This is a genomic window from Spirosoma flavum (assembly GCF_042686045.1).
Taxonomy (GTDB): Bacteria; Bacteroidota; Bacteroidia; order Cytophagales; family Spirosomataceae; genus Spirosoma; species Spirosoma flavum.
The window spans coordinates 461,372-692,057 of the sequence record NZ_JBHUOM010000019.1 but is presented as its reverse complement, the minus strand read 5'-3'; the positions used below and the strand labels follow the sequence as shown (position 1 = coordinate 692,057).

Sequence of the window (230,686 nt, the reverse complement as noted above, 5' to 3'; positions counted from 1 at the left end):
ACGCCTAATGTTACAATTCTTTACGACGGTGATGCGGCTGGTATCAAAGCCGCCCTCCGTGGTTTGGATATGGTATTGGAGGAGGGCTTGAATCTGAGATTATTACTTTTGCCCGATGGGGAAGACCCTGACAGTTACGTGCATAAAGTCGGGGTTGAAGCGTTCAAGACGTATATTCGAGAAAACGCCAAAGATTTTATTGACTTCAAAGCCAGCCAATGGCTAACTGAAGCAGGTGATAATCCACTTAAGCGCGCTGAGGGCATTTCCGATGTTTGTGCCAGCATTACCAAGATTCCAGACCCACTTAAGCGACAGACGCTCTCTCAACGCGTATCGCAGGTGTTTCACGTTAGCGAGCAATCCGTTATCTCGGAGATAAATCGATTGCTTCGGAAACAGCAGGAACAAAGCAAGAAGGATTCAGAGCGGCAAAATCGGTCTGGTGGTACGTTAAGTAATAAATCAGTTCAGTCGGAACCCTCTATTGATGATATAAATTCACTGCTGGATGGGTTTGGCACTGAGTCACCTGAAGCGGCTTCTTCCGACTCGCCACCTAGCCGTGGCCAAGTCTCTATTATTGATTCTGTAAAGCTCGTCAGAACGCCCCTGTCGTATCAGGAGGAAGAATGTATCCGATTGTTGATAAACTATGGAATTCGCGAACTGGAGCCAGGTATTACGCTCTGCCAGTATGTATTGAGTGAGTTACACGAAATTGAATTTCAAACCTCGCCTTTTGATCTTATTTTAGCCTTATTTCGAGAAGCCTACAGCCAGGGTAATATCCTGACGGCCGGTGATTTTATGAATCGTCGTTCACCTGATGGAATAGAGATTCAGAATCAGGCAATTCATTTGACCACTCCACGTTACGAAATCAGTGATGGCTGGCTGAAGCACGAGATCATTGTACCTTCGGAAGCAGAAATTGGTATTTTAGCTGATGCCGCTTACCGAAACATCTTACGAATAAAAAAGATGCTGGCTGAACAGCGTATGACGACTCTGCAGCAACTTCTGCGTGAGTCGGGTAGCAAAGCGCCCGAAGAGGCTGATCAATTGTTAACAGAGTATATGCACTTCAAACGAATTGACATTGAAATCTCAAGTCTTCTTGGTACAGTAATCTCAGGATAAGGCAATAGATGGGGAAATAAAAAACCCCAGCTTATATAGCTGGGGCTGACCTTTATCATTGGGGAGGGTGAACACTAAGCCTGAGCTACCGTTGTGACGCTAATCAGTTCGGCATCGATTTTTCGGTTCAACTCATCAAGCAAACTAGCATGCGAGTAGAGTTGTCCGGGTTTAGAAAGTTGGGACGACTGGCCATTCTTCTGACCTGACATGTCCAGCAATAAAGTCATCAGAACGTCGCCCATATATTGACGCAATTCTACAAGCCGATTTAAACGTGCCCGGTTTGCTTTTGGCTGCCGGCGGGCCGCAGTCTGTAACGTATTTATAATTCGGTCCAACTTAGCGAAGCGACAATGAAATGCTTCTGTCGCCTGTGCCCATGCTAAAATCACCTTTTGGATTTCCTCTTCTGAGGCTTCGTAGCCGAAAGTTGTTGCTGATTCTTCCTGATTCATGATACGATAGTCAAATATGTGTTTTGCACTTGGATAATCAAAAGTAGACCCGTTTAGGGACTCGAAACAAACCGTTCTGCGTGAAATCACCATTTTTCCGGACGAAATCAACTAAAAAGTTTAGACTAAATGGTTGATTTCATCTGGAGAATTGGTGATTTCATCCACGAGGTGTTACTGAATGGAGATCACCCGTGTTACATTGATCCATCTATACATGTAAACGACCATGAATCAATTGGACAGTGGTGAGGACACCACTAAAAAATTCGCGATTCGTCGCCGGGATTTTTCGATCCTCGTTGCGCAATCAGAGCTATTCAACTGTGAGGTGTTGAGCCAGCTTTTAAAGGAACAAGGCTATAATGTTGTGGGTCGTGCCGTTGAGGTAGAAGATACTCTCCAGCAAATCAGAGTGAAGCGCCCCCAGTGCGTAATATTAGAGTCAGAGATTTCAGGACAGCGCAGTTTTGATATTGTTGAGCAGATGCAACAATCAAATCAACAAACGAAATTTATATTATACACCCGCAATCCCGATATGCGGATGATTTCTAACGCTATGCAAATTGGCTTCTTTGGATTCCTCTATGCAACTGATGGCCTGGAAGAATTATACCGCTGTTTTCAGACCGTTAGTAACGGGGGCTATTACTATAGTAATGGCTTTATGGACCTGCTTAAAAACTTTGGTATGGAGGTGATATCCGATACTACCCGCGACGAACTTAAGCGATTAACCCAGCGTGAGAAAGAAGTGTTACGAATGGTTGCTAATGGACATACCACCAGCGACATCGCCGATCAACTGAATATCAGCTACAGAACTGCCGTAAACCATAAAGCACACATTGTCAAGAAACTGCAGTTGAATGGCTGTCGCCAGTTACCGAGATACGGTATTGCTGTCAAAAACTACTTGTAAGAGACTGTGCTAAAGAGTCGGTGTTAGTATAAGGGCGTTGGTTATTCTGTAGCCACTCTCTGAATTCGTGCATCCGGGCGCGTGGAACAATAATATCATGTCCTTCGGGTGTATTGAGCCGAACAATGTACTTACCATTCTCCCAATATGCATAGTTTAACACAGCCTGTCGGTTGACTATATAATCTCGCTTGATGCGGAAAAACTGCGTAGGGTCTAACTCAGTTTCTAATTCATTCAACGTTTTGCTGATCAGATAGCGCCCTTTTGCTAACTCTGCGTAATAAAATCGCTCTTCGATGGTGAAATAATAAACATCATTAACTGGAAAATCTAATTCGCCAAGTTGATTTTTTCCTTTTAGATAACTTAGGTAAGGCGAAGGTGTGATGGGTTTTGGCAAGAATGTAGCAGACAACGCTAAAGCATCCTGAGCGGCTTTCGCTGCTTCTGCTTCGGCTGCCTCTTGAGCTTCCCGGCGCTGCTTTAAGTAGTCAGAAAGAAGCGAGACATTAATAGCAATGTACCCAATTAAAAGTACTGGAAATAAATACTTGAAATAGGTTGACCAGGTGAACGTGTGAATAATATAGCCCTCCCAGTAATTCTTAAGAGAATAATTGGGGAACTGGTCCAATAAGAAGCGAACTGTTTGGGTGGCAGGATTAAACAAGCCAAAGGCAACTAGTAGAACGGGGAGAAACCGTAGCTGGTACCGGCCAATCGATCGCCAGTTATTTTGAACAGCTGTTATGGTAAGCCATTTATGGAATTGATTGACCAGCCCAATAGTAATAGTGATGGTAAAGAGTTCTGGAATAACCATTGAGCGAAACAGTAGACCAGTATAGTGTAAAAAGCCGCCTGCCCGCTGCATTTTATAAGACTTAATATCATAGCCGATTGACCAGGAAACAGCCTCAATCAGCACCGTAATACTCAACAGTATGAGTACACTGTTGAGTGGTTTGCTCAGGAAGCCCCGCGTGAGTCGAATTTCCTTCATACTGCGTTCTTATTCAAAACTTCTACTAAGATAGTGGTAATATTTGACTAATTACAACAAGGTAATTGTGACTTTTTCATGATTGATGCCCCTTGTGATAGGCGGTAGCTTTGTATCATCAAAAGGCAGTGCAAATGTGCTGACCAACAAATAACAACAGCTACCAAACTTTCAAATCAAACGTATTATCATGAAAAAGCAATTCGCCATCAAACCCGTTCAAGTTCTGAAATCTATTGCTCAGCAAGCTGCAAAAAAAGAATCAATCAATTTTTTTAATTTTTTGTTAGAGGATGGTAAAAGCCCTTGCTGCTACGATTGGGACCTTACCCGGATGGTAGCCACTCGCTAAACTGCTTGTTCCATGCCAACCGCAAAGCAACTGTACAAACAAGAGCTCGATCACTGCCGTGACCACTTCGAGCGGGTAGATCTACTAAAAGAACGGGGGTACTTGATGAAGTTTACTACTTTCTCTGCCACTGTCGAAAATTTCCTGCCTACTATATCCCGTCAGAAACATGCAACAATGTTTAGGGAGTTATTGTTGCAGCAGATTTTTACATCGTTCGATCAGAAATGCCTGACTGCTGGTGATTTAGTTAAACTTCGCGGAGCGTCCCAACTTCTTAAGAAGTCCGATACGCCCAAGATTTATTGTACTTATCACCTCGGTTCGTATCGACTTTTGACCAGTGTACTTTTTCGCCAAGGTATAGATTGTGTTCTACTAGTTGGTAGTAACATGAATCGAACTCAGGGCGATGGCATGGCAGAACATATTGAGGGCTTGCGCAAAAAACATGGACTAACGAATGTTTTTCGCGTGGTTGAAGCTGGTAGCCCATCGGCAGGACTGACAGTTCTGCGAGAGTTAAAGGCGGGCCGTTCGTTGATTGTCTTTGTTGATGGCAGTGCTGAAACAGCACCCGAAGCAGGTGAAGAGACGCAGTTTTTATCGGTCCGTCTTGGTAATAGGCGTGTTTTGACGCGCAAAGGGGTCGGGTACTTATCTCATGCGACCGGTATACCGATTGTGCCCGTCGTGAGTTACCGCGAACCGGATATGACAAACATATTGCATTGTCTGAAGCCAATCCGGCCCATTGTTCGAAGTGATCGGGAGATTTATTGTCAGGAGGCCATGCAGCAACTTTATGATGAATTTTGGCCATTTCTAATTCGATATCCTGAACAGTGGGAAGGATGGAATTATATACATTCATTCTTAGAGCCTCAAACGCATACAGATAGTAGTGCAAGAAAGGACGTTTTGCGGCCAGCCTTCAATGAAGCAAGATATTCGTTATGTGATCTTCAACAGGCGCCCATTCTTTTTGATCGTCAACTCTACCAAACGTATGAGATTACTGAAGACTTACGTGATCTTTTACTAAACATAAACACGGTGGAGTCAGTTGAAGACATAGTTGGTCAGGAAGTTTTTGGAGAATTAATAGATATGGAGGTCCTTCATTGATTAAATTTAGATAGCTTTATAAGCCAAGAGCCCGAATCAAGATTTTGATTCGGGCTCTTGGCTTACAGTAAACGTAGTAAAATTTTACCACTCACCTAAACATTGCTACTTACTTCAATTTCTTCACCAGACTTATTAAAGAATTTGAAATTAACAATACCTAACGAGGTGTCTTTCACAAGCTTGACCCATGTTGTATACTTCATATACCATTGCACTTGTTTGGAATAAATGCCTTTGGTATAATAAGCGTATAGGAATGGATTCATAGAAATGGAAATGCCGCGTTCATTCTGCTTGGTTAGAATGTAATCGAGATTATTTTCGATGATATCTGTTACCAGGACGCTGGCCTGAATTGTACCTGTACCACCACAAGTTGGGCAAACTTCGCGGGTAACGATATTCATTTCGGGCCGGACACGCTGGCGCGTAATCTGCATTAGACCAAACTTCGTCAGGGGAAGAATTGTAAATTTCGACCGTTCGGGTTTCATTTCATCGCGCATGATATCTTGAAGCAGCTTTTTGTTGTCTGCTTTCTTCATGTCAATAAAATCTACGACGATAATACCACCCATGTCACGCAACCGAAGCTGGCGGGCTATCTCTTTAGCTGCCTCACGATTAACACTAACTGCGGTTGCCTCCTGGTCTTCTTCAGAGTTTGATTTATTGCCGCTGTTTACGTCAATAACGTGCAACGCTTCGGTGTGTTCAATAATCAGATAACCACCGCCTGGCAAGCTTACCGACCGACCAAATAAGGATTTAAGTTGCTTTTCGAGCCCTAATGCTTCAAAAACTTTTGTTTTCCCAGTATGAAGTTTAAGGATTTTTTCTTTGTCGGGGGCGATTGTGTGGATATAATCTCTGATTTCGTCAAACGACTCACGGGTATCAACGGTGATGCTCTCAAAAGATTCATTGAGCATATCCCGCAGAATGGAGGAGGCACGGTTCATTTCGCCCAGCACCCTGTCGCGGGGCTTGGCATCAGCGAGGGATTTTATAGCCTGGTCCCACTTAGCAAGTGAATTTTGCAGATCGCGGTCGAGTTCTTCAACATCTTTGTCCTGGGCAACAGTCCGGACAATAACGCCAAAGTTTTTTGGTTTCAGCGACGACATCAGCCGTATCAGCCGTGACCGCTCGCCACGGTCGATAATTTTTTTAGATAGGTTAACCCCATCCGAAAACGGTACGAGGACTAAATAGCGCCCCGCAATAGAAATGTCGCAGGAAAGGCGTGGACCTTTTGTTGAGATAGGTTCTTTAACTACCTGAACCAGAATGGGAGCATTTTTCGTCAGTACCTTATCGATTTTCCCGATTTTGTCGATAACTGGCTCCAACTGGTTATCGTTGAGCCGTCCGGTACTGACGCGCTTGGCAATTATGTCCTTAACAAGCTTATTGAGCGAATTAATATTCGGCCCTAAGTCTTGATAGTGCAAAAAACCATCTTTTTCATGGCCAACATCCACAAAAGCAGCGTTAAGGCCTGATGATAGTTTCTTGACTGTTCCTAAGTATAGATCGCCAACGGTGAAGCTGCTGTCTAACTCTTCTTCGTGATACTCCAGCAATCTCTTGTTTTGCAAGAGTGCGATCCGATCACCTTTCTGAGTCGAACTGATAACTAATTCATTACTCACAAGATGAATATACGGTTAGAATGGCTATATAAAAAGAAAGAAGCCACGTTCGGACTTTACAGACCGGCCGAGGCTTCCAAAACGAGTAGACAGTAGGCAATTGTCAGCGGATAGTTATCAGTTAACTACTGACTGTCAACTACCTACCGCTTACTATTTCTTCTTGTGCCGATTTTTTCTGAGCCGTTTCTTCCGCTTGTGAGTGGCAATCTTGTGCCGTTTCCGTTTCTTACCGCAAGGCATAGTTAAACAGTGTTTAATGATTGTAAATACGTGTCGGCCGACCACTCGATCAAGCCCTTGAAATCAATGTGCCGCAGGGACGGTTAGCTTCGAATGAAAATGAATAATAGATACTATATAGTCTACATTATTCTGTGCACATCCATTATTTTAGCCGCTCCTCGTACTCGCGCACGGCAGCTAGAATTTGCGGGTCTTTCTCCTGCTTCTTTACTTGGACAAATACCTGTTTCGCTTCCGCTTTCTGACCAGCTTCGGCTAAACTAACGCCCAGATAAAACTGTGCTTTCCGACTAGTCGGGTTATTCACCAGAATTTGCCGGAATCGCTCAATAGCTCGCCCATACTGATTCGACCGCATGGACAGCAAACCTAAATTAAAAAGAGCTAGCTCGTTAGTTGGTTCCTGTTTTAATACCTCACGCAACAGCATAATTCCCTGCATCGGCGTATCGGTATTAACATAAGTCATAGCCATATTAGCTTTAGCTGCCAATAGGTTCGGGTTTTTGGCCAGAGCCTGTTGATAAAATTGGCGAGTTTTCTGGCCCAATATAGCTACCTTCTTCTCATCTACTGCAAATGTGTACGCTTCGAAATGCTCGTCTCCTGCCCGTAACAAATTTCGCTCGTCAGGTTGAGCCAATGCCAATACCTCCGCGTAGTGAGCCGCGCTGTCGTAGCGCGTCGCGTCGCGGAAGATTGCGATTAGTTTTTCCCCAATAGCTTCTCTTCGAGTAGAGTTTGCTTTAGCAAATTCCGTTTCCAGTGTTAATATTTGCAGCTGTTGCTCCGCAGAAACGGGCTTCTCATGGATTGCCGAGCGATCGGTCCCATCTCTACTTGCTGCTACGTTAAGTGAATCAGCACCAGATTGGGTAGGCGTTTGCATCGTGTGTCCTCCCGGAGTAGATGCACTAAGCCGTTTGTCCTCATTGCGTACAACCACCTTCGGACGAGTATATAACCCAACCGTTAGGGCCGAAGCCAGAATGATAACAAACAACACAGATTTATTCATATGGGATAATCATCACGATGCAAACGTCCAGTCCTGTTCTTTTCAGACAACAGTCTTACTCAGCTGTTGCCTTAGCCTTGTCGCTGGTTTTCACCTGTTCAACAAATACTTTAGCGGGTTTAAAACTCGGAATAAAATGCTCGTCAATTACCATAGCGGTATTTTTGGAGATATTCCGGGCTACTTTCTTGGCTCTTTTTTTATTGATGAAGCTGCCGAACCCTCTTACATAAATGTTCTCTCCCTCGGCCAGCGAGTCCTTAACTACTGAAAAAAAGGTTTCCAGTGTGTTTGTTACTTCTGCCTTGTCAATTCCGGTTTTATCGGAGATCTCGGCAATTACATCTGCTTTCGTCACGACTTTTAAACTTTAACGTTTACTGTATTGTTGAAAATTGGGGTCTCAAAAATGGGAGCACAAAGGTAGGGGTTTCCCATAAATTATAAAACCCTCTACTTCCTTTTTCATGCTAACGACGCTTTTTTTATTTTTATTTTGAATTGGCAATCAGACTCTAACAGTATCGAAACGCAATTTGCTCCTATACTCGAACGGTGGTATGAGCATAATAAACGTGACTTGCCCTGGCGCCATACCCTCGATCCTTACTGTATTTGGTTGTCAGAAATAATTCTTCAGCAAACCCGGGTAGCACAGGGAAAACCGTATTACGAACGGTTTGTCGATGCTTACCCGACCGTGACCGATATGGCCCGTGCCGATGAACGTGAACTGCTTCGCCTTTGGCAAGGGCTTGGCTATTATTCCCGCGCCCGTAACCTTCATCAGACTGCTCGCTATGTAACCGATAAACTGGCCGGTAAGTTTCCGGATACATATCAGGACTTATTGAAAATGAAGGGTATAGGTACTTATACGGCTGCGGCAATTGCTTCTTTTGCGTTTGGCGAACGGGTCCCCGTTGTTGATGGAAACGTATATCGGGTACTGGCACGGGTGTTTGGCATTGAGGAAGATATCACCACCAATACGGCTAAAAAAACATTTGCAGCTTTGGCTAAGCAGTTGATTCAATCAGCTAACGATCCCGCTACTTATAACCAGGCAATTATGGAGTTTGGAGCCATTCATTGCACTCCCACTTCTCCCGACTGCCTCTTGTGTCCAGTTCAGCAACAATGTGTAGCCTATCTAACTGGTCGTCAGAACCGTTTACCCGTTAAGTCGAAAAAGGGTCCGGTGCGCGAACGATTCTTCAATTACCTTATTTTCCAGCGAGATGGACGCCTGGCTCTTCGCGAAAGGACTGCTCGTGATATTTGGCAAAACCTGTATGATTTTTGCCTGCTGGAAACCGATGAGCCCAAAACTGCGTTACGTGATTTACTGTTACCTGAGCCGGTTAATGATGTCTTAAAACAAGGTACATTAGTTGGCCAGCCAATTGAGTCAGTTCAGCTACTGTCACACCAGCGGATACGGGCTCAATTTTATCTGATTGACTTGCCAATGGATGCCATTAATATCCTGCCTATTGAGTTACAGTGGTATCTACCGGAGGAAATTAGCAGCCTTCCCAAGCCGGTTTTGATTACAAACTATCTAGACAAGTATTTTGGATAAGTCGGTATATTTCAGTATCTTTAGTCTTCTTAAATACTTCCCATTTCAGTAAAAACCAACAAAGAAAAGAGCATGGCAAGCCTTAATAAAATGACAATAATCGGTAATTTGGGTGCCGATCCTGAAGTACGCTACCTGGATGGTGGTGCTGTAGTCGCAACATTTAATGTGGCAACTACCGAAAAATATACGAACCGAAATGGCGAAAAAGTAGAGCAGACAGAATGGTTCCGGGTTGAACTATGGAACGAACAGGCTAAAGTCGCCGAAAAATATTTGAAGAAAGGTAATTCTGTTTATGTTGAAGGCCGTTTACGGACGGAGTTATGGACAGATAAGGAAGGTAAAGAGCGGACTTCATTACGTGTGCGTGCCAACACAATGCAGTTATTGGGAAGCCCAATTAGCGACCGTCCAGACGATGCCTCTTACGAAGCTCCGCGGCAGCAGACGGCTCCAGCCCAACCTGCCAGTGTGCCTGAACGCCAGCAACCAGTAACGCAGGCGGCTCAGGCTCCGCGTCAACAGGCTGCACCAGACCGTCGTCGGGAGCCGGAACCAGTACCGTTTGAGAGCAACAGTAGTGACGACGATTTGCCGTTCTAATCTATGCAGAACGCTCAATTGTTGAACGAGATTTAATATACATGGACCTTAGTGATCCTCTTCCTCGACGGGTGTTCCTAGCTACAGACGGCTGGGGCACCTATTTTGATTTATATGGTCTTTATACGGCCCTTATTTTAGTGTTGCTCCTGTTGGCCAGTTTAGTGTCGGCTTCCGAAGCAGCATTCTTCTCTCTCTCTCCTGATGATCGTGCCCACTGCCGGGATAGCAATTTGGCAGACGACCAGCGTATTGCAATGCTGTTAGAGCGCCCCAAGCGACTTCTGGCTTCGTTGGTGATATTCAATAACTTATTGAACATTGCCATCGTCGTTATTGTAACTTACCTAACGTGGGAGATATCTCAGGCATCACAAGGGTTGGGGTGGGTATTGCCCGTTGTAACGCTGGTAACGACGATTGCTATTGTACTTTTTGGCGAAATAGTGCCGAAAGTTTATGCTAGTCAGAACAATCTGATGGTAGCTCGCAAAACAGCCTCACTGGCACAAATTGGTTTGACTATATTTCGCCCGTTGGCGATGGTATTGGTTAACTTAAGCAATCAGGTCGACAGTCGTATTCAGCGGAAAGGGTATAAACTATCTGTTGAGGAACTAAGCCAGGCGGTTGAACTGACGGGTACAAATGCAACCGTCGAAGAAAAAGAAATTCTTAAGGGCATTGTCAACTTTAGTAATCTAACCGCTCGTCAGGTGATGCGGGCGCGATTAGATATTTCGGCGGTAGAAGATGATTTGACATTCAGCGAATTACTGGCTCAGATCAATGCATCTGGATACTCGCGGGTGCCCGTCTACCATGAGTCATTGGACCAGATTGAAGGCGTTCTGTACATAAAGGATTTGCTACCTCATATTCACCAGGAGGATTCATTTCGCTGGCAATCATTACTGCGCCCCGCTTTTTTCATTCCTGAAAACAAGAAGGTGGATGATCTGTTACAGGATTTTCAAAAACGGCGTGTCCATATGGCTATCGTAGTAGATGAATATGGAGGAACGCGCGGTTTAGTGACACTGGAGGATATTATCGAAGAAATTTTCGGTGATATCAATGACGAATTTGATGACGAAACCCCCGTTGGCTATCGGCGCGAAGACGAACAGACTGTTGTATTTGAGGGTAAGATGCCAATTACGGACGTATGCCGAATTTTGAATGTGGATGCAACGACATTTGAAGCTGTGCAGGGTGATAGTGAATCATTAGGAGGTTTGCTGCTTGAACTGTTCAGTCGGTTGCCGAGACCTGGTGAAGAAGTAATTTATGCCGGTTTTATATTTCATGTTTTGTTAGCCGATGATAAACGGATCAATGAGGTACGCGTCAGAAAGAGTGATTCTGTAGAGCAGTTACAAGTGGGACTATCTACTTGATGTATAGTTTATTAAGCGGTAAGTAGCCATAGTTAAAGGGTAAATAATTTTTGGTAGTTTTAAGCCAAAATTATCTGCACTGACTATATGGCTGGTTTACTTAATAAATTAAAGTTGGTTGCCAAACAGACGTTCATGCCCGAACGCAAAGCAGAACCTGTTACGGAATTTGCATACGATACGTTGCCGTGGATTGATAAAAAGGATGCTGATGTTGAATCGTTCGTTCAACACTATCCAGCTGCTAAAAATCTGCCTTACGACTTGGCAGAAAAAATGAAGTTTTGGCGCGAAAATGGGTATGTTATTCTGGATCAAGTCATTCAGACCGCCTGGCTTGATCAACTTTGGCGCGAAATCGAAGAATTAATTGAGCACCATGAAGAGTACCAAACGCTGGTGCGTATTGACCTCCCCGAGTACCAATCAAAGCCAGTTCAGCCCGTAAAAGATATACCCGAGTCCGTTTTGAATGGACCTTATATAAAATTCAACGATTTCCACGATAACTCGGTGATTGGCAAGAAAATCATGCTTCACAAGAATATTGTGGCTTTTTTAGAAGCTGTATTTGGTGATAAGGTAATTGGCATGCAGAGCCTATTATTTAAATATGGCAGCCAGCAATCGACACACCAGGATTTTGCCTACGTCGTATCCGAAATTCCCAGTCATTTGGCAGCCGCCTGGATAGCGCTCGAAGATGTACACATTGACTCAGGACCATTGTTTTACTACCCTGGTTCGCATACAATTGGCAAGTTCAACTTCGGAAACGGTATATTTTTTAACAACAAATCGACTCTGGATCCGAACGATTTTGCGAAGTATCTCGACGAAACCTGTCAGAAAGCGGGATTGCAGAAAGAAACGCTGCTTATCAAAAAAGGAGACGTATTGATTTGGCATGCAGCGCTAGCGCATGGTGGCGACGAAATTCGCAATTTATCCCTGACACGAAAGTCCTTTGTGTGCCATTATTCATCCGACAAGGCTTATCGACACCATCGCCAGAATCCAAACGTTGACCCCATACGACGAACAATAAACGGTGCCGACGTATTTGTTAACCCGCACATGCCCGATCAGGAAGATATCTTTACAGAAGGGAAAAAAATGTAAAAAACCATTGGGAATAGAAGTGAGTATATATAATCAAACCCACAATCCGTGCCCTTGATTATACTCACGTCCAATTCGTCGGATTTCACTAGCGGAGTAAGTGAGAAATCCATTTTTACGCAATTTACGCAGCTGACTTCCTTCTCGTAGCGATATATTTCCATCGACAAGAACACCAAAAACAATGAGTCGTTCGAGGCTATGACGCATGGCAACAGGCACTTTTGCCGCCTGCTCTAGAAAGTTGCCGGTTAATGGGCTATCGGCCCGCAGGTCGAAACGGTCTACAAGTGTTTCGGTTAACAGAAAATGGGCATAATTGTACTGACGTTTCAAAATAGCAACGTATTGCAGGGCTTCCAGAATTAACGGAAGAAATTGGTCGTTCTTACCCCATTCTTCATGCAGTTCATTCACAAATTCGCGAATAGTTGTAGGAGCCATGACCCGTATTTGAGCTTCATGAAGCACCTGCCACGAAGCCCAGGCATTCCAAAAGGCATAAAAAGGCATACTAGCCAAGTTACTGACTTGGCGTAGTGCAGAGCTTCCCAAAAACCTCTTTAACAATAAATTTATTGCTAAATTACTCAGGGCCGCTTTGACTACATTTAGCAAAAAGAAAACCGGTAAGCCCCAACGTGGCATGTCCAGGTATGGGTCGATTCCAAGACGAAAAACTCCCCCGTTTGTTTTTTTGAGAGCTGCATTAGCCAATAACTGTACGTGCCGGTCATATTGAGCATCGTGAGCACTAGGAAATTGGCAAATGTGCATAATCGCATTCACCCCTCGCAGGTTCAGAATAATCAATATTTTGACTTCAAGATAAACCAGAAGTAATCCATAAAAAGTTGTAACTAGGGGAAGTTCATACACCGTGTTGAAGACCCTGATATCCGTATTCATAAATAAATACGGCCACATGTATTGAGGCCAGTAAAGAAAGAAAACCCCAATAATACCGAGTAATACTGCCATTGTCAGGGTGACTATTTTCGTCCTTCGAATCACGCGACTTTCTAGCGGATTCAGCACATACGGTTCATCGGCTGGGTGTGGCGTATCAAGGGACTGCCGCAGGTAGCGCAGTGCCAGGTGGTCGAATGGACCGGTGCCATTATTAGGTGGGCGAGTGGACATTAGCGTAATGTTAACAGTGAGTTAATCTGTAAACTGACAAAGGACTACGGTTGTTGGCGAAACGATTGTATATCGTATAAATCATTTGATTGAACGGTAATTACCGGCAAATAAGTAAATGCAAGGCGTGGGCAACTTTGTGAATTACCTACAAAGAATCTGTCTATGAAACGCTTCCTTTTCTGCTGGTTACTAGCTGGTCATGCCCTGGCTCAGCATACAGCCCCTTCGCCCAAGCCTGCGCCCGCTCAGCAGCGTATTAAAGATGACATGCTTGATGCCGCAACGACGTTTTTAGCGACACTCTCGGCAGAACAGCGAAAACAGATCGCTTATCCGCTGGATGACGTCGAGCGCTTCAACTGGCACTTTGTTCCCCGAGAGCGTAAAGGTTTACCGCTGAAACAGATGACGGCTGATCAGCGCCGAGCCGCAATGGCTATGCTAAAAACGGGACTAAGTCAGCAGGGTTACGATAAAGCAACGGCCATTATGGATATGGAGAATGTGTTGCGTGTCATTGATAATCGTCCCCCAAACGACACCTATCGTGACCCGGAAAATTATTCGTTTACCGTTTTTGGTGAACCGGCAAATAAAAATCCGTGGAGTTGGCGCATTGAAGGCCATCATTTATCCCTACAATTTTTGTCGCTGACAGGACAGGTACTAGCCCAGACCCCTACTTTCTTTGGTAGTAACCCGGGCATTCTTGAATACGATACACATATGGCCGATAAACGCATGGGCGACGAACGTATCGTTAATCTTCCGCAAAAGGGAAGACAGATACTGAAACAGGAAACCGAACGGGCGTTTGCTTTACTGAAATCACTTGATGCTGAACAACGGAAAAAGGTTATAGTAGCCGGGGTAGCTTATCCTGAGATTGTTACAAGTAATAAGCGTGTTGCATCACTGGAGAAAATGGATGGATTGATGCTGACTGAGATGAATGCTGATCAGCGTAAATTATTCTTGGATCTATTGCAGGTATACTTGACTAACTACCACATTACGCTGGCAAAGCAGCAGATGGCAAAACTGGAAAAATCTGGGTTAGACAGCCTGCGGTTTGCCTGGGCGGGCGACCTTACCCCCGAACTTGGCGAGGGCAAAGGTTGGTATTATCGCATTCACGGACCTACGATTCTGATCGAGTATGATAATACCCAAACCAACGCCAACCATATTCATACCGTAGTACGGGATCTGACCAATGATTGGGGTGAAGATTTGTTGCGGGAACACTACCGAACGGCCAATCATGGCAAACCCTGAGCGAGTTAACGGGCCATTTAACAACTTTTAAGTAAAACTTAAGGCGGTTTCTTCTTAATTTGTAAAGATTTTTTGTTCTAAATTCATGAAGAAACTCCTTATCAGCGCGTCAGTGTGTCTGCTCTCAATAGCAGCATCTGCGCAGGAAACGCAGTGGTATCTGCGTGATAAAACCGATAAAACAGCCGGTATCAGTGTTGAGCGGGCTTACCGCGAACTGCTTAATGGACGTAAACCAACACCCGTAATTGTAGCGGTCATTGATGGTGGCATCGACACCACCCACGAAGACCTCCGCCGAGTACTATGGGTGAATCCGAAAGAAATTGCCGGAAATGGTAAAGACGATGATAAAAATGGGTATGTAGACGATGTTCATGGCTGGAACTTCATTGGTGGTAAAGACGGGCGTAATGTTGGTTATGAAACAGCTGAAGTAACTCGGCTTTACGCACAGCTGAAACCTAAATATGATAGTAAAACCGGGGTTGCGCCTGACCGGAAAAGTCTCAAGCCTGAACAACAGAAAGAGTATGATCTGTATCTGAAAACGAAAGCTGAGGTCGAAAAAAATCAGGCACAATATAAGGCACAGTATCAAGGTATTAGTCAGTTCTATACCCAATACTCAACAGCTGTTGCCAGCCTGAAAAAGGCTCTCAACGTTACGAAGCTTGATACAGTTACGTTGAGCAGAGCGGCTGATACACTCAGCGATGAAGCGCTGAAACGCCCCGTAGTTGGCATATTGCGTGTATTGCGTCAGCAGGGGGCTGCCGATACGGATGTGGTTATGGGCGAACTCGAAAAAGCCAATGAGCAACTTAAATCTCGGGCAGAGTACAACTACAATCCCGACTTTAATAGCCGGTCTATTGTAGGTGATAACCCAAATGACCTGACTCAGCGCGACTATGGAAACCCTGACATTGCTGGCTCACGGCCCGATCATGGTACGCACGTTGCCGGAATTATAGGTGCCGACCGCACGAATAACCTTGGTGTGATGGGCATATCCGATGCTGTGCAGATTATGGGCGTTCGGGCTGTGCCTGATGGTGATGAGCGTGATAAAGACGTTGCTAATGCTATTCGCTATGCAGTTGACAACGGAGCACAGATCATTAACATGAGTTTCGGGAAAGAATATTCGCCACAGCGTAAAACTGTTGAGGATGCCGAGCGGTATGCGCTCACAAAAGGGGTTTTGATGATTCACGCGGCTGGTAATGATGGGAAAGATATTGATACCGCAGCCAACTACCCGTCACCCCGCTTCATTGATGGTTCGGCTATTCCGAATGTTATTACAGTAGGGGCAAGTGCCGAACCGAATACGGCTGATCTGGTAGCCAGTTTCTCCAACTATGGCAAGCAGAATGTAGATGTGTTTGCACCAGGCAAGGATATTTATTCGACTGTGCCGGGCAGCAAATACGAAAACAACAGTGGTACGAGTATGGCCTCACCAGTCGTCGCTGGCGTCGCGGCTGTATTGAAATCATACTTCCCGAAGTTGACTTATGCAGACATTAAGCGAATCATTATGCAATCGTCAACAGCCTACACGACCAAAGTTACTAAACCGGAATCGACCGACATGGTCGATTTTGCTACATTATCTAAAACGGGTGGCGTAGTGAATTTATATGAAGCCGTGAAACTGGCGCTTGCCCAGGAAGCTGCTTCGGGAAAGGCGAAATAGAGTTTGTAGAGTAGTAGTAGAGTAATCCTGCTACGAAACCGGTCTACCCGTTGCCGAAAGGTAATAGATAGACCGGTTTACTTTTTTACAAATCGCCCCGTTTGGGTTGTATAGCCATCCGTAAGACGAAGTATGTATGAACCAGCGGGTAGTTCATGAACGGATATATCGCCTTTAAACTGCCCATTTTGGTCGTTCAGTTGAAACGGAGATTGCTGTAAAACACCCCGAAGATCAAATATGCTAACCTGAATCTGCTTTGCTAACGAACTCACATACCGAATGGAAATTGTATGTTCAGCTGGATTAGGGTAAACGACAAACTGGCCGGTTGGGTCGGCGGTAACGGCTGTAAGAATGGACGTTTGCACAACCCGATTAGTTGACCAGCCAATGCAGCCCTGCTGCGTTACCTGCACTTTGTAAGTACCAGCCTGCGTTACAGACAAACGATAGTCACGGTCGTTAATTAGCGGCTGGTCATTACGATACCACTGGTAGCGATAGGATGTATCGACGGATGCTTTTAAGGTCACACTTGACCCTTGCGGAAGGGTAAGTGATGTTTCTTCGGGTACTACATCAAGACTGCTAACGGATGAACGCAACACCTCCGTTTCGACCGATAGAGCTCGGCATCCATCCTGCGTTACCCGCACCTGATAATGGCCGGGCTGCGTAATATTGAGACTGGTTGTGTGAGAGTTATCAATGGGTGTGCCATCCCGAAGCCAATCAATTATGGTATTTGTAGAACTGGTTTTACTTATGCTGGTAAGTTGAAAATCAACGGACTCTCTAGCCTCGCAAAGCCATTGGTCGCTGTTAGGCGCTATCGTTGCAAGTGGGCTATGTACTTGTATCTGCACCGGTTGCGAGGTTGCTGAACACCCCTGATCATTTATAACACGGACTATATATGAACCTGTCTGGGTAACCTGACAGACGGAAGTTATCGTATTCGTTAAAATGACTCCGTTGCGTAGCCATTGATACCGTACCCCTGCCGATTCACTCGATGCGCGAAGTACTAGCATCATCCCGGTGCAAATCGTTGTCGCCTGAGTTGGTTGAATAGAAACGGCCAACGAACAGTTTACCCGTCGCAAACCACTTATAAGTAAAGAGAACGGTTGACTGGAATAGGTCATTTTTCCCTTGTGTGAGACCCGTAGAGTGTAAGTCTGCCCAGCCACGGGATTTGCAATATATATCTGCTCCACGTTGTCTCGGCTGTTATCACCCCGCGTAGCTGCCTGAGCAGGCCGAGCGGGGTCCAGCACGAAAGGAAAATCATTGTACTGACCATTGCTTAATCGCAAATCGAGGTCGTTAATAAGTTTAGGCGTTCGGTTGTTGAGCGAACTGGCCGTAACGCTCGTGGCTTCGCCTTCAGGATCTGTCCAGCAAAGGGTGATAAGTAAAGGTTCACTTCCTTGTGCAACAAGGGATTGGGTGAACGTGCCACTTGGTGTCAAGGTTTTTTCTAAAATTAGATGGGCCAAATTTTCATTGAGCAACAGGCGGGCCGCTGCTTCGGTGTTCAGAAGTCCCCAACCTTGTCGATAGTCAGGTCCAGCCGTCGGGTTAGGCCGGTTAGCTGTGTGTAGTGCTAGTCCTTTCAACGTTGCTGCCCGCATAAATTGTCCGCTAGTGGGTAATCCTGCGGCCCGTTGGCTGGCGTATAACTCCTGTAACAAAAATAGTGACCCCGCCACATTAGCCGATGCCATAGATGTACCGCTATACATACCGTAGGCTGTGTCGGCAGTGGCTAATGACGACAAGACCGATGACCCAACACCTAGTAAATCAGGCTTGATGCGTCCATCGTCGGTGGGTCCCCAACCACTAAAGGCCGTCGATTCCAGCAAAACGGGTTGGTTTTGGTTAGTGAACGATATATCGGCAGCACCCACCGTTAGCAAATTCTTGGCCGTTGCTTCTGCCGGGACGACGTCGTAGGCATCATTTCGACTACGACTTAGCTTACTTTGGGTTGTTGTCGCTTTCAAAAAATAAGGTGTACCCGTAGGTGGTCCGGTTTCACCACGTTTGTTGTCAGCCGAACGTACCATCAGGAAAAATGGATTGTTATACGCTATACGATCCAAATCGTGCGCTTTGGTCGTGTAGAAACCAAACAAGTAATCTTCCGTTTCGCTGATAGCCGTATTTCCCCACCACTCCCATTTCAGGTTAGGATCAGTGCCGAACCGCAATCCATTATATACCCAGCCTACTACTGGTCCGTACGAATGATTGGAAACGAGCAGTTTCGGCGCGGCTATGGTTAATTCGGTCATGTCGTCGGTATAATCCCAAACCGATAATTGTGCTCCGTAAGCCATACCTTTCGCCTGTTCATTAACACCTTTGGCTATAAGTGTTCCGGCAAGGTGAGTTGTATGATTGTTCAGCGTAGTGACGTTATCTTTCTGGCTAATACGGTTCGTACCGGCTGTTGCTCCGGCAAATTCCAGATGGGACCCCAGCACCCGACCACCATCCCATAAACCCAATCGACCCGCCATCACTGCCGAATTTCCCGATAATGCAATTGGTAATGATCCTGTACCATACAAAGCTTGTGTTTGCGTTCCCCGTGCGGCTTCGCCATTATGAAGCGTATAATAAATTGGTTCACCGAGGGTGTCAACTTCCTGAAGTTGAAGCACTCGCTGATTGGAATAGTTTTTGCTAAGGGGCCAATTGTGCTGCCGGGCCAGCCGAAGTGTGCTTTTCCGCAGCTTAGTATACCGTTGGATTAGTTCGGTTCGCCAGTCTGAAGGGGCTGTTTTAATAGGAGATTGTGCTCTGAGAGGATTGACTATACCAATCGTAAAATACAAAACGAGCCACCACACGACCGGAGAAAAGCCCCTGGTTACGTATTGTGACTCGTTTTGCCTTAATAAAATGCCCTGATATATAGGTTGCAGAGAAGTATACGATTATTGCTTGCGAATCCGTTTCACCCGGATGCTTTGCGACTGGTCGTCTTCTACAACTACAAAAAACGTACCGCCTGGCAAATCGGCGACATCGAATATGGTTGAATAACTTTTTCCGTCTCGCTGTAAGGTCGCAGTACGAACCGTCTGACCGCTCAGATTAGTCAGGCGAACGGCCGGTGGCTTCGGTAAGGCCAATGTGGCCGCAAGTGACACCGTTACCTGTCGCGTGGCCGGATTTGGGTAAACACTCAGGTTGCTGTCATCAATGATAGGCTCCGTTGCCAGAATTGTCAGGAACACTTCATCCGAAATAGATTCTCCACACCCATTGACGCTTCCCTTTACCGAATAACGACCCGATTTTGCAACGGTATAGCTTGGTGACGTTGCTCCCGGAATTGGCACACCGTCGACTAACCATTGAATATTTGTTGTGACGTTGGAGGTAAGGATAAAGCCATTAGCTACAATAACCGGGGTCTGGGCTGTTTTAACAGTCAACGCAACGGCTGCTGATTTAACCGGTAAACAGTTGTTGGCTACCTGCACTACGTAGCTACCTGCTGTAGCGGCCAGAATGGTACTGCTGGTAGACCCCGTAATGACTTGCCCATCTCGATACCATTGATACGAAAGATTGGTACCTGTATTGGCCGCAAGGAGAACGCTTGCTCCCTGACAGACACTCGTCGACCCATTTGGCGTTATAGTGGCCGTTGTGCCCGTACCTGCTGCGGGCGTGACCGCTGTACGTTGTGGGCTGGGGCAATCGAGCGACCGAACGCGCATATTATAGAAATAATACCAGGCTGTCTTCAACGTGTCAGTTGTGGTGCCATTGTTGAATAATGAGCCTTTAATGGTTACAATAGGCTGATTCGTCTGCGTTTTTAGTTGATAGGGAAAGCCGCTTACCGCCGTGTTACTGCGAAAAATAGACGCCCCATCGCCGTAGTCAATCGTGATTTTGTAGTCGCCTGCTGCCGGAATACGTAGGTTTAACGCATAAACCGCTCCCTGATCGTCGGGGTCGTCGGGGTACGTGCCACCAGTTATTGCGGTCAAACTCTGGGTGCGGGTGGGTGTAACGTCCAGTGTAACACTTGAAACCGCCGTGTTATCATATTTGCGAACGGTAAATGTCAGTGTTCCGGCTGAGCCTATATACAACCGGGCACTTTCAATCAAGAGTGGAACCTGGGTTGTAATGAGAGGGGCGGGTTGGAAGCCTGTGCCGTAGGAGCCACCACCAAATGCGTTTTTGTCAACTGGGCCAATTGCCCCCGAAAAATCATTCAAGGTAGCATAAAACTGTCCACTAGCAGGCACTGATTTAACGGCGAGTTGGTTACCTGCCGCCAGCAAATTACCGCCCGTTGGCGCATCGTACCAAAAAGCAGTGCCACCCCCGATATTACGAAGCGAAATCGTCGTGTCACTTCCGCAACGAGTAACAGTAAAGAGACCATTTGTGGGTGCTGGAGCCGTTACACGAGTTTCAGTAACCGTGTTATTTGCTGCGTTCTGATCATTGCCAAGGCCCGTAGATACAGTAAAACGATACGTCTGCCCGGCTGCCAGAATAACGCTTGACGGTATTTTTAACGTTAGAACACTTTCCCGGAAAGCGCTCAATTGAGGAACTGTGCCACTGAGCGTCGTTACAGCGACATTAGCAGCATTCGTTATTGTTACGCTGACCGGCACATTAGTTTGTGTAACGGCCCCATAATTATGCACTCGAACCGCCACGGATATATCCGAACCTGTCTGACCACAGAAATTTGCTTCAGGTGAGATAAGCGCAGTTGCCCCAACGTCGTTGGATGTCTGAATTACATTTAGTACATAATCCTGCGTTTCGCCGTTACCATAAGCACCGCAGGCAAGTACCGTTGCGGCATTATCAGTTTCGGTCGCGACGATACGTAGCCGTACAAACTGGCTAACCGACACACTGGCCGGAACCGTTACAGTTGTGGCAAACTGAGCCGAGTTAGCTAAAACGCCTGAGGTTGCCAGCGTTTCACCGGCGTCATCAAAACTTCCGTTCTGATTCCAGTCGGCGAAAGCTTTTACAATAACGTTTTTGGTTGCGCCACAGGTGCCCAGCGATACTGTCAGGGGTATTTGTTGTCCGGCCTGAACTGTTGTTGTTGTTTGAGAGAAGTCTGTGTAGGACGTGCAACCATCAGGTCCGGCCTGGTTGATACTGCCAAATTGAACCCGGCTAATTTTACTATCCGCTGTTGAGGTCGCTCCCGACGCGCAATAGGCTTTGCCGCCGATGCCGCTAACGAGCAGTGCATAGTCCTGCTTACCTCCACTCAACGTGCCTTTGTTGGCAACGGTGATGGTATAAGACTTGCCCGGTACCGGATTGGCAATCAAAACCTGCTCTATATTGTCGCGAACGTTATCGCCCCGCGTAGCTGCCGCCGATGGATTATTGGGGTCCAGAATCCAGGGTAAAGTGGTAGCTTTCCCATCGCTGATGCGAGCGTCTAGGTCGTTGATGAGTTTAGGGGTACGGTCATTCACCGTAGCTGATGTGGGAACAGAAGCCGTTCCGACGGGATCCGTCCAGCAAATTGTGGAAACGAGTGGTCCTCGCCCCGAAGCAACAACCGTTAATGAGTAGGTTTCTGCCTGATTTAATGTTCGTTCATCAAGCAAATAATTCTGATTAGTATTCAGAATGACGCGTCCGGCAGTCTCAGCGTTTAACAAGCCCCAGCCAAATTGATAATCAGGGCCTGGTGTTGTACCCCCTTCATCGGCGGTATGTAAAGCCAGTCCCTTTAGAGTTGACGACCGAAGGTATTTGCCACTGTTCCGTTGCGAATATAATTCCTGTAAAAGTAAAAGCGATCCCGCTACGTTGGGCGATGCCATTGAGGTACCATCATACACAACGTAAGCACTGTCGTTTTCAGAACTTGACGAGAGAATGCCAACGCCTATGCCTGAAATGTCGGGTTTAATGCGTCCGTCGTCGGTGGGTCCCCAACTCGTAAAGTCGCTTAACGGAATATCAGACGGTTGATTATAGCCAAAGTTCAAGTTGCCAACAGCCGCCACCGTTAATATATTTTTTGCCGTACTATAGGTGCTGGCTTGCCCGTAGCCGTCCTGATTGTTACGTGGTAAGGTGCTGATAACATTACTAGTGCCGAGGTAATAAGGCTGTCCAGCGCCGGGCCCATCTGAGCCGTGGTCATTTCCTGCGGCCTTCACAATCAAATAATACGGCGCATTTTGCGCAATTTTATCCCATGAAGCAGCCGCGTCATCGTAAATTCCAAACTTATAATCCTCTGTTTTACTGATCGTTGTGTCGCCCCACCATTCCCATTTCGTAGTAGTTGTGCGGGTGTCATCATAAACCCAGCCCGCATTAGACCCATACGAGTGGTTTGAAATGAGGAGGTTAGGCGCAGCGGCACTCATCTCGCTTACATCCCGGCTAAAATCGTAGGCGCGTAGGTTGGTACCAAATGCCATACCTTTCACCAATGGATTTACGCCAGCCGCCATCAAAATACCGGCAACGTGCGTCGAGTGACTAACTAGCGTAGTGGCGTTATCGACCTGAACGACGCGGCTGCCCGATGTGCCATTGCGAAATTCAACGTGGGTATCGCGCACCTTGCCGCCATCCCAGACACCAAGTTTGTCTTTCAGCGTACTGCCTGATAACGCTACACCAAGACTCCCACCCGCGTAGAGCGAATTTGTGTGCGTGCTTATAGCCGCTTTTGTCGTGCTGTAAGTAGCATCGTACAGGAGTTCGCCCCGGCTGTTAATCCCCCGTAGTTTTACTACCCGTCCCGACGGAGAAAGCTGGTTAATGGGGCGATTTAGTCGTTGAGCCTGGGCAACTGCCTGGCGATAATTTTCGGTTTGTACTTGCTCAATAGTTCTTTGCAGTTCTCTTTGCTGTGATCGCTGCTGACTACTGTACTGAGGTAACGACTGAGCGGGGAGAAGCGTGATAGCAGCTAGTCCCCAAAAAACGGTTAACCAGCCTGTGCGAGACCATAAACGTTGTGGCATACGAATAGAACGGACCGGGTGTAGGCCCAATGACGAAGGTACATATTTGGTACGAAAAAAAGATGCTTTCCGTTGCGTAGTGAACAACAGTACTAACCGACTCAACCGGCTCATGCCCTTTTAATCTCTTACCACTAAACCTCCAATTTTTGAAAAAGTTACTGTATCGTGTGGATTAGTATATTTGTGAGTAGGCCGATTGTATAAAATGGTAAGCTACCAAATGCTTGAAGGGTGTGAATATCCCGTTCAGACTGGAGGGAGATAATAAATATTTTAGTAGGCTTTCTTATTACTATAAGGACTCCATATCTATAACATAGGAAAACTTTTAATCGTATTATGAGTAGTCCAATAGTTCATCTGCTATAAGCTATTGGACTACTCATAATACTATATTTATCTAAACTCTTTTATTATGTTTATTGTAAAGTTTTTGGGAGGAATAATTGTTTTTATGGTATGTATGTACTTCATTTTATTGTTTAAAAATAGAATGCCAGAAAACAGGCAACACCTCTTATTAAAAGACCCCGCGAAATCTGTACAGGACTCTATGATACTATGGCGAAAAATCTGTGAATCTGTTGAAGCGAAAACATTTATGAACTGTTATGTACGCGCTAGTGATAGTACGTTACAGTTTAATGGAGAGTCGATAGGAAAAATCGACTCTGTATCCGTTTCTAACAAAGCATTTCAAAACATGGAAAAGGACGATGTAGTAAAATTACTTTCCCTAATAAAATTTTTAAAACGTAATTCAATCACAGGCGTTTTTCATGATACGTCAATAGGTTTTTGGCTTTATGTATATAAGGATGACATATACTATAGTACAACACAAGGTGTGAGGAATATTTATATATGGGATACTCCCAAAGATACGCTAGAGCCTGCATTTGTCCATTTTTTTAAAATATTCGATAGAAAAGACCGAATGGTTCTTGTTGGATTAAATGATTTGCAACATAAATAATTAAGTAGAAGTAAAGTAAATTTTCTACGGCTGTGTATGACCCCTACAGGGTCACAAAAAATGATCCCATTTAATTCTGCTCGATTACTTACAGGGAGTTGCCATAAACTTTAATCTCCTCCCAATTAAACGATTCCCACCTAAACTTGTCCTACGTCTACAGCCAACGCTCAATAGGCATGGATAAGCAGACTAAACAGCAACAAACCCGCTACTTATTTGCGCGGGCGGGCTTCGGGGGCACGCCCGCTGAGTTAGACGAAGCTTCGCGAAAATCCTTGAAGAAAGTCGTGCGGCAACTGTTTAAAGACAGCGAAGTCGTAACGGAATTGCGTGTAGTTGAGCCCGACGAAAACGAAACAAAGAAACAACTCAAAGGGCTGGTTCGTGACGGGCAACTCGACAAAGACATGCTGAAAGAGCGCATCCGGCTCAATACCGAGAAAGTACGCGATCTCAATCTGCAATGGCTCGACCGAATGGCGGCTGGTAAAGCTGCCCTACGCGAAAAAATGGCGCTATTCTGGCATGGTCATTTTGCGTGCCGGACACAGGGACGTAATCCGCTGTTCATGCAGCAATACGCCAATACCCTTCGGCAAAACGCACTGGGTAAGTTCGGTGATTTACTGATGGCAGTGTCCAAAGAACCGGCCATGCTGCAATTCCTGAATAACCAACAAAATCGAAAAAACGCGCCCAACGAAAACTTCGCCCGTGAGGTAATGGAGTTGTTTACGCTGGGGCGCGGGAATTATTCGGAACATGATATTAAGGAAGCCGCCCGCGCTTTTACGGGTTGGCAATTCACGCCCGAAGGCCAGTTTGTTTTCCGGGAGCGGATTCATGACGAGGGCGAGAAAATAATCTTCGGAAAAACAGGCACTTTCAACGGGGAGGATGTCATCGCGATGTTGCTTGAAAACAGGCAAACGGCGCGGTTCATCACGGCAAAAATTTATCATTTTTTTGTCGCAGACGGCTCAGTCAATGAAAGAGAAGACAAAAAGCAGATCGATGAATTGGCCGAACAATTCTACAAAAGCGGCTATGACATTAGTGGGTTGATGGAGACAATCTTCACGTCCGACTGGTTTTACGATCCCAAAAACGTGGGTGCTCATATCAAGTCGCCGGTAGAATTATTGGTTGGTATGCGCCATATGCTCGGTGTGCAGTTCGATCAGCCGCAGCCGCAAATTTTTGTACAGCGAACGTTGGGCCAGGTACTATTTTACCCACCAAACGTAGCGGGCTGGCCGGGTGGTAAAAACTGGATTGACTCGTCGAGTTTGCTGTTTCGGATGCAGTTGCCCAATTACGTTTTGAAAGCCGCCGAGGTATTGGTGCAGCCCAAAGACGATGGTGATGTAAATACCCAACTGCTGGCTCGGAAAGGAAACGCCAAGTTTCATACGACAGTAAACTGGACCGATTTCGAGACTTTGTTTGCTAAAATACCTGATGCTGAACTGCCCAATGCCCTTGCTACAATACTGCTGCCCTTTCCGCTTCGTCCAGACCAACACACGTTAATAGAAAATCAATCTAAACCCGGCCAAACCCGTCCTGAACGCATTCAGTCGCTAACGGCTGCATTGATGAGTTTACCGGAGTATCAACTAACTTAATGGAGAAAGAATGAAAAAGCCGCGTTAGTAAATTCGCTCGTTCATTGTTTCGCTTTCTAAATATGAACCGTAGAAACTTCATTAAACAATCAGCTTTCACAACGGCGGGAACAATGTTGATTCCGCACTTTCTGAAAGCCTACGAAACGCAGACGCTAGGGAAGTTACCAGCTTCGAACGGTAAAATTTTGGTCGTGGTACAATTATCGGGTGGAAACGATGGTCTGAATACTGTAGTACCCTACCGAAACGATATTTATTACCGTGAACGCCCGACGATTGCCATCCGACCTGAGAAAGTGCTTCAGCTGAATGATGAAATTGGCCTGCATCCCGCCATGACGCCATTGAAAGCACTATATGATGAGGGTTTGTTGACAGTCATTAATAATGTTGGTTATCCCAACCCTGACCGCTCGCATTTTCGCTCAATGGATATTTGGCAAACGGCTAGTGATTCGGATAAATACCTGCGTACGGGTTGGGTAGGGCGCTATTTGGATGCGGCTTGTGCTGGTAAGACGCAACAGCCATTTCGTACCATAGAAGTAGATGATACGCTAAGTCTGGCCCTGAAAGGCAATGAGTTGAACGGGTTGGCGGTGATGGACCCCAAAAAACTGTATAATCAGACGCGCAGCAGTTTCGTAACTGGCTTGAATAAAGAGAAACATTCTACTACGGGAGCGCACGAACCGGAATCGGTGGCTTATCTCTACAAAACTCTGGCTGAAACCGTATCGTCGGCTGAGTATGTCTATGAAAAAGCAAGTCGGTCTGGCAAGTATATCGGTACCGCCCCCGCTTATGCCACCTTAACAACCTATCCGAATCATGAATTGGGGCATCGACTTAAAACGGTATCGCAACTGATTCAATCGGATGTTGATACGAGCGTTTACTACGTGTCAATTAGTGGGTTTGATACGCATATTAACCAGCCGGGGCAGCAGGATCGATTATTGGGGCAATACGCCGAAGCGGTTGGTGCGTTTATGGCCGATTTAAAAGCCGCCGGTCGTCAGAATGATGTGTTATTGATGACCTTTTCGGAGTTTGGCCGACGTGTGAAGCAAAATGCCAGCAATGGCACTGACCACGGCACCGCAAACAATGTATTTCTGATTGGTGGCGGCCTACCTTCGCGACGCGTCCTGAATGAAGCCCCCAACCTCACAAAATTGACGGATGGCGATTTGACGTATTCAGTGGATTTTCGGCAAATATATGCGACGCTTCTCCACGATTATCTTGGTGCTGATGACGTTGCTATTTTAGGGCGAAAATTTGATGGAGTAAAGATTGTATGATAGTTAATGAGTGAAAGAAGGAATAAAACCGGTTGATTTAGGGCCGGGAGAAAGATTTCGTTGCGATACCACCGTAATCTCCTGTAAACTGCGTTATTTCGCAGAGAGTCAATTCTTAGTCTTCTGAATGGTAGGTATAATTATGGGTAGTCTCTCCGACCGAAAGGTCATGCAGGAGGCCGCCGACATTTTGACCGAGTTGGGCATTGTGTGGGAAATGGACATTGTGTCGGCCCACCGAACGCCCGAAAAAATGGTCGAGTACGCAAAATCAGCCCGCGACCGGGGGTTGCGGGTTATTATTGCAGGTGCAGGCGGGGCCGCTCACTTACCCGGCATGGTGGCGTCGCTGACAATACTGCCCGTAATTGGTGTTCCGGTAAAGTCAAGTAATTCAATTGATGGGTGGGACTCCGTATTATCTATTCTTCAGATGCCCGGTGGCGTGCCGGTGGCTACTATGGCACTCGATGGAGCGCGCAATGCCGGGATTCTGGCCGCGCAGATTATTGGAACATTCGATGAGACCGTTGCCAGTAACCTTAGCCAGTTCAAAGAGAATTTAAAAGAAAAAGTGGCCGATATGAGCCGCCAATTAACCACACCCTAACCCAATACACGTTACGTTATGGATGCCGACAACCAATCATCCAATCAGCGTCCGGCTGGCAATTCCAGTCTGCCCGCCATTACGCTTATTGTTTTAGTGGGCCTGATTGCCGCGTTGCTTTACGTTGGTTACGGATATGTTACCGACGATACCAATGGCTCCGACGAGTTGACCAATGTGGCTCTTGATACGGCCTCACAGCAGCCGTTGGCACAAAGTGATCCCGAAATGCTGATGGCGCCTGAAGAAAAAGATACTACTTCGCAACCGGCACCCGTCGATCTGTCGCAGGCGACACCGCCCGCCGATGCGCCCGAAGCAAATGCCAAAGCCGAAGAAGTAGCGGAAGATAACCGCGAAACTACCGACGGTAAACCTGGTCCTGATGAAAAACCAAAAGTTGAAAAGTCAGTACCTGAGAAGCCGAAAGTTGAGAAACCCGTAGAGAAGCCAATCACGACCCGTCCCAAAACGGAAGTGGCTGCTGTAACGCCGAACGTGGTTCGACCAAAAATCAAACCGGGGGGCGTATCAAGCACCTATACTGTTGGAAGTGGAGAAACTTTTTACGGGGTAGCGAATCGGTACAACATGAAAATCAATACACTGAAGGCGCTTAATCCTGGTGTGTCGGAGGGCGATATTAAAGCGGGTGTTACAAAGCTGAATGTTAAAGCGATGGCCGTTCACACGGTTGGGCCGGGCGACTTATTGCGGGTAGTTGCGCAGAAATATGGCGTCAGTAAGGAGGCTATTATGCGGGCTAACAAGAAAGATAAAGATATTGCCACGCGGGGCGAAAAGTTGATTATTCCTTTTCCCGATAAGCAATAATAAAAATAAAAGGGAAGGGGTTGGTAAGCATATTGCTTACCAACCCCTTCCCTTTTATTTTCTCTCATATACTAACCCTACCGTAAATCGCAGGTCATTATTTTGACGACCGGGCACAATTAAACTCTCATAAGCATTAGCTAAAGTCGTACGCAGGCTGGTGGCCGATGTTAGTTTCATCTGAACGCTCAAACTGGCGTTCCAACGGACATTATACTGACCCAATGCGGGTTGATAAAATGTTGTATGCGTAACGGTAAAGCGGTCATTATCAAAGCTGTATTCGCCATATAAGCGCACCGAATTACGGATAATAGAAACATCGTCCAACTCGACAAAATCCGTTCTTTCGTGCATAACAACGTCTGTAACAGAGATATAGGCGCGTTTATGGTTTAGTAGTTTGTAGCCAAATCCGGCTGCTGCTGTCCAGCGATGATTAATTTGCCGAAGGTTACTCCGCTCATACGACCCGAAGGCCATGTAGTATAATCGCTTTTCGTGTCGAAATGTGGTGCGAAAATCGCCAAACCATTCGCGTTCGGCGAGTAGCCCATTTTGTTTGCCATACACAAATGACGGGTTACTCGATAATTTAAAGTAATTGCTCAGTTGGTAGTCAATTGCGCTGGTTAGTTGTAAAAGTGTACGATTAACATTCCCCGTTGTAATAGTGCCGTCGGCAGTAAAACGGTAGCGAAATATGTGTGCTACTGGCAGTGCCTTTTTGCTGGTATCAGTTTTCTGTAGGCTAATTGCCGTTTTGCTCGAATCAACTTTACTGGCTTTACCTGAGTCTGGTAAAGAAGGCCGCAAGGGATCAGGCTGTTCAACAATTTGGGCTTTTGCGTGAGTATAAATGAAAAGAAAACTATACAAGAAGAAGCATATCTGAAGGTATTTCACAGAAAGAGGCATTGATGAAAGCGCAACTTAGAAAAAAAAGATACATTTAGCGGCTGGCTGGATGATCAATTTATTTAATAGCCTTTTCAATCAAATCTGCATTTTACTATGACTCGCTGGGGAATTTTAGGACCGGGCCGCATTGCCCATAAATTTGTGCAGGACCTTTTAACGTTGCCCGACGCGCAACTATACGCGGTGGCTTCGTCAAATCAACAACGCGCCGATGAGTTTGCTAAAGAATATAACGCACCTCATGCGTTCGGTTCTTACGAGGAGCTGTTAACACTTCCCGATTTGGACGTGGTATACGTGGCTACCCCCCATGTTAAACACTATGAGAATGTTATGATGTTGCTCAACGGCGGGGCTGGCCGGCCTGGATTGGCCGTTTTGGGCGAAAAACCATTTGCTATGAACGGCGAACAGGTTCAGGAAATGGTCAAAACCGCGCGGACGAAGGGTCTGTTTCTGATGGAAGCTCTTTGGAGTCGGTTCATGCCTGGCATTGAAAAAGCGCTGGAATTGGTTCAATCGGGGGTCATTGGTAAGGTGGTTTCGGTAAAGGCCGATTTTGGCTTTAAAGCTCCATTCGTACCGGATAACCGGCTTTTTAATAAAGAATTGGGCGGTGGTTCATTACTCGATATTGGCATTTATCCCCTGTTTTTATCGTACCTGATTTTAGGAAAGCCGACAACCATTAAAGCATCTGCAATCTTCGGATCAACCGGCGTTGACGAGCAGTGCGGTATCGTATTGACGTACCCTGATGGCCAGATAGCCCTGTTAGATAGCACGTTACAGGCAAAAACCGATTGTGTTGGTTTGATTCAGGGTGAAACAGGTCAGATTCGTATTCACAGCCGTTTTCATGAAACAATGGGCATCACGCTTATCCCGGAGGATCAGGAACCAACCACCTTTGACTTCACCCGGACGACACACGGCTACGATTACGAAGCCCGGCATGTGATGCAATGTTTGGCCGAAGGCTTGATTGAAAGTCCCCTGTGGTCGCTTGATGACAGCCTGAATTTGATGGCACTATTGGACGCTATTCGGGTCGAAGCGGGTATTATTTACTAAAAAGCAGAAGCGGTTCATCATTGTGAAAAGTAGTCTCCTGCTCTTTTCCGCAATGGCGAACCGCTCTCTCTTCCTTTTCTCCTTACCTTTGCGGCATGACTGACCGCTATGCCCAGCGCGGAGTTTCCGCCAGTAAAGAAGACGTTCACAATGCCATTGCTCAGCTTGACAAGGGGCTTTTTCCAAAAGCATTCTGTAAAGTTGTGCCCGACATATTGGCGGGAGATCCTGACTTTTGTACCATTATGCATGCTGACGGTGCTGGAACAAAATCAGCGTTGGCTTATTTGTATTGGCGTGAAACGGGCGATCTGAGCGTTTGGCGGGGTATTGCTCAAGATGCAATCGTCATGAATACTGACGATTTGATTTGTGTTGGTGCCACTGGCCCCATGTTACTATCGTCTACCATTGGGCGGAACAAAAATCTGATTCCGGGTGAAGTCATTGCCGAAATTATCAACGGTACGGAGGAGGTATTACAGATGCTACGCGATCATGGCATTGACATTTATAGTACCGGAGGAGAAACCGCCGATGTGGGTGACCTGGTTCGTACGGTAATTGTCGATAGTACGGTAATTGCCCGAATGCGACGCGATCAGGTCATTAGCAACGACCAGATTCAGGCGGGTGATGTTATCGTTGGGCTAGCGTCGTTTGGGAAGGCATCTTACGAGACTACATACAATGGCGGTATGGGCAGCAATGGGCTAACTTCGGCCCGCCACGATGTACTGGCTCACTACCTCGCTAACCAATATCCCGAAAGCTTCGATCCTGCTATCGACAAGTCATTGATTTATAGCGGCTCGAAAAAATTAACCGATTTAGTGCAGACCGGGTGGTCCGACAATTCAATTGGCGATATCACAGTTGGGCAGCTTATTCTCTCGCCCACCCGAACGTATGCGCCCGTCGCGAAAGTGCTGCTGGATGAACTTCGTCCGCAGATTCATGGTATGGTTCACTGCTCGGGTGGGGCGCAAACCAAAGTTTTGCATTTTGTTGATAACCTGCACATTATTAAAGACAATCTATTTCCGATTCCGCCCCTGTTCCGATTGATTCAGGCAGAAAGTGGCACGAGTTGGCAGGAGATGTATAAAGTCTTCAATATGGGGCACCGACTAGAGGTTTATTTGTCTGAAGCAAACGCACAACGAGTAATTGAGATAGCGACGTCATTCGGCATTGATGCGCAGGTAATTGGTCGGGTTGAAGCGTATGAAGGCAAGCAAGTGACCATACGAAGCGGAGTAGGTGAATTTATTTATTGAGTGACTTAGTGGTTTTCTAAATACATTGCAGGCGGAACGTGTGTTCTACACAATGGCGCCTATATGAAGAAGTACTACGTAGTTTTTGCGCTCATCTGGTTCATAACCATTCAGATAATCACGGCACAGACAACGCCATTTACAGCTAACTGGAATTTCGAAGGTAGTGGCAACGGGGCATCATCGAGTGGATTAGTAGCCGCTTCTTCTGTCGACTATTCAGGTGTGAATCCATTAGCGGTAAATCCATATACGTCGGGTTATGTCAATTTAGGGGTCAATGTGCAAAACTGGTCCACCTCGGTTTGCAATCAGACCGAATATGTTCAGATTTCAGTGCAGCCTCTTGGCACAGCTACAATTACATTGACCGCCCTGTCGTTCGCTTTTGCCCGTTCGGCGCAGGGGCCGCAGCAACTTACCGTTCGGTCGAGTGTTGATGGATTTAGCAGCGATATCTTCTCGCAGGCCGTCACAACGAATTATCAGGTAGCGTCTATTGCTTTGAGTAGCTCTGAGTTTACCAATCAATCGGGTTCGATAACCTTCCGCATTTATGCCTGCAACCCAACTGCCGGAGGTGGAACGCTCAAATTAGATGAAATTCAAATTAATGCTACGGTTCTGCCGGTCACTTTACTTTCGTTCACGGCAAAACCTGAGGGCGACCGGGTTCAACTGGCTTGGGCAACATCGACTGAACGCGACACCGACCACTTTATCGTCGAGCGAAGTGCTGATTTAAACGAGTACGTACTTGTAGATAAAGTTGCGGCCAAAGGCACCACTAACGAGCGGCAATATTATGGACTGACCGACCTCAATCCCCAAACCGGGGCGAACTATTACCGTCTGAAACAAATCGACTTCAACGGTACAATTCATAGCTACAAAGCAATATCAACCATCATTCGAGCCAACGAGCCGGTGATAGCCGTGTATCCTAACCCGGCAAGTTCCGACCGAATTCATTTACGGCTCTGGAACGCCGACGATGCAACTGTGCGACTATTGGCAACCAATGGACAGCTTATGGATGGACGATTAGAACGCAAATCCGGTGAGGCCGATTTTGTATTCGCGCAGCCATTGCCAATAGGGTTATACTGGCTAGAAGTAAAGACAAACGGCCAGAAACACTCAACACAAGTGCTGGTTCGGTAATTGTTGATGACAAATAAACTTTAGAAAAGACCAGCTAGACAGCTGGTCTTTTCTGTTTAGATGCGGCTGAATGAGCGTACGGGCCTATTAAGTTAAAAACTTAACACTGGCATAATCGTTCGTACTATATCTTTGATTACTCAATTGATAAATAGAACTCAACTATGATCCGATTTTTACAACTAACATTTGCCAGTATATTATTGTGGGTAATAACCGTACCCGCTTATGCCCAAACGACTTTAGCCTCATGGAATTTTGAGGGATCACCTGGGTCGCTGACAGCAGCAGTTGCGTCTAACATTACCGCCGGAAATGCTGCTTTTGGTACAGCCGTAACCAGTACGACCTACGTGGCCGGTAATGGTGGCGGTAGAGCTTACACAGGAACTGGCTGGAACGTGCCCAGCCTGAATGCTGATAAATATATTCAGGTTAATTTAAGTCCGGCAGCCAGTTATACGATGTCAATTGCTCAACTCACCTTTGATGAGCAGCGGTCTGGCACAGGGCCTACTACTTGGGCATTGCGATCAAGTCTGGATAACTTCGCCACTTTCACTGATCTTAATACGACTCCTACGTCAACGACTTCGCCCACGTCGAACGGTTCGTTTACCACGCGAACTGTCTCGTTTAGTGCAAATACATCTTTTCAAAACCTGAGTACGCCGGTTACCTTACGTATCTACGGGTACGGTGCCAGTGGTTCGGGCGGAACATGGCGATTTGATAATATAACCCTAAGTGGCGTGGTAGCACCAATCAATTCGACGGCTCCACTTATTTCTATTAGTCCGGCTGCTCTCGCCAATTTCGCAACCGTTTCCGGCACGCCTTCGTCGGCTAAATCATATACTGTTTCTGGCTTAAACCTGACGGCTGACATAACTATAACCACCCCAACAGGATACGAAGTGAGTAAGGACAATGGCGGGAGTTACGCCGGTACTCAGACGTTGACTCAATCGGGTGGGGTAGTGGCTAGTACAACCATTAGTGTCCGGCTGACGGGGGCTGGTAGTGGTACCGTAAGCGGCAATGTCGCGAACGAGAGTGCAGGCGCTACGGCCCAAAATGTGACTGTCAGCGGAACGGTTAATAACGCCAATGCGCCAACGACTATTGGTACGGCGAGGGGTCAGGTGGGTACAACCGTAACCATTCAGGGGCGCGCAACCGTTAGCAGCGAGTTTGGTGGTAAACTATTTTATATTCAGGATGCTACGGGTGGTATTGCTGTTTACGACGCAACGACAAGTTATGGGAATCAGATACAACTCGGCGACTTGGTTCAAGTGACAGGTCCGGTGGCTCTTTTCCAGGGTAAAAAAGAAATAAACGGTGTTGTCGCTTTTATGAAGGTGGACAATACGAATCAACCCGTGGCACCTCAGACTGTTACCATAACTCAGCTTACGTCGGGTACGTATGAAGGACAGTTAGTTACGATTCAAAACGCTACTATTGGCGGGTCGGGCGGTACGTTTCAGGGTGGCTCGGCGGGTACCTATCCGCTTACCACCACCGACGGAGCAGGAGAATTATTTGTGACGAGTGCGTCTAATTTGGTCGGCGCTACCAAACCTACTGCTGCATTAACGGCAACTGGTATTGCTGACCGTTTTATATCAACCGACGCATCGAAGAATGTTGTGCAGCTTAATCCCCGGGCGATTATTGACATTCCCGGCTCGGAAGTTGCCCCGCCACCACCGACGATTACGACCTGCCCTGCCAGCCGTGATATTAGTGACAATGACCAAACATTGAGCGTGGTAACCTGGAATCTTGAATGGTATGGCTTCGATGGCGGTACTTACACATGCACTAATGGCTCAAGAACCTATGCCGATAATGGGCCAACCAATGAAGCGCTACAGGCACAAAATGTTCGCTCTGTAATGGATGGCTTTAATGCTGACATTTACATTTTGCAGGAAGTAAGCGACAAGGACCGGTTGGTACAAAACACCCCACCGGGTTATGCCTTAAGCTGTTCCGATCAATACACATCTTACTTTTTTCAGGATTTGTGCGATGCGAATGGTAATCCGCAGGGATTCAATCCGACCAGCATTAATCAAAAAGTTTGTGTGATGTACAAAACGAGCGTCATCTCGATGATTCCTGCGGAAAGTAAACCGTTGTTAGCCAGCAAGTACGACTACACGTCCAGTTCCCGCAGTAGCGCCTGGGCATCGGGCCGGTTGCCTTATCTGTTCGTTGCGAACGCCACCGTAAACGGCCAGACCCGGAAACTATATATTGTGGATATCCACGCTAAATCAGGTTCAGCACAGGATGACTATGATCGGCGGAAACAGGATATTATAGACTTGAAGGCTGAACTGGATGCGAATTATGGGAATGTTAACCTGATTCTGGCTGGTGATTACAACGATGATGTTGACCAATCCATTGCGGCTGGTAATCCTTCGTCTTACGCCAACTTTGTGGGCGATGCCAATTACACGGTCATTTCGAAAGAACTGAGTAACAATAGCTGCAATACAGACGCTAATTTCACCGATGCTATTGACCATATTACTGTATCGAATGAACTCGCCCCAGCCTATATCGCCGGGTCGGTAGCCTCCGTCCGTCCAGCTGTTGTCAACTACGCAACCACCACCTCCGACCACTACCCAACTTTCGCCCGCTTCAACATAGCTGCCGCCTTACCTGTCCGGCTTTCGTCGTTTGGGGTAAAAGCTGTTGGCGAAAATGTAGCGGTATCCTGGACAACGTCCAGCGAAACAAAAAGCGCGTATTTCGACGTTGAGCGCAGTGCTAATGCCATAGAATTTGGGGCAATTGGTCGTGTTGCGGCTGCGGGCGAAGCACAGTCAACCAAAGTTTATAGCCTGCTCGATGAACACCCATTGAGCGGAACAAACTACTATCGACTGAAGCAAGTTGACCTTGACGGACAAACGGCCTACTCTAAAATTGTGTCGGTCGTGCTGGATAATCTGACACCTGCTTTTGAATTACTTGGCAACCCAACTGACAATCAGGCTATTCATGTGGCTGTCCGCAATTTGCCCAACGCCACTTATCACCTAACAACCCTTACCGGGCGCGAACTTCCCGTTCAAGGCCAAACCCAGGCCGACGGATCAATGATGTTCACGCCTTCCCAATCGCTCAGTCCGGGTGTGTATTTGCTCCGGGCCAATGCAGGCGCAACGCGATTAGTGCGAAAAGTAGTTGTGCGGTAATCAACTAAGAAAACAAAAAGCCGCGTCATTCACATGAACGACGCGGCTTTTTAGTGACTAAGTAACGATGAAGATTTACTGAAATGCTTGTAATTATCCGTGTGAGCCGAGGTTCGCTCGCTTGACAGTTAACTATAGAATTATTTCTATTTAATTAAATAAAAATGCCATATTAATTGACTTTTAATTTATCAAGGTTATATCTTTACATCCATTAACTTAGTGCGTTAAGATGTATGCAAAAGAACATTCGCTGGTTGATCGTTTTCCTACTTTTTATTGCCACGGGCTTAAGCTTTCTTGATCGGCAGGTACTGTCAATTGCAATCATCAAGATTCAGGAAGAATTCCATATTACAGATGTTCAATATGGTATGATCAACACCAGCTTTCTGATGAGCTATGCCATTATGTTTACACTTGGGGGATGGCTTATTGATCGGGTTGGTGGTAAAGTTGGGCTGGCTATTTCAGTAGGGGTGTGGTCAGTGGCTAATAGTCTGCACGCAGTGATGAACACGTTTCCGCAATTGCTGGCCTTTCGGTTTTTGTTGGGAATCGGGGAAGGAGGCTGTTTTCCCGGAGCGGCCTGGACGGTTTATCGTTGGTTTGATAAAGAAGAGCGTGCCCTGGCGAACGGTATTGCTATTGGCGGATCAGCTATAGGGGCAGTAGTTGCTCCGCCATTAACTATCTGGTTATCGAGCACATATGGCTGGCGGGGTGGCTTTCTGATTCCCGGTCTCATCGGTATTGTATGGGTAATCGTTTGGCTATTAACTCCCTGGAAAAGTGTAAATCTGGTTGTTGATAAAAAAACCAAATCAGAACCAACCGAAACGGTTTCGTTTCTGGAGTTGCTCAAAAAGAGACCGACCTGGGTATTTATTCTCATTCGGTTTCTGCTCGATCCGGTCTTTTATTTCATGATGTTCTGGATTCCGAAATACCTTAGCTCCGTTAGAAATGTCTCGTTTGAAGAGATTGGCAAGCTTTTCTGGATACCGTTTCTGGCATTGGGTATTGCCAACATACTTGGCGGCTGGTTATCTGGCAAGCTTATCGCTCATAATTATTCGGTCAATAAAGCGCGAAAAACCGTGATGGGCATTGCCGCTCTGCTGACTTTGTCAGCGCCTGCCATTGAATGGGTTTCGTCGGTTGAAATAGCCGTTGCACTCATGGCGGTGTTCATGTTTGCCCACGGTTTCTGGATTACAAATTACATCACCTCCATCTCGGATATGTTTGGTCAAAAGGCTACTTCCACGGTCGTTGGCCTGTCGGGGACGGCTGGGGCTGTTTCTGGTCTATTACTCAATCCACTAATGGGTGCCATCATTCAGAAATACTCATACCAGCCTCTCTGGATTGCGTCAGGGTTGCTATATCCCTTGGCGTTTTGTTTACTTATTCTGCTTATTCCCACCATTAAGAGCTTAAATCTGGGTAGTAATCAGGATAATATAACTCAGACTATACCCTTACAAGCCAGTTAAAACCCAACTGAATTAACCAGTATCCGGAAAATTCGGTCAAGTTAACTTAGTGCACTAACTTAACTTGATAAAAGCATAAACTGAAAAATATGGAAAATCAATCTATGAATGGTATAGCGGTGAATCAGGCCGGTATTATAAAACGAAAAAAGACGCGTCCTCGAATTGGGGTGTTTGGCGTGGGTTACTTTAAATATTGGGGGCAGTTCGACGGCTTACTGGAAGATATGCTGAAGAAGCAATCGGTTTTCATTGAGAAAGTTGAAGCACTTGACTCCGTAGACATTATTGACTTTGGTCTGGTAGATGATGTAACGAAAGCTTACGAGATGGTCCCAAAACTCAATGCGGCCAATCTTGATCTGATTTTCTGCGATATGCTAACGTACGCAACGTCGAGCACATTCGGCATTATTATCAAAAGCATTGATATTCCGATTGTGCTGGTTGCTCTACAGCCCGACAAGGCGATGAATTACAGCAAAGCGTCTACGTATCTACAGCTATATAATGACGACATCTGCTCACTGCCGGAGTTTGCGGGTGTGGCAGTTCGAATGGGTAAGAAAGTACCGAAAATGATTATTGGTACCCTATACGACGACCCTGCGGCTGATGCCGAGATTGAAGAATACTGCCGGATTGCCGCCGTTCTGCATGATTTGAAGACGGCTAAAATCGGTCATATTGGGCACCCGATAGAAGCTATGCTCGACATGCACTCCGATTCGACAATGCTGACGGCTCATTTTGGTGCCCACATTGTTCAGTGCGAAGCCCACGAAATTGTCACGTTCTATCAGCAGGCTACAGCCGAAGAAATCGACGTAGTTAAAGATCGGATTCTGGCTTTTTTCGATACGCCCGATCCTGTGTCTGATCCGATCTCCGAAAAACTGCGGGACTCCGACCTGCACATTGCGGCTCAGGCAGCCGTGGCGCTGGAAAAATTTGTGAAGGCGAAAAAACTTGATGGCCTTGCCTATTACTACGATGGACCGGATAACAGCGACACACGAGTTGTTATGTCGAACCTGATTGTCGGCAACTCATTGCTGACGGGTGCAGGCTTTCCAATGTGTGGCGAATCAGATTTGAAAACATGCATTGCCATGCTCATCATGGAGCGCCTGGGCATTGGGGGAAGTTTTGCTGAGTTTCACCCGGTCGATTTTATTGAAGATTTTGTACTGGTGGGGCACGACGGACCGCACAATATCGCCATTGCCGAAGGGCAACCCGTTCTACGTAGCCTCAAAAAATACCACGGCAAACCGGGTTTTGGGGCTGGTGTCGAGTTTAAAATCAAGGAAGGGCCAATTACGATGCTGAGTATCAACTCGACGTATGATGGGAAAATGAAATTTGTTATCGCCGAAGGGGAATCGATTGCCGGATCAATTCCGCCAACGGGAAATACTAATACCAGAGGTTTTTTTAAACCCGATGTCCGGACGTTTCTTAAACGTTGGATTAACGAAGGCCCGACGCACCACTTTGCGCTGGGTATTGGGCATCACGCAGAAACGATACAGACGATTGCCGACTACCTGAAGATTGAATCCGTACTTATCAACGGATAAAACTCGCCTAAAATCTTGAACCTTAATCCTTTAATTATGAACCATTTTTTATTTGATCACCTGCGACTTCTGGTGATCGGCATCATGTTGAGCGTGTTGATCACCGTAAATGTTGTGATTGCCCAATCGACTGGTAAAGAGTTGGTTAGTGGTAAAATAACCGCTGATGAAGATGGTGAAGCCCTGGTTGGTGCGACGGTAACCGAAAAAGGAACTACCAATGGAACGACGTCGGATGTTTACGGAAGCTTCAAACTCAATGTGTCGGCAAAGGCGACACTTGTGGTCAGTTTCATTGGCTACACGCCCCAGGAATTTCCCGTTACTAATCGTTCGACGATCAATGTTGCCTTAAAAACAGATCAGCAGCAATTACAGGATGTGGTGGTAGTGGGCTATGGTACGCAACGGAAAAAAGATCTGACGGGCTCCATTGTCAACCTGACCAGCAAAGACTTAGTGCCCGTTCCGTCGGCTACAAGTGTTGACCAGATGATGCAGGGCAAGGTAGCAGGTGTGCAGATTACGCAAACGTCGGGCGCGCCGGGTGGCAATGTCAATGTCGTGATTCGCGGCATTAGCTCTATTACGGGCGGAAACTCGCCCTTATATGTCGTGGATGGATACGCCATCGGTACGGGTGGGGGAGGCTCTGATCTGAGCACGTTTAGTTCTAATTCCTATTCGGCCAGCGGTATTGCCAGTAGTAGTTCAACCAACCGGATTAACCCATTGAGTACGATCAACCCGGCTGATATTGAGTCGATTCAGGTGTTAAAAGATGCGTCGGCAACGGCTATCTACGGTTCTCGCGGGGCCAATGGAGTTGTGATTATTACCACAAAACGCGGCAAAATCGGTAAACCAACGATCAGTTTCGAGCATTCGACAGGGATTCAGCAGCTAGCCAAGAAATTAAAGTTATTAACGCCCCGACAATATGCCGAATTCGTAGCTGAAGGGCGCGATAATGCCTGGGTATTCGCAGGTGGAAAAGCGGTTGACCCAAACAGCATTCGGAGTACAGCTACCCAGGTGAAACCCGAATTCCGAAATCTGGATCAGTTTGCCAATGAAGGATACGGGACTGACTGGCAGGATGTTATTTTTCAACAAGGGGTGGTTCAGAACTACCAGCTATCGGCCAGTGGCACCAGTAAAGATGTTGGCTACTATGTTTCGGGCGGGTATTTCGATCAGAAAGGAATTGTTATTGGCTCTAACTTTAAAAAATTCACCCTCCGCACCAACATTGATGCGCACTTGACCGAGCGGTTGAAAATTGGCGCTTCCTTTTCCGGTGCTCACTCCTACGGTGATTTTGCCCGGGCTGAAGGGCACCTGCAATTTCGTGGACTGATATCAGCCGCGCTGGCCAGTGATCCGACGATTCCGGTTTATAATCCTGATGGCACGCCGTATTCTGAATTTTCCAGTCCAACGGGCATTCCGGTAGAGAATCCGCTGATTATTGCCGCCGAATTTTCGGATAAACGTAATAATACCAACGTCTTTACGAACAATTACCTGCAATACGAATTTGCCCCCGGTCTGGTGTTCAAAACCTCGGTCGGGGTAAACTATTCGAACAACGTAACCCGTTTATGGAAGTCGTCGAAAGTCGGTATTTCTACCAGCCGAACGGGGGCTGCCACGGCTGGGGTCACGGAAATTAAAAGCCTGAACTGGTTAAATGAAAACACATTAAACTACCGGCATAAGTACGGCGACAAACACGATATCGATGCGTTAGTAGGGTTTACAGCGCAGAAAAACACGGATGATATTTTACAGGCTGGAGCGTCCGATTTCCCAACTGATGATGTGCCTTATTTAGCTGCGGGTGCCGTTACGTCGGGCACGAATTACAAAAGTGAATGGTCGATGCTATCGTGGCTGGCTCGGGTAAATTATACGCTGGCTGGAAAATACCTGTTTACGGCTACGATTCGGAAGGATGGAAGCTCCCGATTTGGGTCACAAAATCGTTGGGGTACGTTTCCATCAATTTCGGCTGCTTAACGCTTGTCGGATGAGTCATTTATGAAATCGGTCGAGTTTATCAGCGATTTGAAAATCCGGGCGAGCTACGGTATTTCGGGTAATAACCTCATTCCTAACTATGCTAGTCAGGGGCTGTTAGGCATTTCGCGCAATGTGCAAAATGGCCAGGTAATTTCGGGAGTTATTCCTACAAGTTTGGCGAATGACGTACTAACCTGGGAGCAATCTATACAAACCAATCTTGGGCTTGATCTATCGCTGTTTCATAACCGGATCTCGATTGTTGTGGATGCCTACCGTACGCATAAAAAGAATCTTCTGTTAAACGTAATTCTGCCTGCGGCATCCGGCTTTAGCAGTTCGCTCCAGAATATTGGTGAAGTTGAAAACAAAGGTCTTGAACTGACAATTAATTCGCAGAATATCGCAAAAGGCCCTTTTCAGTGGAATACCGATTTTAACATTAGCTGGAACCGAAACAAAGTATTGGCGCTCAATTCGGCAACGTCCCGAATTCAAACGTCTGACTTTCAGGTGGCTCAGGTTGGCTACGCGATTTCCAGTTTCCGGCTGCTCAATATTCTGGGTGTATTTCAAACTCAGGAAGAGGTCAATAATAGTCCCAAGCAGCATCCGAGAGTACAACCGGGCGATTATCGTTATCAGGATACCGATGGCAACGGTACCATCAATCAATCAGACCGAACCATCGTCGGTAATCCGTGGCCTAAGTTTACGTTCGGATTCGGCAACCGGTTTAGCTTTAAGAATTTCAGCTTGAACGTGAGCGTGAATGGATCGCAGGGTAACCAAATTTATTTCCAGGGTGGCGAAGTTAATTTGAATGAAGCGGGGGTTCAGAACCAACTGTCAGTTGTTGCCGACCGCTGGAAATCGCCGACGAGTCCGGGCGCGGGTCTATATGCACGGGCTATCCGGAACGACTACGCCTTTGGCTTCAGCTCGGGCACAACCAAGTATTTGTTTGATGGTTCCTACGTTCGTATTCGGAATGTAAATCTGGCTTATGCTTTCCCCAAACTGCTGGTCGGCAAGTTGAACATGCAGGCACTTTCGGTTTATGCCGACGTAACGAACCTGTACACCTTTACGAAGTATCCGGGCTATGATCCGGAAGGAAGCACCACCGGCGACAACATTGCCCGTAGCGGTATCGACTTCTTCGCTTATCCAAACCCACGAACCTACACACTCGGCTTACGCCTAACGCTATAATCGACTGATGGTCAAACTGATATTGTCATGAAAAAGAAATTAGTTATCTTTCTGTTACTAGCGACCACGGCATTTTCCTGTAAGGATTTTCTGGCGTTAAACCCCGAATACCAAATCAGTGATCAGACATTTTTCAAAAATCAGAACGATTTCGAAACGTCGCTGATTGGCGTATATAGCACATTCCGTGGTTTATTTAGTAGCAGTAGCCTGTTGTATTTGGCGGAACTGGCTACCGACAATACCGAAATTCAATGGTCATCGCCCTCGACAGACGAGATGCAGATGGACCAGAACGCGGTTACGTCAACCAATGTATATACGCAAACTGCCTGGAATACCTGTCTGTATACGATCTCCCGGAGCAACGCCATCTTGAGCCGAATCGATGGGGCCACCTTCGACCAGACGGCCAAAGACCGTATCAAAGGCGAAGCAAAGTTTCTGCGAGCCTATGGTTACTTCTATCTGGTTCAACTGTTTGGCAATGTTCCCATTATCAATCAGACCTTTAGCAGTCCGTCGCAAGTGGCTTCGGCTGATCTGGCTCTAAAACCTCAGGCCGATGTATATAAACTTATTCTGGCAGATTTGGCCGAGGCCGAAACGTTGTTACCCGCTACGCTCAATACCGACCGGACAAAAGCATCGCGTTCGACGGTAAAAGCGTTGTTGGGCAAAGTCTACCTCACCTTAAAAAATTACGATCAGGCTGCAGTTAAGTTGAAGGAGGTTATCGATACGAAATTTTATTCGTTGATTCCCAACTATCAAACGCTGTTCACGAACGGCAACAACAACTTGGCCGAGTCGCTTTTTGAGATTGAATATGTGTCAGGCCGAAGTATAGGCAATAATTATTCGGCTTTGTTTACACCGGCCATCACCAGTATGGCAATCTTTCCAAGCAATCTACAGGGGGGAGGACGAATTGTACCGACGCTGGATTTGATTAAAGCCTATGAAATTGGCGATGCCCGAAAAGCGGTATCGGTCAATGATTCGGTTTTGCTGATTGGGGGCAAAAAATCGTACAGTCGTTACGGGTTGAAATTCGTTGATTTTAAAGCAATTGACCTTTCTGACGGTAGTATTACGTTTACGGCCCTGCGGTATGCCGACGTATTGATGATGTATGCCGAAGTGTTGACTGAACAGGGTAAAACCACTGAAGCGCTGCCATACGTCAACCTAATTCGGCAACGAGCAAAATTGCCTGATTTAGCCGGGTTAACACAGGCTACCCTGCGAACCGCCATTGAGAAAGAGCGACGGGTTGAGTTTTTATACGAAGGACAACGCTGGTTTGATTTGCTGCGTACCGGGCGGACAAAAGCTGTTCTGAACGCCCATTATGCTAGCCTGAATCTGAGTTTTTCCGTGCAGGATTTCGAGTTGCTTTTCCCGATTCCGCAAAATGAGGTGGACCTCAATCCGACGTTGGTAAAGCAAAATCCGGGCTATTAATAAAGGTGAAATTGTCTGTGGTGTCGGGTTCTTAAACCCGACACCACAGACAAAGCTGTTTCAATTTGAACGAGTGTTTTTGTCCTGTTGACTCAGGACAAAATGTAGTGCCTGTCCCCAACTCTTCGACTCATGCGTACTCAAATCCTACCCGTACTCGTCGTACTTTGTCTAGCCATTTTTGGCTTTACGTATTCGAATCTAACAATTACCGATACGCCAAATCTGGACAACTCGACCCTGCGAGGCAAATCGTTCAATAACATTACGCTGGAAGCCTCGCTCAAGCCCTTCAAAAAAAACGATAAAGCTTATATTCAGCAAGTTGCCACCGAATTGTTTATGCAATGGGCCGCTTTACTTCGTCACACCGATACGGTGTCAGTTATGCTCTGGACCGCCGATGGGTCAGAAATTCTGGACTACAAAGGCAAATTAAATCAACCTCTGGAGTGGGCTCGGTACATTGGTAATCCAAATACAGAACACGAAGTCGGTTCCGGCCCCGAAGAATTGTCTTTGCATGAACGGGCACACCTGTACATCGAAAATCCGCCTGTGTTTACCTACGGCGATCTGAAATATATCATTCAAACGCTGAAAGATACCGGCAAGCGCATCACGGGTAAACCCATCCGGATTGGCGCTACGTTTGACCCAGGACCTGAGTTTGCCAAGTCGGAGTTTAAATACAAAAAACACCCTGAAATTCTCGGTGGCAATGCGATGGGTCACAAGACATTTGTGAGCTGCTATTCAACACTCAATGCCGACAAAGACGATTATGCTGGTTTCCCCAAAGGCATTCCGGCAAACACGCCGTTCGGAACATTCTTTGGACGGCAAAGTCAGCATTTTATGGTCGATTTAGGCTATGATTATATCTGGTTTAGCAATGGATTTGGCTTCGGTGTTGAAGGCTGGTCATCAACCGGGGCAATTTTTACCGGTAAAGCGTTTCAGCCCGAAAAGTTGCCGGATACCAAAGCGTTAATTGCCAATTTCTGGAATCTTTTTCGCAAAGAATGTCCCAAATTTCAGATTCAGACGCGAGGTACAAACCTCTCGACGGGCATTGATTTAGCGCGCGACGGGGTTGATCTGAAGCAGATTTACAGCGGTAACTACAATATGCTACCCCCACCGAATTCGCCCTGGGCAGCCCTCGACGGTGATTTTGGCTTGGAGATGGTTGGGTACATGTCGCGGATGGCCGAACTGCCCGACGAGCGTTATGTATTTCGCTACTACACTCATGACCCGTGGTGGGTGAATAGCCCCTGGCTGGATCGTTATGGGCAGGAGCCGCATGATATTTACCTACCTATGTCGGTAGCCCGCATCAACGCGAAGGGCGAGATTCGACTGCCAAGTCACCTGAATTTTCTAACTGCCGATAATTCATACGGGGAAATGCCTTCTGAAGTGCCCGATGAAGTGACTCCGCATATTTTGAAAGCACGCTACGATTCCCCGACCGCTCCGGGGCCGCTGGTGTGGGTCTATCCCTTTGATGAGTATCATACGTGGGCCTACAAACAGCCCGAACGACTCCCCGAAATTTATTATGGAGACTGGCTTATCCGGCAGGCTATCAACAACGGTTTTCCGCTGAACACGATTACGTCAACTGGTTCGCTTCAGAAGGTTTTAGCAACAAAACCGGCTTTTTTCAATGAGTCGATTTTAGTCTCTATTGTACCGGAAGCCGGTACTCCGCTTGAAAAAACGCTGATTGATTTTGTACAGAATGGCGGGAAACTTCTCATTTATGGCCCCGCCGACCATGCTGGAGCCGCTTTTTTGACCCTGCTGAATCTGCAAAACACAAAAGCGCTTGACGGAGAATTTCAGGTTAACTCAAGCATAACCCTTGACGAACTGACGAAAAAATATCCGGATAAGATTGCTCATAATGCGCTGTTTTCGGGTGGCGGCATTGCTACTCAGGTGAAAGCCAAAGCCGATGTTGGCACCAAAGTACTGGCTAAAATGACGCAGGGTCAGAACGAACGCGATGTGGTTTGGGTACGCGAAAAGCCAGAATGGAAAGGGGGTAAAGTGGCCTACGTGCGTGGTACCAATTCGAGCAAGTTTACGGGCGGAAAACTTCTGACGCCAGATAATCCTGAAGAGTTATTCACGGGGCCGTTACTGATGCGCTATGTACTGAATCAGTTTGGTCTGGACTACCGAGTTGACAAACGAAATCCGTCGGTAAAGAATCCAGTGCTGACTATTTCGCGGGCTGGCAACGGATTTTTCTTCTCCGGTTATTGCCCAAATACGACCATTACGCACCGGTTCAAACTGCCCCAGGGCGCTCCTATTCTGACGGGCTACGAAACGGAGCTAGCCAACGGCTATTCTGTTTATTCCATGCCAAAAGCCTGGCATCGGGAAAGCCGGGTCTTCATTGATCAGGCCGATGGTATTGTGTCCTGCCAGGAAATGACCTCGGGCGTGAAGCACATGAATCGGTGTGTTCGCCTGACGGGGCTGAAGAATGCCACCGTCCGCGTCTATCCTAATGATACTATAACCGAGCAGGGCTTACATATCTATTCCAATTCAATTTATCCTTGGAGGAAAGGCAAAACCGCTTTCAAACTTGGCGATAAGAAGTACGGCAAGCATTACGTCGTCGAAAATGTGACGGGCGATTTAGTTGCGTTTTGGTGAGATAGAAGCTGATCCTTATGCACACACTACCTTGAGAAATTTCTTTGTTTCCCTTTTATTAGCGTTGATTGGGCTGACTCCTCCAATCGTTTCGGCTGAAGTTTTACCTGTTTCATGGAGACTGGTAAGCCGGGTATTCGCCGATGAACCTACCCAAATTCGGGATGTTATCTACGGCCATAAGTTCGGTACGGCGTTGACAATGGATGTTCTCAAGCCCGCAAAACCCAGTGGAATCGGCGTCGTTTTTGTGCTGAGCGGGGGCTGGCACTCCGACATCAGTATGATTGAAAAGCGACGTAAGCACTTTCATTATTTCACGGATCGCGGGCAAACTGTATTTCTAGTCATTCACAGTTCGGCACCCAAATTTCAGGTTAATGAAGTCATTCAGGATGTTCATCGGGCTGTGCGTTTTATTCGGTTTCATGCTGCTGAATATGGCGTCAACCCTGATCGACTAGGCATATCAGGTATGAGTTCTGGTGGCCATTTGTCTTTGTCGATAGGCACTGGTGTAGACCGCCCTATGCCATCCGATACTATTCCGCAGAACAACACCACTACTCCGGTTGACTCAGTCGAGCGGGTTTCCAGCCGGGTGCAAGCCGTAGCCTGTTTCTTCCCGCCAACCGATTTGCTTAATTTTGGACATACAGGACGGTTGTTTGTCGAATGCGATACCACAAAGCGTTTCTGGCCTCAGTTTGGCGTTATGGGTAAACCCAGAGAAGAACAAGTGAACGTAATGCGACGTCTGTCACCGTACTACGCTGTTTCGAAGAATACGCCCCCGGTGCTTATTTTACATGGTACACAAGACCCGCTGGTGCCACTTGAACAATCAGAGCGGTTCATTGCCCGACTGAAGAGTGCTGGCGTACCCGCTCAATTGATCGTGCATCAGGGCGGTGCTCACGGTTGGGACGAAACATGGGAGTCAGATTTGGGTGTGGTAGCTGATTGGTTCGAGAAATACCTTCCGGCAGTAAAGAAATGAGGCAGACAGGCTATTGGACCGCTACCAGACAATGAATAAACTACGCTTGTTATTCGCCTTGCTGTTAGGCTTATCCCTAGAGGTAACGGCTCAATCACCGTCAATGGCCGATTCTGCCACGTATCTGGCCGGGGTGAAGAAGGAACTGACTGCTGTCTGGCCCAAAAACCGCACCATTAATCTGGTATTTCACGGGCACTCGGTACCCGCTGGGTATTGGCATGATCATGAAGTACATACGCTGGAATCGTATCCTAACCTGGTGCTGGCAAAACTTAAGAAACAATATCCGTATGCCGTTATTAACGTGATTGTTACGGCTATTGGTGGGGAGAATTCAATAAAAGGCCAGACTCGTTTTGAACAGGACGTACTGGTTCACAAGCCCGATGTGTTGTTTATCGACTACGCTCTGAACGACCGCTTTTCGGAGATTGATAAGGTAAAAGAAGCCTGGGAGAAAATGATCCAATCTGCTCTTGCTCAAAACGTAAACGTAATCCTGCTGACACCCTCGCCAGACCAGCGTTTGGATATACTATCGCCTACGAATCCCTTAGAGCCGCACGTTCGGCAGATTAAGTTGTTGGCTGAAAAGTACCACATTGGCCTAGCTGATCCTTACTCGCAATTCAAACAGAAAGCGGCTCGCGGTGAGCTGGAAAAATATATGTCACACGTTAACCACCCCAATAAAGAAGGCCACGAAATAATTGCGGATGAAGTGCTGAAGTGGTTTATAAAATAACTGGATTGGCAGAGCGGTAATCGTGTTCTGGGTTTGAAATAACCGCAAACTTATACTTGTCGCCGTGATAATAGGACTGTTCAATTTCAACTACCTTGTCGCCTGTGCAGATAACGGCACTATCCAGCACGAAGGCCGGTGTTGGCTTACTAAGATCAAAATTAGTTGTATTAGGCTCCAGAATTTTTACACTGAATGTTTGCTGAACTTCGTTGATTTTGAGGGAATAATTGTTCTCGTAAACTTTGAAATAAGAAACTTCGGTTGGTATTTTATTGATCTTCGGGCATAGCGTCAGCGATATGTATTTAACTTCGTCCTTAATCAGCAGTTCGTCGGCATAGCGGAGTTGGTGTAGTTTCAGAACGGGGCCATCAATGATAAAATGCCGACCGTTGATCTCCGACGAGATGCCGTCCGGCAAAACGGTTTTCTCCAGAACGATGTTCTTGGGCGTAAATCCTTCCGCAATCAGACTATCGTGAAAACCGCGTCGGGTCGCGTAAATAGAGCCGAGTGTGCGTAGTAAATGATGGTCTTCCGTACGATTTAAAACGTAGGTACCTTTCCCTTTTATCCGTCTGGCCCATCCTTTGGATTCAATCTCGAGCAGCGTCTTTCGGGCCGTTGTATTACTTATATTGAATGTTTTGATGAGCTCGTTTTCAGAAGGAATCTGGTCTCCCGGCTGTAGCTCTCCATTTTTTATCTTCTCAATGATGCTTTCACTAAGCGCGATAAATTTCGGCTTACCTGTAGCTATTTGAGCCGTTGCTCCTTTCCTTTCCATCCAGTTTTATAGACCAATAAGCGGCTAACACCCGCTGTGAGAGTCTGTTACGTTCATGTAACAAGAAACGGCGTTAACACGTTAACAGGGTCTGTAAAGATACATGTTCCTTTTCAGGATTAAATCTAATCAATCAGGCTTATAGGGCGGTTGTCTAAACGGAAATGCCGTCCATTCTCGATGAGTAACGCAATTAAGTTATCGAAGTGGCTAATACGCGTCGGGAAACCACTTTTCTTCATCAATGCGACATACGTAGGCGCTGGATGGTAATTATTTAGTGGGAGCATAGTTAACTAATTTGCGTATGTATTAATCTTTTTGATACGTTTGTTATCTAAAAGTTATACATTCACAAAATTTACAATGAAATCATTCCTGAGTTGGTCGTTAACTGGGTGGCTGGTTCTGATACTGACTCAATCAGGTGGTGCGCAAAGCACAAAAGGCTATAATCTGGGTGACGCTGTAGCGGACTTTCGGCTAAAAAACGTGGATAGTCGCCAGATTACGCTAGCTGACTACAAAGAGCAAAAAGGGCTGATTGTCGTTTTCATGAGTAATCATTGCCCTTTTGCAAAAGCGTACGAAGATCGGCTCATGGCTTTGGATCGTAAATTTTCCCCACAAGGCTACCCTGTATTGGCAATCATGCCTAACGATCCGAAGATTTACGAAGATGACTCATTCCTGAACATGCAAGCCCGCTCCCGCGACAAGGGTTATCCTTTTCCCTACGGGATGGATGAAACGCAGACAACTGCCCGGGCTTTTGGCGCTACTCGTACCCCCGAAGTTTATGTATTGAAACAGACCAGTGGGCAGTTTATTCTCGAATATGTTGGTACGATTGACGATAGTCCGCAGGATGGGGCAGGTGTGCAGCGCCGGTACGTTGACGAGGCCGTTAGCAGTTTATTAGCTGGTCGGCCTGTGCAATCGCCCATCACTAAACCCATCGGTTGCGCCATAAAATGGAAGTAAAGGGCAAACTCTGTCTTAGCTTTTCTGCTTTTTTCTGGCACACCATTTGCCAACTCCGTCTGTAGTTAAACTACACAGAAGTAATTATGAAGAAGTCTCCATTGATGTTAACCCGAATTAAACACGTTGCCGGTACCATGATGCTGGTGGGATCGCTGGCGCTATTGCAGGCTTGCGGCTCCGACAATAAGAAGGAATCTCGTACCGAAGACGCACTTGAAAAAACGGGTGATGCTATTTCTGCTGATACAAAGGATGCGGCAGCTGACGCCAAAGAAGATTTGAATGAAACGGGTAATAAAGCAGATGCTAAAGCGGACGAAGTGTCGGCTGATTTTAAACGGGAACGGGATGAGGCTGTGGCCAAAATGAACGTTCAGAAGGACAAATTAGACGCAAAAATCGATGAATTGAAAGCGAAAGCTGATAATCAGAGTGATAAGGCAAAGGTCGAAACGGAACGCCAAAAAGCGAAGTTGGAAGTACAGCGGAGAGAATTAGGCGATGATATTGACAAGGCTAAAAATGCGACTGCCGATGCCTGGAAAGATGTAAAATCAGGGTTCAAGCAAGCTGGTCACGAAATAGGTGATGCCTTTGACAAAGCCGGAGACAAACTTAAACGGAACGATAACTAAACCTCACGTTCCATTTTTTTAACGATAACGACAATGCCGACTTTTTAATAAAAGTCGGCATTGTCGTTAATAAGAGAATGTGGAGCCTTTTCCTCACTTTTGGGGATGGATGTACAGTTAGTGCTTGTATTCCAACGGGGAAAATTGTTATTTTGCGGGCTAAATTGACTGTTAAAAGCGAAATGTCTGTCATTAATAAGATCAGAGAACGTTCAGGGCTGGCTGTTGGTATTATTGCCGTCAGTTTGATTCTGTTCATTGTGGGTGGTGATTTGCTCGGTGGCCGTAGCTTGCTATTTGGCGGAAACCAGCAGGAAGTTGGTGAGATTGCTGGTCAATCCATTGATTATCAAGAGTTCAATGCTAAAGTGGATGAACTTCGGGCACAGTTTGAACAACAATCCGGCCGGCCACCTGCCGATCAGGACTTGGCTCAGATTCGTGAGCAAGCCTGGAACCAGATGTTATTTGAGATTGCCTACCAAAAAGAGTTCGATAAACTTGGTCTTAAAGTTTCGTCTGAAGAACTGGTAGACATGGTTCAGGGAAACAATATCAGTCCTGCTGTGCGTCAAGCATTTACGAATCCGCAAACGGGCGTATTTGATAAAAGCTCAATCATTACGTACCTCAAAGGCTTGAAAAACCTGCCTGTGCAGCAACAGGCTGCCTGGGCAAGTTTTGAGAAAAATTTAAGTTCGGAACGGTTACGCGAAAAATACGAGGGGCTGATGCGTCTGTCAATTTTTGCTACAACCGCTGAAGCGCAGAAAGAGTATCAGGCTCAAAATTCGAAAGCTAACGTTAAGTTCTTATTTGTGCCGTACTATACAATTAACGACACAACGGTAAAAGTGACGGATTCTCAGCTACAGGATTATCTGACGAAACATAAAGATGAATATCCCGGATCGGATAGCCGTTCAATTCAGTACGTAACCTTTTCCGTATCTCCTTCTAAAGACGATAGCTCAGCACTCTATAACCAGATTAAGTTATTGGCGCGTGGACTAGGTGCGGCCACGAACGACTCGACTTTTGCTCAGCAAAATAGTGATGTTCGCGTACCGCTCTATTTAACGGCTGGTGAAATGCCGGAACAGCTTCGGTCATCTATTCCAACGTTCTCGACGGGTGGTATCTACGGTCCCTTCCGTGAAGGCAGCACGTATTTTATTTACAAATACGGTGGTACTAAGAAAGACACCAACTTTACGGCTCGTGCCAGCCATATTCTGATTCAGACGAAGGGTCTGGCCGATTCTGCTAAAGCCGATGCTCGTCGTCGGGCAGAGGGAATACTAAAACAGATTCAGGGCGGAGCCAGTTTTGAAGCGCTTGCACAAACGAACAGCGACGACGGATCACGGTCGGTTGGGGGTGACCTGGGCTATTTCAAGAATAATGGCCAGATGGTGAAACCTTTTGAGTCAGCCATATTTGGCGCTACATCAGCCGGATTAATTCCTCGCTTGGTTGAAACTGAATTTGGTTACCATATCATTAAAGTTACGCAGCCCAAAACGAATGTGCTTTATCGTGTAGCGGCAATTGGCAAGTCAATTACACCGAGCCAGACAACCCGCGATGAAGCCCTGCGTAAAGCAGACCAGTTTGCGTCGGATGTGCGGACTAAAGAAGCATTTGATGCCAAAATAAAAGAGGATAAATCGCTGGTTGTTGCTACGGCTGACCGGCTTCCAGAAGGGGCTAATCAAATTAATGCGCTGACGGGTACGGAAGTACGGCCAATTATACGGTGGGCGTTTGACGACAAAACCGACCTTAATGCTGTCTCGGAGCCATTTGAGGTTGGCGACCAATATGTGATTGCTGTATTGACTAACAAAACGGCTAAAGACAAAGTAGATATAAATGATTTTCGGAGTGAGCTGAGTACCAAAGTCCGTAACGAATTGAAAGGCGAACAAATCATTAGCAAACTTGGCAACGCTAGTGGTTCGCTCGAAGCGATAGCTCAGAAATATGGCGCGGGTGCCTTGGTTGAAAACGTTGACGACGTGAATCTGGCAACCGGTTTTCTTCGTAGTGCAGGGGTTGACCCGGTTGCATTAGGGAAAGCCTTCGGTTTGAAGCCCGGCAAGCGTACGAAGCCTTTTGTTAGTGATGGTGGCGTTCTGGTAATGGAAACAACCACATTGACCCCGGCTCCGGTCATTGCTGACTATGCGCTATACAAGACGCAAATTCAGCAAAATAATACGTCCAGAATTAGTTTTTACATCAATGAAGCTATCAAAGAAGCCGCTAAGGTCGAAGACCGTCGGTCGAAGTTTTATTAGTCTGTAATTGACTTTGAATACACATAAAAATGCCCTAGCCTGATTTCAGGCTAGGGCATTTTTATGTGTATTCAAACCTCTATATTTTCTTCCGCTGTGTACTTTAGTTATGTAGGCGAAAGCCTGATGCGCCCTGGTTACTTTTATTTTTATTCCGGCTATAGGGCTTCTGTCTTATACTGAAATAGCAACAATCAATCTTTAAAAGGCTCCCTTCTCATGGTGCTATCTAGGCGTTACGCTTCAGTTCGTAGTGAAGAACAACAATGCCACAGGCAAACGCAGTTGACTTAACTAAGAGTAAAGCTTGTTTGCCATCAAGCTCCTCAAAGATCGGCAGACCTTTCCCAATGGCCGTTGGATTAATAAAGAGATGATACTCGTCAATCAAACCATGTTTGACTAGACTTGATACAAAGCTCCCACCGCCATAAACGATGAGGTCTTTACCATTCTTTTGTTTCAATGAGGTGATCTCCTCAACCAACTCACCTTGAGCTAGGACCGTATTGTCCCATTTTGATTGATCAAGTGTTTTGGTAAAGACGACCTTCTTTAATTCATTAATTTTGTCAGCACCCTCTAGTTCAGGATGAGAAGCCCAATAGGAAATAAACCCTTCTGCCAGTTTTCGCCCAAGAATGATACAGTCTACAGACTCGGTTAATGCTGTTGCATAGTTTTTAAGTTCGTTATCCCAGTCGAAAGTTAGCCAATCCATTTCCCCATTGGTTCCTCCAATGTAGGCGTCAATAGTCATTTGTACTTGTAGTTTTAGCTTTCTCATGTACCCAAACGTTTTTTACAAAAGTCGTTGATGCCGTTTATATAAATGGATTGCTTATACGTCTTAAAAAGGGGGAGGTTGCGCCAAGTTGGATACTACACTATAATGCGAAACAGTGCTTATTTATACTTCCTACTTTATTCGTAATCTCACGTAACATAATCTTAGCGGTTGTTGCGTGGGCGTTATCGTGCCAGCTACCGCCTTACTTTATTTGCTCCTTTAAATACGCTATCATTTTAACCAATGCCTGCGCTCGGTGGCTTATAGCACCTTTTTCCTCCATACTCATCTCTGCAAATGTGCGGTTATACCCATCGGGCTGGAAAACCGGGTCGTAGCCAAAGCCACCTGTTCCGCGAGATTCAGCTATAATTACGCCTTCTATACTTCCCTTAAACTGATGCTCGACCCCGTGTAGAACCAGCGTAAACACGGTAATAAATCGTGCCTTGCGGTTGGTTTCAGTGGCTAGATTATTCTGTAATTTCTGAATATTTTTTTCACTATCCCGGCTACCTGAATAAAAAGCTGAATCGACACCCGGTTCACCGTTCAGCGCGTCGACTTCCAGACCAGAATCATCGGCAAAACACGAGACGCCGAAATGGGTCCAGACATAATCCGCTTTTTGGCGTGAGTTACCGGAAATGGTGCCCGATGTTTCGGGCAGTTCATCTGTGCAGCCGATATCACGGAGAGTTTTGAGCGTGAAGGCATCGCCGAGCCGGGCAGAGACTTCATCCAATTTGTGTTGGTTGTTTGTTGCGAAGCAGAGTTCCATAGGAAACAAAAAAAGCCGTTTACAGGGATAACTGCAAACGGCTTCGAAAATAAAGAAAAGGTTTAAGCCTTAGCGACTTGGCTGTGGCATTCCAGGTTGGCCCATTTGACCGGGTTGGCCTTTTTGAATGTCGATCAGATCAATGTCGAACAACAGAACTGAATTTGGCGCAATACCCTGATTTCCACGTGGGCCATAAGCCAGCGTCGATGGAATAATCAGTGTGGCTTTCTCGCCTTTGTGCATCTTGCTGACACCCTCTTCCCAACCTGGAATAACCATGCCAACACCAATCTGGAATTGGGCAGGCTTACCGCCTGCCTGAGGATTTGTTCGTGAGCTATCGAATACCTTACCGTTTAACAATTTGCCGGTGTAATGTACTTGTACTACATCGCCCTTGTTTGGTGTTGGACCACTGCCGGGTTGAGTTACAACATAGTATACACCCGATTCTGTTTTCTGCGCTTTGCCGGCCAGACCGTTCTTCGCGATGTAGTTTTCGATAATTTTAGCATCGACTCCCTTCTGTTTTTCGAAGTCAGCAGCCTGAGTTTTTTTGTACTCTTCTTCCGTTTGTACATTTAGCATTTTTACCGCAATGCCAATGTCGGTACCTTTCAATACGCCCGGTGGTAGTGGTTGCATAGCCCGCGTAAAGAGTGAGTCGGCACTAACGTAGAACGTAGCGCTATCACCTTTACCCATCAGCGTTAACCCTTCTTCGTAAGAACCTTTAAAGGGTGGCACTTGTAACAGCATCTGAAACGGCGCACCTTCTTTGTGTGTATCGCGCAGAACAGAATCTTTGTTATTCATCAGGGTGAGGTGCAGCGTCAGAATATCACCGACTTTACCTTTGCGGCTACCTTCGGTTTGTTCGTGCATTTTGTACTTCAGGCCGTTGTCCGTCACCTGTTGGCGGTTTTTACCGCAGGCCGCTACAACAGCGACAAGTAGGGCGGCTTTCCCGAAATTTTTAAGAGACATGAGAAAATACTGGTTTATGCTGATTGTAAAAATTGAAGACGTAAGTCACTAAAAGAAGGAAAACCTCTTTTACATTACCTCTTTTTTATTTGTTAAACAGTTTCCTGCAACAGTTGCTGGTACTCGGGTAATATGGTTAATAGTTTTTGTTCTGTTTCGGCAAGGGAGAGTTTAGATCGACCACCCGCTGCGTTTCGGTGGCCTCCTCCATCAAAATGCTTGTTGGACAGGTCTCGTACCGAAAAATTACCTATAGAACGGAACGACAGGCGAATTTCGTCGTTTCTATCGATCAGGATGGCGGCCATCACCACGCCTTCGACGGCCAGAGCATAATTCACCATACCTTCTGTATCGCCATTTTTAGAGCGATACCGTTTCAGTTCGCTGTCAGTTAGGGTAATGTAAGCGAACTTATACTCAGGCAAAACCTTCAGCTTTTCATTTAGTACGAAGCCGAGTAAGCGAAATTTGTCGATGGTAACGTTATCGAAAATGCGCCGGTGAATGCTGCTAACGTCAATCTTGAGGTCCACTAACTCAGCCGCCATACGATGGACATTGCCGGTGGTATTCGGGTGCCGAAACGACCCTGTATCCGTCATCAAACCCGAATACAAACATTCGGCAATTGGAATATCAATCAATGCTTTATCGCCTAAAGCGCCAATAAGCTGGAAAACTAATTCGGCGGTGGCAGCAGCGGTTGGGTCCCAGAGCGAGAGGTCGGTGAACGACTCCGGTTCGAGATGGTGATCAATCAGTATCTTGCGAGCACGGGACTGACGAACCAGCGGAGCCAGTTCGCGAATACGGTCAAGATTCGAAAAATCAAGGCAGAAAATAACATCGGCTTCATCAAACAGTTGGCTTACCGACACACGTATTTTTTCATCAAACGCGATTACACCGTCATTGCCTGCCATCCAGTGTAAGTTCTGCGAATAGTCGGTTGGTGTAACAACCGTTACCCGGTGGCCCTTTTTGCGAAGGTAGCCCGCCAGCCCCAACGATGACCCCATAGCATCGGCATCGGGATTTTGGTGAGTCGTAATCAGTACGGTTTGTGGATTGCTTATAACCGCACCAATCGCTTCAATATCTTGCATATACAAATGGCCGAAGCCATAATCGAAACCCAAAAGTACGAATAATACCAATTCCGATTGACGATTTCGAATCGTGTCCGGTAACTTTGCTAACCTTTACCTATTTTGATGCCTATGTTTGCCACGTTATTAAGAGCTTGTAGAAACCCGGCGTGGCCTTTAGCTGGTAAAACCTTACATTTGCGTCTGACCCACAAAGGGAAAGAAAATTTGGCTAGAGAGATTTAAAATGGCAACGAACCGAACATTCACTATGATTAAGCCTGATGCTGTAGACGCCGGGCACATAGGAGCAATTATTAAAATGATTGAAGAAGCGGGTTTCCGTATCGTAGCAATCAAAAAAACGCAACTAACGGGCGAACGGGCAGGTCAGTTCTATGCGGTACACCGCGAACGGCCATTCTACAACGACCTTCGTACCTATATGTCATCGGGTGCAATTGTCCCCATGATTTTGGAAAAAGAGAACGCCGTAGCTGATTTTCGTAAACTTATTGGCGCGACGAATCCGGCTCAGGCCGAGGAAGGTACTATCCGTAAATTGTACGCTAAATCTATTGAAGCTAATGCGATTCATGGTTCTGATTCAGACGAAAATGCGGAAATAGAAGGCAACTTCTTTTTTGCTGCGACGGAACTGTACTAATAGATTTATGAACGTAGGACCACGCCGACGATTCCATTAGACTATACAAATTATAAGAATCAACCCGTATAGCGTAGTGGAGTCGTTTGCGCGGGCTTACCTTGCAAATTCTCATAGTATTTACAAAATTCTTTCAATGCGCAAATTTCGCATTTGGGAGACCGGGCCACACATACATATCGGCCATGTAGAATCAGCCAGTGGTGCGCTTTAGGAACGTACTGCTTTGGTATGTGCGCCATAAGTGCCTTTTCAACAGCTAGTGGCGTGGTGGCTGTTAGAGGGGCCAATCCAATCCGGTGCGATACCCGAAAGACATGGGTGTCGACGGCCATTGTTGGCTCATTATAAACTACTGACAGAATTACGTGAGCCGTTTTTCGGCCCACCCCCGGCAAGGTCTGTAACTCCTCTACCGTCGCCGGAATTTCGCCCCCAAATCGTTCCATCAAAACCGTAGCCATTCCAACTAAGTGTTTTGCCTTGTTATTAGGGTAGGAGACACTACGAATGTACATGAACACTTCATCGACTGATGCCGCTGCCAGGGATTCTGCTTCCGGAAAGCGGGCAAACAGAGCGGGTGAGATTTGATTAATTCGTTTGTCGGTACACTGAGCCGACAAAATCACGGCAACCAACAGCTCATAAGAGTTGCCAAAGTTCAACTCTGTTTTGGGTTCGGGGTAATGCTGGGTGAAGTAATCCAGAAACCGCCGAAACCGTTCTTTTTTTTGCATAGTAATACGTACCCTGGATTTTATTTGGGGTAGCCAAAGGCCACCTAAAATAAAATCCAGGGTACAGATACCAACAACCCTGATCTAGTCGCTACGAATGCCGCAAGCGAGCAGGTGGGTTTGCCGGATGGTGTTTAGAATAGTTTAGAATATGCTGAACCGTATTGCTACGTGGCTGACGCTCTATCTTATTCATCAATGCCCGCATTTCGAGGGCTTCGAGAAAAAACGTCATCAGGTCCGGTTCTGACATCAGGGCGTTTTCTATGAGCAGATTCTCCTCGGGTAAGGTCTCCTCATAGACATACCGGATCACATCATTTTGGGTAAAGGTTTTTATCATAACTCGGCGAACGTTTGCTCAGCTGTTTGCGTAAATTGATTAACGCATAACGCATACGTCCCAAAGCCGTGTTGATGCTGACGCCGGTTGCATCGGCAATCTCTTGGAAACTCATTTCCTCGTAGTGCCGCATAATAAGTACTTGACGCTGTTGTTCCGGCAATCGCTGAATCAATTCGCGCAAATGCTCGTGTGTTTCCTGCCGAATCTGGAGTGATTCTACAGAATCCTCCGCAAACTCAAGCGTATTGAAAACACTGCTTCCGTCTTCAAACACCACACTGGGGTAGCGTTTATCCTTGCGGAAATAGTCAATGGCCAAGTTGTGAGCGATTCGTATAATCCAGGGTAGAAATTTTCCCTCCTCGTTGTATTTACCTGATTTAATGGTGTCTACGGCCTTAATGAACGTGTCTTGCATTAAATCTTCCGCAATGTACTGATCCTTAACGATCAGATAAATTGTGGTGTAAATCTTCGATTTGTGCCGTTGCACTAGTTTGGCAAAGGCTTTTTCATTACCACGGATATACAGGGAAATCAACTCACTGTCGTTTACCTGGGCTTTTTCCATTTTCAGTAAGACAATTAGGTAACGTAGAGCAGTGTTCCGATAGTGTATGGTATAGTTATGTTTTTTGAGAATTTTACTTATTCCAGCCTTAAAAGTAATAAAAAGATAGGCTTAATTGCAAATTAATGCTGCAAAAAATCTGCCAAACGGTAGTTTTTTTCTTAAAAACTTCATCTATTAGGAAGAAAAATGTCGGATTATCAGGCTTTTGCCAAATCTAGCTTATTCTTGGAAATTATTGTACTTACGTTTGACAACACACTATAGATTCAAATTAAGGCCTAACCGTTTAAAATCATATCAATTTTTTTATATACTTCTTTTATGTGGCTCCAGTATTTGTCTGACACTATTTTTAGCCCGTTTAATAAATAGAGGATTGCTTTTATATCGAGGCAACTATATCTCAATACAAGATACGCAAAATGAATGGATTTTCATCCAACTTATTGATTTACTGGACTAAATATTTAATTTAGGGGTTCCTATCGGCTGTTGGGTAAGCTGGTAAGCGCCCTATGAAATCACTTTGTCTTACAATCTTATTGTCTGGCTTATGCATAACCTGCTTCGGGCAATTGTGGCTTAAGTTGCCGGAATTGAATTTCGACCGGCGGGGCGATGCTATTTATATGGATAGTTTGCTTACTCTGGGCCGAACACACCGGCAAAATGCTGGTCTCTTGCCACGTAGCCAGCATAACGATACCTTACGTCTTGAAGGATTACGGTTTATGGCCTTGGTATTTAAACAAATGCATGGCCAGCAGCGCGACAGTAGTTTTTTGTATGCGCAGAAGTTGGAAGACCAGGCATTACGCTATCATAATACCCTGTATGCTGTACGTGGTATGATGCTACAGGAACATTACCTTCGAACGGTAAAGGGCGATTACCCACAGGCACTCCGTATTAATCAGCGAGCCTCTGAATTATGTGTGAAATTACCTCGTGGAAGTTCTCCGCGTTGGCAGGTGCAAATGAACATGGGCGATATTTATATGCTCTTAAAAGAGTATGATAATGCGCTCCGGAGTTATCAACTTTCTCAGAGTTTGCTGGGTGTGAATACCTTACTGACTTCCAAAAACCGAAAATTACTAACCAGTCAGGCCATTACACAAATAGGGGAGGTTTATGAAATTCGCGGCCAGTTTGAGCAAGCGCGTCAACAATACGAAGCGAGCCGACAGATTGCCTTAGATGTCCATTCGCAGATAAACGTAGCCTATGCCAATGAGCGATTAGGTGATTTTTTTCTCAGTCGACATCAACCTGAGCAGGCTATTAAATTTTTTGACGATGCCCTTGCTGTTTGGAGCCAACTTAATGATCGGGGTGGCCAAGCGGCTGTTTGGGCTCGGCTAGCAGATGGATATACGTTAATGAAAAAGCCTAATCTGGCTATTGAATTTGGCGAAAAAGCCGTTGCAGTAGCGCGAAAATCGGGGTTTGTTCGTATCCGGCAGATGGCTACTCAATCGCTCTATCAGGCTTATCGGCTGGCTAATCAGCCTGCTCAGGCACTGGCCATGTATGAAGAATATTGTATGTTGCGCGATAGTCTGACGAATCTTAAACGCATTGATGAGTTGTCGGCGGTGCAGAAGAAGTATGATATTAATCAGGTGCGTCTTGCCGCCGATAAGGAGCGCGTTATTCAGCAGCAGCAGTTAATAAATGTTCGCCGACAGGCGGAAATCGCTCGCTTACGATCAGAAGCCGAACGTGACCAATTGGCCAGTGAAACTCGGGTGAACCAACTTCGGCAGCGTATAGAAACCGAGCGGCTAAAGGCTGAATCACAGAAAAGTCGATTGGAGCAACGGGCTCATATCGATAAATTGAGCCACGACATTGAACAAGCAAGCCTCATGCGGATAATTCTGGTGGGTGGGTTAGCTATGCTGTTTGGTTTTGTGGCTGTTTACTACCGAAAAAATCGCTTAATCAATCGCCAGAAACGTGAAATTGAAGGATTGAATTGGGATTTGGAAGATAAAGTAGTGGCCCGAACGGTTGAACTGAAGGAGGCTAACGACCAGCTACGCGCTAAAAACCGGGAAATTGAGGAAGCCTTGTTGCGGGGACAAACGCTCGAACGCAAGCGAATGGCGGCTGATTTGCACGATAGTCTCGGTGGACTCTTAGCGGCTATCAAAGTCAGTATGTCGGCCCTCAATCCGGCTCACATGGCCGAAAGGGAGCAGCAGATTTACCATAACCTGCTGACTATGACCAAAGAAGCCTTCGCTGAGATTCGCTACTTGTCGCACAATCTACAGCCCGATGAATTGGAAAAACAGGGATTGTCGGAGGCTCTGGCGCGCTTAGTCAGTAAACTCAATCTTACTCAAAAAGTCGCGTTTCGGTTAGACAATGTAGAACTACCCCGGTTAGACAAAACCACTGAGTTTAATTTATACTCGATTTGTATTGAACTGTGCAGCAACATTCTCCGGCACTCCGAAGCTACTGAGGCCGATATTCTGTTCCGGCAGTTTAACAATGAGTTGAATATGATTGTGAAAGATAACGGCTGCGGCATGAACCCTGCCGATGCAACAGGCATGGGACTTCATAATATTCAGGCCCGGATGGACCTCATCCGGGGTCGTTACGAGATACACTCCGGCGTAGGTGAGGGCACCACCTTTATTTTTATTCTACCCGTTTCCTCAAACTTAACAACGGTCTGATCAAGCCCGAATTTTTACTGCAATCGCCCGTCAACCAGAAACTCATTCTTGTCGAAATACGGTAGCTTCTGGAAGCCTGACACCGTATAATGCTTTACGCCCCATTGCCGGTTGGCATTAGGTCCACTTTCGAGCAGAAGGTGCCGCTCCGATGAGTAAAGAGGATTATTCGTCTGTAAAACGGCTTCAATCTGGCGTGGCTTGCGGGTTATAGAATCTACTTTTACTCGTAGCGACCGGACAGTTAAACGCTCCTCCGAATTTTTTAAGGTGTACTGGTAGGTCAGCGAATCGGGCCGGGCAATCTGATAACTGCTGCGAAGTGCCGATTTGTTGATGTCTGCCTGAGTAAATAATTCCAGTTCACGACTCCAGTTGATGTCGTGGGTGGTTTGTTGATTTCGTTTTTCGTTAATTGCAACCGTCTTACTGATAGCTGGTTTTTTTGCAGATAAATCAGCAATCTGACCGTTCACGTAGCCTAACACGTCGTAATACATGTTGGGTTGATTTTGCTGAGCGGGGTCGGTACAACTACTGATTAACAGGGTGGCAAAAATAAGAACAGGATAAACGAAACGCATAAATCAGGACAAAACGGCTCTGGATAGGGAGAGCCTTATGGAACTACCAACACGATTTTTTGCAAATCGGTTTGGGCAATCGAATTCTGAACCAAATTTGCAGTCAGAATGCTTTATTTATTGGACGAAAGAGTAAGACTTTAAACAAGGATAGTTTGTCTATTATAGACCTTGCCGATGCCTTTCTTCTTTTGTCTGGCGTCTTTCTTCTCAGGTTTTTTTATCAAATTCTATGGAATACGATGTTATTGTTATTGGTTCGGGGCCAGGCGGCTACACTGGCGCAATTCGTTGTGCCCAACTCGGACTAAAAACGGCCATTATCGAAAAATACCCGTCACTGGGCGGCACCTGTCTCAACGTAGGGTGCATTCCGTCGAAGGCGCTACTCGACTCGTCGGAACATTACTATAATGCATCCCACACGTTTGCCGAGCACGGTATTAAGCTGGCAGATTTACAGGTTGATCTGGCGCAGATGATTGCCCGTAAAACAAATGTGGTTGATCAGACAACGAAGGGAATTGCCTTTCTAATGAAGAAGAACAAGATCGACGAGCTTCACGGCGTCGGCTCGTTCGTTGACCCGCACACCATCAAAATCGTTAAAAGTGACGGCTCGGAGCAGATCATCAAAGGGAAAAATATCATCATTGCGACAGGTTCGAAACCTATGTCGTTTCCTTCGATGCCGATTGACAAAAAACGGGTTATTACCTCAACTGAAGCCCTCACACTTCTGGAAATACCAAAACACCTGATTGTCATTGGCGCGGGTGTTATTGGTGCAGAGTTGGGTTCGGTCTATGCCCGGCTTGGTTCGAAAGTATCTTTCGTGGAGTTTGCCGATTCGATGATTCCGACGATGGATAAAACGATGGGCAAAGAGCTCCAGAAAGTCATCAAAAAACTCGGTGCTGATTTTTATTTCAACCACAAAGTTACGAAGGTTGAAAACACCGGCGATGAGGTCGTTGTAAGTATTGACACACCGAAAGGGGAGCAGATTACCCTTACCGGCGATTATTGTTTAGTGTCAGTTGGTCGTCGTCCGTATACCGACGGGCTGAATCTGGAAGCGGCTGGTCTGAAAACTGACAACCGGGGCAAAGTTGAGGTAGACAATTACCTACGTACGAGCGTACCCCATATTTACGCACTCGGCGACGTAATTCGCGGAGCCATGCTGGCACACAAAGCCGAAGAAGAAGGGACGTTCATTGCCGAAACTATCGTAGGCCAAAAACCGCATATTCACTACCGGCTAATTCCGGGAGTGGTGTACACGTGGCCTGAAGTTGCCTCAGTGGGCTACACAGAAGAGGAAGTAAAACAGGAAGGCATTCCCTACAAAGTGGGTTCGTTTCCGTTCAAAGCACTGGGACGCGCCCGGGCGAGTATGGACATTGATGGACTGGTAAAAGTGCTGGCTCATAAGGAAACCGACGAGATTTTGGGCGTTCACATGATTGGTGCCCGTGCCGCCGATATGATTGCTGAAGCCGTTGTTGCTATGGAGTTCCGGGCTTCTGCCGAAGATGTGTCACGGATGTCACACGCACATCCAACCTATACCGAAGCCTTTAAAGAAGCCTGTCTGGCAGCTACGGACAATCGGGCAATTAATATGTAATTCATCTCATCTTGCATAGAGAGGAGTAGCCCAAAGGCCCGATTGCTGGAAAGCGGTCGGGCTTTTCTGTATATTGCCTTCTTAACTAATACAACCGCCCGGTCATGAAAAAAACGATTACGCTTTTCTTTACTCTATTTATTGGCTACGCACAGGCCCAAAATGCCGATTCCGTCACTATCCGGAAAATTTATAACGAAGCCTTAGCCAACGGCAAATCCTATGAGTGGCTGCGTCATTTGACCAAACAGGTTGGTCCGCGTTTGAGCGGTTCAACGGGGGCGCAGAAAGCTGTCGACTGGACTAAACAAGTAATGGAACAGCAAGGGTTCGACCGGGTGTTTTTGCAGGATGTGATGGTACCTCACTGGGTACGCGGTGCTAAAGAGGAAGCCTTTATTCATAATGGCAAGCAGAAAATAACGGTGCCGATTGCTGCTCTGGGTGGTTCTGTGGCAACAGCCGCCAAGGGTGTCGAAGCGGGTATAATTGAGGTTAAAACTTTTCCTGAACTGCGGGCATTAGGGGCCGATAAGGTGAAGGGTAAAATTGTCTTTTTTAATCGCCCGATGGACCCGACTAAAATTAATACATTCGAAGCGTACGGTGGAGCGGTCGATCAGCGGGCTAATGGCGCAACAGAAGCTGCTAAACTTGGGGCTGTTGGGGCAATTGTCCGCTCCATGACCAATGTTCACGACGATAATCCGCACACGGGTGGAATGCGTTATGGTACGGGGGTGGCACTAATTCCAACGGCGGCCATTAGTACCAACGGGGCTGATTTGCTAAGTAAGTTACTCGCGGAGAACCCTAACCTCACTTTTTATTTTAAGCAAAATTGCGAGACGTTGCCCGATGCTAAATCATACAATGTAGTGGGTGAGATAAAGGGCAGCGAAAAACCCGATGAGATCATTGTCGTTGGTGGTCATTTGGACTCGTGGGACATAGCCGAAGGTGCCCACGATGATGGTTCTGGTTGTGTTCAGTCTATTGAAGTGCTACGAATTATGAAATCATTGGGCATTAAACCCAAGCGCACGATTCGGGCGGTGATGTTCATGAATGAAGAAAATGGGTTGCGTGGGGGTGTTCAATACGCTGATCTGGCAAAAAAGAATAACGAAAAACATATCGCTGCCATCGAGTCCGACAATGGCGGATTTACCCCGCGTGGTTTCGGTATTGTGGGTACACCCGAACAACGGGAGAAAGTTATGCCCTGGAAACCGCTCCTGGCCCCCTACGGCCTAACTGATATTGGGGCCGGTGGTGGCGGAGCCGACATTGGGCCATTAGCGCAATTAGGCACGGTGTTATTCGGTTTTAAACCCGATTCGCAGCGTTATTTTGATTACCACCACACGGCTGTAGATAAGTTTGAAGCGATCAGTCAGCGCGAACTCGAACTTGGTGCCGCTTCGATGGCGGCACTGGTTTATTTGCTAGATCAATACGGATTATAGATCACAGTATTTTTTATTGATACGTCCGTAATAGCTAGCTTTCTTACTTCATCATAGGTAGACCAGCTTTTACGGACGTATTATTTCTTATCTGAAAAAGGCAGCCTTTATTTTATTCACGCTTTCGCAACTCATAAGTTTTTATCCAATAATTTCTTTGCTTCTTCGAACGCGCTCGGTAAGGGCGCGTTTCGTTTTACAATCTTACCCGTTCGGTTGATGACCGTTGCCGAGAGTTCGCTGTTGGATCGCAGTTGGTCAACGGCGTCTATCAATTGGGAATCAGTTACTAATAGATGGTCGCCAGTTAAATTGTAGCGCGTCGCAATTTCGGGCCACAGCGACTGATCTGTACCCGGAAGCGGCAAATAAATCAGGGAAAAATCGCGTGAGCTGTAAGCATTACGCAGGCGTTGGGCGTCGAGCGCGGCTTGCCGACCCGCATCGTCGGAGGGCGAAAAGAAGAGCAGGTAAATTACTTTGCCCCGGTTCGCTTTTATGACCTGATCGAAAAGTGCGGATCCACTGCCAAGGGTAGATTTTGTCACGAAAACGCCAGATGATATTTCTAATGCTGATGCGCTGTTACCTGCTTTTTTTAGTGTTTGAATAGCTGCCCGAATGCGAGTGCTGTCTTTCACTTCGAGACGATACAGTTCATCGAGCGACTGTGCCAGGGCCGGACCTTTCACCTGCGGACGGCCATAACTATAGAGCAACTGAGCAAAGTTGAGCGTTAGACCGGGGAGTGATGTCGCTAACCAATAGGCCGCTACGTAATTTACAGCCACACTATCGAATTGCCGAATACTGCGTTGAATCAACATTTCATAGTTAACCAACCGCTGAAGTGTATCGGGGCTTCGCTTCACTAAGCCGTCGAAAAATTTCAAATCTGAGGCACGGGCCGTGTTTGACAAAGCGTAGTCACTTAGTCGAATATGCTCATCGGCGGTTAGATTTTTACCGTATCGTTCGAGTAAAATAGAGAGTGCCCGAACCGTAAGGCCGTTCGACCGGGTATTACTTGCTTGGGTTGACGCTTGCGTAGTCGCGTAAACGGCAAAGCGATTCATAGCCGAGGCACGGGCCGCCGTGAGAATGTTGTCGTTGGCCGGACGGAGTGAATCAGTTAATGTAACTGGGATTTTCTCATTCTCATAGACCGCTTTATCGTACAAAAAGGCCGCCGAATTGTAACGGTTGTTTGCCATTACCCAACGCGCTAGAAGCGGAAACACTTTCTCTTTGGTTGTAAACTTGTCGAAAGGAGCGCGGTAAGCCGATAACAGTACATCATAGGCTTTGCTGCTCGTCTGGTTACTAATCAGCCCGGTCAGTTTCTGGCCATCCGGCTTGTTTGGATAAGTTGCTTCAAATGCCTTATAACGAGCGAATTGTCCATTCACCTGCGCGTTGACACCCCCAAATCGAAACGGGACAGCCGCCGTAAACAACGAGTCTGCATCCAGGTCGATGCTTAGCGTACCGGGCGCAGCCAGAAAAGCGGTTGAGATACGGCCGTAATTGAAATACATTTCTTCGAGCGGGTAAATCAGGGGTAGCGATACCCGAAATGTACCGTCCACATTAAGTGGTGCCGGGCGAACCAGTTCGCGGCTGGCTTGCAAAATGTTGTTGCGGCTTACAAGAACTGTAGGCGATTCCCGATAGAGCCGAGCCGATAGATGACGGATGCGGCCTGTCACGACAACCGAGTCGATTTGGGCGTGGCTTATAAAAGGGGTGAAAACGAGGGCGGTAAGCAGTAAGCTAAAAAGAGTTCTATAAAGGTTTTTCATTGCTTTAGGAAAACAGATAAAACAATAACAAACGAAATTGACAAACAGTCAAGAATCATGTTAAAATGACGACGGCTTATTTCGTTTTTATACCATGATATTGCTCTTCTTCCTCGTAATCGACGCGGAGTGGGTGCCCAACCCAATCGGTAGGAAGCAAAATTCGGCGCAGGTCGGGATGATTGTCAAAATGAATTCCTACGAGGTCGAACGCTTCTCGCTCATGCCAGTCGGCTGTTCGCCAGATATGGGCTATACTCGGCACCGAGGGTAAAGCTTTATTAGTATCATTGCGCGGCACAACGATCTTCAGCATCAGATTATGTTCGTAGGGAATAGACGTAAGGTTGTAAATGACTTCCATTGTGTTGACCTGTGGTCCGTTGTCGATGGCTGTGATACAGGCTAATAAGTCGAAAAAGAGTCGCTCATCATCACGCAGGAACTGGCATACGTCAACCAGTTGCTCAACCGGAACAGTGAAGTATGGCTGTATATTTTGGGTATTAACTTGAAAATCTGGACCAAACTGAGCGGCAAGGAGGTCGGTTATTTCGGAGAAGGTCATCTGCTTACTAAAAGTGGTCAAAAGTTACGCCAGCCAGGCCAGCCATTGCATCCAGTTTTCAATCCAGAACAAAAACTTCGCAGCAAATTTAGCTGCCGGCGCTGTAGAAGGGTCCAGCGTTAAACTGTTGTTGTTCATGTTTGTATCCATGTAAATCGTTTGTTTCGGGTCCACTTTGGCCCAAACCGCCTTTGCGTTTTGGGTAAGCGTAAATTGGTGTTGGCGGCCCTTGCCATCCCAAAATAGCCTCGATTCACGGCCATTGTCAAAATGAACCAGTACATCCACTGGAAACTTTCCATCGCCGTTGTTTTGCACGGTTACAACGCACTGCTGTTTGCCGTCTCGCTTTCTGTTTTTAAGCGAAAGAAGTTCGTAATCAATAACGTTGTCGCCGTAAAGCGCCTGGGCAAAAAACCAGTTCATATCGGGACCGTATTTGGTGCCGAGTCGCTTTGGCACAACCTCATTCACGATGTCAATAAAATTCTGGCCGTCTGGATGTTTAAACTTCCATCGTATAAAATAGGTCTGCATGATTTCGTCCATCACCGGTCTACTCACCAAGCCTTCCAACGTTCGTAGCCAGGTTGCCGTTTTGGAATAGGTAAGTACACCATATTGACCGTCCGGTAATTGCCAGCTATTGCCAAACGACGACCCAATGGCTGGATTATCCTGGTGCACATAACTATCCCGCGAATTTTCCAAATCACCCATGCCGAAGCCGAACAAATCGATCTGCGACGAGCGCGGGCCATAGGTTGCGTCCAGTATGCGGCCTTCGTAATATTGGTTAAAGCCTTCATCTAGCCAGGCTTCTTCGAACTCGTTTGTGGCCAGTAATTGCATGAAATATTGATGCCCAAACTCATGGATGGTTACTTCTTCAGGAAATCGTACTCCACTGGGCAGAAACCAGGCGGATCCAGCTGTAATAAACGTTGGATATTCCATGCCAAACGATCCCTGAGCATGAAGGGGAGGGTCTATAATGGTGAGGTTTGGAAACGGATATTTGCCGAGATGTTTATCAAAATACGCCAGTGCTGCCTTTGCCGCATCTGAATATCGTTTAGCCTGATGCAAATGTTCTGGTTGCATCGCCAGTTCAATGCTGACAGAACCACCAGTAGGGCGTTTCCATTGATCATTTACAACCTGAAAATGGGGTGAGGCTGTCCAGGCAAAATCCACTACATCTTCGGCATGGTAGCGAACGGTTTTAGTGTTGTTGCTATGTAGTTTCTCAGACTGAAACAGGCCGGTTGCGCTTACCCAATAGTCTTTCGGCGTGGTCATAGTCACGTCATAAACGCCATAATCGGCATAAAATTCGGAGTTAGCGTGCAACTGATGGCAGTTCCACTGCCCGGTTTTTCCCGGACCAGCGGCCTGGTAGCGCATTCCGACCGATTCGTACACACCGATTTTCGGGAACCATTGCCCCACCAGAAAAAAGTCGCGGCTAAAGCCCGTTCGAGCAAATATCTTAGGCAATTTGGCCCGGAATGCAATGTCTAGAACGATGGTTTCGCCCGGCCCGACAGGTTTGCTCAGCGGCACCCGAATCACCGTGTGATCGTCGCGATTTTGGTCATCAGGGTGGATAAACTCATACGCCAGCGTCTCGCCACCGCGCACCTTCATGGAAACAATATCAATAGACCCGTAGGGGTTTTGTTTAGCGTTACGATCAATTTCATCACCCCGCAACTGTCCACCCGATTCGCGCATAAAGGTGGATTGTTCATTTCGAAAGGCGTTGAGATACAGGTGAAACTGCAACTCTCGAATCACATCGTTCGATGAATTTCGCCATGTCAGCGTTTCCCGACCAGCGAGTTTTTTAGAGACTGGATCGAGTGTTACATTAATCTGGTAATTAGCCAGACGCGGACTCAGGGGAATTAGAAAAGTGGGTTTCGATGGCTGTGAAAAGCTGATTACCGTTACACCAAACAGTAGTAGAAAGATAAGAAGTCGTTTCATCGAGCGAGTGGGAAAAGATTGTTGAAGACTACCGAAACTCCGGTTAGAGTAACGTTCATCATCAGTTGACCAAATGTAGGAATTATTCCAGCATACAAATTCCTCATTTCTCTACTTAGGTCAGTACGGCTGGCAATCCCCCTTAAAATTAGGTCTTAACGAAAAAAAAGACCTAATTGAAGGTTGAATTGGACTTCTGTAACCTCCTCGTAAGAAGCTATGTGCCGTTTTCTCTCCGTCATTCTCTATCTGCTTTTACCCTGTTTTCTCTACGCACAACCACCTTATGATCTTGTTATCAAAAATGGCCGGGTTATAGATGGGACGGGCAACCCCTGGATACAGGCTGATGTGGCTATCCAGAATGGGCGTATTGTTCGGGTAGGGCCGGTGGCGGCAGCCGATGCCAAACGAACCATCGATGCAACCGGACTAATTGTTGCGCCTGGTTTTATTGACGTACATACCCATGTGGAAGGCGATCTGGAAGTTCAGCCCGGCGCACAAAACTTTGTGTACGACGGCGTCACAACATTAATAACCGGAAACTGTGGGGATTCTCATACAAACCTTCGAACGTATTTCGATACCCTTCGTGCCCAGGGAATTTCGGTAAATCTAGGCTCGCTGGTTGGCCATAACTCTGTGCGATTGAGGGTTATGAAAACGGCCTTCCGCGACCCAACTGCCCGCGAGCAAACCGAAATGGAAACGCTGGTTGAACAGGCCATGAAAGACGGCGCTGTTGGTATTTCTACCGGCCTGATTTATACGCCCGGTACATATGCGCACACCCCCGAAATTGTCAAATTAGCCAGTGTGGCGTCGCGTTATGGTGGGCTTTATGCGTCACACATTCGCAATGAGGGGCAGAACGTTAAACAAGCCATCGAAGAAGCCATTCTAATTAGCCGGGAAGCCCATATTCCCGTTGAAATATCACACTTTAAAGTAGCCAGTAAACCGCTTTGGGGTAAAAGCACCGAGACGATTGAATTGGTCGAAGCGGCCCGCCGTGAAGGACTGGATATAACGGTCGATCAATATCCGTATACTGCCTCCAGCACATCGCTGGCCAGTATCATCCCGTCATGGGCGTTGGCTGATGGTGATTCGGCGGTGCTAACTCGGTTTCGTACTCCGGCTACCCGCGCCAAAATTCGGACCGAAATGCTGGAAACACTAACGAAAAACCTACGCAAAAACTATGAGTACGCTGTGGTGTCGTATTACGGAGCCGACACAACGTTTAATGGTATGAATATCAGTAAGATAAATCAGAAATTAGGACGGCAAAACACAGCCGCTACTGAGGCCGATCTGGTTATGGATCTGATGGAGCGGTGCAACATGAAGCATGTGCAAATGGTCTATCACACTATGTCTGAAACCGATGTAGAAACCATTATGCGTTACCCGAACACCATGATTGCCTCCGACGCAGGCGTTTCTGCGTTTGGGTCGGGCATGCCGCATCCGCGTGGGTATGGTACCAACGCCCGCGTGTTGGGTCGCTATGTGCGCGAACGCCATATTATCCCGCTGGAAGAAGCCGTTCGGCGCATGACTTCCTTACCTGCCCAGCGTTTTCGACTAACGGATCGGGGTCTTCTCCGCCCCGGTTATGCGGCTGACATTGTGCTGTTCGATGAAAAAACCATTACTGACCGCGCCACCTATGATCAGCCCCACGCTTACACGACAGGGATCTCGTGGGTCTTAGTCAACGGAACACCCGTTGTCGAAAACAGTCGGCACACGGGTCAGCGGCCGGGCCAGTTGCTCATGGGGCCGGGATATGTGGTGGGGAAATAAAGGCCATGTTACGCCAGTACGCGCTTTTTCATCTGGCTAAATATGGTAATTAATATTAGCAACAGGATAATTGGTACGAGTGAAAAATAAAAGGCGGTCTGTCCTCCGTAAGCCTCAAAAATATGACCCGTAATAATGGAACCCGTTGTGCCGCCGAGGGCCGAGAAAATCACAATCAGACCCGCCATTGGTCCGTGTTGGCGCAGGGGTAAACTGCTCAAAATAGCTGAGTTGATGGCTGGGTAAATTGGGGCGATAAAGAGACCAATCAAGGGAAAAATGAAGGCTGCTATAGGTGCATCGCCCCAGCCCGTTACCGCCCGCCCGTCAACCGAAGACGCCAGTGGTAAGGCTAAAAGGACCAACCCCGCCGATACCATTAAGCAAACCATTAGAAGCCAGTACCACGATATTCGGCCCAATACCAGCCCGGCCAGAAACCGTCCGAGGGCCGTTGACGCGGCCAGAATACTAGCCATTTCAATGCTGAGGGATGTGGGAAGTCGTAGAATTTTACTGTTGAAAGTTGGTAGCCAACTCATAATTCCCTGTTCCATCAGCACATAGACGAAGGCCGTAATAACGAACACCAATACAACGGGCGTAATGGCTAAACGGAACATATCGCCCAAGTCGTCGGCAAGGCTTTTCGTAGCTTCGTGCTGAACACTTGATTCGTCGATGGGCGTGCTGAGCAACAACAGAAAGGCCACTAAGGCAATGCCTGCCAGAACATAGTAAACTGTCAGCCAGGCTGTGGACTGCGGGTTTGTATCATCGACGAAGGCACTGAATAAGAAATAGCCTGACAGAACACCAACCATAAAAAACGACTCCAGAAAATTCATGAAACTAGCGTGTTCATTCGAGTCTTTTGTGATGAGGCCGATGGTCGCAAAAATCGATACTTTAATAAGCGCAAAACCGGCTCCCGTGGCAGCAAACAACAGTTTAGTCGTCCAGAATGCGGGTACCTGCGGCATTAGTAAACAAGCTAGCGCCACTAGGGCCAACGCGGCCAGCATGGCCCGTTTATAGCCGATACGGGTAATGTAAGAGGCTACAACAAAAGAGACAATAGCAATCGTCAAATCTTTAAATGCTTCGAGTATACTGGCCGACGAAGAGGACACGCCGTAATTATTTTGAACCTGTAAAATCACGGTTCCAACGCTGTTAAGCAGGATTGCGAAAACGAAGTAATTAAGAAACAGTGAAAGCTTAATACGCCAGTGAGTCATTATGTACGGTGGTTAATAGATTTAGGTCACTAAACATACGCGTTTATATCTATTGTTTTTTATCCGTTGTACTTGCGTATTTCGCATTTTTGTCACTCCAGTCGGACGCACAACGACAAATGGAGTCCTTTTTTGTTACACTATCAGAAACGTATTTATTCTACTTTGGCAAATTTATCCTTCCCTCAATCACCCGATCAACTCTTTGGCAGCTTGTTTCACGATGTGCAGCTAGGCCACGTTTTCGCCGACTCGAAAACATTTGTAGACTGTGTGCCCAAACTCGTTCCGGCCAATATCGTTGCGCTGTACGAAGCTGAGAAAACAAAAACTGATTTCGATCTGAGTGCATTTGTGCATAATTATTTTGTTGTGCCAGAGAGCGTTGCTGACAATTACGTCAGCGATACGTCCATCAGCACGGCTGAACACATTAACCGGCTGTGGGACCGGCTCACCCGTCAAGCCGACGTACCCGTAGAGGGCAGTTCGCGGGTGCCGTTGCCGCATCCATACGTCGTACCGGGCGGGCGGTTCCGAGAAATTTTCTATTGGGACAGCTACTTTACTATGCTCGGCCTCAACGAATCGGGTAAGGTTGGTTTAATGCGTGGCATGCTCGACAATTTTGCCTACCTGATTGATACGTTCGGCTTCATTCCAAACGGTAACCGTACCTATTTTTTAAGCCGGTCGCAGCCACCCTATTTTGCCTTGATGGTACAGTTGCTCGCTGATATTGATGGCCAAGACACGTTGAAGAAATACCTACCGCAACTGGAACGGGAATACGATTTCTGGATGGATGGACGTCGTGGATTGACGGATGCCAAGCCGATTAATAAACGCGTTGTAAAAATAGATGACAATAAGGTTTTGAATCGGTATTGGGACGATACGCCTGCACCCCGCCCCGAAGCGTATCGCCAGGAAATTGAATTAACCGAAGAAACTGAATCGCTTGGTGTAATGCCAGAGGAATTGTATAATCATATTCGGGCTGCCTGCGAATCGGGTTGGGATTTTAGTAGCCGCTGGTTTAGAGATCAGCAAACAATGGCCACAATTCATTCGGCTGATATTGTTCCGGTTGATTTGAATTGCCTGCTTTATTTGCTCGAAATAACCCTGCATGATGCCTATAATCAGAGTGGTTTATACAAGATGGCTTACGATGAGTATGACTGGCTGATTAAAGATCGTGAGAAGGCTATCCAGCAGACATTCTGGAACGAGGAAACCGGATTTTTTCACGATTACGATGCGGTCGCCGGTCGTCAAACCGATACACTAACGTTGGCAGGGGTGTTTCCATTATTTTTTAACCTTGCTACTCCTGAACAGGCTACCCGCGTTCATGATCGACTCAAAGCCGATTTTTTGCAAGCCGGCGGTTGGGTGACAACACTGAACCAAACCGGCCAACAGTGGGATTGGCCTAACGGATGGGCACCTTTGCAGTGGATTGTGTATCAGGGTTTAACCAACTATGGGTTTACCGAAACAGCTCATGAAGGTCGTGACCGCTGGCTGGAACTGAACGACAAGGTATTCCGGGCAACGGGTAAAATGATGGAAAAATATAATGTGGTCGATGCCGCCTTAACTACTGGCGGAGGTGAGTACCCGAATCAGGACGGCTTCGGCTGGACAAACGGCGTCTATTTGCGACTACTTGCCGATAAATTGAACTAACAGGCCGCTGTAAATAAAACACGATCATAGTTGGCAAGGCTTCTATTTTCGCCACCCTGACCACCTGAATAATGTGGATTTTAATCGATTTAATAAACAACTTGATTGTGTCTGCTGCTCATTTTTCTTCTGATTAAGTAGCTCGAAAGGAGTATTTCTAAATCCATTCGCGTAATAGATTGATAGTCTTCTTAAAGGTCAATATAGGTTACTTAATTATTGTATTCTGTTTATTTATTTGGCAAAAACAGTGTAGTAGCAATCTACATGCAATTTTGGTAAACACCATTAGAGGAGTTTTTAATCATGGCACTGAATTTGTAGGGGTGTGGATATACCTATTCTCCCTGCATATAGCAGCAATTTATTACGTCATGAAAAAGCTCTTCGTAACTGTGCTGGCAGCTGGTATGACAACCACTGCCTTTTGCCAGAAGACTTTTATTTTATCGCATCAGGATAAGAAAGGATTTTTTGCCGTATCGGCGGGAGCCAGTTTACCCGTTGGCCGGTTTGCGAGTTGCTCGCCCTATGATGCTCAGGCTTGTATGGCCGGTCAGGGGCTCGCGTTCAGTATATCAGCTGGTTACCGGGTTGTCGGTTCTGTGGGCCTTATGATTCGGGGAGAACAGTATCGTAACACGGTTAATACCAGTGCCATGCTCAATGCACGATATCGTACTAATACGAACGTATGGACTGCCAAAGCTGATAACTGGTCGGTTATGAGCGTGATGGCTGGCCCCTATGTTTCTATACCGATGGGTCGCTTCTCCGTCGATGCACGCTTGCTGGCCGGGCAAGCGTTGGCTTCCTTACCTAATACCACTATGGTTAGTAATTTCGGCAACACAGAATTATCGGTGAAAACAACGGGTGCAACGAGTACCGCACTGGCACTCGGGAGCGGCTTATCGCTGCGGTACCGGCTTGGTCGGGTTACATCAGTTCAACTTAATGCTGATTATAGCCGCGCTGATTTTACCTTTACTAACCTCACGTCAACCGCTATAACCGGCAGCACCCGATCCGAAAGCTCAACCTATAGCAGCAATCGGGTTGTTAGTGTCGTGAGTGTATCAGCGGGAATAGCTGTCCTGTTTGGGAATAATTACCGTCCGTTCTAACGACCGTTGATTGACTTTGCCGACACTTCATCCATATCGGGTTGTAACCCTCGGTTCAGTAGCGTAGTTTAGTGGTCGAACATCTTATCCTTCAGGCCATGACACCCCTTCGCCGACATGCCGTTCTTCGGCGCGTAAAAGATATAACCCTCAGTACGACCCTCAGTCTGGCTCTGCTCAACGGTGCAGGTATGCTACAGAGTTGCGGAAACAATAACTCTGATGAAGATCAGGCTGAGCGAACCGAAACCCACTTTGGGCGGGGTGTGCGGACGTATATCACGGAAACCGCGCCCGGTAATTTTAAAATTACAGATGAAGTGCAAACGGGTCCCGGTCAGGCCGGAGCTGTAGTGAGCTATGCTGATGGGCACCGTGATACACTGAGTGTTGAAGCCGCTAAACGACTCGTTGCCACCGACAAATCAACCAGCACGTACCTCAACAATCCTCAGGCTTACCAATCGCAGCATCATAATGGCCTGGCCAATGTATTACTATGGGGTAGCCTGGGTTACATGCTTGGCCGCTCCAACTCGTCTCAGTATAGCAATGATCAACGTCGGTACGGTGCCGGGGTTTATGCCAATTCAGGCTTATATCAGCGATCAACGCAGGTTGGCGAGAGCGTTCGTAGTTCGCGCGTAACTCGTACCGTTCGACCATCGGGTGGTCGTAGCGGTTTCTTTGGTGGGCGCAGCCGTAGCTTTTCGGGATAATCAGTGAATCGTATCGCTGATAAACTATGTGTAGTCAGTGAAGTAAATAGCTTGGTTAACAAATCGTTACCTATGCATCTGACAATTGAATCCTTTCACTTACTTCGCCAATAACCGTACCTTTGTGTATGAATCGGGGAAAAAACTGGGAGAGACTGCGGCAGGAAACCGTTGATATTTGCATAATCGGGGCAGGAGCCAGTGGTACCGGTGCTGCATTGGATGCGGCTTTGCGCGGCTACAGTGTTGCGCTGATTGACCGGGGTGATTTTGCCGGTGAGACTTCTTCCCGATCAACAAAATTGATTCATGGTGGTGTTCGGTACTTAGAACAGGCTATTAAAAAACTCGATTTGGCCCAACTTCGGCAGGTGCACCATGGACTGGCCGAACGCCGGACCGTTATACGAAATGCTCCTCATCTGGCGCATCCACTGGCTATTTTGACGCCCGTGTTCAGTTGGTTTGAGGGGATGTACATGACTATTGGCCTGACCCTCTACGATTTTATTGCCGGTCATGATGCATTTCCCAAAGGTCGCTGGCTTAACAAGGCACAGGCATTCGAAAAAATACCGACGTTAACCCGCCAGATGCACAGCGCGGTGCTTTATTACGATGGTCAGTTTAACGATGCCCGCTACGCCCTTGCGCTAGCTCATTCGGCCGACGAAGCCGGTGCTGCTGTGGTAAACTATGCGGCTGTAACTGGCTTCGGCTATGAGAACGGTCAACTAGAAACGGCTACTGTAAAAGACCAGCTGACGGGAGAAACGCTGACCGTTCGGGCAAAGGTGTTTTTAAATTGTACGGGTCCTTATGCCGATACTATTCGGTTGTTAGCCAACCCGGCCCTCGACTCCCGCATTCGACCCAGCAAGGGCGTTCACATTGTGTTGCCGCGCGAAACCCTACAGAGTGATTATGCTATACTGATTCCGAAAACTACGGATGGGCGTGTGGTGTTTGCCATTCCATTTGGCGATAAAGTGTTTGTTGGTACCACCGACAACGATTATTCTGATTTGACCCGAGAGCCGGTTTTAGAGCCCGACGAAGTCGATTACCTGCTCGAAACGGTGCGGCCATATTTAGACAAAATGCCCACCCGCGCCGATGTACAGGCGGGTTTTGGCGGTATCCGTCCGCTTATTGTGAGTAGTCGCGCCGATACAAAAACGCTTCTTCGAGACCACGAAGTTGAACATGATTCGGTGTCTGGTTTGCTGAGTTTACTTGGTGGGAAATGGACAACGTACCGCCTAATGGCGCAGGATGCTATTGACCGAGCGGGCGAACTACTGAATAAGACAGTACCTGGAAACACCGAGAAACACTATCTGGTTGGTGGTGAAAATTATAGTTTCGAAGATTGGCAGGTGTTACAAAGTCACTATAATTTTCCAGTAGATACATGCCAGCACCTAATGCAAACCTACGGTACCCGCGCTGAACAGGTAGCTATGTTAACTCAGATGCAACTAGGTTTGGCCGAGAAACTGACCGATAGCCAACCATTTATTCAGGCTGAAGTGGTGTATCAGGTGCGCGAAGAAATGGCGGTTACTCTCCGCGATGTACTGGCTCGCCGGTGGCGGCTCGAACTTTCCAACTGGCACTTAACCGCCCAACTTGCTCCACAAGTAGCCGATTTGATGGCAGCCGAACTGGGATGGAGTGATAATCACCGCCTAGAACAAATACAGACTTACCAGAATCTACTGGCTTCATTTGTGAAGCAGGCCGGACTAACGCCCGGACGGTCTGAAATGATTACGATGTAATGTCGATCAATTAGTTATAAATCAGGCTATGAATTCTGTCTTGTTAATTTGTCACACCGGCTGGTAGCACAACGGGCCACCCAATTCACATTAGGCGGCCCGTTATGGACATACTACTTAATAAACAGTGCTCTGATTCTGAATTCAATCAGTGAATAATCAGAAATTACCAGGTTCGCTTGCTCATCACTTTATCTAATTCGGGCTTGGTCATAGTGCCGAGTTCGGGATGCTGACCAAGCCATTTAAGGAAATCAGTTTTAATCTCGTCTGTCCATTGGCTATCTATCTGACCAGTTGTGTACCGTCCTGATTTAACCGTTTCAAAACCAAACTGATCCTTTCGGGTAACAAACTCAGCGGTGCCAACAACCTGTTCGGCCAAATGAGCCGGTACAAAAAGAACACCTTCCCGTTGGGCAATCACCAGATCGCCCGGTAATACCATAACGTTACCTATTCGTATTGGGGCATTTAGTCCCATCAGTACCATTTCTTCCAGAAAAGAGGGATGGAAATCACGGACGAAAGCGTTAAATCCTTTGATGTTTTGTAATTCCTGAAGGTCTCTGGCGGCCCCATTAAAAACAACCCCATTGCCCGTTTTGCTGAAAATTGCATTGCCCAATGTAGCGCCCATGAGCGTTCCCCCGCCAATTTTACCGAAAGCGTCAGCGACATAAACATCACCTTTGGTAAGAATTTCTATCGGCCAGGTATTTGTATTGCCCTTTCGTCCTTGTTTGGTAATGCCCCGTTCCTTGATGGTTTTTTCAACATCCGGTCGGCTGGGCATAAACATAGCCGTAACCGCTCGCCCTGTTACCGATACGTCATTCTGAATCAGTTTCCAGTTGCCTTCAAACTGGTTGGTATACCCTTCGTTTTTTAAAACCGTCCAGGCATCATCAATACCAATGTGTTTGGCCCGTTCCACTAAGGCATCCGAAATTTTGGGGCGACCATCCGGGAACCGCTCTCCTTTCCATTCCGATGTTAAAAAAATCAATTCGTCTTTCGGAATTGTTTGTGCGAGCAACGGGCGGTCGACGCAAACGACAGCAATGAACGTAAATAAAAAAGCAATTCTGGATTTCATTCGTCTGGTAAATTAGTAGACTTTAAGACAAATCAAGTTCGCTTTTTTCGACAGGATTACAGAGGATGAGAGTAGTCTTAAATCCTGTTTACTCCTACAATCCTGTCGAAAAAAAACGAAGTAGAGATTCACCTATATCAAACTTGTCTTAACACTCATTAGTGGCCCTCTTTCGCCAAATAGGTTTCTACGTCTTTGTCTGTTATGGCTAATTTCTTTGGATACTTGCCCACCCAGGTTCTGAATTCACCTTTGATTTTGTCAGACCAGTCGCCGTGTATTTCGCCAGATGGATATTTGCCTTGTTGCAGGAGTACCCGTTCAAATTCATCACGCAGGGCCGTCATTTCAGACGCCGATACCAGCCCTTCAACAAGGTGTGCCGGAATAAATACCGTTCCATACTCATTCGCAAAAACAGCATCGCCGGGTATTACTGTAACATCACCGATGCGAATGGGCGCATTGATGGAGGTAGGCGTCATGTCTTTGATGTAAGACGGGTCGTGTCCTTTCACCCACGCATTAAAGCCTTTCGTATCTTTTAATTCCTGCATGTCTCTGACCGATCCGTAAAAGATTACGCCTTTACCCGTTTTTCCGTAGATAGCGTTGCCCAGGCTCGACCCAATCAATGTGCCATCTTTAATCTTACCGAAGCCATCAGCCACGTAAATATCCCCTTTCGTTAATACATCAATCGGCCAGATATTTATGCCTCCTTTTTGAGACCGGCCTTCGGCTTTGCCCTGTGCTCGTACCAAACTGTCGAGGTCGGGCCGGGTAGGCATGAACTGCGCCGTTACAGCACGTCCGGTCATGGTCTCACCGGGCTTGAGAATTATCCAGTTTTTTTCGACCTGGTTGCGATAGCCTTTTTTACCCAGATAACCCCATATCTGTTCCAGAGTGCAATTTTGTAGTCGGTCCAGAACGATATCAGGAATTTTAGGGCGGCCATCGGGTAGCCGTTCTCCTTTCCAATCGGCAGTCAATGCTTTTACATATTCTGGCGATGAGCCTACCCGTTGGGCTTGGGCTGAAAAGCTCCCCGCAACAAGGGCAATGAAAGTTACTAGTAGTAATGTTCTCTTTATCATGACTTTACTTTGTGTTGACTGGTTAAGGAGACAGATTTTTTTTTCGCTTGAAAACGAGGGGTTTCGAGAGAATTCTAACCAAAAAGCCCATTGCATAAGTAAAATACTGGCATTAACCTACTTATGTGCGTGCTAGACTACCCTACTGAGCTGGGCTAAAATTATTTCGATGTCGTTAGAACGTATCGTTCAGCTCATTACGGCAATACTTGTACGATTATCCATAAACCCCTGAAGTTTTTGTCATGAAAAATATCTTCTCCCGATTGTCACCCCCCGAAAAATCGTCCGACCGCCGTGGTTTCCTGCGTAATGCCGGGCTAGGTGGTCTTTCACTTGGTTTAATGTTTGATAAGCAGCCTGGACGATTCTCCGCTGAACAGGAAATGGAGTTTATCACGCAGAAAGTTAGCCGCGACTCAAAACCGGCAGACTTGAAAATTACCGACCTGCGAGTAGCCGTTCTATCGGGTGTTCCATTTTCCAGCCCTATTATTCGGATTGATACGAATCAGGGTCTTGTTGGCTGGGGTGAGGTGCGCGATGGTGCCAGTGCCAACTATGCGCTGATGTTAAAAAGCCGGTTGCTAGGTAAAAATCCCTGCAATGTTGACCAGATATTCAAGCAAATTAAGCAGTTTGGTGGACACAGCCGGGCGGCTGGGGGTGTTTGTGGCGTTGAGATGGCTCTGTGGGATTTAGCTGGTAAAGCGTATAACGTACCCGCCTATCAATTGCTGGGGGGTAAATTTCGCGACTACATCCGACTATACGCCGATACGCCTGAAGCCGATACCTACGAAGGGTTTGCCCAGAATATGAAAAAGCGTAAAGATCAGGGGTACACGTTCCTAAAAATGGATTTTGGCATTGGTATGCTGGCCGGTAAGCCTGGTATGCTGGTTAATGCCGATAACTGGAGCGTGAAACAACAATGGAATGATCGGGAATCTGGTAAATTGGGTAATTACGCTAATACAAAGCACCCATTTACACGCATCCAGGTTACTAAAAAAGGATTGGACAATCTGGTAGAACACGTTGGTAAAGTACGCGATATTGTCGGCTACGATACGCCTTTGGCAGCTGATCACTTCGGCCACTTCGACGTAAACACAGCTATTCAAATTGGCAAGGCGATGGAACCGTTTCGGCTAGCCTGGCTCGAAGATCTTGTGCCCTGGTTTTATACCGATCAATGGAAACAAATTACCGATGCTATTGACACGCCAACGCTAACGGGCGAGGACATCTATTTAAAAGAAGATTTTATAAAACTAATTGACGCTAAAGCCATCGACATGATTCACCCGGATTTGGCTTCGTCGGGTGGTTTGTTGGAAACTAAAAAAATCGGTGATTACGCTGAAGAAAAAGGGATTCCGATGGCAATGCACTTTGCCGGTTCACCCATTTCTATGATGGCTAACGTGCACTGTGCGGCTGCTACCGAGAACTTTGTTGCGCTCGAACACCACGGTGTAGACGTTGCTGGATGGGAAGACCTCATTACCGGTATGAAACCCATTACGGACAAAGGGTTTGTTAAAGTGCCTGATAAACCGGGACTTGGTGTTGAATTGAATGAGGAAGTAGCCAAAAAATTCCTTAAGAAAGGAGCTACCTGGTTTGCGCCCACCGACATATGGAATACCAAGGATTCTGCCGATCGGGAGTGGAGTTAACCTAAGTAACGCGGGCGGAAGCCCGTGAAGCCGACGTTGTGGTAATAGCAAAAATACTGCTTTCGGCTTCACGGGCTTCCGCCCGTATTACATTAATAAATCTTCCAGCGCCTTTGTCAAGTCAGTGTATTTATACGTAAAACGAGTCTCGTCGGTAATGCGTTTGTTCAGAACATAGTTACCGCCGATAACGACAATGGCCATTTCGCCATATAGAAGTTTAATGGCAAATGCCGGAATGTTAGGCAGTAACATAGGCCGGTGCAATACCTGCGCAATGGCTCGCGTCAGGGTTTCGTTGGTGACGGGATTAGGCGCAACGGCATTGTAAACACCTTGCCACGAATCATCTGAAAGCCCTCGAATAAACAGCCGACATAAATCATCCAGGTGAATCCAGGAAATGTACTGCTGCCCCGAACCAATGGGCGCTCCCGCCCCCAACCGAACGGGCTGGACTAACTTGGGTAAAGCTCCTCCATCGGGCATCAGCACTACCCCAATCCGAAATTTCACGGTACGAATACCGAGCGAAGCTACCTGTTCTTCTGAACGTTCCCATGCCCGTACCACCTGTGCCAGAAAATCAGAACCGCCCTGGCTGGTTTCGGTGAGGGGACGGTCATCGGTGTTGCCCCCGTAATAACCAATGGCCGATGCGCCAATAAAAGACTTAACGTGATGTGGATTTTTTGACAATGCCTGCGCTAACAAATCAGTCGATTGAGTGCGGCTAGTCAGAATTTCGTCTTTGCGTTTGTCGGTCCAGCGCTCATCAGCGATACCTTCTCCCGCGAGGTGAATAATATGGTCGGCGGTGGCAATCGCCTGTGGATCGATATGACCTTTCTTGATATCCCACTGATAAACACGAACATCGGGAATGGACTTTTGAGACCGGCTCAGTAGCGACACCTGATAGCCTTCCTGTTGAAGCAATTGCGTTAGGCGACGACCAATAGAGCCGGTGCCACCTGTAATTAAAACCGTTTGATTCATCCGTCAGAGGTTGGTGGGTGTAGCTATATAACACCCTAAAGGGGCCGGGTGTTTGTGAACGTACGGTAAAAGCAGCCCTCATACCGTGTCATTATACCGTGTTCCTATACCTGAAAATGACTATCCAGAACACAAGTAAAACCAGTAAAAAACGCTGTCATTTCGTGTGCATAAAGAGCGTCATGAGCCGAAAATAACATCTGTTGTATTCTGTTAGAATTTGAGTGAAAAGTCTTATTATAACTCTGTCAGTTCATAAGATTTAATGGGTTTATAAACAAACCGCCAGGAAATAGACATCTTACACCACCCACTCCTTCGGTAAACTCAATTGGCGGGCATAATGCGCCGGGGCTGTCTGGTGAACCCATTGCAGCAGTTTATTTATTTCTTCAGCAAATTCAATGTGGTAGTCGGGATCGAGTTTATTTGTTTTTTTTAACACCTGATCGGTGCGTTTGGCAATGTACTCGGCGGCTTTATCGGAGCGGGAATTATACTTTTTCAGCAGGTGGGCGTTGTGGTCGTAAAACGTATTGAGCATGTATAGCATCAGCTCAACTTCGCCGTATTTGTCTTTTGTAACTTTCAGGTGGCGGCTGATGTAGCCGCTCACTGTGCGCATATCCATCATTAGCCAGCCGGGGGTGTCAGCGTGGAGATTGGACGTGCGGTCAATAAATTCTCGAATCAGGAGACGCCGTTCATCAATAGTTTTTTTCTCTTCAACCAACTCGAATTGAAGCCGTTCGGTCAGTACGGCATCTTTGGTGATCAAGCGCAGCAGTAATTTATCTTTCTCTACGCCCGGCATTCGGACAATAGCTTTTTTGAGGTCAGAATCGAGAGCAGGCATTTATAAATGATGACTGGGTTGCCGGTGCGATGATGACTGGGTCGCCGGTGCGATTATAAATGTAAAAATACTTCGCTATGAGTAATAATTCATCATTCTCTTAAACGCCTACCGTATCACCTTCATCAGTTCGGATTTTGTCTTCAATATAAGCGATGATTTCGGCGGCAACGTCGCTACTCGTTGCATGCTCGATGCCTTCTAAACCTGGCGACGAGTTGACTTCCAGCACCAGCGGCCCACGGTCAGACCGAAGCATATCGACCCCAGCCACTTTTAAGCCGAGCGCGCGGGCGGCTGCAATAGCCGTTTGTTCTTCGTGGGGCGTGAGTTGCACGGCAACCGCGTTGCCACCCCGATGAATATTGGAGCGAAAATCTCCTTCTGCACCCTGCCGCTTTATAGCACCCACTACGCGACCACCCACAACGAACGCCCGAATGTCAGAACCCCTGGCTTCGGCAATAAACTCCTGCACTAGCACATGCTTTTTCAAGCCATAAAACGCTTCGATGGTTGACTTGGCAGCTTTTGTCGTTTCGGCCAGTACCACCCCAATTCCCTGCGTACCTTCCAGCAGTTTAATCACTACCGGCGGACCACCAACGAGTTTGATAAGCTGCATCACGTCGCCGTTTTTTGGATGGTTGGCAAAGACCGTTTTGGGTAACCCAACGCCTGCTTTAGAAAGCACCTGCAAGCTTCTTAATTTGTTTCGTGAGCGCGTAATCGCCTGTGACTTAGCCGTTGTGAAAACGCGCATCATCTCGAACTGTCGAACAACAGCACAGCCGTAATCCGTTACGGAAGCGCCAATGCGGGGAACAATAGCATCGAACGAATCTAATTCCTGACCTTCGTAAAGAACTGAAGGCTTACCACCTTCAATCATGACATGGCAATTCAAATGATTCACAATGACGCCCTCATGACCACGCTGATTGGCGGCTTCGAGGAGTCGTTTAGTAGAGTATAAATTCGGATTGGCCGATAAAATGGCAATTCGCATTGATTCAGTGAAAAGTTATGAGCGAACAGTTGTTGGCAAGCGAATAGAAGACAAGTTGATCTCTTACTGACTGCACTTATGACGTGTGTGTTTGCCGCGCAATTTTAGCTTCGTATGACAGGTTTTTCTCTGATACATCGACAATAAAGCGGTTACGGAGCAGCTTCCGGCCTAGAAGTATAGGGTTTTTGAGTTGTTCGCGGTCGGCAAGGGTAAATTCAGCCCGGATTTTGCGTCCGAACAAAACAATGCGGGTTTTAATGACGTATCGTAATTCGGCTACACCAAACGAATTACGAATCATGCGCTGGCTAAATTGGTCGCTGTAAAATCGCCGGGAATCTTCACCGGGTTTGTCGATCAACCAAAAACTTAATCTCGTTCTCAGTCTTGTCTTTATCAACCGAACATCTTTGCAATGCAAAGCCGATGTAAAAGCACCCGTATCTATTTTGGCCTGTACATCGAACAACCCTAAATCTGGAAAATCGACCAGATCCGTCATACCAATGATCTGCTTTGGCTTCGTTATCAAGTTTTCAGGAACGGGTAATTTCATGGATAAATAAGCTTGATTTTCGGTTGCGGTCTATGGATTGGGTTCGCCGGAAACTGGAAATCAAAGGTCATTATGTGCGTATCAATCGGCTGAAGGTAAGCGACATATCCAACATAATCATTTTTGCGCGGGCATTTCGTTCGAGATGATAAGCGGCTTCGTTGAGGTCGTTTACAATGTGCTCGATATGGTTGATAGTCAAGATTTTAGCGAAGTTTTTTACAAAAGCCATTTCGTCATCAGGCAACCGCAACAACTCGGCAACACCCTGTTGCCACAAGAACAAATCGCGGTATAGGCGAATGCTGTAATCCAGCAATCCCTTTTGTTTTTCCTTACTGAATCCGTCGAACTGGTCGGCCTGCTTAACAAGCGCAATTAAATCCTGTCGGTAGCAGGTCCGCATCCAGTCGGCAAACCACGTGTGCTGATCTGATTGGAAAGTGCTCCCCCCGCCGTTGCGGTTCGAATGAGTGCCTTTTTGGCTCAACTGCAACGCTTCCGCCAGATTTCCATCGGCAAGATAAGCAACGCGTCGGGCAGTGGTTTCGTCGAGATTTAAGTGTTGGCGCAGGTACGTGGCAACTTCTTCATCCGTAAAGGCTCTAACCGCCACCCGTTGCGTTCGTGACAGGATGGTAATGAGCAACTTATCGGGTTGATTTGTTACGAGCAAAAACAGCGTTTGGGCAGGCGGCTCTTCCAGCACTTTCAGCAGTGCGTTGGCCGAGGTCACGTTCATCAGCTCGGGTAGCCAGATGAGCATAATTTTGTACGCACCCTCATAGGCTTTCAGCGATAGTTTTTGCAGAATATTCCGGGCTTCTTCCGCCGAAATGTTGCCTTGCTTATTGTCGGCCCCCATCAATTCCAGCCAGTCGGGTAGGGTACGGTAAGGCGTATCGAGCAGGAACTTCCGCCAGTCGGCCAGATACGCTTCTGACGTTTTTCCCTTTGCCAGATTTGCCACCGGAAAAACCATGTGCAAATCTGGATGCACGAATTTCTGAATTTTCACGCACGACGCGCAACGTCCACACGCATCATCGGGTTGCTTATCTTCGCAGTTGACATACTGAGCCAGCGCCAGCGCCAGCGCCAGATTGGCACTGCCTGTAGGACCATCGAACAACAGTGCATGGGCAAGGTGATTCGTCTGAACGGCCCTTAGCAACAACTGTTTAGTTTCAGTATGGCCTATAATTTCGGAAAATTGCATAATCTCGTTGACCGGGAAGTACCACGTCAGGGTGATGCTCCATTTAGTCCTTAAGCTGATTGGATAGCTATAAATCGGTCAGGAAACTGAGCGGGGTATTGTGGGGCGATCCCATCCGCTCTATCGTAAAAATTTCTCTTAAAATGCTTTCTTCCTGTCCGTCGAATGCTTGATTACGTCGCTTAAATGCTTCGCGGGCTACCTGGACGGCCTTCTCAAGACGGTACGTCATAAAACCGTCAATGGCCCCACCCCACGAAAACGAAGGTACATATTTAGGTGGTAGACCCGTGCCAAACACATTGACGTTGACACCTACAACTGTTCCCGTATTAAACATAGTTCCAATCCCCGTCTTGGTGAAATCGCCCATGAATAAGCCGCAAAACATTCGCCCTGTGTCCACCGGATTTTTTGTAACGTAGCTGTGGAGCTTAACTGTCGAATAGTCGTTTTTGAGGTTCGACGTATTTGTTCCAGCGCCAAGATTGCACCACTCGCCCACAACCGAATCGCCGAGATAGCCTTCGTGACCTTTACCACTGTTGGCAAATAAGATGGAATTACCGATTTCGCCACCTACTTTACAATACGGCCCTACGCTGGTATTTTTACGCATCGAACTATTATAATGTACCATAGTTCCTTCACCGAATGAACAGGGGCCAATCAGTACGCTGCCTTCACTAATAATAACATCTTTGCCAATATAAATCGGGCCATCTTCGGCATTCAGAATAGCTGCCCGGACTATGGCACCTTCTTCGATAAACACGTTTTCGGGGGCGTAGCAGCGAGTGAACGGGTCGGTGATTGGCTGCGACTGGCGACCGGCTGTAAGAAGCACAAAATCAGACTGAATCTGGATTCCGTTGGCAGCAATCAGGCTCCAGAGATGCCGTATCGTTGGTACCATCGCGTCGAACGTTATGGTATGCTGCGGTAAGTCGGTGAGTTGAGCAGCCTCCTTCACCACATAGTCGGTGTGGAGAGCCATCAGTAAACCGCTGGGAGAGATCAGGCTTTCGCCCAGGGCTAACGTTTTTAGCCGATCAACCAGTTCGTCAGTCGGGCATAAGGCTCCGTTGACGTATAGATTACTGGTGGCTGTTTGTAGCGGGTATTTACCGCTAAGATAAGTCTCTGTTATAAACGATGGCGTTGTATCAAGGCGTATTGCCCATTTTTCGGCAATGGTCAGGATACCGACCCGAATATCGGCTACTGGTCGTGTAAACGTAAACGGCAGCAGTGCTGGCCGGATCGTCGGATCGTCGAATAAAACTAAGTTAGACATGCATACGAGCAATTGCGAACGTAAATATTCAACCTTAATTTGAAAAAAAAGAACGTATTAACAGTTAGGTTTTTATCATTCTGACGTAATGGTACTTTATGTGCCAAAATAAAATGTAGTGTAACAGATGTTTACGAAGAATATAGTATCACTAACTACGGACAACCTTATAGAACACATCGCTGTTTTGCAGGATGAAAGAGGTTTATTTCCTTCATTTCGTCATAATCCAACTATTTTCTATCGACGCCCGGATACCAACATTTTCTTTACGGCCACTACGGTTTTTACATTGCAGTCGTTGCAGTCGCTTGTTTCGCCGGGTACTCAGCAAGTAATTAATCAAATCTCGGAAAGAGCGCGACTGGCCTATCCTCTCTTTCGAAATAAAGATGGACTGAACACCTATAATTTCTGGCCTACACGCCCGTCCCAGCATTTTTCTAACGGCTATGTGTTCCGCCATTTTGAGCATTTTCGTATTCCCGACGATATCGACGATACGGCTATGGTATACCTGACGACCAAGCCCACACCCGACGATTGTCTTTGGCTGAAACATAAATTGGGCCAACACGCCAATGGTAGCCAGCAGTACCGAATTAGAAACACGTACCCTGATTACCGATACCTTAGCGCTTATTCGACCTGGTTTGGTAAACATATGGGCGTTGACTTCGACGCGTGTGCGTTGAGCAACATCCTGTTTTTCCTCTATCAATATGATCTGCCCCGCAACCAGCACGACGCTGATTCACTGGTGTATCTGCGGTCGGTAGTGGAGTCAGGCCGCTATGTGTCGGAGCCATTCCGCTGTGCGCCCCACTACGCCCGAGCCTCGCTGATTATTTACCACCTGGCGCGACTCATGGCGGCTTTTGATATTCCCGAACTTGATGCTGTTCGTCCGCGTCTTATTGCCGACGGGCATCAACAATTGTCTAACGTGCGTAACCGTGTTGAGCAAATGATGCTGTCTACAGCCTTGCTGCGGTTAGGCGAAATTATTCCTGAGCTACCTGTTGATGGTATCGAGCAGGATTTTGATCGTTTCCACTTCTTCATTGCGGGTCTGCTTACGGCTTACGAACAGCCTTGGCTACGCCGGTTTGCCGACCGCCCACTCATGCAAATGCGCTGGCAATGCGAGGCTCATTGCTGGGCTTTAGTCGCTGAGTATCTTGCTCTGCTGAAGAAGAATAAGGAATAATGGAAAATCGTCCAGACCAGGCATTGTTATAAGCCCATACCGCCATCCACAAAAATCGTTTGTCCCGTAATGTAGCGGCCCGCGTTGGAACAGAGCAAAACAGCCAGACCAGCAATGTCTTCGGGTTGGCCTGCGGAGCCGATTGGAATAACCATCCGCTGACTTATGCGGTTAGGAATTGGGGGTATTGGTTGCTCGGTACGGGGCGTTTTAATAACACCGGGCGAGAGGTTATTGACTGTAACGCCTTGGTCGGCAAGTTGCAGAGCAAGATTGCGAACTGTATTGGCAATGGCTGCTTTGGTACCTGCATAGACAATCATGGTTGGATGGGGCTTTACCTCCTGAACGCTGCCAATGGTAAGAATCCGGCCCCACCCGCGCTCGGTCATACCCGGTGCAAAGCGTTGCATGAGTAGCAACGTAGATTTCCAGTTGGTGTCAACTTGCTCATCAAATTCGTCGGCTGTGGTTTCGTGCCACTGTTTGGGTAGTTGTACCGATGCGTTGGTAACCAAGATGTCGATATACCCAAATTGCTCACCGGCCTGACGAAACAAATCATCGGCTGCATCGGGCTGTGCCAAATCAACGCCAGCGATGGCTGTTTTTACCCCAAAAGATTTGGCTTCATTGGCAATAGCTTGCGCTTCGTCTTTATCACTTCGATAATGCACCAGTATGTTGGCTCCAAATTCTGCCAGTGCCAGTGCAATGGCTTTCCCAATTCCTTGACTTGATCCCGTTACGAGGGCATTTTTTCCTGATAAGTTGAGCAAGTCCCTAATCATTAGCTAGTTGAATTTGTAGGTAACTTACAAAAACAGCAAACCAAAAACGATACTTTTGAGCGTTTAAATCGTAGCTAATAGTCTTAATATGTTTTAGTCATGTCGGCAGGTATCGCTATAACGAAATCAGCAAGATTACGATTTTCAGTTGTAGGCTTTTCAATGTCGGCTAATTCGACGGAGGATATGGTGAGAATTTTGAGCGGTCGGGCGCTGCTTGTTAGTTGTTGCTGCCGCAGATACCAGACAATACCATCGAAATTCTTGGAGTGATAATCACCGTTGACATGCAATAGCGTTTGCCCCGGTTTCCAGTTTTGGCGAATAAAATAAGCCATCGTGGCATCTTTAATCGCCTGAGCACGCGCAAAATTAGCTGTCATGTCCGTCTGGGTGCCGTGCGGATTGGCACCAGACTTTCCTTCATTATCCCCCATCATGTTCATCATGGCTGTGTAGCCGGGCAGGGTTAGGTCAACAGATATTGGTAGCGGTGCTATCTGACGTTTAGCCTCAGCGGGTAATGTATCAAGGGCCGACAATCCCTGCCGCGAGACCAATCGGGCGTAACGTCGCGGGATATTCGTCGCAATAAACGGAATATGCTGCTCCCGGGCGAAGTCGGCAATAGGTTTATAATCGGTGTCGTAGTTGGGCCAGAGTCGGGCCTGCGTAGCTAGTTCTTTAGAGGTGGTTCGTCCCTGCACATAGTCGCTGAGCGCCGTTTGATTATCGGTTTCGAACATTTCGGCACCAAGCACAAGATTACCTTTTTTTGCGGCCTGTAAGTCTTTTGTTAGTTGAAACTCAAGCCAATGGCAGATGGGGTTGTTGTGTAACTCGCCAAACAAAATCACGTCAGCTTCAGCCGCCTGATGAAGCAGCTTGGCATACGTAGTTGCTTTTAGTTTTGGCGTATAGAGTCGGTAAGCGGGTTTATCGGGTCGGAAAGAGAAGGCCAGAAAACAAAGCAGCAATAGGGTAAGGCGCATCAGCTAGGTGGTTCATAAGCAATGCTGTAACCATTCAGAGCCACAATTGGTTACCCGTCTGTCTGTTAATGCCTTCCTTTCTATGAACTTATTAGAAACTCTGCACCAATTTCCGGCTTTGGCAACTATCCCGGATGAGCAACTTCAATGGCTTATCGACCGGTCCGAAGAGGTATCGTATCCAAAGGAGGCCGTACTTTACAAGCCCAATGAACCTGTTGATTACTTGCTGTTGCTGTTGGATGGCCGCATTCGTATAGATTCTGGTGCCAATGGACCGAGCGACGAACTGATTACCTACGGCCCTTACTCCTTTTTGGGCGTGCTGCCATTCTCGCGGATGACAAGCATTCCTAATCGGATAGTGGCCGAGACACCAGCCCGTTTACTTCAACTTCATCGCGACGATTTGCGTGGGCTGGCCCAAAATTGCTACGAACTGACGGAAGCTCTGGTTCATCAGATGACAACCCGCGTTCGGGATTATACAAAACTGACGCAGCAAAACGAGAAGATGGCCTCGCTTGGGAGACTGTCGGCGGGACTGGCCCACGAACTGAACAATCCCGTGGCCGCTGTTGTCCGCTCGGTGGATACGCTCAAGACACATTTGCGAGCCACACCCGAAGCGTTCAAGGCGGTTATGAATCTTCAGCTAACCGCCGAGCAGGTGGACTGTGTGACGGTGGTATTTTTTAAGAAAATAGACCAGCAATTAGCTGCCGATACGCACCAACTAACGTTACTCGAACGAACGACTCTGGAAGATGATATTACTGATTGGCTCGACGATCATGGTGTTGACGACAGTATGGATCTGGCTGGACCACTGGTTGATTATAGCTTTACGGTAGACGATCTGGAGTGGATTCTGGAAAAAATTGGCGATGAAAACCTGGCGGGCGTAGCCAACTGGTTAGTCAACAATTTAGTGGCCGAAAAGCTGGTCTTCGATATTAGCGAGGCCTCTAAACGGATTTCTACCCTAATTAACTCGATCAAAAATTACACGCATATGGACCGGGGGGTGGGCAAGCAACAAATTCCACTCGCCGAAGGTATTCGTAATACACTTACCTTGCTGGCTCATAAAGTCAAGAGTAAGCATATTGCTCTAACCCTGACCATTGCTGACGATCTGCCCGCTGTTTGTGGCTGGCCGGGTGAATTAAATCAGGTCTGGACAAATCTAATCGACAATGCCATTGACGCTTTACCCGACGGCGGTAAACTCGAAATCAACAGTCAACCCGATAGACGTTCTGATGGGGTGGATTTTGTGTTGACAAAAGTAATCGACAACGGAACTGGTATTCCAGATGACATACGTGATAAAATATTTGAGCCATTTTTTACAACCAAAGAAATAGGGAAAGGCACTGGTCTCGGCCTCGATATAGTTCAGGGCATTATTAAGCACCATAACGGGTCCATAAAAGTACAGTCAGAACCGGGCCACACAGAGTTCAGTGTCTGTTTACCTACTCAATAAAACTGGGTTGCTGTTCATTTAATCACCTCTCCCTTCTTATCAATGAAACTACCCATTATTTTCTCCATCGACGACGATCCGCAAGTATTGCAGGCCATTCAGCACGATCTGCGACAGCAGTACCGAAAGAAATACCGTATTCTCTGTACCAGTTCGGCCCGCGAAGCGATTGATTCGCTGCCCGAATTAAAGAAAAAAGGGGAAGAAGTTGCCCTTTTTTTATCTGATCAGCGCATGCCGGACATGTCTGGTGTCGAGTTTCTAAAGCAGGCACGCCAGTTCTACCCGAGTGCCAAACGTGTTCTGCTAACAGCTTACTCCGATATTGACGCGGCTGTGCGGGCCATCAACGAGGTACAACTGGACTATTATATTGCCAAGCCCTGGGACCCACCCGAAGAACAACTATACCCTGTACTAGACGATCTGCTAAGCGATTGGCTCGCCGACTATCGACCGGCTTATGAGGGCTTAAAACTACTTGGTTATCAGTTTTCGCCCCGTTCGCATGAGTTAAAGGATTTTCTGGCGGGCAATCTATTTCCTTACCAATGGCTTGACATTGAGAGCGATTCACAGGCAAAGGATCTTCTCGATCTGCATGGCCTGAGTACGAATGATTTACCTGCTATACTACTCGAAGATGGCACGGTGCTTAAGCAGCCTAGTTTAGCCGATTTAGCGGCAAAATTGGGGTTACAACCCAAAGCGTCCGAAGGATTATATGATCTGGCAATCATCGGTGCTGGACCGGCTGGTTTGGCGGCAGCAGTGTATGGTGGCTCTGAAGGACTAAAAACGATTTTGATTGACAAACGGGCTCCTGGTGGGCAGGCCGGAACAAGTTCACGTATCGAAAATTACCTTGGCTTCCCGAATGGCCTGAGTGGATCCGACCTTACCCGCCGAGCCATTACCCAGGCGCAGCGATTTGGGGTAGAGTTTCTGGCTCCGCAGGAGGTAATTTCCATTACATCGCAGGGGCAGTATAAACACATTAATTTGGGTAGCGGCAGCGAAGTTGTGGCGCGATCCATCATACTTAGCACGGGCGTTTCCTACCACCAGTTGGAAAACGAAAGTCTCCAGAAATTTACTGGCGCGGGCGTGTATTATGGCGCGGCTACCACTGAAGCGTTTGCCTTTAAAGGCCAGCCGGTTTACGTTGTCGGTGGAGGGAATTCGGCAGGGCAGGGGGCCATGTACCTCTCCCGAACGGTCTCTGAGGTGTTCATTTGTGTACGTCGGCCTGACCTGTCAGAAAGCATGTCGCAGTACCTGATTGAGCAGATTGAAAAGACACCAAACATTACCGTACTCGGCTGTACCGAAGTGGTAGAGGGATTAGGTAAGGAACGTTTGGAATGTCTGGTTCTGGAAAATATGGATACCAAGGAACGCCGGACCGCGGAGGCTGCAGGCCTGTTTATTTTTATCGGTACCAAACCCCTGACCGACTGGATTGAGATGGACATTATTAAAGATCCGAAGGGATTTATTGCCACTGGACGGGACTTAGCTAAATATGCCGATTTTAAACAGGTCTGGCGATACCCGCGTGAACCGTTTGCGCTCGAAACCTGTAGCGCGGGTATATTTGCGGCTGGCGATGTGCGGGCCGGAGCCATGAACCGTGTTGCATCAGCTGTGGGCGAAGGAGCAATGGCCGTGAGTTTTGTTCACAAATATTTAGCTGAAAATTAACGTAGCGCGGGTAGAAATCCGCCAATACTAAAATTATGTCCAGTTCGCTGTTGCGGTGGAAAGTAGCCCTATCCAGTAAAAATGCGTAAAATTGCGGGTTTCCATCGCAACGGCGAACTGCCTACTTTACACGTATGTCTAAAAAACCTATCTGTTCTCACCTGTCCGCACTGACGGAAATCCATGTTGCAAAGGAATACCTTTGCGAAGAATGCGTCAAAACGGGCGGCTCCTGGGTACACCTGCGAACCTGCCAAACCTGTGGTACAACACTCTGCTGCGATTCATCGCCCAATCAGCATGCAACCAAGCATTCTCACGCGAGTGGTCACCCCGTTGTTGTCTCGTCTGAACCGGGCGAACGGTGGCTTTGGTGTTATATTGACGAACAAATGGTGACTTATTGAACAAGAGTTGTCGTTTTGTGTTTTTAGAGGTAGAATTGTCTATAGACTGAAGACAACTTATAACGACAACTAGTGAATGATTGCCGAACAAACGCTTACCGAGCACTATTACCGCGTGCGGCTGCATTCCGAAGCCATATGCCGTGGTCTCGAAATTGAGGATTATGTGGTGCAGCCTGTCGCCGATGTCAGCCCACCCAAGTGGCATTTGGGGCATACAACCTGGTTTTGGGAAACGTTTGTGTTAGTGCCAAATGCACCCAATTATCGCATTTTTCACGAAGATTTCAGCTACGTTTTCAACAGCTATTACGAGACGGTTGGGAAGCGAGTACTCCGCACCGACCGGGGAAATCTCAGTCGTCCAACGGTAGCGGGCGTGTATACTTACCGCGCTTACGTAGACGAACAGATGAGCCGGTTCTTGGATACTACGGATCTATCGCCCGAACTCTACGCGCTGGTTAAACTTGGCCTGAACCACGAGCAGCAACATCAGGAATTGCTTATTACCGACATTAAATATATTCTGGGCCACAATCCCTTATTGCCTGCCATCGAGATGCCTATTCGTGAGCATCAGGCGCAGATTTCCGGCCAGCCTATCGTAATCGACGAAGGAATTTATAGGGTTGGTTATCAAACGACTAATGGTCAGAATAATGAGCCGTTCTACTTCGACAATGAAGTGGGCGTGCACAAGGTATACCTAAATAAAACGACGCTTGCCGGTAGTCTGGTTACAAACGAAGAGTATTTGGCTTTCATAGAATCGGGCGGCTATCAAAACTTTCGGCATTGGCTTTCCGATGGTTGGGCGTGGGTAAAAGCGCATGACATAAAAGCACCATTATACTGGCATCAGGTTGATGGTGAATGGTGGAGTTACACCTTCGACGGGCTCAAACTTGTCGATCTGGATGCTCCGGTTTGCCACGTGAGTCATTATGAAGCCGATGCCTACGCGCGTTGGAAAGAACAGCGTCTACCAACCGAATTTGAATGGGAAGTTGCCGCCGTGGATTTGGCCGCCGTGGACTTATCCTCACAACAACTCAATTGGGGATTACGATGGGAGTGGACAAATTCCGCTTATCTGCCTTATCCCGGCTTCATAACTGCTGTAGGGGCCGTAGGTGAATATAATGGTAAATTTATGAGTGGGCAGATGGTTTTGCGAGGGGCATCAGTCGCTACGCCCGAAGGTCATTCCCGGCCAACTTACCGCAATTTTTTTCAACCAGACAAACGATGGCAGTTTACCGGAATACGTTTAGTGAATCCATGACGTCGGAACCACTAACGATTAGTAATGAGGTTGATCCAGCCCTGGTTGAGGAAGTGCGAGCGGGCTTGCAGACAATACCCAAACGTCTATCTTCCCGGTTTTTCTACGATGCAGAAGGAAGTCGAATTTTCGCGGAAATTATGCACTCCCCGGATTATTACCTGACGCGGTCGGAGTACGAAATTCTGGATACGTACAAAGCCGATTTTCTCCGGCAGTTCACGCCGGACAATCGTCCGTTCGATTTGGTCGAACTAGGGGCTGGTGACGGATTGAAAACGAAAATTTTGCTGGCTTTTCTCGAAAGTCAGCATGTTGACTTTACGTATGCGCCGGTCGATATTTCAGCCGATGCGCTGGAGGGTTTGGTTATCGACGTGCGTAGGCAATGGCCTGATTTGCAGCTTAATCCGCGTCATGATGATTATTTCAGCGCACTTGAGCATCTTTCCAATGAAACCAACAGTCGAAAAGTTGTCCTTTTCCTGGGGTCTAATATTGGCAACTTCACGCCCGACGAAGCAGTAGACTTCTATCAACAACTTTACAACCGCCTTCAACCCGGTGATTTAATCTTGACAGGTTTCGACCTGCAAAAACACCCGGCTGTAATTCATACGGCCTATAATGATCGGCAGGGGTTAACGCGGGCTTTTAATCTGAATCTTCTCCGTCGAATTAATCGTGAACTCGACGCTAATTTCGATCTGGCGACTTTTGACCATTACGAAACGTACAATCCCGAAACTGGTGAAGCCCGTTCGTATTTAGTTAGCCAGAAAGCGCAGGCCGTAGAAATTAAAGCGCTGGATATGCGGGTTCCCTTCCAACACGGCGAAATTATTCATACGGAGATTTCGCGCAAATTCACCCGTATGCAAATTGAGCAGTTGGCCCAGCAAACGGGCTTTTCGATGACGGGCTGGTTCACCGATAGCAAAGGCTATTTTGCTGATGTGGTCTTTGAGCGCTAGTAGAGACTTTTAGACAGAAAGTCTCGGTTTTGATAGCTGTATACGGCCATCAAAACCGAGACTTTTTAATTAAACAAGTAGCTGGAATTAGTCCAACGGTTCGGGTGAGAGACCGTATTTTTCTTTACGTATCTGTACCCATTCCTTCACGGTTCCACCCTTTATGAAATGCTCGTCTTCATCCTGAAGCTCCTGATCCCAGTCGTAGTCAACGGCAATTCGTCCTTCAAAAGAGATCGTTATCTGTAAACTATTGGCCGGTGACTGTCCCTCGTTAGCCCGATTTGTAAACAGTTCCGGGAGCGCTTCTATAACTTCATCAGGAAATTCAGTCGACAATATCTGAACTTCCCCGGAAGCATCGAGATAAGTACCATCGCATTCCGCTTCTTTGCTCGATACCAAGTATTGGATATTGAGTTCAGCTATTGTCCAGGGTTCGGTAATGACCTCATGGATGGCCGTTGTCAATAATTCGTAGATCGTTTCGGTTCTCATTGTTTTTTGCAGTGTCAACGCTGGACATGTAGCGCGTTAACTGGCCGATTGCCTTTGAAATCACAAGCTATTGACCAGATTACACACATGTATAGCCTGTTAACATAATTTTCCTGCTAAAGTTGATTTTTTGAAACGGTGTTCTGTACAAAGACACTGGTATCGACCCAACGCCAACCGTTCGCAGCTTAATGTCTACTCTACTAGCTGCCTGTAGATCAGCTTAACACACTGAATCACGTCTACAGTAAGCAATGCGCCCAGCTTCTGGGTTTTGGCAGATAGGTTTTTTGAAAGACTGACTACTTCTAGTTGACGTAAACTAAACCGCAACCGTACTGTCTTGTGCCTCAAAACCCATTGAGACGGTGACGCTCTTCCAGTTCTCTAAATCAGTTTTAACGGCATTTATCTTTTCATAAGCCATGTCGTATGCATCCTGACCCAGAAATAAATGAAGGGGCGGGTTTTGTTCTTCCGCAATCCGAATGAGCGCTTCGACCGCTTTTTCAGGATCTCCCGGTTGATTACCGTTAATCGCATTTTGGTGCGCCTGTTGTGAATCCCTTACTTCTTGGTACGCAGCAATGGGGTGTGCAGGAACGCCCAATGAACCAGCCGTAAGAAAATCGGTTCGGAAATAGCCGGGCTCTACGACCGTAACATAAATGCCAAAAGACTTGGCCTCGGCAGACAGAGACTCCGAAAGACCTTCTACCGCAAACTTGGTTGCACAGTAAATGCCAAAACCAGGAAAAGCTCCAGTGAAGCCACCGATAGACGAGATGTTGATTACATGCCCGGAACGCTGTTCCCGCAGATGCGGCATAACGCTACGGATGACATTTATAGAGCCGAACACATTGATGTCAAAATTTTCGCGGGCTTCCTGATCGGTAAGTTCCTCAATACTACCCAACAAACCGTATCCGGCATTATTAACCACGACATCAATTTGACCAAACTGCCCAATCGTCTGGTCAATAGCCTTTTTAACGCTAGCTTCTGTTTTTAAGTCAACGGTCAATGGCAGAAAATTGTCATTATATGTTCCAACTGCCCGGCGTAGGTCGTCAATATTCCTGGATGTAGCCGCTACCTTAAATCCTTTAGCCAGTACTTGTTTGACGAGGCTGAGGCCAAGCCCTTTAGATGCTCCTGTGATAAACCAAACCTTTTTCGTATCCATAATTTTGCTCTTTTTAGTGAGAGCAAAATTAGTTGGCTTAGGCAGAAAGGACATTGCGGTATCCAAACCAATACTTACTAAATTCAAACAATCCGAAAAGCAGAAGGAGTTATACTCGTTTGTTTTTTGAAAAAGTAATTGAAATGAGCTGGTTCGTCAAAGCCGAGACTGTAACTGATTTCAGATATATTCCAGTCAGTATGACGCAGCAACGCTTTGGCCTCACTCGCCAACCGTTCCGCAATATGATTGGTCGTCGTCTTGCCGGTTGTTTCCTTGATAGACCGGTTCAAATGGTTTACATGCACCGATAATTGCTGGGCAAAATCGCTGGCTGATCGCAGTTTAAACCGTTGAGACGGTGATTCGATGGGAAACTGACGTTCCAGTAGCTCAGTGAAGACGGCTGTAATCCGGGATTTAGCGTTTGGGTTTTGGAGCAGCGTTTCTGTGGGTTGCAGTTTGAGCGCATAATGAATAAGTTCTGTTACGTAATTGCGAAGCAAATCGTATTTAAACCGATAATCACCTTTGATCTCATCAATCATTTTCTGAAATAACTGGCTTACATAGTCATCCTGCCGTTTGTCGAGGAGATAGGCTGGTTTCCCTCCATTAGCGAACATGGGTAACTCACTAAGGTTTCCCCGAATTTTTTCGGTAAAAAAGGCTTCCTTGAAAATACAGAAAAAGCCGGTTGTGTCGTCTGATGCCGACTCCCAGGCATACGGAACCTGCGGATTAAAAAAGATAAGTGTAGACCCGTCGCTTTCGATGCTCTTATCGGCGTAGTGATATATGTTCTTACCACGTATAAGGCTGATTTTGTAAAAATCCCGGCGGCTATATTGTACTGGAGCAACACCCGGCCCCAGACAATCGTCCAGCCGAAATGTATTAAAATGCCCAATATCCTGTTGCAGATTATCCGGTAGCCAATTGAATTTATATTGATAGAAATCTTCTAATGTCTGGGTCTTTGCCATGTCGTAAACTTACGAAATTCAAAGCAGGATCAATCATAGCCAAAATTCTGGTTCTACCCCTTGAACGGTAGTTATAGCCCACAGCAGGAAACAGTGCGAATTGCAATTACGGGTGTGTAGCGTTCAGAATAAAATCGACAATGGGCGTTGGATTGGGAAGACTATGGGGATGATGGCCGATGTTGGGTTTGTGAATCACCTGAATTTGCCCGCCCAGTGCCTTTACTTTCTCCTCAAAAGGAGCCGTATTCTCACTTACCGGAACGCCCTCATCTATGTCGCCCACCACATGCAACAGTGGATAATGTCCGTTTACAATGTCGGCTACTTTATCAATAGGATTGCCTGTGAACGCTAAGGCTTGCTCCTCAGAAATCAGCCCGTAGTCTTTTTTGAAAATCTCCCAATCTGCCAGACTGCCTTTACTTTTTCCTTTGCCACCCGGCCAGCTTTTGAGATCCAGTACGGGTGCATCGGCATACACGCAGGCTACTTTTTCCGGATTCGCAGCGGCCCAATTATATATATAAACGCCCCCGCGGCTTAACCCTTCCAAAGCTACTTTAGGGGCTAAACCCGCTTTCCGGGCAAACGCATAAAAGTTATTCCAGGCGGTAATTGCCTGAGCGTTTCCAAACAGTTCGGCCACATCGCAATACACGACATGAAACCCACGATCCAAGAGTGCAATGTCGGTTTGCGGTTCATGACCCCAGAACCGCGCCCGCCATATCCAGGGCAGCCCTTTGGCGGCTCTTCGCGGTTTAACCACTTTACAGGCCCGTCCATCCAGCACAAAATCGGCACAGTCGTAGCCGTAAAAAGACGAGACTTTAACGGGTTCGTTTATTGTTTTAAAGAAGTCGAAGCCCTTTTCTTCCTGACTGATCACCGCTTCATAAAGTCTTTTGGCAATGACTGCTGTACCCAGTGAATCAGGGTGTAATTTGTCAGGAAAGTAGTCTGGATGATCAATGAATAAGGCGTGTAAATCAATCAGTTCACATTTTTCGTCAAAGGCCACCTGCTGGATTCGTGGGATAACCAATGCGGAAATAGCCTGATCGGTTTGCCGCGTCGTATCTGTCAGGAAAGAAGCTACCGGCGACAGCAAGATAATTCGTGGGTGCGTTGGTAGGGCTTTAATTGTTTGAATAAGTAGTTTATAATCAGGCACAAACCTATTAATCTGCAAGCGATAGGGCAAGCGGCTATCATTCGTTCCCAATTTAATGAAAACCAGATCGGGGTTGCTTTTCAGCGCCTGCTGATAAGCAGGTGTGTCCACATACGAGTTATCAACATTGCGAATTATTGTTTTGGAACTCACCCCAAAATTCATCACCTCATAGTTGGCTCCCAACAGGGTTTGTAATTGTCCGGGATATGAATTCTGCTCCCGATTTGTAAGACCATGACCGTAAGTAATGCTGTTTCCAATGCAAGCAATCCGAACCTTATTTTGCGCATATGCATAAGGAGACAACAGCGGGTAACATAGAATGAAAAGAAAGCAGAAATAATACCGTTTCATGGAATCAGTGGGTGAGGTATTCATTTTGAGGAAAAAATCTGGAATCTAGCTTTTGGTACTCTAAAAGCTAATTAGGTCTTGGTTTGTCAAAATACTGTCGCATAAACAGAAATTGATATGTTACCGCATTCGTCCAGTAATTCCAGTTATGACCACCGGGCCGGGTGATGTAATCATGGGCGATATTTCGCTCGAGTAACTTATCGTGTAAGTTATTATTAACGCGAAAGAAAAAATCTTCAGTACCACAATCAATGATCAACGACAAGGCTCCCGGCGTGAGTAAGTAGAGTAAATTAGTGACGGTATTTTGTTCCCATCGTTCCGGAAACTGAGCATATGTACCCAGGCGTTTGGCCATGTCCCAATTGTTGGGGAAAGGCCGAATATCTACCCCGCCACTCATGCTACCGGCTGCACCAAAAACAGTCTGGTGCCTAAATGCCAGATACAACGCGCCATGACCTCCCATACTCAAGCCTGTGATAGCTCGTCCCGCTCGATTTTTGATAGTTTTATAATGCCCATCAACCCAGGTTACTAACTCATCGGCAACATAGGTTTCATACCGGAATGAGGGGTCAGCCGGACTATCGAAATACCAACTGCCAATATTGCCATCCGGGCAAACGATAATCATCTTGTGTGTATCGGCAGCATTACCGAGGGCGGGCACCTTTTTTGCCCAATCACTATAATTGCCACCATAGCCGTGGAGTAAGTACACCACCGGAAAATCCTGCCCAATTGAATAAGAGTCTGGAGTTACAATGACCGCTCTGATCGTCTTCTTCATAGACGAACTATAGGTTTCTACGGTATCGACTTTAGCCGCCTGAACGGATAGGTTGATGGTTGCTAAAATTCCGGCAATGAATAAAGCACGAAGAAAATTCATGAGAGTGTAAATTACGAGATGCTCATGAAATAAGGAGATTTATCGTTATCACTACCCTTTCGGGGTGATTATTTTTGGGGAAAGTGAATAGTAATCTTCAGTTATAGGTTGATTTTTTATCGTTAAGGGTAGGATAGGGTATTTCTCATGCTAGTTGCATAGATAAAGCCCTATACGTAACGTATAGGGCTTTATACAAAATGGGTAGTCTCGACGGGAATCGAACCCGTATCAAGCGTTTAGGAAACGCTTATTCTATCCGTTGAACTACGAGACCAAAAAAGGAGCGGTCAACGTGACCGCTCGCTTGTAACTGCAAAATTGCCTAAAATCCGTCAACTGGCCAAACCATCGCCAAACTCCTCTGCCGAATTGGTGAGGGGTATGCTGACCCAGTTGGGGTAAATGAAGTAATGCTTCTCTTTTACTAAGTCATAAAGTAACTCTCGCAGTTCACCCACATTCTCGCCGGTTTCGGCTGAGATGAACGCTACATAGTCTGCTTTTTGGGCCAGATACGTTTTCTTGAGGTACTCCAACGCGGTTTGTCGGCGCACCGCTACCGGAATCATCACCTCTTCAGAGCCGTTGAACACCTCGTCCTCGTCCGGTAATTCGGTTTTTTCCGTCCATGCGTCTTTCGGTGAGAACCGATCCATTTTGTTGAAAACCAGCACCATGGGTTTATCGGCAGCTTTGATGTCAGCTAGTGTAGCGTTGACGACTTCAATCTGTTCCTCAAAATTCGGGTGCGATACATCGACAACGTGAATCAGGATATCGGCTTCGCGAACCTCATCGAGTGTCGATTTAAACGACTCGATCAGCATCGTTGGCAGTTTACGGATAAAGCCAACAGTGTCGGTCAACAGAAATGGGATATTTCCGAACGTTACTTTGCGAACCGTCGAATCGACCGTAGCAAACAGCTTATTTTCGGCAAACACATCGGTCTTCGCCAAGGTGCGCATAAGCGTCGATTTTCCTACGTTGGTGTATCCCACTAAGGCCACACGCACTAAACGGTCACGTTCTTTTCGGCGTGTAACGCTTTGTTTATCAATCTTTTCCAGTTTCTCCTTTAGAAACGAAATCCTGTCTTTCACAATCCGGCGGTCAGTTTCGAGCTCTTTCTCTCCCGGTCCACGCATCCCCACGCCACCTTTCTGGCTGGTTAAGTGGCTCCACATCCGGGTCAGACGAGGATACATGTACTGGTACTGAGCCAGTTCAACCTGTACCCGAGACTGAGCGGTTTGTGCCCGCATTGAGAAAATATTCAGGATAAGAAGGCTGCGGTCAAGCACCTTAATATCCTTAAAACTATCTTCCAGATTCCGTACCTGAGACGGCGTTAGATCATCATCAAAAATGACGCAATCAACCGGATTGTCGAGAATGAATGTCTGGATTTCCTCCAGTTTGCCCTTTCCAACAAACGTACGGTTATCGGGATGTTCGAGTCGTTGAGTAAACGATTTAATCGTTGTAACACCCGACGTTTCGGCTAGAAAGGCCAATTCGTTCAGGTAATCTTTTGTTTGGTCGGCCGTTTGCTTTTGCGTAATCAGCGCGACCAACACAGCGGTTTCGGGTGGTTTATGCGTATCGACCATATAAATTAGTAAAGGTTGTTCGTCAGTTTATACTGTGCGAATGACTAACTGAATCATGCGCAAAAAGCAATAAGCCTGTAAATTATAACGGGTCATATTGGGTAAAAGTTTCGGTAGTGAATCCGCAGAAACAGGCTCAGGACAAGTTTGCTTTTTCTGAACAGGTTACGAGATTTACAAGATATCGTCTGGCATAAATTCGCACTAGCGGCCTGCCTGCAAATCCTGTAATCTGTCAAAAATGAACCAAGTAATCATGTAAAATCAAATTAGCATCACACATGAACCGTTTTCCAGCGTCCCCGACGGAAAAACCAAACGGCTATACCAGCCAGCAACGTTTCGCTGATTGCCACCGACCAGAATACGCCCGGTGGCCCCCAATTTAGGGTATGGGCAAGCGTATAAGCCAGCGGTATCTCGACAACCCAAAAGCACACAATGTTGATGAGTGTTGGGGTTCGGGTATCACCCGCGCCATTAAGTGCCTGAGTCAGGACCATGCCATAGGCCATAAACAGGTAGCCCAGGCAAAATACCCGAAGGCATTCTACCGCCACGGCTACAACTTGGACATTGTTGTCGAACAAACCAACAATTGGCGTAGCTCCCAGGAAAAAACCGACGCCGACAACTGCCAAAAAGAGCATGTTGCAGAAAGCTGCCCGCCAGGCGGAGGTTTCTGCACGTTCGGGCTGACCAGCCCCTAAATTCTGCCCAACCAGGGTAGCAGCCGCGTTGGCCATACCCCACGATGGCAGAATGGTGAACACGATAATACGAATAGCGATAGTATAACCCGCTACAACGTCGCTGCCAAATGTTGACAGAATCCGCGTCAGGAATATCCAGCTGGCCGAGCCTACCAAAAACTGGCTGGTGCCACCAATGGCTAAACTGAGTAGATGGCGAATAAGGCTTACATCGGGTGAAACATCTGACCGGAGAACCTGTATTGTCCCTTTCTCACGCGTGAGAGCGTAAAGTTGGTACAAAACACCCATTGTGCGGCCAATGGTAGTGGCTACTGCCGATCCCATAACGCCAAGTTCAGGGAATGGTCCTAACCCGAAAATAAACACCGGGCATAACACGATATTGATACCGTTAGCTAACCACAGCGACCGCATCGCTACGGACGCATCGCCCGAACCGCGCAGACAACCGCTCAGGGTATAAAGCAACATGATGGCGGGTGAACTGGCGAAAATCATCCGGGTGAAACTCACTCCGTTAGCAATGAGTTTTTCATCACCACCCATCAGTCGCAGGATGTCTTCGGCAAATAGAAAACCAACTACGCCCATAATGAGCCCCAGCATTATTGACACGAGAATCACCTGACCGGCTACCGTGCCTGCTCCGCGTTGGTTTTTCTCACCGACCCGGCGAGAGACCAATGCCGTAGCCGCTGTACTCAAGCCAATGGCAATGGAATATACAATTGTCAGGACAGATTCAGTCAGCCCCACGGTGGCAATGGCTTGCGTACCGATTTTAGCAACGAAAAATACATCGACAACCGCAAACAGCGATTCCATCACCATCTCCAAAATCATTGGAACTGATAAGAGGAAGATAGCCCGATTGATGCTGCCAGACGTGAAATTGGTTTCTGAACCGCGCAGTGCGGTCATGAATAACCGAAAGAATTTGGTCATTGAAACAAAAAGATAGGCAATAACCCGACGGCTATTGGCAGCGTATGAATGAGATGAAAAAACGAGAATGACCACCTAAACAGCCCGACACGTTGCATCGGGGATGGCATAAATCTGGAGAAGAAAAACCGCGTGGGTTCTTAAGCGAGGAAAATCATGGGCGTTGTCGGACCACCGTTGCGGTCGCAGTTAAGGGTACAAACCTACGATATTCTTCTTCAAGAAACCTACAGTGTTTGAGTAAACGGTCGTTCGGACAAAATAAAAGTTGCTTAAAGAAAACAATCTGCCATGCTCAATTGGCAATAATGGGAATGTATGTCAATTGAACAAGGACTGTTTCAAATAACTCATTCTTTGCTAAATTGGGCCGAATTAGTAAACAGGTCAATAGGTCGAATTTCCTATAAATGTGGTATCGACCGATGTGTAGAATGTGCGCCCCTGTAATCAAGTTGACTCAGATTTGGTGTAGTTTCGTACCCGTCGATTTCGCCACTGGCGCGGGCAATGAAACCGTCGAGCAGAGTCGCAGTATGTAAAGTCAGTTTCCGCACCAACAAACTATCCAGTGTGTAAAAAGTTAAGCTACCTATGGACACCTCGCCTTTTTTTCTAAATGATATTAATGATTATCTGCAAAATGAATTAGCTGCCAGTCGCTATCCAGATGCTGAGAAGGGAGGTATCTATTACCCCTCAAAACGGCCTATCAGGCGGCTTGGGCTAGCTTTAGAGCCGTTCCCTAAGCTATCTGACTGGGTCAACGAAACGCAGGTTGACGCACTTTGGCTGCATCGTCCGTGGCAACTCGACTTGGCTAATTTACCACCGGATATTGGTATTCTGTCCCATCATCTGCCCTTTGATGAGACATTGACAATGGGGAATAACACCCAACTGGCTAAGCGGATAGGAGCTACGGGCGCGTTGGAGCCACTTGGTTATAAACAGGATACGACCGAAGACGGTACACTATTGCCCGAGCGTCCCATCGGTATGCTTATTGACGTTGTTGAACAGGAATTTGATTATTGGCTCACGACCGTTAAAGGTATATTTGGGGGTTATGACCGGGCCGAAGCAGGCAGTGGGGCTGCGGGATGGCAGACGACCAGCTCTCGAATTGCCGTAGTTGGGGCCATGACTGATGCCCTTGTTCGAGAGGCTGCCGAACGGGGTGCGCATCTGTATTTGACAGGGTCATACCGCAAACCCGGTCAGCAAGCGGTAGATGAAACCGGGATTGCTGTTATTGCCGTTGGGCACCGCCGAAGCGAGGTATGGGGCCTTCGGGCGTTGGCCGATTTACTGGGCGAACGCTGGTCTATCGAGTGCATTGTTCACGAACCGACAGTAATCAGTAAGTTATAATCGGTTAGCCCAAAGACAAACTACTGAATTCCGCGGGGGTCGTCGGCTACGCGGGTGTTGTCGTAAAATGTATTCATCAGAGCCATGTCTTCGTCGGAGATGCTGAAGTTGAGCACGTCGAAATTTTCCTGGACACGTTCGGGCTTCACTGATTTTGGAATCGTAACGGCTCCATGCTGCAACGACCACCTTATCAAGAGTTGGTAGGTTGACTTACCGTATTTCTCGGCCAACACAACCAGCTTTGGATCGTTCTGTTTCTGGCCCCGCACCAGGGGCGCGTAACCTTCGTGCTGGATGTTTTTATGGCGGCAATAATCCAGTACATCAGGCAGATAACAATAAGGGCTGAACTCAAACTGATTAACAGCCGGTGTAATATACGCTTCGGTCAGCAACTCATCTAAATGTGCCGGATAATGATTTGAGACCCCAATGGCTCTGGCACGTCCGTCGGTGTAAATTTTTTCGAGGGCCTTCCAGGTTTCGTGTCGGTATTGCTTTATCGGCCAGTGAATTAAATATAAGTCTACAACATCGAGTCCAAGGCGTTCCAAACTTCGGTTAAAAGCCCGTAGCGTGCGATTATAGCCCTGGTCATCGTTCCACACTTTAGTAGTAATGAAAATATCGCTTCGCGGGATACCACTTGACCGGATGGCATCGGCCACTTCGCGTTCATTGCCATAGGCGGCTGCTGTATCAATTAATCGGCAGCCTGCTTCAAGCGCCCATTCGATAGCTGGTCGAACTTCATCAATCTGCCTGGGGGCATAAACGCCGATACCTAATAAAGGCATTTCGACGCCATTATTAAGCGTAGTGGATGGTATAGTCATATGCTACGGTTGTTGCATAGTATAGTAATTGAAAACGTAGACAAGATGTTTTGGAGAACCAATAAGTTAGTAAGCAAACTCTATTAACTGTTGTGCCGTATGTTTGCCTGTCCATACTAGTTTTTTATCAGTTTAGTAACTTATGCGGGTACTGTATTTGCTTACGGGTCTTCTTTTGGTGGGTCGGTCATTGTCCTGTGCACAACCGCTTTCGTCGGCGGGTGCATTGCGGTACTCCGTTGAGATTGGCGGATTGGCAACGTCATCGCCACAAAGCCCTTTTTGGCTGCGGACCAATCAGTACAACACCGTTCCGGTACGGGGTTCGTTTGGAACGACTCGGCTCGGGATAGTACGAGATTACAAACCCAGATCGGATTCGACCATCAAGCACAAATCCCGTCTTGATTGGGGGTTTGGCCTGTATGCCGTTGCGAATGCTGGCCCCAAGCCAACATCAGATAACCCTGCTGTACTGTTGCCTGATGCATATATAAAAGTGCGTTTTAAGTATCTGGAATTGTATGGAGGTAATCGGCGTGAAGTATTCGGATTGGGTGATACATTACTGACATCGGGCTTTGTGGCCTGGTCAGGCAATGCTATGCCTTTTCCGAAAATACAGTTGCATACACCAGATTTTGTGCCCTTGGGTTTTACCAAAAAACTCCTTGCCTTCCGGGCGGGATATGCCCACGGATGGTTCATAAACTCGTACATTCAAGGAGGTTATCTCCATCAGAAATATTTATATGGTCGCATCGGCAAACCAAACTGGCGCGTTCGATTCTATGGTGGATTGAATCATCAGGTGCAGTGGGGTGGCCATGCCGATTACCTGATTGGAACACCGCTGGCGGTGAATGGGCATCTGTCTACGTCGTTTCAGGACTATTTAGCGCTCGTAATTGGTATCTATCCAGATGCGTTGGAAAATGCCCGATTCACGAGTTTCGATGGCACCAACCGGCTAGGAAATCACGTTGGGAGCTACGACGCGGCTCTGGAGTGGAAGGGCGACAAGAGTAACTGGCTGCTCTATCATCAGCATATGTATGATGACGCGTCGGGGCTGGCGTTGCAGAATGTACCTGATGGATTAACGGGTTTACGTTATCTAAACCACTCAATCAAAAATTCCCGTTTTCGATTTCAGCGTGTTGTTCTCGAATGGCTGAGTACCACCGACCAAAGCGGCCCAACCTTTGATCCAACAGCCCGGTATCAGGGGGCCGACAATTACTTCAACCATAGCCAGTACATTCAGGGCTGGTCGTATCGCGGGCGCACAATTGGAACGCCGTTTATCATGCCCCGCGCCGATCTGACACCAGCCATAGGCAATGGATTTGCCGGTAATGGATACTACCCGAACAACCGGGTTGTGGCTTGGTATCTGGGCGCAATAGGCACGTTTCGGCGGGGTCCAACAGTAACGACTCGCCTATCCTACAGCCGGAATTTTGGGTCGTATAAACAACCTTATCCACAAGTATTTCATCAGTTATCCACATCGCTGGCTGCTCAGTGGCCTATCAATAAATGGCCCGGCATGCTGCTTACAACGTCGCTGGCTCTTGACCGGGGCGAGTTATTACCCGACAGCTTTGGTAGTTACGTCAGTTTGAAGAAGGTGTGGTAAGTTGTTCAGCAGCAACTTTTTGATGTTTCATTTAATTAAATTTTAATAAAAATTTAATCTTTTTTTAATCAGAATAAATCCAAGCTGGAATCACCAACGTATTGTCACAAGTATCCTTTCGATTTATCCCTGATAATTTTCGACGATAGAAAACTATGACTATGCTTTACAAAAGACGCCTTCGTAATGTCGGTAGCTTGTTGGCGATTGGCTCTTTACTGACGTTCAATGCCTGTCAGGACCACCGCCTGTCCCCAAATCCAGCTACCCTGCCTGATGCTACCATTTATGCCCTGAATGATGCCAATCAACTGCTACGTTTAAACATTAGAAATTCAAATGCGCCCCTGGCAACAATAGGTATCACCGGCGCGGGACTTCAGAATGGCGAGCGGATGTTGTCAATTGATTTTCGGCCTGCTACCGGACAACTTTATGGCGTGAGCAACATGAGCCGTCTGTTTGTTATTAACCCGGCAACGGGAGAAGCCCGCCCGCTCACAACTGCCCAATTTACACCAGGTGTTGCTGGTATGATCATAGGGTTGGATTTTAACCCCACTGTTGACCGTATTCGGCTTGTTAGTAATAATGGGCAGGATCTGCGACTTAACCCCGAAACAGGTACCGTGGCCGCCGTAGATGGGTCGATTAATGGCGTATCAGGTGCTATGATTTCAGCGGTTGCGTATACTAACAACCGCGCGGGTGCAACAACGACCACACTGTATGATATCGACCCCGCAACAGATCGGCTGTATATCCAAAATCCACCAAATAACGGTACGTTAACCGACGTTGGTCCGCTCGGCTTGGACATTACCGGTGCGGCTGGTTTTGATATTGCTCCCGATGGAAATGGATTAGTCGCTGTAACGTTTAATGGCAGTTCTGAACTGCAACAAATCAATCTTTCGACGGGTCGTTTGCAGAAGTTAGGTGATCTGCCGGGTACAATTATTGGCTTGGCTATTCCAACTGAGCCGGTTGCTTATGCCATCGATGGATCGAATAATCTGCTCATTTTTAATCCGATGAATCCATCGCCAATCACGAAAACCATCACAGGTCTTCAATCGGGCGAAATGATTTATGGTATTGATTTTCGGCCCGTTAATGGTCAGTTATATGCCATTGGCAGCACCAGTCGGCTCTACACAATTAATGCCTCCAGCGGGGCTGCTGCTTTGGTTGGAACTGGCCCACTTAGTACACTATTGTCAGGTAATGACGTTGGTTTCGATTTCAACCCCACTGTCGATCGTATCCGGGTCACTACCAATACGGGGCAGAATCTGCGCCTAAATCCGAATGATGGTGCCGTAGCTGCTATAGATGGTGCCCTGAATCCGGGGATGCCGAATGTGACGGCATCGGCCTATACCAACAACTTCGCTGGGGCAACCACAACCACATTGTATAACATTGATACCCAAACGAATATGGCAATGCTTTTCCAGCAAACGCCACCAAACGCTGGTACGCTTGTACCTGTGGGTTCGCTGGGATTCACCGCAGAAAGTGCCAACGGGTTTGATATTGGTGGTACATCGGGCACGGCCTACGCCTTGCTGCGGTCTAATGGATCAACGCGGATTTATACCATCAACCTAATGAATGGTGCCTCTACATCTGGTGCTTTACTGCCAGGAAACCCTATCATTCGCGGATTTGCTCTCGGCTTAGGTTTCTGATTTATCCGTCTCTAGTGCTCTACGGTCTCCCTTGTGATGAACAAGGGAGACCGTTTTTTTTGGTGTCTGCTGTACTTATTCAGTGTAAAATAAGCCTTCCGATAAAACTTCTGAAGCAAGGGTAAAGAATAAGCAAAAAGAAATAATAGTCTATATACGTTTGTTGATGGAATCATTTTGATACATTGGTCTCCTCAAACGTTAGTCCCTGATAATGAACATGTTTACTTGTTCATTTGAGCAGCTACTTTGCCTGAGCCTAGTACCTCAAATTTGAGCAGGTATTTTCTTCTTTGCCGAAGTTCTTCCTCGTCTTGCTAGGAGCACATTTCATTTACCCAGGCTTATTCACTACCTAATCCTAAAAGCTATGAAGAACGTTTCCGTCGCTCAACGAATGAACCTGCCTTGGGTAGAGTCTCCATTCTTTGATGATTTACTACTAAAAAAAGACCTTACTCCCGAACAACGCGAAATGGTTACTCACTATAATCGCGAAGGTTTTTTGGTGTTGCGTCAGCAGGTGGCCCATGAGCTGATCGATCGGACGTTGCGGGAAATAGAGGGAGAGTATCCGGCTACTGTTGGTGAAGACCCAACCCGGCATCAGGACCTGTGGAAAAAATACGGGACCGTGCGCGAACTAGCCAGCCAACCGCAGATTTTCGATGTGTTGCGGATGCTCTACGACCGGGAACCGGTTCCATTCCAGACACTTAACTTTAAGTTTGGTACGCAGCAGCGGGCGCACTCCGATACGATCCATTTCAGCAGCACTCCCGCCCGGTTTATGTGTGGTGTATGGGTGGCTCTAGAAGAGACCAATGCTACTAATGGACCTTTATTTTATTATCCGCGTTCGCACCGTCAGGAGGAATTTAACTATTTTGATATTGGCATCGAAGCGGAAGAAAACTATGCTGAATATCACAACTATGAAGACTTTATGGAGGAATTCATGGAGGCCAAGGGCTACTTACGGCAGGAAATACATATGCAAAAGGGCGATGTACTAATCTGGTCGTCTAACTTAGCACATGGTGGTATGCCCATCAAAGGCGGGAACGTAACTCGTTGGTCGCAGGTGACGCATTATTACTTTGAGGGTTGTATGTACTACTCCCCCCGGTTCTCAGATATGTTCTCTAAAAATCTCAACCTCAGACATGTAATTAATATTGCTACAGGAAAAGTGGTACAACATAGTGAGAACGGAAAATCCATCGAAACGATTAACACCGGTAATTTCCGCTATGCTGTGAGTCACAATTTTACGCTGCCTGTGCTCGTGAAAGAGGTTCTAAAGAAAATAATTGGCAAAAAACCATTTTAAAGAATATTTGGTACATATGTAAGAGCAAATCTATAGCACATGCAATTAGCCAAAACTTGTCAATTAGCGAAAATGCGGCTGATGGTTTTACCAGTGATTTCAGGCGACAGCGTTAAAACGGAGCTATAGCAAAAGAGCCACTCAATTCGAGTGGCTCTTTTGCTATAGCTTATCTACTTAAATACAAATTCCTTTCTGAATACACCTTTTGGAAGAAATCATCTGTCAGGTCGTCGATGAAGTAGATGCCCTCACCAGTCGATTTCATTTCGGGGCCGAGTTCCTTATTGACGTTCGGGAATTTACTGAACGAGAACACCGGAATCTTGATGGCGTAACCCTTTTTTACGGGCTTGAAGTCGAAATCTTTCACCTTTTTAAAGCCCAGCATCACCTTCGTGGCGTAGTTAACATAGGGTTCTTGATAGGCTTTACAGATGAACGGCACCGTCCGGCTGGCGCGCGGGTTGGCTTCGATAATATAGACCACCTCGTTTTTGATGGCAAACTGAATATTTATTAGACCAACTGTTTGGAGGGCAATGGCAATCTTTCGGGTGTGTTCCTCAATTTGCCGAATCACGTTGTCGCTCAAATCGAAGGTTGGCAGCACAGCGTAGGAGTCGCCAGAGTGAATACCCGCCGGTTCGATATGCTCCATGATGCCGATGATATACACATCTTCTCCGTCGCAAATGGCGTCGGCTTCGGCTTCAATGGCATTTTCGAGAAAGTGGTCGAGCAGGATGTTATTATCAGGAATATCTTCCAAAATCTTCATCACGTGCTGTTCCAGCTCGTTCTCGTTGATGACGATTTTCATGTTTTGTCCACCCAGCACGTAGCTTGGCCGTACCAACAAGGGAAATCCTAACTCGCGGGAGAGTTCCAGCGCGCCTTCTGATTCCCGTATCGTTCCAAATTTCGGGTACGGAATATCCAGTGTTTTGAGCAACTCCGAAAAATGGCCCCGGTCTTCGGCTAAGTCGAGGGCTTTCCAACTGGTACCAATGATCTTGATACCGTAGCGGGTCAGCTTCTCCGCCATTTTCAGCGCCGTTTGCCCACCCAACTGCACAATAACGCCCACGGGCTGCTCGTGCATGATGATAGCGTGAACATGCTCCCAGAAAACCGGCTCAAAATAGAGTTTGTCAGCAATATCAGGATCAGTCGAGACGGTTTCAGGATTACAGTTAATCATGATTGTCTCATAACCCGCTTCTTTCGCGGCCAATACACCATGCACACAGGAGTAATCGAACTCGATGCCCTGCCCAATGCGGTTCGGTCCTGAACCTAGTATCACTACTTTTGGTCGGTCACTTCGTATCGACTCGTTACCGGGTAAGTCGGAAACGGGCTCTGCGTGATCGGTTGTGATAGGAACCTGATTATTGAACGTCGAATAATAGTACGGCGTTTTTGCCTCGAATTCGGCAGCGCAGGTATCCACGCACTTAAATACGCGCCGAATGTTGTGCCGCTGGCGGTAATCATATATTTTACTTTCCTTTACCTGCAATAGATGCGCCAGCTGTCGGTCGGCATAGCCTTTCTGCTTGGCAATACGAAGTAGTTCAGGCGGTATATCGTCCAGGTCATACTGCTGGATTTCGCGCTCCACCTCAATTAACTCCTCAATCTGGTGCAAAAACCAGGGGTCAATTTTGGTGAGTTGCTGAATCGTTCGGAACGACATTCCGGCCTTAAAGGCATCATAAATATGGAACAGCCGGTTCCAGCTTGGGTGTTGTAGGCTTTCTGTCAGCGCGTTACGGTCGGTGAGTTCGTGACCGTCGGCACCAAGACCGTTGCGCCGTATTTCGAGCGATTGACAGGCTTTTTGCAGGGCTTCCTGAAAATTCCGTCCAATGCCCATCGCTTCACCCACTGATTTCATTTGCAATCCCAAGGACCGATCGGCACCCGGAAACTTATCGAAGTTCCAGCGCGGCACTTTTACAATTACGTAATCGATAGCCGGTTCGAAAAAAGCCGAGGTTGTGCCCGTAATGGGATTCATCAGCTCGTCGAGGTTATACCCGACAGCCATTTTAGCGGCAATTTTAGCAATCGGGTAGCCCGTTGCTTTAGATGCCAGCGCCGACGACCGGCTCACCCGTGGGTTTACTTCAATAACAATAATGTCGTCGGTTTGTGGATTGACCGAAAACTGGATGTTGCACCCGCCCGCAAACTGCCCGATGCCGCTCATCACCCGGATGGCCAGGTCGCGCATTTTCTGGTACAGTGTATCGGGCAGGGTCATAGCTGGCGCAACCGTAATGCTGTCGCCGGTATGAATACCCATCGGGTCGAAGTTTTCGATAGAGCAGATGATAATGAAATTGCCATTGTTATCACGTAGCAATTCCAGCTCATATTCTTTCCAGCCCATCACACTTTGCTCAACCAGCACCTCATGAATGGGCGACGCGTGCAGGCCAGCCGTGAGGGCTTTATCGAAATCTTCGGGCCGATATACGAATCCTCCGCCTGTTCCACCAAGCGTGTAGGACGGCCGAAGAACGAGTGGAAAGCCAATCTCCTGGGCTATTTCTTTCCCTTCCAGAAACGAACGGGCGGTACGGCCCTTACAAACTCCTGCACCAAGTTCAAGCATCAGCAACCGGAATTTCTCGCGGTCTTCGGTTGTCTCGATGGCTTTAATATCAACGCCGATAATATCGACACCGTATTTCTGCCAGATCCCCGCTTTGTCGCAGTCAATGGCTAGATTCAGTGCCGTTTGGCCACCCATTGTGGGTAAAACCGCATCGATGGGTTTTCCCATTTCCTGATGTTTTTTCAGGATTTCGACAATGGATTTCTTCTCTAACGGCAGCAGATACACATAGTCGGCGTTGATCGGGTCGGTCATGATCGTGGCCGGATTGGAGTTGATCAACGATACTTCGATGCCTTCTTCACGGATAGAACGAGCGGCTTGAGAGCCAGCGTAATCGAACTCACATGCCTGGCCAATAACAATGGGGCCTGAGCCAATAATAAGAACGGAGCGAATGTTGGTATTTTTGGGCATTTTTCAGCGGGACAATGAACCGCGCGGGCGAATTCACGCCGAGCGGCCCCGATTGAATAATAGCTATTGATTGTGAATGAATGAATAAACCGAATACTGATTGATAGGCCGTTAACGGATACCCAAAAATCCTGCAAAAGTAGCGTATAAGAAGGAAAGGAACAGGGTATTAATCAAAAAATTACACTTTTGCTTGCAAAGCAGATATAAATGGAGCCTTTACCCTCTCAATTTGTAGCCATTCTTGGAAAAAGGGTGTTAACACTTTATTTTTGACTAAACTGGTTGTTCCTACTCTGCGTTTATGACACGTCCTTATTTACTATTTCTGTACGTTCTCGTTAGTTGTCTGGCTGTTACCTGCGTTCGTGATTATCCATCTAATGCACCTTATGCGCCCCCCGTCGTTAATCCGCCATCTGGTGGATTACCAGGGCAGCAGCAGCCTTCCGCCCAAAAACGGCTATTTCTGGGTAATGACAAGATTCGGGTAGGTATCGATCTCAATATGGGCGGGGCAATTACTTATCTGGCTGAATCGGGGAGCAGCGAAAATATGGTTAATAATCCGGACTTAGGCCGCCAAATTCAGACGGCCATTTATGGAGGTCCGTATCCCTATACCCAAAACGGTAAGCAACCTGTTGAACAATGGAAATACCTGGGGTGGAATCCGGTGCAGGCGGGCGATTATTTTCTTCATCCAGCCCGCATTGTTAGCTATCAGCAGACTGATAATCAGTTATATGTAAAGACAGTACCACTTATCTGGCCGCTTTTCGACGAACCGGCTGAGTGTACGTTTGAGCATTGGATTGACATTAAAGATAACACCGTGCATGTGCGCTGTCGTGTGGTCGTGAATCGCTCCGACACAGCACATTATGATGCCCGAACTCAGGAAACGCCCTGTGTTTATTTGAATGGTCCATACGATCACATGTTTACCTACACGGGTTTGAAGCCATTCACGAATGATGCGGTATCTGAATTCACCGATCGGAACGTAATCAACCGGTATGCCACTGAAAACTGGGCAGCCTTGCTGAATGAAAAGGGGCGGGGAGTTGGCTTGTTCAAAGCGAGAGAAGTGCGGTTCCGAACGGCTGGATTTGGTCAGCCTCATGTGGGTGGCGAGTTTGACGTGTCGGCTGGTTACATCAATAGTGAGGATTTTTTAGTTGTCGATCACAATGGCGAATACGAATTCGAATACACTCTTATCGTCGGGACACTGACCGACATTCGGCAGTTTGTGTATAACCAGCCCCGGCCTCCGTCGGGTCCTGATTATGTATTTGTGAAAGACCGGCAAAAGTGGTTCTACATCAACACGCACGATCAGGGCTGGCCTGTCCAGACCGAACTAAATGTGCAATGGGCGCGGGATAATGTAGGGAACAGAGACTTCCGTATTGCCGCCCCGTTAACCTTTTGGTATGCGGCTGATGTGCCCAAAATTTATATTCAGGCGGCTTTTAAAACACAAGGTACAGTTGCCCGACTGTCGTGGCGTAAGGCAGAGGAAATAGATTTTATGGAAACGCCGGGTCGATACATTGATTTTCCTATTGTTGGCGATGGCCAGTTTCGGACTTATGAAATCAACACAGGTCAGCTTTCGGGGTGGGATGGGGTTATTTCTCAAATATCACTAACGAGTCCGGCAAGCCAGTACAATTTCGAGAAAGGGTCAACTGTACGCATACGCAGCGTAACCTCTACCAAATTATGACCGGCATCTAAAGGAGGTAAGTATCTGATTCAGGGCGTAGGTCTATGCCGATGAAACGAATTAGCGGCCAAACTACCTCAACTACAGTTGACAGACAGTAGTTCTAGGGCCTATCACGAAACTATCGTTGCCAATGAATGCGACTGTAGAGTTCGTGCCTGAGTAAGATATATGTGAATTATGTTTCTGTAAAACTCTACATCTTCAATAAACAATCGGTCATGGACGTAGTTGTACTGTCAATTCACTAAATTATAGAAATTAGACTGTTATGATCACGAATAAAGAAATCGTTGACGATCTAAACGATCTGGTCAAAATCAACAATGACCGCATTCAGGGGTACGAAAAAGCTATTGAAGATACAGAAGATCCCCAATTAGATGATTTGTTCCGGCATTATGTTATCCAAAGCCAGAACTTTCGTAGCCAATTGGCCGACCATATTGTGCGTATTGATGGCCTTGCCGTATCTGACGCTACATCAACAGACGTATCGAGCAAAATTCACCGTGCCTGGATCGACATTAAGTCAGCTTTAACGGGTAAGGATCGGGATACAGTGTTGAGTTCGGTTGAATTTGGCGAAAGTGCAGCCGTTGAGTCGTACCAGGATGCTATTGCTAAAGATCACATTCCAGCTTACATCAGAGAAGTCCTGCAAAAGCAGCTTTCTGAGTTACAGGAAGCTTGGGAAAAAGTGAAAGGACTGAAAAAAGTAGCATAGATATTATCTACTAAAGTAGACCAAAAAAGCCTGCCACGTGGCAGGCTTTTTTGGGTAAGTAGCAAAACTATTTAGATTACTTTAAGGAGTTTCTACGAAGCCTCTACAGGGATAGCCAGCCGGTTTGCCCATCCGAATTGCGCACTAGCTGAAACGAACTGGCGGTCGCCAGCACATCTACTGTTGAGCCAGTTGGCAGTATTTTGATGGCTGCCGCTCGTCCATTAGCCGCATCTAACAAAGGCTTGGTAGTGGGCAACGTTAAACGCCGAAGCGGTTTCTTTTCAGCTTCGGTCGTAGCACTAGCTATGTAGCCGGTTAGTCCATCCGGCAATTCAACACGCAGCCATGTTTCGGTGCCGCCGATGATGGTTAGGGCCGACGACTTAGGTAATTCGCGAAGAACAGTGGCATCGCTATGAGGTGCAAGCCGTACAACGGATCGAGCGGCTGATACGCGTACCGAATCGCCCAACCGAGATAGCGTGAGCAGCGATTGCCTCGCTGGACCGCGTCCCATACGAATATAGGGCAGTGGGTCGGTGGCTCCGTCGGTAAAGCCATAAATACCAAAATGCAAATGTGGACCCGTAGTTCGGGCATTACCAGTATTACCTACAAAACCGACCGTATCGCCAACAGATACCCGTTGCCCATTACTTACATTCCATCGGTCGAGGTGTGCATAATAAAGCCGAATGTTACGGTCGTTACTAGTTAGAAAGGCAACATTGCCGCCTAAACTGTTTGTGCTAACGCCCGTAATAATGCCATCTACTGATGCCAGAGCAGGGGTGCCTTTAGGAGCGAAAATATCCACTCCTTCATGTCGCCGACGCCCACCGTCGCGGACGGCACCAAAAAAACTACTTATTTGGCGACTATCACGTCCCTGTACTGGAAAACTCAGGGCCGGTTCGCGAGTGACTGTAATCGTATAACGGCCACTCCGCAGCAATTCGGGCTGAATACGAATCAGGTACGTTTGTGTTCGTCGGGGCTCCCAGGCCAGCACGTTTGTATCGGCTTTTGAGGCCGCAATCAGACTAATTCGGTTGCGGGCTTCCAGCGCAAATACATCAATGAATACCTGCGCTTCTTTCTGTCCCTGTGATTCCACTCGTACCAGAAAGCGGTCGCCCTGTTGAGCATCGAGCCTATAGCCAACGGCAAAGGCTTTATTGGCTGCAAAATAGCCACTTTCCCGGTACGGTATCGTGATCTTCAGCGAGTCGCGGAGAGCACGTTCTCCAGCCGAAATCCAGTCGGTACCTAAAGCTGTGCGGTCAAGTTTAGCCTCTTTGAGTGATTGACCATACTGGTCGTGGGGAGACGATGGCCGAAATAAATTCGCTGTTGGGCCAACACCCGTACACGCACTGACTCCACCCAGTAGCAACCCAATCCAAAGAGAACGCGATATGTGTATAAAGGCCATAAGATTCCTATTATTCAAACGACTTTTTCGCGGTGATATTTCAGCTGAGATAGGTAAACAACCATTATCAAACCAATCAAGATGCTCAAAAAAGGTAGCAGAAATGACAATCCTGCCACAGCGGTATAAGTAACGGTACTAATAATTAAACTGGTGCGAACTGTTTGAACACGTACACCAGCAGCCGGGCGTTTAAGTAACCGATAGTTGTGGGTGGCGTAGGTCCACATCCGAAATAATGTACCGCATATAGAGGCAAAAAGTAGCATATATATAACCGACGATAGCTGGTGAGCAGGGGTATTTATGTATTCAGCCAGTAACGATGTCGTAAAGGGAACAATGCTGACCAGCAGCAACAGCACGCCGTTATAAAACATAAACCGGACATCGCTGTACCGGATGACATTATACATTCGGTGGTGATTCAGCCAGATAATGAAGATGGTGGTAAAACTAATGAAGTAAGCAATATAATTCGGCCATTGGTGGAGTAATGCCAGCGCCAGAGTATGGCTAGAGGTGGCGTCTTTCAAACTAGGCGCTTTAAGCTGAAAGGTGAGCAGTGTAATATCAATTGCAAAAACGCCATCGCTGAACGTTTCCATGCGGAGGGTTTCACTTTCCTGAAATTTTTCCATTCATCGGGTGTTGAGTATCTGTCAAACAAACCGTTAGAATGCTGAATAGTTGTAAACCGTGTTTCTGACACTACACAGCTCATTAAAAAGTTATAGCTTTAAGCAATGCATATACTTAACGACAATCAACAAGTACCGATTTATTCTTTAGAGCCGGACGAAACTGGTAACAAACAGTTTAGGGTATATAATTTTGAAGGAAGTTTACCCAGCCAGTCCGATCTTCTTATACCACACCGAAAGGATCATTACCTGCTTATTTTTATGAGACGGGGTGGCAGCCGCCAATGGATAGACATGACGCCCTACGTGCTTAAGGATAATACCGTTTATTTTTCGGGACTAAACCAGATTATAGTAAAGGAAGGGGTACAACAATTATGGAGTACGGGTATTGCGTTTACGGGTGAATTTCTATCACTTCAGGAAAACGCTGCGTTAAGCAGGCTGCCGCTCATTCAGAACTCCCAGAACGCCCATGAATTGTTGCTTACGGAAGCTGATATACATTTTGTGGAGGATATATTGGCAAAAATCAATTTTGAGTACCAGCGCCCCGGTGAATGGCAACAACGCATGCTGGGCGCTTACCTGGCGGTATTGCTTACTTATTTGAGTCGGCTGTATACCGCACAGTTTACAGATAACGGTACTGCTGTCGACAAGTTATTATTAAGGAAGTTTCAGGAGAAGATTGATGAGGGCTACCGTAAACTGAAGGAAGTAGGTGATTATGCTTCTCTGCTTAACATTTCTGCCGGGCATTTGAGTGAGGTGGTTAAAATACAAAGCGGCAAACCGGCCATTAAGCATATACATGAGCGACTGGTACTGGAAGCCCGGCGCCTGCTCTTTCACACCAATAATTCTTTAAAAGAAATAGCGTTTGACCTCGGCTTTTCAGACGCTTCTTATTTTAACCGCTTTTTTAAGCGAGAAACCGGCGCAACGCCTGCCGAGTACCGCAACAACGTCCGTAAAATGTACCATTAATACCATTGGATGTGTTCCAGCCGTGAAACGTGAACGTAGTAGTTTTGTGCTGTTCAACAACTAAAGATAAAAACAGTGAAAACAGTACTGATAACTGGAGCAAACAAAAGCATTGGCTTTGAAACAGCCAGGCAATTATTACAGCAAGGATATTTTGTATACCTGGGCAGTCGTGATCTCAAAAAAGGTCAGCAGGCGGTTAGCGAGCTACAGGCAGAGGGTTTTAGCAACGTCGAGCCCATAGTAATTGACGTAGATGACATTGAATCAATAAAGGCAGCTCGTGAGGTGCTTGGGCAAAAAATTAATGTGCTGGATGTATTGATTAACAATGCGGGTATACTCGGTACTATGGACCAGACGCCACTGGAAACGGATATCAGTGTATTTAAGCAGGTTTTTGAAACCAACTTTTTTGGTGTAATAGAAGTAACACAGGCGTTCATAGATCTGCTGAAGCAATCACCGGAACCAAGGATTGTAAACGTTACCTCGGGCCTGGGGTCGCTCACCCTACATAACGATCCTTCATGGAGGTATTACACTGTTAAGGCTGCCGTTTATGTCCCGTCAAAAGCTGCCCTCAATGCCTATACTATTGTGCTGGCTCATAACCTGCGCGATACGCCATTTAAGGTAAATGCCGTTGACCCGGGATATACGGCCACCGATTTTAATCATCATTCGGGACCTGGAACCGTAGAGGATGCCGCTGCCAGGGTGGTAAAAGCGGCTACGTTGGGTCCTGACGGCCTGACAGGTCAATTTTTTAGTGATGACAACGCGCCTGAAACAGGAATTAGCCCCTGGTAAATGCGTTGGCTCTTTACAAGATGGCAGGTTACTTTGTATCAGTTCCCGATTTTAATCGGGGGTAAAATGCACGTAGTTGTGTAAGCTTTTGGAACCGTTTCCAAATCATATAGGCTATTGTATCCAGTTAGTTAGGGTAAATTTATTTGCACTAACTAACTGGATACAAGTCCGTTTATACTTCGGCCCGCTGACTCCGTTTTGTCAGGAAATACACCGGGATGCCCAGACCTGCAATGAGTAATCCCATGCCCGTGTTGAAGGTTTTTGTATAGAGTAAAATCGCGCAGATCGTTACGCCAGCAATGATATACAAGGCCGGAACGATCGGATAGCCGAAGGCCCGGTAGGGCCGCTCCGCATTGGGTTCGGTGCGCCGAAGCCGAAACAGACCACCAATAGTGACAATATAGAATAATAGTGAGGCAAATGTACAGTAATCGAGTAGATCGCCGTATTTACCCGACAGGCACAGTAACGATGCCCAGATGCACTGTAGCCACAATGCCCGGCCCGGCACCGCGTTCTTGTTCAGGTGCGAAGCCTGCTTGATGAAAAGACCGTCTTTGGCCATTGCATAGTACAAACGCGCACCCGCCAGAATAAGTCCATTATTACAACCAAACGTTGACACCATAATCAGAACGGCCATAATGGCAACAGCTATATTACCGAAAACAGTCTCAACGGCGGCTGTGGCCACCCGATCCGCGTCGGCAAACTGTATCCCCCGCCCCACAATATCCGTGGCGGTCGGTAAACCTTTGAGCGGTAACAGCGACAGATAAGAGACGTTCGCCAGAAAGTAAATCGTTGTGACAATAAGCGTTCCGAAGAACAGAGCCAACGGGATATTTCGTCGTGGATTTTTAATCTCTCCCGCAATAAATGTGACGTTATTCCAGGCATCAGCCGAAAACAGCGACCCAATCATCGATGTACCGAAGGCCAATAACAGGGCGAAACCCGCCAGTGGCAGTACCTCACCCGTAGCCGAAGTTGTGCTGGCATCCCAGGCGTTTGTAAGGTTGGCCGACAGTAAACCGGTGCTTAGCCCAATTGTAATACCGATGACAATCAACCCAAGCAAAGCAATTAATTTGGCTGAGGTAAACACATTCTGAATAAGTTTACCACTCTGAACGCCCCGGCTGTTAAGCCAGGTTAGCAGTACCAGGCTCGAAATAGCGAATAATGACCCCAGCGTTACTTTAATCGGACCGAGGGCAAGTAGTACATTATCGGGGCCAAGTGCAGGAATAAAGACGGCTGTGTATTTGGTAAAGGCAACAGCTACCGCAGCTATTGTGCCGGTTTGGATAACCATAAAAACCGTCCAGCCGTATACGAAGCCTGTCAAATGGCCAAAGGCGCGTTGAATATAGATGTACTGACCACCGGCTTTGGGCATCATGCCCGCCAACTCGCCGTAACTAAGGGCAGCCGCCACCGTCAATACACCTGTTAACACCCACAACATCAATAGCCAACCCGAAGAACCAAGATTACGGGCCATGTCGGCGGTAACGATGAAAACGCCGGAGCCGATCATCGACCCGGAAACGATAAGCGTGGAGTCGAGCAGACTCAAAGAACGTTTAAATTCTGTCGGTTCCGTTGCTAAATCGGCCGGGGAAAGAGAGTTCGGTAGGTTTTCTGCCATGAAAAAGAAGATATAATGACAAGAAGCAAGCGTTTTGTCGGAAAAGCAACCATTTCCGGCAAGAACAGTCTATTAACCTTACTTCTCTGGCCAAATTTGTAATTATATTGGTGATAATCACAAAAAACAGATGAATAATACTGTGGTAGTAGCAGGCTTTTGAACCCTATAGTTCGTGCTGGCAAGTGTCAAGATAGATGCACTTAGTTTACCTCAAATTCGTCTATCGCCAGTTGTGCCTGCTTGCCGGGATTACGCAGACCCGCCGGAACCTGCCCAATGTTTCGAGCGATGATTCGTATATAGCGGGCAGTGGTGGCAGCGAAATCGAACGGTAGTCTGACAATGGCTCGTTTGCCGTTTTCGGCAGCGTTGGTCTTGGCAATGAGTACAGAATTAAATGTCTTTCCATCGTCGGAAACTGAAATTTCGACCTGCTTGGGAAGACACATATTCTTAGCCGTATATTTCAAAAAACCCACACGAACGCTCTTCACAAGCTGCGGCTGGCCGAGGTCAAGTACAGCATCAATGTCGCCAACAAACGAGACAACACCATCTACTTCATACCCACCCATGCCGCTGCTTGTGCCATCGGTCAGGCTATATTTTTTATCAGGGCGCCCGCTGGTGGGAGCGCTCAGCAGGGTGTATGATTTGCCGGTTGCTTTTGAGACAATGTACTCCTTCTGCACTTTTGCTAGCTGGCTCAGCGGCTTGCCATTGTCAAACGTTGCAATTCTGACAGTTACTGACTTGTCAAGTACGAACGGTTTTTCGTAGCGTGGCGACTCGCCCGATGGAATACTGCTATCCAACGTGTAGCGAATTTCTGAAGCTGAACCGTCGGTTGGCTGTTTACCCATCGATAACGTTATGTCTAGTTTCCCATCAGTGGTAGGTTTGGCAGACGGCACGGCATCGTAAAAAGTTCGGGAAAAGTTGACGTTTAGAGCAGCCAGCCGGGAAAAATGAGTGGGTAGACGACGGGCAAAATCATCGTAATTTTTCTGTATTAAGGGAGTCCAGGCTACTTCGGCTAGGGCAGCAGCACGGGGCCAAATCATATAGTCGGCTTGATCGGGCGTGTCAATGTACTCCGTCCATAAATTACCCTGCACGCCCAGAATATGCGACGCTTCGGCGGGTAATAAGTCAGGGGGCGTGGGGTTATACGAGTACACCAATGGCAGCGGCAACAATCCCCCGAATGCCATCGGTTCCTGCGCCGGATTGCCCTGATAATGATCGAGATAGCAGAACTGACCGGGTGTCATAATTACGTCGTGGCGTTGGCGAGCCGCTTCGAGACCTCCTTTTGTCCCGCGCCAACTCATCACGGTGGCATTGGGCGAAAGTCGAATCGACGGGCCGTTGCCCTCCAGAATTTCATCCCAACCAATAATTCGGCGACCTTTCGAAGTCACAAATTTATCAATCCGATTAATGAAATAACTCTGTAACCCATGCTCATTTTTTAAGCCCTCTCGTTTGATCAGTTGCTGACAGAACTCGCTTTTTCGCCATGCGGTTTTCGGGCACTCGTCTCCACCAATATGGATGTATTTGCCCGGAAACAGGCTTATTACCTCCGTCAGTACATTTTGTAGAAAGGTAAATGTTGCTTCTGTCGGGCAAAAAACATCGTCGAACACGCCCCACTTTGTTGCCACCTGATACGGTCGTGAATCCAACCCTACTGCTGTGCAACCCAACTCAGGATAAGCCGCTAAAGCTGCCAGCGCGTGGCCGGGCATCTCAATTTCGGGCACTACATTAATGTATTTTGTAGCGGCATAGCGAACCACTTCACGAATTTCATCCTGCGTGTAAAAGCCACCATAGGGTTTTCCGTCGAATACCTGAGGGTCATAATCATCATAGTGCCCAACAATGGTTTCACGCCGTTGCGAACCAACCTGTGTTAGTTTAGGATATTTCTTGATTTCGATGCGCCAGCCCTGATCATCGGTTAAATGCCAGTGGAAATTGTTGAATTTATGCAGAGCCATCAAATCAAGGTATTTCTTGATATAAGCAACCGAAAAGAAATGTCGGCTAACGTCAAGATTCATACCGCGATATGTGTAACGGGGCCGGTCCTGAATCCGACAGGCGGGAACTGTCCAACTGTTAAGATTCGTATTTGGTATTGGATGGGTGGAGTTCAGAACGGCACGCGGCAGTAATTGATAGAGGGTCTGTACAGCATAGAAAAACCCCTTCGAACTCACTGCTTCGACCGTTACAAGTTTATCTGTTACGTCGATACGGTAGCCTTCTGCACCCAAGGTTGTATCGCGGGAGGAGAGAAACTGGATTGAGTTTGGTCCGGCGTCCCGGCTAATCAGTGCTGATTTATTGACATTCCGCACCGATAGGTTCAGACCACCGCTACGGTTAATATGATAGGCAAATGTATCGACAATTGCTTTGAGATCGGTCTGCGCAAACGGCACTGTAATCGTCGTTGACTGACTGACAACGAAATCGCCAGCGCGTGGCTCGAGTTGAGCCGGTCGCGGAATGATGGTATATCGGTCAGTAGCCTGAGAAAAAGCAGCGGTTAGTTGAGCTATAAGCGCTAAAATTAATAAAAGGCGGGAAAGCATATGATGAAGCGTAGAGGCAAGTAATAACCTCTTAGATAACGGATAACGATACGGAAACGGGATGTGCGCTTTGTTGAAATTCTCAAAAAAACTTTACTTACAAGCTATCAGCGCAATAGAACCTGTTGGTCGGGGAAACGTTTCCGCCAAGTATTGTGGGAGTATTTCGCCTTCAGCTGAACCTGAAGGCGGTCCATACAAAGTGTTTTCGACTGAGAAGACGAATAGTTGTAAGAAAACGGGTAGCTGCTGAACGTGGTTGAACACGATCCAGTCGAAATCGTCGGGCTGCGACTGTTGGATTAATTGGGTAATACCCTCGGTCCCTGCCGATTGATTTCAGAAACGTAGGCTTCGCTGGTAATACCGACCGCCGAAAATGCCTGTTGCATGGCTACGCCAATTTTTTCAGCCGTTTGTGCATCGCGACTCAGGGCAAACATAGAGGGTCCGGAGCCAGAAATGCTGCATCCTAATGCACCGTTATCTATTGCGGCCTTTTTGGCTTCGTTAAATTCTGGTATCAGGATAGCCCGCACAGGCTCAATAATTACATCTACGAGCGAGCGGCTAATAAGGCTGTAGTCGGGGGTCATCAGGCCAGCAATCAGCCCTGCGACGTTGCCCATTTGTATAATGGTATTCTTTAGCGAGACTTCATTTTTTAGAATGAAGCGGGCATCTTTTGTATTAACCTCTATGTCGGGGTGAACCAGCGTGCAGAACAACGTGGCCGGTGTTTCAATCTTAATAACGTCCAATGGGTTGTAACTTCGAACGACTACAAATCCACCAAGCAGCGAAGGCCCTACATTATCGGCGTGGGCCGATCCACACGCAACGCGTTCGCCTTCCATAGCAAAGGGCAGCAATTTCAGGATAGGCAGTGGCCGTCCAAGCAACTCATTAATGGCAAAAACACCAGCTACCGCACTAGCCGCGCTGGAGCCTAAACCACTACCGAGGGGCATTTGCTTATGCAGCACTATATCAAGGCCAATGTCGGTACGATCAATATGCTGAAGATAGGTTTGAATGGCAATGCCAGCCGTATTTCGGGCAGCCTCGCGGGGCAGCCGGCCTCCGTCGCCGATGATGTCAACGATGCGAACGCCTGGTTCATCACTGGTAGTCAGGGTAATCTGATCGCCGGGATTATCAACAGCAAAGCCAAAAATATCGAACCCACAGGCTACATTGGCAACGGTGGCGGGGGCAAATACTCGAATAGAATCCACGATAGAAGAAGGGGGCAACAATACGCAAAGGTAGTGATTTGGGTTGTAAATCAACGGCACATTGTCCCAGGCTGGGATGCTAGTGGGCTCCTGCCTGCTTGAGCAACAGAATCATACATAAAAAAGCAGTCCATTGGCCAATGGACTGCTTTTTATACTGATCTATTTATTACTCGCCAAATAATTGATGCCAGATGCCTTTCGCCTTTTCTTTCGCTATGTCTAGTTGAACGGTTGCTTCGGCTTTTAATTCATCTAATTTGACCTGTGCGGCTGCAAATTGTACCGTGGCTTCCGCTTTCATTTCATCAAATTTATCTTCGGCCACATCCGATAATTGGTCCGCTTTGGCCGAGGCTGCGGCAAATACCGTTTCGGCCTGGGCTTGCAAGTTGGCAAAATTTTCGGCTGTAGATGCTTTCGCAGCGTCAAAATGCTCCGTTGCTTTCGCCTTCAATCCGTCAATATCAATGTCTTTTCCGAATTCCTGTGCTTGTGCAACCAACTTGTCTTTCATTTCGTCGAGTTGGGTAGCGGCAGCGTCCAGGTGTTGACCAGCTTCGGTTTTGAATGCGTCTAATTTTTCGGCGGTTGTTGCTTTCGCAGCCTGCACGTCTTCCACTGGTTTGGGTTTTGCGTTGTTTTCCATATGATTACTTGTGGGATTTAACTAATGCGAAAATTGAACAGAAACAGCAGGAATAGCAAAAAGAAAGGGAAGAAGGGTAAAAGAAGCAGGGAGAAAGGCGGAAAACTGCTCTCTCTAAGACCTCATTTCTATCCTAATCGTCGTACAATCAAGCTATTCACCAAGTCGAACAGACCAGCGGGTTTGAGGGTTCGCCAGTTGGCAAGGTCAAGGGTGCCGCCGAAGTTGATATAATAGTCAAGGTGATATTTTTTCCATTCCCGCTCAATGAAATCCGGCGAGTGAATGGCCGCAATCCAGCCATCTTCCACATCCTCAAACCATTCTTCATAGTAACTATCATCGGAGCCGTGGAAATTAAGGATATTCTCGCTGACGAGGATAAAATACTTGATGCCCTCATGCACAAGCGGGTCAATAACCTGACGCTTAAGAAACATGATGTCATTGTGAAGCGTATCATTCCACTCCCCAAAGAGTTCGATCACTACAAACTGTCGTTCGTAATTAGCAAACAAAATCTTGCAATAGAGCGTTTCTGAGCCTATTTCGTCCCATAATGGATGAATGTAATATCCGTAAATATCATTTTCATACTGCTGCATGTTGTACTCCCGCTCGTGGAACGGCGACCGTTCGTCTTCCGATGCGGTGTAGTATTTTTCCCAGCCGTAGAAAGGTTCGATGTTCTGCATAATCGAGAGTTGGTAGGCTCCGGGGGTTTCAAACAGGCCAGCCAAAAAGCATAACGTCAATTTTCAGCCGTTTGTTGATGCTGATTATAGGTATGTTTACAATATGAAACCTGTTAGCAAAAATATCCTAATTACCGGCGTCTCAACGGGCATCGGCTACGGTGCAACGAAGCACTTTATCGGACGTGGGTATACCGTTTTTGGCAGTGTCCGAACGCAAACCGACGCTGATCGCTTGCAGGCCGAGTTTGGGGATACGTTTGTTCCGCTTTTGTTTGACGTAACTGACGCCGAAGCCGTGTCCGCAGCGGTCCGGTTGCTAACCGAACGATTGGCTGGCAGTGGTCTGGGTGGTCTTATTAACAACGCGGGCATTGCCATTGGCGGGCCGCTACAGTATCAGCCCATGGCTACTATTCGGCAACATTTCAATGTAAATGTGCTGGGGCTACTTCAGGTTACGCAGGCGTTTCTGCCACTTCTGGGTGCGCGAGAAAATCATCCGGTTCAGCCGGGCCGAATTCAGAACATTAGTTCGGTCAATGGTCAGATTGCCATACCGTTCATGGGCGCTTATGTTGGTTCCAAACATGCGGTAGAGGGATTGACGCATAGCCTGCGCCGAGAGTTAATTTTGTTCGGTATCAAGGTAATTCTGGTTGGGCCGGGGGCGGTTAAAACCCCGATATGGGGAAAAGGAACGGATATCAGCCCGTACGCAAACACGGCCTACTACCCGGCTATGCAATGGTTTTTGAAGCAAGTCGAAGCCTCCGAAAATAGGGGCCTTTCTATCGATTATTTAGGTGAACGCATTGTCGATATACACGAGACGGCCCGCCCCAGTGTTCGTTACGCCTTGGTGCCGAGTAAGTTAACAAGTTGGATTCTGCCTCGTTTGCTTCCCGCCCAAACCTTGGATTGGCTTCTGGGACGGGTTAGTGGGCTGCGGCAACCAACGTGATTATCCTGATTTGATACAACTCACATGAATCATGCTCAAGCCCGCTTTTCAAAAAGACGATACCCTTCTTGCCGACATTGAAGCGGCTCGTAGTCAACCTGGTGCATTACATATCTGGTGGCTTGGTCAAAGTGGTTTCCTGATACAGTATAACAATACCCATTTACTGTTCGACCCCTATCTATCCGATTCCCTGAGTCGTAAATACGCTGATACTAGTAAACCCCATATTCGAATTTCGGAACGCGTAATTGACCCGTTTCGACTGGATATGATCGACGTTGTGACATCGAGCCATAATCACACCGACCACCTTGATGCTGAAACCTTGCTACCGTTACTAGCCGCTAATCCAACGGTACAATTTGTAATTCCTGAAGCGAACCGAGTTTTCATTGCTGACCGACTTCAGACTGATCTCGATTGGCCGATTGGCTTGACTGACGGCCAATCGGTCACTGTCGGCGATTTTATGATTCATGGCGTTCCGGCTGCGCACAATGAACTTGAACGAGATGCCGAAGGCCATTATAAATTCATGGGATTCATTGTAGAGGTTGGTCCGTATCGCGTGTATCACTCCGGCGATACACTCTGGTACGACGGTATGGTTGATAGTCTACGGCCATTTAACGTGGATATCGCATTTCTGCCCATCAATGGAAATAAACCCGAACGACATGTGGCGGGCAATCTCAACCCCGACGAAGCCGCCCGACTCGGTCGCGACATTGGGGCAAAACTGGTTATTCCGCACCATTACGATTTATTTGAATTCAATACTGCCGACCCCGCTGACTTTGTAAACGCTTGTCAACAGCATGGAACACCTTACCGCGTGATGCAGTTAGGCGAACGGCTGCGTGTAAATCAGTAGAATCAGAAAGACCGTCATTTTCTTATGTATGACAACTTCCTTTATGAAAAACGTCCTAGTTTTCTGTCTGTTAATAACCTCTCCACTGCTGGCCCAAAACGATACAACTCAGCAAAAAGCGCTGAATTTTAAAATTCAGGTTGTCGATAATCAAATTAATATTGGTTACGGACTGGCTATTGGCGACGTAGATGGTGACGGGAAAGCCGATATTTTGCTGGCCGATCAGAAGGAATTTGTGTGGTATCGAAATCCAGGACGCCCGGCTCAGGGAAATAAAGACGGTCAATGGAAACGGTATGTTATGGCTGCCAACCTGACTCCCCAGGATAACGTTTGTATTGCTGCCCGCGACCTCGACGGCGATGGCCGTGTAGAAGTAGCCGTTGGGGCAGGTTGGAATCCAGCCGAAACGGTTGATAGCACAAAATCGGGTGCCGTTTTTTATCTCATCCGTCCACAAGACCCGACCCAACTTTGGGAGGCTGTTCGTTTACCGCACGAAGTAACAACGCACCGGATGCGCTGGGCAAAAGTGGGGAAGGATAGTTACCAGCTGATCGTTGTTCCCCTACATGGATTAGGCAACCAAACCCGGGGCGAAGGACTGGGTCAGGGCCGTGGGGTTCGGATTTGGGGATATGAGTTCCCGAAAAATCCGCGTGGGGTGTGGACGCGACATCTGGTCGATTCGACGATGCATTTAACCCATAATTTTGAAATATGGGAGGATGGCGGTACAACAGGCTTGATTGTAGCCAGCAAAGAAGGCGGAAATATTTTTCAATGGCGCAAAAAGAGATGGCAATCGGTAGACGATGAGTCGGCCAGTAACGCACTGCCTTTGCTGACCAATAATGTGGAAGGTATTGGCGAAATCAGACGCTTAGATAAGGGTAAGACCATTGCTACACTTCAACCAATGCACGGAAATTTATTGCAGATAGAGAGTGGGTCTTATTCAGCCAAAAAACCAAAAAAGCAGTCAGCAGATAAGCAAATATCAATCCTTACCGATATGTTTAGTCAGGGTCATGCGCTGGTTTGTGGTGATTTTCTGGGTATCGGCAGCGATCAGATTGTGGCGGGTTGGCGCAACCCCAATGCGGACAAAAAAGTCGGGGTTCGCTTGTTCAAACCTCAGGAAACCAAGAATTGGCAAGGTTATCCGCTCGATGACAGCGTTCGCATGGCCTGCGAAGATTTGCAAGCGGCTGATCTGGACGGCGATGGCGATCTGGACTTGATTGCGTCAGGTCGGGCAACCCTGAACGTGCTGATTTACTGGAATCAACAAAAATAAAAGAGACCAATTAGAGCTAAAAACCCTAATTGGTCTCTCAGAGAGAATGATTTGTTACTGATGTTTTAACTGGCCAGCCAGCGATTTCAACGCTGATGCCATGCCTTCGAGCCGGGTGGCAATATCACCCTCCGAACCCATAAGGGCGCTAAATTCAGACGTTTGTGTAGCTAACGTATCGAACAATTGAACTAACTCATCGGTGTTAATCTGGTCGCTTTCCAGTTGCGTTTTCACCTGTTCGAGCGTGTCGGAAATTTCCGTGGCATTCTCGACTTGATTAAGTTGAGCGAGCCACTGATCAATAATGCCCTTACCGCTTTGGGGGGTCGTGTTGGCTAGATCTCCCTCCAGAACGTCCATCGTCGAGTCCAGTAGCGTTGTCGATTCTTCGTGAGTGAGCATATCAGAAATGGTTACTAAAGTTGCGTAGCGTCTGGGATAACTGCGTGAGTTGACCGGCTGCTTTCCCATCGACGGAAGGCTCATGAGAAAGTGTCGATGTGTGGCTAGCCATACTGAGAAGCAGGTGCCGGATTTTCTCGCTATCGAAATTGCCGGTTTTCAGATGGTCACGAAGGGCAGCTACTTCTGCCAGAATCCGTTCGGCACCAATATCACCTTGCAGGGCGTTTAGCCAGCCTTCGAGTAACAAGATACCCTGTTCGGCTGATAAGGTCGTGATATGATCTTCACCAAAAGCACCCAGAGTATCGGCAAGCATTCGGTGTTCAAGTGTGGTTTCTGTTCCTTCCATAGTGTATCTAATGAATAATGCTTGTGTAGAGAGTAGTATTACCGCAACTCCCCAACACAAAAGCTACGTTACGATTTACTCCCGAAATTTCGTAAAATTTTTGACAAACTTTCAAGTCCACCCGTCCAGGTGCCTTCTGAGTTGGGTGCTTCGGCTATTTCCTGCGTTTCGTCAGCCAAGCTAAGCAGTAACTCCCGAATAGCCTGCTCATCAGGTTTTGCCGCCTGCAAAGCCGTACGAAGTTCGTTAAGCTGATCTGTGAGTTGATCCAGATTCGGGTCGCCCTGCAATGCCTGTAGCCAGCCATCAATAAGCATAATTCCCTGCGCTGGTGAAATAGCGTCCTGACTGTTATCCCGGAATGTACTAAGGGTATCCTTAAGCATGCCCTCCTCCAAAATGTTCGATCCCATCATCTTGATAAATTGTAGAGTTGCGTAGCTATAGGGGTAGAAAATTCAATGCCAAAATACAGGGTTTCCTCTAAGAACTGTATTTTCGCACTGTGGCGAAAGAATTATGTTCTTACCCCGTTGGTGGATTGTACTTTAATAAATAACCCGCCTGAGGATGGTTTGTTTAACCCACCCAAAGGAACCAGGCAACGGGATATAAAGCAATTCGTGCCGTTGAGTAATAGAGGAATACCTGTCAGCTCAACTGCACGAATTGCTCTTCGTAACCTTTAGTATTGCGACCGGCCTCCCGATTGACTGGAATCTGAATCGCCGGTGCCGCCCGAAACGCCTATGCCTTCAACCCGAGATGTATCACTTCGGGACGAACGTGAAAGCGACGAATTATCACCATTACCTCCTTGTGAATTGCCCGCATAATTGTCTCCCGAAAGACGCTCTTCGGTCGAACCACCGTTGCTGCCTGTCGTGTCGTCCATATCGACGGTTGGCGCACTGCTGGTCGTGCCGCCGTTTCGGTTCGAGAAGTCATCGTCATTGGTGTCTACAGTCGAAGCCTCTGTACCACTGTGACTTGATTCGCCCCCAACTGTGCTCGTCATCGGAGCCTGACCGCCGGTATTCGCTTTTTTAGACCCGTAAAGGAGCTGACTAAAACCTTGCAACGCATCTGACAAGGTGGTCAATTCCGGTTTACTATCCGCATTCGCTGACTTAGTAATTTGTGATGTTTGCCCGGTCAGGTCTTTCAGGATATGCTGAATTTGCGCACCGTCGAGATTACCACGTTGCAATTCAGCTTTTAAATCGCTTAGGCTGTTGACAATGGAATCAGGCGCCTGATCGTCCGTTTTTAGAAAGTTAATCCAACTGTCGATAAGCGAAATGCCATCTAGTGGAGATATGCTGGTTACGTCGCCGTTGAAGGTTTTTACGGTAATGTTAATTAAATTCGAAGCATGCTGATCTATAGCCATGAGTATCGGTAGTTTTGAGTTATTGGATAAGACTGACTGCTTGCCGGTGCAGATTTTCGAGTGTAGCAATCAACTGCGAAAGTTCCATTTGTTCTGCGCTGGCTTCAGCCGAAGCCGCCACGTTCCGGGTCTGCTCAATCAGTTCCTGCAATAAAGACGCAATCTGCCGGTTGTCAATTCGGTTGTAGCGTTGCGCCGTATCAATTTCCGGACGTAACCGTTCGAGCGTCTCAGCGATGTCGTCAGTAGCTTCATCACCTGCTTCATCGAGTCTATTTAACCATTTGTCAATGAGTGACAAGCCATCGCTAGCGGTCGTTTCATTAATGGCTCCATCGAATGTATTCACTGTCTGCCCAATGAGCGAGAGCTGGTTTTCATCGTTAGAAATCATAGTTTGTGTCGTTAAGGAATTGTTTTGTTGTACACCTTGCTATGCTTGGCTAGGCCCTGTCAAAATCCTCCAATATCGTTCGTCAACTAGCTGATGGCGAACCATTGCCAGAAGCGGTTACCGTATCTGTCCGGTAGAGTGGAGTTGATCGTGATGAGCCATAACATTGAATCAATTAGTTTTGAGAAAAGAACCGACACCTCTGGTGATTGTTCGCTGGATGAACATGTTTTTCTAGTCACCCACAGATTAGCTTGATTAAGTATGGATGCCACACGTTTACAACCCGAAGTACAGTATCAGTTTGCCCGCAGTGGAGGGGCGGGTGGACAGAATGTGAATAAAGTAGCGACGAAGGCAGAGTTACGGTTCGATGTGCGTAATTCAACGGTATTAACCAATGAAGAACGAGCCACTCTGGAAGAAAAATTAGCCAATAAGCTGACCACCGAAGGCGAATTAGTGCTGACTCACCAGACCGAGCGGACGCAGTTGGCCAACAAGGAGAAAGTAACTAAGAAGTTTTATCGGCTTATTGAAAAGGCGTTTGAAAAACCCAAACCCCGCAGAGCGACGAAACCGTCGAAAGCGTCTGTCGAGAAACGCATTTCCGGCAAAAAGCAGAAAGGTGATGTAAAGGAAAAACGCAAAAAAGTGGACTATTAGGGTATTTATGGCATTAATCTCTAAACGTCCGTCTTGTCTTCTGTTGAGCGTCATTATGGTCGTTGGCTTTGGCCTGCTGATTAGCGCCTGGATAGTAAAACCAGTTCCGGCAAGCACCCCTAATGTCGTTCTGTTTTTTATGGATGATATGGGTTATGGCGATTTGTCCTGTACGGGTGCGTTGGGTTATACTACGCCTAATCTGGATCGTATGGCCGCCGAAGGCACACGTTTTACGAATTTCCTCGCGGCACAGGCCGTTTGCAGCGCGTCGCGGGCGGCTCTCCTGACGGGTTGCTATCCCAATCGGCTGGGCATTTCGGGGGCGTTGGGACCAGCATCGCCCATTGGTCTGAACCCGAACGAAGAAACCCTCGCTGATCTGCTCAAAGAGCGCGGTTATGCTACGGGCATTTTTGGCAAATGGCATCTGGGAGATAAGCAACAGTTTTTGCCTTTACAACAGGGGTTCGATGAGTATTATGGCGTACCCTATTCGCACGATATGTGGCCGCTTCATCCTAACCAGGCTAACGCTCATTACCCATCTCTGCGTTGGATTGACGGCAACGAACCCCGGCAGGAAATCAAGAATTTAGACGATGCCGGTCGAATCACATCAACCGTTACAGAACGGGCCATTTCATTCATTCGAAAGCACAAGAAGCAGCCATTCTTTTTGTACATACCGCATCCGTTACCGCATGTGCCGCTGGCTACTTCGGCCAGGTTTAAAGGGAAAACGACACGTGGTATTTTCGGGGATGTAGTGACCGAATTGGACTGGTCGGTTGGGCAGATTTTAGGGGAGTTGAAACAACAGGGTCTGGATAAAAATACGCTGGTTATTTTCATCAGTGACAACGGCCCCTGGCTAAACTATGGCGACTATGCAGGCTCATCGGGCGGTTTCAGGGAAGGCAAAGGAACATCATTTGAGGGCGGTCATCGCGTTCCCTGTCTGGTTCGCTGGCCAGGCGTGGTTCCAGCCGGTCGGGTATGCAACAAGTTGCTGACGACGATGGATATTCTGCCGACAGTGGCTAAGCTCTGTGGAGCGAAATTGCCTAAAAAACGAATTGATGGTGTCGATTGGGTTGCGTTGCTGAAAGGTGATAATACGGTGACGCCCCGCGATCATTTTTACTATTACTACCGGAAAAACAGCCTGGAAGCCGTCCGGCAAGGCGACTGGAAACTGGTGTTTGCTCATCCTGGCCGAACGTATGAAGGATTCCTGCCTGGGCAGGGTGGTTTACCGGGACCAAGCACCGAGACCCATGAATTTGCGACGGCCTTGTATGATCTCCGTCGTGATCCGGGCGAACGGTATGACGTTCAGCAACAGCATCCTGATTTGGTCGCTAAACTGGAAAAACTGGCCGAAGAAGCCAGAGTCGATTTGGGCGATGATTTACAGAAACGCACTGGTGCCAATGTTCGCGAACCGGGACGTATCACTAACTGATAAATGATGTTACCCGGATGTTGAATTTGTCAGGCTCAAACAGACATTTATAAAGCGGTGTCTTTAGAATCCGCTAATTAATCTTGTCCCTAACTCCTAACTGTAGCTAACACCCCATGACCTTTTTGCCAAGAACTAATAACGCTGCCTTCCTGATCGTCTTGATTTTTGTAGAAGCCCTTTTTGCCACTTTTCAATCCTACGCGGCTCCGCCTTGTACGCCCGTTGGTTTGACATGTGAGCACTTACTTAATCCCCTCGGTATTGATGCGCCCGCACCACGGCTGTCATGGCGGCTGGATGATACGCGAAAAGGAGCGAAGCAAACGGCTTATCAACTGTATGTCGGTACGGATTCGGTCGAGGTTAGCCGGGGAAAAGCAAACGTCTGGCAATTGGGTAAGGTAATGTTAGATACTCAACTGAGTACGTATGCCGGAAAAACGCTCCAGCCGTTCACCAAATACTATTGGCGGATTGATGCCTGGGATAAAGATGGGAAACCGTCGGCTTCGTCGGTAGCCAGTTTTGAAACCGGCTTGATGAACAGCAAAAATTGGCAGGGTTCCTGGATTAGCGATGGTACCGATGTCGCGCTGAAACCGGCTCCTTATTTTCGAAAGACATTTGAGACAACGAAGAAAATCAAATCGGCGCGGGCCTACATTGCGGCTGGTGGCTTGTACGAATTGTCCTTGAATGGGAAGAAAGTGGGAAATCACCGACTGGACCCCATGTACACCCGCTTTGATCGCCGTACGTTATATGTCGCCTACGATGTGACGTCGCAACTCCAAAACGGCAAGAACGCCATCGGTGTCTTGCTGGGCAATGGCTGGTACAACCACCAATCAACGGCCGTTTGGTTTTTTGATAAAGCCCCCTGGCGAGCACGGCCCACCTTCTGTCTGGATCTGCGCATCACTTATACCGATGGTTCTGTCGAAACTATTACGTCTGGTAAAGACTGGAAAACAGCCTTAAGCCCAATTATTTTTAACAGCATTTACACCGCCGAACATTACGACGCTCGACTGGAACAACCCGGCTGGAATACCGTACCATTTGACGATTCGAAGTGGAAGGATATAATTTATCGGGCCGCCCCTTCTACAAACATCGTTGCTCAGGCTGTTCATCCTATTCGAAACGTTGAGACCATTCCGGCCCGAAGCATCACCAAAATCAACGATACCGTTTTTGTTTATGACCTGGGCCGAACGATTGCCGGTGTTAGCCAGATTCGGGTGAAAGGTCTGGCGGGTACTACGCTTCGCCTGAAACATGCCGAACGGCTGTACAAAAATGGTCGGGTAGACCAGTCCAATATTGACGCGCATTACCGCCCAACCGATACCACCGACCCGTTCCAAACCGACATTTTTATCCTAAGTGGAAAAGGTGAAGAAACGTTCATGCCGCATTTCAATTATAAAGGTTTTCAATACGTTGAAGTGACTAGCAGTCATCCCATTGAGTTGGTTAAAGAGAATTTGACGGGCTATTTTATGCACAGCGATGTACCAGTTGCGGGACAAGTAAAATCGGCAAATCCAACGCTGGATAAAATCTGGTGGGCAACCAATAATTCCTATTTATCGAACCTGTTTGGCTATCCTACTGATTGTCCGCAGCGGGAGAAAAATGGCTGGACGGGCGACGCTCATATCGCGATTGAAACGGGGCTTTACAATTTCGACGGCATCACTATTTACGAAAAATGGCTGGCTGATCACCGCGACGAACAGCAACCGAACGGTGTATTGCCGTCCATTATTCCGACGGGTGGCTGGGGCTACGAATGGGGCAATGGTCCCGACTGGACGAGCACAATCGCCCTTATTCCCTGGAATATTTACCTATTCTACGGCGACAATAAAATATTGGCGGATAACTACAATAACATCAAACGATATGTTGACCACATCAACGAGCAAAGTCCGTCGGGCCTGACTTCGTGGGGTTTAGGCGATTGGGTTCCGGTGAAATCTAAATCGCCGGTCGAGTTTACGTCGTCCATTTATTACTTCACTGATGTATCTATTCTGGCGAAAACGGCGAAGTTGCTGGGTAAACAAGGAGACTCTGGTCTGTATTCGGCTCTGGCTACCAAGATCAAAAACGCGTTTAATGCCAAATATTTAAACAAAGAAACCGGCAGTTACGGCAGTGGTTTGCAAACTGAACTTAGCACACCGCTTGTTTGGGGCTTGGTGCCCGACGAACTGAAAAGCAAAGTGGCAGCTAATTTGGCCAAACGCGTAGAAGAAGACAATAATCATATCGACGTGGGGTTGTTGGGGACTAAAGCCATTCTGAATGCACTTAGCGAAAACGGTCATTCTGATTTGGCCTATAAAGTTGCTTCGCAGGAAACGTTTCCATCCTGGGGTTGGTGGATTGCCAATGGTGCGACAACGCTCTACGAAAACTGGCCAATTGATGCCAAAAGTGACATTTCAATGAACCATATTATGTTTGGCGAAATTGGTGCCTGGTATTATAAAGCCCTCGGCGGAATCAAGCCTGACCCGATGCAGCCAGGGTTCAAAAACGTACTTTTAGAACCGCACTTTGTAACGGGTCTCGATCATTTTGAGGCCACACATAATGGTCCACAGGGTATGATACGGTCGTTGTGGAAACGGTCGGGTAAAGGTGTTACGTATTCTGTCACGATTCCGCCAAACTCGACGGCTACGCTCAAGCTGCCGAACTCAGCAGCTTCCCAGAAACTACAGGCCGGAACATATCAATTTGACGTTACTCTATAACTTAATCTGTCATGCAAAACCGCCGAACGTATAATAGATTTGTCATCCATTTGCTATGTCTGACGCTGGCCTTCTTGCTGTTTGTGAGTAATGGCTGGGCGCAAGTTCTTCGGAAACCCATTCCCGATAAACTTATTGTCCTGACATTCGATGATGCTAGCCGTTCACACGCTACGTTTGTTGCTCCGATCCTGAAAAAGTACGGCTTCGGGGGTACGTTTTATGTCTGCGAGTTTGCCCCTGATTTTGCCGATAAAACGAAGTACCTGACTTGGGAACAAATCCGTCAGGTAGACCGAGTGGGTTTCGAAATTGGTAATCACACATTTACCCACAAAAACCTCGCTAAGCTATCAAAACCGCAGCTTACCAATGAGGTAGACTCGCTGGAAATCCTTTGCAAACTAAATCATATTCGCAAACCCGTCACGTTTGCTTATCCTGCTTACTTTACAAGTCCAATTGCCTTTGATGTATTGGCCGAAAAGAAATACCAGTTTGCCCGCGTCGGTGGCGACCGGGCCTATGACCCCGCCATCGACCATCCCTTGTTGGTTCCCAGTTATAGTATGACTGATTCCAATAAGGAAATTATGATGCACAGCCTACAAGAAGCTAAAAACGGGAAAGTGGTTGTGTGGACGATTCATGGCGTGCCCGACATTGCCCATCCATGGGTAAATATTCCGCCTGCTCTCTTTGAAGAGTATATGAAGTTCCTGCACGATAATCAGTACAAGGTGATTTCTATGCGAGATTTATTGAGCTATGTCAACAGTGAACAGGCTGTTCGATTGATCTCTCTACCAACGAAGTAACAGTGAAGTCAGGCTTTAGCGTTTTACGGTGTCAGGTTTGAAATTGCCCTGCTGACCCAACTGACATTACAACCACCGACAAGAAAATAATCTCATTTAAACCAGCAGATAATGCGTATGCGGTTTTATCGTAAGTCAATAATCGCAGTCGGTATGTTGATTGGCATGGCTGCTGTCACCGCTCAACCCCTTGTTAAACCGGCTGTTTTTGACCAATTGCAAACCGCAACGGCTGCTCAGATGACTGGCTTTGTCGGTGAAAAACTGGATGCTTCCTATCAGAATCGTATTCTGGCTCAGGACGTAAACCGCCTTGTTGAGCCTTTTCGAAACCGAACCGAAACCCGCTGTTGGCAAAGTGAATTCTGGGGAAAGTGGTTTACGTCTGCTGTTTTAGCGTATCGCTACCGTCCTGAGCCTGCGCTCAAAGCGGTACTTGACAAGGCCGTAACGGAACTCATCGCTACGCAAACGTCCGATGGCTATATTGGCAATTATACCGAAGCGAACCGACTGGAGCAGTGGGACATATGGGGGCGGAAATATTGTATGCTGGGTTTGCTCGCTTATTATGACCTCACAAAAGATAAAAAAAGTCTGGAAGCCGCCCGCAAAGTAGCCGATCACTTGATGGGTGAACTGGCCAGTAAAAAAGCCTTGCTCGTTAAACAGGGTAATCACCGGGGCATGGCTGCTACATCCGTGATGGAGCCTATTTGTCTGCTCTATGCGCGAACGGGAGATAAACGCTACCTTGATTTTGCCGAGGAAATTGTTCGTCAGTGGGAATCTGCCGAGGGGCCACAGTTAATTACTAAAGCAACTGTTGACGTTGCCAAGCGGTTTCCGAAACCCAAAAACTGGTTCGGTTGGGAGCAGGGACAGAAGGCGTACGAAATGATGTCGTGCTACGAAGGGCTACTGGAATTGTACCGCCTGACGGGGAAACGTGAGTACAGAATTGCCGTTGAAAAAACCTGGGAAAACATTCGCGATACCGAAATTAATCTGGCTGGTTCCGGCTCAAGCGTCGAATGTTGGTTTGGCGGTAAACGCCTGCAAACTCTGTCGATCAATCACTATCAGGAAACCTGCGTGACGGCAACCTGGATTAAATTGAGCCAGCAGTTACTACGGTTGACGGGTGAAGCGAAATATGCCGATGCGATTGAACAAACGTATTACAATGCCTTGCTGGGTTCGATGAAAGCTGATGGATCTGACTGGACGAAATATACGCCACTGGCGGGGCAACGGCTGGAAGGTGGCGAACAGTGCGGAATGGGAATTAACTGCTGCGTAGCCAGCGGACCGAGAGGGTTATTTACGCTTCCGCTTACGGCTGTTATGAGTAGCAAAGTCGGGATTCAGGTCAATTTCTTTGCGGAAGGGGTGTACCATACACAAACGCCTACCGGGCAATCTGCTGACGTGATTCAGCAAACAGATTACCCGGTTTCAGGCACAATCACGCTAAAGCTGGCTATTCCAAAAGCGGAGAAGTTAACTCTTCGGGTGCGTATTCCAGCCTGGAGTACGCAATCGACAGTAACGATAAATGGGCGGCCCGTTTCTGACGTAACATCGGGCCAGTACACCGAAATAAGCCGAATCTGGCAAGCCGGAGATCAGGTTAGTTTGGTACTGGACATGCGTGGCCGGGTTGTACACTTGGGCGAACTACCCGAAAATATTGCCCTTGTACGCGGGCCGATTGTGCTTACGCGGGATACTCGGCTGGCTGGCCCAAACGTGGATGAAACCATTAGTCCTGTACTCGACAAAGAAGGATACCTGAACTTAAAGACAGCTAAACTTAATCAAAATGGAATGTGGATGCAGTTTGAAACCCCTTTCCTGCTTGAATCGCATAAAGAAGGGGATAATAAGCCAGTGCCAATACTATTTTGCGATTATGCATCTGCCGGTAACACGCTCGACGATCAGTCACGTTTTCGGGTTTGGCTGCCGCAGTCGGTCGATCCAAGAAAATAGAAAAAGCCGTCGTGCGCTTAGCGTTCACGACGGCTTTTAAGAACTGTTGAATCAGAACTACAACTCCAGAATCTGCACGTTTTTGTACCAGACGCGCTCTTTAGGACTGTGATTTTGAAGGGCAATTTTGCCTTTAGCGTGGGGCGTCGCGTAGGGCCAGTTGGCGAATTTGCTTTTGGTAACCAATGTCTTCCAGTTGTCGGAACCGTATTCGTACTCCACTAATTTTTTGCCGTTCAGGAAGTGCTCAACGTGATTTTTGTTAACGACAATGCGGCCTTTGTTCCACTCACCGGGCGTTTTCGCAACGGTAAAGTCCGATGGTGGTATCATATCGTAGTCAGCGCCGGTCATTTGGGTATCTTTCAATTTATAAGGCTTACCGTCACTGTCCAAATAGCCTTTGTCGTCAATCACCTGATATTCAGGGCCAGACATGTATGTTGATTTGATATCAGGGCTGTCAATTATTTTGTAGACAACGCCACTATTGCTGCCTTTCGGGACCTTGAATTCGAATTCCAACTCGAAGTTCTCGTATTCTTTATCCGTTACGAGGTCTCCACCCGTACCGTCGGGGGTCATGGCACCATCTTCAACGTACCAACCCACAACGCCATCTTTATGGTAGCTATGCCAGCCTTTTATTGTCTTTCCATCGAACAGGGATGTCCATTTTGGCGGAGCTGCTAAAGCGATTACACTAAGCAGCAGACAGGGAATGATTAACTTTTTCATGTAGTTTAGTATTTTGGGATTAAAGGTAGGGAAAAACGTAATGCGGCTGAAAAACCGCGCTTTGAGATGAGTGTAATGACATTCTCAAGCGAAGCTTCCCAGCCGCATTACATTTTCTTCTTATCTAGCTTGCCAGCTCACGGGCGGCCTGCGGATCGTTGTATTTTCGATCGAGCCCATCCGTTGATTTCTGATCAGAACGATCTGGTCCTGAAATCATGTCCTGCGCTGTGATGCTGCTTTCGTCGGCCATCTCACGGGGAAATTTCTGGGCTTCCTTCGCTTCTTCAGGCCGCTCACCCGGTTGATTTTCGGCGGTATCTTTAGCATTTACATCATACGGGTGCGCCGAGTCGCCGGTATCGGGTTTGTCTTCCATACCCTGATCGTCTGGTCCGGCGGCCAACCCTTCGTACTGCGTTCCTTCTACTGGTTCGCCCGATTTTGGTTCGTTTGTCGGTGCTACACCCGCTATTGACGATGTGAACGTGCTCAATGTGCGCGCATTAATTTCGTACGAACGGTCTGGCTGATCAGGTTCCTGAATTTCCGGTACAGCCGGTCTTGGCGTGCCGGGCAGTTCTGGAACTTCGGGACCGGGAACCGGATTGTAGGGCGGTGTTTCGGGAATACCCGGTGTGGGTTGTGTTGGGTCAGGTGCACCCGGCGTTGCCGGAATCATATCTCCCGTTGGATTATTTCCGCTGGTAATGAAGTTCCAACCTCCAAATGAATTAGTTGGTGTGGCTTCGGGTTCATCTTCAGAAGGCAAACCTGTGTTAACCGTTGAGCCTGCATCCGGATTTCCGGTAATATCGCCAACGGCAATAGGGTCGTCAGGCATAACAGATGGGTCGAACATGGTGCCCGCCCGTAAGGCTGCTTCTGAATTTTCGTATTTCTTTTTATCGTCACCCTCCAACGCCCGTTCTTCATCGCTACCCAACCGAATTCGGGGCATGTCGTCTGAAACATCAGATTCTGTGTGGCCGGTAGCGACTAATTTGCCATCTACCAACTTCACCATATTGGTTTCGGCCTGGTCGGCACTGAACATCGTTTCAGCATGTTCGCTCGAGACGATATCAGCCTGCCTGGCTCCATCACTAAGATTTTCGTTATTTTCCATGATTATTGTGACTATTTTAGGTCTATTGAGAACTGTTGGGAGTGGAAAAGGTTTGGCTTAACCTTCGGTTACGCGGGTTTCCAGACTCGTTACTTCAGCGCATCAAACAAAATCTCGGCAGGGTGTTGAGCTTTACGGCCAGTTCCGTCTTTAATTTGATGACGACAACTGGTACCCACTGCTGAAATAATAGCGTTTTCGGCCTGCCGCACAGCCGGAAACAAGACCAACTCACCAATTTGCATCGACAGATCATAATGCTCAGTTTCATAACCGAATGAACCCGCCATACCGCAGCAACCCGACGGAATCAATTGCACGTTGTAGTTTAAGGGCAGTGAGAGCACTTTTTTGACCGGAATCATTGACGAAAGGGCTTTCTGATGGCAGTGGCCGTGAACTTTCACCACCTGAGCCTCTGTCGTGAACAGACTTCGGTCAATGAGCCCGGCATCTACTTCTCGGGCGAGCCATTCTTCAAATAGGAAAACGTTTTTAGCAATACGTTGCGCGTCATCTTTTAATTCGGCTGGAACAAGGTCAGGATATTCGTCGCGGAAGGTTAAAATGGCTGATGGCTCAAGACCGATTAAGGGCGTTTTGTCGGTGATAAGGTCTTTGAGTAATGTCACGTTACGGATAGCTATTTTCTTGGCATCCTCTACCAACCCTTTTGATAAGTACGTCCGGCCACTTTCAACGTGTTCAGGAATCGTAACGACATACCCTAATCGCTCAAGCAACTGAATCGCCTTCTGCCCAACTGCGACGTCGTTGTAATTTGTAAATTCATCAGCAAAAAGCAGAACGGACCTTGGTTGTGATTCAGCCGAAGCAGGGAGAGACGATGATGAATAAGCAGATCGGTTTTGCCGACCGATTCTCTCGTTCTCATCCCGTTTTTGTTGCCACCACCATTTTCGTAACGTCGTTCCTGCCAACTCCGGCATGGTGCGGTCGGGGTGAAACCCAACGGCGCGGTTCGCCATCCGGCGCAGGGCAGGGCTGTCGTAGATCGAATTGTAAATCCAGGGAACAATGCTCGCCAGCGACATCAGTTTTGTGAAATTACCCACTAGCCGCGCCCGTAATGGAATGCCCGTTTCACGATATTTCTGTTGTGTAAATTCGGCCTTCATCTTGGTCATGTCCACGCTCGACGGACACTCGGCTTTGCAGGCTTTGCAGGATAAACACAAATCCAGCACGTCTTTAACCGCTTCGTAATCGTGTTCGGTCGGTTTATTCGTGTTGCTATAAAAGTGGCGCAGAATATTGGCCCGCGCCCGCGTGGTGTCGTGCTCGCGTCGGGTAGCCATGTAACTTGGGCACATCGTCCCCCCCGAAATTTCGGTTTTACGACAGTCGCCGGAGCCGGAGCATTTCTCCGCAAGTTCCAGTAAGCCGCCATCCTGAGAGAAGTCGAACACGGTTTTGGGCTGTGGAATCACCACGTCGGCTTCCGAGCGAAGTGACTCATTCATGGGGGGCGTATCGACGATCTTGCCGGGATTGAAGGTGTTGTGCGGGTCCCAAAGGGCTTTTACCTCTTTGCACAACTGGTAATTTTCCGGCCCGAGCATAAACGCAATGCATTCGCCCCGCAAGCGACCGTCGCCATGCTCGCCAGAGAGTGAACCGCCATATTTTTTGACCAACTGAGCCGTGTCCATAAGCAACGCCCGAAACTTGGCCCGACCCTCCGACGACTTAAGGTTAATGAGTGGCAGGACGTGAATTTCACCAGCCCCGGCATGGGCCGAATATTCGAGTTTCAGACTGTGTTGTTCCCAGGCCATGCGGTCCAGTTCATCAATATAGTCGGGCAAGTCGTGCACATCTACGGCGGTGTCTTCAATAACATTAGCCGGTTTATTATCGCCGGGGATATTATACATGATACTCAACCCGGCCTTGCGTAATGCCCAGGGTTTTTGCGTATCGGTATCGAAAAGAGTCGGGTAAGCGTATCCGAGGTTCTTTTGACGTAACGCGGTCACGAAATCCGCAGCCTTTTTCTCGACGCCCGTCACCGTTTCATCGAAAAACTCAATCATCAGAATGGCTTTTGGATCGCCTTCTACGAATGTTCGGTTTTTGGCTTGTTCAATATTGGTTTTGGTTAGTTGCAGAATGTAGTCATCTACTAATTCCGACGCCGAACAACCATGCGCCAACGCCACCAAATTGGCTTCAAGCGATTGGCGGATAGTGTCAAAGTGAGCGCAGACTAAAGCCGTTTCTTTGGGCGGCAGGGGCAACAAGTTCAATTTAGCTTCGGTGATGAAGCAAAGTGTCCCTTCAGAACCGGCAATGAGCTGCGAGAAGTTGAACGTCCTCACTTTTGACGGTCTGCCGATACGTAAGGAGGAATCTCCGTCAACAGGATTAGTTGCCTCACCCGAAGATTTCTCACTCGGCGGAATGACCAAAGACTCGTTACTAAAAAAGTCAACCAAAGCATCCAGCGCGTAGCCCGTATTCCGCCGGGTGACGGTTGGTTTGGGATACCCTTCACAAATATGCTGCTGAACGTCGGGTTTTGAGAGCCAGTCGCGGAACTGGACGTAAAGTCGTTGCTCAAGCGGACTCACGACGTTTTCGCCCCGGCATTTCGCATCGAATTGGTCGCGGGTGAGTGAGCCAAAAGTGACTTCGGCCCCGTCGCTCAACACTGCCCTAACTTCGAGTAAATGGTTGCGGGTTGTGCCCCAGATGATGGAGTGCAAGCCGCAGGAATTATTGCCAATCATGCCGCCAATCATAGCCCGGCTAGCCGTAGACGTTTCGGGTCCGAATAGCAGACCGTGGGGCTTTATAAATGCGTTGAGGTCATCGCGAATCACACCCGGCTGAACGCGTACCCACTGCTCATCGGCGTTGACCTCCAGAATCTTACCGAAATACTTAGAAATGTCAACCACAATGCCGCTTCCTACAACTTGCCCCGCCAACGAGGTACCAGCTGCCCTCGGAATCAGCCCTAGTTCATACTGTTGGGCAAATCGCAACACCCGCTTAATGTCGACAACGGATTTGGGTAAAGCCACCGCTATTGGCATTTCCTGATAGACTGACGCATCGGTTGAGTACAGTATCCGTTGGGCCGTGTGTTCGGGCGAATCATCAAAGTATAGATCACCTTCGAAGGAGGGCAACAGGCTGGCAAAGGAAGGTTTTTGGGAAAGGCGAAACATAGTAGCAAAAGCATCTAACGTCTTGTAAAGATACTAAAACCGAGACGCGTTTGTGGAATCAGCGATGGTCTGTCATCAATCGGCTAAAATCACATCTATTGCGAAAACTCACCTTACCGATTTTTTGATAACATATACGGTCTATCCCCGGTCGAGTGTCCGCTTCAACAGTCCACCAATAAAACTGCCTACAAACGTTAGAATCATTGAGCCATAGAGACCGAAATTCTCAACGTCACGGTCGGCGGTGCCGTCGGGTGTCGGTGCGAAAATCACATAGCCGATCCAGATTAGAGCAGCTTGCACCACGGCTAGAAACCAGCCCTTACGCGGCTCCAGAAAACCCAGTCCCGTTGCAAAGGCCGCAGCTATCAAGTAGGGAAGATGGATTGATGGAGCAACTTTAATGCAGAGTAAAATTATGGTGCTACTGATAAGCGTTAAGCCCAAGTTGAGCAACAGTCGACGGTCGAAGAAGGAAGTGGTCATAAAAAAGGAGGCCTGCCGAGTGTTCGGTAGAGCCTCCAAGTTATAACATAATAGACGTAAATTATTCTTGCTCCGAACGCCATACTATAGCGTTGTGCGTTCCGGCTGTTTGTTACTGATTCACATAAACACTTCCGCTGCTGGCCGAAAGCGTTACTGGAATGCCACCTCCGTTCAACGTACCCTTAATGCGATCTTTTTCGGTGTCGCCGTTGAAATTACTTAAAGGAATTTTGATGTTATTACCGCTCAAATTCAGGCTAATTCCTTTGTCGAGCGGCATTTTTACGCGAACGTTGCCCGCGCTGGTCGTCAGTCGAACGTATTCGCCCAACTTCACAATACTCACATCAACGCCACCGGCACTCGTACTGGCGTCAACACTACCCGCTATATTAGCAAGCCGCACTGAGCCGCCTGAAGTATTTGCTTTGATTTCGCCTTCGATGTCGTCCCCATTCACACTGCCTCCGCTGGTTTGAGCGTCGATATTACCTTTCAGTTCCGTAAGCCGGATGCTGCCCCCCGACGTATGCAGACGCATCTTACCCGACGAGGCTTTCGCTTCAATACTTCCGCCAGAGGTTTGAAGGTCAATATCTTTTCGGCAACGGTCCATGTTGATAGAACCACCAGACGTCTGTCCGTTAATGTCGCCTTCTAGGTCTGTTAGGTTCAGGCTACCACCACTAGTACGGAACTTTTGCGTACCCGTCAGTGAAGAGAGTTGAATGCTTCCGCCCGAGGTGCGTAGATCGGTAGCGACGTTGCGGGGTGTATAGAATTTGAAACTAATGCTCAGCGTTTTTTTCCAATTGGTATTCATTCCCCGATGCTTAGCGATGGCCACAAGCGTACTGCCTTCCTGGGCAATAGTAATGTCATAATCTTTAAGACGCTCGTCGATTTCCGCTTTGTCGAGTTTGTCGTTCCAGTTGTTGGCCCGCACAAACATCTCGACTTTCGTACCTGTCGAACCACCCTCAATAGTGAGACTGCCGCCCGAGGTTTCGGCCCGCACCGCATTGATATTTCCCGAAAAGGTTTTAATCTGATAAGGCGTATCGCGGTCGTCGTTAGGATTGCTGGCGAGGGATGTCAGCGCGAGTGTACTTGCGCTTAGTAGGGTCAGGAGAAACTGGTTGCGTTTCATGTGGCTTATCTGTTTATGTAGTAAAGATGTCGTTAGTTGTAAGAAGGTTGCATGCTGTCTGGTAATTTTAGTCCCGTACCAGTAGTGAACCGTTCTTAGTAAAGTAACAAGTGTCGTGCCATATAGTATAAGATTTTGATAGTCAAATTATTAGCTGTTACTTTAAAACTAAATCTGTCCGGCAACGGACAAGGTTTGTTCGCTGTCGGACAGGTTTAGTCTCTATAATCTTAGGCATTTTATTTAGTCATAATCTCCACGCGTCGGTTTTTACTGCGTTCACTCTCGCTGGTGTTATCGGCAATTGGCCGTGTACCGCCGTAGCCAGTTGTTGTAACTCGGGCATCGTCAATACCTCTCCGGGTCAAGTAGCTGGCCACCACTTTAGCTCGATTTTCTGAGAGGGATAGATTTAAGCGGGGATCACCCACATTGTCGGTATGGCCCGCTATGTTGATGTGCCAGAGTGGATTCGTCTTCATAGCCAGCACTAGTTTATTCAGCTCAGTGGCCGATTCGGGTAATAACACATAGCTACTTTGCTCAAACTGCACGTTATGCAAAATGAATGTTGTGCCAGGCGTATGTTCGGATGGCGGTTCTGCGGTGGGTTTGAGAATTGATGCTGGTGATGTGGTTGCTGAATTATCAATGGCTATTGTTTTCGGTGGTAATGGTGGTGACGGGTTGCGGATTGGCTTCGGTTTAACAGGTATCAGCCGTTTTTGGGGAACAGCTTTTGGTATTGGTGGAGTTGAAACGACTACGGGTGTCAACGTAACTGGCTTTGCTGGTGCTTTAGGCACGGCAATGGGTGGGGCTTTTTGAAAGAAGTACTGCGCTGTTATCGGGTCGCCGGGCGTAGTGTATGGGTCCTGGACTATTTTTTTTGCGTCGGGTCGTAGCCAGTATAATTCAATTTCACCGCCCATCATATCGTTGAAGTAATCTATCCGTAAATCGTAGTAATGGCCTGCCTCCAGTACGATACTGCCGGTATAATTCTTGGAATCGTTTAATTGCCAGGAGTCCATAACATTCTGGTTGCCGACCCAGACTCGGATGCCGTCATCGACTCTGGCGTAAAACTTGTATTGCCCCGTGACAGGTGCCAGCAGTTTACCCGTCCAGCGAATGGAATAATAAGAACGGGGTATACCAGACGCAGGCCCACCTGATGACCAGTCGAAGTTGAGTTGTGGGTCAATCCGGGTCAGGATTTTCTGCTCGAAATTTGTTCCTTTATAGTACTCACCTTTCAGACCTGATTGGGCAATCGTTTGACTTCCCATTAGCCAGAATACTAGCCACCCAAGTATCGCTATCGGTTTCATCAGTAAGCCTTTATAGCAAAGATGGTCGTTTCTAAAATACGATTGTTTATAAAAAGCTAAAAATTAAGAAGGTTTAACTCAGTCCGTTCGTAGACTCGTAGCCGGGTTCATCAGGGCGGCTTTCATCGACTCGTAGCCGATGGTCAGGGCGGTAATCAGCGTTGCTATGCCAAGCGTAATGGCGAAGACCCACCATCCGAGATTAATCCGATAAGCATAGCCTTGCAGCCAGCCGTTCATCAGAAACCAGCCCAACGGAGCCGCCAGCAAAAAGCCAATCAATATCAATTGGCTAAACTCGCGGCCAAACAACCAGATAAGCTGATTTGGGGTGGCCCCCAGCACTTTACGCACTCCAATTTCTTTGGTCTTCGCTTCGGCCATAAACGCCACCAATCCATACAAACCCAGGCAGCCGATTAGAATCGCAATTAGCGAAAATACCTGCGCTAATCCCAGCAGGACTTGCTCGGTTATGTAAAAATTATTCAGCAGGTCGTCCACAAAATCGGCTTTGAAAACAGCCTCTGGAAATAACTCATTCCAGGTACGTTCGACGGTCTTCATCGTAGCCGGAATGTTGGTCGGGTTGAGTGTCAGGGAAGCTATTCTGTTTTCCCGGTAATAATTCAGAATGGTCGTCGGTGGAATGCTCTCCCGTAGTTCACTCAGGTGGAAATCTTTCACCACCCCGACTACAGTCTTGTCGCCACCCCAAATAGTAATACGTTTACCGAGTATGTCATTAGGAGCGTGTAGCCCCAATTGCCTTATCATCGTTTCATTGACAAGGGCTTCGTTATTGGTTGTGTCGTTGTTACGAAAATTACGACCGGCCAGCAGTTTGATGGCATAAAGGGAGATGTACTTGTTGTCGCCTACCTTAACCGCTGTTGGAAATTTCTCGCGTTCAGTATGCGTGTCATACGTAAAGGGGACAGGCAACCGGCGGTAGGCTGCTGGCGGTTCAGCACCCAACGACACGGCCTCGACACCCGCTAGTTGCCCCAACCGGGCACGTACTACGTCCTGTTTGAGCGGATTCGTAGTTGGGAGAGATACGGTCAGAATAGCTTCTTTGCGAAAGCCCAAATCTGCCTTTTGCATGTGTCGTACCTGCGCCATCATAACCACTACGCCAATGATAAATAATTGGGTGATGAAAAATTGCATTACTACCAATCCGCGTCGAACCGACACACCACCAACCTGTTGAGTAGTCAGCTGTCCGCGCAAAGCTGCCACGGGATTAAAGCGGGCCAGAACCAGCGACGGATATAATCCGGCCAAAAGAATTACGCCCACGAGTAAGCTACTGAACCAAGCCAGCGAATCGATTCGGAACAGATTACTGATTGAGATGTCAGTGTTCATGATAGCCAGTGCTTTGTTCAGCATCGGCAGACATAAATAAGCCAGTAGAATAGCAAGGGCGACAGCTGCCAGCGTAACCAGTGTTGTTTCGATCATAAACTGCCCAACCAGTTGCCCGCGCGAACTGCCCATCGCTTTCCGAACGCCCACCTCTTTCGAGCGTTTTAGCGCGTGAGCCGTGGCTATATTGATGAAGTTGATACAGGCGGCTACCACCAAAAATAGCCCGACAATGATAAGCGCGTATAGAATCGGTTTCGGTGAGCGTCCGCCGTATTGAGGTATATGATCTGACTCACCAAGCGGGATGGCATGAAAGTCGAGTTTTTTTGCTTCCTGGGTAGTCAGGTATTTCTGGCGGATAATTGGGAAAGCTTCAAGCAGTTGTTCGACAGGTGTTCCCTCACGGAGGGTAGCGAAACATACGGCTGATATACCTTCCCAGGACTGCATAGCCTGTTTGCCAAGTAAGGTCGGAATCGTGCTGTAGGAAATAAACCCGTCGTAGCGGAGCTTGGTGTTGGAGGGTAGATTTTTTATGAGACCCGTAACGGTTAGGTCTGCCTGGTTATCAAAGCGTAACACTTTGCCAATTGGATTGGCCGAGCCAAAATATTTATGTGCGTATCGTTCGGTGAGTACCACGGTATTCGGGGCCGACAACGCTGTTTTAGGGTTTCCACTTATCCACTCAGCGTCGAACACCTCGAAAAACTGCGGTTCGGTGAAACACAGCGTACGCGATTCCTCAAACTTTTTGATGAAACCTCCTTTGCCATTAGGTACGCCAATAATGCGACCGAAGATATTTTCAAGTCGCACTGCCGTTTCTACGAAGGGAAAATTCCGGCGCAGAACCTCAGCCAATGGGCGCGGTGTGGCATCTGTCGGGACAATATTTTCCTGTTTTATATCCGTAACAACCCAATAGGTTCGGTCGGCTTTGGCATGGTAGCGATCAAAACTGAACATATAGCTAACCAACAGGAAAATAACAATGCCGCAGGCCAGCCCAATGGAAAGACCGGCCATACTAATTACGCTAACCTTACGGTTACGCCACAGATTACGAAGCGATATGTTGATGTAATTGCGAAACATTGATTCTGGAAGAAAAATAAATAATATAGAATGAAGCAAATATATATAAGTTTCTTATATATATGGAGTACTATTTAGGTGTGATCCATACGCATGGGGAAGCCTATAGATCATGCTAGCTCAACTCAATCCTAAAGACATCTTTTAAGAAGCCCTTAATAACTTTCGCTGTTTTACTAAATCCTCTTTTTTGACAAATGTGATGGGCACGAATTCGTCGGTTGGCGAGCCGATGTAGTACAGTGTCCAGTCGTGGTCGTAGTCGGCCAGTAGCTGCCGAATACAGTCTACTCGGTCGAAGGTCGGCACCAGGCAATCACCCCAGTAAAATAGCTCGACCCGATAATGAAGGGCTTGTTTCTGTCCATTAATAGTCACGTCGATTTCGATATCCTGCTTACCAGGCAACGAGGAGATAGGAATAGCGATATATGACATAGTTCAGGAGAGAAAAAGGTGATTAATACTATAGATTTCTTACCATTTGGGGAACGCTGCGAAGCCATCTGACCCAACCGTAGAGTGAAATGTATTCTAGCCTTTCTACACTGCCCAAATGTTGTACCATTAAATACAAGTTTCTGACATATAGAATGTTAAATAGAAAAACTGAACGTAGTGTGTCCGAAATCGGACACACTACGTTCAGTTGCGGACACTACTAAAACTGTCTCCTTTTTAATCAGTTAGCCAGACCGAGTAAACTACTTTACTGTAGGCTCACCAATCTTTTTTAAGTACTCACTTGCGGTAGTATTCTGGGGGTTTAAGGCCAGAGAGCGAGTATAATTCTTGATGGCTTGGGCACGATTTCCCATGTGCTCGTAGTTTTCGGCCAGGCTGTCGTACGTGTTCCACGCTTTGGGGTACAGACTGACATTCAGCTTGAAAATCTCAAGAGCTTCCTTGAGTTTCCCTTGCCTGGCTAGTATATATCCCCATCCGTTTACATAGTTTTCGGACAGGTGGAGTTCAGGATGCTTTTTGCGAACTGCCTTCACTACGTCAATAATCTGTGCATAGCCACGAGTTTTTATACTTGTGTTGAGCGCGCTAAGACCGACTGGTTCTCCATATAGAACAGCCATAATCTTTTTGGATAATTCGTCAAGTTGGTTTTGCGTTGACTGGTCGGCGTCGTTGGCAAGCAGAACTAGTCCAGTCTTCTGATCGGGATACAGATCACAGAAACTGGCAAAGCCAAACGTACCACCCGAGTGTTCTATTCGTCGCTTGCTGTCAATGGTTTTGTTAAGAAACCAGTTAAGGCCAAAGCTCTGATTGTCTGCATTCCCCCAAGTGGATTGATGGCTTAACTTAACCGCTTCGTTGCTTTCGTCTAACTGGTAGGCTGCATACTTCAGCAGGTCAGTTGTGCTGTAGCGAAGGCCACCAGCGGCTTGCTGGTCTTTGATTGTGAACGCGGGCATCTGGGTTCCTTTCCCGTTATAGCCAACGGCGAACTGATCTGAAGATGATTCCGAAGCGAAGGTATTGCGCAGGCCAAGCGGTTGTTCAATCTGCGTTTTGACTAACTCTTCGAAGGGCATCTGGTATATTTTCTCCAGAATGTAACCCAGTAGTTGAGCCGCTACGTTAGAATGGTGCGGATTCTGACCGGGAGCTACCTTCAGTGTAACCGCGTGCAAGTCGTTGAAAAAATCCTGTCTTGTATAATCGCGCAGCTTGCTAACAATCAGAAACGGAATTGAATCAGGATTAGCCTGCTTATATGCGTCGGGGTTATCCGGAAAATTATCGGGTAGGGCAGATGTCCAATTGGTCAGATGTACTAGCTTTATCGGCTTGCCCTGGTAAGCCAGGTTCGGGTAATCGCCGTCTAGATATTGGCGAATGTCATCATCTAATTTAACCTTCTTATCGACAACGGCTTTCGCCAGCATCAGGCTCCCGAACGTTTTACTAATTGACCCGATCTCGTAAATAGTGTTTTGTGTGGGTAGCTGGTTTGTTCCTTTCTCAGTCGTGCCGAAGCTGTAAAAAGAAGTCTGGCCATTTTGGACAATACCTATCGAAAGCCCGACGTGTGATTTCTCCTGAATGAACGCCGTTCCCAGTTGTTGAATAACGGCTTCTATATGGGCTTTCTGAGGGGCATTCGTCTTGGGCGAATTCTCTTGCCCAGAGGCTAACGCTGTTGCTAGCGCGACAAAACAGGTGGTGATAATGAGTGGCTGGATGCGCGTGAATGTCATGGGTTATAAATCTTAAATAGATTCTTTATTTGGCTTTGCGGATATAAATATTGCCGTGCATATTTTTCATCATGATCTCACGCCCTCCGCCGTTGACTTTGCCCTGCACCCAATCCTCTACGTTGACCCGGTACATACCGTTCTGGCTGGATCGATTCACTTTAGGCTGGCTTTTATCAACGTCAATATCGAAATCAGTGAAAATCTCCCCCTGATCGGATTTGAGTTTTACGTTTATTTTGGTCGTGGCCGGAAAGGTTACATCTACATTGCCATTGAGGGTGGAAAAGGCCATTGGCGCTTCGGCATTTACGCTTTTGAAGGTAGCTTTTACGGCACCATTGACGGTATTGGCTACAGCCGAACCAGACACGTTGTTAAGCTGAATAGCACCATTTACATTCTCTACAACGATGTCGCCGTTTACGTTGTCTATGACAATGTCGCCGTTATTGATTGTACTGACTCTCAGGGAAAACAGCTGTGGAACTTTTATCGTCAGATTGACGGGTATCTTCATACTGTTGGCATTCACATTAACCGTATTATTTTTTTCTTCGGCACTGACATCGAGGGAGTTATTCATCGAAATGCGCTTCATGCCGTTAGCCGCCTGATCGTTGCGATTGTCATCTTTCTTCTCTTTTCGGGCCTCCGATACGGCATCGATCACGACGTCTTTCCCCGAGTAACCCGTTACATGAATGGACCCATTTATTAAGCCAACATGTAAGGTGCCGGGCTTACCAGGATTGCTCAGGGGAACGACTAATTGCTCTTTCGTATCGTTCTGAGCGGCCAACGGGCTGGCCGCAGCGAGTAGTATTAACAGAATCTCTATAATCAGTTTATTGATTGTCATCAGGATTGCTTTTTTATGTAAATGTTTCCGTTGAAGGTTTCAAACTTGAGTGTTTTTCCGCCACTGCCGATGCGGATAGCGGTATTCTTGTTGAGTTTATAGACCGTGCCATTGCCGGTTTGCTGCTTCGTTTTAACAACCTGTGATGGCAATACCTCCGTATTGTCAAAGTCAGTGAAGAAGTTGCCCTGGAAACTTTTGAACTGTACGTCAGCCGAGAGATTGGCCGGATAGCTCACGCGAATGTCGCCGTTGAGTGTATAATAAGCCGATTGCTCAGGTGGGCTGGCTACGTAGTTTATATCGACATTTCCGTTGATGGTATGTGCGTTTGTGGCACCCTTGGCATTGCTCAGCGCAATGGCTCCATTTACGTTGCTCACGTTCAATGCTCCCGCTACATCTTTTACTGTTACGTTACCGCAATTGACCGTAGAAACGACCAAATTCATGTGGGTTGGCACTTTTACAGTGAAGTTGAGCGTAAAATCGTAGTCGATATTCTTGTCTTTACGTCCCAGATTATGGTTCGGACGCGAATCGAACGGTTCAACGATGTAAGCTAGAAGGCTATCACCTTTTTGCTCAAACTGAAGTTTGAATTCCCGCTTGCCGGTTTCCAGATCCTGATCGTTTTTGGCCGTAATTATTTTGTCTATTTCCAGCATGATCTTGTCGCCCGAATAGCCTTCGACTTTAATGAAACCATTGATATTGTAAATCGCCAACGTACTGTTAGCGGCTTTCGAGGCCGTAAATTCTTCGCTGATATGCTTCTTGAATTCCTGTGCGTTGGCTGGAAATTGGGCACAAGAGAGCACCAACCCCGCCAGCACGGGGATTATAAATTGTTTCATAGCTATTGTTTGGATGTAAGTTGTTTACGTAAGAACTCAGGATAAATCCTTGATACTTTGCTCTATTTTACCTTTGACTAAGCCATTTAAATTATCGTCGTGGAGTAATTGGCGGAGCGGTTTGATGGACCGTTTCTCCTGTAATTTCACCATCACATCGGCCAGCGCCGACTGGACAAGTGGCGATTCCTGTTGGGTAATGGACTGCACTAAGCCTTCGCGCACAGTTGGATTTGTAGCCAGTTTTGCCAACGCTTCCAACGTTACTAAACGCACATTTACGTTGGGGTCATTGTTGAGCGTTGTTAATAAAGCCTCAACAACCTGCCCATTTACCTGATTGATTTCTTCGGTATAACTAACCGCCCGAAGTCGTTGGGAAGCCGCCGGATTTTCCAGCAACGAGAGCAACATCATCTTGCGCATGTCCTGCACCTGTGTTGAGAGCGTATCAATTTGCTGTTGCTGAAACGCTACGGTCGTTGTACCGGGTCGGTGGAACCAATATCCGGCAGCTATGCCAACACTCAACAGGACGACACTATAAGCCAATCGAAATGCAGTTTTTGGAACCCACAGTTGGCGAATTTTCGCTAATAGGCCGTCAACTGTGCTTTCTTGATTTGTGGTAACGGTTTCCTTATACGTATCCAGCATGGCCTGAAATCGAACTCGTGTATTCGGGCTCGGTTCTGGCGTGGGCAACGTGCCCATGAGTTGCCAAAGCTGCCGGATCGAATTTGCTTCTGCCTGACAGTCCGGACACTGTGCCAAGTGCATTTCCAGGCTGACCCGTTCAGAATCAGGCAGCTGGTTGCTTACCCAGTCGGCTAACTGCTCCTTTGTCTGTTCACAATTTATAGGCAGTCTTTCCATTTTCAATTGTCAGATAGATTTTCTTTAACTCCTTCATCGCGCGGTGTACCCGCACTTTCACCGCTCCCTCTGTTGTGTTCAACACCCGCGCAATCTCATCGTATTTCAACTCCTGAAAGCGGCTTAATACCAGCACTTCACGGTTTTCGGTACTCAGTCTTGCCATTGCGTTATGGAGAGTCTCCAGTTCCTGCTGCTTTAGTATCCGTTCATCGGCGGCTGGTCCACCACCAATTTTTTCGGCTACATCCGCCAGATTGTACTGCTGTGCCGAACGCTTATTTTGTTTGCTGTGATCGACCAATACATTTCGGGCCAGATGGTACATCCAGCTTCTAAACTCGCCGTCGCCCGTGAAGGTATGACGGTATTTCAACATCCGATAGAACACCGTTTGCAGCATATCCTCGCTGGCCTCATGCTGGCTAGTCATGTGGAAAAGAAAGCCAAACAGGGGACGATTGTATCGCTCAAAGAGCAAACCCATCGTATCCATGTTGCCTGCTTTTACCTGAAGCATGAGCGCGTTATCTGTCAGGGCGTTCAACTGTTGTAAAGATGGTGATTTGGTGGATTTTGGACTGGAAACTGTGCGAAGTCAGGAAGGTTACAGACAAATAGGAAATTTTTTTAGAAAGAACCCAACGGTAAAAGGTCTGGTAACAAAACAGGTCGCCTATTGGGCGACCTGTGCATTAAAGAAACCTATTGTGAAAAGAAATACTGAACCAATTAGACTTTTCTTCTTATTGATTGCCGGTCTTTATGCCAAAACTGCGTTCGGTATCCTTGATGATAGCCTGTTTTTCGCGCTCCGTTTTGCCGACAACATTAGCTGTCCGTTCGATGATCAGTTCTTCGCCATCTTTCTGAAATGTGTACTGCATCCAGAGCCGCCCGTTTTCTTTGTCTTCCCGAACTAACACCGACGATGGAGCTACATCACTTGGCGTGAGCGACGAGGTGGAATTAGCTTCCAGTCGCTCATTTCGGCCTTCGTCTGAATTTGATACATAAACGATGGGCTCATCGCGTGATTTTTTTACAGTCCGCTTCTCGTGCTTCTGTTCAATAATTACTACCGAAGCATCATCTGAAATGACTTGCTCCAACGAATCAACAATATGATTTTCCAGTGATTTTACGGCGCTTGATTCCATATCTGTCACGTCGAAAGAGCGACTGTAATGGACTGAGCGACCAGGCTGCTCAATGTCAACGCGAATACGAAGCTGTCGATTATCGGTCGTTATGTGCTTGCTGGACGACCGTTGTGCTAACGCGCTGAAACCAACTGTGAGCAGTAACAGGGTAAATAGCGTTTTCATGATATCGGCAGAAATTGGAGAATGATAGATAAGTAGATTTACTCTATCCATCATCGTGCCAGCTGTATACCTAATTGTTTATCAGTCAGTTGATATATGAATATTCTGACGTTTGTCCGATATCGGACAAACGTTGTACGACAGCGGACAAACGTCAGAATCTGGATTTAGTCAGACCGTAGGGATTTAACCGGATTCATCAAGGCCGCTTTTATACTCTGGAAACTGACCGTTAGTAGGGCAATGCCAATCGCCAGCAATCCCGCCAGGGCAAATACCCACCACGAAATGGTAACTTTATATTCAAAATTCTGTAACCAGCGATTCATGGCAAACCACGCAATGGGCGAGGCAATGACGATAGAGATCAGAACCAGTTTTAGGAAATCTCTGGAGAGCAATGTCACAATGCTGGCGACAGATGCACCCAGCACTTTGCGAACCCCGATTTCTTTGGTACGCTGCTCGGTTGTGAAAGCCGCCAGCCCAAACAGACCCAGACAGGCAATGAAAATAGCAAGGGCCGATGCTATCGTAAACACCTGGCCATACTGCTGTTCGCTCTGATACTGTTTATTGTAATTCTCGTCGGCGAAGAAAAACTCAAATGGATTACCGGGATAGCTGGCCTTGTAAAGTCGTTCTAACTCGGCGATCTTATCCTGAATACGACCGCCCTGTCCTGGGTCCGTTGTCAGTTGAACGGTCAGGTCGCTTACGGAGCGACGAGGCATGAAAATAACCGGGTCAATGGCCCGCTGTAAGCCCTGGTGGTGGTAATCCTTCACAACGCCAACGATCTCGTAAGGCTGGCCCCAGTTGATAATCTGGCCAGCCGCTTTCTCAGCCGATGCAAAACCTAGTTGTCGTGCAGCGGTTTCATTGATCATCAGTTTGCCACTTTTCTCCCAACCCAATTCGGCTTCACGAACCGTAAAGTTTCGACCAGCCACTAACCCAATTTCGTACGTTTTCAGGAAACGGTCGTCGATGATACCCATCGAATAGCCTTTTTTGTCATCGTTAGGGCGCGGATTTTGTTTGGTAATACCATTCGCCGTGAAATTGTAGAAATTGCCTGGTACAATGGTCGTTTGGCAGAAACTCTTTACATAAGGCAATTGCGCCAGTTGGTCTTCCAGCATAGAGGTGCGTGGTGCAAATGGACCGTCGCCAATTTGCGGTCCCCTGATCACTACGCGCTGTGCCAGCCGGACACCCAGATCTTTGTCCTGCATATATTGCAACTGCCGGTAAAGCACCATTGTCGCAATCACTAAGGCTACCGACGCGCTGAACTGCGCTACAACCAGTGTTTTACGCAACCAGCCACCTTTGCCAGCTTGAACGGCTCCTTTAAGAGTCTGTATGGGCTGAAAGGAAGTCAGCGCGAAAGCAACATAGCCGCCTGATGCTAACGCACCTACAATCAGTAGTGCTAATCCGGCCAGCCAGAAGCCATCCGTATTCAACACGCCTATGGATAATTCCTTCTGTACAAACTTATTGAAAGTCCCTTGCAATGCCGCCACCAGTATGAGGGCCGACCCAAACCCAACGATATTCAGCAGTAACGATTCACCTAAAAACTGCCCGATAAGCTGCCCCGGCCCGGCACCGATTACTTTGCGGACGCCCACTTCTTTGGCTCGTTTCAGGGCACCCGCCGTTGAGAGATTGACGTAATTAAACCAAGCGATTAGCAAAATCAGGCCAGCAATACCACTCAGTAAATACACAAATCCTAAACTGCCACTGGTGGGATACGGATCACTTAATGATGCCGCCAGATGCATGTCTGTGGCGGGTTGTATCATAAACAGGCTCTCGTCTTTGGGAGTCCTTTTCTTTTTTAACGCATTGAATTTATCTGCAAGTGCTCTATAGTTGGCTTGTTCGCCAGATTGTTCGGCAGGAAGTTGCAGGAACGTCGTTAAATAGGAACCATCGAAGCTGTCTAACCGCGCCCAATCGTTTCCGTTGAGGTTAGCCGGATTCGCCAGCGTTTGCAGCGAAAACACCGCATCGAAAATCAGGTCGGAGTTTTTGGGCATGTCGGCATACACCGCCGTGACGGTATAGAGCGTTTTGCCAAACTGGTTATTGAGCGTCAGCGTTTTGCCCAATGGTTTTTTATCGCCAAAATATTTCTGAGCTTGCGTCTGCGACAGAGCCACGCTATTTGGTTGAATGAGCGCGGTAGCTGCCGTTCCCTGCACGAGCGGAAACGTGAAGAGCGTAAAGAAACTGGCATCAGCATAGGCTACTTTACTTTCCCGAAACGATTGTTGAGAACGACTATCTTGTCCGTCGGCAAAACTTATTATACCGTTAGCCGAATGTTCACCCACCCGGCAAAAGTCCCGCACTTCCGGAAATTCCTGTTTGGCAAGTGGCGCTAAGGCCGGGGCCATGTCGGTCCAAATGTCGCCCTCACGGGTTTGGGTGAGTACCCGGTAGAGCGTTGGCAGGTTTTTATGAAATCCGTTAACGCTGCGTTCGTAAGCGACATATTCCAGGATGAGTACAAAAGCCGCTATGCCGAGGGCTAGTCCCGCAATGTTGATGAGAGAGAACACCCGGTTTTTTCTCAGCGTGCGCAGTGCGATTTTTAAGTAGTTGAAAAGCATCTAGTTAAGGTTTATGTAGCACCCACCAATCCCGGTCGGCGGAGAAACTACTGGTTAACAGCTAACCGGGACGGGCGGCTCTACTCACTGCGTAAACTCTTCACCGGATTCGTTAGAGCGGCTTTTACACTTTGGAAACTCACCGTCAATAAGGCAATGCCCACCGCCAGCAGACCCGCTATGGCGAAGACCCACCACGTAATTTCGACCTTGTAGGCGAAACTCTGTAACCATGTATTCATAGCAAACCAGGCAATGGGCGACGCGATGACGATAGAAATGAGAACCAGTTTTAAAAAGTCTTTGGAGAGTAACAGGACGATACTGGCGACGGATGCGCCCAGCACTTTGCGCACGCCAATCTCTTTAGTACGCTGTTCAGCGGCAAAAGCGGCCAGCCCAAACAAACCCAAACAGGCAATCAGCACGGCCAGAATCGTGAACGTCAATAAGACTTCGCCCTGCTTCTGTTCCGCTCTATACTGCTGTGAAAAATTTTCATCCAGGAAATGGAAATTAAGCGTGCTGGCTGGGTCGAAGGTGTGATACACGGACTGGATGTAGGCCAGCGCTTCGGTTATTTTAGCAGGCTGAATTCGAACATACATATTGTCTTTGTCCTGAGCGGCAGGCATCTGCAACACCAGCGGTTCAATTTTGTGCTGGAGCGAATAGGTATGGAAATCCTTGACAACACCCACTACGCGGGCTTCGGCGGTATGTTTCTCGTTATCAATATAATATCTGACCCGCTTGCCAATGGGTTCTTTCCAACCGAGTTGCTTTACCAGCGTTTCGTTGATCAGCACGGCCGCCAATGCGTCGCTTTTGAACGAATCGGAGAAATTCCGGCCAGTCAGTAGTTTAATCTCCATTGTCTTGAGATAGTCCGCGTCAACCGAGAATTTCTGGACCATCTGCGTACTGGATGACAAAGCGCCATTTTGCTCGAAAAACATCCCGTTTCCACCAATATTGTTGTTGCCAATGGGATTGCTGGCGGCCGATGCGCCCTCAACCAACGGACTTCGTAACAGCGCTTCCTTAAGGGCTTCTACGCGCTGGCGAACGCCCTCATTGCTGATATGAAATGTGAGTACCTGCTCTTTATTAAAGCCTAGATCGGTGTGCATCACAAACTTCATTTGTCGGTACACAACAGTGGAGCAGGCGATCAGGGCGACCGTGGCCACAAACTGAAATACCACCAGCGATTGCTTGAACAGGATACTTCCCGACTGATTGCCGAGTTGCCCGCGCAGTGCCGCTACGGGTCGGAAACCCGACATCATCAAGGCTGGATAGAGACCACTTAGGGCGCCAATAAACAGGGAGAAAATCGCAACGATCAACAATGTATTGAGTAAACTGCCGAGCGACAGTGACTTATCGGCCATCTGGTTAAAATACGGTAAGGTCATAACAACCAACCCGGCACTCACCAATCCCGCCAGTAACGTCATGAGCATCGACTCGGTCAAAAACTGCCCGATCAACTGCTGCCGATACGAACCAATCGCCTTCCGAACGCCCACTTCGCGGGTCCGTTTGAGCGAGCGGGCGGTGTATAAATTCACGTAGTTGATGCAGGCAATCAGTAAAATCAGGGCGGCCACCACCGAAAAAATAGCTACCGTTCGGGCGTTGCCGTTCGGGCTGATTTCGTAGTCTAACTGCGAGTGAAGATGAATAGACGTAATTGGCTGAAGCTCTAGCCGGTAGTCAATATCACCCATTTCTTTTTTCAGGTATTTCTGGAAAAAGCCGGGTAGTTTGGCCTCCAGCGTTTTGTAATCGCTTCCCTCGGTGAGCAGCAAATACGTATAGAGTTCGAAACTCTGCCATCCGTTTGTGTAATTGTCCGGATAGGAACGTAACGCCCTGAACTGCAAATGAGAATTGGCCGGTACGTCTTCGATAACACCCGTTACAGTATTCGGAAAATGATTGCTGAATTCAACGACTTTTCCAACCGCTTTACTGGCATCTCCGAACAAGTTTTCGGCAACGGTTTTGGTCAGGACAATGGTTTGCGGTTTACTCAGGGCTGTAGCCGGATCGCCGTACAGAAACGGAAATGTAAACACATCGAACACCGTGGGGTCAGTGAAAAAAATGTTGCCTACGTCCATTTTTTTGTCGTTAAACGTAATCTGCCCACCGCCTTCCGTATTAAACCGAACGGCTTTTTCAACGTCTGGGTAATCGTTTTTCAGCGCTGGCGCAAACGGCGCTGAGGTGGGCGCGAGTTTGAGATTTCCTCCCGGCCACTGCGCATACTGAACTACCCGGACAATGCGGTCAGCTTTGGTATGAAAACGATCGAAACTCAACTCATCGGCTACATACAGCACCATCAGCCACACAGCCGCCATGCCAACGCCCAACCCAACAACATTGAGACCGCTAAACAGCTTGTTTTTCCAGAATGTCCGAATCGTAATTTTTATGTGATTGCGTAGCATAGTCAGTTAAACGTTGACGCTATGATGAGAAAATTTAGAACAAAGAAATGCCGCCGGTGGCTTATTTTGTTTCTTTCTGTTAACTGCCCAAATGCCGTACCAAATAGATAAATTGCTGATATACAGAGGTAAAAAATAGAATTGTTTAATGAAATGTCCGCAAACGGACGGTTTGATCGACCATTTGCGGACAGTAATTCAACTATCAACTATTCGCTTTTTAAACTCTTGACGGGATTCATTAGGGCTGCTTTTATACTCTGGAAACCCACCGTCAGCAACGCAATGCCTACCGCCAGCAAACCCGCCAGGGCGAACATCCACCATTCAATGTCGATTTTGTAGGCAAAGTCTTGCAACCACCGATTCATGGCGAACCACGCAATTGGACTGGCAATGAGGATGGCGATAAAAACGAGTTTGAGGAAGTCTTTGGAGAGCAATGTCACGATGCTGGTGACAGATGCACCCAGCACTTTGCGCACGCCAATCTCTTTGGTGCGCTGCTCGGCCATAAACGTGACCAAACCGAACAAACCTAAGCAGGCAATCATAATCGCCAGTACCGCAAACGTCAGGGCGATGGTGCCAATGCGTTGCTCAGCGCGGTACATAGCGTCAAAGCTGTCTTCCAGAAACGCGTAACTGAACGGCTGATCCGGAGCCACCTGCTTCCACTTCGTTTCAATCTGACCAATTAGGGCCGGTAGGTTTGTACTGCTCATCCGGAACGAAGCGGCACCGGAGTTGGCATCCAGTACCATCGCTAACGCACCTATAGTATGCCGGAGCGATTCGAAATGGAAGTTTTTGACTACACCAATCACGGTGTACGTTTTTATACTCGTTTTCTCCTGCGGATTGGTGAACTGCAATATGCGCTTCCCGATGAGATTGCTACTGCCCAGGAGCTTAGCCGCCGTTTCGTTCAGGATAACGCCAGACGAGTCGGAGCCGAAATTCCGTGAGAAGTCGCGGCCCTGCCCCATAGTCATACCCAGCGTTTTCACGTAGTCATGATCGATACCCCAAACTTGCATGCTCACGGCATTTTTCTGGTCTATCTTCCCCTCAGGGAAGAATGAGTTGCCACTTCGGTTGGACGGTGTAGGCAGGTAGCCGGAGATGGAACCGCTCACCACGCCGGGTAGTCTGAGTGCTTCCTGTTTGAAGGTTTCCGCCTGTTTTCCCAAGGCGTACACATCGTTGACCGTAAGGACCTGATCGCGCTTGAAACCTAGATTCTTGCTTTGGATATAGATTATTTGTCGATACACAATGATTGTTCCGACGATGAGTACCACCGACATCATAAACTGAAATACGACTAATCCGCTCCGTAGCCCAGAGCGGTTGACACTGACGTTAACTTTGCCTTTCAGGACACTGATGGGCTTGAACGATGAGAGAAAGATGGCCGGATAGCTACCCGCCAGCAGGCCGACCGCAATTGGGAGTGCGACGAGTACCAGCAGCCAGTAAGGTGATAACAGACTACGAATGCTTAATTCCTTTGCGGCAAGGGTGTTGAAAAAGGGGATTGATACGGCGACAATAAGCAGGGCCAACCCCATCGCCAGTCCCGTCATTAGCACGGATTCTGCCATGAACTGCCCAATGAGTTGGTGCCGTTCCGACCCCAGCACTTTACGGACACCCACCTCTTTGGCGCGGTTGGCCGACCGCGCAGTAGCCAGGTTCATGAAGTTGATACCCGCGATGAGCAGGATAAACAGGCCCACCGCCGAGAAAATGTACACGTACTGAATGTCACTGTTGGGGGCAAGTTGAATGGTTTCTTTCGAGTGCAGGTGAATATCGGTCAGCGGCATCAGCGAGAATTCAAAGCGGTTGCCCGCCTGCCGAAATTTCGCCAGGGTAACACCAATAAACTGTAACGCCTGCGGACCGACATATTTTTCGATTACGGCATCGAAGTTTTTTTCGAACTGCCGGTAGTCGGTGCCTTCGCGCAGGACAATGTAGGTATGGTGATTATTGCTCAGCCACTGTCCCCACTGGTAATCGTCGCTGAGCATGGCCGGGAAAAAGTCGCTGTGGAAGTGCGAATTAACGGGCATATCGCGCATAACGCCCGTTACTTTGTAGTTCTGATCCCTATCGAAAGTCAGGATCTGGCCCATAGGGTTCTGGTTTCCAAAATGTCGTTTGGCTGCTGATTCGCTGATAACGACCGTGTTAGGCTGGGTCAATGCTCGTTTTGGATCACCCGCGACGAGCGGCAGGGTGAAGACGTCGAACAGCGTCGAGTCAGCAAAGGTCACGTTTTCTTCGCGCAGACTATTGGCTGAGCCAACACGTTTAACGAGCCACGTACCGCGCTGGTGGAGCCGCACAAACTGTTCCACTTGTGGGTAATCCTGTTTCAGCATCGGCCCGATGGGATCAGCTGATACGGCGCTCTTTGAGTCATTTCCACCGAACTTAACGTCGGTGTGGATGCGATAGATGCGATCAGCTTTGGCGTTGTAGCGGTCGTAGCTCAGTTCGTCAGCCACGTAGAGCATAATGAGCAAGCAGCAAGCCAGCCCCATCGCTAATCCAGCAATGTTGATGAACGTAAGTCCGCGTTGTTTGCGCAGATTCCGCCAGGCGATTTTGACGTAATTTCGGAACATGATTGTCGGGGTTTTACTCGCTTCGTAACGATTTCACGGGGTTCATCAAGGCGGCTTTTATGCTCTGGAAGCTGATCGTTAGTATGGCAATACCTACGGCCAGAAGTCCCGCCATGGCAAACACCCACCAGGAAAGATCAATCCGATACGCAAAATCTTCCAGCCAGCGATTCATGGCAAACCACGCAATGGGTACCGCCAGGACTAGAGCGATCAGGACTAGTTTTAAAAAATCTCTGGATAAGAGCGCAATGATGCTGACGACTGATGCGCCGAGTACTTTACGCACCCCGATTTCTTTGGTGCGCTGTTCGGCTGTTAAAGCAGCCAGCCCAAATAAGCCAAGGCAGGCAATGACGATGGAGATAATGGCAAAAACTGTAAACAACTGACTTGTTTTCTGTTCGGTTTCGTACAGAAAAGCAAAACGCTCGTCCAGAAATGAATACGTGAACGGAGCCGACGGATTGAAGGTTTCCCACTGCTTCTTGAATGAAGCGACAATATCAGCCGCGTCGGCTGCTTTAACTTTTACGATAATCGCTCCGGAATTACGTCCCAAAAGCATTATCAGAGGTGCTATTTTTTGTCGAGCCGACGCATAATGGAAATCTTTTACAACGCCAATAATTGTAAATTCACGTTGCCCGGAACGAACAATTGTTTTCCCGATTGGACTGGCTTTTCCGAAGCCAAGGTCACGAGCTGCCGTTTCATTAATAATCGTGGCCGTAGAATCGGTTGAAAATTCCTTCGAAAAAGACCGGCCTTCTTTCAGTTCCATACCAAGGGTTGCCAGGTATTCTTCGTCAACGTGATAAATGTTGGTGGTGATCTCACTGTGGGCTTCTTTATCGTTCTCTCGTTTAGCGTAAATTGTTGAACCTTCTATATTACTCATGCCAACCGGAATATTGGCTGAGAGACTGGCCTGAATCACGCGGCTGTCTTTTTGAAGTTGCTGTTTGAAAACCTGTTCATTTTGCCCCAGCATGTACGAGTCCTGAATAACCAGCACCTGTTCTTTATCGAAACCGATTTTCTTGTTTTGCATGAAATGCAACTGCTGGTACGTCACCATTGTAGCCACAATCAATGTTCCGGAAACAGCAAACTGGAACACCACCAAGCCACTTCGCAGCGTACTGCGACGGCTGGCTTTTACCGCAGAACCGCCTTTTAAAACCGCCGTAATTTTTGAGAAGGAAAGCAGAAAAGCTGGATAAGCCCCCGCCAGAATACCGACGCAAAAGCCAAATACCACAAGAATAGCTGCGTTTTTTACTGATACCAACGTGTTTATCGAAATTTCTTTTCCGGCCAACCTATTAAAATAAGGCAGCAGCAAACCAACAGCAACAACCGCCAGGAGCAAGGCAACGAATGTCAGCAAAATTGATTCGAGCAGGAACTGCTTCATTAATTGGGTTTTGATCGAACCCATCACTTTCCGAATGCCAATTTCCTTCGACCGGCTTGCAGCACCCGCCGTTGATAGGTTGGTGAAATTGACAATCGCCAGGAGCAGAATGAAAATAGCCAGAATGCTGAATATATACACCGAATTGATGTCGCCGTTGGCAGCCAACTCGTACTTAGATGCCGAATGCAAATGGATATCGGTCAACGGCATCAGGGAAAAACGGAACGTATTAACCGATTTTTGCGCTTCGGCTAAACTAATACCCATATCGCGCCGTACTTCCGGCACTACGTATTTGGCGACCAGCTGAGGGAATTTAGCTTCCAGCTTCTCAGGATCAGCTTTTTTGTTTAAGACCAGATACGTATAAAAACCAATGTTGCTCCAGCTTGGCGACTTAATAGGTAGATCTGCGGTGCTCAAAAATGCGTCGAAGTGAAAGTGCGTGTTGCTGGGTATTTTTTCGATGACACCGGTCACTTTGCGTACTTCCTGTCCTTTGTCAAAGAGAATTGTCTTTCCCATCGCCGGACTAGTGCCAAAATATTTTTGCGCAAAAGCTTTGGTAACAACAATGGAACCCGGCTCTTTGAGTGCCGTTTTTATATCGCCCTCCAGCAATGGAATAGAGAAGATTTCCAGAAAGTTAGAATCGGCCATCGCAATGGATTGCTCCTTAAATTGCTTGTCCTGATACCGTATGAACACCTGATGCCACGTCAACAGGCGAGTAGCCGCCAGCACCTCCGGGAACGCAGCCTGTATGCCCGGTCCGACAGCCGCGTCAACATTCGAAAAATCAGTTATGCCACCATTTTCGGTCAAGTGCAGACCTACCCGATAAATCTGATTGGCTTGAGTCGGGTATTGGTCATAACTTAATTCATCCGTTACAAAGGCCGCAATCAGAATGCAGCATATCATCCCGACGGCCAACCCTATGATGTTGATGAATGAAAAAACTTTGTTCTTCATCAGGTTTCGCCAGGAAATCTTGAAATAGTTTGTGAGCATAGTTGCAAGAATTATTCAGATCGTAATGATTTAACCGGGTTCATCAGAGCAGTAGTAATCGTTTTACTGCTAACTGATATCGCTACCAGAAGCAAGACCAATAGGGCAGGCGCAGCGAAAAGCCACCAGCCCAATTCGATGCGGGCAGCGTAAGTTGCCAGCCAGTTTTTGACTAAAAAGTAGGTAATGGGCAGGCCGATTAGTATGGATAGCAGGACGGTTCTTATAAAATCGGTTGAGAGTAAAATCAGTAGATTTGTTGTGCTGGCACCAATTACTTTACGAATACCAATTTCCTTGGTTCTTTTGGAAACGGTAAACGTAGCTAAGCCGAACAAGCCTAAGCAGGAAATCAGAATGGCGAAGCCAGTCAAGGCACCAAATACCTGCTGAAAGCGGTCATCGGCTTTGTATTGTTTGTCATACTCACTGTCCATGAAGAAATAGCTGAACGGCGAATAAGGAAAATTAGCCTTGTAAACCTTCTTTAACGTAGCAAGTTGCTCCTCTGCATTCCCCCCCACAAACTTCACGCTGGCGAATGAATCGAAGTTGGGCGAGTACATATGGATAATGGGAATGTAGGCGGCCTTGGGCGATTCGTAGTGGTAGTTTTTGACAACTCCTCGGATCGTTGCCTGACGTCCCCAGAAGTCTACTCGCCTGCCGATAGCCTCGGCAGGGGTTGGAATTCCCCAGAGCCGAAGGGTTTCCTCGTTGACAATAAGTTGCCGATTTGTCGTATCCGAAAAGCCCGGTCGGGTCGTGGCATCGAAGTTTTTGCCCGCCAATAGCTTAATGCCCATCAAGTCGATAAACGACGTATCTATCTTAGTCAGGTAATAATTGTAGAACGTTTTCTTGACGGCGTCCGACAGATTGATGCCCGTTGTTGTCGCCATTTGGACTGACCCCAGGCCCGGTACGGTGCCAGACAGGGATACTGCCTTTACCTGCGACTGATCGAGCAGCATTTGCCGAAACGCACCGTAATCCTGCTGGGCATTGTTTCCCACCGGGGCTGTCACCACCAGAGTATGCTCCATGTTTACCCCCACGTTTTGTTCCCGCAGAAAGTTGACCTGCTGGTAAACGGCGAACGTTTGCACCAGCAGAATCAGGGTAATCGTAAATTGAAAAACGACTAACGACTTGCGCAGAAAAGTGCCTTTGGTTGAGCGCGAGAAATTGCCTTTGAGTACCGTAATCGGATCGAACGAAGATAGGACGAAGGCAGGATAAAATCCTGATAGACAAATACTGAGCAACAGAAATGCTCCTACGCTTTCCCAGAAAAATACGTCCTCGAACACGGTAAAACCTTCGGGCAGGCCCGCCACCTCAACAAACACCGATCGCAGGCCCGCCACCAGCCCCACCGCCAGGATTCCGGCGAAGAGGTTGATCAGAACGGTTTCCGTGAAAATCTGTGTTCTGATCTGACCCTGGGTAGAGCCAACCACTTTTCTCATGCCAATTTCCCGCGCCCGGTCGAGGGCTTTTGCGGTGGTTAGATTCACGTAGTTGACAAAGGCACTCAGGAGTACCAGAAACGCTACGCCCAGCAGAAAGTACACCGACCTCGCTTCGCCATTCGGTTCGGTTTCGTATGTTTTATGAGAATACAGGTGGATGTCGCCGATCTTCTGGCCGATCACCCGTTCGTTGTTTAGCGTCTTAGCCCGAAGCAATCGATCGCTGAAGGCAGCCAGCGACTTTGTAAACCCTTCGTAACTAATATTTTCGGCTAGCTGCAAATAGGCATACGTATTGTTGTTGTTCCAGTTTTCTTCTTTTTCGCCAAAGTCCGACAACATAGTCGGGTACGAGACAATCATGTCAAATTTTAGATGCGTATTGGCCGGGCTGTCAGGCACTACGCCCACCACTTCCAACAGAACGCTGCCTTCCGACTTTGGGATTTTCAGGGTTTTACCCAGCACATCGAGCGTATTGAAATAGGTCAGCGCCAACGTTTTCGTCAGTACAACCTGCCGGGGTCTGGTAAAGAGACCGTTTCGAGTTCCCCGGATGAGCGGGTAGTTGAACATCGAGAAAAAGGACGAATCGACTGCGTAGACGTTATCGACTAGGTAATACTTATCGCTAATCTGGACCGTCACTTTTGGTTTGCGTAAGGGATAGACGCGGGTATAATTGACTACTTCATTCATATCCCGCGTGGCTTTGGCCCCCATTGGTGGGTAGGTTTCGGCATCCTGCGCGTCCACTGCGCCACCATTCATATAGTCTATGGTGAGTCGCACAAGCCGATTAGCCAGTGGGTTCGTGTTCTCATAACTCAACTCAAAGCGCACGTACTGGATAATCAGCAATGCCACCGCCAAACCAGTGGCCAGCCCTACTACATTAATGAGCGAGAATGTACTGTTTGTCCTGAGATTCCGAAAGGCTATTTTGAGATACGAACGAAGCATAAGATTAAGGGTTTATTCAGATCGTAATGATTTCACCGGATTCTCCAGTGCCGCTTTCAACGTCTGTGATCCGATCATAATGAACGCGATCAGCAATACCGCCAGCAAGCCGACGAACAACTCGGCGACCTGCACGGGTTTGTGATACGGAAAATTGGTGAGCACCAGAGTTTCAAAGAAAAGGTACGTTACGGGCAGAGCGATGAGTGCCGATAGCGACAGCAGTACGAGAAAACTGCGGCTTAATAAGTAGATAAGGTTGCCGGCGCTTGCGCCCATCACTTTGCGGATGCTGATCTCCTTCAGCCTGGTTTCGGTCGTGAACGCCACCATGCCGAACAATCCCATCGATGCGATCGAAATGGCGAGGAATGAAAGGAAGCCAATGATCTTGATCATGGCCGAAAATTCGCTGTAGGCATCTTCTATTTCTTCGTCATAGAATTTAGCCTGAAATGGATGAACACGATCAGTTTTCTTCCAGGCAGACTCGATCTTGGCCCTGGTCGCCAGCATGTCGGTGCTTTGTATTTTGGCGTTAATGACTGCCCTATCTTTGGGTGTCCAGGACATGAAGGCTACCGGCTCGATGAGGTTGTCGACCTTGCCATAGTGAAAGTCTTTTATTACGCCAACAATGGTCATCTTGCGACCACGTACATTGAAATTACTGAATGTAATCTCTTCCCCGATTGCTTTCTCTGGGTCATTATTGCTGATGTTAAATCGTTTTAAGAACTGCTCGTTAACGATCACTTCTCTGACGGCTTCGGCTGTAATGGGTCGTGCCATAAAATTTCCTCCGGCAATGAGCTTGTATTCATGCAGCGGCAAGTAGTTTTCGTCGACGTTGTTGGTCATGACCAGCGCAGAGTCGCGCGAATCGTTGTATTTCATAAATCCACCCCAAGTATTCCCAACGCTGGTGATTATTAACGAACGCGATAGTGCCGTTACTTCCGGCATCTCGCTCAGCTCTTTCAGAAACACATCGGGTTTATTACCCTGCATATTGATATTCAGGATGTTTTCTGTACTAAATCCAAGGTCGAATGCAAGTATGTTTTTGTATTGTACATAGCCGATGGCGGTTGTAGTTATAAAGATCAGGGTGAGTGTGTATTGAATCACTACCAGGGCGCGTCTGAGTGTTACGTGTTTGAAGACTTTCACCGACGATACATTCCTGAGTGCATTGATCGCGCTGACTTTCGAAAAGAATAGTGCAGGCAACAAACCGGCAATAACACCTACGATGACTGAAAAGACGATAAAGGCTATGACCATAAACGGAGTAAGCTCAAGCTTCACCGTGCGCTGCATCTCCGGAGCCAGGTTCATCAACTGCGGCCGCAATACGAGGAAGAGGAAGTAGGAAAGAATAAGGGCTGCCAGGGAGATCATGATTGCCTCGGCCAGGAACTGTTGCCATACCTGGCTCTTTCCGGCACCGATCGCTTTGCGAATACCTACTTCCTTAAAGCGACGCATGGCTCGCGCCATCGAAAGATTGGTGTAGTTGAAACATGCAGACAAGATCACAACGAGTGCCAGCCCACCGAGTATCCAAAGCACAACCGGAGACATATGAGGTCCTACGGAGCCCGGCCCCCCCTCGGAGCGACGGAGGGTCTCTCCGACCACGATCTTATCTAAAGGAAGAAGTTCGAGTTGGATCTTCGTGTTGTCTTCGGCGAGATTTTCCTCTTTTGCAAGGGCGTCAAGCTGCGACTGGATTGATGCTACGTCGACAGTTGGAGGCAGCAGGAGGTACACGTAGTTCGACGACATGCTTGTCCATCTCTCGAAGTTGTTGTTGTTCCTGTTGAGCTGCTCGGCCGTTGAGAGCGATACCAACGCTTCGAAGTTGATGTGCGAAAAGAAGGGAACGTCTTTCATGACACCGGTCACCCGGTAATCGAGTGTATCGAACCTGATTGCCTTACCAAGCGCCGATTGGTCGCCGAAGAGTTTCCTGGCAGCGGTCTCGGTAAGAACGATCGAGTAAGGATCTTTCAGCGCTGTGTCGGGGTTGCCTTCCAGCATCGGAAAAGTAAAGATCCTGAATAGTGACGGATCCGCCCAGAAGCCCTTGATAGAGATAGTGGTGGAGCCAACCTTGGCGTCCTGCGAAAAGTCGTTACGCATAATAGTCACTTCCTCAATACCGGTCACTTTCTGGCGGATAAGCTTTCCGGTCTTTATGGATGTGGTTGCAAACTTGCTGCCGGGCCGCGATTGGCCGGGCCGCGTTCGGCTTTGTTCACTATTTTCGGTCAATACGCTGGTGATGCGATAAATCCTTTCCCCATTCTTGTGGAACTTGTCGTACGAACGCAGGTCGAGAACGAACGCAATCAGCAGTAACCCCACGGACATAATGATGGCAAGGCCAACAATATTGATGGAGGAAAACAGCTTGTTGCGCAGTAAGTTGCGTACTGATGTTTTAAGGTAGTTTCGGAACATGATCGTAAGGGTTATTCCGACCGCAACGATTTTACGGGGTTCATCATCGCGGCTTTAATACTCTGGAAACTCACCGTTAGCAAGGCAACACCCACGGCCATCAAACCCGCCAGGGCGAACATCCACCAGGCTATGTCAATTTTGTAGGCAAAATCGGCCAGCCATTTTGTCATGACGTACCAGGCAATGGGCGACGCAATCACCAGGGCAATTAAGACCAACCGAACGAAATCGAGGGAGAATAAGCCAAAAATGTGGGCGGTTGTTGCCCCTAGTGCTTTACGGATGCCTACTTCTTTGGTGCGGGATTCAGCCATGAACGCGACTACGCCGTACAAGCCCAGACAGCCGATGAAAATGGCTATTCCCGCCAGCAACTGAAATAGCGAATACATCCGTTCTTCACTTTTGTAGAAATTGGCTAGGGTTTCGTCCAGAAAACCGTACTTAAACACAAAGTCGGGGAAGGTTTCATTCCAGGCGGTTTCTACTTCCTTCAGCAAGAGACTTATGCCCTCGGTGCCGCCCTGCTGTGGTGAGAGTTTGATGCCCAGACTGCGGTATTGATCCCGATAGGAGGTTAGTACACTGGGCTCAATTTGCTGGTGCAGCGAAAAAGCATTGAAGTCTTTCACCACGCCAACAATTGGCTTTTTAACGACTTCGCCATTCACCGTCATAAGCTTGCCAATGACTTGCTCGGGCTTTTGAAACCCTAACCGCTTCATAAAAGCCTCGTTGATAACAAACTCCCGCATTGTATCGCCAGGCTGGTACATGCGGCCAGCAATAAGTTTCAGCCCATAGGTATGCGCGTAGGCTGTATCGGCGGGGCGCATTAGTACACCATAATCGGGTTCTTTCTCCGAATTTCCAAAGCGAAAACCAGTGCTCCAGTTGCTGGTCGACGACGGTGTTGTCATGGCAAAGCTCATGGACTGAATACCCGGTAGTCCGGTTAATTTAGCTTTAAGACTTTCTAACTGGCCGGGCTTTTTCTCTGGTATCAAAACCGTCATTACCGCATCCCGGCTGTAGCCTAAATCGGCGGAGCGGAAGTACTTCATCTGGCTATAGGCGATAATAGTGCCGATGATGAGCATCTGCGAAATAGCGAATTGCCCAACAATCAGGCCCCGGCGTAGCGTTAGCTGATTGATGCCCGACGAGCCGCCTTGCCCCGATGCCCGAATCTTACCTTTGAGCGCCAGAATTGGTTGATAACCAGACAGAACCAAGGCGGGATAGAAACCAGCTAAGGCGGTGGTGACCAGGCCCATAGCTAGTAGAAAGCCAAGTACTGTTGGGTCAAAGAGCGTTGCGGCACCCGGCTTAATATTGAGCAACTCACCCACGTAGGGCAGTGCTAGCTGCGCCACGATCAGGGATAGAATTACAGCCAAACCCGTTAGTACGCCGGTTTCACCCAGAAATTGACGGACCAGTTGGCCGCGCGTACTCCCCATTACTTTCCGGACGCCCACTTCTTTGGCCCGCCGAATCGCCTGAGCCGTGGCTAGATTGATAAAATTAACGCAGGCTGTAATCAGAATGAACAGACCAATCAGACCCATTGCCCAAATCATTTCCTTGCTGACCGTACGTTTGGCGTAATTGTCGGTGCGGGTATCGAAATGGATATTGGTCAACGGTTGTAACTCATAAATCAGATCTTTAGCGTCGTCGGGTTTGTGGTATTTTTTGACGAAAGTCGCCAGTTGCTGATCCATCTGCGCCGACGCTGTTTTCTGATCCTGCGCCGTACCTGGTAGCATCAGGTAAATTTGTGCCCCGCCATAAGTCGATTGCCAGTCGTCCCAGTCCGTGGCCGATCCAAATTGTTTCAGTGACGCAAACGATAGCAAGACTTCAAAGGGAATACTAGTTGTAGCAGGAAGCTCCTTCACGACGCCCGTGACGACGAAATCCATCTTGTTTTCGACACGTAGTTTTTTCCCGATTGGGTTGCTCGTGCCGAAATATTTCTGGGCCATTCGTTCGCTTAAAACAACTGTATTTGGATTGGAAATCGACGTTTGAGGACTGCCACTTTTCCAGGTATAATCGAACAGCCGAAAGTATTCGGGTTCGACAAAGGCCAGCACACCGTCGCCCTCCTGAAATTTTTTGGTAGACTGGCTTGCTTTCCCATTCACGGTTACCACCACATTCGTAATCCGATTAACCATCGTTACCTGATGTTTCAGGTTCGGGAAATCGTTTCGCAGAGCGGCCAATGCGGGTAATGGTAGCCCTGCGTTTCGGCGGTCGACATTCGACTTTTTGTTAAACGAAATAATCCGGTACGTTTGGTCGGCATGGGCATTGTGCCGGTCGAAACTCAGTTCGTAGCGAATGGCTAGAAACAAGAGCACACAGCAGGCCAGGCTCAGCGTTAACCCCAGCACGTTGATGACCGAATAGCTCCAGTTGCGCTTTAGGGCGCGGAGGGCAGTGGTGAAATAGCTTTTTAACATGGGATTTGTGGTTTAGCTTGGAGCATCATTCAGATCGTAAACTTTTCACTGGATTCATCAGAGCGGCTTTTACGCTTTGAAAACTGACTGTCAGCAGCGCAACGATTACCGTTGCCAACAGCGATGTCAGAAATAGGCCGGGACTAAGGGTAATCTTATATTCAAAATTTTTCAACCACCCGTTCATCACCCACCACGCCACGGGCGCAGCCAGTAAGAAAGCAATCCCGATCAGCCGCACGAACTCCCGGCTAAATAGCCACAGAATGCTGCCCACACTGGCCCCTAATACTTTGCGCACGCCAACCTCCTTCGTGCGTTGCACCACTATGAACAGGACCAGTCCGTACAAGCCCATGCAGCCGATGAATAGGGCAATCCCGGCAAAAAAGTTGATGAGCCTGCCCATCGTCTGCTCCTGCTGATAGGCGTTCCGGATTTGTTCATCCACAAACGTCGGCTCGAAAAAACTGTCAGCATAAACCTGGTTGTAAGCTTTTCCCAACTGTGTCAACGCCCGGCCGTAGTTGGCAGAATTCAGTTGAATGTTAGCCGAATAGAAGCCACTTGCCAGAGTTGTCAGAAACAGCGGCTTAATGCCTTCTTTGAGGTCTGAGTGGTTGTAGTCATGTAATACACCGACGATTTCCAGCGGGGCAAAACCCCCTTTGTGGATAAACTTGCCCACTACGTCCGCTGGTCGGCTGAAGCCCAGCCGATGCATGAATGTTTCGTTGATGAGCGTTTCGCGGGCTGTATCGGAAGGGTGAAGATTACGCCCGGCCACTATTTTCAGGCCGTACAGACCCACATAATCGGCATCAATCCAGGCCTGCTGCGGCCCGTATGGCTCTTTTTCAGGGCGGGTATCGAAGTGGACGCTTGTTTGGCTGGTCCATTTCGACTGCGGAGGCCCGCCCATGGAATAGCTGAACCGGCTTACATCAGGCAGGGCTGTGGCAAGGTTGCGGAACGTACTCATTTTGCTCAGGTCCTGCGTAGGTATGTTCGGCAGACTCACGGTCAGGATCGCATCCTTCCGGAAACCTAGGTCCTTCTCCCGAACATAGTTAAGCTGATTGGCTACGACGAGCAACCCAATGATGAGCATCTGCGAAATAGCGAACTGTGTCACCACCAATCCCCGCCTGACGGAGATGCCACCCGCCTGCCGCGTGGTGATCCGCCCCGCCAGCGCCACTACGGGCCGGAAGCCCGCCAGTACCAGCGCTGGGTACAGGCCCGCCAGCAGAATAATGCCCACTACCAGCAGGGCCAGCCACCCAAGTATCGATGGTGAGAAGTAAAACGTAAACCGGAACGGGCCGTTTAGGTAGGTGTGCGCCAGCGTCTGACCGTATTGAAACACGACAGCCGCCAACGCTGTTGCAACCAACACAATAAGCGTCGTTTCGCCCATGAATTGCCAGAAGAGTTGCGTCTTGGTGCTACCCAACACCTTTCGGACGCCTACCTCCCGCGCCCGGTTGAGGGCCTGCGCCGTGGCGAGGTTCACAAAATTGATACTCGCCGTACCAATCAGCAGCAGTCCAATCAATACCAAAGACAGCAACAGCCCCCGGCTCACCCCCCCGTAATTGGGCGACAGGTGCATGGTGCTGAAGGGCAGGACGGGGTAAGACGTCTCTTTTATTTTTTCCGGGTTGTATTTCTTGACGAACGGCAGGAGTTGCCGGTTCCAGTCGGTGGCGGTGAAGCGGTCGTTGAATAGCGCGAAACAGTGGGTACTGCCGTTGGTATTGTCAAACCGTTCGTCTTCAGGTCGGGTACCGAGCTGCTCTTTAAGCGACCCCCACGAGGCCATGATCGGGTAAGCCAGGTCAGTATTGTCCCGATAATCGGCAAATACACCCACCACGCGGGCAGGAATCCGGGCATCGAGCCGGACGGTACGGCCTATTACGTTGGTTGTAGTGCCGAAGCATTTGCGGGCCATCTCCGCACTCATCACAACCGTACCTGGCTGCCCGAGATCGTCGGGGCTACCGGCCAGCCAGGTATAGTCGAAGATGCGGAAGTAGGCTGGTTCCACGAACGCCCCTGCATGTTCTTTGTCTTTGATTTTCCTGTCGGCCCCGCCCGCGACAGGTACCACCACCAGGGGAGCGTTCCACTCATCCAGCATCGCTACCCGTTCAATTTCGGGGTGATCGTTGCGAACCGACTGGCCAAACGGATACGGGACACCCGATATGCTAAACTCACCACCGGACGAGGTAAACCGGGACGTAAATTGATAGATCCGGTCGTAATTCCGATGGTGGCGGTCGGTTTGGTAATGGTAGCGAACGAGTGCGAAAATCAGCAGTGCACAGCCCAGGCCAAGTGCCAGCCCCGTTACGTTGATGAAGGCATAAGCCCCGTTCTTTCGCAAGTTACGGACGGCGATTTTGAGATAATTACGTAGCATAACGGCAATGTTTATTCTGATCTTAACGATTTGACGGGGTTCATTAGGGCCGCTTTGATGCTTTGAAAACTCACGGTTAACAAGGCAATGCCCATCACTAAAACAGCTACCGAAGCTAGTGCCCACCATTGAATATCAATGCGATATGCAAAACTTTGTAGCCAGTTATGCATGAAATAGTACGCTATTGGTAACGCAACTACAATGGCGATGGCGACCAGTTTGATGAAGTCTCTGGAAAGAAGTGCTATAATTCCTGCCACCGACGCGCCCAATACTTTTCTAATGCCGATTTCCTTATTTCTTCGTTCGGCAGTGAAGGCTGCCAATCCGAAAAGACCCAGGCAGGAGATAAGGATAGCCAGCCCCGCGAAGTAGCGGGATAAGATCGAAACCCGTTGTTCCGACACGTATTGCGCCTGAAAATCCTGATCTAAAAACTTGTATTCCAGCGAATAACCCGGATTAAATGCCTGATAAATCTGGTGAAGTTTAGCAATCGTCTCCGGCTGTTTTCCTGTTTCAATAGAAGTCATGAGCGTCATTGTTTCCGAGGGATTGAGTTTCATGAAAACAGGCTTAATGTCGTCGTGGAGCGATTCGAAATTAAAGTCACTCACCACGCCCACAATTTGCCGGTTTTGCCCCCACAGTTGCACCGTTTGTCCAACTGGATTTGTCAGGCCCATCGCTTTGATGGCTGCTTCGTTGAAAATGATGTTGGTACTGTCGGCACCGAATTTTCGGGAGAACGACCGGCCATATTTCATGTGCATGCCCAGCGTTTCTATAGCGTCATAATCCACGGTGATGTTGATGAACCGGATAGATTCCTTCGGATTTTTACCTTTCCAGTCCAATCCTACTGTCCCGCCCTGACTGCCAATAATCGATTGTTCCATCCCCGAGGCATTTATTACGCCTGGTATTTTCTTTACCTCCGCCAGAAATGCTTCGGTGTTTTCGGCTATTTTTCCCTCTTTCGAGAAGTAGATAACATTGTCTTTTTTGAAGCCTAAATTCTTGCTCTGAACGTAACTGATCTGCCGGTAAACCACCTGAACCGATACGATCAGGATGACCGATAGCGCAAACTGAAACACCACCAGCCCCTGTCGCGTCCAGACTTCACCCACCGAATTCGAAAGCTTCTGGGAGAGCGAGCCGCCTTTCAGCACTGTTATCGGATTGAAACCAGACAGATATAGGGATGGGTAGCTGCCGGATATAATACCTGTGAGCAACGTAATGGCGAGAAAAGCCAGCATAAGCTTGACATCGAGATGGAGTGACAGGTGCTTCTGGGTAATATCATTGAAGGTGGGGAGCAACACAACGACCAACAGAACAGCCACCAGCAACGATAAAAAAGCCATGAACATTGACTCGCCCATGTATTGAGAAACAAGTGCTCCCCGACTGGCACCGATTGCTTTTTTTACGCCCACTTCCTTGAGCCGTACCGATGCTTTTGCGGTGGACAGGTTCATGAAATTGATGCAGGCAATGACCAGAATAAAAATGGCGATTATTGAGAACAGGTTGACGTACTCGATTCGACCGCCAGCCTGAACCCCGTTCTTATACGTGCCGTATAAATAACTGTCCGAAAAGGGCCTTACGAACAGCGTGACCGTTGATTCGCTAGCTTTGGTTTTGAGATAACCCGCAATTTTCTTGTTGAACTGGTCAATGTTTGTCCCCTTTTTTAACACCAGATACGTAGCCGGTGCATGATTATCCCAGGAGACAGTACGGTGGAAAAGTTCGGGGTCTCTGAACGCCTGATCCGTCAGCAAAAGATCAAATTGTGCCGATGAATTGGCAGGCAGTTTTTTGAAAATTCCTGTTACCAAAACTGCCTTTTTAAATTGCGCCAGTTGCCACTGCATCGTTCTGCCGACTACGTTTTTTGTGGTGTGAAACAGCTTCATGGCCAGATCTTCGGATAGGACGATTCCGTTTTTGTCCGCCAGGACTTTGTCTTTGTTACCTTCGAGGAGTGGATAAGAGAAAATGTTAAAAAAGTCCTTGCTCGCAAATTGACCAGCCGCCTTTACGTTGACATTGTTTGCCGAAATGGTGAGCAGCGATGGCATTGCGGATGCGGGAAGGACAGCCGTAGCATAGTCTACCTCCGGAAGTTCGGCCGCCATCGTTTCAGCCAGAAGATCTGGCGTACGATCCTGCGTCCTGATTCCATTCGAATTCAGGTCATTCTCCATTACCTGATACAGTTGACTGCCCTGCGAATGAAATTTATCAACGTTCAATTCGTCATTTACCCACAAGTAAATGAGCAAGGCACAGGCCAGACCCGTAGAAAGGCCAATGAGGTTGATGAAAAAGGTACTTTTAAACCTTTTGAAATTCCGATAAATAAGCAGAAAATTATGTTTCAGCATGGTATTTGTGCGCGGAGTTTATTCAGACCGTAATGACTTTACGGGGTTCATCAGGGCCGCTTTGATGCTTTGGAAACTCACGGTTAATAGGGCAATGCTCACCGCCAGTCCACCTACCAGCGCGAACATCCACCAGGCAATATCGATACGGTAGGCAAAGTCCTGTAACCAGCGATTCATGACGTACCAGGCAATGGGTAAGGCAATGGCGATGGCCACACTAACCGGTTTGAGAAAGTCTTTGGAGAGGAGGGCGACAATGCTGACGATGGACGCGCCGAGTACCTTACGAACCCCGATTTCTTTGGTGCGTTGCTCCGCTGTGAACGTCGCTAATCCGAACAAACCCAGACAGGCGACGAAGATGGTCAGACCCGCAAATATGCCCAGAATACGGCCAATTTTCTGTTCTGCTTTGTAGGTGTCATTGAACCGGTCATCCAGAAACGAATACACAAAAGGGGAGTCGGCGGCAAGTTGATTCCATTGCGTTTTCAGGCTAGCTAGTAAGCCGGTAATGTCTTTGGTTTTTACTTTTACAATCACGGCACCTTCCGTATGTCCCAACACCATGATCAGCGGAGAAATACGTTCGTGCATCGATTTGAAGTGGAAATCTTTCACCACACCAATCACCCGATACGTTCCCTTGTTTCCTTCGTTATTGGTGTTGGTTATAGTGTGTCCCAGGGCAGAACTCGTCCAGCCAAGCGTTTTGGCGGCTGTCTCGTTTAAAATTACCCCCGACGAATCAGTGCCGTATTCCTTCGAGAAATTGCGTCCGGCGGCCAGTTGCATACCCAGCGTCGGGATGTAATTGTAATCGACATCGTAGCGAAGCGTCTTCACCAATTGGGTAGAATTGGCTTCGGGATAAATCATGAAATTGTTGTTATTACTCGGACCGGCTGGCAAATAACCGGACGTACTAACGTTCACCACCCGAGGGTCCTGCATAATCTGGCTACGGAATACATCTTCTTTCTTGCCCAGCAACCACGTTTCCGGCAATACCAGTACCTGGTCTTTATCGTATCCTAATTTCTTGTTTTGAATATAGCTGAGCTGCCGATAGACTACCGTAGTGCCCACCATCAGTGTAATGGAAATGAAGAATTGAAAAACGACCAGACCACTCCGTAAGCCGATGCTATTTTTGCTTGATGTAAACCTGCCTTTCAGTACGGCAATTGGTTTGAAAGAAGATAGGAAAAAGGCGGGGTAACTTCCTGCCAGAATGCCGACCAGTAGCCCAAACAGCAGCAGGCCCGGTAGCAGCCAAATGTTAGCCATAAAATTGAGCCTTAGTTCTTTACCTGCCAGATCGTTGAAGAACGGTAATGTCAGGTAGACCAACCCAATAGCCAGGAGCAACGCAATCGCCGTTAGTAATAATGATTCGACCAGAAATTGATTGGTCAGAGCCATCTTCACCGAACCCAGCACTTTCCGAATGCCTACTTCTTTGGCCCGTTTAGCGGCTCCAGCCGTAGACAGGTTCATGAAATTGATGCAGGCAATCAGCAGCATAAACAACGCGATAGCCCCGAAAATATAGATGTACTGAATATCACCATTTGTACTCAGATCATACGCAAAAGTAGACCGCAAATGAATGTCGGTCAGTGGTTGCAGATACAGGCCAATGTCGTTGCCCTTTTTGCGAAATTGGGCCAGGCTCATGCCCATACTCTGCTGAAATTGCGGCCCCATATATTTTTCTACAACCTGCGGCAGTTTTGCTTCCAGTTGCCTGTAATCGTACCCCTTAGGAAGAACCAGATAGGTGAAAAACTCAGATGTTAACCAGGAAGGTGCTTTGGCATCCGGAAAGCTGGCCATCGACACAAAAATGTCGAAATGGAAGTGCGCGTTGACAGGCACCCGGTCAATGACTCCGGTTATCTGATACGTCGTGGTGCTGCCTTTAAGCGTCAGCACTTTACCAATGGCATCTTCGGTCCCAAAATATTTCCGGGCCATTTCCTGGGTAATGACTGCCGTATTTGGTCGGGCTAGAGCCGTTTTGGCATCACCCTGCAAAAGGGGAAGCGTAAATACCTGAAAGAAATTGGAATCGGCAAACACCATCGACGCATCTCTAAATGTCTTGTTTCCTACCGTAATGAGGGGTGCACCACCCATCCGTAAACGCGTGGCTTCCAGCACTTCGGGATAGTCTGCTTTAAGGGTTTGCGCCACGGGCGGCATCACGTGTGCTTCGTTCATTTTCCCTCCCTGCATCGTGCCCCGGAAAATAACGCGCACCATGCGGCCCGCTTTTTCGTTGAAGCGGTCGTAGCTTAATTCGTCGAGAATGAACAGGCTAATGAGCAGACACGTAGCTAATCCGAGGGCTAACCCAATGATATTGATAGCTGAGAATGCACGATTGCGGACTAAATTCCGCCAGGCGATTTTTATATAATTTTGTAACATGGGTACTCGACGTTTATACGGGCTAAGCGCTACATATCTATACCCAAATGACGTACCACGATTGTAAGTAATTCAATGTCAGTCAAATAGTGGTTTTACCTAAACTGATAATGTCCGCAAACGGACGCTGGGCGTACACTTGCGGACAAGGCGTGCGTGGGTTGACGCGCAGGGCAGGGGCAGAAACAGTCGCTGACAACTCATCGTGTCATCCGCAAACTCAACAATTGGTTGGGTCTGTTATACTATGTGGACCGCTCGTGTTCCCTACTGTGCATCAGTCGGAACGTAATGACTTTACGGGATTCATCAGGGCGGCTTTCACGCTTTGAAAACTTACCGTCACTAGGGCAATACCCACAGCCAGGAGTCCCGCCAGGGCAAATATCCACCACGAAATATCAATCTTGTAGGCAAACCCTTCTAACCACTGGTTCATGGCGTACCAAGCCAGGGGCGAAGAAATGACGATGGCAATTACAACCAGTTTTAGAAAGTCTTTTGAGAGCAACCCAACAATACCACCAACGGATGCGCCCAATACCTTTCGCACCCCGATTTCTTTGGTGCGCTGCTCGGCTGTAAACGCTGAAAGACCAAAAAGCCCCAGACAAGAAATGAAAATGGCCAGGAACGCGAAATAATTGGCCAGACTACCCACTACAGATTCACTTTTGTAGAGTTTCTGGTATTCATCGTCGGCAAATCGGTACGCAAATGGAAATTTCGGATTCAGTTGTTTCCATAAAGTCTCTACGCTGACCAGGGCCTGCGTTGTCTGTCCGGGTTGTGTGCGAATGATGAAATTCTGCCTATCAGATTCGACACCTAACCGAAAAATCAGGGGTGAAATAGGAATGTGCAGCGACTGAAAATGGAAGTCTTCCATAACACCAATTATTTTTCCCGGCTTGCCCCACATCGTAATGGGCTGGCCGACCGGATCTTTATAACCGATGCGTTTGGCTGAGGCCTCGTTGATAATGTAATTGGTTGTATCGGTGCTAAATTCCGGAGAGAAATCGCGGCCTGTTAATTTTATTCTCAGCGTCTTCATGAGATCATAACCGACCGCCGTATGTGTAATTTCAACATTGACGTTTGGGTCTTTCCCCGGCCAGCTTACCCCGCCCGTAGTACTGCCTATATTGGTGGGAGCCTCCTGCATCGACGATACAGATGAGATTCCGGGTTGTCGCAATAATTCGTCTTTGAACATTTTGTACGTTGACGGCGCGGTCAATTCGCCTTCAACGGGTATGTAAATCAGATTCTCACGCTCGTAACCGAGGTTTTTCGTCTGAACGTAATGAACCTGTCGGTACACAACGATCGTACCAACGATTAACAGCATAGACAAAACGAATTGAAAAACGACCAGGCCCTGCCGAAGCATCCGGGCACCCGAGCCGAATGTGAGGGCACCCTTTAATACCCGAACGGGTTCGAGCGACGATAAAAACAACGCCGGATAACTACCGGCAATTAAGCCAGTGAGCAGCGCCATACCGACCAGCACTAGCCAAAATGACGCTTGTGTAGCCTGCAAACTGATATGTTTACCGGTCAATGAATTAAAGGCGGGCAGCAGGGAAAAAACGAGCAACAACGCGATAACCAACGCCAGACCCGTGAACAATAAAGCCTCGCCAATAAATTGCCCGGCTAGTAAAGCTCGCCCTGCACCAATAACTTTCCGAACGCCCACTTCCCGCGCCCGTTTGACCGACCGGGCGGTGGCCAGATTCATGAAATTAATGCAGGCAATCAGCAACAGAAATATGGCGACAATACCAAACAATCTTACGTAGCCAATGCGCCCACCGTCCTGTTGTCCATTCTTGAAATTTGAATAAAGATAACCGTCCGGGTAGGCTTGCAGGAAGAGTTGTGCATCAAATGTGCGACCAACATTCTTATCGTATTTACGCAGAAAGGGTTTCAGCTTAGCATCCAGATTAGCAATATTCGCATTTGGCCGGACCATGATACGCGTATGTGGACCGTTGTTTCCCCATTCTTTCATCCAGGGATTACGATTCAGGCAATCCTTCCAGTTGATCAGGAAGTCGTATTTATCCGACGAATTGTCCGGTAGGTTTTCAAACACCGCCGTTACCTGATAGTCATTCTTATTGTCAATACGTATGCTTTTGCCGAGAGCCGCTACCGGATTGCCAAAATAGAAGTCAGCCACTTTATGAGAGATAGCCATGCCTGTCGGCGAGTTTAGCGCCGTTGCGGGCGTACCGGCCAGCAGCGGAATGCTGAACATCTTAAACCAGTCGGCTCCGGCCCAATGTCCCATCTCTTTATTGATCTTATCGCCAACGGTAAACGTCATATCGGCATCCCAGCCCGTATACCCAGCCGCATACACGATTTCGGGAAACTGCCTTTTTAGCTCGTCGGGTAATACGCCCGGTGTAAAGCGGCCCGTTTCAGTCTTGTTATCATATATCTGCCGATGTATGACGTTATACAGTTGTGGGCCATTTGCATGATAATTATCCACGCTTACTTCATCCTGAATCCACAGGAAAATCAGCAGGCTACAGCCCATACCAAGGGCTAGCCCCAAAATATTGATAGCCGAAAAAGCTTTGTTGCGAACAATGTTTCGCCAGGCGATTTTGAAATAGTTTTGTAGCATAATTTTACCCTAGTCGGAACGTAGTGATTTTACTGGATTCATCAGGGCGGCTTTGATGCTCTGGAAACTGACCGTTACTAGTGCAATAAGCACCGTTAGGCCACCCGCCAGCAGAAACACCCACCAGTGAATGGTTGTCCGATATGCGAAATCATTTAGCCAGGTGTGCATAGCGTACCATGCCACCGGAGACGCAATTACTACCGCCACCAGGACCAACTTCAGAAAGTCTTTGGAGAACATAGTTACTAGACTCAGCTCTGTTGCGCCCAGCACTTTGCGGATGCCAATTTCCTTGGTCCGTTGCTCAGCTATGAACATCGACAGGCCAAATAAACCCAGACACGAAATCAAAATGGCAACGCCAGCAAAAATGCTGAATAACGTTTGCTGGGTTCGTTCGCGGGTGTAGAGCTGGTCAAATCGTTCGTCCAGAAACTGATAATCGAATGGCCGTTCCGGAAAAAACTGTTTCCAGATGGTTTCAACATGCTTCACACCAGCCGGAACATTGCCCTGAATGGGAATGGAGAGCCAATTGAAATGGCTGGTAGACATGACCATGACTATCGCGGCCATTTTCTGGTGCAGCGATTCGAAATGATAATCTTTCGTGACACCAATAATCTGGCCGTTCGTTGGACCATACCGAAACGCTTTGCCAATGGCCTGGTCGGGCGTCCAGCCCAATTGACGTACGGCCGTTTCGTTCAGAACGATCATCGACGTATCGGTTGAGTAAGATCGCGAGAAGTTGCGACCGGCGGCCATGGCAATCTGATAAGCCGGAATGAAATCGTAGTCAATACGAAGGCCCCGAAGGTTAATCTTGACCGGAGCCATGCTGTCGCCTTTTGCCGCAGAAGCATCGTACGAATCCAGCAATCGCGAAGATGGTATCCGCGATGAGCGGCCCATATCACGCACCACACCCGTTTGGATGAGTTGTTGCTTGAGCGTCTCATAATTCGTTGTCGAGTCGCCGACATCAGGCAGCAGCAAGACCTGATCTTTCTGATAACCAAGCCGGTAGTCCTGAATGTACTTCATTTGGTTGTATACAACGGCTGTGCTGATCATAAGCGCTATGGCAATGGCGAACTGCGTAATTACCAGCACCTGACGTAGTTTGCCGGTTCGCATGGCCGAAACAATTTGCCCTTTCAAAACGCCAAGCGGCCGGAACGACGTGAGAAAAAAAGCCGGATAACTGCCCGCCACAACACCTGTTAGCAACGTAATGCCAACCAGAATACTGAGAAATGCCGGTTCGACGATTTGAGTAAAGGCCAGTTGTTTTTGCGTGAACTTATTGAGTGCGGGCAAACAGAAAAGTACCAGCACAACGGCGACGCCCAGCGATAGGGTTACCAGCAAGATGGATTCGCTCAAGAATTGGCCAATCAGTTGGGAACGCAAAGCCCCTACAACCTTGCGCATCCCAACCTCTTTGGCTCGCCCCGCAGATCGGGCTGTGGCCAGATTCATGTAGTTGATGCAAGCGATCAGCAAAATGAATAAGCCAATGGCCGAAAACAGATAAATATAACTTACGTCACCGGTGGGCTCAAGCTCCGAATCGGTATGCGAACGCAGGTGAATATCGGTGAGTTTTTGCAGATTCAGGATTGACCATTTAGAGGGATTTTTGCCTTCGTTGGCTGGGAAATGTTTATCCTGAAAAGCCGGAAACGCGGCTTCAATACGTTGCCGATCGCTGGAAGTGCCTCCTTCCAACTGCCCCGCCTTTAACAGGACATACGTATTGAACGAGTTGTTTCCCCAATTGGTCCGCAGTTGTTCGGCCCCGTAGATACGACTGTCGTTCAGCGTCGAAAAAGAAAGAAGGAAATTTGGGTGGAAATGGGCCTGAGCGGGCAGCGGCTCATATACTCCCGTGACAGTCAGATCATATTGGTTATTGAGCCGAACGGTTTTGCCAACGGGATTTTCGGTGCCGAAATATTTCTCGGCCATCGGTCTAGAAAACAGAATCGAGAATGGATTGACCAGCGCCTGATCGGGGCTGCCACTAACCATGTCGAAGCTCAACGTTTTAAATAAATTTCCTTCAGCAAAAAAAACATTTTTCTCATTGAATGAGTGTTCGCCATAGCGTAGTAAACTTTCACTCTCAAGCGTTCGTGCCACTTGTTCAATCTCCGGGAAATCCTGTTTTATTAATGGGCCAAACGGTGGCGCTACCTGGGCTAATCGAAGCGAAACAGTGCCTTCTGATGTGAGGAATGTCCGGGTAACGCGGTAAAGACGGTCAGCGTTGGCATTGTAGCGGTCGTAACTCAACTCATCTCGCACGTAAAGCGCAATCAGTAGGAAACAGGCTAGCCCAACCGCCACACCCGTGATGTTGATGAAGCTGAACGTTTTGTATTTCCGCAGATTGCGAAAGGCGATGAGCAGATAGTTACGTAGCATAAATCGAACAGAAAGAGGTGGCACAACAGATAAGTGCGCCAAATGCCGTACCAGAAAACCAACTAACTGATTATCAGAGTAAATATTTAGAGATAAATAAAAAGTTGTCCGCAAACGGACGCTGGGCGTACACTTGCGGACAACCTCGCAGAGAGGTATTACGAGATATCCATTACTCGCTTCTCAATGATTTCACCGGATTCGCCAGGGCGGCTTTTATGCTTTGGAAACTGACTGTCAGGAGCGCAATACTGACCGCCACTAATCCTGCCAGCCCAAACATCCACCAGCCAATAGTGATCTTGTAGGCAAAGTCCTGCAACCACTGATTCATAGTCCACCAGGCCAGAGGTGAAGCAATGACAATAGCGATCAGAACTAGTTTCAGGAAGTCTTTTGAGAGCAACGTAACGATACTGGCGACCGATGCGCCCAGCACTTTACGGATGCCAATTTCTTTGGTGCGTTGTACGACAACATGCGAGACTAAACCGTATAAACCGAGGCAGCAAATCAGGATAGCAATACTGGTAAATATGTTTGTGAGTCGGGCGATCAGCGTTTCGGTTTCGTAGAACTTGGCTAGTTGTTGATCTACGTATTGATACTCAAACACGTCGTTGGGAAAGAGTTGTTGCCACGTTTGCCGAATATGCTGAAGCGTTTGCGCCGGGTCATTTCCTGAAATTCGGATACCCGCCTGCTTGTACCAACTGGCCTGATTAGCGATGAAACAGGGACCAATCTCGTCGCGCAGTGATTTCTGGTGAAAATCTTTTACAACACCAACTATTGGCAATGGAATCGGAGAGAGGTAATACTGTAGCATTTTACCCAACACCTGTTGCGGGTTGCGAAAGCCAAGTTTATGGAGCAGGGTTTCGTTGATCACGTAATCACGGATGGTGTCGCCGGGTGTTATGTTGCGTCCCGCCAGTAGTTTTATACCATACGTGCTCAGGTAATCGGCGTCGGCGAGCCGGTCCCGAATCGGGAATTTTGACCACTCCGTACTGCCGTTGAACTTGAACGAGCCGCCAAATTGCAGGTTACTGGCGGGAGTCAGGTGACTGAGACTGACTGATTGAATGTCAGCATAGTGTGAAAGCTGTTGTTTGAAGGCATCCTGCTTCGCTTTTTGACCGTATGGCAATGTGACGATCACAACATTGTCTTTCCGGAAACCCAAGTCTGCCTGCTGAATGTATCGAATCTGATTAGCCACCACTAACGACGCGATAATAAGTGCCTGACAAACGACGAACTGCGTCACGACCAACACTTTCCTTACCGTAAAACCCCTATCGGAGCCAGCGCTGAGCGTACCCCGGAGAGCCTCCCAGGGTTCAACCCCAGACAACACAGCCGCCGGATACCCACCAGCCAACAGGATAATACCACTGAGCAGCAGCCCAATGAAGCACATTGTCAGCCAGTCGGGGCGGAGGGATAAATCCAATTGAACCCATTCGTTAAAAAGTGGGAGTAAGAGAATAATAAACAATAAGGCTAATCCGGTCGCGGCTAAAATAATCAATGTTGTTTCGAGCAGAAATTGCCCGATCAGTTGACTGCGTGAGCTACCCAGCGTTTTGCGGACGCCTACCTCTTTGCTTCGCCGGAGGGCCTGCACCGTTGCAAGGTTGATGAAATTAATACAGGCCGCCACAATCAGCAGCATACCCACCGCACCCAGCGACCACAGCAGTGATGCCCGAATGGTCGTACCACCCCGCGCCACGTCGAAATGGAATTCGCGCATGGGCTGGAGGTGAAAATGAAACACGCTGGCATCGGCTCCGTAGTGTTTCTTTGACAACGCCGGAAACGTCCTTTCGATGGAAGGAGCCGCATCCGGACTTTTCAGCGTGACGTAAACCCGGTTCGTGCTGTTAAGCCAGTACCAATCCGTCATGCTGTATGTAGAATCTATTGTTTTGAGCGTCGCCAGCGAGATAAATAAACCCAGATCGGTATCGGTCGTGGTGGGTGGTTCAGCCAATAAACCCGTCACAGTCACGTCAACTTTGTTGTCAAGGGTCATAACCCGGCCAATCGGGTTGGCATTACCAAAGTACCGTTCCGCCCAGGAGGTTGTCAACACGACGCTGTTCGGCTCGTGGAGTGCCGTTTTAGGATTGCCCTGTAGCCACCTATAATCCATAATGTCGAACCATTCAGACTCCACCAGACCCACGCCTTTGTGTTCCTGAAAGCGCATGGATTGCGTCTGTTTCGGTCCCGACGGGGAACCGTTAGCTTGATCGGACTGCTTAATACTGACGGTCAGTTCCCGAAGCATCATCAGAAAAGCGGCCTGCTCCACCTGCGGATACTCGGTCCGCAACGCTTGCGCCATCGGTAACGGGGCTTCTGGATTGTACTCGATAGAACCGTCGGCGAGGTGTAAATCTGTATCAATCCGAAAAATGCGATCAAATTTAGCGTGGTGCCGGTCGGTGCTGAGGTGATGACGCAGGAACATGAAAATGAGCAATCCGCCCGCCATCCCAACAGACAAACCAATGATATTAAGTAGGGTATAGCTGCGTTGCGAACGTAGATTGCGGAAGGCGATTTTAAAATACGAGCGAAGCATTAGGTTGAGGGTTTGGTTATCTTTGAAAAACACTCGTTCGTCTACGGAAGCAGGTAGTAAGCAACCCATCGAATACGATGACGAAAAGACATCAAGTCTGAATTATTCCGAACGGCAAAGTCGTTTGGCTTTCTTATTCATGTCGACAACAGTATAGTATTTTTACAGAACTTGATCTTGAGTTTGCTTCTGGCAAAACCCGGCCAGATCTGTGCATCTTCCCTAAACGTCAGATGGATTGGGTGACCGACGAAATTATTGTTTGTGATGTTCCGCTTACTACTATCGAATTTCTTTCTCCGTGCGACGGTCCGACCGAACAGAGCCTAAATGGGTTAATAGACCGTATTTACAAAAAGCATTTTCCGGCAGGTGTCAAAACTGGTTGGTTACTTGTTCCAAGTTTGCAAATCATATCGATTCTATTGCCCAATCATAAGCAAGCCAACTTCACAGAAGGTTTTATCACAGACCCTGAAACAGGGCTACAACTTAGATTAAGCGATATTTTTGAAGGGTGATCAGGAACAGAGACTAGTTTTATTCATTTCGCAGACTCTTCACTGGATTCGTTAACGCTGCCCTAATTGCCTGCGTACTCACAATAAAGCCCGTCAGGAGCGCCAGACAAACAGCCACAACGGCGAACGGCCACCACGATAAGTCCATTCGATAGGCAAAGTGCGTTAGCCAGTCACTCAGTAAATAATACGCCATCGGCCAGGCAATGACATTGGCAATCAATAGAATCAGGATAAATTCCTTCATAAACAGATTGACAATACTGAATGTCGATGAACCCAGCACTTTGCGAATGCCAATCTCCTTGGTCCGGCGAGTTACGTTCAGTGAAACCAGCCCCAATACGCCCAGCAAAACGATTATCAGCGCCAGGGTAGTCGCCAAACGAGACGCTTTTTGAAGTTGAATTTCGGTCTTATATAATTTCTGGAGCGTGTCGTCCATGAACGAGTAATCGAAGGGAGCCTCTGGAAACAGCCGCGCCCATTCCCGGCCAATGGCTTCTACAGTTTCGGGTAAACTACCGGGGCCATCCAGTTGAGCATTGGCCTGTCGGGGTGTAAGTTTGAAGGAGAAATAGCGGTAAATGGTGTTGCTCCGAATGTTCAGGAGAATGAGTGGCTTGATCGTTTCATGAAGGGAGCCAAAATGAAAATCGTTCAGGACGCCACCCACCCGATAAATCTGATTACTGCCTTGCAACCGTACAACCTGGTCTATTGCTTTTGCCGGAGTAGCCCAGCCTAACGCCCGTGTCGCTGACTCATTTAAGACAACGCGTAACGAATCTGAACTGCTTCCGTTGGCGTTGAAATAGTTTCCCTCCCGCATGTGTAGGCCATACGTTTGGGCAAACTGCTCGTCAGTTGTCAACACAGTCGCGACTATGGCCTGCGTACTGTCGCGGCCTTGTGGAAATACCCGGCCACTGCCACTACTTCTGCCATCGGGAATTTCGAACGATAAGCTTACGTCAGAGACACCGGGAATGCGGGCCAGTCGGTTCCGAATGTCTTCCATCCGCTGCACTCCGGCGGGCGACCAATCGCGAGGTACAGACGCTACGGTCATGATTTGTTCTTTCTGGTAGCCTAAGTCTTTAGTGAAGAAATAAGACACTTGTTTGCCGATCACGAGTGCCCCGACAAAAACGAAAATGGCCACCGTGAACTGAAATACGATTAACGCCCGGCGTAACAAAACACCTTTCTGCACCGATGCCACCAGCTTTCCTTTGAGCGAATCGACAGAAGGCAGCCCCGATAACACAAAAGCTGGATAGCTACCAGCCAGTAAACCAATGACTAATACCAGTCCCGTCAGGGCCAAAAAAGCATAGGGCGACCAATCCAGCAACGACGGTATTGGTTTGTCCAGTAACACAGCGAACGTTGACCGGAAGAGTTCATAACAACCTAATGCCAGTAGGGTAGCACCGGCTGTCAGTAAGAATGCTTCGACCAAAAATTGCGCGATTACTTGTTTTTTGAGGCCACCCAGCACCTTCCGAACCCCGATTTCCCGCAAGCGTGTTGCCGACATGCCAATGGTAATATTGACGAAATTAACCACGGCCATTAATAGAATAAAGATGCCTATAACGCTCAGTGTCAGAATCATTTTTTTGACTAAGCCGTTGTTGGCTGTCAAATAATATGTTTCCAGCGGACTTAGATACGCCGTTAAATTCTCTTTAAATCCGGGTGGCGCGTGGATTGCCAGCGTACGGGCAATGGGTTGAGTTAATTGAGCCGCCGTTACGCCCGGTTGCAATTCCAGATAGGTAGGAATATACTGATTCTGCCAGGAATTCATAGCTGCCTCCGGTATAAAATAGCCAACGTTACGCATCGGAATGAAAATCTGTTCAGGTAACTGAAGTAGATGCGTAACGCTATTAAAGGGCAGGGCTTGTAACACACCTGTAACCGTGAATAGCTGCTTACCGCTCGCAGGAGTCTGTACGATTAATTGTTGGCGAAGCACGTCGGTTTTGCCAAAATATTTTTGAGCTAGAGCCGCCGTAATAACAATTGAATTGGGGGCGAGAAGGGCAGTTTGTGGGTCGCCGTATTCTAGTGGAAGACCAAACATGGAAAGCAGAGTGGAGTCGCCAATCTGAATTTGTTCTCTAAAATGTTTCTGGTCGTTCGATACAATTGCCGTAGCCCCGTAAAAACGGTAGTAATTGGCAACTAAGGTAGGATACTGGGTTTTCAGCGTGGGGCCAATGGGCGCTAGCGTTGTGATATCCATGCCCATATCCTTTTCTTTCCAGCGACTCTGAATCAGGTACTGCTGACTGGCGTGCCGAAGTGTTCGGTTCACGGCTAGTTCCCCCTGAATGTAGCTGCCGATGAGCAACAGAAAGGTAATGCCGACAGTTAGTCCGAGTACGGTTACGAGCGCATAAAATCGACGACGCTGGAGATTGCGAAAAGCAATTTTTATGTAATTCTGGAGCATAAGCGAAAGGGTGAAAAGCAAAAAGCATTTCTTGTAAAGCAAGCTTTTAAAGCCATGAAGTTATTTGTTATTGCTTTTCATTGGCCTCGTTTTCGTGCTGTCGTCCCGTTAAAAAATGTTAATCGACTTCCCTGTTCTTTTTAGCGCGTTAGGTTAACATTCTTTAACGAATTGCCCGGTTTATACTATTGAATGTCAGTGAATATCAGCTGTGAATTGATGCAAAAAAAATCGGTACAGAGAGGCTTTATATCTCTGTACCGATAGGTCAATCTAGCACACTTAATGTACTCAGTTCGGAATTAATCCATGCGGGTCGATTACGAATTTCTTAGCGGCTCCTTTATCAAAATCCTGGTAGCCTTTTGGTGCTTTATCCAGGCTAATTACTTCCACGTTTACCGCTTTGGCAATTTGCACTTTATCGTACAAAATGGCATTCATCAGTTGGCGGTGGTACTTCATCACCGGGCATTGACCTGTGTAGAAAGAGTGCGATTTCGCCCAGCCTAACCCAATGCGGATATTTAAATTTCCCTGTTTGGCAGCCTCAGTAGACGCACCGGGATCGCCTGTAACATACAAGCCGGGAATACCAATGGCGCCACCCGCCCGTGTTATGGTCATGGCCGCGTTCAATACGGTTGCCGGTTGTTCTGTACCCGACTCTGAACCATGTCCATGCGCTTCGAAACCAACGCAATCGACAGCCGAGTCAACTTCCGGAACACCAATAATTTCGGCAATCTGATCGGCTAAAGACACATCTTTTCGTAGGTCAATAACCTCGCAACCGAAGCTTTTTGCTTGCTCCAACCGCTCAGGAATCATGTCGCCGACAATAACGACAGCCGCACCCAGCAAGTGACAGGAAACCGCGCAGGCCAGCCCAACCGGACCGGCACCGGCTACATACACAATTGAACCCGGTCCCACACCGGCTGTAACAGCCCCGTGATAACCCGTCGGAAATATATCGGAAAGCAGTGTTAAGTCCCGGATTTTGGCCATTGCCTGGTCTTTATCCGGAAACTTCAACAGATTGAAATCAGCATAAGGCACCATGACGTATTCGGCCTGACCGCCAACCCAACCGCCCATATCGACGTACCCATAAGCGGCTCCCGCCCGACCGGGGTTGACATTCAGGCAAATACCTGTCTGACCCGCTTTGCAGTTCCGGCAGCGTCCGCAGGCGATATTGAACGGAACCGATACCAGATCACCTTCCTTAATAAATTCAACATCGCGCCCGGCTTCGATGACCAGCCCCGTTATTTCGTGACCCAGCACCAGACCGGCTGGCGCCGTTGTACGGCCCCGAACCATATGCTGATCACTACCGCAAATATTCGTCGAAACGATTTGCAGAATAACCCCATGATGACATTTGCGGTCGCCAAGGGCCAGTTTCGGATACTCAATGGATTGTACTTCAACCACGCCGGGTTCAATGTACGCAACACCACGATTTTGACACATATTGCTGGGGTTTAGACGATTGAGGAAATTTAACTTAGAGCATCCACACCTGCCTGAGCAACGGTATTGTCGTTTTCGACGCTGCTACCCGATACGCCAATGGCTCCAATGACTTCACCAGCCGCATTTTTGATAGGAATACCGCCCGGAAAAGTAATCAGCCCACCGTTGGAATGTTCGATGTTGTAAAGCGAACCACCCGGTTGCGACAAACTACCAATTACGCCCGTTGGCATATCAAAAAAGCGGGCCGTTTTGGCTTTTTTCTGCGAAATATCAAGCGACCCCAGCCAGGCGCCATCCATGCGGGCAAACGCCGTCAGGTTAGCCCCGGCATCGACTATGGCAATGTTCATCAGGGTTCCTATTTCTACCGCTTTTGCTTTGGCCGCTTTTACGGCAACTTCGGCTTGTTCTAACGTAATGCTCATAATTTGATTTTTTAGATTGACTAGTTCAGTTGGACTCTTTCTATGAGTCCCAACGCAAAACTAGGCAATCAGAAAAGTTTTTATTTGCACGATAATACCAACAAATACTACTATTGTCCAACTTTACAAATCAGAAGGAAATAAACATTGTGGTCAAAACGCGTTTATAGAGAATAACAATGAATATGATGAACAACGGCTATCCTCTCCAGACCATCAACCTATCGGACACTAAGAAGTTGAACTCACTGGTTGAGCACCGTCGGGTATTCAATCTAAACCATTGTGAGCTGAATATTTTTGAGACATATCAGCAATGCTCAGACGTTGTTTTATCGTATAGTGGGCTGGTAATCACCAGTATGTTGCGGGGCAAAAAGGTGATGCATTTGTCCAAAAATCCAGGGTTTGATTTTCTGCCCGGAGAAACAGTAATTCTGCCGGAAGGAATTTCCATGAAAGTGGATTTCCCGGAAGCCGACGAAAAACACCCGGTTCAATGTGCAACCATTGCCTTAGACTGGGATGTAGTGACCCACATGCTGAATTTTCTGAACGAGTATTACCCCCGAAAAGATGAAATCAGCGAGTGGAAACTGAATTTCAGCCAGTACCATTTTTACAATAATCGGGAGTTGGCCAATGTTATGAACAAGTTGATTAGTATCAGCATGGAAGACGACATTGCAAAAGACGCTCTGGCCGATTTGACACTCAAATCCCTATTGATTCGGGTGATTCAGACCCAGAATATGGCTATGGTAGAAGATGGTCTGTCGGCCAATAATCGGTTTGCCACGGTGGTCGAATACATCCGCGAGCATCTGCCAGAAAAAATTGGCATTGATGTACTTTGTCAGAAAGCCTGCATGAGCAAATCTGGTTTCTTTCGGTCGTTCAAAGAAACCTTCGGCTTGTCTCCAATGGAGTTTATCATCCGGGAACGGATAAGCCTGGCGAAACGATTACTGGTTAATCCGAGTGCCACCGTCACCGAAGTTTGCTATCAAGTGGGGTTCAATAACCTGCATTATTTTTCCCGCTTGTTCAAGATGCTCGAAGGTATAACCCCAACCTCCTATCGGCAAACGGTTTTCCCGTAAGAAAAAGCCCAGTCCAAAAAGTTAAGAGCGAATAGAACTATCGCTTTCGCCTTGTCGAATGTCCAGTCGGTACCCAACTCCGTGTACGGCTACAATCCGTATAGTGGGGTCGGGCTGGAGCAATTTACGCAGACGGGACACAAAGACATCTACGCTGCGCCCAACGATAATACCTTCATCTTCCCAGACTGATTTAAGGATGAAATCACGTTCTAATAATTGGTTCGGATGGCGACTGAAAAGGTCCAATAGCTTAGTTTCCCGATACGTAAGCGTATAGGTAAGGCCAGCTATATTTAGGGATTGGTTGGAAACATTAAATGTGGTTTGCCCTATCTGAATTACTCCTTCCACTGCCTCTGTAGTAGAGGTAGCGGGTGCTGGTAATGTTGATTTTCGCCAGGCTATATAGGCTCCCCCAACCAACAAAAATCCCAAAGCCCACGGCCACAAAGTAGCGGCCTGCTGGCTATGAGTTTCTGCTGTATTAAATGTGACCTGTAACGTATAACATCCCGGCTCCTGTTTGCGACCTCCACAAGGAACTTCATTGCGCTCGGTCAAATCCAGAAAGTTATAGCCCAATTGTAATTCCCCATCCACACAATTCAGTACTGAAACGTCGTAATTGTCGGTGATTTTATGGATAGCCAACGATTGTTGTAATAACGCTGGCAACCGATTATAGTCGAATGGATGCTCCAAACGGACCAAAAACGTAGTGGCGTTTAGTTGTTTTACGGGCAAAATACGAGACGTGGAATCTCCCTTCTCAATGAGTAAGTGATGGGCTGTCCGGCGAAGCGCAAGATTAACCTTTTTTGCAAAAAGGAATTTATCAGCCTTGTTCACAGCGGGAGCCAGCCACACAAATTGTGTAAACAACAGACTGGCCCCTAAAACTGCGATAACAACGGCTAATTTTCTCATAATCAATAGCAGGGTTTTCTTATAGAACGAGTACTGTGATGTCGGGTTCTTAAACCCGACATCACAGTACAACGACTGATTTTCTCATAATCGGTAGGAAGTCTACGCCTGTTTAGGGTCAACAACCATCATTCTTATTCTTTAGAAACGAAAACAAGATAGAGTTAAAATAGAAATCTCTCACTTTAATACTTCGTCGGGCTTCTGAATCGCTTTCCCGGGTCGGGTCAATAATCAGATAGTCACCAGCTTTGGCGATGGACAGAATAGAAGCAACGTCAACGGTAAGTAAAGATCGGGTTGTGTCGGATACGCCACTGATAATGTTCTCCCCATCCCGCCGTAAATAAATTCGGAACGGAATTTTTTCTACATCAGTCGTTTCCGGATTTGCAGTTACGACTGTTAATATTCCCTTCGTGAGAAGGGAAAAATCAGCGTAGTTGACCGGTTTATTGTTAAGCAACAACGCGTCGTGATAGATTATTTCTTCCCGATTTTGTGCCGCTTGCAAACTCACACTTGCAAGGCTGGTAGTTATGCTATTTTTCGGGGCAATGACGGTAATTGTAATTGCCGACAGGAATAGAGTCGATAGCACAACCGCTTGTTGAATTACTACGTATAGTTTCATGAGAGTAAGAGCTAATGGGTGCGTTATTGTACCAGAATTTCGTTGTGCGGCATCGCGTACTTATTGTCCAGCGTGAGCAACATAATGTGGTCGCCTTTTTTACATTTTGCCAGTACTCGTTCAATGGCTACCTGCTTAAAATTCTCATTAGAATATAGCAATACGGTTTTCGTGTCTTTATCTCTAATCGCAATTTTGAAGGCGATTTTATCAACGGCTTTGCTTTCTGTGGGTGACAGATTCACCGTACAAACGGTCAACTCGCCGGTAGCCCTTGATGAGAGGAGACATTTTCCCTGATCGGTATAGCTGTCGACAACTATTTTGCTGTTTAGAAAAGCCGCCGAGCAATCGGTGAAGACCTTTTGTCCAAAACTAGCGGCAGAGAATAAAGTACAAATGAGTGCAAGGATAAGTCCATTTACTTTTTTCATGGTTCGTGTTTTTAAATGACCAGTGAATCAAAAGTATAGGCCCGTTTTACAAGGCTTGCAAAACCACTGTAAAACATTGTAAAGGAATTGTAAAACTATTTAATTGACGCTCAAGATCTGATTTCTTAGCGGCAGGGTAGCGCAAATTTGTAGTTGGTTTTCATCCGTCAGGACATGACAAAACGAGTACGACGAAGCTTGTTCCGTCGTACTCGTCAGGCATACACATGAGTACGTTTACTCACTCCGCAAACTCTTTACCGGATTCATCAGGGCGGCTTTGATGCTCTGGAAACTAACTGTCAACAAGGCAATGCCCACGGCCAGCGCACCCGACAACGCGAACACCCACCCGTCGATAGTGATCTTGTAGGCGAAATCCTGCAACCACTGATTCATGGCATACCAAGCCAGGGGGGAGGCAACTAAAATTGAGATAACCACCAGCTTAAGAAAGTCCTTTGAAAGTAATCCAACGATGCTGATTACTGACGCGCCTAACACTTTGCGGACACCAATTTCTTTCGTGCGCTGAGCCGTTGTGTACGCCGATAAACCAAAAAGTCCAAGGCAGGCAAGGAAGATCGACAGGAAGGCAAAAATGCTGAAAATCTGGCCGGTACGTGTTTCGGCGGCATAAAGTTTATTGAACTCTTCATCCATAAATTCGTAAGCAAACGGGCGGTCTGGTATAATCGTCCGCCATTTGCTTTCCAGAAATTGGAGTGTATTGGACAACTGACTACCCGACAGTTTTACCAGCAGGATTTCGCCACCATTCTCCGGGAAAAGAGCCAGAGGACCAATTTTCTCCTTCATGGACGCAAAGTGAAAATCTGCCACTACGCCCTTCACTTCGCCTAATCGTCCGCTCATGTCAAGACGTTGACCGATAGCCTGTTGGGGTGTCCAGCCGAGTTCTTTTACCGCAGTCTCGTTAAGAATAAACCGACTGCGGGTAAGGCTATCATTATCCGTGCGCGAAACCCGTTCCATATCGGCGGCATTTATATTGCTGCCAGCAACAAGATGCAGGCTCATGGCTGGCACAAAATCTTCATCAATCGATAGCCCTGCCACCATCTTACGTTGCCCCTCCGGCATGGTTGATCCACGCATACCATACCCTCCTTCAACATATACCGGCGAATCAGATGCCAGCGAAACCCGTTGCACATCGGCGTTTTGGCGAAACTCACTTTTTATAGCCTGTATTTTTTCATTGACCTGTCTATCAACGGGTAGCAGCAATATATGGTCTTTGCCGTAGCCAAGTTTTTTGTGCTGGATATACGTCAACTGATTTCGGACCAGCAACGTACTGGTGATAAGGAAGGCCGTTATGGCAAACTGAAAGACAATCAACGTCCGGCGAAACTGGCCCGCTCCGGCAGTTTTCAACTGACCTTTCAAGACCCGGATTGGTTGATACCGTGCCAGCACCAAAGCGGGATAACTCCCAGCTATCAGGCTAACCACTACGCCAACACCAAGCAACATCAGCAGATTTTTGGGTTGTAGCCATACGACAAATGAAAATTGCCGGTCAGACAACGTGTTGAACAAGGGGAGTGTCAGGGCTGCCAGTAGCAAACCCAGCAGTAGGGCAACCGAGGTAATGATAATCGATTCGCCCATAAATTGCCCAAACAACTGGCCCTGCATGGCGCCCATTACTTTCCGGACACCAACTTCCTGAGCCCGTTCGACGGCCCGTGACGTAGCCAGATTGACGTAATTGACGCAGGCAATCAGCAAAATCAGTAAGGCAATTGACCCGAAAATGTAGATGTATGTCAGGTCGCCGTTGGGTTCAAAACTGCCCTCTACGTCTGAGTGCAGATGCACCCGCCGGAGCGGTTCAAGGGTATATGTGAGGTAACTTCCGGGCGACATTTCGTCTTTACTGAACTGCGTTTTCATGAAGCCCGGAATTTTTGCCTGTAACGGAGCGATGGCGTCGGGAGAACGTAGCAGCAGATACGTAGCGTAGTTCGACGAATACCATTCTTCCTTTTTAGCTGCCGGGAGCGTTTTGAACGAAGCCACTAGATCGTATTTGATCTGAGAATTAGCCGGGCAGTCTTTAACTACACCCGTTACAGAATAATCCCGAAAAGAGCCGCCTGTATTGATACGTAGCGGTTTCCCAACCGGGCTTTCTGTTCCAAAATACTTCTCAGCCGTTGTTTCCGATAACACGACTTGATTTGGTCCGTTCAGTGCCGTTTGCGAATTGCCTTTTAGCAATGGAAATGAAAACAGGGAAAAGAAGGCCGAGTCGGCATAGACGAGTCGCTTCTCGCTGAACTGCCGATCACCCTTGAGCACAACAGCGTCCCGATTTATCATTCGAACGCCCGATTCTATTTCTGGAAATTGCCGACCAAATTCCGGGGCTACTTTTGTTCCCGTCTGCGGTATTTTAGCCACCCGGCCTTCCATGCTGTACTCCATCGTTACCCGCACGATCCGGTCGGCCTTCTGCTGAAAGTCATCATAACTCAGTTCATGAGTTATGTACATGAACAGCAACAGACACGAAGCCAGTCCAACCGATAGGCCGATTACATTGATGCCTGAGAAAACCTTATTTCTCCACAGGTTACGGAAAGCGATTTTGATGTAGTTACGTAGCATAGAGCAGACGAGTCAGAGTTTGAGACCGATAATTGACGTTTTTTAGTTTATGCTCTATCCTTATTCAGACCGTAGTGATTTGACGGGATTCATCAGGGCCGCTTTGATGCTCTGTAAACTCACTGTCAGCAACGCAATGGAAATGGCTAACGCACCTGCCAACGCGAACACCCACCACGCAATATCAATCTTGTAGGCAAAATCAGCTAACCATTTATTCATGGCCCACCAGCCAATTGGAGTGGCAATGAGAATGGCAACGAAGACCAGTTTGAGGAAATCTTTGGAAAGTAGAGTAACGATACTGCCGACCGATGCACCCAGCACTTTGCGGACACCAATTTCTTTGGTGCGTTGCTGAATTGATAGTAGGGCAATAGAAAACAAACCCATGCACGACAATAAAATGGCAATCCCAGCCGCCGACGAGAAAATGGTGCCTAACCGCTGTTCTTTTTTGTACCAGCGTTCGGTATTCTTATCTAGAAACGAACCAATAAATTCCTGCTTTGGGGCAATCGTCTTCCAGGCGGTTTTGATGGTTTCCATCGCACCAAGTAAGTTCTTCGGATTTACCCGAACCAGAATATAATTGATCGGGGAACTTGACTGCATTTGTAAGGCAACGGGTTTGGCTTCCTGATGCAGGGAATACAGATTGAAGTCTGATACGACACCAACAATCTGAAATGATTTATTGTCTGGTTTAATAAACTTGCCAATTGGGTTGACTTCCCCCAACTGCTTGGCCATACTTTGCGTGATGAGCACGGCCGAACTCGAATCGGTGCTGAAGTTTGTACTGAAATCACGGCCCTGCAATAGCTTGATACCCAACGTTTTTAGATAGTCTGTATCCACTCGCAACCAGTCGCAGAGAATGTCCCGTTTGCCATATAGGAAGCCAAACATCCTGCGCGACGAACTACCATCCAGACCTGCCCCGATGTTAACACCCGAACCCGATACAGCGGTGATGTTTGGTTGACTAGACAGCCGGTCGCGCATGGTTTTCAACGCCACAGCCCCGTTAAGCTCGTCACCGACCGGAATACTAACTACCTGATCTTTGTCCAGGCCCATCGGTTTTTCTTGTAAGTAGTTAATTTGCTGACGTACAATTAGAGTACACACAATGAGCAAACAGGCAATGGTAAATTGAGTCACAATGAGCGAATTGCGTAATAAACCCGGACGACTCATTTTAACGGTTCCCTTCAGCACTTCCACGGCATTGAAGCGCGTTACGAACCAGGAAGGATAACCTCCGGCTACAAGGGTTATGAGCAGAAAACCCAGACCTGTTACCAGCAAAGCACCTGGCTTCAGGAAATTGTCTAGCGTTAGGTGACTTTGGAATAATCGATTAAATGTAGGTAAAACAACGTAAGCCAGTCCTAACCCGACTAGCAGGGCGACGAGGCACAGCATCAGCGTTTCGCCCCAAATTTGGCCGAATAATTGCCACCGCTTCGCTCCCAATGACTTGCGAACGCCCACTTCTTTAACTCGCTTGAGTGATTGTGCAATAGTCAGGTTTATGAAATTGATGCAGGCAATGGCTAAAATAAACAAGCCAATGAGCATTAGTGTATAAATGTATGTCTTGCTAATGGCCTGACCATGCATTGTTTCCACATCGAAATGCACATCCCGCATCGGCTCCAAAAGTAAGCTTTGCTGAAAACCTAATTCATTTTTTGGATAGCCTTGTTCCTTTTGCTCTTCATTAGACTTCGTAAGGTATTTGTCCAGGAATGCCTGCGTCCGCCGTTGCAGCGTTTGCGGATCTGTACCGGCTTTCAACTTTACATACACCTCGTGGTTACCATGATTCCAGCGACTTTTAAATTCTTGATAGTCGCTTGCATTTTCACTGCGGATAAGTGCATCATACTCAAGTGTAGAGTTGCTGGGAAAATCACTGATTACGCCGGTTACGGTAAACGCTTTCCAGCTATCGTTCATGCGAAGCTGGAGGGGTTTGCCCAACGGGTTCTCCTTTCCGAAAATGTCTTTGGCCATGTTCTCACTGATGACAATGTCGCTCAAGCTGTTCATGGCTGTTTTGGCGTTGCCTTTCCGGAGAGGGAACGTAAACAGTTGCAGAAAATCGGCATCGGCCATCCTGACACTTTTGCTATACGTGTGCTCATTCCGACGAACCCCCGCAGTTCCATTAAAGAAGCGTGAGACGCCTTCTATCTCTGGGAATTCAGCTTTAAGGGCGGGTGAAATTGGATAGGGCATCGTGGCACTTTTGTTGGGTGTGCCATCGCGGTTGGTCGATAGGAAATACAGCCGGAATATACGGTTGGCGTCGGTGTGGAACCCGTCGTATGATAGTTCAAATGTGGCCGTCAGAAATAGTAGCACGCACGTACCAAACGCCACCGATAAACCAACGATGTTAATCAGTGAGTGGGTACGATTTTTCCAAAGAGTGCGAAAAGCGATTTTGAGGTAGTTGTGGAACATACGTTAGTACCGACTGTCTTGGCTGGATAAATAAATAATGTTTTTGATAAGCAACCGTCCTGGTCGGCACTACTCCGAGCGTAGACTCTTCACCGGATTCATTAGGGCAGCTTTCAGGGCTTGAAAGAGAACTGACACGAGTGCAATACCCACGGCTAGTCCACCTGCTACAAAGACGTACCACCACTGAATATGGGTATGGTAAGCAAAGTAGTTCAGTATGTTCTGGCCTAACCACCAGCCTACAGGCGTAGCAATCAGGATTGCCAGCCCCACCAGCTTCAGGAAGTCCGTCGAGAGCAGCATGGTAATACTTGCTACCGACGCGCCCAGTACTTTCCGCACCCCAATCTCTTTCGTGCGTTTTCGGGCTACGAGCGAGATGAGCCCGAAAATGCCCGCGCAGGCCGTCAGAATGGCAATTATGGTTACGAAGCTGATCATCCGCCAAATGTTGTCGAGTGACCGATACACCCGGGTTATATCGTCGGATAGATAGGTGTAGGTGAGCGCCCGACGAGCGGGTATTTTTTTGAATGCCCGCTCCAGACCGGCGATTACAGCTGGCGCTTTAGTGGGGTCACTGACCCGAACCATCAGGTATCCGCTGAGACTTTCGTGGCCGCCATAAGCCTGTAGCATTGGTTCTACGCGGCCGGTCAGGTCGCGGTAGTGGTAATCTTTCGTCACCCCGACGACGGTATACACGGACGTATTGTTTAGCTGCCGCAGTTTTCTGCCCACTGCTGTTTTCCAGCCAAACACTCGCATGGCCGATTCGTTAATAATCACGGCGTTGTTAGCCGAATCGGCGGGTGTAGCATCCGAGAAGTTTCGTCCTTCCAGCATCGGGATTTTTAGTGTCTCGGTGTAATTGACCGCCCCACCCATGTGCCGTAAGTGTACCTGTTGGTTTTCGTGGCCGTCAGGATAATACTGGTTAAAGTTTTCCTGGTAGGCAACCGGCGTGTAATACGTGCTGGTAAACGACACGACATTGGGGGTCTGCCGAAGCTGGGCAAGAATGGATTTTCCACGCACCATCGCTAGCTTTTCGTCGCGATAGGCCAGATCGGTCTTGAATACCAGTACGTTGGTTTTGTCATACCCCAGGTTAGCCTCCTTCATGTACTTAAGTTGTTCACGCATACCAATGGTGCCGAGAATCAGGACAACGGCCAGCGTAAACTGTAACACAATGAGCCCGTTTTGCCGAAGTCGTCCGCTCGTTGGATCGGCAGAAATCTTACCTTTCACGGCCTCCGTCGTCTTCAATCCCATCAGATATAAGGCGGGGTATGTTCCGGCTACTAGTGCCACCGTAAGTGCGATACCTAACACGGTCAGGATGGATGGGTAATCTGTTGCCAGATCAATCCTCAACTGCATGTTTTCGCTCCGCAGTTGGTTGAAGTTGGGTATTAAATAGAACACGGCGAATAGCACCGATAACGCCAGCGAGATAACCACAACCAGGCCCGACTCCGTCCAGAACTGACCCAGCACCAACCGTCGCGTAGCACCTACCACCTGCCTCATGGCTACTTCTTTAGCGCGGGGCAGCGCCGAAGCGGTATTCAGGTTGATGAGGTTGATGCTGATGATGAACAGCAGAAACAGAGCAATGGTGATGGAGCCGTAAATGAGGCCCTGAAACGACGGGTTTTCGGTATAGATGAAGTTTTTAAACGGAGCCAGCCGCAGAATTGAGTTCTTCGCATGGGGCTCATAGTGGGCTTTTACCAACTGAGGTAGTTTGGCCTCTAATCGGGTGGGATCAGCGCCTTTCTTCAACAGAATAAACGTTGAAGCGAAGGTGTTAGACCAATCGGCGTTTTGGCGAAACCCGGGATTGTCGAGTAGGTTAGCGGCAGGCAGCAACACCTCAAACTGTTGCGATGAATTGGATGGCAGTTTTGCCAATACACCAGTAACGGCATATTGCAGCGTATCACTAACGGTCACGTACTTGCCGACTGGGTTTGTCTCGCCAAACAGGTTCTGAGCTATTTTTTCGCTTAACACCACCGACCGTTTGTTGATGAGGGCGGTAGCTGGATCGCCGTATTTGAAAGGGAATGTGAAGACCCGGAAGTAGGTTGAATCAACGAATCTGGTTGACTCCTGAATACTCTTGCCACCGTACTCGATCCAGGGCCAGTTCCAGCTTTGGTTGTGCGTACCCGTCTCAATCTCCGGAAAATCGCGCACCATCTGGTCGAGCAGTGGATACACCGTCTGGTTGCCGACGTCGCCACCAGGATATTGTGTACGAACGTAGTAGATGTTGTCGAGGTTGGCGTGGGAGCTGTCCCAGGTCAGGCATTTCTGGGCAAACAACACTAGCACTACTACGCAGGCCAGCCCGACCGACAGGCCCAGCACGTTAATAGTCGTTAACAGCCGATTGCGCCACAGCGTCCGAACAGCGATTTTAATGTAATTGCGGAACATAGTCGAATGAAGAAGATACGTGAAGAACAAAAAGCTATTCTTCACGTATCGTTTCAGTTTATACTGCGGTTTGCTAGGGTGCTTTATTCGCTTCGCAAACTTGTTATCGGATTCGTTAGCGCGGCTTTAATACTTTGATAACTCACTGTCAGAAAGGCAATAACAAAGGCCATTACGCCTGCTACGGCAAAAATCCACCACGCAAGTTCAGTCTGGTAGGCGAACGTGCCAAGCCACTTGCTCAACGCCCACCATGCCAGTGGAGAAGACAGCACGAGAGCAACCAATACCAGTTTCAAAAAATCTTTGGAGAGGAGACCGACAATGTTCGGCACACTGGCACCCAGCACTTTCCGAACCCCGATTTCCTTCGTCCGTTGCTCCGCTGTGAAAGCGGCCAGGGCAAACAACCCCAGACACGAAATAAGAATGGCGAGTATACCGAAGTAGTTTACAAGGGTGCTGACCTGCTGTTCACTGCGATACAATTTCTCGTAGGCTTCATCGACAAAGTGGTAGTTGAAGGGATAATTCGGGTTGAACGCTTTCGTAATTCGTTCCAGATCGGCGATGGCTTGCTGTGTTTGTCCGGCGCGGGTTTTTACGAGTAGGTAACTGGTATTCGACGCGTTGAAAACCAATATCAGCGGACTAATGGCCTCGTGCAGTGAATTCATGTGGAAGTCTTTCATTAACCCCATAATCCGACCTTTGCCACTCCAGAATTCGACCTCCTTTCCCACTGCGTCTTTCATGCCCATCATTTTGGCCGCGGCCTCGTTGATGAGGTAACTTGATGAATCGGCGGGGCTGTCTACTCGAAAATCACGACCGCCCAACAGTTTGATATTCATCGTTTTAATGAAATCACCACCCACGGCCATTACAGATACCGTGGTCTGTATGTTGGGATCTTTGCCTGCCCACTTTAAATCGCCCGACGTACTTTGAACACTTACCGGTAGTGACATCGTCGTTGTCGCCGACGCGATTGACGGCGTACGCATTACCTCTTGCCGGAAGGGTTCTACCTTTTTGGGGCGGGCAATTTCACCCTCTAAAGGTATATAAACCACATTTTCGCGGTCGAGGCCGAGGTTCTTCGTGCGCAAATAATTCATTTGTTTACCTACCGCCAGCATTCCAACAATTAGGAAAATAGACAGTGAAAACTGAAATACGACCAATATCCGCCGAAATAGAGCAGGACCAGGGCCGAATTGTAAACGACCTTTCAGGATTTTTATCGGTTGTAGAGATGATAGGAACAAGGCCGGGTAACTACCTGACAGAAAACCCGTAATAAGTACCAGCACCCCAATGATGAGCCAGAGTATTGGTTCAGCCAAATTGAGGGTTAGATGCTTATCAAATACAGTATTGAAGGTCGGTAACACCCCCCAGACTAATCCCAATGCCAGTACAACAGCCAATAGGCTCGTTAGCACCGACTCGCTCAGAAATTGCCCAATTAATGAGGAACGCAGCGCACCAACGACTTTCCTGACCCCCACTTCCTTTGCCCGCATTGCCGACTGTGCCGTGGCCAAATTCATGAAGTTAATGCAGGCAATGAGCAGAATAAATAAGGCTACAATAGAGAAGATACGCACATACTCAATCCGCCCGCCTATGCTTTGGCCATTTTTGTACTCGCCGTACAGATGGAGATCCGTAATGGGTTGCAAGACTGGACGACCCGTTGCGAAGTTTTTCCCGGCGAAACGCGGATAAATATCCTTCATGGCCGCTTCTGCCTGAGCCAGTGTAGTGTTTGGCTTCAACCGGACAAATGTCTGAAATCCGTTATTCCCCCAGGTTTTCATCCAGTCCTGCTCCTGCACTTTCCAGTTCACCATCCAGTCGAATTGCAGTGTGGAGTTGGTTGGCAAATCTTCGATTACGGCGCCAACGGTGTAAAATTTATCGTTGTTAAGTTGAAGCGTTTTGCCAAGTGCCAGCCCGTTTGGGAAATATTTTTCAGCCAGTTTACGGGTAATGATAATCTTGTCGGGCTGGGCAAGTGCCGCTTTCGGACTACCGTAGAGCGCGGGCAAATCGAACACACCGAAGAAGTCAGCCGTAGCGAAATGGCCTCTTTCTTTAGCTGCTTTTTCGCCAAGCTGACCACCCGTTACCTTTATCAGATATTCCGGGCCGAAGTTAATTTTAGCCACAGCCGCGACCTCTGGTACGTCTTTCGCAATGGCTTCCTGCAACGGGCCAGGGGTAACGAAATTCGTCACAGTTTCGCCATTGTACGGAAAGTTAACCCGCACGTAATGGATACTCTCCGCATCAGGTATGAAGCGGTCGTAGCTTAGTTCGTCCTTCACCCATAACCCAATCAACAGGCTGCACGCCATGCCAAGGGCCAAACCAAAGACATTGATAGATGAATAGAGTTTGTTTTTCATCAAACTCCTAAAGGCAATTTTGGCGTAGTTTCGGAACATAGTTGTCATCCCGACCGGTCCAGTCGGTTGGTGAAAGTGAATGGTAAGAAATGTCGGCCAGCCTTTGCCGTCGTTACACGTGGAAATTCTCGGTTACGACTTTTCCGTCAAACAGATTTACAATGCGATGGGCAAAACCGGCATCATACGGTGAGTGAGTCACCATGATGATTGTGGTGCCTTCGTCGTTTAGTTCACCAAGCAGCTTCATTACTTCTTCGCCATTTTTCGAATCGAGGTTACCCGTCGGTTCATCGGCAAGAATCAGCTTGGGTTTTGCTACGACAGCCCGCGCAATGGCCGTCCGTTGCTGCTGTCCGCCCGATAGTTGCTGTGGAAAGTGATTACGCCGGTGCATGATTGCCATTCGATTCAGCGCTTCCTCCACGCGGATTTTTCGCTCGTCAGCCGGTGTTTTCAGGTATAACAATGGCAGTTCAACGTTTTCATAGACAGTCAGTTCGTCGATCAGGTTGAAGCTCTGGAATACGAAACCGATGGATCCTTTGCGGAGTTGTGCCCGTTGGCGTTCGGTCATTTTGGCCACTTCTGTTCCGTAGAAGTTGTATTCGCCTTCGCTGGGATTATCCAATAAACCGAGGATGTTGAGCAAGGTAGATTTGCCGCATCCTGATGGTCCCATAATAGCGACAAACTCGCCGTCTTTGACATCCATATTGATGCCATTCAAGGCGGTGGTTTCTACTTCTTCGGTCGAGAAGAGCTTCTGAAGGTTAACTGTCTGAATCATATTGTTTGGTGGTCAATGTCTTTGTAAATGATATCAGATAGCACGAAGCCAGAGCCTCGCGCCATCAATTTCTAAAATTCAAGAACTTCGTTATCCCCAAAGTTTTCGTAGGAACTTGTAATTACCTGTTCACCGGGTTCCAGACCAGTAAGTACTTCGTAGAACTCTGGATTTTTTCGTCCTAAAGTAATTTGACGTTTCAGGGCTCGTTTGCCAGACTTATCCACTACATATACCCAATTGCCGCCCGTATCGGAGAAGAAACCGCCAACGGGAAGAAGCGTTGCCTTAGCCGCTTTGCCCAACTCCAGTTGAATCGGCGACGATTGGCCGCGTTTGATGCCCTCTGGCGCACCGTTTGGGAAGATCATGTCCACTTCGAACCGGCCGCTTTTTACTTCGGGGTAAACCCGGCTGATGGAGAGTTCATGCATTTTTCCGTTGAATTCAAACGATCCTTTCAAGCCTGAAAATACCCGGCTGATATAGTGTTCATCAACACCGACGCGCATTTTGAAACCGTTCAGGTCATCAATCTGCCCGATGTTCTGTCCCCGGTTAATATTCGAACCAACTTCTACATCAATACTTGATAGCTGGCCGGATACCGGTGCTTTTACGACCAGATTATCCAGTGTCTGCTGCCAAAGAGCAACATTTCGTTGCGTACGTTGCAAGGTGCCTTCAAGTTGTTTAATCTGAAATTTTGCGTTTTCCTCCTGATACTTCTGCGTTTCGATTTCGATAGTACGCTGGGAGGTTAATCGTTCGTAAGCGCGTTTCGCTTTCAAATAGTCTTCTTCCGACACGACTTTATCTTTGTACAGCTTTTCCTGACGCTCGTAGGTGTCTTTCGTCTGAGAAATTTGAGCATCTACATCGGCCAGAGTTTTACGTAGCGTAAATCGTTCGATCTGTATCCGTTGACGCGTATTTTGCAGATCGTTCACGAGCCGGTTGGCTTCGGTTTCTGATTGTAGAAAACTCAATTTGAGACTCTGATTTTCGAGTTTCAGCAAAACCTCACCTTGCTTCACCGTGTTCCCGCCTTCAACGAGTTTTTGCGTTACGTAACCCCCTTCAATTGCATCTAATCGAATCGTTTTCAGGGGTTGTACAACGCCGGTTACAGCAATGAAATCTTCAAATGGGCCCGTTGAGATAGTTGAGACGGTTATTTTGTCTTTTTCAACATTGAGTTTCGACCGACGATCGGCGAACAGAAATGTGTAAGCCAGTAAGCTTATAATCAACGTGCCACCTCCAAAAAGTGCCATGCGTTGGGTTGTCCAGAAACGTTTAGGTAATGCGCGATCCATTATTTTAATAAACAAATGAGAGAAAGAGTGAAACCGGGCCGCCAATGGTCAGCCGCTGCTGTGCGGAGCATTCCAACAATTCAGTGGATAAATGGCTCCAGACTCATTTGCATAAAGTATGTGCCAATAGTCATGCCAATAGGATGGGTGCTCTGATTGTCAGTAATTTATGTTATAATTAGGCTAATCCTGTGTCCGCTTTCGGACGTAAATTGTCCGTTTTTGGCGTTGTAATATCCGAATTAATGCCTTCGTTTTATACCGCCGAAGCTGGCCATTAATAGTCTGATTGCACGCTTTTACCGGCTGACGGCCCGGTATTCTGCTTATTGACTGACCTCTGCCAGGACATAATGCAATAGCGTTTGGGAGCGGGTAGTCGGATTTAAAAATGGGTATGTCAACTGGCTGACGTGGTAATAGGGAAACATGGCCAGCCGTTTAACCCGGAAACCGCGCATCATCAGCGAATCGGCATAAACGCCCGTCGTGAATACCAGCCTGGATTCTGTCTGCACCTGAACGCGTAAAGCCGAATCAGTACGCGCATAAACTGTGGGGGCTTTGGCATAAAATTCGTACGTCCAAAAACTACCTCCTCCAACGCCGGTACCGGGTTCATACAGTACTGTCGGGCGTTTGGCCAGTTTTGGTTCTGTGTTTACATAGCGAGCCGTTGCCATGCCAGCCTGATACTGCAAAAAGGTTGGATACAGAAATAGATTCAGCGTTCCAGCCAGAACCAGCATGGCTCCCATCATCCGTCCCGATAGTGATAAAAGAGTATTTTTCCGAAAAAGGGTGAACGTAGCCAACGTGATTAGTAGCACCCAAACCAACGCTACAACTACTCTGTTAGGCTGAACCAGCACTAGTAAGGCAATCGCTATTCCGGCTATGGCTAATCCAATGGCTGTTTGTCCAACAGTCCACCGTCGGAGACTGGTAGGTTTCAGGCCAACTAAAAACTGCGCCGTTAGTATAGCGTAGAAAGGAAAAACGATATTCAGATAGTGGGGTAGTTGAAAACCTGATAGCGAGAATAAAGCGAAGGTAGCCACGCCAGACCCAAGCGAGATATACTCGGGTGAGGTCGCCGGAGTAGAGTTATTCCGGCGTTTGATCAGGTTAATCAATATTTTCCCAACGCCTATATATAACGGCAGCGACCAGGGCAAAAAGGCCCAGAGCAGCGTATGGACGAAGAAAAATTTATCCCCTTCTCCTTTAATGGGACCCGTGTTGAAAAATCGCCCGAACTGGCTATCCCAGAAGAAAAACCGAACACCCGAAACGCCCGTTTTGCCAAAAATAACTTTTTCGGGGTGTAAGTCGAACTGTTGGTACAGACAGTAAATTTCGGGAATGGTGAATGCAAATGATAAGGCAACAGCCACACACCAACGTAGCTTAAGCAACTCCCGCCAGTGACCAGTTAAGAGCCAGTGCAGTACTAAGCCGCCACCAATGGGTATAAGGACAAAGACACCTTTGGTCATCAGGGCGCACCCGGTAAGGAAAGCGCCAGCTAGTAGATGAAGGCTGCTTTTAGATAGGCCATATCCTGGAGATAGATCATTTTTACTGCCCAGAAAGACCCGGTAAAAATGATACACTGGCCCAATAATAAGCGGCATTAGGTATGGTTCGGCGCGCACGTCGCTGTTGGACAAAACGCCGTGAAACGCCGTCAGTAGCACCAGCGTGGCCACTTGTGCTGTTACTTTTGAATACGTTAGCCGGGTGAATTGATAGGTATAAAATACGCTGCCAAGAAAAAATAGCAGCGCAGGGAATTTATAAGCAAATGTATTGATGCCGAAAATTCGGTAACTTGTGGCAATAATCCAGAATGGAAAATGCGGCTTGTCGAGCCAGTCGCTGCCAACCGCGTAAAGGTTTACAAAATCGCCAGTTTGGGTCATCTGTTTGGCTATACAGGCGTAGAGCGCACCATCGAGTTCCATCACTGGCGGAAATAAGCCGGTAGCATTTAGAAATACACCTACAGCTACGAGGGCATAAAACCAGCGAGTATCAAAGGAAGGGTAATTATCAGTCATTTGTTGTCATTGCGAAACCGCCCGCACGGTTGTCAGTGTTTCGGGCCGCTGGTGCGGTCATCGTATCGTGTTCACGTATCGAGTGGAATGATTGACCGCCCAATGACCGCACCGGCGGCCCGGAACAATAACCACCTACTGACAATAATGACCGCTTAACGACTTTTGAGGGGTCAAAGTACGTAAGAAAACCGTAATTCGTTGTCGAATCAGTGCCGACGTGCAACAAATCGTTCTGCTTTTTATCTTTGGTATATGCAAGATGCTAAACTCTTACTCGTCGATGATGATCCCGACGTATTGCTGGCGGCTCGGTTGCTGCTTAAACGACATGTTGGCGCGATAGATATCGAAAAAAATCCAGAAAAACTGCCGTTTCTACTTAACAACAATCGGTATGATGCCATCGTGCTTGACATGAATTTTCAGCGCGATGTGAGCAGTGGACGCGAGGGATTTGCCTGGCTTGACCGTATTTTAGATATCGACCCCAAAGCGCGCGTTGTTCTTTTTACAGCTTACGGCGATGTTGAGATGGCGGTGCGGGCTATCAAAGCCGGAGCGGTTGACTTTGTCCTGAAACCCTGGCAGAACGACAAGTTTTTAGATACTATTCGCGGAGCGGTAAGAGGTCGGGAGGAGACAAAAGAAGAGCAGGAAGACGCTCAAAAAGTTAATCGCAAAAAAGTTAATTCGGGTAGTCAGTCAATCATTGGCAGTGCTATGCGCTCGGTTCTGGATACTGTCGAACAGGTAGCTCCAACTGATGCTAACGTCTTGATTCTGGGTGAAAACGGTACTGGTAAAGATTTGATTGCGCGGGCTATTCATGATCAATCACTCCGGCACGACAAGCCCTTTGTGAGTGTAGACGTAGGTGCATTGACCGAAAGTTTGTTCGAGAGTGAATTGTTTGGACACGTAAAAGGAGCCTTTACCGATGCCCGCGATGACCGCGCCGGTCGATTTGAAGAAGCTAATGGCGGCACTATTTTCTTGGATGAAATTGGTAACCTGACCCCTTCTCAGCAAGCCAAACTCCTGACAGTGTTGCAACAGCGGCAGGTAACACGCGTAGGCTCAAACAAAGCTCGTCCGCTCGACGTTCGACTCATTTGCGCGTCGAACGCCGATCTTGATGAACGCGTAGTTGAGGGGAACGGCTCGTCAGTACGATTCCGCCAGGATTTACTTTACCGGATCAACACTATTGAACTTCACCTGCCACCCCTGCGCGAACGGCCAGCCGATATTGGGCTATTGGCCGACTATTTCATAAAAAAATACGCCAAACAATATAACCGACCAGTGTCAGGGGTGAGCCCGGCGTTACTGGCCGAGATGAAGCAATATCGCTGGCCGGGCAATGTTCGGGAGTTACAGCACGCCGTTGAGCGGGCCGTAATTCTGGCTCGGCCTGATATGGCTCGGCCTGACGTGGCTTCTGGAACGATGCTGGAACCGGGTAATTTTGTCTTCAGAAAAGACGGTAGCACCAACTCGCCGGTTAGTGAAACACTGCAATTAGAAGATATGGAACGGCAGTTGATTCAGCAGGCGATGCAGAAACATCGGGGCAGTATTACCGATGTAGCGCGGGAGTTGGGTGTATCGCGGCAGGCACTGTACCGACGACTGGAAAAGTTCGGGCTGTGAACGAACGCTGATTTTAACCAGAATCAAACCGGTTGCTTTAACTCTGCAAGAATAGCTTCTTGGGCTAGTCTTACTACTTCATCAGGGGTTCGGCCTGCGGGTTCGATGCCGGGAAGTACGTACCATGACATCCGCGAAAAGGAAGTGAGTGGAAACATACCTTTTGGATTAAACTGTCCCGTTCCCCGAATGGTAATTGGCACCACAAGCGCATCCGGTGCCCGTTTGAGTAACATAGCAACTCCGCCCGCTACAAAAGGGCGCATCTGGCCCGAAGCAGATCGTGTTCCTTCGGGAAAAATTACCGCTGACAGATTCTGCTGTTGAATGAGCTTGCCTAACCGGGCAATCTCGACAATTGCCTGCTTAGAATCTTTGCGGTTAATAAGTGCGGCTCCGCTCTTGCGCAAGTTATACGATATACCCGGTATGCCGTGTGACAGTTCGATTTTTGAGACAAATGTTGGGGTGTGCCGACGCAGAAACCAGCTAATCGGCGAAATGTCGAACATGCTCTGGTGGTTGGCTACGAAAATAATTGGTCGGTCGGGGGGCAGTGTGGTAAGCATCCGAAAACTGATCCGGCTACCGGTTAGATACCAGCCATAGGCAATGCTGGCGTTCATCCAATCCACCGTTTTTTTGTGAGCTGGCCGGCCAAACAGGTGGAACGAGATGACCTGTGCAACGTGAAAAACACACAGAACTACCCCAAAATAAAGCAGGTAAATGCTGCTTAACACATAATCTAAAAGTTTCTTCATACAGGCTACAGGCGTTGGGCACAGTAACTATTTAGGCATAAAATTAGTAACGAGTTGAGTATAGTCGGGAAGAAAAACGAAAGCTATCCTAAAACATCGACTCTTTTAGGCGAACTTTGCTAAACATGAGATAAATTGACCTGTTTTTCTGTTAATAATACATGAGCTTATCTGGCACACGTTTGGATGTTATGCGATTCGTCGGTGAAAAAATCGACGTTTCTATGGATGAATTTCTTAAACCTATCGAGACGAATTGGCAGCCGTCCGATTTGCTACCCGATACAACGAAGGAGTCATTTTTAGACGAGGTTAAATTTCTTCGCGAAAGCACCCGCGAGCTATCGTACGATTATGTAGCGGTGCTTGTTGGCGATACCATCACAGAAGAAGCCCTGCCTACGTATGAATCGTGGTTGATGGATATGGAAGGTGTTGAGCAGGGGAGTCAGCACGGCTGGTCACGCTGGATTCGTAGCTGGACGGCTGAAGAGAATCGCCATGGTGACTTGCTCAATAAATTCCTGTATTTGTCGGGGCGGGTTAACATGCGGGCCATGGAAGTATCGACGCAGTACCTTATTGCCGACGGCTTCGACATTGGAACGGGCAGAGACCCATATCGCAACTTCATCTATACATCGTTTCAGGAACTGGCTACCAACGTGTCTCACCGCCGAACGGCCACGCTGGCCAAACAGGCGGGTTGTAATCAGTTGTCAAAAATATGTGGCGTAATTGCTTCCGACGAGATGCGTCATGCGCGAGCATACAAGGATTTTGTAAACCAGATTTTTGCCGTTGACCCATCCGAAATGATGCTGGCCTTTGAGGATATGATGCGCAAAAAGATTGTCATGCCCGCTCACTTTTTGCGTGAAACCGGAGTTCAAATCGGGCAGACATTTAGTCATTTCTCTGATGCTGCTCAGCGATTGGGCGTTTATACCACTCAGGATTATATTGATATCGCAGAGTCGCTGCTGATAGAGTGGAAAGTTGACTCTATCGCCGATCTTAACGATGCCGGTCAACGTGCCCGCGATTACCTGATGGCTCTTCCAGCGCGTCTTCGTCGGGTAGCCGAACGTACAAAAATACCTACGCTTGAATATCCGTTCAGTTGGATTGTCTGAGTCGGCTATGAATCGTTTCGCCATAGGCATCGGCTGGCGTATTATTGCCATCGTCGTTGTGACGAGCGCGGTAACGTACTTTTACCTTCAGCAAGCTAACTCCTTATTACTCTTTGCATTATTTGTTTTTCATATATTTTTATCGATAAACCTGTATCAGTACGTTACTGGTCTGAATCGTAAATTGACACGCTTTCTGGAATCGGTGCGCTACTCCGATTTTGCGGTTGCATTCCGGGCCGATAGTAATCTCGGCCCGTCTTTTTATGAACTGAATGACCAGTTTAATGAAGTATTGGATGCGTTTCGGCAGGCGCGGGCTGAAAAAGAAGCCAACCTGCACTATGTCAATACTATTGTTCAGCATGTAAGTGTTGGGTTACTGACCTTCGATGCCACCGGGCAGGTTGAGTTGGTCAATCAAACGGCTTTGCGGCTGCTTGGAATATACCGTCTCCGTACGCTTAACGACCTAAACGCTACCCATCCTGATCTGGCTAATGTATTGAAGGCTTCCACTGCCTCATCGACGCCTGTATCCTATCAAACCGGGGCTGATGGCGAGTTGTCGGTACGTTGCACAGCCGTTCGGTTGCGGGGGCGATTGGTTACGGTAGCGTCGATGCAGAATATTCGTACGGAGCTGCAGCAGCGTGAACTCGAAGCATGGCAAAATCTGACGAAAGTGCTTCGGCACGAGATCATGAATTCCATTACGCCGATTGTATCGCTGGCGGGTACCATGCGCGACATCGTCGAAACCGACTTATTACCGTTGGCTTTACCCGGTCCCGAGCAATCGGCAACGCTTCCTGCCTTTGCTGCCGAATCGATCAATGATCTGCGCGATGCGCTGACAACCATTGAGTTACGCGGGGCAGGTGTTATGCAATTTGTGGACGCGTACCGGCATTTTACAACTATTCCGCAGCCAATCTTCTCCGATGTGTCGGTTGAGCAATTAGTGCGTCATGTTGTTCAGTTGGTTCAGTCCGACGCGCAGAAACACCAAATTACGATTTCGGTATCAGTGCCATCGTCAAATCTAGCCATTCGTGCTGATGCTGCCCAGATTGAAATGGTGTTGCTAAATCTTATAAAAAACGCCGTAGAGAGTTTAGGGAAAACCGAGAATCCCGCTATCCGACTCGACGCGGAGTCAATTGGGCCTCGTGTTCTTATTCGCGTAAAAGACAACGGGCCGGGCATCGAACCTGAAGCCTTGGAACAGATTTTTATCCCGTTTTACACCACCAAGAAAACTGGCTCTGGCATTGGATTAAGCTTGTCACGGCAAATTATGCAACTCCACAATGGCCAACTCACCGCCAACTCCAAACCGGGCGAAGGCAGCACGTTTAGCCTGGCGTTCTGAGAAAACTTTGCTATACGTACAGAAACTTTAGAAGACTGGCAGTGATGGAAGTTCGCTAATTTCTTACGCCAACACGCCCTGAAACAAACTCAGTCGCTCGCGCAGCACGTAGCTGCTGACATCAGAGTTCCAACCGCCCCGTCCACTCAGCGAAAATATCCGAACGTCTGACGATAAGGTGGCGTATTTGTCCAGCGCCTTGAGCCAAACTGTTCGTTCTTGATAGGGAGCCAGCAACGTTCGAGCCAGATTTAGCGCGCGGTGTTGCCGGGGCGACCAGATGGGCCTCAGACGATAAGCGGCACCCTGACCATTGAGCAAATCGGGCAGAAATTGCGGTGGGATTAACGGTAGCAATTCTGCCATCAGGTATAAACCTATCTCGACGTTGAGTAGTCGATTGGCGACCATGCCCGGCAGCATGTGACGGTAGCGGAGTCGGGTGACCAGCGGCTCCTGCCAGCGCAACAAAGTAGTCAGGCTGGGGCGAACCATAGAATACGTGGAAGTCGATGCCGTGTTCATTTTAATTTGGACCGCCGTTGCGGTTATTTGTTGTTCAAATCAAAGATAATATCCTAAGAACGTAACCTTTTTACGTTGTTCACCCGAAGCGAAAGTTTTTTCGCCAACGTGACAAAACCTGTCGCATAAGCTTTTGAACCAAGAGCCGTGCCACTGGCTGATAGGCCCAGCAAAATGAACTGGATTTGCAAACCATTGATCCAGAAAAACTTAGATAGCACCAATACATATGTCGGCTAATCTTAACTCCTCGTTTCAGGAATCGTATCTGACTTCTTAGTGCCCAATAAATCATCATGATTACGCGCTGTGCCGCACCGTTATTTCTGTTAGTGCGGTAAAACACTGAGGGTTGACGAATAATAAATTTTAAACAAGCCATTGTCGTTGACAGTCCAGCCTTCCTGCAAGGCGACTGCCGATAACCATTTCGACACCTCAGCCTGATGAGTCTGATAGCCCCGGTTTCGCAGCAATTGCTGAACGAGAAGTGTAGACGTACCGCCCTCCGCCAAGATTAATGCTGTGGCTGCCTGACAAACCGCAAAAGGCGTTATTAGCTTCATTGTTATGTTCATTTCTGAGCTCACTTTTATTCAACAAGTCTGTAATTGGAAATCACCCTACCATTTGGCGCAGTGTAATAATCCGATTGCGGAAAAAACCGACAGTCTTTTCGCCAAATCGGCTGCGGTCAGCGCTGATGTCGTACGCTTGCAGACGATCAGGAATGGTCGTATAGGCATCCAGCAACATAGACCATGCATTGCGTTGTTGAATATGGCTCAGCAACGTCCGGCCCCGGTTTAGCAATTTGTGTTGTTTGGGTGTCCAGGTAGGCCGGTCCAGAAACGACGAGCCATTGTCGTGGAGCAGACTGGGAAGAACATCGGGTGGGGCCGTGGGCAATAGTTGCGATAACAGAAATAAGCCCATTTCGATGTCTAGCAATTGCCCGGCTGACAAAGCTGCCCGTTTGCGGTCCGGCGTATTCAGGGCTGGAAAGGGCGATGACGCAAATCCGGTGGTACGATTTTGATTAGTGTTCATAAGAGTGTTCATTAGTATTGTTGTTTAAAAAATCACAGAACAAAGTTCTATCGGGCAAAACGTAATCTTTTTACGCTCTTCTTTTTTTGTGAAATTATTTTTGATAATCTTGCTTATAATTGCCGGACTACAAATCCAGCACAAGCTTAGATAGTATGATCATTTACACTGGACTTTAGTCTGGTGATCTCACTTATTGCTAGCATGCCCATAACCCGCTCTGCCTTCCAGCGTTATCGCCTGATTGACGAAATTATCAGCCGTTACCCGCGCCAGTATTCCAAGCAGCGTTTGTTTGAGTTGTGCCGTGAGCGGTGCGGGATTCGCTCTGTTTCGTCGCTGGAGAAAGATATCCAACGACTACGGGAAGACCACGACGCGCCCATTGCCTACGACAAACGGCGCAACGGTTATTACTACACTAACCCACAGTTTCGATTGCTTCGGCTCATGCTCTCGCCTGATGATATGGAAGCACTCGACTACGCCCGCGAGGTGTTGACGGCTACGCAGGGGGCGTCGGTGGCGGGTGAGTTAGCCAACGCGCTCCAGAAGGTTCGGCAAAGCCTGGATATTATTCGGGAAGTGAAAACCGAAGGGCTGACGCGTCGGGTGGTGTATATGGAAGAGCGCGTACTTGGGGGCAATCGACAATACGTTCCGGTATTAATTCGGGCTATTAACCAGAACCGGCAGATTGCCTTTCACTATCGGAAACATGACACGGCTGACACAGCAGATGCCGTAGCCGACGTGTCGAAACTCCGCATATTACACCCAATTCTACTGCGCGAAGTGGCCGATAGCTGGTACGTGATTGGCTACGATGAACCTACGGGTAAAGAGCGAACGTTCGCGCTCGACCGCATGAGTGACCTGGAAATTACCGACGAATTCTGCGCTGTGCCGCCCGATGTGTTGACCAACGTTAGCGAGCTGTTTGAGCACATTTACGGTATCACCGATAGTAGCGGCCCAGCCGAGGATATTCTATTATCCTTTTCGCCCCTGTTTGGCCGATACGTAAAAGCTAAACCGATTCACCAGACGCAGGAGGTTGTGCGCGATACGGATACGGAATGTATTGTGCGCCTTCGATTGGCTCCCAATCGCGATCTGCTCATGCACTTGCGCAGCTACGGCGAGCACCTGACCGTGTTGCAACCGGCCAGTTTGGTGCAGGAGTTAAGGGCATCGTTGGAGGCTACGTTGGAGCGGTATTGACAAGTTGAAGCAGCTATTTTTGTTTATGATACAGTTAAGGAAAAGATAAAAATTAGTTTGAAAAATATCTATCTTTCCATAAGGCGTATCAAATCTTGAACCCAAATAATATGAAGTCAAAAATCTCTATAAATAGTAATATGAGTAGATTAAATCGAGTTTTATTTTTTGTGTTTTTTGCTCTTTTCTTTAGCTCATCCAAAATTAATGCTCAGACAACTACCCTTCGATTTGCAAAACTTATTACAGGACAAGGCGATGTAATTTCAGATGCAGTTGTGATTATAGAGGGCAATAAAATTATTAAGGTTGACTCTGGAGAAAAGAATATTTTACCCAATACAACGCTTATTGATCTTCGCCCGCTGATTGCTATTCCAGGGCTTATTGATGTCCATACGCACATAACGTATTATTGGGATAAAACATCGGGAACAAACCCCTGGGCTAGTCGCTTAGACCCTGCAACAACTGTTTTTCTGGCTCAGGAAAGTGCTATGAAAACGTTAGAAACGGGAGTGACAACAATCCGGGATTTAGGTTCATCGGGTGGTACTGATATATCAATGCGAGATTTAATTAATCGGGGTGCCATGAAAGGCCCCAGAATGTTTGTTGCTGGAAATGGATTGCATATATCAAGAGCAAGAATCAACCCTGGTAATACTACTTTCGATCCTGGCCGGGCTGACGGAGTAGAGGAAGTAATAAAAGTGGTACGCCAGGAATTAGGTTCTGGTGTCGATTGGATAAAAATCTATGGGTCAACCGGAAGCGCCCAAAATGTAACGGGTTTCCAAACCTTTACGACGGAAGAAATGAAAGCTGCCGTGGATATTGCTCACAAAGCGGGCAAACGGGTTGCCGTTCATTCTTATGGACCGGATGGCTGTTTATCCGCTGTACTTGCCGGTGCCGAATCGGTAGAACATGCAACCGATGTGGACAAATCAACTTTTGAAGAAATGGTTAAACGAGGCACCTTTTATGTACCAACTGTTGACCATAATCGCTACTATGTTGATCATCGTGAAGAATACGGATACAACAGTATAATTGTAAAAGGGCTAAATAATTACATTGACAGAAATTTTAAAAGTCTACAATTAGCCATTAAAATGAACGTAAAAATAGCTATGGGATCTGATGCTGTTTTTACTGGATTTGGTGAAAATACAAGGGAATTAAGATGGCTTGTAAAAGCGGGAATGACACCAGGCCAAGCCTTGCAAACAGCTACAATAAATGGGGCAGACCTTCTAGGTAAAAAAAACGAATTGGGCGCAATAGCTCCAGGGTTTTTTGCGGATATTGTTGCCGTTGATGGAAATCCATTAGATGATATCGAGGTGGTAATTAATAAGGTACGCTGGGTTATGAAAGATGGAAAAACCGTAGTAGACAAAAGATAACGGTTTTGTTAAAAATTAAGTACGCTTAGCTAATTTAATACGTAGTCAAATTTTATATATAAAAGTAATAATGCACGTTGTCTATGTCATCCTTTACGACTATCCTTCAGAAATTTGGCGAAAAAGGTGATAAAACTCGCTGGACATACATTGAAATTCCGATTGCCGTAACTAACGAACTAAAACCCGGTCAGAAAACATCATTCCGGGTGAAGGGTACATTAGATAATTACCCAATTAAGTTAGTCGCTCTATTGCCAATGGGACGTTCAATATCGCGTATTACCGATGGCTTAAACGGTGGGTTTATGATGCCCATAAATTCCGTTATGCGCCGTGGGATGGGAAAAAACGAAGAAGGTGAATCGATACGGGTTAGCCTTGATGTAGATAACGATCCATTACCCCAATCGGCTGACTTCATAGCTTGTCTGGACGATGATCCCGATGCAAAGCGGCACTATGATTCATTAGCCAAAGGCCACCAGAATTATTTCAACAACTGGATTGAGGAAGCCAAAACTCCCGAAACCAAAGCCAACCGCATCGCCAAAGCGTTACGGGGCTTGTCGATGGGTATGGGTTATAGTGAGATGATTCGGTATTTCAAGAAGCAGAGTTAACTAGTTAGCCCTGAGCAACGTATCATCAATTAAACGGAATAATTACTTTCAAACAGATGTTGCGTCCCATGCCGTACATACCCAGATGGCCATTGGGCGATTGGGTAAAATATTCAAAGTATTTTAATCGGCTCAGGTTCGACTGGTAAGCAACATCGAATATATTGTTGACCTGAAACAGAACACGCAGGCCGGGTCTATTCTGACCAACGTGCAGAAGTCCGTCTATCCCGGCATTCACAAGCGTGTAGGCAGCCGTCGGTGTTTCTGTACTATTCAGGGCCAGATATCGATCCTGCTTGGCATTATAATCCACGTCGGCTTTCACGGTCACGTCCGATAACCACTTGCGTTTCAATGGTAGCGTCTGGCTTATACCTGTAGAAACTCGCAGGGGTGGAATAAAGGGCAAATATTCACCATTTACACCCGCATCAGAATAAAGGTTTCCCCGATTATAGCCGTACACCACAGAAATACTATTGTCGAAACTAAAGCCCCGCCAGCCGGTTGGGTGCAAACTAAACTGAGTCTCGAATCCGTAAAGTTGCGCCGATGCCTGCTGATATTGATACGTTTTGTTGCCCGGTACAAGTATGACCGATTGCCCCTGCGCGTCAACTAACTGAGCAAGGGAAATATAGTTCTGAATGTAATTATTGAAGACACTGACCCCAATATTTACATCAGGCAGTGTGAGCGTCAGGCCAATATCTTCCTGTAAACTGAACTCAGGCTTGAAACTTCGACTGCCGATATAATAGATGTGCGCACCGGGATCAAGTCCATTGGAAGCGATCTCGGTGATGCTTGGTGCTCGGTATCCCCGGGCTATATTCGCTTTCAGCGCTAGTTTGCTTGAGAACTCATAGGTCATACCCAAGCTCATAGAAATGCCGGTGAATGACTGGCGCAAATACGGAAACTGAAGCGTTGCTCCCGCCGTATCGGGTAGTGTAACCTTCTGGTCAAAGCCAGTTTTCGGATTGGTACGCAAGTAAAAATCATCACCCCGTAGCTGACGCCGATCGTATCGTGCCCCACCGCTCAGAGTCAGTTTATCAACTTGCCATTTCAGAAAAACGAAGGTGCCGACATCGAAAAGTGAATAATCCGGGATTGGAAAATCAGTACCATTCTTGTTTTTATTGGATTGGTACATGCCATTGACCCCTATTGTGGACGCAATGTGAGCCACTTCCGGCAGGTTGTAGCGTATGCCGTAATTGAACGTGTTGAGCCGAACATATAGCCCTGCCTGCTCAGGTAGAGTTGGGTGGTTATACTCCCGACGCACATTCTGCTGGAAAGCCAGCAATACGTCTATCTCGCCGTTGCCAATCTGATAATGATTGTTTGTATGCAATCGATAATGCTGAATGCGCTGGTGCAGCGGGCTAAATTGGTACGGCGATTGTTCACTGGCTGGCACTACAGGCCGGTTTTTTATGTCGTCTGTAGCTGACTCGGCAACCTGACGGGTAAACTGGCGTGTCAATGAATCCCTGCTTCCGTCTGGAATGCCCTGTAGATTATCGTAGAGGGAGGCCCCGAAGCGAGAGTAGCCACGCTGACCCGAATAGCCAACCATTGCCGTCGCTGTTTTTTCGGAAAAGCCCGTATTATACACCCGGCCGTCGATTTTGTTCTGGTAATTTGTGGCTGCCCGCACCGAACCACGCAGGTTCCAGGACCAGCGTGCTCCTCCCGATGCCAAACTAACCGACTCACCAAGCATACGGTTGTTTGACTGATATTCTGACACAAATCCTACTTTGATTTTACCCTCCGTGTCTTTTGGGTAATTCGGCATCATACTAACCACACCCGCCAGCGCATCGGAACCATACATCAGGCTGGCTGGCCCTTTGATAACCTCGGCCCGATCGATGTTATAATTATCAACTTCTATCCCATGCTCATCGCCCCACTGCTGGCCCTCCTGCCGAACTCCATCGTAGAGCGTCAGAACCCGGTTATAGCCCAATCCTCTAATAAACGGTTTTGAAATGTTAGGGCCTGTTTTGACCGCATTTAGGCCGGGAGCATTCTTAACCAGTACATCGATGATGTTGCTACTGGCTGTACTCTCAATGGCTCGGCGCGAAATGGCCAGAATAGCCACTGGATTCTGTCTGAGCAGCGTACCCCGCGTTACCCCCGTTACTACTACTTCATTGAGCGCATTGACAATGGGCAGCAATATTACAGCATAGGTGTTGGTTTCGGGCCGAATATGTAGTGTATCAGGCTTATAACCGATACAGGAAATAATGAGGTCGTGCGGTAGTGTATCCCCTTTGATTGACACGGAAAACTGCCCTCGCGCATCGGTAAGAGCGCCTTTATTCTGGCCAACTACACTTATTGTACCGTATGAGATTGGTTTACGAGTATCGGCATCGATGACCGAACCGTAAATAGTTTTAGTGGGAGATGACTGCGCGTACGCCAGTCCTCCGGTTAGCCCAAGGCTAATCAGCAGAAAAAGTAGTTTCATTCAGGAAAATTTCGTTTGATTGAGTGGCCCGACAACTCGGTGGTCCGACGGTTCGGTGGCCAAACAGTTCCAGTGGAATGTAATACTGCTTACCAGCCAGGAAGCCAGAGTCAGCAGATCAGGAAATTATCAAACGATGGGCGGTCCCCGATGAGAGAAACAGCAAAATGGGGAGACGGAACGAACAGGTCGGCTAGTGAACCGGAACGTGATTTGCTGGCGAGTGCGCAGCAGAAAAAGGAAAGCAAAAAAAGCACCGACGACAACGGGAAGGTGCGCGGCTAAATCCAGGAGCAGAATCTCCTGTGCCGTGTGGGTATTCGGTAAAATTGGGCCTTTGCCAAAAGGCCAGTAGGGGTGCGCGTGAACGATTAGCCGACCATCTGGTAGCCGGTGAGCATGGCGAAACACTACCCCATTAAGCCAGATGGCCAGGAATAGGCCAAGCAGCAAACGGGCTAAGCGTAGTCGATGTAGTTGAAGCCAATCGATCATCTTCTTTTCTACTATTGGCTGATTGTCAATGCGTCAAATTTCAACCAAATATAAGAAACATCTGTTATGGTATGTCAGTTATTTATTTTTAGGCTAGTCTAAAAAATAATAGTAGCTGAGGAATATCAGCAGTTCATTGTTTTTATAAGGTATCCGGTTGCCATGATGATTGCCCCCAGCTCTGTAGTTCATCCTCGGTCCATAACGCTGGAAAAAATACGACGTGCTGTTGTTTAGGAGGCAGATACGTTTGCCAGTTCGTACCACCTGTTGCCCGTATATTTTCTGGTTCTTTTTGCAAATACTGTACCGCCGACCGCAAATGGGCAAGTTTCCAGCGAATATTGGTCCGCCAGTCGTACTCACGCAAAACGTTTGCTAATTCTATGGTGCTCAGACCATCCCGTTCCAGATGCTGATAATGATGGTATAAATTCTTGAACTGGTATTCCTCTGCCAGCCGGACAAGCTGTGGGCCATAGTGTTGATCAAATTGCTTGAGCGTCAGTGTTTTCTGTTGAGTAGCCAGTTCGGTGGCCCCACGTTTCCAATACATAAATTCGTAGAGGTCGGAAATGTATTCAGGATCGGGTGGGGCTGAGACAAGAAGGTTTCGGAAATCAGTCGATACAATCTCAATCTTTCGGAACTGGACCGATTGAAAGCCACTTGACGGAAGCAAGGCCATCCGAAATTTCAGAAATTGCTCGCGTTCCATACCCGTAATCATGATCTTAAAGGAGTCTTCCAACAACTTAAAATACTGATTGACGCGCTGCATCCGGTCCACAAAAAACGCGGTGGTCAGCGGGGTGGCATTGGCAATCTGATCAATTTCGTGCAGAATCAGTTTGAAGTATAACTCGGTAATCTGGTGGTAGGTAACGAAAATTAGTTCGTCAGGATAAGTGGTTTTAGGATTTTGCAGTGATAACAGCGTTTCGAGATGAATATAGTCCCAGTAGGTCAAGTAGTCGGCCTGAAGTAATCCTTCGAGATAAGAGGCCATATCCTGCCCCATAGCCGCAAATTTCTGTTCGAGTTGGTCCAGTTTGTCGGTGAGTGATTCGTGCATGATGATACTGGCAGACTAGAACCTGCGGTAAAGTTTTGCTACAAAGAACGCGTAGAACCAAGTCCAATGCGAGCTTTGTTAGAATAGTTGCCTTTTTGCTACTTATCGTATGACAATAGAAAACAAGACTATCATTATTTCTGGTGCGTCGCGGGGTATCGGACGGGCAACGGCCCTATTGTTAGCCCAACATGGGGCAAATGTTGTTGTTACCGCCCGCAACGCCGATGAACTTAACCAACTTGAAACCGAAGCTGCCAAGGGTCATGTTCGTGGGAAAATTGTAGCCATACCGGGCGACGTTGTCAACGAGTCAGATATGGCTGCCGTTGTACAAACCGCCCTCGATCACTTCCACCGAATTGACGTGGTCATAAATAACGCTGGCTACGGAATCTTCAAAAACGTGGACGAAATCACGGTAGACGAGTGGGATGCCGTAATGGCCACTAACGTGAAAGGTACGTTTCTATTGACCAAAGCGGCCTTGCCAACGATGAAGGCGCAGGAATCGGGACATATCATTATTGTGGCATCGGATGTAGCGAAACGGACGTTTGCGGGTGGGTCGCTTTATACCGCCAGCAAATACGCGCAGGAAGCGTTTATGGGTGCGTTACGTAAGGAAGTCCGGTCGTTTGGTATCAAAGTGTCGGGCGTTTATTCGGGACTGGTTGATTCCCATTTTCACGAGAAAGGACACGGCCACGAAACCTCGAAGCATTACCTGCAAAGCGAAGACATGGCCGAATCTATGCTATTCATTATTAGCCGCCCCGCCCACGTCGTCATCGACGAGTTTATGGTACATCCACTGGAGCAGGAGTATTGAGAAAGGGGAGCATCGCTCCTCTTTCTTGCTTTTATGTATTAAGTGCTGGGGTGGGGCATGTGATTGTTTGTCTGTGCCAGTAATTGCTTAAGCAGCCCTCCATTCGGGGCCAATTGTAGCATAAATTTACAGCGTGTACTTCAAGGCTACATTCACAATCCTACCTTCCAAAGGTGCCCAGACTGGGCGGAAAGTTGGTTGAGTAACGGGACCACTCACAACGGTTTCGTAGTTGGCCTGCTTGATGTTGAACATGTTTTCGGCATTCAGCACCAGCCGCCAGTGGTCATTGTAATGGTATTCGGCAGCACCTGCGAAGAACCAATAATTCGCTACTTTCTGGTTGTTGTAGAGGTATTGCGTACCCACATAACTGGTCTCGATACCAAACCGGAAGTGATCGTTTTCCCAGGCTACTGTTGTCGAGAATTTGTCTTGTGGAGCCAACGGCAGATAGGTGTTATCTGTGGGCCCATCGCGCCGGGCCAGCGTGTGATTATAGCCAAAATAGAGTTCGTATGCTTTGTATTCGAGCCGTACGTACGTATCCGTCCCAACGCTGAACAGGTTGTAAGGCGCGTTAATCAATTGTGTGTAAGCCCCCAGATTGCTCGATGTACTGGCAAAGGCCGATACTACCGGCGAATTGACATACGTGTAATAAAACGCCTGATCAACCTGTACAGACAGCCCACTTTCGAATGATTTGGTGTAAGCAATATCTACGTTGGCCCCCACCGACCGCTCAGCTTTTACGTTCGCTACATCAATAGGTAATAGGCGTGGGAAAATCAGGCTTACATTCAACGCGCCGGGTGTTTGGTTCACAAAGAGGTTTGGGGTTTTGTAGCCTGTCCCGACGCTCAGTCGCACTGTCCATGGCTCTGATGGTTTTAGTTTGACCGACAGTCGAGGTAACAGAAAGTTTCCAAATGTATTGTGGTGATCCAGTCGGAGGCCAGCCTGTACCGCTACTTTTTTGCCTACTTGCCAATCATCCTGCACAAATCCACCGAGGGTTTGGTAAGTGTAGTCAACGAGCCGAGTGCTATCCGGGTTCTTTCGAAAGGCTTCGACCGTAAGGTTAGCCCCCACAATGAGTTGATGTTTGCCGAACCGCACAAGGTCGTTGGTTTCCAGATAAATAGACGACTGCCGCCCGTCGGATAATTTTTGGTAGTCGGTATTCTGGCGGTGAAACGTGCTGACAGCGCCTTTAACGGTTAGTAAATTGTTTTCTGAGGTGTTCTGGCTGGCGTTGAAATCAATGGTATGGCGTTGTAAGTCGGTAACATTTTTGTACGCATTAGGCAGGGTGCCTTCGAGGGCAGACAGGTAACCACCTTCGCGGTGTTCGGTTGTGAAGGCATACCCAATATCGAGTTTGGTATAGTCAGATGGGTTCCAGAAAAAGCGGGGGTGAAAGTTGAATTGCTTGATTCCCGGACTATCGGTAAAACCGTCGCCCGTTACGTCAACCGCCTGTTGATGGGTGTAGCCGCTAAACAGCGTCAGGCCCGTTTTTCCATACCGCTGCGAATAATAGGCATTCAGGTTGGTTTCTTTTAGGTTCGAGTGGTTGAGTAAGGCTGTAAATGTGGGTTTATCAGACGTAGGTGATTTAGAAACGATGTTAATCATGCCCCCAATCGCACCACCGCCGTAGAGCGTCGAAACCGATCCTTTAACAATTTCGACCTGCTTCAAATCCAGCGGTGGAATCTGCAATACGCCAAGATTACCCGAAAAGCCTTCGTATAACGGCAGACCATCCCGCAAAATCTGTGTGTATTTGGGGTCGAGTCCCTGCATTCGAATGGCCTGATTGCCGTTTACCGCCGATGTTCGCTGGATATGAATAATCGAAATGTCGCCCAGAATACTACTTATGTTGCCCGGCACTACCGCGCTTTCTTCATTCATATCTTCCTGACCCAGCACTTCAACCTTGATAGGCAAATCTTCGATGCGCGAGTTGGTTCGGGTAGCCGTTACCGTCACTTCATCAATGGTTTCTTCGGCGGCTTTCAGCCGAAATACGAGCGTATCGGCTCCCGGTGTTACAGGAAATTGCCCGGTCTCATAGCCAACTGCACTAACGGCCAGGGTTTTAATATCGTCTGGAAGGTTGTCAATTCTGGCAATACCATTGACATCGGTGACGGCCCCAATAACTAGCCGCGTTACGTTCAGTTTGGTTGGCGTGCGAATTGTTGCCGCAATGAC

General features: G+C 47.6%; 173 protein-coding genes and 1 tRNA gene (2 of these 174 cut by a window edge). 71 read left to right on the top strand and 103 right to left on the bottom strand.

Annotated elements, in window-relative coordinates; genetic code table 11:
- Positions 1-1,143, top strand: the 3' portion of a protein-coding gene (gene dnaG, locus ACFS25_RS19825; protein ID WP_381504443.1) for a DNA primase. It extends 936 nt beyond the left edge of the window; 1,143 of the gene's 2,079 nt are visible here — the last part of the coding sequence; its start codon lies beyond the left edge, outside the window; its stop codon occupies positions 1,141-1,143.
- A 74-nt stretch (positions 1,144-1,217) separates the two neighbouring features.
- Here dnaG and ACFS25_RS19820 read toward each other — a convergent pair whose 3' ends face one another.
- Positions 1,218-1,601, bottom strand: coding sequence for a hypothetical protein (locus tag ACFS25_RS19820; RefSeq protein WP_381504441.1), 384 nt, complete (start codon positions 1,599-1,601; stop codon positions 1,218-1,220).
- A gap of 229 nt (positions 1,602-1,830) precedes the next feature.
- Between ACFS25_RS19820 and ACFS25_RS19815 the strand changes: the two genes are divergently transcribed.
- Positions 1,831-2,526 carry a LuxR family transcriptional regulator gene (locus ACFS25_RS19815; protein WP_381504439.1) on the top strand — a complete coding sequence of 232 codons (696 nt, stop codon included), beginning with the start codon at positions 1,831-1,833 and terminating at the stop codon, positions 2,524-2,526.
- Here the strand turns inward: ACFS25_RS19815 and ACFS25_RS19810 are convergent.
- Positions 2,510-3,532: a LytTR family DNA-binding domain-containing protein gene (locus ACFS25_RS19810; RefSeq protein WP_381504437.1), complete on the bottom strand. Its 1,023-nt coding sequence runs from the start codon at positions 3,530-3,532 to the stop codon at positions 2,510-2,512. The genes ACFS25_RS19815 and ACFS25_RS19810 overlap by 17 nt on opposite strands.
- Positions 3,533-3,722: 190 nt before the next feature.
- Here ACFS25_RS19810 and ACFS25_RS19805 point away from each other — a divergent pair, with 190 nt between their 5' ends.
- Positions 3,723-3,884, top strand: coding sequence for a hypothetical protein (locus tag ACFS25_RS19805; RefSeq protein ID WP_381504435.1), 162 nt, complete (start codon positions 3,723-3,725; stop codon positions 3,882-3,884).
- A 12-nt stretch (positions 3,885-3,896) separates the two neighbouring features.
- Positions 3,897-5,012, top strand: a complete 1,116-nt coding sequence (locus ACFS25_RS19800) for a lysophospholipid acyltransferase family protein (protein ID WP_381504433.1) — start codon at positions 3,897-3,899, stop codon at positions 5,010-5,012.
- Between the two features lie 95 nt (positions 5,013-5,107).
- Here the strand turns inward: ACFS25_RS19800 and ACFS25_RS19795 are convergent, their stop codons facing one another.
- The 3 genes from ACFS25_RS19795 to ACFS25_RS19785 all read right to left on the bottom strand — a co-directional run bounded on the left by ACFS25_RS19795 (position 5,108) and on the right by ACFS25_RS19785 (position 8,292).
- Complete coding sequence (locus ACFS25_RS19795; protein WP_381504431.1) at positions 5,108-6,670, bottom strand: Rne/Rng family ribonuclease; 1,563 nt, start codon at positions 6,668-6,670, stop codon at positions 5,108-5,110.
- Positions 6,671-7,058: 388 nt separating this feature from the next.
- On the bottom strand, positions 7,059-7,934 hold the full coding sequence (locus ACFS25_RS19790; RefSeq protein WP_381504429.1) for a tetratricopeptide repeat protein: 876 nt from the start codon (positions 7,932-7,934) through the stop codon (positions 7,059-7,061).
- A 55-nt stretch (positions 7,935-7,989) separates the two neighbouring features.
- A complete protein-coding gene (locus ACFS25_RS19785; protein ID WP_381504428.1) occupies positions 7,990-8,292 on the bottom strand; it encodes an HU family DNA-binding protein in 303 nt (100 codons plus the stop codon).
- Positions 8,293-8,430: 138 nt separating this feature from the next.
- Here ACFS25_RS19785 and mutY point away from each other — a divergent pair, with 138 nt between their 5' ends.
- From mutY to ACFS25_RS19765, 4 genes are all read left to right on the top strand, one after another.
- Entirely contained in the window at positions 8,431-9,519 is a 1,089-nt protein-coding gene (gene mutY / locus ACFS25_RS19780; protein ID WP_381504426.1) for an A/G-specific adenine glycosylase, read from the top strand.
- 72 nt (positions 9,520-9,591) lie between these two features.
- The gene (locus tag ACFS25_RS19775) at positions 9,592-10,125 is read left to right on the top strand and encodes a single-stranded DNA-binding protein (RefSeq protein ID WP_381504424.1); all 534 of its coding nucleotides are present in this window, start codon (positions 9,592-9,594) and stop codon (positions 10,123-10,125) included.
- A 41-nt stretch (positions 10,126-10,166) separates the two neighbouring features.
- Positions 10,167-11,525 carry a gliding motility-associated protein GldE gene (gene gldE, locus ACFS25_RS19770; RefSeq protein ID WP_381504422.1) on the top strand — a complete coding sequence of 453 codons (1,359 nt, stop codon included), beginning with the start codon at positions 10,167-10,169 and terminating at the stop codon, positions 11,523-11,525.
- Positions 11,526-11,612: 87 nt separating this feature from the next.
- Entirely contained in the window at positions 11,613-12,647 is a 1,035-nt protein-coding gene (locus ACFS25_RS19765) for a phytanoyl-CoA dioxygenase family protein (protein WP_381504420.1), read from the top strand.
- A 33-nt stretch (positions 12,648-12,680) separates the two neighbouring features.
- On the opposite strand, the gene ACFS25_RS19760 is transcribed toward ACFS25_RS19765, so the two are convergent.
- Positions 12,681-13,790, bottom strand: a complete 1,110-nt coding sequence (locus ACFS25_RS19760) for an LBF_2804 family protein (protein WP_381504418.1) — start codon at positions 13,788-13,790, stop codon at positions 12,681-12,683.
- Between the two features lie 165 nt (positions 13,791-13,955).
- Between ACFS25_RS19760 and ACFS25_RS19755 the strand changes: the two genes are divergently transcribed.
- Together ACFS25_RS19755 and ACFS25_RS19750 are read left to right on the top strand one after the other, a co-directional pair.
- Positions 13,956-15,071, top strand: coding sequence for a DUF3500 domain-containing protein (locus tag ACFS25_RS19755; RefSeq protein WP_381504415.1), 1,116 nt, complete (start codon positions 13,956-13,958; stop codon positions 15,069-15,071).
- Between the two features lie 85 nt (positions 15,072-15,156).
- Entirely contained in the window at positions 15,157-16,776 is a 1,620-nt protein-coding gene (locus tag ACFS25_RS19750; protein WP_381504413.1) for a S8 family peptidase, read from the top strand.
- A 77-nt stretch (positions 16,777-16,853) separates the two neighbouring features.
- On the opposite strand, the gene ACFS25_RS19745 is transcribed toward ACFS25_RS19750, so the two are convergent.
- Both ACFS25_RS19745 and ACFS25_RS19740 read right to left on the bottom strand, forming a co-directional pair.
- The gene (locus tag ACFS25_RS19745) at positions 16,854-19,310 is read right to left on the bottom strand and encodes a S8 family peptidase (protein ID WP_381504598.1); all 2,457 of its coding nucleotides are present in this window, start codon (positions 19,308-19,310) and stop codon (positions 16,854-16,856) included.
- Between the two features lie 420 nt (positions 19,311-19,730).
- Positions 19,731-23,789 (bottom strand): S8 family serine peptidase, encoded by a 4,059-nt coding sequence (locus ACFS25_RS19740; protein WP_381504412.1) that lies wholly within the window; start codon positions 23,787-23,789, stop codon positions 19,731-19,733.
- A 418-nt stretch (positions 23,790-24,207) separates the two neighbouring features.
- Between ACFS25_RS19740 and ACFS25_RS19735 the strand changes: the two genes are divergently transcribed.
- The 5 genes from ACFS25_RS19735 to ACFS25_RS19715 all read left to right on the top strand — a co-directional run bounded on the left by ACFS25_RS19735 (position 24,208) and on the right by ACFS25_RS19715 (position 29,153).
- On the top strand, positions 24,208-24,768 hold the full coding sequence (locus tag ACFS25_RS19735) for a hypothetical protein (protein ID WP_381504410.1): 561 nt from the start codon (positions 24,208-24,210) through the stop codon (positions 24,766-24,768).
- A gap of 179 nt (positions 24,769-24,947) precedes the next feature.
- Positions 24,948-26,399, top strand: a complete 1,452-nt coding sequence (locus ACFS25_RS19730; protein ID WP_381504408.1) for a DUF1800 domain-containing protein — start codon at positions 24,948-24,950, stop codon at positions 26,397-26,399.
- A 62-nt stretch (positions 26,400-26,461) separates the two neighbouring features.
- The gene (locus ACFS25_RS19725) at positions 26,462-27,709 is read left to right on the top strand and encodes a DUF1501 domain-containing protein (protein ID WP_381504406.1); all 1,248 of its coding nucleotides are present in this window, start codon (positions 26,462-26,464) and stop codon (positions 27,707-27,709) included.
- Positions 27,710-27,836: 127 nt separating this feature from the next.
- Positions 27,837-28,319 carry a 5-(carboxyamino)imidazole ribonucleotide mutase gene (gene purE, locus ACFS25_RS19720; protein WP_381504404.1) on the top strand — a complete coding sequence of 161 codons (483 nt, stop codon included), beginning with the start codon at positions 27,837-27,839 and terminating at the stop codon, positions 28,317-28,319.
- Positions 28,320-28,337: 18 nt separating this feature from the next.
- A complete protein-coding gene (locus ACFS25_RS19715; protein WP_381504403.1) occupies positions 28,338-29,153 on the top strand; it encodes a LysM peptidoglycan-binding domain-containing protein in 816 nt (271 codons plus the stop codon).
- Between the two features lie 54 nt (positions 29,154-29,207).
- Here the strand turns inward: ACFS25_RS19715 and ACFS25_RS19710 are convergent, their stop codons facing one another.
- On the bottom strand, positions 29,208-30,071 hold the full coding sequence (locus ACFS25_RS19710) for a DUF481 domain-containing protein (protein WP_381504401.1): 864 nt from the start codon (positions 30,069-30,071) through the stop codon (positions 29,208-29,210).
- A 96-nt stretch (positions 30,072-30,167) separates the two neighbouring features.
- On the opposite strand from ACFS25_RS19710, the gene ACFS25_RS19705 reads away from it, so the two are divergent.
- The 12 genes from ACFS25_RS19705 (at position 30,168) to ACFS25_RS19650 (ending at position 49,035) form a co-directional block, all read left to right on the top strand.
- Positions 30,168-31,148: a Gfo/Idh/MocA family protein gene (locus ACFS25_RS19705; RefSeq protein WP_381504399.1), complete on the top strand. Its 981-nt coding sequence runs from the start codon at positions 30,168-30,170 to the stop codon at positions 31,146-31,148.
- 95 nt (positions 31,149-31,243) lie between these two features.
- A complete protein-coding gene (locus ACFS25_RS19700) occupies positions 31,244-32,428 on the top strand; it encodes an AIR synthase related protein (protein WP_381504397.1) in 1,185 nt (394 codons plus the stop codon).
- A gap of 63 nt (positions 32,429-32,491) precedes the next feature.
- Complete coding sequence (locus ACFS25_RS19695; RefSeq protein WP_381504395.1) at positions 32,492-33,592, top strand: T9SS type A sorting domain-containing protein; 1,101 nt, start codon at positions 32,492-32,494, stop codon at positions 33,590-33,592.
- A gap of 164 nt (positions 33,593-33,756) precedes the next feature.
- Positions 33,757-36,816 carry an endonuclease/exonuclease/phosphatase family protein gene (locus ACFS25_RS19690; protein ID WP_381504393.1) on the top strand — a complete coding sequence of 1,020 codons (3,060 nt, stop codon included), beginning with the start codon at positions 33,757-33,759 and terminating at the stop codon, positions 36,814-36,816.
- A 236-nt stretch (positions 36,817-37,052) separates the two neighbouring features.
- On the top strand, positions 37,053-38,315 hold the full coding sequence (locus ACFS25_RS19685) for an MFS transporter (RefSeq protein WP_381504390.1): 1,263 nt from the start codon (positions 37,053-37,055) through the stop codon (positions 38,313-38,315).
- 89 nt (positions 38,316-38,404) lie between these two features.
- Positions 38,405-39,898 carry an arabinose isomerase gene (locus ACFS25_RS19680; RefSeq protein WP_381504388.1) on the top strand — a complete coding sequence of 498 codons (1,494 nt, stop codon included), beginning with the start codon at positions 38,405-38,407 and terminating at the stop codon, positions 39,896-39,898.
- Positions 39,899-39,934: 36 nt separating this feature from the next.
- On the top strand, positions 39,935-41,920 hold the full coding sequence (locus tag ACFS25_RS19675) for a SusC/RagA family TonB-linked outer membrane protein (protein WP_381504386.1): 1,986 nt from the start codon (positions 39,935-39,937) through the stop codon (positions 41,918-41,920).
- A 21-nt stretch (positions 41,921-41,941) separates the two neighbouring features.
- A complete protein-coding gene (locus ACFS25_RS19670; protein WP_381504384.1) occupies positions 41,942-43,138 on the top strand; it encodes a SusC/RagA family TonB-linked outer membrane protein in 1,197 nt (398 codons plus the stop codon).
- Between the two features lie 27 nt (positions 43,139-43,165).
- Positions 43,166-44,605, top strand: a complete 1,440-nt coding sequence (locus tag ACFS25_RS19665; protein WP_381504382.1) for a RagB/SusD family nutrient uptake outer membrane protein — start codon at positions 43,166-43,168, stop codon at positions 44,603-44,605.
- 132 nt (positions 44,606-44,737) lie between these two features.
- On the top strand, positions 44,738-47,287 hold the full coding sequence (locus ACFS25_RS19660; protein WP_381504379.1) for a hypothetical protein: 2,550 nt from the start codon (positions 44,738-44,740) through the stop codon (positions 47,285-47,287).
- Between the two features lie 31 nt (positions 47,288-47,318).
- Positions 47,319-48,287 carry a prolyl oligopeptidase family serine peptidase gene (locus ACFS25_RS19655; RefSeq protein WP_381504377.1) on the top strand — a complete coding sequence of 323 codons (969 nt, stop codon included), beginning with the start codon at positions 47,319-47,321 and terminating at the stop codon, positions 48,285-48,287.
- Between the two features lie 31 nt (positions 48,288-48,318).
- Positions 48,319-49,035: an SGNH/GDSL hydrolase family protein gene (locus tag ACFS25_RS19650; RefSeq protein ID WP_381504375.1), complete on the top strand. Its 717-nt coding sequence runs from the start codon at positions 48,319-48,321 to the stop codon at positions 49,033-49,035.
- Here the strand turns inward: ACFS25_RS19650 and ACFS25_RS19645 are convergent.
- Both ACFS25_RS19645 and ACFS25_RS19640 read right to left on the bottom strand, forming a co-directional pair.
- The gene (locus ACFS25_RS19645) at positions 49,025-49,825 is read right to left on the bottom strand and encodes a GntR family transcriptional regulator (RefSeq protein WP_381504373.1); all 801 of its coding nucleotides are present in this window, start codon (positions 49,823-49,825) and stop codon (positions 49,025-49,027) included. The two genes, ACFS25_RS19650 and ACFS25_RS19645, sit on opposite strands and share 11 nt — an antisense overlap.
- Before the next feature lie 125 nt (positions 49,826-49,950).
- On the bottom strand, positions 49,951-50,115 hold the full coding sequence (locus ACFS25_RS19640) for a hypothetical protein (RefSeq protein WP_381504371.1): 165 nt from the start codon (positions 50,113-50,115) through the stop codon (positions 49,951-49,953).
- Between the two features lie 76 nt (positions 50,116-50,191).
- On the opposite strand from ACFS25_RS19640, the gene ACFS25_RS19635 reads away from it, so the two are divergent.
- The 3 genes from ACFS25_RS19635 (at position 50,192) to ACFS25_RS19625 (ending at position 53,750) form a co-directional block, all read left to right on the top strand.
- Complete coding sequence (locus ACFS25_RS19635) at positions 50,192-50,809, top strand: thioredoxin family protein (RefSeq protein ID WP_381504369.1); 618 nt, start codon at positions 50,192-50,194, stop codon at positions 50,807-50,809.
- An 86-nt stretch (positions 50,810-50,895) separates the two neighbouring features.
- Entirely contained in the window at positions 50,896-51,447 is a 552-nt protein-coding gene (locus ACFS25_RS19630; RefSeq protein WP_381504367.1) for a sll1863 family stress response protein, read from the top strand.
- A 182-nt stretch (positions 51,448-51,629) separates the two neighbouring features.
- The gene (locus ACFS25_RS19625) at positions 51,630-53,750 is read left to right on the top strand and encodes a peptidylprolyl isomerase (RefSeq protein ID WP_381504596.1); all 2,121 of its coding nucleotides are present in this window, start codon (positions 51,630-51,632) and stop codon (positions 53,748-53,750) included.
- Between the two features lie 229 nt (positions 53,751-53,979).
- Here ACFS25_RS19625 and ACFS25_RS19620 read toward each other — a convergent pair whose 3' ends face one another.
- The 4 genes from ACFS25_RS19620 to ACFS25_RS19605 all read right to left on the bottom strand — a co-directional run bounded on the left by ACFS25_RS19620 (position 53,980) and on the right by ACFS25_RS19605 (position 57,420).
- Positions 53,980-54,537, bottom strand: a complete 558-nt coding sequence (locus tag ACFS25_RS19620) for a dihydrofolate reductase family protein (protein ID WP_381504366.1) — start codon at positions 54,535-54,537, stop codon at positions 53,980-53,982.
- Positions 54,538-54,742: 205 nt separating this feature from the next.
- A complete protein-coding gene (gene rdgB / locus ACFS25_RS19615) occupies positions 54,743-55,321 on the bottom strand; it encodes an RdgB/HAM1 family non-canonical purine NTP pyrophosphatase (RefSeq protein WP_381504363.1) in 579 nt (192 codons plus the stop codon).
- A gap of 69 nt (positions 55,322-55,390) precedes the next feature.
- Entirely contained in the window at positions 55,391-56,311 is a 921-nt protein-coding gene (locus ACFS25_RS19610) for an FKBP-type peptidyl-prolyl cis-trans isomerase (RefSeq protein WP_381504361.1), read from the bottom strand.
- Positions 56,312-56,403: 92 nt separating this feature from the next.
- Positions 56,404-57,420, bottom strand: a complete 1,017-nt coding sequence (locus ACFS25_RS19605; RefSeq protein WP_381504360.1) for a DHH family phosphoesterase — start codon at positions 57,418-57,420, stop codon at positions 56,404-56,406.
- A gap of 229 nt (positions 57,421-57,649) precedes the next feature.
- Between ACFS25_RS19605 and ACFS25_RS19600 the strand changes: the two genes are divergently transcribed.
- A complete protein-coding gene (locus ACFS25_RS19600; protein ID WP_381504359.1) occupies positions 57,650-58,069 on the top strand; it encodes a nucleoside-diphosphate kinase in 420 nt (139 codons plus the stop codon).
- Positions 58,070-58,128: 59 nt separating this feature from the next.
- Here ACFS25_RS19600 and nth read toward each other — a convergent pair whose 3' ends face one another.
- The 3 genes from nth to ACFS25_RS19585 all read right to left on the bottom strand — a co-directional run bounded on the left by nth (position 58,129) and on the right by ACFS25_RS19585 (position 59,726).
- Positions 58,129-58,809 (bottom strand): endonuclease III, encoded by a 681-nt coding sequence (gene nth, locus ACFS25_RS19595; protein ID WP_381504357.1) that lies wholly within the window; start codon positions 58,807-58,809, stop codon positions 58,129-58,131.
- A gap of 91 nt (positions 58,810-58,900) precedes the next feature.
- The gene (locus ACFS25_RS19590; RefSeq protein WP_381504356.1) at positions 58,901-59,152 is read right to left on the bottom strand and encodes a hypothetical protein; all 252 of its coding nucleotides are present in this window, start codon (positions 59,150-59,152) and stop codon (positions 58,901-58,903) included.
- A complete protein-coding gene (locus ACFS25_RS19585) occupies positions 59,127-59,726 on the bottom strand; it encodes an RNA polymerase sigma factor (RefSeq protein ID WP_381504354.1) in 600 nt (199 codons plus the stop codon). The genes ACFS25_RS19590 and ACFS25_RS19585 overlap by 26 nt, the downstream gene beginning before the upstream one ends.
- Before the next feature lie 518 nt (positions 59,727-60,244).
- Here ACFS25_RS19585 and ACFS25_RS19580 point away from each other — a divergent pair.
- A complete protein-coding gene (locus tag ACFS25_RS19580) occupies positions 60,245-62,425 on the top strand; it encodes a tetratricopeptide repeat protein (protein WP_381504353.1) in 2,181 nt (726 codons plus the stop codon).
- A gap of 14 nt (positions 62,426-62,439) precedes the next feature.
- Here ACFS25_RS19580 and ACFS25_RS19575 read toward each other — a convergent pair whose 3' ends face one another.
- A complete protein-coding gene (locus tag ACFS25_RS19575) occupies positions 62,440-63,009 on the bottom strand; it encodes a hypothetical protein (RefSeq protein WP_381504351.1) in 570 nt (189 codons plus the stop codon).
- 232 nt (positions 63,010-63,241) lie between these two features.
- On the opposite strand from ACFS25_RS19575, the gene lpdA reads away from it, so the two are divergent.
- Positions 63,242-64,642, top strand: a complete 1,401-nt coding sequence (gene lpdA / locus ACFS25_RS19570) for a dihydrolipoyl dehydrogenase (RefSeq protein ID WP_381504350.1) — start codon at positions 63,242-63,244, stop codon at positions 64,640-64,642.
- Positions 64,643-64,746: 104 nt separating this feature from the next.
- Positions 64,747-66,111: a M28 family peptidase gene (locus ACFS25_RS19565; protein WP_381504348.1), complete on the top strand. Its 1,365-nt coding sequence runs from the start codon at positions 64,747-64,749 to the stop codon at positions 66,109-66,111.
- A 131-nt stretch (positions 66,112-66,242) separates the two neighbouring features.
- Here ACFS25_RS19565 and ACFS25_RS19560 read toward each other — a convergent pair whose 3' ends face one another.
- The 3 genes from ACFS25_RS19560 to ACFS25_RS19550 form a co-directional block, all read right to left on the bottom strand.
- Complete coding sequence (locus ACFS25_RS19560; protein WP_381504347.1) at positions 66,243-67,913, bottom strand: hypothetical protein; 1,671 nt, start codon at positions 67,911-67,913, stop codon at positions 66,243-66,245.
- Between the two features lie 76 nt (positions 67,914-67,989).
- Positions 67,990-68,481, bottom strand: coding sequence for an NADH-quinone oxidoreductase subunit C (locus tag ACFS25_RS19555; protein ID WP_381504346.1), 492 nt, complete (start codon positions 68,479-68,481; stop codon positions 67,990-67,992).
- A 24-nt stretch (positions 68,482-68,505) separates the two neighbouring features.
- The gene (locus ACFS25_RS19550) at positions 68,506-70,473 is read right to left on the bottom strand and encodes a M1 family metallopeptidase (RefSeq protein ID WP_381504345.1); all 1,968 of its coding nucleotides are present in this window, start codon (positions 70,471-70,473) and stop codon (positions 68,506-68,508) included.
- A gap of 219 nt (positions 70,474-70,692) precedes the next feature.
- Between ACFS25_RS19550 and ACFS25_RS19545 the strand changes: the two genes are divergently transcribed.
- Positions 70,693-72,288: an N-acyl-D-amino-acid deacylase family protein gene (locus ACFS25_RS19545; protein WP_381504344.1), complete on the top strand. Its 1,596-nt coding sequence runs from the start codon at positions 70,693-70,695 to the stop codon at positions 72,286-72,288.
- Between the two features lie 8 nt (positions 72,289-72,296).
- Here ACFS25_RS19545 and ACFS25_RS19540 read toward each other — a convergent pair whose 3' ends face one another.
- Positions 72,297-73,529 (bottom strand): MFS transporter, encoded by a 1,233-nt coding sequence (locus tag ACFS25_RS19540; protein ID WP_381504343.1) that lies wholly within the window; start codon positions 73,527-73,529, stop codon positions 72,297-72,299.
- Positions 73,530-73,694: 165 nt separating this feature from the next.
- On the opposite strand from ACFS25_RS19540, the gene treA reads away from it, so the two are divergent.
- From treA to ACFS25_RS19520, 4 genes are all read left to right on the top strand, one after another.
- Positions 73,695-75,224 (top strand): alpha,alpha-trehalase TreA, encoded by a 1,530-nt coding sequence (gene treA, locus ACFS25_RS19535; protein ID WP_381504342.1) that lies wholly within the window; start codon positions 73,695-73,697, stop codon positions 75,222-75,224.
- A 374-nt stretch (positions 75,225-75,598) separates the two neighbouring features.
- The gene (locus ACFS25_RS19530; protein WP_381504341.1) at positions 75,599-76,351 is read left to right on the top strand and encodes a hypothetical protein; all 753 of its coding nucleotides are present in this window, start codon (positions 75,599-75,601) and stop codon (positions 76,349-76,351) included.
- 98 nt (positions 76,352-76,449) lie between these two features.
- Complete coding sequence (locus ACFS25_RS19525; RefSeq protein ID WP_381504340.1) at positions 76,450-77,070, top strand: hypothetical protein; 621 nt, start codon at positions 76,450-76,452, stop codon at positions 77,068-77,070.
- A gap of 128 nt (positions 77,071-77,198) precedes the next feature.
- Positions 77,199-78,854: a glycerol-3-phosphate dehydrogenase/oxidase gene (locus tag ACFS25_RS19520; RefSeq protein WP_381504339.1), complete on the top strand. Its 1,656-nt coding sequence runs from the start codon at positions 77,199-77,201 to the stop codon at positions 78,852-78,854.
- Positions 78,855-79,020: 166 nt separating this feature from the next.
- Here the strand turns inward: ACFS25_RS19520 and ACFS25_RS19515 are convergent, their stop codons facing one another.
- Together ACFS25_RS19515 and ACFS25_RS19510 are read right to left on the bottom strand one after the other, a co-directional pair.
- Positions 79,021-79,953 carry an RraA family protein gene (locus ACFS25_RS19515; protein WP_381504337.1) on the bottom strand — a complete coding sequence of 311 codons (933 nt, stop codon included), beginning with the start codon at positions 79,951-79,953 and terminating at the stop codon, positions 79,021-79,023.
- A gap of 158 nt (positions 79,954-80,111) precedes the next feature.
- On the bottom strand, positions 80,112-81,053 hold the full coding sequence (locus ACFS25_RS19510; protein ID WP_381504335.1) for an RraA family protein: 942 nt from the start codon (positions 81,051-81,053) through the stop codon (positions 80,112-80,114).
- Between the two features lie 245 nt (positions 81,054-81,298).
- On the opposite strand from ACFS25_RS19510, the gene ACFS25_RS19505 reads away from it, so the two are divergent.
- Positions 81,299-82,738 (top strand): mandelate racemase/muconate lactonizing enzyme family protein, encoded by a 1,440-nt coding sequence (locus tag ACFS25_RS19505; protein ID WP_381504333.1) that lies wholly within the window; start codon positions 81,299-81,301, stop codon positions 82,736-82,738.
- An 87-nt stretch (positions 82,739-82,825) separates the two neighbouring features.
- On the opposite strand, the gene ACFS25_RS19500 is transcribed toward ACFS25_RS19505, so the two are convergent.
- The 6 genes from ACFS25_RS19500 to ACFS25_RS19475 form a co-directional block, all read right to left on the bottom strand.
- Complete coding sequence (locus ACFS25_RS19500; RefSeq protein ID WP_381504332.1) at positions 82,826-83,737, bottom strand: TIGR01777 family oxidoreductase; 912 nt, start codon at positions 83,735-83,737, stop codon at positions 82,826-82,828.
- Positions 83,738-84,038: 301 nt separating this feature from the next.
- Positions 84,039-84,593 (bottom strand): hypothetical protein, encoded by a 555-nt coding sequence (locus tag ACFS25_RS19495; RefSeq protein WP_381504330.1) that lies wholly within the window; start codon positions 84,591-84,593, stop codon positions 84,039-84,041.
- A 100-nt stretch (positions 84,594-84,693) separates the two neighbouring features.
- Positions 84,694-85,602, bottom strand: coding sequence for a 30S ribosomal protein S6--L-glutamate ligase (gene rimK, locus ACFS25_RS19490; RefSeq protein ID WP_381504329.1), 909 nt, complete (start codon positions 85,600-85,602; stop codon positions 84,694-84,696).
- Positions 85,603-85,678: 76 nt separating this feature from the next.
- The gene (locus ACFS25_RS19485) at positions 85,679-86,161 is read right to left on the bottom strand and encodes an ATP-dependent zinc protease family protein (protein WP_381504327.1); all 483 of its coding nucleotides are present in this window, start codon (positions 86,159-86,161) and stop codon (positions 85,679-85,681) included.
- 70 nt (positions 86,162-86,231) lie between these two features.
- Entirely contained in the window at positions 86,232-87,380 is a 1,149-nt protein-coding gene (gene holB, locus ACFS25_RS19480; RefSeq protein WP_381504325.1) for a DNA polymerase III subunit delta', read from the bottom strand.
- Between the two features lie 67 nt (positions 87,381-87,447).
- A complete protein-coding gene (locus ACFS25_RS19475; RefSeq protein ID WP_381504324.1) occupies positions 87,448-88,677 on the bottom strand; it encodes a putative sugar nucleotidyl transferase in 1,230 nt (409 codons plus the stop codon).
- A 127-nt stretch (positions 88,678-88,804) separates the two neighbouring features.
- Between ACFS25_RS19475 and ACFS25_RS19470 the strand changes: the two genes are divergently transcribed.
- Positions 88,805-89,887 carry a hypothetical protein gene (locus tag ACFS25_RS19470; protein WP_381504323.1) on the top strand — a complete coding sequence of 361 codons (1,083 nt, stop codon included), beginning with the start codon at positions 88,805-88,807 and terminating at the stop codon, positions 89,885-89,887.
- Positions 89,888-89,913: 26 nt separating this feature from the next.
- On the opposite strand, the gene ACFS25_RS19465 is transcribed toward ACFS25_RS19470, so the two are convergent.
- Both ACFS25_RS19465 and ACFS25_RS19460 read right to left on the bottom strand, forming a co-directional pair.
- Positions 89,914-90,678 carry an SDR family NAD(P)-dependent oxidoreductase gene (locus ACFS25_RS19465; RefSeq protein ID WP_381504321.1) on the bottom strand — a complete coding sequence of 255 codons (765 nt, stop codon included), beginning with the start codon at positions 90,676-90,678 and terminating at the stop codon, positions 89,914-89,916.
- A gap of 83 nt (positions 90,679-90,761) precedes the next feature.
- Positions 90,762-91,670 (bottom strand): ChaN family lipoprotein, encoded by a 909-nt coding sequence (locus ACFS25_RS19460; protein ID WP_381504320.1) that lies wholly within the window; start codon positions 91,668-91,670, stop codon positions 90,762-90,764.
- An 82-nt stretch (positions 91,671-91,752) separates the two neighbouring features.
- Here ACFS25_RS19460 and ACFS25_RS19455 point away from each other — a divergent pair, with 82 nt between their 5' ends.
- The 5 genes from ACFS25_RS19455 (at position 91,753) to egtD (ending at position 97,535) form a co-directional block, all read left to right on the top strand.
- On the top strand, positions 91,753-93,162 hold the full coding sequence (locus ACFS25_RS19455) for a sensor histidine kinase (RefSeq protein WP_381504319.1): 1,410 nt from the start codon (positions 91,753-91,755) through the stop codon (positions 93,160-93,162).
- Positions 93,163-93,204: 42 nt separating this feature from the next.
- The gene (locus tag ACFS25_RS19450) at positions 93,205-94,866 is read left to right on the top strand and encodes an FAD-dependent oxidoreductase (RefSeq protein WP_381504317.1); all 1,662 of its coding nucleotides are present in this window, start codon (positions 93,205-93,207) and stop codon (positions 94,864-94,866) included.
- Between the two features lie 134 nt (positions 94,867-95,000).
- On the top strand, positions 95,001-95,273 hold the full coding sequence (locus ACFS25_RS19445; RefSeq protein WP_381504315.1) for a UBP-type zinc finger domain-containing protein: 273 nt from the start codon (positions 95,001-95,003) through the stop codon (positions 95,271-95,273).
- Between the two features lie 76 nt (positions 95,274-95,349).
- Entirely contained in the window at positions 95,350-96,561 is a 1,212-nt protein-coding gene (gene egtB, locus ACFS25_RS19440) for an ergothioneine biosynthesis protein EgtB (protein WP_381504314.1), read from the top strand.
- Positions 96,558-97,535, top strand: coding sequence for an L-histidine N(alpha)-methyltransferase (gene egtD / locus ACFS25_RS19435; RefSeq protein WP_381504594.1), 978 nt, complete (start codon positions 96,558-96,560; stop codon positions 97,533-97,535). The genes egtB and egtD overlap by 4 nt, the downstream gene beginning before the upstream one ends.
- An 87-nt stretch (positions 97,536-97,622) precedes the next feature.
- Here egtD and ACFS25_RS19430 read toward each other — a convergent pair whose 3' ends face one another.
- The 8 genes from ACFS25_RS19430 to ACFS25_RS19395 all read right to left on the bottom strand — a co-directional run bounded on the left by ACFS25_RS19430 (position 97,623) and on the right by ACFS25_RS19395 (position 105,917).
- Positions 97,623-98,033, bottom strand: coding sequence for a hypothetical protein (locus ACFS25_RS19430; RefSeq protein WP_381504312.1), 411 nt, complete (start codon positions 98,031-98,033; stop codon positions 97,623-97,625).
- Positions 98,034-98,355: 322 nt separating this feature from the next.
- On the bottom strand, positions 98,356-99,222 hold the full coding sequence (locus tag ACFS25_RS19425; RefSeq protein ID WP_381504310.1) for an oxidoreductase: 867 nt from the start codon (positions 99,220-99,222) through the stop codon (positions 98,356-98,358).
- Positions 99,223-99,305: 83 nt separating this feature from the next.
- The gene (locus tag ACFS25_RS19420) at positions 99,306-100,208 is read right to left on the bottom strand and encodes a helix-turn-helix domain-containing protein (protein ID WP_381504308.1); all 903 of its coding nucleotides are present in this window, start codon (positions 100,206-100,208) and stop codon (positions 99,306-99,308) included.
- 106 nt (positions 100,209-100,314) lie between these two features.
- Positions 100,315-101,766 carry a GDSL-type esterase/lipase family protein gene (locus ACFS25_RS19415; protein ID WP_381504306.1) on the bottom strand — a complete coding sequence of 484 codons (1,452 nt, stop codon included), beginning with the start codon at positions 101,764-101,766 and terminating at the stop codon, positions 100,315-100,317.
- A 43-nt stretch (positions 101,767-101,809) separates the two neighbouring features.
- Positions 101,810-102,640: an alpha/beta hydrolase gene (locus tag ACFS25_RS19410; protein ID WP_381504304.1), complete on the bottom strand. Its 831-nt coding sequence runs from the start codon at positions 102,638-102,640 to the stop codon at positions 101,810-101,812.
- A 205-nt stretch (positions 102,641-102,845) separates the two neighbouring features.
- Positions 102,846-102,917: transfer RNA gene (locus ACFS25_RS19405), tRNA-Arg, on the bottom strand.
- Between the two features lie 58 nt (positions 102,918-102,975).
- The gene (hflX, locus tag ACFS25_RS19400; protein WP_381504302.1) at positions 102,976-104,256 is read right to left on the bottom strand and encodes a GTPase HflX; all 1,281 of its coding nucleotides are present in this window, start codon (positions 104,254-104,256) and stop codon (positions 102,976-102,978) included.
- 275 nt (positions 104,257-104,531) lie between these two features.
- On the bottom strand, positions 104,532-105,917 hold the full coding sequence (locus tag ACFS25_RS19395; protein WP_381504300.1) for an MATE family efflux transporter: 1,386 nt from the start codon (positions 105,915-105,917) through the stop codon (positions 104,532-104,534).
- Positions 105,918-106,511: 594 nt separating this feature from the next.
- Between ACFS25_RS19395 and ACFS25_RS19390 the strand changes: the two genes are divergently transcribed.
- Positions 106,512-107,291, top strand: a complete 780-nt coding sequence (locus ACFS25_RS19390; RefSeq protein ID WP_381504298.1) for a Nif3-like dinuclear metal center hexameric protein — start codon at positions 106,512-106,514, stop codon at positions 107,289-107,291.
- 20 nt (positions 107,292-107,311) lie between these two features.
- Here ACFS25_RS19390 and ACFS25_RS19385 read toward each other — a convergent pair whose 3' ends face one another.
- On the bottom strand, positions 107,312-108,130 hold the full coding sequence (locus tag ACFS25_RS19385; protein WP_381504296.1) for an aldo/keto reductase: 819 nt from the start codon (positions 108,128-108,130) through the stop codon (positions 107,312-107,314).
- 142 nt (positions 108,131-108,272) lie between these two features.
- Between ACFS25_RS19385 and ACFS25_RS19380 the strand changes: the two genes are divergently transcribed.
- From ACFS25_RS19380 to ACFS25_RS19370, 3 genes are all read left to right on the top strand, one after another.
- Entirely contained in the window at positions 108,273-109,772 is a 1,500-nt protein-coding gene (locus ACFS25_RS19380) for a capsule assembly Wzi family protein (RefSeq protein WP_381504294.1), read from the top strand.
- 161 nt (positions 109,773-109,933) lie between these two features.
- A complete protein-coding gene (locus tag ACFS25_RS19375; RefSeq protein ID WP_381504292.1) occupies positions 109,934-111,466 on the top strand; it encodes a DUF4394 domain-containing protein in 1,533 nt (510 codons plus the stop codon).
- A 370-nt stretch (positions 111,467-111,836) separates the two neighbouring features.
- Entirely contained in the window at positions 111,837-112,799 is a 963-nt protein-coding gene (locus ACFS25_RS19370) for a phytanoyl-CoA dioxygenase family protein (RefSeq protein WP_381504290.1), read from the top strand.
- A 169-nt stretch (positions 112,800-112,968) separates the two neighbouring features.
- Here ACFS25_RS19370 and carB read toward each other — a convergent pair whose 3' ends face one another.
- On the bottom strand, positions 112,969-115,845 hold the full coding sequence (gene carB / locus ACFS25_RS19365) for a carbamoyl-phosphate synthase large subunit (protein WP_381504288.1): 2,877 nt from the start codon (positions 115,843-115,845) through the stop codon (positions 112,969-112,971).
- Between the two features lie 304 nt (positions 115,846-116,149).
- Here carB and ACFS25_RS19360 point away from each other — a divergent pair, with 304 nt between their 5' ends.
- Together ACFS25_RS19360 and ACFS25_RS19355 are read left to right on the top strand one after the other, a co-directional pair.
- Positions 116,150-117,580 carry a hypothetical protein gene (locus ACFS25_RS19360; RefSeq protein WP_381504287.1) on the top strand — a complete coding sequence of 477 codons (1,431 nt, stop codon included), beginning with the start codon at positions 116,150-116,152 and terminating at the stop codon, positions 117,578-117,580.
- Between the two features lie 271 nt (positions 117,581-117,851).
- Complete coding sequence (locus tag ACFS25_RS19355; protein ID WP_381504285.1) at positions 117,852-118,307, top strand: ferritin-like domain-containing protein; 456 nt, start codon at positions 117,852-117,854, stop codon at positions 118,305-118,307.
- A gap of 103 nt (positions 118,308-118,410) precedes the next feature.
- Here ACFS25_RS19355 and ACFS25_RS19350 read toward each other — a convergent pair whose 3' ends face one another.
- A complete protein-coding gene (locus tag ACFS25_RS19350; protein ID WP_381504284.1) occupies positions 118,411-119,745 on the bottom strand; it encodes a peptidoglycan DD-metalloendopeptidase family protein in 1,335 nt (444 codons plus the stop codon).
- 14 nt (positions 119,746-119,759) lie between these two features.
- On the bottom strand, positions 119,760-120,386 hold the full coding sequence (locus tag ACFS25_RS19345) for a TMEM175 family protein (RefSeq protein ID WP_381504282.1): 627 nt from the start codon (positions 120,384-120,386) through the stop codon (positions 119,760-119,762).
- A gap of 105 nt (positions 120,387-120,491) precedes the next feature.
- Between ACFS25_RS19345 and ACFS25_RS19340 the strand changes: the two genes are divergently transcribed.
- Both ACFS25_RS19340 and ACFS25_RS19335 read left to right on the top strand, forming a co-directional pair.
- The gene (locus tag ACFS25_RS19340; RefSeq protein ID WP_381504280.1) at positions 120,492-121,379 is read left to right on the top strand and encodes a helix-turn-helix domain-containing protein; all 888 of its coding nucleotides are present in this window, start codon (positions 120,492-120,494) and stop codon (positions 121,377-121,379) included.
- Between the two features lie 75 nt (positions 121,380-121,454).
- The gene (locus ACFS25_RS19335) at positions 121,455-122,192 is read left to right on the top strand and encodes an SDR family oxidoreductase (RefSeq protein WP_381504279.1); all 738 of its coding nucleotides are present in this window, start codon (positions 121,455-121,457) and stop codon (positions 122,190-122,192) included.
- A 175-nt stretch (positions 122,193-122,367) separates the two neighbouring features.
- On the opposite strand, the gene ACFS25_RS19330 is transcribed toward ACFS25_RS19335, so the two are convergent.
- The 5 genes from ACFS25_RS19330 to ACFS25_RS19310 form a co-directional block, all read right to left on the bottom strand.
- A complete protein-coding gene (locus tag ACFS25_RS19330) occupies positions 122,368-123,855 on the bottom strand; it encodes an APC family permease (RefSeq protein ID WP_381504277.1) in 1,488 nt (495 codons plus the stop codon).
- 203 nt (positions 123,856-124,058) lie between these two features.
- Positions 124,059-126,467: a glycoside hydrolase family 20 protein gene (locus ACFS25_RS19325; protein WP_381504275.1), complete on the bottom strand. Its 2,409-nt coding sequence runs from the start codon at positions 126,465-126,467 to the stop codon at positions 124,059-124,061.
- A 302-nt stretch (positions 126,468-126,769) separates the two neighbouring features.
- Entirely contained in the window at positions 126,770-127,705 is a 936-nt protein-coding gene (locus tag ACFS25_RS19320; RefSeq protein WP_381504273.1) for a homoserine kinase, read from the bottom strand.
- A 169-nt stretch (positions 127,706-127,874) separates the two neighbouring features.
- Positions 127,875-128,354, bottom strand: a complete 480-nt coding sequence (locus ACFS25_RS19315) for a hypothetical protein (protein ID WP_381504271.1) — start codon at positions 128,352-128,354, stop codon at positions 127,875-127,877.
- A 128-nt stretch (positions 128,355-128,482) separates the two neighbouring features.
- Positions 128,483-129,049 (bottom strand): hypothetical protein, encoded by a 567-nt coding sequence (locus ACFS25_RS19310; protein ID WP_381504269.1) that lies wholly within the window; start codon positions 129,047-129,049, stop codon positions 128,483-128,485.
- Positions 129,050-129,152: 103 nt separating this feature from the next.
- Here ACFS25_RS19310 and ACFS25_RS19305 point away from each other — a divergent pair, with 103 nt between their 5' ends.
- From ACFS25_RS19305 to ACFS25_RS19295, 3 genes are read left to right on the top strand one after another with little or no spacing between them, the layout of a single operon-like run.
- Positions 129,153-130,013, top strand: a complete 861-nt coding sequence (locus tag ACFS25_RS19305; protein WP_381504267.1) for an SDR family NAD(P)-dependent oxidoreductase — start codon at positions 129,153-129,155, stop codon at positions 130,011-130,013.
- Positions 130,014-130,044: 31 nt separating this feature from the next.
- Positions 130,045-130,890: an MBL fold metallo-hydrolase gene (locus ACFS25_RS19300; protein WP_381504265.1), complete on the top strand. Its 846-nt coding sequence runs from the start codon at positions 130,045-130,047 to the stop codon at positions 130,888-130,890.
- 43 nt (positions 130,891-130,933) lie between these two features.
- Entirely contained in the window at positions 130,934-132,193 is a 1,260-nt protein-coding gene (locus ACFS25_RS19295) for an FG-GAP repeat domain-containing protein (RefSeq protein WP_381504264.1), read from the top strand.
- 54 nt (positions 132,194-132,247) lie between these two features.
- Here ACFS25_RS19295 and ACFS25_RS19290 read toward each other — a convergent pair whose 3' ends face one another.
- From ACFS25_RS19290 to ACFS25_RS19270, 5 genes are all read right to left on the bottom strand, one after another.
- Positions 132,248-132,598: a hypothetical protein gene (locus ACFS25_RS19290; protein WP_381504262.1), complete on the bottom strand. Its 351-nt coding sequence runs from the start codon at positions 132,596-132,598 to the stop codon at positions 132,248-132,250.
- A 1-nt stretch (position 132,599) separates the two neighbouring features.
- A complete protein-coding gene (locus tag ACFS25_RS19285) occupies positions 132,600-132,950 on the bottom strand; it encodes a hypothetical protein (protein ID WP_381504261.1) in 351 nt (116 codons plus the stop codon).
- A 68-nt stretch (positions 132,951-133,018) separates the two neighbouring features.
- Positions 133,019-133,366: a hypothetical protein gene (locus ACFS25_RS19280; protein ID WP_381504259.1), complete on the bottom strand. Its 348-nt coding sequence runs from the start codon at positions 133,364-133,366 to the stop codon at positions 133,019-133,021.
- Between the two features lie 269 nt (positions 133,367-133,635).
- A complete protein-coding gene (locus ACFS25_RS19275) occupies positions 133,636-134,343 on the bottom strand; it encodes a hypothetical protein (protein WP_381504257.1) in 708 nt (235 codons plus the stop codon).
- Between the two features lie 19 nt (positions 134,344-134,362).
- A complete protein-coding gene (locus ACFS25_RS19270) occupies positions 134,363-134,737 on the bottom strand; it encodes a hypothetical protein (protein ID WP_381504255.1) in 375 nt (124 codons plus the stop codon).
- 264 nt (positions 134,738-135,001) lie between these two features.
- On the opposite strand from ACFS25_RS19270, the gene arfB reads away from it, so the two are divergent.
- From arfB to ACFS25_RS19245, 5 genes are all read left to right on the top strand, one after another.
- Positions 135,002-135,403: an alternative ribosome rescue aminoacyl-tRNA hydrolase ArfB gene (arfB, locus tag ACFS25_RS19265; RefSeq protein ID WP_381504253.1), complete on the top strand. Its 402-nt coding sequence runs from the start codon at positions 135,002-135,004 to the stop codon at positions 135,401-135,403.
- A gap of 7 nt (positions 135,404-135,410) precedes the next feature.
- Positions 135,411-136,871: a sulfatase family protein gene (locus ACFS25_RS19260; protein WP_381504251.1), complete on the top strand. Its 1,461-nt coding sequence runs from the start codon at positions 135,411-135,413 to the stop codon at positions 136,869-136,871.
- A gap of 116 nt (positions 136,872-136,987) precedes the next feature.
- Positions 136,988-139,645 (top strand): alpha-L-rhamnosidase, encoded by a 2,658-nt coding sequence (locus ACFS25_RS19255; RefSeq protein ID WP_381504249.1) that lies wholly within the window; start codon positions 136,988-136,990, stop codon positions 139,643-139,645.
- Between the two features lie 11 nt (positions 139,646-139,656).
- Positions 139,657-140,463 carry a polysaccharide deacetylase family protein gene (locus ACFS25_RS19250; protein ID WP_381504247.1) on the top strand — a complete coding sequence of 269 codons (807 nt, stop codon included), beginning with the start codon at positions 139,657-139,659 and terminating at the stop codon, positions 140,461-140,463.
- 117 nt (positions 140,464-140,580) lie between these two features.
- Complete coding sequence (locus ACFS25_RS19245; protein ID WP_381504245.1) at positions 140,581-142,458, top strand: glycoside hydrolase family 127 protein; 1,878 nt, start codon at positions 140,581-140,583, stop codon at positions 142,456-142,458.
- 57 nt (positions 142,459-142,515) lie between these two features.
- On the opposite strand, the gene ACFS25_RS19240 is transcribed toward ACFS25_RS19245, so the two are convergent.
- The 27 genes from ACFS25_RS19240 to ACFS25_RS19110 all read right to left on the bottom strand — a co-directional run bounded on the left by ACFS25_RS19240 (position 142,516) and on the right by ACFS25_RS19110 (position 191,630).
- Positions 142,516-143,196 carry a 3-keto-disaccharide hydrolase gene (locus ACFS25_RS19240; RefSeq protein ID WP_381504243.1) on the bottom strand — a complete coding sequence of 227 codons (681 nt, stop codon included), beginning with the start codon at positions 143,194-143,196 and terminating at the stop codon, positions 142,516-142,518.
- 124 nt (positions 143,197-143,320) lie between these two features.
- Positions 143,321-144,325 (bottom strand): hypothetical protein, encoded by a 1,005-nt coding sequence (locus tag ACFS25_RS19235; RefSeq protein ID WP_381504242.1) that lies wholly within the window; start codon positions 144,323-144,325, stop codon positions 143,321-143,323.
- An 89-nt stretch (positions 144,326-144,414) separates the two neighbouring features.
- Positions 144,415-147,522: an FAD-binding and (Fe-S)-binding domain-containing protein gene (locus ACFS25_RS19230; protein ID WP_381504240.1), complete on the bottom strand. Its 3,108-nt coding sequence runs from the start codon at positions 147,520-147,522 to the stop codon at positions 144,415-144,417.
- Between the two features lie 141 nt (positions 147,523-147,663).
- Positions 147,664-148,011 carry a hypothetical protein gene (locus ACFS25_RS19225; RefSeq protein WP_381504238.1) on the bottom strand — a complete coding sequence of 116 codons (348 nt, stop codon included), beginning with the start codon at positions 148,009-148,011 and terminating at the stop codon, positions 147,664-147,666.
- 112 nt (positions 148,012-148,123) lie between these two features.
- The gene (locus tag ACFS25_RS19220; RefSeq protein ID WP_381504236.1) at positions 148,124-149,164 is read right to left on the bottom strand and encodes a DUF4097 family beta strand repeat-containing protein; all 1,041 of its coding nucleotides are present in this window, start codon (positions 149,162-149,164) and stop codon (positions 148,124-148,126) included.
- 239 nt (positions 149,165-149,403) lie between these two features.
- A complete protein-coding gene (locus ACFS25_RS19215) occupies positions 149,404-150,498 on the bottom strand; it encodes a PA14 domain-containing protein (RefSeq protein WP_381504234.1) in 1,095 nt (364 codons plus the stop codon).
- 78 nt (positions 150,499-150,576) lie between these two features.
- Complete coding sequence (locus ACFS25_RS19210; RefSeq protein WP_381504232.1) at positions 150,577-152,973, bottom strand: ABC transporter permease; 2,397 nt, start codon at positions 152,971-152,973, stop codon at positions 150,577-150,579.
- A gap of 144 nt (positions 152,974-153,117) precedes the next feature.
- A complete protein-coding gene (locus tag ACFS25_RS19205) occupies positions 153,118-153,411 on the bottom strand; it encodes a hypothetical protein (protein ID WP_381504230.1) in 294 nt (97 codons plus the stop codon).
- A gap of 266 nt (positions 153,412-153,677) precedes the next feature.
- Positions 153,678-155,189, bottom strand: coding sequence for a serine hydrolase (locus ACFS25_RS19200; protein ID WP_381504228.1), 1,512 nt, complete (start codon positions 155,187-155,189; stop codon positions 153,678-153,680).
- A gap of 25 nt (positions 155,190-155,214) precedes the next feature.
- Positions 155,215-156,051, bottom strand: coding sequence for a DUF4097 family beta strand repeat-containing protein (locus tag ACFS25_RS19195; protein WP_381504225.1), 837 nt, complete (start codon positions 156,049-156,051; stop codon positions 155,215-155,217).
- Entirely contained in the window at positions 156,051-156,908 is an 858-nt protein-coding gene (locus tag ACFS25_RS19190) for a DUF4097 family beta strand repeat-containing protein (protein ID WP_381504223.1), read from the bottom strand. The genes ACFS25_RS19195 and ACFS25_RS19190 overlap by 1 nt, the downstream gene beginning before the upstream one ends.
- Before the next feature lie 36 nt (positions 156,909-156,944).
- Entirely contained in the window at positions 156,945-157,784 is an 840-nt protein-coding gene (locus tag ACFS25_RS19185; RefSeq protein WP_381504221.1) for a HEAT repeat domain-containing protein, read from the bottom strand.
- Positions 157,759-158,304, bottom strand: a complete 546-nt coding sequence (locus ACFS25_RS19180) for an RNA polymerase sigma factor (protein ID WP_381504592.1) — start codon at positions 158,302-158,304, stop codon at positions 157,759-157,761. Before ACFS25_RS19180 ends, ACFS25_RS19185 begins: the two co-directional genes overlap by 26 nt.
- A 226-nt stretch (positions 158,305-158,530) precedes the next feature.
- Complete coding sequence (locus tag ACFS25_RS19175; RefSeq protein WP_381504219.1) at positions 158,531-159,112, bottom strand: hypothetical protein; 582 nt, start codon at positions 159,110-159,112, stop codon at positions 158,531-158,533.
- Between the two features lie 167 nt (positions 159,113-159,279).
- Positions 159,280-161,742, bottom strand: a complete 2,463-nt coding sequence (locus ACFS25_RS19170) for an ABC transporter permease (protein WP_381504217.1) — start codon at positions 161,740-161,742, stop codon at positions 159,280-159,282.
- A gap of 80 nt (positions 161,743-161,822) precedes the next feature.
- Positions 161,823-164,207 (bottom strand): ABC transporter permease, encoded by a 2,385-nt coding sequence (locus ACFS25_RS19165; RefSeq protein WP_381504215.1) that lies wholly within the window; start codon positions 164,205-164,207, stop codon positions 161,823-161,825.
- Positions 164,208-164,416: 209 nt separating this feature from the next.
- A complete protein-coding gene (locus ACFS25_RS19160) occupies positions 164,417-166,846 on the bottom strand; it encodes an ABC transporter permease (RefSeq protein WP_381504213.1) in 2,430 nt (809 codons plus the stop codon).
- Between the two features lie 13 nt (positions 166,847-166,859).
- The gene (locus tag ACFS25_RS19155; RefSeq protein ID WP_381504211.1) at positions 166,860-169,283 is read right to left on the bottom strand and encodes an ABC transporter permease; all 2,424 of its coding nucleotides are present in this window, start codon (positions 169,281-169,283) and stop codon (positions 166,860-166,862) included.
- A gap of 11 nt (positions 169,284-169,294) precedes the next feature.
- Positions 169,295-171,721: an ABC transporter permease gene (locus tag ACFS25_RS19150; RefSeq protein WP_381504209.1), complete on the bottom strand. Its 2,427-nt coding sequence runs from the start codon at positions 171,719-171,721 to the stop codon at positions 169,295-169,297.
- A gap of 12 nt (positions 171,722-171,733) precedes the next feature.
- Positions 171,734-174,190, bottom strand: a complete 2,457-nt coding sequence (locus ACFS25_RS19145) for an ABC transporter permease (RefSeq protein WP_381504207.1) — start codon at positions 174,188-174,190, stop codon at positions 171,734-171,736.
- An 11-nt stretch (positions 174,191-174,201) separates the two neighbouring features.
- The gene (locus ACFS25_RS19140; protein WP_381504205.1) at positions 174,202-176,667 is read right to left on the bottom strand and encodes an ABC transporter permease; all 2,466 of its coding nucleotides are present in this window, start codon (positions 176,665-176,667) and stop codon (positions 174,202-174,204) included.
- Between the two features lie 25 nt (positions 176,668-176,692).
- Positions 176,693-179,098: an FtsX-like permease family protein gene (locus ACFS25_RS19135; protein WP_381504203.1), complete on the bottom strand. Its 2,406-nt coding sequence runs from the start codon at positions 179,096-179,098 to the stop codon at positions 176,693-176,695.
- Positions 179,099-179,109: 11 nt separating this feature from the next.
- Entirely contained in the window at positions 179,110-181,503 is a 2,394-nt protein-coding gene (locus ACFS25_RS19130) for an ABC transporter permease (RefSeq protein WP_381504201.1), read from the bottom strand.
- A gap of 18 nt (positions 181,504-181,521) precedes the next feature.
- Positions 181,522-183,942 (bottom strand): ABC transporter permease, encoded by a 2,421-nt coding sequence (locus ACFS25_RS19125; RefSeq protein ID WP_381504199.1) that lies wholly within the window; start codon positions 183,940-183,942, stop codon positions 181,522-181,524.
- Between the two features lie 277 nt (positions 183,943-184,219).
- Positions 184,220-186,595 (bottom strand): ABC transporter permease, encoded by a 2,376-nt coding sequence (locus ACFS25_RS19120; RefSeq protein ID WP_381504197.1) that lies wholly within the window; start codon positions 186,593-186,595, stop codon positions 184,220-184,222.
- Between the two features lie 9 nt (positions 186,596-186,604).
- Positions 186,605-189,031 carry an ABC transporter permease gene (locus ACFS25_RS19115; protein ID WP_381504195.1) on the bottom strand — a complete coding sequence of 809 codons (2,427 nt, stop codon included), beginning with the start codon at positions 189,029-189,031 and terminating at the stop codon, positions 186,605-186,607.
- 172 nt (positions 189,032-189,203) lie between these two features.
- Positions 189,204-191,630: an ABC transporter permease gene (locus ACFS25_RS19110; RefSeq protein WP_381504193.1), complete on the bottom strand. Its 2,427-nt coding sequence runs from the start codon at positions 191,628-191,630 to the stop codon at positions 189,204-189,206.
- Positions 191,631-191,863: 233 nt separating this feature from the next.
- Here ACFS25_RS19110 and ACFS25_RS19105 point away from each other — a divergent pair, with 233 nt between their 5' ends.
- A complete protein-coding gene (locus ACFS25_RS19105; RefSeq protein ID WP_381504191.1) occupies positions 191,864-192,151 on the top strand; it encodes a hypothetical protein in 288 nt (95 codons plus the stop codon).
- A gap of 19 nt (positions 192,152-192,170) precedes the next feature.
- Here ACFS25_RS19105 and ACFS25_RS19100 read toward each other — a convergent pair whose 3' ends face one another.
- The 3 genes from ACFS25_RS19100 to ACFS25_RS19090 form a co-directional block, all read right to left on the bottom strand.
- A complete protein-coding gene (locus tag ACFS25_RS19100; protein WP_381504189.1) occupies positions 192,171-194,618 on the bottom strand; it encodes an ABC transporter permease in 2,448 nt (815 codons plus the stop codon).
- A 291-nt stretch (positions 194,619-194,909) separates the two neighbouring features.
- Complete coding sequence (fdhA, locus tag ACFS25_RS19095; protein ID WP_381504187.1) at positions 194,910-196,100, bottom strand: formaldehyde dehydrogenase, glutathione-independent; 1,191 nt, start codon at positions 196,098-196,100, stop codon at positions 194,910-194,912.
- Between the two features lie 29 nt (positions 196,101-196,129).
- Positions 196,130-196,531 (bottom strand): GlcG/HbpS family heme-binding protein, encoded by a 402-nt coding sequence (locus ACFS25_RS19090; RefSeq protein ID WP_381504185.1) that lies wholly within the window; start codon positions 196,529-196,531, stop codon positions 196,130-196,132.
- Between the two features lie 179 nt (positions 196,532-196,710).
- On the opposite strand from ACFS25_RS19090, the gene ACFS25_RS19085 reads away from it, so the two are divergent.
- On the top strand, positions 196,711-197,634 hold the full coding sequence (locus ACFS25_RS19085) for a helix-turn-helix domain-containing protein (protein ID WP_381504183.1): 924 nt from the start codon (positions 196,711-196,713) through the stop codon (positions 197,632-197,634).
- A 21-nt stretch (positions 197,635-197,655) separates the two neighbouring features.
- On the opposite strand, the gene ACFS25_RS19080 is transcribed toward ACFS25_RS19085, so the two are convergent.
- From ACFS25_RS19080 to ACFS25_RS19035, 10 genes are all read right to left on the bottom strand, one after another.
- Complete coding sequence (locus tag ACFS25_RS19080) at positions 197,656-198,564, bottom strand: winged helix-turn-helix domain-containing protein (protein ID WP_381504181.1); 909 nt, start codon at positions 198,562-198,564, stop codon at positions 197,656-197,658.
- 118 nt (positions 198,565-198,682) lie between these two features.
- On the bottom strand, positions 198,683-199,198 hold the full coding sequence (locus ACFS25_RS19075) for a hypothetical protein (protein ID WP_381504179.1): 516 nt from the start codon (positions 199,196-199,198) through the stop codon (positions 198,683-198,685).
- A gap of 23 nt (positions 199,199-199,221) precedes the next feature.
- Complete coding sequence (locus ACFS25_RS19070) at positions 199,222-199,632, bottom strand: hypothetical protein (protein WP_381504177.1); 411 nt, start codon at positions 199,630-199,632, stop codon at positions 199,222-199,224.
- A gap of 237 nt (positions 199,633-199,869) precedes the next feature.
- Positions 199,870-202,272, bottom strand: coding sequence for an ABC transporter permease (locus ACFS25_RS19065; RefSeq protein WP_381504175.1), 2,403 nt, complete (start codon positions 202,270-202,272; stop codon positions 199,870-199,872).
- A gap of 60 nt (positions 202,273-202,332) precedes the next feature.
- Entirely contained in the window at positions 202,333-204,750 is a 2,418-nt protein-coding gene (locus ACFS25_RS19060) for an ABC transporter permease (RefSeq protein WP_381504173.1), read from the bottom strand.
- Positions 204,751-204,819: 69 nt separating this feature from the next.
- The gene (locus ACFS25_RS19055; RefSeq protein WP_381504171.1) at positions 204,820-207,204 is read right to left on the bottom strand and encodes an ABC transporter permease; all 2,385 of its coding nucleotides are present in this window, start codon (positions 207,202-207,204) and stop codon (positions 204,820-204,822) included.
- A gap of 83 nt (positions 207,205-207,287) precedes the next feature.
- Complete coding sequence (locus tag ACFS25_RS19050) at positions 207,288-209,660, bottom strand: ABC transporter permease (RefSeq protein WP_381504590.1); 2,373 nt, start codon at positions 209,658-209,660, stop codon at positions 207,288-207,290.
- A gap of 73 nt (positions 209,661-209,733) precedes the next feature.
- Positions 209,734-210,411 carry an ABC transporter ATP-binding protein gene (locus tag ACFS25_RS19045; protein ID WP_381504169.1) on the bottom strand — a complete coding sequence of 226 codons (678 nt, stop codon included), beginning with the start codon at positions 210,409-210,411 and terminating at the stop codon, positions 209,734-209,736.
- A gap of 71 nt (positions 210,412-210,482) precedes the next feature.
- On the bottom strand, positions 210,483-211,730 hold the full coding sequence (locus tag ACFS25_RS19040) for an efflux RND transporter periplasmic adaptor subunit (protein WP_381504167.1): 1,248 nt from the start codon (positions 211,728-211,730) through the stop codon (positions 210,483-210,485).
- Between the two features lie 326 nt (positions 211,731-212,056).
- The gene (locus tag ACFS25_RS19035) at positions 212,057-213,793 is read right to left on the bottom strand and encodes an ArnT family glycosyltransferase (RefSeq protein ID WP_381504165.1); all 1,737 of its coding nucleotides are present in this window, start codon (positions 213,791-213,793) and stop codon (positions 212,057-212,059) included.
- Between the two features lie 255 nt (positions 213,794-214,048).
- Here ACFS25_RS19035 and ACFS25_RS19030 point away from each other — a divergent pair, with 255 nt between their 5' ends.
- Positions 214,049-215,449: a sigma-54-dependent transcriptional regulator gene (locus tag ACFS25_RS19030; RefSeq protein ID WP_381504163.1), complete on the top strand. Its 1,401-nt coding sequence runs from the start codon at positions 214,049-214,051 to the stop codon at positions 215,447-215,449.
- Between the two features lie 23 nt (positions 215,450-215,472).
- Here the strand turns inward: ACFS25_RS19030 and ACFS25_RS19025 are convergent, their stop codons facing one another.
- A complete protein-coding gene (locus ACFS25_RS19025; RefSeq protein ID WP_381504161.1) occupies positions 215,473-216,213 on the bottom strand; it encodes a lysophospholipid acyltransferase family protein in 741 nt (246 codons plus the stop codon).
- Between the two features lie 161 nt (positions 216,214-216,374).
- Here ACFS25_RS19025 and ACFS25_RS19020 point away from each other — a divergent pair, with 161 nt between their 5' ends.
- Positions 216,375-217,349 (top strand): acyl-ACP desaturase, encoded by a 975-nt coding sequence (locus ACFS25_RS19020; RefSeq protein ID WP_381504159.1) that lies wholly within the window; start codon positions 216,375-216,377, stop codon positions 217,347-217,349.
- 7 nt (positions 217,350-217,356) lie between these two features.
- Positions 217,357-218,724, top strand: a complete 1,368-nt coding sequence (locus tag ACFS25_RS19015) for a sensor histidine kinase (RefSeq protein ID WP_381504588.1) — start codon at positions 217,357-217,359, stop codon at positions 218,722-218,724.
- Between the two features lie 63 nt (positions 218,725-218,787).
- Here the strand turns inward: ACFS25_RS19015 and ACFS25_RS19010 are convergent, their stop codons facing one another.
- From ACFS25_RS19010 to ACFS25_RS19000, 3 genes are all read right to left on the bottom strand, one after another.
- Positions 218,788-219,219 (bottom strand): pPIWI_RE_Z domain-containing protein, encoded by a 432-nt coding sequence (locus ACFS25_RS19010; RefSeq protein ID WP_381504157.1) that lies wholly within the window; start codon positions 219,217-219,219, stop codon positions 218,788-218,790.
- A gap of 359 nt (positions 219,220-219,578) precedes the next feature.
- Positions 219,579-219,815, bottom strand: coding sequence for a hypothetical protein (locus tag ACFS25_RS19005; protein ID WP_381504155.1), 237 nt, complete (start codon positions 219,813-219,815; stop codon positions 219,579-219,581).
- A 52-nt stretch (positions 219,816-219,867) separates the two neighbouring features.
- Positions 219,868-220,299 (bottom strand): pPIWI_RE_Z domain-containing protein, encoded by a 432-nt coding sequence (locus ACFS25_RS19000; protein WP_381504153.1) that lies wholly within the window; start codon positions 220,297-220,299, stop codon positions 219,868-219,870.
- A gap of 204 nt (positions 220,300-220,503) precedes the next feature.
- Here ACFS25_RS19000 and ACFS25_RS18995 point away from each other — a divergent pair, with 204 nt between their 5' ends.
- From ACFS25_RS18995 to ACFS25_RS18985, 3 genes are all read left to right on the top strand, one after another.
- A complete protein-coding gene (locus tag ACFS25_RS18995; protein WP_381504151.1) occupies positions 220,504-221,523 on the top strand; it encodes a helix-turn-helix transcriptional regulator in 1,020 nt (339 codons plus the stop codon).
- A 110-nt stretch (positions 221,524-221,633) separates the two neighbouring features.
- Positions 221,634-222,935 carry a metal-dependent hydrolase family protein gene (locus ACFS25_RS18990; RefSeq protein WP_381504150.1) on the top strand — a complete coding sequence of 434 codons (1,302 nt, stop codon included), beginning with the start codon at positions 221,634-221,636 and terminating at the stop codon, positions 222,933-222,935.
- 83 nt (positions 222,936-223,018) lie between these two features.
- Positions 223,019-223,558: a YdeI/OmpD-associated family protein gene (locus ACFS25_RS18985; RefSeq protein WP_381504148.1), complete on the top strand. Its 540-nt coding sequence runs from the start codon at positions 223,019-223,021 to the stop codon at positions 223,556-223,558.
- A 25-nt stretch (positions 223,559-223,583) separates the two neighbouring features.
- On the opposite strand, the gene ACFS25_RS18980 is transcribed toward ACFS25_RS18985, so the two are convergent.
- The 3 genes from ACFS25_RS18980 to ACFS25_RS18970 form a co-directional block, all read right to left on the bottom strand.
- On the bottom strand, positions 223,584-226,058 hold the full coding sequence (locus ACFS25_RS18980) for a TonB-dependent receptor (RefSeq protein WP_381504146.1): 2,475 nt from the start codon (positions 226,056-226,058) through the stop codon (positions 223,584-223,586).
- 129 nt (positions 226,059-226,187) lie between these two features.
- A complete protein-coding gene (locus tag ACFS25_RS18975) occupies positions 226,188-226,553 on the bottom strand; it encodes a hypothetical protein (protein ID WP_381504144.1) in 366 nt (121 codons plus the stop codon).
- Positions 226,554-226,695: 142 nt separating this feature from the next.
- Positions 226,696-227,628: a tryptophan 2,3-dioxygenase family protein gene (locus tag ACFS25_RS18970; protein ID WP_381504142.1), complete on the bottom strand. Its 933-nt coding sequence runs from the start codon at positions 227,626-227,628 to the stop codon at positions 226,696-226,698.
- Positions 227,629-227,737: 109 nt separating this feature from the next.
- Here ACFS25_RS18970 and ACFS25_RS18965 point away from each other — a divergent pair, with 109 nt between their 5' ends.
- Positions 227,738-228,460 (top strand): SDR family oxidoreductase, encoded by a 723-nt coding sequence (locus ACFS25_RS18965; protein WP_381504140.1) that lies wholly within the window; start codon positions 227,738-227,740, stop codon positions 228,458-228,460.
- Positions 228,461-228,586: 126 nt separating this feature from the next.
- Here the strand turns inward: ACFS25_RS18965 and ACFS25_RS18960 are convergent, their stop codons facing one another.
- Positions 228,587-230,686: the 3' portion of a TonB-dependent receptor gene (locus ACFS25_RS18960; protein WP_381504138.1), read on the bottom strand. The gene runs 105 nt beyond the window's last position; 2,100 of the gene's 2,205 nt are visible here — the last part of the coding sequence; the start codon falls outside the window, past its right edge — the gene reads right to left on this strand; the stop codon is at positions 228,587-228,589.

What these genes read in the sequence shown, in the direction of transcription:
- ACFS25_RS19820 (WP_381504441.1), bottom strand. Translation starts at nt 1,601, where the DNA reads ATGAATCAGGAAGAATCAGCAACAACTTTCGGCTACGAAGCCTCAGAA.
- ACFS25_RS19815 (WP_381504439.1), top strand. Translation starts at nt 1,831, where the DNA reads ATGAATCAATTGGACAGTGGTGAGGACACCACTAAAAAATTCGCGATT.
- ACFS25_RS19810 (WP_381504437.1), bottom strand. Translation starts at nt 3,532, where the DNA reads ATGAAGGAAATTCGACTCACGCGGGGCTTCCTGAGCAAACCACTCAAC.
- ACFS25_RS19805 (WP_381504435.1), top strand. Translation starts at nt 3,723, where the DNA reads ATGAAAAAGCAATTCGCCATCAAACCCGTTCAAGTTCTGAAATCTATT.
- ACFS25_RS19800 (WP_381504433.1), top strand. Translation starts at nt 3,897, where the DNA reads ATGCCAACCGCAAAGCAACTGTACAAACAAGAGCTCGATCACTGCCGT.
- ACFS25_RS19790 (WP_381504429.1), bottom strand. Translation starts at nt 7,934, where the DNA reads ATGAATAAATCTGTGTTGTTTGTTATCATTCTGGCTTCGGCCCTAACG.
- ACFS25_RS19775 (WP_381504424.1), top strand. Translation starts at nt 9,592, where the DNA reads ATGGCAAGCCTTAATAAAATGACAATAATCGGTAATTTGGGTGCCGAT.
- gldE (WP_381504422.1), top strand. Translation starts at nt 10,167, where the DNA reads ATGGACCTTAGTGATCCTCTTCCTCGACGGGTGTTCCTAGCTACAGAC.
- ACFS25_RS19765 (WP_381504420.1), top strand. Translation starts at nt 11,613, where the DNA reads ATGGCTGGTTTACTTAATAAATTAAAGTTGGTTGCCAAACAGACGTTC.
- ACFS25_RS19760 (WP_381504418.1), bottom strand. Translation starts at nt 13,790, where the DNA reads ATGTCCACTCGCCCACCTAATAATGGCACCGGTCCATTCGACCACCTG.
- ACFS25_RS19755 (WP_381504415.1), top strand. Translation starts at nt 13,956, where the DNA reads ATGAAACGCTTCCTTTTCTGCTGGTTACTAGCTGGTCATGCCCTGGCT.
- ACFS25_RS19750 (WP_381504413.1), top strand. Translation starts at nt 15,157, where the DNA reads ATGAAGAAACTCCTTATCAGCGCGTCAGTGTGTCTGCTCTCAATAGCA.
- ACFS25_RS19745 (WP_381504598.1), bottom strand. Translation starts at nt 19,310, where the DNA reads ATGGCGGGTCGATTGGGTTTATGGGATGGTGGTCGGGTGCTGGGGTCC.
- ACFS25_RS19740 (WP_381504412.1), bottom strand. Translation starts at nt 23,789, where the DNA reads ATGCCACAACGTTTATGGTCTCGCACAGGCTGGTTAACCGTTTTTTGG.
- ACFS25_RS19735 (WP_381504410.1), top strand. Translation starts at nt 24,208, where the DNA reads ATGTTTATTGTAAAGTTTTTGGGAGGAATAATTGTTTTTATGGTATGT.
- ACFS25_RS19730 (WP_381504408.1), top strand. Translation starts at nt 24,948, where the DNA reads ATGGATAAGCAGACTAAACAGCAACAAACCCGCTACTTATTTGCGCGG.
- ACFS25_RS19725 (WP_381504406.1), top strand. Translation starts at nt 26,462, where the DNA reads ATGAACCGTAGAAACTTCATTAAACAATCAGCTTTCACAACGGCGGGA.
- purE (WP_381504404.1), top strand. Translation starts at nt 27,837, where the DNA reads ATGGTAGGTATAATTATGGGTAGTCTCTCCGACCGAAAGGTCATGCAG.
- ACFS25_RS19715 (WP_381504403.1), top strand. Translation starts at nt 28,338, where the DNA reads ATGGATGCCGACAACCAATCATCCAATCAGCGTCCGGCTGGCAATTCC.
- ACFS25_RS19710 (WP_381504401.1), bottom strand. Translation starts at nt 30,071, where the DNA reads ATGCCTCTTTCTGTGAAATACCTTCAGATATGCTTCTTCTTGTATAGT.
- ACFS25_RS19705 (WP_381504399.1), top strand. Translation starts at nt 30,168, where the DNA reads ATGACTCGCTGGGGAATTTTAGGACCGGGCCGCATTGCCCATAAATTT.
- ACFS25_RS19700 (WP_381504397.1), top strand. Translation starts at nt 31,244, where the DNA reads ATGACTGACCGCTATGCCCAGCGCGGAGTTTCCGCCAGTAAAGAAGAC.
- ACFS25_RS19695 (WP_381504395.1), top strand. Translation starts at nt 32,492, where the DNA reads ATGAAGAAGTACTACGTAGTTTTTGCGCTCATCTGGTTCATAACCATT.
- ACFS25_RS19690 (WP_381504393.1), top strand. Translation starts at nt 33,757, where the DNA reads ATGATCCGATTTTTACAACTAACATTTGCCAGTATATTATTGTGGGTA.
- ACFS25_RS19685 (WP_381504390.1), top strand. Translation starts at nt 37,053, where the DNA reads ATGCAAAAGAACATTCGCTGGTTGATCGTTTTCCTACTTTTTATTGCC.
- ACFS25_RS19680 (WP_381504388.1), top strand. Translation starts at nt 38,405, where the DNA reads ATGGAAAATCAATCTATGAATGGTATAGCGGTGAATCAGGCCGGTATT.
- ACFS25_RS19675 (WP_381504386.1), top strand. Translation starts at nt 39,935, where the DNA reads ATGAACCATTTTTTATTTGATCACCTGCGACTTCTGGTGATCGGCATC.
- ACFS25_RS19670 (WP_381504384.1), top strand. Translation starts at nt 41,942, where the DNA reads ATGAAATCGGTCGAGTTTATCAGCGATTTGAAAATCCGGGCGAGCTAC.
- ACFS25_RS19665 (WP_381504382.1), top strand. Translation starts at nt 43,166, where the DNA reads ATGAAAAAGAAATTAGTTATCTTTCTGTTACTAGCGACCACGGCATTT.
- ACFS25_RS19660 (WP_381504379.1), top strand. Translation starts at nt 44,738, where the DNA reads ATGCGTACTCAAATCCTACCCGTACTCGTCGTACTTTGTCTAGCCATT.
- ACFS25_RS19650 (WP_381504375.1), top strand. Translation starts at nt 48,319, where the DNA reads ATGAATAAACTACGCTTGTTATTCGCCTTGCTGTTAGGCTTATCCCTA.
- ACFS25_RS19645 (WP_381504373.1), bottom strand. Translation starts at nt 49,825, where the DNA reads ATGGAAAGGAAAGGAGCAACGGCTCAAATAGCTACAGGTAAGCCGAAA.
- ACFS25_RS19640 (WP_381504371.1), bottom strand. Translation starts at nt 50,115, where the DNA reads ATGCTCCCACTAAATAATTACCATCCAGCGCCTACGTATGTCGCATTG.
- ACFS25_RS19635 (WP_381504369.1), top strand. Translation starts at nt 50,192, where the DNA reads ATGAAATCATTCCTGAGTTGGTCGTTAACTGGGTGGCTGGTTCTGATA.
- ACFS25_RS19630 (WP_381504367.1), top strand. Translation starts at nt 50,896, where the DNA reads ATGAAGAAGTCTCCATTGATGTTAACCCGAATTAAACACGTTGCCGGT.
- ACFS25_RS19625 (WP_381504596.1), top strand. Translation starts at nt 51,630, where the DNA reads ATGTCTGTCATTAATAAGATCAGAGAACGTTCAGGGCTGGCTGTTGGT.
- ACFS25_RS19620 (WP_381504366.1), bottom strand. Translation starts at nt 54,537, where the DNA reads ATGAGAAAGCTAAAACTACAAGTACAAATGACTATTGACGCCTACATT.
- rdgB (WP_381504363.1), bottom strand. Translation starts at nt 55,321, where the DNA reads ATGGAACTCTGCTTCGCAACAAACAACCAACACAAATTGGATGAAGTC.
- ACFS25_RS19610 (WP_381504361.1), bottom strand. Translation starts at nt 56,311, where the DNA reads ATGTCTCTTAAAAATTTCGGGAAAGCCGCCCTACTTGTCGCTGTTGTA.
- ACFS25_RS19605 (WP_381504360.1), bottom strand. Translation starts at nt 57,420, where the DNA reads ATGCAAGATATTGAAGCGATTGGTGCGGTTATAAGCAATCCACAAACC.
- ACFS25_RS19600 (WP_381504359.1), top strand. Translation starts at nt 57,650, where the DNA reads ATGGCAACGAACCGAACATTCACTATGATTAAGCCTGATGCTGTAGAC.
- nth (WP_381504357.1), bottom strand. Translation starts at nt 58,809, where the DNA reads ATGCAAAAAAAAGAACGGTTTCGGCGGTTTCTGGATTACTTCACCCAG.
- ACFS25_RS19590 (WP_381504356.1), bottom strand. Translation starts at nt 59,152, where the DNA reads ATGATAAAAACCTTTACCCAAAATGATGTGATCCGGTATGTCTATGAG.
- ACFS25_RS19585 (WP_381504354.1), bottom strand. Translation starts at nt 59,726, where the DNA reads ATGGAAAAAGCCCAGGTAAACGACAGTGAGTTGATTTCCCTGTATATC.
- ACFS25_RS19580 (WP_381504353.1), top strand. Translation starts at nt 60,245, where the DNA reads ATGAAATCACTTTGTCTTACAATCTTATTGTCTGGCTTATGCATAACC.
- ACFS25_RS19575 (WP_381504351.1), bottom strand. Translation starts at nt 63,009, where the DNA reads ATGCGTTTCGTTTATCCTGTTCTTATTTTTGCCACCCTGTTAATCAGT.
- lpdA (WP_381504350.1), top strand. Translation starts at nt 63,242, where the DNA reads ATGGAATACGATGTTATTGTTATTGGTTCGGGGCCAGGCGGCTACACT.
- ACFS25_RS19565 (WP_381504348.1), top strand. Translation starts at nt 64,747, where the DNA reads ATGAAAAAAACGATTACGCTTTTCTTTACTCTATTTATTGGCTACGCA.
- ACFS25_RS19560 (WP_381504347.1), bottom strand. Translation starts at nt 67,913, where the DNA reads ATGAAAAACCTTTATAGAACTCTTTTTAGCTTACTGCTTACCGCCCTC.
- ACFS25_RS19555 (WP_381504346.1), bottom strand. Translation starts at nt 68,481, where the DNA reads ATGACCTTCTCCGAAATAACCGACCTCCTTGCCGCTCAGTTTGGTCCA.
- ACFS25_RS19550 (WP_381504345.1), bottom strand. Translation starts at nt 70,473, where the DNA reads ATGAAACGACTTCTTATCTTTCTACTACTGTTTGGTGTAACGGTAATC.
- ACFS25_RS19545 (WP_381504344.1), top strand. Translation starts at nt 70,693, where the DNA reads ATGTGCCGTTTTCTCTCCGTCATTCTCTATCTGCTTTTACCCTGTTTT.
- ACFS25_RS19540 (WP_381504343.1), bottom strand. Translation starts at nt 73,529, where the DNA reads ATGACTCACTGGCGTATTAAGCTTTCACTGTTTCTTAATTACTTCGTT.
- ACFS25_RS19530 (WP_381504341.1), top strand. Translation starts at nt 75,599, where the DNA reads ATGAAAAAGCTCTTCGTAACTGTGCTGGCAGCTGGTATGACAACCACT.
- ACFS25_RS19525 (WP_381504340.1), top strand. Translation starts at nt 76,450, where the DNA reads ATGACACCCCTTCGCCGACATGCCGTTCTTCGGCGCGTAAAAGATATA.
- ACFS25_RS19520 (WP_381504339.1), top strand. Translation starts at nt 77,199, where the DNA reads ATGAATCGGGGAAAAAACTGGGAGAGACTGCGGCAGGAAACCGTTGAT.
- ACFS25_RS19515 (WP_381504337.1), bottom strand. Translation starts at nt 79,953, where the DNA reads ATGAAATCCAGAATTGCTTTTTTATTTACGTTCATTGCTGTCGTTTGC.
- ACFS25_RS19510 (WP_381504335.1), bottom strand. Translation starts at nt 81,053, where the DNA reads ATGATAAAGAGAACATTACTACTAGTAACTTTCATTGCCCTTGTTGCG.
- ACFS25_RS19505 (WP_381504333.1), top strand. Translation starts at nt 81,299, where the DNA reads ATGAAAAATATCTTCTCCCGATTGTCACCCCCCGAAAAATCGTCCGAC.
- ACFS25_RS19500 (WP_381504332.1), bottom strand. Translation starts at nt 83,737, where the DNA reads ATGAATCAAACGGTTTTAATTACAGGTGGCACCGGCTCTATTGGTCGT.
- ACFS25_RS19495 (WP_381504330.1), bottom strand. Translation starts at nt 84,593, where the DNA reads ATGCCTGCTCTCGATTCTGACCTCAAAAAAGCTATTGTCCGAATGCCG.
- rimK (WP_381504329.1), bottom strand. Translation starts at nt 85,602, where the DNA reads ATGCGAATTGCCATTTTATCGGCCAATCCGAATTTATACTCTACTAAA.
- ACFS25_RS19485 (WP_381504327.1), bottom strand. Translation starts at nt 86,161, where the DNA reads ATGAAATTACCCGTTCCTGAAAACTTGATAACGAAGCCAAAGCAGATC.
- holB (WP_381504325.1), bottom strand. Translation starts at nt 87,380, where the DNA reads ATGCAATTTTCCGAAATTATAGGCCATACTGAAACTAAACAGTTGTTG.
- ACFS25_RS19475 (WP_381504324.1), bottom strand. Translation starts at nt 88,677, where the DNA reads ATGTCTAACTTAGTTTTATTCGACGATCCGACGATCCGGCCAGCACTG.
- ACFS25_RS19470 (WP_381504323.1), top strand. Translation starts at nt 88,805, where the DNA reads ATGTTTACGAAGAATATAGTATCACTAACTACGGACAACCTTATAGAA.
- ACFS25_RS19465 (WP_381504321.1), bottom strand. Translation starts at nt 90,678, where the DNA reads ATGATTAGGGACTTGCTCAACTTATCAGGAAAAAATGCCCTCGTAACG.
- ACFS25_RS19460 (WP_381504320.1), bottom strand. Translation starts at nt 91,670, where the DNA reads ATGCGCCTTACCCTATTGCTGCTTTGTTTTCTGGCCTTCTCTTTCCGA.
- ACFS25_RS19455 (WP_381504319.1), top strand. Translation starts at nt 91,753, where the DNA reads ATGAACTTATTAGAAACTCTGCACCAATTTCCGGCTTTGGCAACTATC.
- ACFS25_RS19450 (WP_381504317.1), top strand. Translation starts at nt 93,205, where the DNA reads ATGAAACTACCCATTATTTTCTCCATCGACGACGATCCGCAAGTATTG.
- ACFS25_RS19445 (WP_381504315.1), top strand. Translation starts at nt 95,001, where the DNA reads ATGTCTAAAAAACCTATCTGTTCTCACCTGTCCGCACTGACGGAAATC.
- egtB (WP_381504314.1), top strand. Translation starts at nt 95,350, where the DNA reads ATGATTGCCGAACAAACGCTTACCGAGCACTATTACCGCGTGCGGCTG.
- egtD (WP_381504594.1), top strand. Translation starts at nt 96,558, where the DNA reads ATGACGTCGGAACCACTAACGATTAGTAATGAGGTTGATCCAGCCCTG.
- ACFS25_RS19430 (WP_381504312.1), bottom strand. Translation starts at nt 98,033, where the DNA reads ATGAGAACCGAAACGATCTACGAATTATTGACAACGGCCATCCATGAG.
- ACFS25_RS19425 (WP_381504310.1), bottom strand. Translation starts at nt 99,222, where the DNA reads ATGGATACGAAAAAGGTTTGGTTTATCACAGGAGCATCTAAAGGGCTT.
- ACFS25_RS19420 (WP_381504308.1), bottom strand. Translation starts at nt 100,208, where the DNA reads ATGGCAAAGACCCAGACATTAGAAGATTTCTATCAATATAAATTCAAT.
- ACFS25_RS19415 (WP_381504306.1), bottom strand. Translation starts at nt 101,766, where the DNA reads ATGAATACCTCACCCACTGATTCCATGAAACGGTATTATTTCTGCTTT.
- ACFS25_RS19410 (WP_381504304.1), bottom strand. Translation starts at nt 102,640, where the DNA reads ATGAATTTTCTTCGTGCTTTATTCATTGCCGGAATTTTAGCAACCATC.
- hflX (WP_381504302.1), bottom strand. Translation starts at nt 104,256, where the DNA reads ATGGTCGATACGCATAAACCACCCGAAACCGCTGTGTTGGTCGCGCTG.
- ACFS25_RS19395 (WP_381504300.1), bottom strand. Translation starts at nt 105,917, where the DNA reads ATGACCAAATTCTTTCGGTTATTCATGACCGCACTGCGCGGTTCAGAA.
- ACFS25_RS19390 (WP_381504298.1), top strand. Translation starts at nt 106,512, where the DNA reads ATGGACACCTCGCCTTTTTTTCTAAATGATATTAATGATTATCTGCAA.
- ACFS25_RS19385 (WP_381504296.1), bottom strand. Translation starts at nt 108,130, where the DNA reads ATGACTATACCATCCACTACGCTTAATAATGGCGTCGAAATGCCTTTA.
- ACFS25_RS19380 (WP_381504294.1), top strand. Translation starts at nt 108,273, where the DNA reads ATGCGGGTACTGTATTTGCTTACGGGTCTTCTTTTGGTGGGTCGGTCA.
- ACFS25_RS19375 (WP_381504292.1), top strand. Translation starts at nt 109,934, where the DNA reads ATGCTTTACAAAAGACGCCTTCGTAATGTCGGTAGCTTGTTGGCGATT.
- ACFS25_RS19370 (WP_381504290.1), top strand. Translation starts at nt 111,837, where the DNA reads ATGAAGAACGTTTCCGTCGCTCAACGAATGAACCTGCCTTGGGTAGAG.
- carB (WP_381504288.1), bottom strand. Translation starts at nt 115,845, where the DNA reads ATGCCCAAAAATACCAACATTCGCTCCGTTCTTATTATTGGCTCAGGC.
- ACFS25_RS19360 (WP_381504287.1), top strand. Translation starts at nt 116,150, where the DNA reads ATGACACGTCCTTATTTACTATTTCTGTACGTTCTCGTTAGTTGTCTG.
- ACFS25_RS19355 (WP_381504285.1), top strand. Translation starts at nt 117,852, where the DNA reads ATGATCACGAATAAAGAAATCGTTGACGATCTAAACGATCTGGTCAAA.
- ACFS25_RS19350 (WP_381504284.1), bottom strand. Translation starts at nt 119,745, where the DNA reads ATGGCCTTTATACACATATCGCGTTCTCTTTGGATTGGGTTGCTACTG.
- ACFS25_RS19345 (WP_381504282.1), bottom strand. Translation starts at nt 120,386, where the DNA reads ATGGAAAAATTTCAGGAAAGTGAAACCCTCCGCATGGAAACGTTCAGC.
- ACFS25_RS19340 (WP_381504280.1), top strand. Translation starts at nt 120,492, where the DNA reads ATGCATATACTTAACGACAATCAACAAGTACCGATTTATTCTTTAGAG.
- ACFS25_RS19330 (WP_381504277.1), bottom strand. Translation starts at nt 123,855, where the DNA reads ATGGCAGAAAACCTACCGAACTCTCTTTCCCCGGCCGATTTAGCAACG.
- ACFS25_RS19325 (WP_381504275.1), bottom strand. Translation starts at nt 126,467, where the DNA reads ATGCTTTCCCGCCTTTTATTAATTTTAGCGCTTATAGCTCAACTAACC.
- ACFS25_RS19315 (WP_381504271.1), bottom strand. Translation starts at nt 128,354, where the DNA reads ATGGAAAACAACGCAAAACCCAAACCAGTGGAAGACGTGCAGGCTGCG.
- ACFS25_RS19310 (WP_381504269.1), bottom strand. Translation starts at nt 129,049, where the DNA reads ATGCAGAACATCGAACCTTTCTACGGCTGGGAAAAATACTACACCGCA.
- ACFS25_RS19305 (WP_381504267.1), top strand. Translation starts at nt 129,153, where the DNA reads ATGAAACCTGTTAGCAAAAATATCCTAATTACCGGCGTCTCAACGGGC.
- ACFS25_RS19300 (WP_381504265.1), top strand. Translation starts at nt 130,045, where the DNA reads ATGCTCAAGCCCGCTTTTCAAAAAGACGATACCCTTCTTGCCGACATT.
- ACFS25_RS19295 (WP_381504264.1), top strand. Translation starts at nt 130,934, where the DNA reads ATGAAAAACGTCCTAGTTTTCTGTCTGTTAATAACCTCTCCACTGCTG.
- ACFS25_RS19290 (WP_381504262.1), bottom strand. Translation starts at nt 132,598, where the DNA reads ATGCTCACTCACGAAGAATCGACAACGCTACTGGACTCGACGATGGAC.
- ACFS25_RS19285 (WP_381504261.1), bottom strand. Translation starts at nt 132,950, where the DNA reads ATGGAAGGAACAGAAACCACACTTGAACACCGAATGCTTGCCGATACT.
- ACFS25_RS19280 (WP_381504259.1), bottom strand. Translation starts at nt 133,366, where the DNA reads ATGATGGGATCGAACATTTTGGAGGAGGGCATGCTTAAGGATACCCTT.
- ACFS25_RS19275 (WP_381504257.1), bottom strand. Translation starts at nt 134,343, where the DNA reads ATGGCTATAGATCAGCATGCTTCGAATTTAATTAACATTACCGTAAAA.
- ACFS25_RS19270 (WP_381504255.1), bottom strand. Translation starts at nt 134,737, where the DNA reads ATGATTTCTAACGATGAAAACCAGCTCTCGCTCATTGGGCAGACAGTG.
- arfB (WP_381504253.1), top strand. Translation starts at nt 135,002, where the DNA reads ATGGATGCCACACGTTTACAACCCGAAGTACAGTATCAGTTTGCCCGC.
- ACFS25_RS19260 (WP_381504251.1), top strand. Translation starts at nt 135,411, where the DNA reads ATGGCATTAATCTCTAAACGTCCGTCTTGTCTTCTGTTGAGCGTCATT.
- ACFS25_RS19255 (WP_381504249.1), top strand. Translation starts at nt 136,988, where the DNA reads ATGACCTTTTTGCCAAGAACTAATAACGCTGCCTTCCTGATCGTCTTG.
- ACFS25_RS19250 (WP_381504247.1), top strand. Translation starts at nt 139,657, where the DNA reads ATGCAAAACCGCCGAACGTATAATAGATTTGTCATCCATTTGCTATGT.
- ACFS25_RS19245 (WP_381504245.1), top strand. Translation starts at nt 140,581, where the DNA reads ATGCGGTTTTATCGTAAGTCAATAATCGCAGTCGGTATGTTGATTGGC.
- ACFS25_RS19240 (WP_381504243.1), bottom strand. Translation starts at nt 143,196, where the DNA reads ATGAAAAAGTTAATCATTCCCTGTCTGCTGCTTAGTGTAATCGCTTTA.
- ACFS25_RS19235 (WP_381504242.1), bottom strand. Translation starts at nt 144,325, where the DNA reads ATGGAAAATAACGAAAATCTTAGTGATGGAGCCAGGCAGGCTGATATC.
- ACFS25_RS19230 (WP_381504240.1), bottom strand. Translation starts at nt 147,522, where the DNA reads ATGTTTCGCCTTTCCCAAAAACCTTCCTTTGCCAGCCTGTTGCCCTCC.
- ACFS25_RS19225 (WP_381504238.1), bottom strand. Translation starts at nt 148,011, where the DNA reads ATGACCACTTCCTTCTTCGACCGTCGACTGTTGCTCAACTTGGGCTTA.
- ACFS25_RS19220 (WP_381504236.1), bottom strand. Translation starts at nt 149,164, where the DNA reads ATGAAACGCAACCAGTTTCTCCTGACCCTACTAAGCGCAAGTACACTC.
- ACFS25_RS19215 (WP_381504234.1), bottom strand. Translation starts at nt 150,498, where the DNA reads ATGAAACCGATAGCGATACTTGGGTGGCTAGTATTCTGGCTAATGGGA.
- ACFS25_RS19210 (WP_381504232.1), bottom strand. Translation starts at nt 152,973, where the DNA reads ATGTTTCGCAATTACATCAACATATCGCTTCGTAATCTGTGGCGTAAC.
- ACFS25_RS19205 (WP_381504230.1), bottom strand. Translation starts at nt 153,411, where the DNA reads ATGTCATATATCGCTATTCCTATCTCCTCGTTGCCTGGTAAGCAGGAT.
- ACFS25_RS19200 (WP_381504228.1), bottom strand. Translation starts at nt 155,189, where the DNA reads ATGACATTCACGCGCATCCAGCCACTCATTATCACCACCTGTTTTGTC.
- ACFS25_RS19195 (WP_381504225.1), bottom strand. Translation starts at nt 156,051, where the DNA reads ATGACAATCAATAAACTGATTATAGAGATTCTGTTAATACTACTCGCT.
- ACFS25_RS19190 (WP_381504223.1), bottom strand. Translation starts at nt 156,908, where the DNA reads ATGAAACAATTTATAATCCCCGTGCTGGCGGGGTTGGTGCTCTCTTGT.
- ACFS25_RS19185 (WP_381504221.1), bottom strand. Translation starts at nt 157,784, where the DNA reads ATGGAAAGACTGCCTATAAATTGTGAACAGACAAAGGAGCAGTTAGCC.
- ACFS25_RS19180 (WP_381504592.1), bottom strand. Translation starts at nt 158,304, where the DNA reads ATGCTTCAGGTAAAAGCAGGCAACATGGATACGATGGGTTTGCTCTTT.
- ACFS25_RS19175 (WP_381504219.1), bottom strand. Translation starts at nt 159,112, where the DNA reads ATGAAAACGCTATTTACCCTGTTACTGCTCACAGTTGGTTTCAGCGCG.
- ACFS25_RS19170 (WP_381504217.1), bottom strand. Translation starts at nt 161,742, where the DNA reads ATGCTTTTCAACTACTTAAAAATCGCACTGCGCACGCTGAGAAAAAAC.
- ACFS25_RS19165 (WP_381504215.1), bottom strand. Translation starts at nt 164,207, where the DNA reads ATGCTACGCAATCACATAAAAATTACGATTCGGACATTCTGGAAAAAC.
- ACFS25_RS19160 (WP_381504213.1), bottom strand. Translation starts at nt 166,846, where the DNA reads ATGTTCCGAAATTACGTCAAAATCGCCTGGCGGAATCTGCGCAAACAA.
- ACFS25_RS19155 (WP_381504211.1), bottom strand. Translation starts at nt 169,283, where the DNA reads ATGCTCACAAACTATTTCAAGATTTCCTGGCGAAACCTGATGAAGAAC.
- ACFS25_RS19150 (WP_381504209.1), bottom strand. Translation starts at nt 171,721, where the DNA reads ATGCTTCGTTCGTATCTCAAAATAGCCTTTCGGAATCTCAGGACAAAC.
- ACFS25_RS19145 (WP_381504207.1), bottom strand. Translation starts at nt 174,190, where the DNA reads ATGTTCCGAAACTACCTTAAAACATCAGTACGCAACTTACTGCGCAAC.
- ACFS25_RS19140 (WP_381504205.1), bottom strand. Translation starts at nt 176,667, where the DNA reads ATGTTAAAAAGCTATTTCACCACTGCCCTCCGCGCCCTAAAGCGCAAC.
- ACFS25_RS19135 (WP_381504203.1), bottom strand. Translation starts at nt 179,098, where the DNA reads ATGCTACGTAATTATCTCAAAATCGCCGTCCGTAACTTGCGAAAGAAC.
- ACFS25_RS19130 (WP_381504201.1), bottom strand. Translation starts at nt 181,503, where the DNA reads ATGCTGAAACATAATTTTCTGCTTATTTATCGGAATTTCAAAAGGTTT.
- ACFS25_RS19125 (WP_381504199.1), bottom strand. Translation starts at nt 183,942, where the DNA reads ATGTTACAAAATTATATAAAAATCGCCTGGCGGAATTTAGTCCGCAAT.
- ACFS25_RS19120 (WP_381504197.1), bottom strand. Translation starts at nt 186,595, where the DNA reads ATGCTACAAAACTATTTCAAAATCGCCTGGCGAAACATTGTTCGCAAC.
- ACFS25_RS19115 (WP_381504195.1), bottom strand. Translation starts at nt 189,031, where the DNA reads ATGCTACGTAACTATCTGCTCATCGCCTTTCGCAATCTGCGGAAATAC.
- ACFS25_RS19110 (WP_381504193.1), bottom strand. Translation starts at nt 191,630, where the DNA reads ATGCTTCGCTCGTATTTTAAAATCGCCTTCCGCAATCTACGTTCGCAA.
- ACFS25_RS19105 (WP_381504191.1), top strand. Translation starts at nt 191,864, where the DNA reads ATGGATTGGGTGACCGACGAAATTATTGTTTGTGATGTTCCGCTTACT.
- ACFS25_RS19100 (WP_381504189.1), bottom strand. Translation starts at nt 194,618, where the DNA reads ATGCTCCAGAATTACATAAAAATTGCTTTTCGCAATCTCCAGCGTCGT.
- fdhA (WP_381504187.1), bottom strand. Translation starts at nt 196,100, where the DNA reads ATGTGTCAAAATCGTGGTGTTGCGTACATTGAACCCGGCGTGGTTGAA.
- ACFS25_RS19090 (WP_381504185.1), bottom strand. Translation starts at nt 196,531, where the DNA reads ATGAGCATTACGTTAGAACAAGCCGAAGTTGCCGTAAAAGCGGCCAAA.
- ACFS25_RS19085 (WP_381504183.1), top strand. Translation starts at nt 196,711, where the DNA reads ATGAATATGATGAACAACGGCTATCCTCTCCAGACCATCAACCTATCG.
- ACFS25_RS19080 (WP_381504181.1), bottom strand. Translation starts at nt 198,564, where the DNA reads ATGAGAAAATTAGCCGTTGTTATCGCAGTTTTAGGGGCCAGTCTGTTG.
- ACFS25_RS19075 (WP_381504179.1), bottom strand. Translation starts at nt 199,198, where the DNA reads ATGAAACTATACGTAGTAATTCAACAAGCGGTTGTGCTATCGACTCTA.
- ACFS25_RS19070 (WP_381504177.1), bottom strand. Translation starts at nt 199,632, where the DNA reads ATGAAAAAAGTAAATGGACTTATCCTTGCACTCATTTGTACTTTATTC.
- ACFS25_RS19065 (WP_381504175.1), bottom strand. Translation starts at nt 202,272, where the DNA reads ATGCTACGTAACTACATCAAAATCGCTTTCCGTAACCTGTGGAGAAAT.
- ACFS25_RS19060 (WP_381504173.1), bottom strand. Translation starts at nt 204,750, where the DNA reads ATGTTCCACAACTACCTCAAAATCGCTTTTCGCACTCTTTGGAAAAAT.
- ACFS25_RS19055 (WP_381504171.1), bottom strand. Translation starts at nt 207,204, where the DNA reads ATGTTCCGCAATTACATTAAAATCGCTGTTCGGACGCTGTGGCGCAAT.
- ACFS25_RS19050 (WP_381504590.1), bottom strand. Translation starts at nt 209,660, where the DNA reads ATGTTCCGAAACTACGCCAAAATTGCCTTTAGGAGTTTGATGAAAAAC.
- ACFS25_RS19045 (WP_381504169.1), bottom strand. Translation starts at nt 210,411, where the DNA reads ATGATTCAGACAGTTAACCTTCAGAAGCTCTTCTCGACCGAAGAAGTA.
- ACFS25_RS19040 (WP_381504167.1), bottom strand. Translation starts at nt 211,730, where the DNA reads ATGGATCGCGCATTACCTAAACGTTTCTGGACAACCCAACGCATGGCA.
- ACFS25_RS19035 (WP_381504165.1), bottom strand. Translation starts at nt 213,793, where the DNA reads ATGACTGATAATTACCCTTCCTTTGATACTCGCTGGTTTTATGCCCTC.
- ACFS25_RS19030 (WP_381504163.1), top strand. Translation starts at nt 214,049, where the DNA reads ATGCAAGATGCTAAACTCTTACTCGTCGATGATGATCCCGACGTATTG.
- ACFS25_RS19025 (WP_381504161.1), bottom strand. Translation starts at nt 216,213, where the DNA reads ATGAAGAAACTTTTAGATTATGTGTTAAGCAGCATTTACCTGCTTTAT.
- ACFS25_RS19020 (WP_381504159.1), top strand. Translation starts at nt 216,375, where the DNA reads ATGAGCTTATCTGGCACACGTTTGGATGTTATGCGATTCGTCGGTGAA.
- ACFS25_RS19015 (WP_381504588.1), top strand. Translation starts at nt 217,357, where the DNA reads ATGAATCGTTTCGCCATAGGCATCGGCTGGCGTATTATTGCCATCGTC.
- ACFS25_RS19010 (WP_381504157.1), bottom strand. Translation starts at nt 219,219, where the DNA reads ATGGTTCGCCCCAGCCTGACTACTTTGTTGCGCTGGCAGGAGCCGCTG.
- ACFS25_RS19005 (WP_381504155.1), bottom strand. Translation starts at nt 219,815, where the DNA reads ATGAAGCTAATAACGCCTTTTGCGGTTTGTCAGGCAGCCACAGCATTA.
- ACFS25_RS19000 (WP_381504153.1), bottom strand. Translation starts at nt 220,299, where the DNA reads ATGAACACTAATCAAAATCGTACCACCGGATTTGCGTCATCGCCCTTT.
- ACFS25_RS18995 (WP_381504151.1), top strand. Translation starts at nt 220,504, where the DNA reads ATGCCCATAACCCGCTCTGCCTTCCAGCGTTATCGCCTGATTGACGAA.
- ACFS25_RS18990 (WP_381504150.1), top strand. Translation starts at nt 221,634, where the DNA reads ATGAAGTCAAAAATCTCTATAAATAGTAATATGAGTAGATTAAATCGA.
- ACFS25_RS18985 (WP_381504148.1), top strand. Translation starts at nt 223,019, where the DNA reads ATGTCATCCTTTACGACTATCCTTCAGAAATTTGGCGAAAAAGGTGAT.
- ACFS25_RS18980 (WP_381504146.1), bottom strand. Translation starts at nt 226,058, where the DNA reads ATGAAACTACTTTTTCTGCTGATTAGCCTTGGGCTAACCGGAGGACTG.
- ACFS25_RS18975 (WP_381504144.1), bottom strand. Translation starts at nt 226,553, where the DNA reads ATGATCGATTGGCTTCAACTACATCGACTACGCTTAGCCCGTTTGCTG.
- ACFS25_RS18970 (WP_381504142.1), bottom strand. Translation starts at nt 227,628, where the DNA reads ATGCACGAATCACTCACCGACAAACTGGACCAACTCGAACAGAAATTT.
- ACFS25_RS18965 (WP_381504140.1), top strand. Translation starts at nt 227,738, where the DNA reads ATGACAATAGAAAACAAGACTATCATTATTTCTGGTGCGTCGCGGGGT.